Origin of the sequence: Microcystis protocystis FBCC-A270 (genome assembly GCF_050500235.1) — a bacterium.
GTDB lineage: Bacteria > Cyanobacteriota > Cyanobacteriia > Cyanobacteriales > Microcystaceae > Microcystis > Microcystis ichthyoblabe_A.
The window spans coordinates 1-230,686 of sequence record NZ_CP191407.1; the positions used below are offsets into that span (position 1 = coordinate 1).

The following is a 230,686-nucleotide window of genomic DNA, read 5'->3' on the forward strand; positions in this document are numbered from 1 at the left end:
GTGGATAGCAGCACCCAACAACTTTGGCATAATCTCCTAGAGCGTCTAAAATTACTATTAACCCGTCCCGCTTTTGAGACTTGGTTTCAAACGGCAACGGTTAAAGAATGGCAAAACGATCGCTTAGTAATTCAGGCTGCCAATCCCTTTATTCTTAACCATCTTCAGAAAAATTATCTGTCAACAATTGCCGAAGTAGTGGAGGATATCGTCGGTTATCCCGTCGAGATTCAACTAACGGCACAACAGGGGGATTCGATCGCTATTTTCCAGCCTAACAGTAGCTTAGAATCAGAATTACCGCCCAGTAATCAACTTAACCCTAAATATAATTTTTCCCGTTTTGTTGTCGGTCCAACTAACCGCATGGCCCACGCGGCTGCTTTAGCGGTGGCGGAATTACCCGGACGCGAATTTAACCCGCTTTTTCTCTGTGGTGGTGTGGGATTAGGTAAAACCCATTTAATGCAGGCCATCGGTCATTATCGTCTGGAATTATATCCCCAATCCAAGGTTTTTTATGTATCGACGGAACAATTCACGAATGATTTAATCACCGCTATCCGTCAAGATAGTATGGAAAGTTTTCGTAATCATTATCGTCATGCTGACATATTATTAGTGGATGATCTGCAATTTATTGAAGGAAAAGAATACACTCAAGAAGAATTTTTTCATACCTTTAATACCCTGCACGAAGCGGGAAAACAGGTGGTTTTAGCCTCCGATCGCCTCCCCAAACAGATTCCCAGTTTACAGGATCGTTTAATTTCTCGCTTTTCTATGGGATTAGTGGCCGATATCCAAGCACCAGATATCGAAACTCGCATGGCAATTTTACAAAAAAAGGCCGAGTACGAAAATCTGCGTCTCCCAAGAGAAGTTATCGAATATATTGCCGTTAATTATACTTCTAATATTCGCGAATTAGAGGGGGCATTAATCCGGGCTACTACTTATATTTCTATCTCCGGATTGCCGATGACGGTAGAAAATATCGCGCCGGTTTTAAATCCACCAATGGCCAAAATTGCCACTTCTCCTGAGATTATTATGGCGGTAGTAGCGGAAAAATTTCAACTCTCGATCGCTGATCTAAAGGGAAATTCCCGCCGACGAGAAATTAGTTTTGCTCGACAGATTGGGATGTATTTGATGCGTCAACACACGGATTTAAGTTTACCGCGCATTGGCGAAGAATTTGGCGGCAAAGATCACACCACCGTTATTTATAGCTGTGATAAAATCAACCTTTCCCAACATCAAGATCGACAATTACAAGAAATCTTAGCGCAACTAATCGAGCGAATTAACTCCCTCAGTCGCAATCAGTAGTCGGAGGGAATTATGAATTATGAATTGGGGAGATGGGGTTTTTCAGTAAACAGTAATCAGTGAACTGAAAACTCACATCTGATAACTGATAACTGATAACTGATAACTGAGATTAACTACAGGGGAATAAACTGGCAATTGTAGCGAGGAGACGAGAGGTCATGGGTAAACTATCGATCACCATAGCTGTACATAATAACATCATGTAAAGAATGGAATATTTAAACAGCGATCGAGCCATGTCTCGATCAAAAGGATTCTGTTTTAATTGCCAAGCTTTTTTCAGGAAAACAAACCCTAAAACCAAAGCCGCTAGACCATAAACCACACCACAGGCAGCCAAGGGATAAATCAGGAGGAAAGTGAAAGGAACGACGATTAAAGTATAGAGCCAAATCTGTTCGCTAGTGGCTTCTTCTCCTTTAACTACGGGCATCATCGGGATATCCACTTCTGCATAATCATCCTTGATCATTAAAGCTAAAGCCCAAAAATGGGGAGGAGTCCAAAGAAAAATAATGGCGAATAAAATCCAGGGAATCCAACCGAGATCGCCCGTTACTGCCGCCCAACCGACGAGAGGAGGAATCGAGCCGGCTGCGCCGCCGATAACAATATTTTGGACACTATGACGCTTGAGCAGATGGGTATAAATCAGCATATAAAATGCGATACCGGTCATTGCTAAAAATCCGCTCAAAGTATTGACAAAAAAGACAAAAAGTGCTAGGGAAAGGGAAGCTAAAACGAGGGCAAAAATGAGGGCGTGGAGGGGTTGCACGCGGCCGGAGGGAATAGGACGGGCGCGGGTGCGAAGCATGGTGTGATCGATGTCGCGATCATAGATGCAGTTTAAGGTTTGAGCGGCGGCGGCGGCGAGAGTGCCACCGAGGAGAGTAAGAAAGAGTAAGAGGGGGGAAACCTGACCTTTAGAGGCGATTTCCATGGCAGCGGCCGTGGTAATCAGCAGTAGAGGAATAATTCGCGGTTTAGTGAGTTGATAATAACTTTTAGCGACTTGTAAAAAATTATCGTGGTGGCGAAGGGCTTGAGTTCCAGTCATCGTGATTAAATCCTTAGAGATGGCTTATAGGCGCGAAAGAACGATCGCGAAGGGCAAAAGTGGTAAAAGCGACGAGGGTTCCCACCAATAGCGCACCGATGCTGTGGTGGGTAATGGTTAAGGGTTCCACCTGGAGATGTAGTTTCAGGGTGGCAACGCCTAAAAACACCTGTAGGGCGACTAATCCCCCGGCGCTAAAAGCTAGTTTTTTGAGGAGAGGATGGATAGCGGCAGCTCGCCAAGCGAAGAAAACTAGGGTTAACACCGAGATAGTGGCGGGAAAAACCCCGATAATGTGGCTATTCATCACCGTGCAGAGTTGGGAAACCGTTAAACACTGATGGGCTGCCCAACGGGAACCGACGAGACCGCCGAGGAGACATTGCAGATAAACTAGACTGGTGGCGACCATTCCCATCCCGGTTAGTTTTCCGACCGTACCTGTGCCACGGTAGGGAGTCAGACCGATAGCAATGACGATTAAGGTGGCAAAAAAGAGCAAAGCTGTGGCTAAATGGGCGGTTACGATGTCAAATCGCAGTAATTGGGTGACGGTTAGTCCTCCCAGGACTCCTTGCAGGAGAATTAAAGCCAAGGCGGCGATCGCAGATGGCAACAGCCAAGTAGGAAGATGGCGACGATACCACCAAGACAGACCGACGAGAGCGATCGTACTAAACCCGATCAAAGAGGCATCGAGACGATGAAACCACTCCAGAAATACCTGTAGATTCATCTGCTGACTGGGAATCCATTGACCGTAACAGAGGGGCCAATCGGGACAAGCTAAACCGGCGTTCATAACTCTGGTGGCAGCGCCCACCACCATGAGGGCGAAAGTAGCGATCGCAATTTTCCAGACTAAGCGGCGCATCCACACCTGAATATTGCCGGTTTCTCTTAGGGGTGTCGGGTTAAAAACAGATTCGGTCATCGGTTTGCCTGTTCTCAAGGAGTCTGTCATCAAAGATCCTGGCTTGGTTTGCCAGTCAGTTATCACTGTGAATGAGTTTTTTTACGACTGGTAAAACCTTTTAGATATTCTTTAGATTTCTGGCCATTTCCGTTACATTTGTTTACATAAACTCAGAATAAAACATAAAAATTAGTTATTTTAAATACTTTCCCCGAAAACGATCCCAAAGAAAAGATAAAATTCTCAGAAGATGCTGGTTAAATTTCCCATCTATAGGGGAATCATGTTTTAGCCTTGAATAAGTAGCCACTATTAAAAATATTGAAAAGACCGTGAAAATTCCCAGCAGTATCCTGACGCTCGTACTCGGGATCACCTTAACCTTAATTAGTCTCTGGTATGGCCAAAATCATGGCTTAATGCCTGTGGCCGCTTCTGAAGATGCTCAGGAGATAGATAATATCTTTAATCTGATGATGACCATCGCCACGGGACTATTTTTAATAGTTGAAGGCGTGATTATCTATATAGTGATTCGCTTTCGCCGTAAACCGGGGGATCAAACCGACGGGCCGGCAGTGGAGGGCAATGTCCCCCTAGAAATCTTCTGGACAGCCATCCCGACGGTAATCGTTTTTATCCTTGCCGTCTATAGCTTCGAGATTTATAACAATATCGGCGGTCTCGATCCCTTGATTTCCAAGGGTGGCAAAGGAGAAATCGCCCACCACGGTCATCACCACGGCACGATGATGGCCATGGGCGGCGATCGCAGAGTAGCCCTAGGTATCGGCAATTCCTACGATGGTGAAGGAGTTCCCCCCCTAGTGGTCAATGTTAAAGGTATTCAATACGCTTGGATCTTCACCTATCCCGAAACCGGCATTGTTTCCGGAGAACTGCACGCTCCCGTCAATCGTCCCGTGCAACTGAATATGGAAGCAGGGGATGTGATCCATGCTTTCTGGGTTCCCCAATTGCGTCTAAAACAGGACGTTATCCCCGGACAGGAAACGGTGTTATCGTTCACATCCAACCAAATTGGTCAATATCCGATCATTTGTGCCGAACTTTGCGGGGCCTATCACGGCGGCATGAAATCTAGCTTTGTAGTTCACTCCCAAGCCGATTACGACCAATGGGTGCAGGATAACACAATCGCCGAAGTTGACAGCGATCGAACTGTAGCTATGACCGCTAAAGATCGCTCTGATAGTCAATATTTGACCCCCTACACCGAAGAAATGGGCATAAACGGTGAAATCCTCGCCCAAGTTGCCCATCAGCAGCAAATGTAATTTTTCTTGTCATCTAAAATCTTGGCCTTATGACAGCATCAACGGAAATAACCACCCCAGCAACCGTTCCCGAGGTGATCCATCACCGCAAGTGGACCGATTACTTTACTTTCTGCACCGATCATAAAGTCATCGGGATTCAATATCTGGTGACTGCCTTTCTTTTCTTCTTTATTGGCGGTGCTTTCGCAGAAGTGCTGCGGACAGAATTAGCCACTCCCGACCCCGATTTTGTCTCCCCAGAACTATATAACCAATTCATGACCATGCACGGAACGATCATGATCTTTCTTTGGATCGTTCCGGTTGGGGCAGGTTTTGCCAATTATCTCATTCCCCTGATGATTGGGGCCGAAGATATGGCTTTTCCTCGTCTTAACGCTGTGGCTTTCTGGCTTAACCCCCCCGGCGGGCTGCTATTATTATCCAGTTTCTTTGTCGGCGCACCCCAGTCCGGTTGGACTTCCTATCCACCTTTAAGCTTAATTAGCGGCAAATGGGGGGAAGAATTGTGGATTTTGAGCCTTTTATTGATCGGGACTTCTTCGATTTTAGGCTCGATTAATTTCATCACCACGATCCTGAAAATGCGGATTCCTGAGATGGATTTGTACAGTATGCCGCTATTTTGTTGGGCAATGCTGGCCACCTCGACTCTGGTACTGCTTTCCACTCCCGTTCTCGCTTCTGCTCTCGTTCTCTTGTCCTTTGATTTAATCGCCGGCACGAGCTTTTTTAACCCTGCCGGCGGCGGCGATCCGGTGGTTTATCAGCATATGTTCTGGTTTTACTCCCATCCTGCTGTTTATATCATGATTTTGCCCTTTTTCGGCACTATATCGGAGATATTACCGGTTCATGCGCGTAAACCGATTTTTGGTTATCGAGCGATCGCCTATTCCAGTCTCACCATCTGTTTCTTGGGTTTAATCGTCTGGGCCCACCATATGTTCACCAGCGGCACCCCCGGCTGGTTACGGATGTTTTTCATGGCGGCAACCATGTTAATCGCCGTTCCCACCGGCATTAAAATCTTTAGTTGGTGTGCCACTCTTTGGGGGGGTAAACTTAGTCTCAATACGTCTTTATTATTTGGGATCGGTTTCCTGTCTTCCTTCCTCATCGGTGGTTTGACTGGGATTATGTTGGCTTCTGTTCCCTTCGATATCCACGTCCACGATACCTATTTTGTCGTCGGTCACTTCCACTATGTACTATTTGGTGGTACAGCAATGGCCCTGTTTGCTGCCGTTTACCATTGGTTCCCGAAAATGACCGGACGGATGTATAACGAGACTCTCGGTCGTATCCACTTTGTTCTCAGTTTTATCGGTTTGAATTTAACTTTCATGCCGATGCACGAATTGGGATTATTGGGTATGAACCGTCGTATTGCCCTGTATGATGTGCAGTTTCAGGATTTAAATGTTCTTAGTACCGCAGGAGCTTATATTCTCGGTATATCGAGTATTCCCTTCGCTATTAATATGGTCTGGAGTGCCTTTAAAGGTCAACCGGCTGGTCGTAATCCTTGGCGCGCTTTAACCCTAGAATGGCAAACCTCCTCTCCCCCAATTATCGAGAATTTCGAGGAAATGCCGATTCTTTGGTCCGGCCCCTACGATTACGGTATTGATATGGAAGAATCGGAAGCAGCGGAATCAGTACAAGATCTCCTCGCTGAAGTGGGTGCTGAATCCCAATAATCAGTTATCAGTTATCAGTTATCAGTTCACTGATTGCTGTTTACCGAAAAAAAGCTTCCCACTTCCCACTTCCCACTGACAAAAAGCTCCCCGTCTCCTGTGTAAACTAAGGACATTCAATCATGCAAGGTTCAACGCTCGAAGATTCTCAACTCTCTGTCAATTATCATCAGGAAACAGTGGAACACGGACATCATGGCCACCCGGATCATCGCTTATTCGGTGTGGTTTTGTTTCTAGTGGCGGAAAGTTCCATCTTTTTAGGCTTATTTGCCGCTTTCTTGTTCTACCGTACCATGTTACCCGTTTGGCCCCCCGCCGGCACGCCAGAATTAGAGTTAACCCTACCGACAATTAACACGATTATTCTGGTGTCCAGTAGTTTTGTTATGCACATAGGACAAAAGGCGATTAAACAAAATAATAACGCCGGTTTACAATTGTGGTTCGGCATTACTGCCCTGATGGGAATTATCTTCCTTTGTGGTCAAGGATACGAATATTATCACGCTGAATTCGGTCTGACAACTAATGTTTTCACCAGCGCTTTTTATGCCTTAACCGGATTCCACGGTCTCCACGTTACTTTCGGTTTAGTGCTAATTCTATCTGTCCTCTGGCGTTCTCGTCAAAAAGACCACTATTCTAGTCAATCTCATTTTGGTGTCGAAGCGGCAGAATTATACTGGCATTTCGTCGATGTGGTCTGGATTATCCTGTTTTTACTGGTGTATATCTTGAGATAAGTAGGTAGGCGTTAAAAGTTGTCAGATAACCCCCCTTATCAAGGGGGGATTAAGGGGGGATCCCCCCGCCTATCGGCACCCCCCTTATCAAGGGGGGCAGGGGGGATCGAACCTAAAATCCATTTTTAATTTAATTATAACCAGCTACTTAATTTTTGTTATACCATTTCTCTAAATGAAAACTACACATCGAATTTAAATCCCCCTTTAAGTTCCCCTTTTTAAGGGGGATTTAGGGGGATTAAACTTCTGTAGTCAGACTTTGGAGAATTGGTATTATTTAGTAGGAGAAAAGGGCGATCAAGTGATCGCCCTTTTTTGTATATTTCAATTTACAGCAGTTATCCTATAGGTTATACTTCATTTTTATGAGAAATGCCGTAACTGGTAACTGATCACTGATAACTGATAATTAACGACGACCGAATAAACTCCAACCTTTGCCACCACTAACGGCCGGTTCAGCTTTTTCAGCGACGGAGGCAACTTCTGCGGGGGTTTCCTCATCAGAAAGATTAGAAAGATCGTAGTTTTCTACTAGGAAAAGAGACGCTTTTTCAATAGTAAAATAATCCCAGAAAAGCGTAGAAGGTAACTCTTGACCGACCCAATCTTCTAGATCACCCACCATCGTTACTGCATCGATCGAATCTAAACCATAACGGGTTAAAGGTTCAGTCACATTAATTGTTTTAGCATCCAAAGATAACTGATCAGCTAACTGTTTAACTAACCAATTTTGTACGAGATTATTAAGATTGGAGCTGGAGTTCATGGGTTTTTTCCTCGGTAGTTTGTGAATGGGCTAATTGAAAAGGCACAATCGAAAAATGTTGATTTTCTTGATATAATTTCAGCAATTCTTGGGCAACATTTTCTACATACACCTCAGATAGAGTGTAAGGCAGCGGCCGCAGAGTTCGCAGTAATCGGTGTAAACTCAACACCAACCATTCCCCCCGGGCAAAAAATTCCCCCAAGATAGAACGATTATAAAGCCAAGTGTGTAAACAAGCAGAAGCGGCGTGTAAAGTGCAGTATTTCTTGGCAATCTCGAACAATTCGGGTGATTGGTCGTGACCATACTCGAATTTCGATTGACTAATCTTTTCATCGTGAGCATTTAGTTCCTCTAAAACTAAATTACCCAACATCAATAGATTTTCTAATATCTCTGGGTCCACTTCGTCAGAATTTTTCAATCCTTCCAGTATATCAAGGGCAATTTCTAAACCTTGCAGGGAATCATCCATTCCCCGGCCAAATAATTCTAAATTATTGGGTTCAAAGGGAGGAACTGACTTTTCTAGGCTAAAAATCGCCTCTAAACGGGTTTTTAACGCCGACATGGTGCGCGAGTTGCGTTTAGCCCGATATTTGGTTAAAGGACGCAATTGTAGGATTAAAGCATGAAGATTGACGATCGAACTGCCGTCAAACATACTGATAATCGAATTATCCCGCAGTAGCTTCTGGAAGATGCCGAATTCGTGTTCTTCTCGCATATAAAAACGCGATCCCAAGACCACATAAACACTATTAACCATCTCCTCCAGACGGACAGTAACAAAATATTTTACCACCGAAGCCCAGACGCTAAACTGTTCGGGGATAATATGAAAACCTCTCGCAGCCGGAATCGTCTCGCAATCACAAATAAGGATGTCAAGGAAAGCATCCACGAGAGTGCGCCGGGGTTGGGGCAAATCCATCACATTTTTGTTATAAATTACTCGATTAACGGCAAAACCGAGGGTAGTTCTTAAAGCGGTATCGGCTGCCCCGTGGGAAAAAGCAGCGCACAACATTCGGGTAATTTGGAAACCTTTCAGGGCTAATTCTAAACCGTCTCCCTCCTCGCGTAAACGCATGGAATCAGGGACGAAACAATCCTTAAAACCAATGCCACTCATATCCGAGGCCCGCACACCATGGGTGTATATTTTCGGCAAATTATAGTATTTTTCGGGTTCTAATTGCCGTTTATCGACCATAAATAGGGTTAAACACTTCGGACCGCCGTTAGCATCGGTTTTCGCCAAAATAAAGGAAATTCCAGAGATAGTCGCCCGGTTAATCGGCCATTTCTCCCCATTGAGAATATAACCTCCTTCCACCTTCGTCGCGGTCAGATCACCATTGATCAGATCGCTGCCGTGTTCCTTTTCCGAGTAACCCAGACACATCGCCCCATAGTCATCCATGATAAAACGGGCGAGCTTCTGTTTCTGTTCTGGGGTTCCCGCCATCCAGTTTAAAAACGACCAGAATAGGGTAGTAAAAGCGATGCCGATAGTTTGATCCCGTCGAGACAGTACGCGCACAAAAGCGACAAATTCCTCAAAAGAGGTGAACTCACCGCCGCAATCCGTGGGAATGTAGTAGTGTTGGAGTTTCCAGTCGTATAACCAGCGAATTTCCTCGTGGGGAAATTCTTCGCTCTCGTCAATTTCGATCACCCGCTTGTAGGATAGAGGGTTATCGGGATTGAGAGGATCGCCTAAGTCTTTTTCCAGTGCTTCAGCAGTCCAGTATTGCTTAAGCTTTTTCATAGTGCCTCTAGGACAGATACAATGTGTTTTTCGTCAATGCCTTCGGTTAGAAGACCCGACCATGCACAAAAATTAACGACCATTCTAGACTTTTGGCCGTACAATGGCAACAATTACGCAATGTGCAACTAAAAACGACAGAATCAGGGTTCCAGAGGATACTTTGTCTCTGCCGATTTCTGAAAGCCTTGGCAATCAAGACTAAAAATACAGTGGCACAGGGTGTAAATTATGTAATTTTAAGAAGGACTAAATTATGCCCCTAGTTACCGGAAATGGCTTGAATAACATCATTACTCCATCTTTGGCATCAGCTGGAGTCACTGGATGGTATTTTGGACTCTGGGGGGATGATACCATTTATGGCTATAATGGCAACGATACCATCAATGGTGGCGATGGCAACGACAAATTATTTGGCGGCACTGGTGATGACTTTATAGACGGTGGATTTGGTTTTGATACCATTGATGGGGGTCTGGGAAATGACACGACATCCTATGCTTTCTATTCGGGACCGATCAATGCTAATTTAGCAACGGGTGTAGTGAGTTTCCCTGGTAATTCTGTCTTTACAGATACATTGATCAGTATTGAAAATCTAATTGGCACTGCTGGCAATGACACCATCATCGGGAACACTGCGAATAATTCCCTCTTCGGTGAAGCTGGTAACGACAGTATCAATGGTGGCGATGGCAACGACAAATTATTTGGCGGTACTGGTGATGACTTTATAGACGGCGGATTTGGTTTTGATACCATTGATGGGGGTCTGGGAAATGACACGACATCCTATGCTTTCTATTCGGGACCGATCAATGCTAATTTAGCAACGGGTGTAGTGAGTTTCCCTGGTAATTCTGTCTTTACAGATACATTGATCAGTATTGAAAATCTAATTGGCACTGCTGGCAATGACACCATCATCGGGAACACTGCGAATAATTCCCTCTTCGGTGAAGCTGGTAACGACAGTATCAATGGTGGCGATGGCAACGACAAATTATTTGGCGGTACTGGTGATGACTTTATAGACGGCGGATTTGGTTTTGATACCATTGATGGGGGTCTGGGAAATGACACGACATCCTATGCTTTCTATTCGGGACCGATCAATGCTAATTTAGCAACGGGTGTAGTGAGTTTCCCTGGTAATTCTGTCTTTACAGACAGATTGATCAGTATTGAAAATCTAATTGGCACTGCTGGCAATGACACCATCACTGGGAACACTGCGGATAATTCCCTCTTCGGTGAAGCTGGTAACGACACCATCAATGGTGGCGATGGTAACGACAAATTATTTGGCGGCGCTGGTAATGACTGGATAGACGGTGGATTTGGTTTTGATACCATTGATGGGGGTCTGGGAAATGACACGACATCCTATGCTTTCTATTGGGGACCGATCAATGCTAATTTATCAACGGGTGTAGTGAGTTTCCCCGGTAATTCTGTCTTTACAGATACATTGGTCAGCATCGAAAATCTAATTGGCACTGCTGGCAATGACACCATCACTGGGAACACTGCGGATAATTCCCTCTTCGGTGAAGCTGGTAACGACACCATCAATGGTGGCCTGGGTCTGGATACTCTTACTGGTGGTGCTGGAAACGATTTCTTCAGGCTCGACAACGTAGCGAACCGTGATCTGATCACCGACTTCTCTGTACCCGCTGACACGATCATTCTGGCGAACAGTCTTGACAGCACTTTGACCGGTGCCATTAATCCGGGGATCAAGGGTCTGCTCTTTAATAGTGGTAACGTGGACGGAAGTGTCCTTGACGCTGCCCAGTTCTTCCAGGGAGCTGGGTTGACTGGGGGAGTATTGGGAGACTCCTCCGGCATCTACGTCAACACTAGCAACGGCGACATCTGGTATAACGATTCCGACGTCGTCGGTAGTTACCTAATTGCCAATGTTGGGGCTGGTGCTGCAGCTGGCATGACTAATGCTGACTTCGTTTACGGGGTGTAAGTCTTAGCTAGGCATCACAGGAAAACTATGCCATGTCCCCCGCTAACGGCGGGGTTTTTTTGTCGGCCCCCCATCATTCAGTCACTAAAAATCCCAACTTTAACAGCGATATTAATCCTTTCAAAAACAGCATTATTTTTGAGTATGTATTAACCAGGTAACGAATCCTCATCAAGAATTTTCTCAATTGTCCAAGGACAATCCACTGGTAAAGTTAATCCACTTTTGCGGCTCGCTTTTCCCAGAGCTTTTTGATAACTGAACTTCCCCCATACATATATACTATAATAGCCGAAAACCCTTATCCATCAATGGATACGCCCCTTAACTTTTCTTAATGTACCCATGTAATTTGTAACATTTCTTAATGGACAAGAATTCTCTCTATTTGCTAGAATGATAGCCATGTATATAGAAAAAGTTCCTAACCGTAATTCCCCCCCCGCCGTTCTTCTTCGGGAGTCCTACCGAGAAGGAGATCAAGTCAAAAAAAGAACCCTGGCCAATCTCTCAAAATTACCCGATGATATTATCGACAATTTGAAACTGGCTCTTAAAGGCGCAACACTGTCCATGACTGAAGGCATTCCCAATCATTTTGAAGTGATTAGAAGTCTTCCTCATGGTCATGTAATGGCTATTTTAGAGACGATTAAAAAATTAGGTTTAGATAAAATAATCAGTGAAAAATCCTCACGAATCAGAAACTTAGTGGTGGCGATGATTGTGGCAAGAATCATCAATCCTAAATCGAAACTAGCCACAGCGAGAGGGTTTAATAGCGAGACTTGTAGTCAGAGTTTAGGACAATTGTTAGACTTAGAGAAAGCCGATGAAGACGAATTATATAACGCCTTAGATTGGTTATTAGAAAAACAAGAGAAAATTGAGAAGCACCTAGCAATTAAACACTTAGAATCAGGAACATTAGTCTTGTATGATGTCACTTCTACCTACCTAGAAGAAAATGGTTGTGAACTGGGAAAATATGGTTATAACCGAGATAAAAAGAAAGGGAAAACTCAGATAGTTTTTGGTCTGCTCTGTTCAGCCAAGGGTTGTCCGATAGCGGTAGAAGTATTTGCAGGAAACACTTCAGACGGTGCTACTTTAAGCGGACAAATTGAGAAAGTCAGAAAGGGTTGGGGGATTGAGAATGTTGTCTGGGTAAGCGATAGAGGAATTTTAACCAACTCGAAAATCAACGAATTAGTAAAACCCATAGAAGGATTAGACTATATTACTGGTTTAACTAAGCCTCAAATTCGGAAACTGGCTGAGGTAGAAGTGATTCAATTAGGATTATTTGATCAGGTAAACTTGGTGGAATTTGAGAGTGAAGATTATCCCGATGAAAGATTAATTGCTTGTCGGAATCCCTTAATCGCCCAGAAAAATCAACTACAAAGAGAGGCATTATTAGAAGCGGTAGAGAAGGAACTAGATTTGATTGTTCAGGCGACTCAAAGGGAGAAAAGAGCTTTAAAGGGTCAAGATAAGATAGCTTTGAGAGTGGGCAAGATTCTTAATCAGTTTAAGGTCAATAAATACTATAACTTAGAGATAACAGAGGAAGGCTTTTCTTATCAGCGTCAGCGGGAATTAATCGCTCAAGAAACGGCTTTGGATGGTGTGTATGTGTTAAGAACTTCTCTGGAGTCAACTTTGATGGATGCAGCGACGACGGTTAAAGCTTATAAAAGTTTGTCTCAAGTGGAGGAGGCATTTCGCTGTTATAAGTCAATTGATTTAAAGGTACGTCCTATATATCATTATCAGGGTGATAGAGTCAAAGCTCATATCTTTTTATGTATGTTGGCTTATTATGTGGAATGGCATTTAAAACAGTGCTTGGCTCCTTTGTTATTTGAGGATGAAGAAATTGATGATGGTTCTCTGAATGTGATTAAAGCGAGTCGCAGTGAATCCGCTCAGTCTAAAGAGAGAAAAAAACGGAATCAAGAGAACTTTCCTGTGCATAGCTTTCGGACTTTGTTGGAAGACTTGGGGACAATTTGCTTGAATACAGTGGAATGTACGATTAGAGAGGGAAGTTATCGTTTTTCTAAGATAACTCGACCGACCCAACTGCAACAAAAAGCGTTAGATTTATTGGGAGTTTCCCTGATTTGTACCCAGTAACGGGGCGGCGGAAATTCTCTTAATCCCTTCTACAGCATAGGTTATGGCCTTTTGTCAACGGGGAAGTCCAGAAATACAATCGACCTAACATTGCATTGACGGCATAACTAGCTTGATGATCTGACATAATGATAAGTAGTCGTGCAAAATTAATTTCCTAGTGAAGATAGGCAAAAGGCAAAAGGCAGGAGGCAAGAGGTGGTTAGATATGTGTAGTTAATTTTGCTTAGGTACTTAATAGAGGGGCTCTTCTGGTTTCTGTGTGGAAACGAGGTCTATACTGATAGTTTCTTCGACAAAATAGTCCTAAAAGTGTTACCCGATAAGCATTTCACGATTCCATAAGCAAAAATTATCACACAAAGTCGAGAAGAGCCATAGAGGGAATTAATAGAAGAAAAATAACCGCATTAAATTAGTTAAAAACGCTCATTTTCTAGCCATTGTTCTAAATCCTCTACTGACTGAAAATCTAATAAAGCTTCTCCTAAGTTTTCTAAATTTTCTAGAGAAAGACTTTGGATATTGGCGGATAATTCGGCAGAAATGCCACCTATACGCCGATTTAATTGACGTAGAAGCAAATTGATGGCTTCTTCTTGTCTTCCTTCCCCTTTGATTTCCTGATAGATGACAGATTCTTTCATAATGTCCTTCCTCAACAATTGTTGAATGATGTCTTTGTTTAATACTAATCCGGCGAGAATTGCTGTGGAGGCAGCCAGATTGCTTTGTTCTCGACTGTCGCTGATTTGTTCGATTTTTTGGGCGATTTGCCGCAGTAAATTCTCTTGCTCCTCAGCTTGAGCTAGTATAGCAAAGGGCAATAGTCCCGGTGCTTGCAATAAGGGTTGATAGGGTTGTTCCCATAGTCTAATCACCTCAAATTGATGATAAGTTTTTCCCTGTTGATAGTCATTCTGTCTGACTAGGGGTAAGGTACTTTTCCTTAGATAAATCACTACCTGATAGATAGGTTTGCCTTGATAGCGTCGATAGAGTCTTGTGGCATAATCGAGCATTCTATAGGGAATATCCTCTTTAGGGTCGGTTTGGAACTCAATATGTAAGATTAGTTCTTCTGACTCCAAAAAGATTAAACTATCGGCTCTTATCGGCTCTAATGATAACTCTGAGGGTTTAATTTCGGTTAAATCCAAAGGTTTACCTAATAACCAAGTGGCTAAATCTCTCGAATATTCCAGGGCGATAAATTTACAAGTAGAATCATACATCAGTCTTGACTATATTTTACTCAAAAATAGAGATAAATAGACTAAAGCCTGGTAAGACATCCTCTCCGCTGAAATTAGCGGGTAGTTCCATAATTTCTACGGGTTGCTGAGGACGATAAATTTCCACCTGTTGTTGTTGAGGATTAACTAGCCAACCTAATCGCAAACCACTGTGAAGATATTCCCGCATTTTAGCTTGAATTTCCGGGAGGGAATCGCTACGGGAGCGCAGTTCAATGACGAAATCAGGACAAATAGGCGGAAATTTCTCCTGTTCTTCTCGACTCAGAGCTTGCCAACGAGTTAAACTCACCCAAGCGGCATCGGGAGCGCGATCTCCCCCCTTCGGTAAACGAAAAATCGTCGCCGAACTAAAGACTTTACCCAATCGGGTTTGATGATTCCACAACCAAAGCAAACTAATAAAATCGGCCTCTCGGTTGCCGCTAATTCCCCCAACAGGTGGCATCACAATTAATTCTCCTTGAACGTTTCTTTCCAATTGCCAATCTGGGTTAACTTGACAGAGACGGTAAAACTGCTCATCGGTGAGATTGACTGTATCTAAGTTTAAAATCACTGCTGCCATAGCTATATTTCACCCTAGAAAACACTCTAGTCTTAATTATAGTCAATTAGATTCCCCGCCAGATTGCGATCGCACCGTCCCGATCTCCAGTGACTAACCAACGACCATCTTGACTGGCAACCATTCTTAAGATGACGTTTCCCTTGAGAGTATTCAAGTGCCGACGGGTATTAACATCCCAAAATTTGACGGTTCCATCCCCGGAAGTGCTGGCCAAAACTTTGCCCCCATCGAGCAGGGCCATATCGGTAACAGCGTCGTTATGGGCGAGAATAGTAGTGGTGCCGATGCCGCTTTTCACTTGCCAACTGCGGATCGAACCGTCTTGACTAGCAGTACCGGCGATATTACCATCCTTGGAAAAAAGCACCCGATAAACGGGGAATAAATTACCCGCATAGGCACGAATAAAGCGACCAGTACTCACTTTCCACAGTTTAACGAAACCATCGTAATCGGCGCTCACAATTCCTTTCCCATCGGGACTAAATGCGATCGACTGAATCGGATGATTATGGCCGCGCAGGGTTTTTAACAGTGTACCCGTCTGAAAATCCCAGAGTTTAACTGTACGATCCCAGCTACCCGTGGCCAAAATTTTGCCATCGGGAGAAATAGCGGCATCGGTAACGAGAAAAGCATGGCCAGGATAGGTCATTTCTAATTTTCCCGTGCGCGTATTCCAGCGTTGCACTTTTCCCCCCGCATCGGCAGTTACGAAAGTCTTACCATCGGGACTAAATTGGATAGCGTTAACGGTATCACCTAGTTGCCAAGTCCTGAGAGGTTTTTGGGTTTTTAGGTCCCATTCCCTGACAGTGCCGTCAAAACTACCACTCAGCAGCCTGGAGTTATCGGGACTAATAGCCAAAGCATAGATGGGATCCTGATCGGCTTTTAAAATAGTAACCCGTTCGACCATCTGCCAAGGAACGATTTCTGCTAGGGGAGACGCTTGCGGAGTGGTGGTTTTCCCTTTTTCCTGATTAACTGCACAACCACTGGATAGCAACAGCAGCAATAATAACGATAACGTCGGTTGATAAAGGGTTATTTTCATAGAATTTTGTCGTTGTCAAAATCATCTTAAACTACTTTAAACTTGAACGGGTAGAATTTGAATAGAATAACGACAACGAGGAACAAGATAAATGACAAATTCTTGATTGGTTGTGTTAGCTTCTTCCAGAACATTCTGTAAATTTTCACCGTGAGCAATGACCCCTTTTTCATTATAGGCAATGTATTGATTTTTATACAAATCAAGCACGTTGTCACGATTTTTGTTTAACCAACGTAACATTTCTTGGGCTTGTTCTTGAGAGATTGAGTCTGTCATAATCTTTCTAAGGAGAGACGGTTTTTATGAGAAGAAAAGCATCACTAATCAGTTTATTTTTGTCAATTAAAGCTTCTATTTGCTCCGATTGATAACAAGCTGATTCGACTTCTAAAGAAGCGGCATCCAAAGCATTAAGATAAGCATCGTTTAAAGTGTCTGTTAATTCTTCATCACTTAAATAATATCCTGCCGCTTTTCGGCGTTTATTTTGGCGTTGAATTTCTCTAACACTATTGCGAATGGAGACATCCCAAGAACGAGTGGTTCGGTTTTCTGCCTGTTGTTTAATTAAATGAAGTAATAAGATAACAGCATAACTACGAATGGTGCTAATAATCCCATTTTTGCTCATATCTTCAAGTTCTTCTACAATCGCCAGTGAACCTTTAATATCACCTTTTAAGAGCAAAGCTTTTAATTCTAAAAGTTCTTCCATAATCCAATTTCTTCCCCAAATACCCCTTAATTATATCTTGCCACAAGTTTCTCTATCCCAAAGCTCATTTAAGGCCATCTTGAGCAAAAAATTAATCATTTTTTCATCTAGTTTGAGGTTTTCTGTGCTATGCCATGGTTGTTTATCTAAAAATGGAGTTTTTAATTATGACTCAAAAATTAGCAAAAATGATTGATTTGCCGGGGGAGGTAAGCATAGCTTATTAAAACTCTCAATTGCTTCCTCTGTCTTGGCGGTGAGTGCTTTGATAGTCACCCCTGTACAAGCAGCAAATTTGATTCAAAATGGCAGTTTTGAGACGGCTACCGTCAACCCTAACCCTGGTGATTTTATAAGACTTGATGCTGGTTCCACAGCAATTACAGGATGGACGGTCAGCCAAGGAACAATTGATTATATAGGAACTTATTGGCAAGCTTCTGAGGGTAGTAGAAATCTGGACCTATCTGGAGCGAATGCCGGTGGAATTCAGCAAACCTTTAACACAACTGTCGGTGAGACTTATCGGGTGACTTTTGATCTGGCGGGTAATACAGACTACAGTCCTACTATTAAAGAGATGAGAGTGAGTGCAGGAGGAAATTCTGCTGACTTTTCTTTTGATATAACAGGAAAAAGCACTACAAATATGGGATGGCTATCAAAATCTTGGGATTTTACCGCTAACAGTACAACCACTACCCTTGAGTTTATCAGTTTAACTAATAGCTTTGATGGTCCTGCGTTGGATAATGTCTCAGTGATAGCTCTTTCCCCTCCTCCTACTTCTATTCCCGAACCTTCATCAGTGCTAGGATTATTGAGTTTAGGAGTATTAGGAATTAGTTCTGCTTTAAAACGTCAATCTTAATCTATTTTTATCTTTTTAACCCATCTAAACTAGGTGGGTTAAATTGAATATTCAGATAGGCTTAAAATCGGTGAATAATTTGAATTTTGCGGCACATTTTTAATAATATGCTAGGATAGTATTGATGTTTTAGGAGGTAACAACCTATGCAGTTAGAAGATTATTTTGAATTTGTAGCAGTAGATAATATTCAATTAAAAGGACATCGTATTGGCATTGAGGACGTACTGAAATACTATCGACAAGGTTATAGTCCTCAAGAAATTCTCCAAGAATTACCAACTCTAAATTTAGAAAAAATTTATGCCACTTTGACCTATTATTATCACAATCAAGCACAAATCGATCTCTATCTTGTCAAGCTAGAAAGACAACGGGAACAACATTATCAACAGTGGCTAGAAACATCATCTCCTTTAATTGATCGTTTAAGAAAAGCAAAAATTAAAAAGGAGCAGGAGTATTTACAAAAAGCATGAGAATTCGGTTTTTGCTGGATGAAAATTTATCTCCTAAGCTAAAAATAGCGGTTCAACGTATCAATTCTACTATAGATATTTTGCGAGTTGGTGATGCGGATGCACCTCTTTTAGGGACACTTGATCCTAATTTATTGCAATATTTAGAATTATCCCAGAGACTGTTAATCACTGACAATAGAAGTACCATGCCCAATCATTTAAAAGATCATTGGAACACGGGAGGTCACACTTGGGGAATTATTTGGTTACGCCCTAGCGGTACAATTAGTCAATGGGCTGAATCAATGATTTTAATCTGGGAATTAACAGAAGCTGAAGAATGGATTGATCGCTTAGATTGGATTCCTTTATGAGGAACTAAGGTGATTTTTCAAACACATTTAATCATTTATTTCGGGGCTTTTTCTGGGTTTCTTAGGGTCTTTTTCCGGGGTATTAGCGGCAGGATTTGGAGCTATTGTCGCAATTTGGGCGGCCATTCTTGTCATTGCTTGACCTTGGGCGAATTCCTGCTGTAGTTGTTCGCTAGAAGAAACCAAACGACTTAAACCCTGAATTAAGCGGATAATTTCCTGTCGCAGTTGCGGATTACCAGTAATTTCATCCACATCCGAGGTGATTTTCTGAAGATTGGCAAAAGCGGCACGAGAGGAGTCGAGGAGTTGCTGTAGGGTGACAACAGTGGCAGGATCGGAGAGATAAGCAGTAAAGTTACCCAAATTTTCGCTTAATTTAACAGCATTTGCCGAAATAGTGTTTAAATTGTCGATAATTTGGCTTTTCTGCACTTGTGTCAGAATCGGATCCAAAGCAGCGAGAGTAGTTTGTAGGCGATCGCTGGTAGTTTTGATACTATCGAGAGTGGCAATTAAACGATTTTGATTAGCTGCCAAAAAAACCCGCAGTTCTTCGGTAGTTTCTCCCACCAAAAGCAGCGTTTTTCGGGCCTCTACTAGGGTAGCGTCTAAATTTCTCAGGCCGCCACTTCCCTGTAAACTTCTCAGTAAAGTAGTCGCTTCCTGACTCAATCCCCCGACACCGGAAAGATCACTAGAAAGGCGATCGAGGGAACCGGATACTTGCGGTAAAGATTCTAGGGATCTCATACCCGAATTAAGTTTACCTAGAGTACCGCTGCGACGTACCTCGCTTAAAGCGGTGGTTGCCTCACCACTAAAGCGATCGAGTCCCCCCAAGGCATTGGCAGCGCGTTGGGTAAAGGAACGAAATCCGGCCACCATATCGGGATCGCTAACTAGATTAGAAATTCTCAGTAAAGATCTGATCAAGGTATTGACATTTAGCGCCGATTGCCCTTGTAAACGGGAACCGTTACAGATAATCACTTCCCCATTGCAGTTAGGACTCAAAGGGGGTTCTTTGACACCACCGACGGGTAAAGCTTGCAGGGGAGTAATATCGATCGTGGTTTCACCGACTAAACCGGATTGAATGGCTTCGATGAGGGAATTACTGGGAATTAGGCGATCTGCTGGCGAAATCTCCACTTCTACGGCGACTCCCTCCGGTTCTGGGGTAATTGCCGTCACTTGCCCGATTCTCACTCCCCGATAACCGACGCGGGTTCCCACCATCAGGCCACCCACATTAGGAAAAAGGAAGGTGGCTCGATAACTGCGTCCCCCGAAGCTAAAATTACTTAACCAGGCGATTAACCAGATTAATATTCCCCCCGATGTCAGTAACATTAAACCGATACCACTTTGCCGCAGAGTTGGGGAAATCCCTCGTTGTGAACCGCCAGCTTCCATAAATAATTACTCCTCATCTCTACACAGTGTCAGGATACACAAAAACAGGTTTTCTCGAAAATGATCGGTGAGTTTAACGGTTATAAACAAGTGTATCAGCTGCAGCTGGAGTTAGATAATCTGGAACAAGAAGCGATCAAAATGGCCAAAGTAGCCATTAATCTAGAACAATACCTAAAACCAATTATTGGACAGTTTCAAGGCTTGATCGATCGCGTAGTGACCATTGACGGGGAACTTTCCCGCAGTGTCAGCGAAAAAGATGCCTCTAGTTTAGCAGTTGGATAGATTTTCTTATATACTTTTTCCCCAAGTATGACAACTGGGGAAAGCTGGAACGGTGGCACACCATAAATCATCCTCTTGCCAAACAATAACTTTAATATTCATCTTTAACTTTTTTGTTCTTATACGTCGAAGTAATGATCGATATCAATCGGGAACCACTCCCCATCTAATACCTGTTCGAGGGAGAAAGGAGGCTCGACAGGAATCGCATCGCCAGTGACGGTTTTCGCTTGTATTAGGGTTTTTCGAGCATTCGAGTAGGCTTTTTGAAAATAATCCCGCGCATGGTTACTGAGAGTAGTGGTTTCTAGCCACTCTCCTAGTTGAGTTCGGAAACTGGCGATTTCTCCTACCCAGTGACAGACGTTGCGTTCTCGCTCCCGTTCCGATCTGTGATAAGCTAACTTAAACAGGTGTTCGATAAGCTGGGTTAATAAACTTTCTACAGCCCGTCTGTCACTTTTCCCCATGCACTCCACTTCCTCGATCAGATTTTCCCAGTCCACCTCATCAAACTTTTTTAGCTTTAAAAGTTCGGCGGTTTTTGAAGCCCAGAGAACAAAATCCTGATCGTATAAGGCTTTCATTGATAAAGCTGTTTCTACTGCCATAGTTTCGTTCCCACTGATCATAAAACTATGTCTTTAGCTTAACTTTACTAGCGCAAACCTTTTTAACTTTTTTGTCTTTCACTAAGCAGTATAACTCGATCTCATCAGACGTTATACAATAAATCTTGTCCCTCGATCGCATTTTCCCATGACTACCCCCTTCACTGCCGCAGAAATTGCCTCAGAAGGCATCAAACCCGAAGAATACGAAGAAATAGTCAAAAGACTGGGAAGACACCCCAACAAAGCCGAATTAGGAATGTTTGGCGTGATGTGGTCGGAACACTGCTGTTATAAAAACTCCCGGCCGCTGCTCAAACAATTCCCCACCACCGGCGAAAAAATTCTCGTCGGACCGGGGGAAAATGCCGGAGTAGTGGATTTAGGCGATGGATTGCGATTAGCCTTTAAAATCGAGTCCCATAATCATCCTTCTGCGGTGGAACCGTTCCAAGGTGCCGCTACCGGAGTCGGAGGCATCCTGCGGGATATTTTTACCATGGGGGCCCGTCCTATTGCTATCCTCAACTCCCTCCGTTTTGGTAACTTGCAAGATGCCCGCAATCGTCGCATTTTTGCCGGAGTGGTGGAAGGAATAAGTCATTATGGCAATAGTGTCGGCGTTCCCACGGTGGGCGGTGAGATATACTTTGATAATGCCTACAATGGCAATCCCCTAGTTAATGCCATGGCTTTAGGGCTAATGGAAACCGAGGAAATCGTTAAATCTGGGGCAAAAGGACTGGGAAACCCAGTTTTATACGTTGGTTCTACCACCGGCCGCGACGGTATGGGAGGGGCGAGTTTTGCCAGTGCCGAATTAACCGATAAATCGATGGATGACCGGCCTGCGGTGCAAGTGGGCGACCCTTTTCTGGAAAAATCCCTGATAGAAGCTTGTTTAGAGGCATTTAAGACCGGTGCGGTGGTGGCGGCCCAGGATATGGGGGCTGCTGGGATCACCTGTTCTACCTCCGAGATGGCGGCCAAGGGAGGGGTGGGAATTGAATTAGACCTCGATAAAATCCCCGTCCGGGAAACTGGGATGGTCCCCTACGAATATCTGCTGTCGGAATCCCAAGAAAGAATGTTATTTGTGGCAGCATCGGGACGAGAAGGCGAATTAATCGAGATTTTCCATCGTTGGGGACTTCAGGCTGTGGTCGCTGGCCAGGTAATTGCAGAACCGATCGTCCGTATATTATTTAAAGGGGAAATTGCCGCCGAAATTCCGGCCACGGCCCTAGCGGATAATACTCCGATTTATCATCGGGAATTACTAACAGAACCGCCAGAATACGCCCAAAAAGCTCAATTATGGCAAGATAGCACGATTCCTATTCCCGAATCCTATAACGAGATTTTATTAAAACTGCTGGATAGTCCCTCGATTGCCTCAAAACGCTGGGTTTATCGTCAATATGACCATCAAGTCCAGAATAACACTGTTATTCTCCCCGGGGGGGCCGACGCGGCCGTGATTCGCGTGCGTCCTCTGGGTGCTAATCCCGCAAATTCTCGACGAGGTGTAGCGGCGACTACAGATTGTAATCCGCGATACGTTTATCTTGATCCCTATAACGGAGCTAAGTTGGCCGTGGCCGAAGCGGCCAGAAACCTTAGTTGTGTTGGGGCTGACCCCATTGCTGTCACGGATAATCTCAATTTCGGAAGTCCAGAGAATTCAATCGGTTATTGGCAATTAGCCACTGCTTGTCAGGGTATTGCTGAAGCTTGTCGGGAAATGAATACACCGGTGACTGGGGGTAATGTCTCTTTGTACAACGAAACCGTTGATGCAGCTGGCAGCCCCCAGTCTATTTATCCGACTCCCGTGATTGGGATGGTGGGATTAGTGCCGGATATCGGGCAAATTTGCGGCCAAGGTTGGCAAAAAGCGGGGGATTTAATCTATCTTTTGGGTTTCTCCTTGCCAACTATCGGCGCTTCCGAATATTTAGCCGTTATTCACGGTTTGGTGACGGGAAAACCGCCGGTAATTGATTTTGAGTTAGAAAGAAAGGTACAAGCGGCCTGTCGTTGGGGAATTCGCGCCGGTTGGCTGAAATCTGCCCACGATTGCGCCGAGGGAGGTTTAGCCACTGCTCTGGCAGAATGCTGTATTAGTGGGCAGTTAGGGGCGGAAATTGACCTTTCTTGGCAGCATCAGGGCCGTTTTGATGCGGTATTATTCGGGGAATTAGCTAGTTGCATTATCGTCTCCGTTTCCCCCGAAAATCAGCAAGATTGGGAAGAATACCTAAAGACACAATTAGGAGACTATTGGCAAATAACCGGCAAAGTTAGCGAAAAAAACGAGAATCTTCGGATTTTTGACCGGGATAAACAACCAGCGATCGATGTTAGTCTAGAAACTATACAGCAAGTTTGGTCAAAAGCGATCGAAAGAAGGCTGTAATCTTGAGGCCGTCAGCTAGATAAGATGGCCGATTATATCGGTAAATAAAGGCTGATAGCTGATAAATAAATCGTTAAAAGAAGATTAAGATCGGTTAAGATTTTGTTACCAAAGTATTCTGCAGCCCCAACCCTCCCATGTCTAGCCATCCCGACTCATCTGTATCTTTTGCCAGTGTCGATAAGCCTGAAGAAGCCTGTGGAGTTTTTGGACTCTATGCCCCCGAGGAAGAAGTAGCAAAACTGACCTATTTCGGACTCTATGCCCTGCAACACCGAGGACAGGAATCGGCAGGTATTGCCACCTACGACGGGGAAACGGTGCATTGTTACAAAGAAATGGGCTTAGTTTCCCAAGTTTTTAACGAAACTGTCCTTAAAACCTTGCCGGGTACTCACGCCGTCGGTCATACTCGTTACTCTACCACCGGTTCTAGCCGTCGCGCCAATGCCCAACCTGCCGTGATCGAAAGCCGTTTAGGTAAACTTTCCCTAGCACATAATGGCAATTTAGTCAATACTTTTGAGTTAAGAAATGTATTAGAACAGCGCGGTTGTGATCTCGTCACCACCACCGACTCGGAAATGATCGCCGTCGCTATCGGTCAGGAAGTGGATAGTGGCAAGGATTGGATACAAGCGGCGATCGATGCCTTTAGTTATTGTAGCGGGGCTTACAGCCTTGTTATCGGCACACCGACGGGAATTATCGGGGCGCGGGATCCCAATGGTGTCAGACCCTTAGTAATTGGGGTTTTGCAAGAAGAAGGCAATCCCTCCCGTTATGTTTTAGCTTCGGAAACCTGCGGATTAGATATTATCGGGGCCGATTATCTGCGGGATGTGCAGCCGGGGGAATTAGTTTGGATTAGTGAAGATGGCTTATCTTCGGTGGATTGGGCCATTAAACCGGAGAAAAAATTATGCGTTTTCGAGATGATTTATTTTGCTCGTCCCGATAGCATTGTTCACGAGGAATCTTTATATACTTATCGGGTACGTTTGGGGGAACAATTAGCCAAAGAGTCGCCGGTAGAAGCAGATATGGTGATGGGAGTTCCCGATTCGGGTATTCCGGCTGCGATCGGATTTTCGCGCATTTCTGATATTCCCTACGCGGAAGGATTGATTAAAAATCGTTATGTGGGACGGACTTTTATTCAACCAACCCAACACATGAGAGAGTCGGGAATTAAGATGAAATTGAATCCTTTAAAGGATGTTTTACAGGGAAAAAGAGTTATTATTGTTGATGATTCGATCGTGCGGGGAACCACTAGCCGGAAATTAGTTAAAGCTTTACGCGATGCCGGAGCAAGAGAAGTTCACATGAGAATATCTTCTCCTCCGGTGACTCATCCCTGTTTTTATGGCATTGATACGGACAACCAAGAGCAATTAATTGCGGCAACTAAATCGGTGGCCCAAATTCAGGCACAAATCGGGGTGGATAGTTTAGCTTATCTCAGTCACGATGGAATGTTAACAGCAACGAAGGAAGATCCGAAAACCTTCTGTACTGCTTGTTTTAATGGCGATTATCCGATTCCTGTACCTGATAATGTTAAGCGATCGAAGTTGATCTTAGAAACAGTTAAATAGCCTCACGGCTAAATCCTCTGAAAACAATCGGCAATTTCCTGGGGAGTTAAAAGAGAATTGGGATAACCGGAAAGTTGTCCTAATTTTTGTGCTAATAAAACTGCTTGGGGTGGAGTTAGATAGGTTTTGGCCAAGAGATCGGTTTGATGATAAGCTTGCCGGATTGGGGCATCTAAAAGGATAGTTCCTTGACCCATGATAATTACTCTTTCGGCGTATTCTGGCATTAAATAGAGGTGATGGGTGATCACAATCACCGTTTTGCCCATCTGGTGTAATTGACGACTCACCTCTAAAATTGCCTTAGCCCCTTGGTAATCTTGGCCGGTGGTGGGTTCATCAAAGACCACTATACGCGGTTCCATGGCTAAAATTGCCGCAATCACTACCCGCGCTCGATCGCCTTTCGGTAAGGAGAGAGGATGATAGGATCGATATTCTAGCAATCCCATGGCTTCTAGACTTGCTTCCGTGCGTTGGGTGACGATTTCTGGAGAATAACCGAGATTAGTCAGGGCAAATGATACTTCTTTCTCCACAGTGGTGTTAAAAATCTGATTATCGGGATTTTGGGCTACATAACCGATCGAACGAGCTAAATCACTAACAGAAAAGCTATTGATTGAACGTCCGTCAATCATAACTTGACCGGTGGTCGCCGAGAGAAGATTGAGAAAATGCTTGACTAAAGTGCTTTTTCCCGCGCCATTTTGACCGATAATCAGCAGATATTCCCCTTCAGCAATATCGAGGGACACATCCCGCAAAGCGGTAGTACCATCGGGGTAGGTATGGCAGAGATTTTTTACCCTCAGTATGGGGTTTAAGGGGTCAGAAACCGACGATAAGGGAGGGTTTGGGGTGACAAGATGATAAAAGGATTTAAGCTCGTTTAAACGGGCAAAACTGCGGTCTAGGGTGACAGGAATAGAATTTATCGCCCCGATTTTTTGATCGATCAAAGCAAAAGTAGTGGCCACTTGCGGGGGACGCAGAGCATTTTCCTGTAAACGCTGTACTTGGGAGTAGATCTCTGCTGGGGTTCCCATGGCTTCGATCGCACCCTCCCTTAATAGTACCAGGCGATCGGCATATTCGGCCATTTCCTCGGCTGCGTGGGAGACCATCACAATGGTGACACCGAGATGGCGATTTAATTCCTTAATGGTGGCGAAAACTTCCTGGGAGCCTACCGGATCCAGTTGGGAGGTGGGTTCATCGAGAATTAACAAAGCGGGCTGAACTGCGAGGGCAGCGGCGATCGCTAATCGTTGTTTTTGTCCTCCTGATAATTCCCCCGGCGATTTTTTTTCCATTCCCTCTAACCGGACTGCCGCTAAAACTTTGGGAATGCGCGCTTTAATTTCCTCTCGCGGTAGCCGTAAATTTTCTAGGGTAAAAGCGATTTCATTTTCTATCGAAGTGGCTAAAAGTTGCGTTTCGGGATCTTCAAATACTGCCCCCACATAGCGGGCCAGGGTGCTAACGGGATGGGTTAAAGTGTCTAAACCGGCTACTGTTGCATAACCAAAAAAACGCCCTCCGTAAAATTGGGGGACAATACCGTTAAGAGTTAAACAGAGAGTAGTTTTTCCTGCACCTGTGGGCCCGATAATACCTAAAAATTCGCCTCGATGAATTGCTAAAGAGATATTTTTAAGCACTAGATTGGAGGATTCGGGATAAATATAGGAAACTTTCTCTAATTGGGCGATGATTTCCATTATCGGTGGGGAATAGAAGACGGGAGTGGAGTAGATAGGGAGATATTTTTCAGGGAAATTTGAATGAGGGACGCTTCTATTTTCCGCTATTTCGATCGATGAACTTGATTATCACACAGGCGGCCTACTACTCTGTGATTTATCCCGCAATTTTACCAGTTACTCCTCGCCCGTTCGCATAAAAACTTAATATTTCTACTCTTGACAAATTTGCTTTAAAGTGCTTACAAAATCGGGGTAGGAAATGCCGGCCGCTTCAGCGCGATGGATAGTGGTGGGTTGACGGGAATTGAGGGCAGCGATCGCTAGACTCATGGCAATGCGATGATCGGTAAAACTGTCCACTTCCGTGCCGAATAGGCCTGTACCGCCGGTAATCTCTAAACCATCGGGTAATTCCGTTACTTTTGCCCCTAGGCGATCGAGTTGGGTGGCCATCACCGTCAGGCGATCGCTTTCTTTCACCCGTAATTCCTCAGCATCCTTGATAATTGTCGTTCCTTGGGCAAAAACCGCCGCTACTGCCAAAATCGGAATTTCATCGATCAGACGGGGTATAATCTCACCGGCGATCGTGGTTGCCTGTAGTTGACTGGATTTCACCCGCAGATCCGCCACCGGTTCCCCCGTCACCACCCGTTGATTTTCGAGGGTGATATCTGCCCCCATTGCCTGTAAAACCTGTAAAATTCCAGTTCTAGTCGGGTTTATTCCCACATTTTCGATTAATAACTCGGAATTAGGCACTATTGCCCCCGCTACCAACCAAAAGGCCGCCGAACTGATATCCCCCGGTACAATCACCGTTTGTCCAGTTAAAGTGGGATAACCCGTCACCGTGACGCTATTAGTCTCCCCATCCACCTCAATATTTGCCCCAAAAGCGCGCAGCATCCGTTCACTGTGATCACGAGATAAAGCGGGTTCCGTGATTGTGGTTTTCCCCTCCGTTAACAGTCCAGCGAGGAGAAGACAGGATTTTACCTGTGCAGAAGCAACGGGAGAATAGTAGTGGATCGGTTGCAGACATTCCCCAGAAACGGCTAAAGGAGCCAAAGAATTGGCTTTTCTGCCCCAAATTTGCGCCCCCATTTCTTTGAGGGGTTTCACCACCCGGGACATGGGACGCGATCGCAGGGAAGCATCACCGGTAACGACAAAAAAACGGTCCTGATGACCGGCCAATAATCCTAACATTAAGCGGATCGTCGTGCCAGAATTGCCCGCGTCAAGGATTTCTAAGGGTTCCTCAAGATTGCCTAAACCCCTACCTTTGACGATCACTTTCTCGCTGTTGAGTTGGGAAATTTCCACACCCATGGCACGAAAACAACTAGCGGTACTGCGGGGATCTTCGCCCAATAATAACCCATGAATAACGGTTTCTCCTTCGGCGATCGCTCCTAACATCAGGGAACGATGGGATATGGATTTATCGCCGGGGATAGTGATTTTTCCGCGTAATCCCGTGATTTTGGCTGGATCGATGACTAAATCTTGATGGGATTGAAGGGGGTTAAGGGTGACAATAGACATGATCGTTAGGCAGATGAAGACAAGCTCGATCTATTTTCCCTCTTTACCTCGCCCTTTCCTTGTCAAGTTATGTAAAGAATATTAAGCTAGAAGCATAACCTCTTGTCCCCTAACCCTACGATTTTTTACTAAAATGACTGCTATAATCATTTCAGATAAGTCTGATACAATCTATAGCGTTTCTGATTCACAAGAGGTACATTCCCGATCCTGAACAGCTTAATCAGCAAAGGTTTAAGTGTGCCACACAGATGCGATAACCGCTATAGACCAGTTAAACCCTTATGAACTCTGGCATTGATATTCTCAATCTTAGTTGAAATGACTATAACTGATAACTGATAACTGATAACTGATAACTGATAACTGATTATGTCTCGTCGTCAACTGTTGAGTTTTTTAAGCGTAGTAATTCTGGCATTTTTTGCCCTTATTCCCGATGCTAACGCTTTAGGTGGCCCCCAACCCCCTTTAAATCAACCGGCACCCGATTTTAGCCTACCGACTAACACGGGAGAAGGGAATATTTCCCTATCGGATTATCGGGGTAAGTGGGTAGTTTTGTATTTTTATCCCAAGGATTTTACCCCCGGCTGTACCCTAGAAGCGCGGCGTTTTCAGCAGGATTTGCCGAAATATATGGCTAAAAATACGCAAGTTTTAGGGGTAAGTGCCGATGATGTCGATTCTCATGCGGAATTTTGTGACTCGGAGGGTTTAAAATTTCCCTTACTGGCAGATACTACCGGAGATGTTAGTAAAGCCTATGGTTCTTGGATGGGTTATGTTTCCCTGCGTCATACCTATCTTATCGATCCGCAGGGGATTTTAAAAGAGATTTATTTAGGGGTAAATCCTGCCATTCACAGTGCCGAAGTTTTAGCGCGTTTAGAGGAATTACAGGCGAGTTCATAAAAAAAATCCCGACCACGATTTTTTTATCGGTGCGGGATATAGACTAACAACCTTAACCGAGATAATCAGGACTAATTGCAATTATCGTCCTTATCACCCTTACAGTCACGGTTTTGTAAAATTAGCGGCCAAGAGGAAGGGTCAAAATGGTTATCTTGACTATTAACCGCTAAAGTGTGAGGAATTGAACCTAACAGCAAGGAGGCCACAACAAAAAAGGTTAACGAGATTTTCATGGTTTTACTCCCTTAGACACCATCAGGTAATTGACCTATTTTTAGCATAGGGTTTTCCCGCTCGGATGTCAGTCCCATTGCCAAGAGGGAAAAAGGGGTTAACATGGAAAAAAAGGGAATTTGAGTAGAATAAAGTAGAACGGGATGAAACCACAGGGATGGGACGAGTTTCTCAAACATCTAGCCAGAGAATACGGTGTTCAAGGCAAATTAAAGGAAATTTTTTTGGTTCGTTTTGCCTATGAAAATTGGCGCAAACCGGATGAGGAAATTTGGGAAATGGCTGAGGCTGCCAGCCATGAAACCTATAAAAAACAAATGACTAAAATCTATAGCTATTTCTCGGCAGATAAAGATAATGGCTGTCCCGAACTCGAATTAGGTAGTAAAGGGCCGGGTAAGTTCCAAATCCTCCGAGAATGGTTCAAAGATATCAAATATCCTGAATGGAGAAATCAACCCGTCCCGATACTAGCAGAAAAATCAGTTATAGATACTTATATTAGCCGCCCTCCCGTCGAAAGCGACTGTTATCAAGAAATTAATCGTCCGGGGTCACTCATTCGCATTAAATCCCCTGAAAAGACTGGTAAAACTTCTCTCCTTAAACATCTGCTCGCTCAGGCAGATAGTTGGGGACATAGCACAGTTTATATTAATTGTCAAGTGGCAGAAAAGGCGATGTTTGCCAGTTTAGACCGATTTTGTCGCTGGTTTTCGGCAAATGTCAGCCGAGAATTGGGTTTAAAGCCGCAATTAGATGAATATTGGGATGAGGAACTATTTGGCAGTTTAATCAGTTGTCAAACCTATTTTCAGTCCTATCTTTTGGAACAGATTAACGGGCCGCTCTTTTTGGCCCTAGATAATTTAGACAGAATTTTCGAGTATCCCGACATCGCTAGGGATTTTCTGCCGCTTTTGCGCTGTTGGCACGAAGAAGCTAATAATTTAGAAATCTGGCAGAATTTGCGGTTAGCGATTGCTAATTCCACGGAAATCTATATTCAATTGGACGCTAATCAATCTCCCTTTAATGTCGGCCGTGCGATTAAATTACCCGGTTTTAGCCTCGAACAACTGGAAAACTTGGCTAGTAGCTACGGATTGCCTAAAAATGAAGATAATCAGCGTTTTATCGGGGATTTAATCGCTCTAGTTGCTGGTCATCCCTATCTTAGCCGTTTGGCCCTGGAAGCGCAGGTGCGTGGGGAAAAAAATATTCTCCCTAATGCTGCTACCCAAGGGGGAATTTATGCGGCACACTTGCGTCATCACTGGGATAATCTGCAAAAACAGCCGGAATTATTGACAGCGATGGGGGAAGTGGTTAATTCTTCCGATAAGGGAGTGCGATTAGAACCGATTACTGCCTATAAACTGGAAAGTATGGGTTTAATTCAGTTAAAAGGCGATCTAGCCCAGCCTAGCTGTCAATTATATCAGCTTTACTTCCGAGAGGAACAGACCAGCAGCGATCTCTAGTAGATAATTATACTAAATCCGTTGAGTACAGGCTACATATCAGGACAGGCACTCATGCAAAGGGGAATAAATAATCAGTTTTTAATAACCGGATTTAGTATCACATTTGCAGAAATATCGACAATCAGCAATTATCAGTGACTCTTAAATTATTACAAATATATCAGCAGCCGCGTGTAAGCATCCCACCGAAAAGCTCATGCGCAGGGGGTTCGGGGGAGGCGCTTCGTCCCCCGACGGGGGGTTTGGGGGGTAGAACCCCCCAAAAGCTTGGATTGAGTAATAAAATCGGAAGTAACGATCAATTTTGGCAGATAGTTTCCCTTTAAAAATTCCAACTTAGTAGATTTACAAAAATGAGATGCACCCGCTCAAAGATTGCTCAACTTGCTAAAGATTGTAGTTCGGAAGTGCCATAAACTCTCACGATTTTATCTTGGCAGGCCGTGGCGATATAATTACCATCGGGACTAAAACAAACGGAATAGATTTTCTGGGGATGGGGAATAGAAATAATCGCTTTTCCTGCTTTTAAATCCCATAATTTTAAGCTTTTATCATCACCACCACTGGCTAATAGTTGATTATTAGGACTAACACTAACTGAATTGATATGATCACTATGTTCGCTGAGAGTTTTTACCTCTGTACCTCTTTTAATATCCCAGATTTTAATAGTTTTGTCTTTGCTGCCACTGGCTAAAAATTTGTTATTACTGCCGAAATCTACCGATAAAATACCTCCAAACCAATCGGAATGACCTTTTAAGGTAATACTGCTCTTTTCTCCCAGATTCCAAATAATTACCGTTTTGTCATTTTCGCCGCCACCACTGGCTAAAAGTTGACCATTTTGACTAAATTTAACTGTTAGGACTTTATCGCTATGACCTTGTAAAGTGGCTAGAATTTCTCCAGTTTTTACTGACCATATTTTCACCGTTTTATCTTCACTACCACTAGCAATAATTTCCCCATCGGGATGAACAGCTACTGCTGTAACTTTGTCTTGGTGTCCTGTTAAGGTAGAGATTAATTTTTTAGTTTCCAGTGACCAAATTCTTAGGGTTTGATCATCTCCTCCACTGACCAAAAATCCTTGACAGGGACTAAAAGCAACAGAGTTAACTCCCTTATCCCACCAACCAGCTTTTTCATGTCCTTGTAAACTAAATTTTTGATTTTTTTGCCAATCCCAAACAATAACAGTTAACTCGTTATCTCCACTAGCTAAAAATTTACCATCTTGGGAAAAAGTTAGACATTTAACCTCACCTTCATGGCCTTCTAAGGATTTAAAAGATACTAAGCGATTAAACATAGTGAAAACATTAGTTAATCAAGATTTTTCGGCATTACCCGATGTTAGTGGTTCTGTAGGGGACTACTTCATCCCTGAGATAACTTTTTCCGCTCACCACAAGTACGGGTAAGCTATTGTTCCCTGATTATAACTAATTACAGTGTTTCTCGTCAAGGAGATGCAGCTAATCTAAGGATAGCCTATTAAAATAGGTCTTAGCTTATAAGTACCCGTTGACAATCATAGTAATAGGGTAGGTGAGGGGACAATAATCGAAAAAATTGCCCGATAAATTAAGTATTCCCTGTAACCTAGCCCAAAAAGGCTGCTATTTAGGGGCGCTATAGGGTAAGATTAACTATTAGGGTGGAGTTTATTGCCGATTTTAATCTTGTCCTAAGCGAGCAAAATTGACAATTGAATCTGTAATTTTAAAAATATCTATCCCGTCAATCTCATCTAACCGCAAATGCTTAAAATTTTAGTTGATGGTACACCGATAAGACAAAATCCTAGTGGAATTGGATTATATGCTTATCACCTGATTGCCGAATTAGCTAAATTACAAAACCAAGAAAACTTTTCCCTGTCCCTCTGTTTTCAACCATCGGTAAAAAACTGGCTGCGGGGTAATCTTTCTATCCCCGAAAAACTGCAATCCTATCCAGAGGTTAAATGTTTACCAATTCCCGTCAGTCTTAGCAATATCTTAACCAGATTTCCTAATCCTCTAATTCCCTATCTAGAAAACTTTCTTGATTCTCCCGATATTCTCCACGGATTGGATCATGTGGTGTATCCTTGTCGTCAGAGTCGCAAAGTTATGACTATTCATGATGTTACTTTTATAAAATATCCTGAGTTTGTCACGGGGATTGTCAAAACCTACACCCAACGGATTAAACAATCTCTACAATGGACAGATTTAGTTATTGCTAACTCCGCAAGTACCAAACGAGATATTATTGAATATTTAGATGTGAACCCAGAGAAAATTTTTGTTACTCCCCTCGCAAGTCGTTATTCTTCCCTCCCCAATCCTCCCTCATCTCTAACTATCACTAAACCCTATTTACTCTTTGTTAGTACCCTAGAACCACGAAAAAATATTATTAATCTTATCGATGCTTTTAACTATCTTAAGGACAGGTATAAATTAGACCATAATCTGATTCTGATTGGCAAAAAAGGATGGAAGTATCAACCAATTTTCGATAAAATATCTCAGTCTCCCTTTCGAGATAGTATTCAACATCTTGATTATCTTGCTGATGACTTAGTTGCGGATTATTATCAAAAAGCTGATGTTTTTATCTATCCTTCCTTTTATGAAGGTTTTGGATTACCAGTTTTAGAAGCGATGACTTTAGGTTGTCCCGTGGTAACTGCTAATACTGCATCCTTACCCGAAGTCACCGGAGACTCGGCAATATTAATTAATCCCGATAATCCCCTAGAAATTGCCACAGCAATCTATCAAGTTATTAGTGATACCTCTCTCCGTCAAGAATTAATCACTAAAGGAAAAAAACAAGCGGCAAAATTCTCTTGGCAAAAAACCGCACAAGCTACTATAAAAGCTTATCTTTCTCTTTTATAATAAGTAAGTAGTTATAATTAAATTGAAGATGGATCCCCCCTTAATCTCCCCTTGATAAGGGGGGTGCTGATCACCCCTTAATCTTCCCTTGATAAGGGTGGTGTCTGACAACTTTTAACACCTACCTGCTTAACTAGCTAATATCTATGAATAGGAATCATCAATTATTAATCAATCTCGCTTTTCTCGGTACTAAATATACTGGATTGACTACCTATACTAAAAATCTCATTCCTCAATTAGCTAACTTAAATCCTACCCTAATCACTTCTAATAGTTACCCAGATTTTAACACCTATCCTGTGTCGGCAAACCTCACCCAAGAGCAGGGAACCAAAGGCAATATTAAGCGCTTAATTTGGACAGAAACCCAACTCTATCAAACCTATCAACAATTGAAATCCTCTCTGCTATTTACCCCTATTCCAGAAGCACCTATTTATCGAAATTGCCGCTATATTGTCACAGTTCATGATTTAATTCCCCTGCGGTTCCCGAAATTTTCTCCTTTAACTTTTTATAATAAATACTATTTACCTCAAGTCCTGAAAAAAGCCACACATATTATCGCTGTTTCCCAAGCAACTGCCTCGGATATTAATAAGTTTTTTAACATATCTCTTGACAAAATAACCGTGATTCTTTCTGGATATGATTCTCATAATTTTCGTCCTCTAAATCTGGCGACTCGTCCCTATTTTCTCTATCTTGGTCGTTATGATCCTCATAAAAATCTCGCTCGTTTAATTACTGCTTTTTCCCAAATCGATCCCGAATATCAATTATTAATTGTCGGTCAATTTGACCCCCGTTTTACCCCAGCTCTACAGCAACAGGTAGAAGCATTATCAATCTCTCAACGGGTGCAATTTTTAAACTATGTTTCCTATGAAGAATTGCCGCAACTTTTAAACCAAGCAACTGCTTTAGTTTATCCTTCCCTTTGGGAAGGTTTCGGATTACCTGTACTAGAAGCGATCGCCTGTGGAACTCCTGTGATTACTTCTAATCTTTCCTCTCTCCCGGAAGTCACAGGAGATGCGGCAATTTTAATTAATCCCTATAGTATTGATGAGATGAGAGAGGCAATGCAGCAAATCGCTACTGATGAACAATTACGTCTTAAATTAAAATCCCTGAGTCGCCAACGCGCCGAGCTTTTTAGTTGGGAAAAAACTGGTCAAGAAACCGCCACAATTCTGCAAAGTTTTCTCTAAAAATGGTGACAAAAAAACTTATCAATCATTGTAGGATGGGTTAGACGGCACTAAGCATTAAAACCCAAGTATATGAGAGCAAAAACCTGTACTTTCTTGGGGAGATTCAGTTTTACTTCCTATATATTATTGTGCCATTCTTCGGGAATTTGAGCGACTTTTTCTTGGCCAGTAGGCTGATGAATAGGTTTTCCTAAAGGACGAATTTTGAGATTTCCTTGCAAATAAGCGGCGATTCTTTCCCTGGCAATTTTCACATATTCTGCTTCTTTTTCACTCCCCATCACTCGACGATTGTGCATAATACTAGCAATCAGAGAAGTTCCAACCCCGGCAAAGGGATCAAAAACCCAATCCCCCTCATTTGTCAAGGCTAAAACACATCTTTCTACTAATTCGATTGGATATTGACAAGGATGAATAGTTTTCTCTGGATGATTAGATTTAACGTTAGGAATATCCCACAGTAACTCATCCCATTCTTGTGCTAAAAACTCCCAAACATCGCTGGGATTTTTTCCTAAAGGATTACCAGAGGGTTTACCGATATTTTTACCTTTAAAATGGCGCTTACCAGGGTATTTAGCGGGGATTCTCACCGGATCAAGATTAAAGATATATTTATCGGTTTTTGTCAACCATAAAATAGTTTCATACCTGCCAGAAAATCTTTTAGAGGTATGTAGTCCATGGCCAAAATGCCAGACAATTCTATTTCTTAAAAAGAAACCCATTTGTTTAAATAGCTGATAATAAAAAATATCTAAAGGATAAACTTCTCCCTCTTGAACGAAATTTCCCACCTGCCAGCAAATACTGCCATTATCTTGCAAGATTCTAGAGAATTCTCGCATAATTTTGGTTTGGGTTTCCAGATAAGTATCCAAAGAGATTTTTTTTTCGTAGTCTTTTCCTAAATTGTAGGGAGGAGAAGTAATAATCAAGCTCACAGAATTATCTGGTATAGTCTTGATAAAATTATTGCTATCTCCTTGATAAAGAATTATTTCGGCATCAGGTTGATAAAAGTCTCGCACTGATTTTGACTGAGAAAATAAGGGCAACTGATTCATAGACAATTTAGCAGAGAAGAGCCACTTTTAATTAGGGTTTGCTGAAAAAGTTTTTCCTGGGGGCAGGGTGTGGGGTTTTACCCATTTTACATCCAATATTCAAGAGAGCCAGTTTTTTAAAACAATTAATGTTATCTGTAGCCAGCAAAGATATAACAAAAATTCTACTTTTTTAGATAAAAATCGGGAAGAAAGTTTTGACTTTTTTCTATTCTTCCCTTAACTTAGATTAGCTCAAACCAGGAACGCACTCGCCCAATTCCACTGTAAAAGGTTGCCAAGGACGAGGATCAATTACCTTTGTCGGCAAGTCATGGGATGTTAATAATTCTTGAAAAGATTCGGGACTACCCCCAGCACTTAACACCGCCATTAATAATCCTTTAAACTCGATATCACCACCAGCAGCCGTAGAAATAATATATTGAGGCTGCAAGCGTTGACAGACTGCTAAGGCGCTTTCTTGTCCTTTGATTACCGGTCCGAGGAAAGGTATTTTTAAGTCAATCAAAGGGGTAATAATCATGGAGATTTTACCGAGAGAATCGAGGCTAGGAGAATGATAACCGTGGGGTTCGTAGTAGATACTCTGATTTGTCGCTAATTCCTTGATAACATAACCATTTTCCACCAGAGTCGGCCCGATTGGAGAACCGGGGACAGCAGTAATTTCGATCGCATTGTCAAAGATATAACTAGAGCCGTGGGTTAAAGAAATGCGATGGGTATAATTGAGTGCTCGAACCACTTTTTCGGCATTGGGAGAGGCCACCACGGGAATTTGGCGATCGAGTACCTGTAAAGTGGGAGGATGAGCGTGATCTTCCAAACCTTGGGAGAGAAGAATCAGATCGATATTTTCGGGAATGGCATGATTAGCGGTTTTTTTGCCCTCAAATAGCCAAGTTAAATTACCAAAAGTCAGGGAACCTACCAACCAAGGATCGAGAAGCAGGCGTTTTGCCCCGATTTCGATTAACCAAGAATTACTATCAAGCCAAGTTAACTGCATATAAGCCGAGGAATAATGGGGATTTTCTTAATTTAATTTAACATTAGCATTAACTTTTCTGCGCTTGGGGGTTTTTCAGTCATCAGTGAAAACACAGCACTGTTAATGCCATTTATAGCAGTTATCTTAATGGTGAGGTAGGAAGTCTCTGGTTTTAGGGAACGGGCAACAGTAGCCAGTCGTCAGGGGGTGATACCAAATTAGGTTACACTTCATCTTGAGGAGAAACGCTGTCACACTCCTCACTCAATGCCGGTCACTGAAAACCCAAATCTGATCACTGATTACTGATTACTGATTACTGATCACTGATTAGTCAAGGCTTAAGAAATAGGGAAAGTTTAGCTATCCTAGGGAAAGTAGGCGCTAAAAGGGGAAGAAGAACGCATCAGCCGAGACTGAATTTCTATGACTAAACGTACCTTCGGTGTTATCGGACTAGCTGTCATGGGAGAAAATCTCGCTCTCAATGTGGAGAGTCGGGGTTTTCCTATCGCTGTTTACAATCGCACCGCCAGCAAAACTCAAGAATTTATGGAAACTCGCGCCGTCGGCAAAGATGTCAAGGCGGCCTATAGTTTAGAAGAATTCGTCCAAATTTTAGAGCGTCCCCGCAAAATTCTGGTCATGGTCAAAGCTGGCCCGCCGGTGGATGCCGTGATTGAACAATTAAAACCCCTTCTCGAAGAAGGAGATATGATTATCGATGGCGGTAACTCCCTCTATGAGGACACGGAAAGACGCACCCGCGACCTAGAATCAACCACTAAACTGGGTTTTGTCGGTATGGGAGTCAGTGGTGGCGAAGAAGGCGCTCTGCACGGTCCTTCCCTGATGCCGGGGGGTACAGAGTTCGCCTATCGGGAATTAGAGCCGATTTTAACCAAAATTGCCGCCCAAGTCGATGATGGTCCCTGTGTCACCTATGTGGGATCTGGTGGTGCGGGCCATTATGTGAAAATGGTTCACAATGGCATCGAGTACGGCGATATGCAGTTAATTGCCGAAGCCTACGATGTGCTGAAAAATGGTCTAGGACTAAGCAATCAGCAGTTACAGGAAACTTTCGCCGAGTGGAACCGCACCGATGAGCTTAATTCTTATTTAATTGAAATTACCGCCGATATCTTTAAGTGTGTTGACCCAGAAACCGGTCATCATCTGGTAGATTTAATCTTGGATTCGGCGGGACAAAAGGGAACCGGACGCTGGACTGTGTTAAGTTCCTTAGAGTTGGGGGTGCCAATTCCGACCATTTATGCTGCGGTTAATGCTCGCGTGATGTCCGCTTATAAGGATGAACGGGTGGCAGCCGCAAAAGAGTTACCCGGACCTGGGGAAACCTATCCGGGGGATGCGGCACTATTTGTGGATAAGGTGCGTGATGCTCTTTACTGCTCGAAAATGTGTTCCTATGCCCAAGGTATGGCTTTAATCGCTAAAGCTTCTCAGGAGTTTAACTATAATATCAGTCTGCCGGAATCGGCCCGGATATGGAAGGGCGGCTGTATTATTCGGGCCAGTTTCTTGGATAAAATTCGCAAGGCTTTTGCGGAAAATCCGGGCCTGCCGAATTTGTTGTTAGCACCGGAATTTAAGCAAAGTATCCTCGATCGCCAAGAGGCCTGGCGTGAGGTGTTAGTCTTAGCTAATAAGTTGGGAATTCCTGTCCCGGCTTTTAGTTCTTCTTTGGACTATTTTGATAGTTATCGTCGGGCCAATTTACCGCAAAATCTCACCCAAGCACAACGGGATTATTTTGGCGCTCATACCTATGAACGTACCGATAAACCCAGAGGTGAGTTTTTCCATACGGAATGGATGACTGAATCCTAAAGCTATCTAATATTTTCTCCCCTTTTTATTTCCAGTAAAAAGGGGAGATTTTTTTGCGATATTTTTCTGATTAAGAGTTAACTATCGGTCAAGAAATTGGTAGGGATACCAAATCAGTTTTTAATGGGATAATGGCTTTAAAAGTCAGACAGAGGAATAATTCCACAGGCTTGAATTTTGCTGAAAACGAGGTGAAGTTGCCACAATAACCAATTGCCAACTCTCCAGAAAGCCACGGAGTTTTGATGATCAGAAACCTCGGCAGATGGATCACCAAGATTTTCCTCAAAAATCAACCAATGAACCGGTAAATGACCGAGGGGAGAATTCGGCTCTAATTGAAAGTTTAGTTGCTCATAATTGAGCCATTTACCTTCCTTCCGCCAACCTAGGCGATCGCCAAGTTTCTTTTGGGTTTCATAATCCACTAAACCACCGAGACTAGAGAAAATGGCCTGCTGAATACTAAACCCGAAATGACCATTACTATAATGCAGCCAAAGTTGATCAATTTTTTTCAGTTCCGAACAAGGTAATTGAGCAATATCTTGAGGATAAACCTCATTCCAGTAGGTTCTACCCAAAATTTTTAATAGTAGTTTGGTTGTTTGGCGATCAGCCGCTTGCCACTGTTGCTTTATTAGCAAATCTTGTAATTGATTATAATCAAGATCGGCCGATTCTTGAGTTAAGATATTTGGGGAAGTCGCGGGATTTTTAGAACTAGAAGATTTGTCAAGATTGTTTTGAGTGAATTGAGAGACAACTATTGCTAGGGGAGTTTTTGGGATAGCGTCTTTTTGACAAGCCTCTTGTTCTGCTAAATGATCAGATAATTTATTGATGGTTTTTTCTAGGGAAATGAATTGTGCTGACCATTCACTTTCATTGAATAAGTAATCATTAAATTGATCAGAGGAAAAAGCCTCTTTTAACCTTGCTTCTTTCTCGTAACCAGTCGCTAGAAAATTTAGCAAAAACTCAGAACTTATGCTGGAATCTGACGTTTCTAAGAGATCAGGCTGAGGTTGAAAAATATTGTCTACCAAATACTTAATTTCTCCAACCGTTGCATAAAATTCTTCGTCCACCTTAATGACTTCTTCTATTAATAATTGAAAAGGAGCAAAATAGTCCTGTAGGTAGTTTTCAAAATTAATCGCATTTTGGGCAAGATCAGCAATTTCTTGGCGAACTCGTTGAGATTTGAGTTGATAATGATTTAATTCCTCATAAATTTTGAGTTCTTGAATAATTGCTTGCACAATTTTTTTCTGCTTTTGAGTATCCTCGGCTAATTTCTGAACTCCTTCCCCTAGTAATTTAGTTTTTCTCAACATCAAAAAAGATGTTTTTCCCAGTAGCAAAATTGCCCGAAAATTTTCCTGTTTTTCTAGCTTGAGTTGATTGAGAATATTTTGATTATTATTATTTTTAATCTCTAACTTTATTCTCTCGTAGTCTAAGATTTTTAATTCTTGATATTTTTGGGAAAATAAAATTTTGAGATTGTCACTGAGTTGGAGTAAAAAACGATAATATCCGTCTTGATAGATTTCTAGCCCGTTAATTAATAAATTATAGTCTTTAATTAATAACTGAGTCTCAATCAAGATTTCTTGTTGAGTAATTTTTTCTTTTCGTTTAATAATCTTACCAAAATAGTAATGGTAGCGAACTCCTTCTTGAATTAATTTCCGACGTTCCTTGATGATTTTCTGAAAATTCTTTAAGTATCTATTTTTAAAAACAGGAATTTGATAGCTTTGCTCATAAATGGCAATTTTTTTATAGGTCATCAGATGTGGAGAGTTCCTATTTAGCATAGCTATCTTAGACCAAAAAATTCCTCAGTACTTAGCAATAATCATCCGCTGCTCCCAGCTATTACAAGAGGGAGCAATACCTAATTAAACATTCTCAACTTCAACAACAACTGGTTCATTTTCAACAACTGGTTCATTTTCAACAACTGGTTCATTTTCAATAACTGGTTCCTTTTCAATAACAACTGTTTGAGGACTTTCAGGAGTTGGCTCAGTTACCGTTTCTTGCTGCTTTACTGTCTGTTCTTGATGGTCAGTCAAGTGTTTTTTGGTTTTTAATTTCAGGTCATCAGTCAGAGGTAAAGCATCAATTTCAGCCAAAAGTGTTTCCAGGGATTCTTTTTTACTTCGCTCAGTGTAAAAAGCATTCAGAACCGCTTCAATTCCGTACTGAGCGATCGCATCTCCTAGGACAGTAACCAACCCCATCGCTCCAATACCCATAAAAACTACAAAGGGTTGTCCGAGGGTTAGAATTAGCACGATGACAGCAATAACAGCCGAAGCTAAATAAGCACCTGCCACTTTTTTGATAATGTTATCGAGTTCCATAAAAATCACCTCAAATTTCTAGCGAAGGATTAGTTTAATTCTAAAGCAAGGTTAATCTATCTGTTGATCGCCGTCAAGTAAAGCTTGAAGAAAAGGTTCAAGACTTTTGGGACGATAATCGGAAAAAGCCTTTAATCGTTTTACCACACTGTGATGAACAGTGACAACTTTTGTATTGAAATATCGCCATTGCTCACCTCCCAAGGCCGACAATCCCTTAAGGGTATTATCGAACTTGATGGTGGGGTCTAGTTTAATTGGGAATTCCTCAAATTCAGAGGTGGTTGAGTCAAACTCTAATCCCAATTTTTTGGCTTGATTAATCATCCATTGTAAGGGGTAGTCGGAAAGTCCTTGATATTCTTTTTTGCCACCACCTAGACAGGTATGTTCACCGACAAATAAAACTTCTTTGACAACTTGTTCAGGATTTTCGGGGTTGGCTTTGATCGGAGTGGAAGGGAAGTTTTTCCGTTTTTCATCAATGGCAACAGCATGAAAAGCATTTTGGATAATCGGACTTAATTTTGTGTTACTAAATTCATATTTTTTATGATAAAACTTAGCTAGGGGAAACCAAGGAGTTAAATCAGGAATACCAAAATGACCAACTGTATCCCAACAACCTAACATCTTGATTGGAATACGATCTTGAAAATCTTCCTTTTCTGTCTCAATTTTTTTAGCATTAGCGGCACGAAATTGTTGAGCTTTGGCACTATCGAAACTAACGTTGTGGTCTCGATAGAGTTGATAAGCTAGGGGAATTTCTTTAATCTTAGATCGTTTTAGGATTCCACATTTATCGATAAAACTAGCCAAACAACGAACGATATATGCTCCGCGACTAAAACCTAACAAATAAATTTCATCCTCGCTTTTGGGATTGTAGTTAAGGACAAGAAAACGATAGGCATCTTGAATCATCCGATCGAGTCCCCAGCCAAAAGTTTCATTCCCTAAACTTTTAATAAATTCGTTATCTTCGGCGCTGCCAGAACCTGACAAAAAGACGATTTGAGGGGTTTGATCCTCGGCAATATACTTAATAGATTCGGCGAATTTAACCACGTTGGTGGGGTAAGCACTGCCAGAGTTTTCCCAAGAACCATCACAACAAATAATTAACCGTTTTTTCTGGTTTGAATAAGTCAGTATATCCGGTTGAGAAATTGCCGTTTTAGTAATCTCCTCAATTTCATTACTGGCAAGAGCAGCTTCTGCGGCAATTATAATTGATTCTGAATTATCTTCCCGGGAAGGTTCTTGATTTTCTGCTGGAGCATCCTGTTCAACCACTTCTTCTTCTTCAAGGGAGTTAAAAATTTCGTTGACCATTGTTATCCTTTTCGCACTCCTTCTAGCTTTACTGCTAGTCTGAGTTTTTGACTTAGGGATCGAGGTCGGTTTAGAGGGAAGACTATCTAGTTGCCAGGTTGTCCCATAAAGAATACCATGATTGCTATAACTTGTTTGATCCTCTGCATTGCCATTGAGTGATAAATAAGTGACTAGGCCAAGGTCATCAACTAAGGGAGATTGATACATCGTTTTTTGGATTTCTTCTTGGCTACGCGCTTGATTCCAAACAGAAAATTCGGCGAGACAACCTTGCCAATAATGGGAGAGATTAACAGAGGCTCCCAAGATGATTTTTTCAATCCCCGTTAAGGCACGGTTATGACCGTTCCCACGATGCCAAATGATCCCATTACGATAGATCAACATTCGGCCTGTGGTCGCATTTTTGACAAAGGCCCAATGAGTCCAATCACTATAATCCTTAAGCTTGACTTTTTTTTCAATTCGATCGAAACCTTCTTCATTTCCCGCATCCCAAAAAATTGCAGGTTTCACAGGATCGCCCCAGGGCAAAGTAATATGTAGGACGCGGTTATTCTCGCGATTAACAGCTTCTAAAAGAGTGGTTTCTGTGGATAAATTATTTTCTCCTTTTGCCCAAAATGTAATGGTAATACTCTGATCGATGTCAAGAAATCCCCGGGATAGCTCCATCTGATCATCAATGCCATTAAATTTTAGTACAGAGCGTTGTTCAGCCATTGGTTTTGTAATCACCTAGGGGAGAAAGAGGTAATCAGGGGTTCAGGGACTCTGACTAATAAGAGACTGTCATATCTGTCGCGGTCTTTGTGAACGTTACCACCTAGTTTACCACATTTTAGTTATCTAGCGATATAAGTGAGAAGTTTTCACAAAATTTAGCTTCAATAGCCTCTCATCCCATATTCTCGGTCAATTGTTGTTGGTAGAAACTGGCAGTTAAATTGCTGGCATCGTTAGACAGCCGGCGGGTTTGTCCAGGTTCTGGGGTCGATTCGAGGTCCGGCTATTGGCCTGATTATATCAATCTTTTCCAGCCAGAGAGCTTAAGGTGAGATTTTAAGCCACTTTAAGATTTGAGGATTTTTGTCATAACGATAGGTAAAACCATCGTTGGCTACGATCAAATTTCCGCGACTAGCTTTACTACGAACACTAGAGATCGATAAGTCGGTTAATAGTTTTATCTCTTGATGAGAAAGTCCCTCAAGAGACTGATGTGTTTCTGGGGATTCTGACTCATGATTAATGGTAATATCGGGTTTTACAGAATTGCCATTAGGGGTCTTAGTAAACATTTCTTGCGCTTTCTTAAGGCGATAATTTTCAACAGTCAAGAGTTCCCAACTAGAGTCGGCCGAGAGTTCTAGAACCCATTGATGGTAATTAAAGAGACTTTCTCGATGACCGACACTAATAAAAGTTGTTTTACGAGCTTTTAATTGCTCATATAGAATCCTTTCGTTGACTAAATCTAGGGCGCTGGTTGCTTCATCTAAAATGATAAAACTGGGGGGATTAACTAAGAGCCGAGCAAAGGCTAGACGTTGTTGTTCTCCTAGGGAGAGAATGTTTTCCCAGGGTTTTTCAGAGTCAAATTCATCCACCCGACTTAGGGCGTTTTGTAAATTGACTTGTTGTAATACTGCTTGAATTTCGCTATTAGTTATCTGACGATCAGTCTGAGGATAGAGCAGTTGTTCGCGTAAGGTTCCTAAGATAATGTAGGGACGTTGGGGTAAAAAGAGAATTTCTTCAAGGGGTGGCCGTATTAAACGTCCGGTACCGGAATTCCATAAACCCGCGATCGCTCGTAGGAGGGAACTTTTGCCGCGGCCACTAGGGCCAACAATCAGTAATCCTTCACCGGGTTGAACAGAAAGAGATAGATCTTCGACAATTACCTGCTCATAGTCGGGAGTTTGTAAAGTAACTTTCTCAAAGGCAAAATGATTTTCTTCTATAGTTTTGATCGTGCTGATATTCTCCGGTTGTTGAGTGACGGTTTCTAGGGCAGTCGCAAATTCATTTAAACGTTCAACATAACTAGAAAATCGTCCCGAAATGCCAAATTCAGTGATCAGGTCGCCCAAAGAAGTAGCGAATATATAACAGGCTGTGGAAGCTTGTTCCACCTGTCCATAATCGATCTCACCTCTAATATACAAAGGTCCCAGAATTAAGAAGGGAAATACTTGAATAGCAGCTTGATAGCCCCTAGCAAACAGTTCGTTCCCTCTTTCCCAATCAATTTTATCGAGAGTATCTTCTAATACCTTTTTAAATCTTCGCTGAATGATATTTAATTCTTCTTTCTCTCCCCGAAAAAAAGCGATAGATTCAGCATGATTGCGAACGTGAGTTAACGCATAATTATAATCAGCTTTTGAAGCTAATTGCTTTTCATTGATCTTGATTAATTCTTGATTTAAATAAAGGGCGATAAAATTACCGATGACTGTATAAATAAGTAGCGGAATAGCAATCCGCTCAGAAATCGTCCAAATCACCACTAAAAAGACAAGCATCTTCAGGCTTTTTTCTAGGAAAGATGAGAAAAAGCTAAGAGCATTACTGGTGATCGGTTCAATTTCTTGAGCAATGCGTTGATCGGGATTATCAATATCAGATTTGAAATTAATTTTATAATAGGCACGCTTATGGAAATATTTAGTTAAAACCTGACCATTTAGCCATTCATACCAATCCAAAGCAATTTTTTTGGAAATATTTTTACTGTAACCGACTAGCAGTGTCACCAAGATCAGTCCAATCACATAGGCGATCAATTCCTGATTAAATCTGGCATAGTCTCCCTGTTGTACAATTGCGTCAATCAAGCGACGAATAGCAAAACTATTAAAAAGCGTTACGACTACTAGACCGAGGATTAGAAAAATTAGCAAAAATAGCATTCCCCAGCCACGAATTACCTCGGGAAAGCTTCTTGCTCCTGGTTCGGTGGGATACCAGTAAGGTTGAGTGATCGCCTTGACATCTTTCAAAAATTGGTTAAAAGAAGCAAGTGCATTTTTATTTTCAGCAACTTGGGTTGACATATTTCCAAAAAAAAGGGGTTGACGCTATTGGTAGTCGGGCAGCAGTTGAGCCTCTGCTAGTTTAACATTTTTGTCTCATATTTTTTCCAAGCAAGTAAATAAGTAGAGATCAGGGATAAATCGAGAGGATGACAAACGATGGAGCTATGGGCTAATCCCTCGATAGTTTGACAAGCATCGAAGCAAGGCTTTGTCTGACTAATCATTTTAGCTGATTTTAAAATAATTGGGAACCAAGAACTAACGGCTTTTTCTCCTCCCTGCTCAAAAAGGTAATTTTCAACCATTACTAACCAATTTTTATCGGATACCGCTTCAGTGGCATAACCACAGGCATTAATTAATTCAAAAAATCTCTGCCATGGAATTAATTCAGGATTAACTAAATGAAAGGTTTTTCCTAAAAGTTGCTTTTGCCTTGAGAGATAAACAATAGCTTTACTGGCATAGTCAATGGGAATAATATTGATATCCACATCAAAAGTGGGAAATTTTTCTAATTTAATACATATTTGAATAAACCGAAAAAAGAAATTATTCGATTTTCTATAAATTCCAGTTTTGCTGTCACCCATAATTCTTGTGGGTCGATAAATAGAGACGGGAAAACCTCTTTTTTGAGCTAGGTGTATTAATTTTTCAGCAACCCATTTGCTTTGTTTATAGCCCGTATTTAAACTGGGAGAAAATCGAGGAAATTCTGTCTCTCTAATGGGTGTATCTTGTCTATGAGCCTGACTAAAAAAAATGGCCAGTGTCGAGATAAAATGAACTGGTTTAGTTTTTCTTAGTCCGGCTAACTTAAGAATTTCTTGAGTTCCCAAAACATTAACCGCTTTCATTTGATAGTAAGGGGGGATCAGGTCATTTTGTGATCCGTTATGATAAATAACATCAATCTCGTTGGCTAATTGACAAAACTCTTTCTCAGAAAGACCTAACAATGGTTGAGCCAAATCGCCAAGCATTGGGATAATACGAGCATCAAAATGTTGCTGCCAAAGTTGGTAAGATTGGAGGTTTTCTTTTAGTCGCTGTTTACCAGTTTCTACAGTATGACAACGAATTAAACAATAGATATTAGCGGTGGTTTGATCGAGCAGTTCCCTGAGCAAATAAGCCCCTAAAAATCCAGTGGCACCAGTTAAAAAAATTGATTTTGGCTCGTCAAAATTGTCCTTGAGAGGACTGTCAAAACTGATATCAGGATTAAGAATAGCTTCTGTTTTTAAATCTGGAATACATTCTTGATTGCTCATGCTTTGCTAGGACATATCTAATTTAATTTAGGGAGTGGACTTGCTTCAATCAAACTCTGCACAGGCATAGTGTCAATAATTCTATCTATTTGAAATCCAGCACTTGTTAATAGGACTTTTAATTCATTTTCTGAGCGAATTTTTCCTGAATGAAGCATCCATAACTGTAGATCAGCTAAATTGTCTCTCCAATAAATTTTGCGGATAATTCTTTCTGAAATTAATAATCGAGATGTGGAAGGCATATACTGGCGACAGTTTTTGAGAATATCAACAACTTGTCGATCATTCCAACTGAGCAAAACTTGCTTGAGTAAATAAACATCCGCTACGACGGGAACCGATTCAAAAAAATCTCCACTTATCAACTCACAGCGTTCGCTTACCCCTTCCTGTTTCAATAAATTTTTGGCTTTTTCAAGGGAGTATGGCTGTTCAAAAAGTATCCCTTTTATTTGAGGGTAACGTTTTAAGATAGCAGCAATCAGTTTTCCCTGACCGCCACCAATATCTGCCAATACTTCTACGGAGGAAAAGTCATAAGCTTCTAATATTTTAGCTATTTGAAAGGTGGTTATATCATTCATTGATTGATCATAAACTTTATTGAGGCTAGGATTCTCTCGATGGTACTCCTCAATATCAAGACCATACATGGCTTTAAAAGCTCCTTCTCCAGTGGTTAAACTTTGGGTAAAATTGCCCCAACAAGCATAACTTTCTTCTATCTCGGTAATTAGCCAGTTGCGTAAAGTTCCCACTTGATCATCCCTTAGATAAGCCGCTAAGGGAGTATTTTGAAAATAATCCGGTTGATTTTCTTGCAAAATTTCTAAACTGACCAAAGTTCGTAAAAGACGATAGAGAGAATCAGCATGAGTGTTAGTTTCCGTCGCTAATTCTTGATAGTGTTTTGAGCCATCTCCTAACAGATTAAGAATTCCTAATTTTACAGCAGCATAAATACATTGACTGATCTGAAACCCCCTAATCATCAGTAAAACGGTGTCTCTGGGAGATATTTGATTTGGGTTTTCCCCAGGAAGATTAAACATAATTTAATGACCTTTTTGATTGAGCTTACGGATTCCCTAAAAAGGGTATTTTTTGCTAAGAATAAATCCTTGGCTAAATTATTAACGATTTTACCTTACTTGTCAACAATTTTAGGCTTAACTGTATTATTCCCTCAGTTTGACCAGAAACAGCAAAAACGAGAGCTTCTTGATCAATTCTTTGGTCAGGGTGACTTACTGAATTAGCCGCGCCTTTGGAAATAGTAACCGCCGCCAGAGTCCGATAGGATTTAGCTGTTTGTAGCAGACTGTTTTGAGCGATCATCTTTAACACACCTCAACCAATTTTAAAGACTGTTTTACCTGCTTGAAAGTTAACTCTAACTTTTCCACCAATTCATCACATTGACTTTCTGTGATAATAAAGGGTGGCGAAATTAAGATATGGTCTCCATCAACTCCGACACCAGTACCAAACCTCCCTCTGAGGATTAATCCATTTTCTAAGCCTACTTGCATAATTTTTTCAGTAATACCCAGGGAACGAGAAAAAGGTTGATGATTGTCTCGATTTTTAACAAATTCAATTCCTATTAATAATCCTTCCCCCCGAACATCGCCTATGATTGGCTCCCGTTCAGCCAGTTTTTCTAATTGATGTTTGAGGTATTTACCCATCACTGCACATCGTTCTATTAAATTATGTTTAGCCATATAGTTCTGCACAGCTAAAGCCGCAGCGCAACTAATAGGATGACCGGCATAGGTAAACAATGACAGGGGTATATTTTTAGTTGCATTGTCAAATACTTCCCGAACCCGTTGATGAACAATAACTGCACCAATGGGAGCGTACCCGCTGCTTAAGGCTTTCGTGGCTGTAATTATATCGGGAATTGCCGCCCAATGGTCAACCCCAAAGTTTTTACCCGTTCGACCAAAACCTGTGATAACTTCCTCAGAAATCCAAAGAATATCATAGAAATCACAAATTTCTCGCACTTTTTCATAATAGCCAGGAGGCGGAACAATGGCACTCCCGGCACCGCCAATAATCGGTTCAGCCACGAAAGCTGCTATGGTATCTGCTCCTTCTTGTTCGATTATTCTTGCTAGTTCATTAGCACAAGTTAATTCACAACTGGGATAGGTAAGTTTATAGGGACATTGATAACAGTGAGGTGCTTGAATATGGGGAAAATTTAAGAGGTCAAAGGGTGATAAACTTTCTCGCACAAACCTACTACCAGTCATGGCGAGAGTGGCAATTGTATGTCCGTGATAGCTATGCCAACGAGAAATAATTTTGTATTTGCTGGCTTTGCCTCGTAGTTTATGGTAATAAAGAGCTATTTGAAAAGCCATTTCATTAGCTGTTGAACCACTGGTGACAAAACCGACTCTATCCATACCTTCGGGAGCCATTGTTGTCACCACATTAGCTAACTTTTCTTGGGGTTCACTGGTAAATTGAGCCTTATGAATAAAACACAGTTGACGAGCTTGTTCTGCCATGGCATCGGCCACTTCTGTGACACCATGACCGATGGAAATAACATGAGTCCCCCCGATGGCATCTAGATAGGTTTTTCCCTCTGAATCATAAACATAAATACCTTTTCCCGATTCTGCCATTAAACAGGTATTATGCCAACGAGTTGTATTGAAAACGTGGGATTGCTCGGGTTTCATTGATTGACGATTACCTCTAATAAATTTTCAAAATTTGACGCTATCCTAGCGATGGTATCCGCTTCAAACAAATCTTTTTTATACTTCCACCATAGCTTAATAACAGTTCCGGAAGGGGTATTTTTTTTCCAGAACAATACTCCTAAATCTACTCTTGCCATTGATAATTTAAGCGGTATGGGGGTGACATTCAAACCCGATAATTCTAAATGCTCTGTGGGAGCTTTTTGCAAAAAGTCTAAATACACTCTAAAAAAGCGTTTATTTCGCTCTATCGGCGGGTCAAAGGTTTTGGCGATTTGCTCAAAAGGGACATCTTGGTGAGTGATGACAGCAAGCATCTCCTGTTGAACCCGTTTTAATAGCTGGAAAAAGTGGTCATTTTCGCCAAAATCAAGTCTTAAAAGCAAGTGCTTACCAAAATCTCCCATTACAGATGCAAATTGCTGCTGATTGCTATCAATCGCTGGAACGCCGATAACGAGACTTTCCTTCGGAGCGTACTGATGGAGTAAAAGTCCAAAGGTAGTGGCGATGGTGGTAAAAAAAGTCACTTTTTGTTTCTGACTCAAAATTTCTAACTGAGTAGTCAGTTCAGGAGAAATCTCTGTTTCTAGGGTGACTGCCTGGAAGCTTTGCACCTCTGGTAGCGGTCTGTCAGTGGGAAGATTTAAAGGCTGGGGTTCTTGACTTAACCACTGTTGCCAATAGTCGCGCCTTATTTTTAGTCCTTCTTCTGTAAGAGATTGACGTTCGGCAATCACATAATCGCCATACTGTAGGGGTAATTCGGGCAAAGGAGAAGGGTTATCAGAGAGGAAAGTATCGTAGAGAAGGCTCAATTCTGGCATTAATATTTCCGAAGATTGTTCATTGGCCAGCATCATGTGTAAACCGATCAGCAAAATATGAGATGTTTCTGACAATTGTAGTAGATTAACGAACAACCAAGGATCTTTGTCCAGAAAAACTTGTTTTTTGATTTTTTCTGCGGTTATTCTTTCTATTTCTTGCTGTTGTTCTACTTCTGAGCGGTTTCGCAGATCAATAATTTCAAGAGCTATCTTTGTATTGGGATAGACAACCTGCCTTAAAGAACCATTGATTTTTTCTAATTTTGTTCTTAGAATTTCATGGCGACGAATAATCTCATTAAGACTTTTTTCCAAAATAGCTATATTAAGCTTTCCTTCCAGATGGAAGTAGTTAGGTAGATAATAAAAGCTACCTAAATGACGATAATCCCAAAATCGCTCTTGAGCAAAAGAGGGCGGATAATAACGAATTTCGTCGGCAGGTTGGAGATTTGTTGCTTCAATTCTGTTAAATGTTGATGATTTTTCTGACAGACAAGTTACTAATTCAGCAATGGTGGGTGACTGAAATAGGTCAAGCATCTGCAAGTTTTTATTCAACCTTTCTTGGATTCTATTCAATAAAATAATGACCTTGAGAGAATTGCCGCCTAACTCAAAGAAGTTATCATTAATACCGATTGCCTCTAGTTGCAGAACTTCAGACCACAAGTTCGCTAATATTTCTTCTTCTCGATTACGAGGAGCTACAAAATTAGCTTTATTACTGGTTAATATATAACTCGGTTTTGCCAGTTTTGACAAGGCTAGACGGTCTATTTTATCATTAGGCGTAAGGGGCAATTTGTCTAAAATACTGATGGCATTTGGCCTCATATATTCTGGCAATTTGCTTTTAAGAAATTGACCGAGTTCTAATATTAATTGCTGCTTAAATTTAATCTCGATTGGATTATTGGCATAGGTAAATATATCTTCAATAGGAGAACTAATGGGAAAAATTGCTGGTTGGAATGGTGCGGATTTATGGCTAAAAACTAGATCATAATATCCTCTGGCATCGGTGTTAATCCAGCTAATCTCTAGGTGATAAGGTAAGTCCTCCACAAGAGCCATTATCCGATCAATTTCTACCCCATGCTTCGGCTGCTGACCTAGCCACTGGTTTAGTTGCTTAAGTGAGTCGCTTTGATCAGCTTCTTCTAACCATTGTTGAACCTTAACTTCCTTACTCAAACGAGCATTAGGAATACGAGAAATACCTAAATTTCTCGGTTTATCTTCAGTTAAAATGCGTTTAACTTCGGCTAAGTTCAGTTGTTCTTTTTGCCAGTCTAACCAATCAATCTCTGTCAACGGTTCAACGGAACTATTGATAGATAAAATCGCCTCGTAACGAAAGCGAGTTAATTCATTATCATAAACCCCAGTTTTGGGTTTTATTTGCACATGAGTAATTTCAGGAAATTGTTGTTGAAGTGCTAGGAAGAAAAAGGGATGTAATAACAACTCTTCTTCTGCTTGGTGTTTGCGGGTAATTCTTTCTCGCAATTGGCAGGCAAGAACATGATCATTAGCTCGATAAGCTTCTACCGAAGTACAATAGGTTGGCAAAAGGGCTAAATTACGAATATCTCCAACAAGAATATGACCTCCTTTTTTAACCCGTTTAATTAACCCTTCTAAAACTTGCAATAGGTAGGCGGTACTGGGGAAATATTGCAGCACAGAGTTGATGATAATAGTATCAAAACTTTCTGACTCCAACCCCGCTAAATCATCGGCGCTTCGTTCCCACAAAGTTACATGATCTAAACCGCCTATTGTCCGCTGAATTTTCCGAATATGATCTAAAGCAGGACAAGAAAAATCAAGACCTACATACTCGCAACAATCGGGGGCAACTCGAGTTAATAATAATCCCGTACCGCAGCCAACTTCTAAAACTTTTTCTGGGTGTAACTCTTGAATGCTTTCAACGGTTTTATCCACCCATTCGTGCATTTCTTCTTTGGGAATTGGCTGTCCGTCATAACTACTATCCCAACCAATAATATTAAAAGTAAGATCACTTTGAATAGGGGTTTGACTGTCAGTTTGCTGATTAACAGTTTTCCAAAGAGCCAGATATTCTTGTTGAGTTTTTTCCTGTTCTAAGGAATCCTCAGAAGTTAGATGAGGAACGACATAAGCGATTAACTGTTTATCCCCTAATTGATCTTGGCTGAGGATAACCGCCGCCGACTCAATCGCCGAGTGTTGAATCAATACGTTCTCAATTTCTCCTAGTTCTACCCGAAAACCTCTAATCTTAATTTGATTGTCAATGCGTCCTAAGTACTCAATGTCACCATCAGCCAAATAGCGACCCAAATCTCCAGTTTTATAAAGCCGTTCGGAGGGATTGAAAGGGTTATTGATAAAGTTTTCTTGGGTTAATTCTAGCTGATTGAGATAACCTCTCGCTAAACTAATACCAGCAATATATAATTCCCCTTGAGTTCCTTGGGGGACAGGCTGTAAATTCTGATCAAGAATATAGATTTGTGTCTGATTGATGGGACGACCAATAGGGACAGAGGTACAGTTTTCTGTTAATTTATAATTAGATAAATCACAATAGGTTGCTTCGACAGTGGTTTCTGTAGGTCCATAAGCGTTAATTAATTGGGGTACTCGGCGGAGTTTCCCAGTTTGTAGCATTTCTTCTATATATTGCTGCCATAGTTTGAGTTTTTCGGGTAATAAACTTTCTCCACCCACAAATAATGATCGCACCGATTCGGGGAAGGGTTCCTTAGTTCGCGCTAATTCGGTAATTAAAGCCTGCCAAAAAGCTGTGGGTAAATCTAAGATTGTCAGTTGCCATTCTCGACACTTTTGGATAAAGCTAGAAAATGAGCTTAACATCGCCTCAGTTCGCAAAACAACCGTGCCACCAACAGTTAAGCAAGGATAAATTTCCTCGACGGCAACATCAAAACTAATCGAGGCAAATTGTAAAATTCGATCGCTTTGACTGAGATTAGCAGTAGTCTTAACCACTTCAATAAAATTAACCACAGAGCGATGTTCAATCATCACGCCCTTGGGTTTTCCGGTGGAACCTGATGTATAGATAATATAAGCGAGGTTTTCGGGGTTAACTTCAATATCGAGATTTTCTGGCTTTTCTAGGGCAATTAGCCCCCAATCTTCATCCAATTTCAGAATTTTAACTCTCTGATTGTCCCCGAATTTACCGATTAAATAACTGTTGGTGATTATGAGAGATAATTGAGCATCTTGTATCATATAATCCAAGCGCTCCGGGGGATAGTCGGGGTCGAGGGGAACATAAGCACATCCGGCTTTTAGAATAGCCAAAAGGGCCATCACCATTTCCGGGGAACGTTCCACAGATAAACCGACGAGACTTTCCGGTTTTAGCCCATATTTTTGTAAATAATAGGCCAGTTGATTGGCTTTTTGATTTAAGTTTTCATAGCTAATTTGCCGGTTTTCCCCAATCAGTGCCATAGCTTCAGGGGTGCGTTGTACCTGCTGTTCAAATAATTGATGAATAGATTGAGTCATGGGAAATAAAGTAATTTGATTGCACTCAATGGCTATAGTTGGCTTAATTTGCTTGATCCTATTTTCCAAAGCGACGCTCGCGATTTTGAAACCAGTGGATAGCTTCTTCAATATCTGCCGGACTTAGATCGGGAAAGAAGGTATTTGTAAAGTAGAGTTCACTATAACAACTCTGTAGGGGCATAAATCCAGATAACCGACATTCTCCAGAGGTCCGAATAATCAGATCTGGCGGCGGACAAAATTGATCCATTAGCTGATGAGGTTCGATCTCTTCCGGTTTAACCCCCTTTTCTACTAGGCGGCGGACTGCGCGGATTATCTCATCTTCACCACCGTAGTCTAGGGCAAAATTGAAGATGTGACCGGTCATTCCTTTGGTGCTATGCTCTACCTCCTCAACCATAGACAAGAGATTTTCAGGAAGGCGATCTTTTCTACCTAAATGTCGCAACTGTACTGAGTATTCACCCGATAAAGGCAATAAATTGCTGAGAAACTGACTAAAAACATCCATTAAGTTGTCAACTTCGCTATCGGAACGCTTCCAGTTTTCGGTGGAGAACAGCCACAATGTCGCAGCGTAAATTTCCTTATCCCAAAGCGTTTTTAATAGGGAAGGTGCCACCTCTATAAATGCTTTTCTGTGACCTTCTTGGGGAGATAAGCCCTGATTTTTTGCCCATCTTCTGTTACCGTCTGGAATGATGGCAATATGCTTGAGAGGTTTAGTAGAGATGTTGTTAGTCATAAAATTTTTCCTAATAAGGTTGAATTGAGTAGTTTGGCAAACAGAGCGGTATTTAAGTTTCTGGTTTAGAGTGGAGTAGCTTCAATTAAACTCTCTATAGACTGAGTGTCAATAATTTTAGTTATTTGAAAGCCAGCCGTTTCTAATAATACCCTAAATTCAGATTCCGATCGAATTTTTCCTGAACCTAGCATCCATAAATTGAGATCAGCTAAATTATCCTTCCAACGATTTTTGTGCAAAATTCGATCCACGATTAACAATCGAGAGGATGGGTCCATAGCCTGACGACAGTTTTTGAGAATTTCAAGGGCTTTTTGATCATCCCAATTGAGCAGAATTTTCTTCAATAAATAAATGTCTGCTTTAAGGAAAATGGGGTCAAAAAAGCTCCCAGAAATCAAACTACAACGGTCGATCACTCCCTCTTGTGTTAGTAGATATTTCCCCTGCTCAATACAATAGGGTTGTTCAAATAGCACCCCTTGAATCTGGGGATATTTTTGTAAAATAGCAGCCAGAAATTTTCCATATCCTCCACCAATGTCTGCGACAATTTCCCCGACAGAAAAATCATAAGCGGCCAAAATCAGGGGGTTTTGAATTGCAGTTATATCAACCATTGCTTGATCAAAAACTTCAGCTTGATCGGAATTTTGTTGATGAAACTCTTCAATATTGACACCATACATAGACTCAAAAGCACCTTGACCTGTGGTTAAACTTTGAGTAAGATTTCCCCAACTAGCATAACTTTCTTCTATTTCGGCCATCAGAAAATTGCGAACAGTTCCCTGTTGCTTATCTCTTAAATAAGTTGCTAAAGCAGTGTTTTGGAAATAGTTGGGTTGGGTTTCTTCTAAAATCCCCAGACTGGTTAACGTCCGCAAAAAACGATAAAGTAAATCAGCATGAGTATGGGTTTCAGTGGCTAACTCTTGATAAGATTTTGTTCCATCGGCCAACAGATCAACAATTCCTAATTTGGCGGTCGCATAAATACATTGGCTAATCTGAAAACCCCTTATCATCTGCAAGACAGTGTCTCTATCAGACATTTGCCCGGGATTTTCTCGCTGAAGATTAAACATGATTGAATGAGCAAAGTTGAGATGGTTGTTAATGGAATGACTCTGGAGATATTTTTAGACGAAATAACTCTCAGGAAATTTTTCTGTAATCATCATAATCGGTTGCTTCTGAGAGAAAACACGATAGGTACGAGAAAAAAGTTTTTCTTCTGGACTGATTTGAAAATCCTCAGCCAAATCCCCCGCACGCTCTTGAGATAAATCAACGATTTCCTTAAAGGTTTCCATCCGATTTTCTAACCAAAGCTTACCAATGGGTTTTCCTGACTTGATTAACTCGTCTTGAAACTTGGTGTCTAGTCTATCAATAACAATAATAGACTCGGCATAAATTAATTTTTTTTGGCTGACTGTACTGCGAAGAAATATTTTTCTCTTGATAATTTTGCTACCTTTTTCAATATCTAAAACTGGCAAGTCTTCCTCTAAATATACCGCTTCTTCAGACAGTTTAACAATTGACATTTTTTCCAACAAATAAATCTCTAAAATGTCGGTCAGAGTCCCATCGGTTATTAAAATGATTCGCTGGAGTGTGCTTAACTCCGACAGATTAAGAGGAGTTTTGCTAAAACTATTTTTTAACAACTCGATCTTACACCGATTCGCTGGTTTCGCTGGCATCATGACATAATTCCTCAATTTGCTGGATAGATTTAAAGTTAGCCCATCGATGTGCCTAAGCACTCTCTGGATATCGTGCTATAACTAGATAAAAACAACCTTAAGCTTGACAATCTACTAAGTAGGTTGGTCTCATTGAATGTAAGACCCAGTGTGGGCGGTATGCTCCCATTACAGGTGGGTGCAAATCAATGGCACCCACCTACTTAGTTGTTTTGCCGCGGCGCTTTGATTAGATTCCCAACCACCACATATCGGGATCAACGTCTTTTGCCTGGGCTTTGATCACCTCCTTGTGATCTCGGTGCCGGTAGGAAGACTGAGCTTGGTTAGCGGCATAATCCATGATGGCTTCATATTCGGCCTCGTCTTCCGTCGGCCAATACAGAGGAGGAATAAAATTCTGTTGCTTCATCTCTTCTGTATAGATAGAAAAACGACCCGGAACAGTTTTTAACTTAACCATCTGGGTGATCAATTGCGCGTGTAGTTGCCGGAATTTTTCTAAATATTCTGGTTTACCCGCAACATTGGTTTTTTCCAGAGGGTCATTGACTAGGTCGTACATTTCGTACTCGTAATTAGTCCCCTCGTCGTTAAAGTAAACAGAATATTTCCACTCTTTGGTGCGGATAGTACGGATACGTCGGGGAATGGTTTTGAAAAACCGGGGAGGCAGCGTACCATCATCAAAAGTAAAATGAATGGCATCGCGGACTTCCTGATGGGGATTGGTGAATAAAGGCGTTAGGTCACAACCCTGAAAGGCAAACTGGAACAGATCATACACCCCAGCAAATTTAGCCAGAGTTGGCACTATATCCAAGGTCGTGGCAAAGGAATCGGTACTAACGGCGTTGGGGAACAGATTCGGGTTAGAAATAATCAGAGGAACCCGAAGCACTTCCTCGTAGGCATTGAAAGGCTTTTCTCGCTGACGGTCGTGGGCCAGGCACATTTCCCCATGGTCGGAAGTCCGCACGATTAAGGTATCGTCAATTAATCCCTTAGCTTCAAGGGCATTCAGCACTTCATTGATTTGGTTATCTGCCAGTTTTTTCAGATAGCCGTAGAAGTTAACAAACATCTGCTGAACTTGCTGACTATTGGTAGCGAATTGACCATCTTTTAGTTCTGGTAAATCTTCATACCACACCTTTTCGTCGCTCAGTTCTAAGCGTCGCGCTTCCTTGATCCGTTTTAAGCGTTGATCTTCCTTGACTTGACAGCCTTGTTTAAAAATTTCTTGGACGCTTGGTTTAAAGGATAGATCCTCGAAGACAGTTTCGGGAATGGGAAGATTAAAATCTTTAAAGTCCTCTAGGGAATAGCCAGCATCTTTCTCAAAGGTAGGAGCCACATGAATATCATGGGGATTGACCAAAGACACCACCAAGCAAAAAGGACCGTCCTCGGATTTGTAATTTTCAATAAATTCGAGAACCCCTTGTTCTTCCCGGGGAATGGCCTTGTCAATTCTATCCAAGATCTTTTGCTTTTTCGCTTCCTTTTTCTCCGGGGAAAGTCCACTAAAAGCTCCGCGTCCTTCCTTGGCATCTTGCTCAATGACTTTTTTGACCCCTTCTACACCCCGTAGATAGCGTTCATCATTGTAAAAAGTTCCTTTGCCAAACTTGGTTAAATCACTGCGGGCAACTCCCGCATCAATCGGAGTCCAGCCATCGAAACCGTAGGACTGTTTCATGTATTCGATGTCTTCGCTTGACCACTTATCGGTGTCACTCTTGGGAACGCTCAAGTGCCATTTGCCCTTCCAATAGACCTTATAACCGGCCGCCTTCAGAACCCGAGCTAGGTTCACCTGGGTGGGACTAAGAAGCTTTTGTTCTAGGGATTGTCCGTAGCTATCCTCATAGCGGTTGATAATATCGGAAAAAGGCTCGGCAATGGTGTTGATGACACCGTGTTGATTGGGATAGGTACTGGTGAGCAGAGTAGCCCGACTGGGAGAGCAGGCCACCGTTACCGTGAACATTTTGTTGAAGGTCAGCCCGTTCTTTTTCAGTCGTTTCAGGGCCGGTAGATGCTCATCTTCAAAGCTTTGCGGCCAGCGTTCAGCAACGGCGGCACTGTCCTGGTCAGTGAGGAAAATGACAATATTGGGTTTAGAGGCTTTGGGAGTTAAGGGGAGTTGTTCTTGCTGCCAAGTTGCCCCGTTAATTGTGCCATTACTGCCCTTACCGGTTTTGTCAGTGACGATATTACCTGAACCTTCATTAAGAGGCCAATAGCCCACCAGGCCTGGTTCATTGCCTAGCAGCCGATAATTCATTGATTTTTTAATGTCTTCCGCGGACCGTGCTTGGTTCCAAACCTGCACTTCCCCGATTTGGCCGGCAAATAAATAGTCTGGGTTTCTTTCTGTCGCTCCTGCTCCAATCCGTAAGGGAGATTTCTTATTCAGACTGATTTTGGTAGCCACGGGTCCGCCAGCTAGTTGCCAATTGACATAGAGTCTCATGTTGTTGCCATCGTAGGTGGCGGCTAAATGGGTCCAGGTTCCCAGCACAACATCTGGACCGGTTACGGTCACCCAATTACCGCCATTGCCGGTCCAAAACTGCCATTTGTTGTTTTCCCCGGCATAGAGGATGTATCCCCCCTGCGGGCTGTCGGTTCTGCTAGTGATCGGCGATCGCCATTGACCCTGTTTTCCCGTTACTTTAGCCCAACAGGACACGGTAAACTGTTCCGGGTTCAGTTGAGCATTGTAAGGAACTTCCACATAATTTCTTTGTCCATCAAAGGACAAAACATTGGACAAAACATTTTGTTGAGCAGACATAAAACCGATCCTTTCTTTACTTAGGGGTTAATTCAATTCAAGGCAACCAACTTAGTTGATGTGATCAAAGACGAAGAAGAAATCAGAGCAAAAAATGTTGAAATCGAATCATTGAACTAAGGGAAGTCATTATTCTGCAATTTCAATTTTTTGAGGGGAACCAATATCCTCAGACACAACCTCCGCCGACTCTATTTGCTGTTTGAGCTTCAGTTTCAGTCCTTGCGTAATCGGTAAACCTTCAACTTCTTTGATTAAGTCTTCCTGAGCTTCCTGTTTACGACGATCTTTATAGATAGCGGCAAGAACCGCTTCAATTCCATAGTTCGTCAAGGCATCTCCCACAACAGTGGTTAGGCCAAGCAGTCCTAATCCGCCGAGAACGCCAAGGGGACCCCCTAAAGCTGCCAAAGCGAAGGCAATGGGATAAGTGGTAGCTCCCGAGGTGGATACCGTGACCACGAGAATTACGCCTGGGAGTCCCAAAGAACCAATTCTCTTGGCTACTTCGTCCAAAGAAACCCCCCAGGATGCCAGTTTTTTGCTGATTTCACCCGGGGCAGCCTTTAGTTTTTTGCTGATTTCCTCCCAAGAAAATTCCGAAGCGGCAGCTTGTCCGTTAACATTCTGGGATGAAGATTCATCAGCGGCAGCTTGTTCGTTAACTTCGTCCATGAGAAACTCCTAAAAATCAATCTTCCGGAGTCTAACATACTTTGACCGAGGGATAAACCTATTTAAAAAATCCTTGACAATTCGTAAATATTCTGATTGACTGGTAGCATTTGAAATGCCTAGACAGCAGACCAACGGCCGACAAAATTGACCAATTATCAATAGCGTTTGAGCTGGGTTTGCCCTGATTTCTCCTGCCACTACGCCACTCCCCATGTAACCTTCCATACCAATGTAAATGTTGAACAGCTTATTTATAGCCCGCATCCCCTCTCTAGACTCGTATCAGTCCAACGTGCTTACCGATGGATGTTTAACCTATTCTTGGCAAGATGTTGGGGAAATATTTGACAATTTGTCAAGCTTTTTCAGGCAAGAAAAAATCGATCATTCAGACTGCTTGTCCCTGGAATGTGAAAATTCTCTTCCCAGTGCTTTAACTCTGTTATTTCTGTTAGAAAAGGGCTATAGTTTCTTTTTGCAGCCTCAGTCAAACTCGTCCCCTATTACTCCTGAATTTTGTCGCTATTGTCTCACTCCCAAACTAGAAAAAACTGACAATTTAGATCAGATTAGCAATTGGCTAAAAATTACCGAAAATCATCAATATAAAACTATTGATGACAAGGGTAAAAGGCTGTATATGAGGACTTCTGGGAGTACAGGAACACCAAAAATAGTGGTTCATTCTCAGAACAAATTGCTAGAAAATGTGCTTAACTGTGTGGAAAGATTGAGATTAAATTCAGAGGCGAGAGTAGCGATTCCAGTACCGATTTATCATCTCTATGGTTTAGGGGCTGCTTTTCTCCCTAGTGTGGCTGTTGGAGCCTCTATTGATTTACAGAAAGGTGCTAACCTTTTACGCTATCTTCAGAGAGAAAAAGACTTTAATCCTAATATTGCTTTTATGACTCCTAGCTTTTGTGAAACCTTAGTTAAAGGCAGAAAATCAGCCAGAGAGTATAAATTAACAGTGGTTGCGGGAGATCTGATCAAAGAAAACACTTTTATTAAATATGAAGAGAATTTCGGCCCCCTAGTTAAGTTATATGGCAGCACCGAAATGGGGGTAATTGCCGCAGGTAGTCCCCAAGAAGAATTATCCCTCCGTTGTCAAACGGTCGGTTTACCTATGCCAGGTGTCCGATTGCGTATTAATAAATCTTTAAACTCGGAAATGTCAGAAGTTGGGGAAATTTGCTGTCAGCATCCCCTAGGTTTTGATGGTTATGTTGATCCGGCAGGAGTGCCGCTGATGTCAACAAATTCCGATGATTGGTTCCCTACTAAAGACTTAGGTAAGCTACATTTAGACGGTCATCTAGAAGTTTGGGGAAGATGCGATCGCAGTATTAACCGGGATGGTCTATTGGTCTTGTTTTCTGACATCGAGAAAAATATGGAAACCCTAGATGCAATTGAAGCGGTTGCGGTTCAATGCCATGGAGAGAGTCAAAGAGGCAAAGGTATAGTCGCTTTTTGTGTCTTGACAAAAGGGAGTCATCTGTCTGAGAATGAAATCAGAGAATTGTGCTTTGATATACTACCGAAAAGAGCGATTCCAGACCGCATTGTCACTTTGAAAACCTTACCGATGTTACCCAACGGGAAGATCGACCATCAGCAATTAGTCAGTTTTTTACCCAAAGCTTAGAAAATGGCGACAAATATTTTAAATCAACTCAAGACAATTATTGCCGAACAACTGGATGTCAATCTCAAAATCGAGGAAATTGACGAAACCGCCTCCCTATTTGAAGACGGGTTAGGATTGGATTCCATCGCAGTAGTTGAATTAATTGCTTTGACCGAACAGCATTTCGAGGTTGAGTTTGCGGAATCGGATTTAAATCTAGAATCCTTTAGCAATCTTAACGTTTTAGCTAGTTGTATTGCCCAGAAAATACCGGCAAGTGAACAATTAACGGTCACAGCTTGATCTAGAGTTAATGCAACCTCAATAACAATATCTCAGTCAAAAACCATGACTTTAACCATCGAACTTCCGAAAACCCAAACGCCGCAACGTTTACCCTTAAATCCTAACTATCCCCCCTTTCGCCAGTGGAAAGCAGGGGTAATCGCCGAAAAACTAGAAGAACAGCCAGTCTGTCTCTATGTTCATATCCCCTTTTGTACTCAACGCTGTGCTTTTTGTTACTACAAAACCGTTGACCTAAAAGAGAGCCAAGTACAGGCCTATGTAGATACGCTTTGCCAAGAAATTAAACTCGTTTCCGAAAGATTCAATTTGAAAAACCGACGGATTCAGGCGGTTTATTTTGGCGGAGGAACTCCCACTACCTTAACCGGAAACCAGTTAGTCCAAGTTGTCGAGAATTTACGCGAAAATTTCTCCTACTTTGAAGAAAAGAAACAGTTTTCCGTAGAAGCAGAACCCTTGAGTGTTTCCCCATCAAAAATGAGGGTACTCAAAGAATTAGGGGTAAATCGCCTGAGTTTAGGTGTTCAATCTTTTAATGATCAAATCATCAAACTGAGTGGCAGAGGTCATGACGAAAAACAAGCTTATCGAGCGATAGATGTGGCCCAAAACGCTGGCGAGGGGCAATGGTCAATTAATATTGACCTATTGAGTGGACTAGCCGGAGAAACTGTAGAAACTTGGCAAGAAAGCTTAGAATGCGCTCTGAAAACCGGAGTAGAAAGCATCACCGTTTATAAAATGGAAGCTTTTGCCAATACCCAAGTATTTGATCAAGGGGTTCGCCAAGAAATTATAGAATTGCCATCAGCAGAGCTAGAAATGCAGTTTATGCAGTTGGCCATGGAGCGCTTTGCCCAAGCAAATTATAATCCTTGGAGTCATTTTACCTATGTTAAAAATGACAGCGATTTGGCCACAAGTACCAAACAATATCGCAGTGAATACATTTTTAATATTTGGCACGGAATGGAGTTTTATGGTCTGGGAGTCTCTGCTTTTGGCTGTTTAGGGGATTCTCTGTTACAAAATACTAGCGATATGGAAAAATATGCGACCCTTCTGGCCCAAGGAGAACTACCCTTATCTCGCGGTTATAAGCTGACTAGCTTGGACCAGATGGTGCGGGAAGTTTTACTAGGAATCAAGACATTACGTTTTGATTTAATTGCATTTCAGCAAAGACATGGGTTTAAATTACAATCCCTTTGCGCGGAAACTTTGTCCACACTTGAAAGAGATGGTTTTGTCACCGTATCTACCCAAGAAATTGAATTAACCGCTAAGGGGATTCTTTATGGGGACTATGTGGGCGAAACTTTAGCAGCATCTCTCAAAAAACTCAAAAGTTAGTAAGTAGGTGGGTGTTAAAAATTGTCAGTTTCCCCCCTGAGTAAGGGGGGTCAGAACTCCTTACTCAGTTAAAATCTAGAAACTGGATAATCGCTAACTAATAATTGTTCATTGTTGAAAATGACCCAGATGAGATGTGCAGAACAAACAGTTTAGCTCAGGTCCCACTTAACGATTTACCCGTGCTTACTGCTGCGGAAATTGAGGAGCAAGTAGCCGCTATTTATGGTCTTCTCGAAAATTGCTCGCTTCCCCAGGGACAACTAGAGCAACTGACCGAAAAACTGGCAGAATTTCAAAGCCAATGGCAAGCGGTTTTTGCCAAATTTGGACAGAACTATCGAGGAGAATTAGCCTATCGAGATTTAATCGGGGAATTTAGCCGAAAAATTGCACCATTATTACAAAAATGGCTATCTTCATCAGTGGCAATCCAAGAAATAATTAATCCTATTACTTCCATGCTTTCAACCCTATCGCCTTCCCCACCCCTGAGGGGAAAAGATGGCGAGATGCTTTCTCTGATGCAGAGAAAGCGTTTGTTAATTGTCAAAAAAAAGCACCAATCTCAGCTAGAAGTAGAAGATAAAAACCTCTCAATCCCAGAGTTTGAAAAGCCGATTTTTATTGTTTCTGCACCCAGAGCAGGAAGTAGTTTATTGTTTGAAACCCTGGCTAAATTCCCCGATTTATGGACGATTGGAGATGAAAGTCACGAAATTATCGAAGGAATACCCGCTTTACATCCGGCTGCACGCAATTTTAGCTCTAACCGCTTGGATGAAGGCGATGCTACCCCAGAAATTAGCGCAACTCTAAGAAAAGGTTTTACCCAACAATTACAAAATCGGGAGGAGGTAAAATATTTAAACATTGCTGAAAATGAGCGTCCTAACAAAATTCGTTTTTTAGAAAAAACGCCGAAAAATGCTCTAAGAGTTCCTTTCTTAAAGGCTGTATTTCCTGATGCTCTCTTTATCTATCTTTATCGAGATGCTAGGGAAAATATTAGTAGTTTGTTAGAAGGATGGCGATCGCAACGTTTTATTAGCTATCAACCCTTACCCGGTTGGGAGCATAGTCAGTGGAGTTTTCTGCTCGTACCCGGTTGGTCATCTCTCCAGGAATCTTCTCTGGTAGAAATTGCCGCCTATCAGTGGAAAATGGCTAATTCCTACCTAATAGAAGACCTTCAGTCCCTCAACCCTTCCTGTTGGTGTTCGGTCAATTATCGCGATTTAATTGAACATCCCGGGCAAACCATTAATCATATTGCCCAATTTGCCCAACTGCATCAAGACAAACAAATCGAGCAAATTCTCTCTCAACCCTTACCCATCGCTCAAAGAACCCTATCTGCTCCTAGACAAGAAAAATGGCGCAAACATGAACGGGAATTGGCCACAGTGTTACCAGACTTAGAAAACATAATTGATTTTTTGCAGTATCTTAAGTAGGTAGGTATTGAAAACTTTCAGATGCCCCCCTTATTAAGGGGGGACTAAGGGGGGATTGGCACCCCCCTTATTAAGGGGGGACTAAGGGGGGATCGAACCTAAAATCCATTTTTAATTTAATTATAACCAGCTACTTAAATCATGATTGAAGTACAATTACAGCCAATTGAGGAGAATTTTAGGGCAGAAAATTATTCTTATTCCACCACAATTCATCAATTATTTGAAACCCAGGTGGAGAAGACCCCTAATCAGATTGCGGTAAGTTTTGAAGATTCCTCCTTAACCTATAGGCAGTTAAATGACCGGGCCAACCAAATCGCCCATTATTTAATTGAATTAGGAGTAAAACCAGAACAATTAATAGGAATCTGTGTTGAGCGTTCCCTAGAAATGATCATCGGGGTTTTAGGTGTTCTCAAAGCGGGAGGGGGTTATGTACCCCTTGATCCTGCTTACCCCCAAGAACGGCTAAAATTCATCCTAGAAGATGCCGATATATCTATCTTATTGACACAGGAAAAACCCCTTATAAATCTACCCCTTGAGCAGATAAAAGTAATTTTTTTAAATAAAGAACAGTCCCTAGTTCAACAAAGTCAAGAAAACCCTAAAACTGCTGTAAGCTCCGACAACTTAGCCTACATTCTCTATACTTCCGGCTCCACTGGCCTACCCAAGGGTGTTTTAATTACTCATAAAGGAGTAGTTAATTTAGTTCAAACAGAAATTAAACTATTTAACTTAAATCCCTCAAGTCGTGTTCTGCAATTTGCTTCCTTAAATTTTGATGCTTCCGTTTCGGAAATCTTCACCGCTATTTGTTCGGGGTCGCAACTTTGTCTAGGAAATTCTAACTCCTTACTTCCGGGGGATAACTTGCTTAATTTTCTGCAAAAAAAAGCTATTACCCATGCACAAATTCCCCCATCAGTATTAGCCGTCCTCCCTCAAGCACCCTTAAAACACCTACAGGTATTAATTGTCGGCGGAGAAGCTTGTCCCCCTGCCTTGATGGCTCAGTGGTCAGTGGGAAGACTCTTTTTTAATGCCTATGGCCCCACCGAGGCCACCGTTGATGCCACCATAGCAGAATGTAGCCCTGATAGTCCCTTAACTATCGGTCGTCCTCTTGCCAATACTCAAGCTTATATCCTTGATGAGTCTCTCAAAAAAGTTGCTGTGGGGGTTGCGGGAGAATTACATATTGGGGGAGTAGGTTTAGCTAGGGGATATCTCAATCGTCCCGAATTAACTGCGGCAAAATTTATTCCCCATCCTTTTGATAATAATCCATCGGCGAGGTTATACAAAACCGGCGATTTAGCCCGTTATCTTCCCGATGGTAATATTGAATGGTTAGGGCGTATAGACTTTCAAGTTAAAATTCGCGGTTTAAGAATTGAATTAGGGGAAATTGAAGGCATCTTAAACGAAAATACCGCCATTCACCAAGCGGTAGTCATTGTCCGTCAAGAGCAGTTAAATGATCCTCAATTAATCGCTTATGCTGTTATTAATCCCACCGTTAAAGTCGAGCAAGTCCTCGCTCAATGGCGCGACTATCTCAAAGAAAAGTTACCCCATTATATGATTCCCCGGGCATTAGTAATTTTAGAAAAGATGCCTTTGACCCCCAATGATAAAGTTGACCGTGTAGCTTTAGCTAAATTGCCTCTAAATTATGACACTTCTCGTCTGGTTACACCGCCACGAAACCCAGAGGAAGAACTATTAACCGCAATTTGGGCGGAGGTTTTGGAATTAGAAAAAGTAGGAATTGATGAGAACTTTTTTGAATTGGGGGGACATTCCCTCAAAGTTATTGCCCTCTGTAAGAGGCTAGAGTCTTATTTTGAAAAAAAGTTTGCTGTAGAAACTATTCTTGATGCCGCAACGGTGGCTGAATTTGCCGAATATTTACGGAAAAATCATCCAGAACTAATCGAAAAAATTGACAAGATAAAATTTAATGAGGTAATCAATCCCTTAATCATAGACGAGGATTTTATTGCCGATTCTTCCCCAGAAATTGATTCCTTATCTGGCTGTCCTTATTTTCCCTTATCTTTGACTCAACAGAAAAGATGGTCCTATGAAAAATCTAATACAGTCGTCCATTTTTCGGGTAATTTTCGACGACACTACCTTAAAGGAAACCTCAATTTAGCCGCTTTAACAGCCAGCTTGAATGAGATTATCTATCGCCATCAAATATTGCGCGTCACCTTTCGAGAAGTCAACGGTTCCCCCGTTCAGTTAATTAACCCCTACACCGAAAAAAACCTACCCATAATTGATTTACAATCCTGGCCAGAGAACAGGAAAAATGAGGAATTAGCAAGATTATTACAAGAGATTATTCATCAACCCTTTGACTTGATTAATGGACCTTTAATCAGACTGATATTAATTCGTTTGGATGAGAAAGATCACATTCTCCTCACTCACATCCATGATATTATTATAGACAATTCATCCTTGACGCTCTTTTTTAAAGAATTGGAGCTACTTTATCAGGCTTTTGTCTTAGGTGATTCCTCCCCTTTACCTCCCTTACCTATCCAGTATGTTGATTATGTTCAATGGCAACTAAAATCCTTTAGTTCTCAACTAATTGAGCCGAAAATTAACCACTATAAACGTATTTTAGAAGCGGGAGAGTCACCAACCTTAAAAATTCCCCCACACCTGATTTCGCCGTCTAAATCTAGTGATAAATTATCCGATTCATCGGTTTCAAGTCTAGGGACTAATTTTGATTTTGAAATTCCTAGGGATTTCACAGAGAAATTAAACATTCTCTGTCAAGAGCAAAGAATCACTTTATTTATGACTGCACTAACAGCCTTTGCTGTTTTACTCTATAGCTATAGTGGCTGTGAAGATATTATCATCCGCGCTCCCCGTGACGCTCGTAATCATCCACACCTGAAGCCTCTAATCGGTTTAATTAGTAATATAATGTTGCTCCGAGTTAATTTAAGTGGTAATCCTACTGTTAAAGAGTTACTAACGCAAGTGAGAAGGGTAGTATTAGAAGCTTTAGAGTATCAAGATGTTCCCTTTGAGCATTTAGCCAAAGTCATCAAACCAGAATATCGCCTTGATAATTCTAGTTTTAAAGCAGTTATTACGGTTTTGTCAGAGTCCCCCGAAGAAGAATTGAAACTACCTGGGTTAGAGGTGACATCTTGGGAAATGGAAGAGTTTGAAGTTAGGCCCGACTTAGAGTTAATACTCTGGGAAAATAAAACTTCCCCAAAACCCTCTCTTAAGGGTTGGTGGCAATATAAAAAAGATTATTTTGAGCTTGATTCAATGACTCAAATTAACCGAGATTTCATGCAGATATGGTCGGAAATTGTTACGAATCCTCATCAGCCAGTTACTATCTTCCAAAATCTTAAAAATGTATAGCAAGAATTGAAGATTTTTCCTATAAATTATGGTCTAGAATAGGGGGAAAATAGCCAACTTTCTGAAAGTAAGAAAAATATAAACTGAGCAATTTTTCATCAATAACGGGACAGGAGATAGATAGCTCTGTTAATTCTATCAATGTTCGAGTTGCGTCAAATTCTAGCTTATCAGGGGAAAATAGTTTTGACAGTTTCAAAAGCAGTAATAAAGATGAATATAGTGTATTCTTGGGAGACTGGGACAATTGATATTTTAATTCGGCATAAAAATTATCATAATCAACTTTTTCTAAGGAATAGCCTAAAAGTTGAAGAGAATTAAAGAAAGTTTCCCAGGAAATTAGCTGAGAATTAATTAAATGAAATACTTGACCAGCATGGTTTTTTGGCTGGGATAAACCGACAATTGCCTGACTGACATAATCGACGGGAACGATATCTATTTGTGTGTTTAAAGCGGGGAATTTTTTTAATTGAATACAACCCTTTAGCAAAATACATAGGAAATCTTGGAAATTACCGTTAATCCCCGTTTTACTATTCCCGATAATTCTTGAAGGACGATAAATACAAGCAGGTAATCCTCTTTTTTGTGCGACCATCATTAATTGTTCTGCCACCCATTTACTTTGGCGATAACCTCCTTGCAGATTAACAAAATTAGGGCTATCCATTTCAGTGATTCTGCCAATTTCCTCCTGATTATCACCGAGAAAAACCCCAAGAGTCGAGACAAAATGAACGGGTTTAGTTTGCTCCCTACTAGCTAACCTTAGCACTTCCTGCGTCCCCAAGACATTTACCGGTTTTAAGGTGGAGTAGGGACGAGCAGAGTTAACCCAAGCTCCATTGTGATAAATAATATCAATTATTGCCGCTAATTCATTAAATGCTAGTTGAGAAAGACCGAATAAAGGTTTCCCTAAATCTCCAACAATAGGAATAATACGAGAATTAAAACCATCTTGCCAAAGAGAATAAAACTCTAAGTTTTTTTGAAGACGATTTTTACCCTCTTCTATATTAGAACAGCGAACTAAACAATAAATATCTGCGCTGGTTTTCTGGAGAAGTTCTTCGAGTAAATAAGCACCAAGAAAACCAGTTGCTCCTGTCAATAAGATAGCTTTTGGCTCTAGTACATTCTTGGAAAGCGATTGCTCAAATTGAATCGAGGAATCCAAATTTACTTCCGCTTTCAGGTCTAACTGTTGAGTCACAGGTTTAGTCATGTGTTTTTTTAATCCCTTCTAGAGCAACCTGATGAATAAGTTCGGCATCGGAGAGATAGGGAAATCTTTGCCAAAAACGAGACCATGTTACTAAATATATCTCTTGTTCTTCTTGAGGAAATCGCTTAAGTTTCTCCTCAAATAGATTTTTATAACGGTCTATTTCTGCTTTTAAATAATGATGCGCTTCCTCTCCATACAATTTCTGAAACATCCAGTAGGTATTGTAATTACCAGCTGCCATATCCTTTTTGTAGGAAATAAGATCATCATTAAATTCTATTAAAACTTCCCTAGGTTCCATCAGGTCAAAAATTTCACTTCTGTAGGGTTTACCTGAAATCTGAACTAAAGCAGAATGTACAACCCTAAAATCACAAGACCGTAATTCAGAAGCGCGAATCACGTCTTCATGAGTTACTTTTTCAGAAGTGACTAGCTTATTTTCTAGTTTAACAAATTCTGTCACCTTTTCTAGCTTATTGACGATTGTATTATGTTCTAAGTTGTGTTCTTTTAAAAAAGACTGAATGATTCTCTTTCTAGAATCCCAGGGAGAAGTTTGAGTTAATAGTGAACCATCTTTTTGATTACTCTCTACTTCCATATCGGCTTCATAGATCACAGCTTCAATAAATAGGAGTAATGGATAATAAACAAAAAATTCATCATCATAAATATTATAAATTGGACAATATATTTTGAAAAACGGCTTTAAAACTGAAGTAGCTTTATAGATACTATAATAGGAAATATAAGGAATTTGACTAACGTTTTTTTTTCTTTCAATCATCCCAGGGGACATTTGCGGGTTCATTTTAGTTTCTCCTTTTTGAATTTTTAAACAAATAAGTTTTCGCGGTCAAATAACAGGTTTAAACCCCTTCTAAAACAGTCTGACGAAGAAGTTCAGCACTAGAGAAATAGGGAAATACATCTTGCCATAAACGAGACCATTTTGCTGAATAAACTTCTTGTTCTTGTTGAGATAATCCTTTGAGGGTTGCCTCAAATAGATTACTGTAACGGTCTATTTCTGCCTTTAAATAATGGTGTGCTTCCTCTCCATACAATTTCTGAAACATCCAGTAGGTGTTATAGTTACCAGCTGCTCTATCCTCTTGATAGGAACGAAAATCATCATGAAATTCTAGCAAAATGTTGATCGGTGACATAAGCTCAAAAACTTCAGTTTTGTAAGGTTTACCTAGTATTGAAATTAAAGTAAAGTAAAGCATATTGATCTCGGAAGACTGCAATTCAGAAGCACGAATCACATCTTGATTAGTTATTGTTTCAGAAGTCACTAACTGACTGCCAAGGTGAAAAAATTCTCCTAAGTTCTCCATAGCATTTAGGATAGTAGGATGTTCTAAGTTAAATTCCTTTAAAAAAGATTGAATAATTTTCTTTCTAGCATCCCATGATAAGTTATTCTGTTGATTGCTTCCTAGATCAATATTGACTTCGTGGATTAAAGATTCAATCAATGCTAAAACTGGATAACATAAAAGAAACTCATCAAGAGAAACGTCATCAATCATATTATATTGCTTAAAAATAGATTTAAACATAAAAGCAGTTTTGTATAGACTATGATAAGAGATGTAACGGGTTTGACTGCTTGGTTGTTTGCTTTTAAGACTCTCATACAAAATCTCTAAGTCCTGTATATTCATTTTTGATGCTCCTAATTTTGAATTTTCCAATGAATAGTGATGCAGATTTTAATAATAGCAGGCTATGGGATGGCTAATTATTCATTATTTTCGACCCCTTCCAGAGCTACTTGACGAATAAGTTCAGCACTAGAGAGATAAGAATATCTTTTCCAGAAACGAGACCATTTTTTTGTATATCTTTCTTGTTCTTCTTCAGGAAATAGCTTGAGTTTCTCTTCAAATATATTTTTATAACGGTCTATTTCTGCTTTTAAATAATGGTGTGCTTCTTCTCCATACAATTTCTGAAACATCCAGTAAGTATTGTAATTACCTGCTGCCACATCCCTTTTATAGGAACAAAAATCATCCTGAAATTCACTCAAGATTTCTGTCGGTGAGAGAATTTCAAAAATTTCCGCTCTGTAGGATTTACCTGACATCTGAACTAGAATAGTGTGGATAATCCTCAAATCAGATGAACGCAATTCGGAAGCACGGATTACATCCTCTAATGTTATTTTTTCAGAAGCTACTAGCTGACTTTCTAATTCAATGTATTCACCTAGATTCTCCATGTGATTTAAAATCATAGGGTTTTCTAAATCAAATTCTTTTAAAAAAGATTGAATGATTATTTTTTTGGAATTCCATAGAGAACGTTGAGTTAATGGGGTGCTATCCTTGGGATTGCTCTCTAACTCCATATCAGTTTCATAGATCAGAGATTCCACAAGTGCTAAGAGTGGAGAAAATTCAAAAAACTCATCATCAGAAATATTATAAATCGGACAATATAGCCTTAAAGAAACGTGGATTACAGAAATAGCTTTGAATAGACTATGATAGGAAATGTAAGGGATTCGACTAATAGTTTGTTTGCTCTTAAGCCGCTCAATGGATATCAATGGGGTCATTTGGTTTTCTCCTTGTTTTGAATTTTTAAGCAAATAAGTTTATGCGGTCAAATAATCAGGTTTAAACCCCTTCTAAAACAGCTTGACGAAGAAGTTCAGCACTAGAGAAATAGGGAAATACATTTTGCCATAAACGAGACCATTTTGCTGAATAAACTTCTTGTTCTTGTTCAGATAATTGTTCAAGAGTTGCTTCAAATAGCTTACTGTAACGGTCTATTTCTGCTTTTAAATAATGGTGTGCTTCCTCTCCATACAATTTCTGAAACATCCAGTAGGTATTATAATTACCGGCTGCCCTATCCTCTTGATAGGAACGAAAATCATCATGAAATTCTAGCAGAATATGTATAGGTGACATAATCTCAAAAATTTCATCTCTATAAGGTTTACCTGACATAGCAATCAAGGTACAGTGGAGAATTAACTCGTCAGAAGACCGCAATTCAGAAGCACGAATTACATCTTCTAATGTGATTTTTTCAGAGGTGACTAGCTGACTTTCTAATTCAAAATACTGACCCAAATTCTCTATGTGCTTTAAGATTGTAGGATCTTCTAAATCAAATTCTTTTAAAAGAGATCGAATGATGATTTTTTTAGAATCCCACAGAGAAGACTGACTTGATGGGTTGCTATCCTTTTGATTGCTTTCGATCTCTGCATCAGTTTCATAGACAAGGTATTCAATAAATGCTAAAAGGGGATAATATTCAAAAAACTCATCTAGTGAAATATGATAAATCGGGCAATAATGCTTGAATATGAATTTGAGAATGGGAGTAGCTTTGTATATACTACGATAGGAAATATAATGATTGCGACTGATGGGGTGTTTGCTTTTAAATCTCTCAAGATTTGCTTGTAAGTCCATTTTTGTGTTTCCTTATTTTAAGTCGTGGAAGGATCGTACCATATCTAGGAAAATAATCACCAATAAACTGGGAATTTATCAGACTAATCCTAGGTATAACTCAAGACATTTCATAACCCGCCTCTTGACATAATGGTTGACAATAGGTGTTTAATTTTTCGATATCTGCCGGCTCTATTGAGTCTTTCCATCCGTCTATTTTACCCATTCTAAATGTTCTAGCAGAAGGGTTATAAATCTCCCCCAACTGAGAAGCAATAGTTTCACTAAAAGGAATATCCAAATGGTGGCAAATTTTTTCCATCGTCTCCCTTTGTTTTTCCGACTTGCCACCTCCCTGTTCTCCCACCAGATCCTCAAAACGGATAAATAAACAATTTTGCTCTTGAGACCAAGCTAACATAGAACGGAACACTTCAGCAAAATTTCTGATTTCTACTCCCGCTTTTGCCCCATAGCCTCCCACTAAAATAAAATCTAATCTTTGGCTAGGAGACATGGACTTAAAATCCTCTTCTAGAAAGTGTCTTGCTGGCATTTTTCCCGTATCTAAAACAAAGGGAATTGAGGAAGCTATAACAGCACGAGGATCACGAATAATGAAGATATGCTGATAATTCAATTCCTGAAGAATTGGGGTTAACAGAGGTGTCCAAGGAATATGACCTAAAATGTATTGCTTTTGGGCAATCAGAGTTAACCAATGTCGAACAATCGCCAAATCTACATAGTAGGGGGTTAAGGCCCCTATGCTAATCTGTTGTTGGCTAAATTGAGTTTGATGCTCGATTCTTTTTTTAACTTCTCGATAGTTAAAAAATAGAGGCACTTCTTGAATTTCTTGATCCTCAAAATGCTCTCTATAGCCCAGAATTTCAACGGACTTAGCCAACAAATGAGTGCCACTTTTAGGCAAAGAATTAATTAGTAATCGCTTGGCGGGTAACTCGGTATAGGACATCGCTTTTGAGTTAAAGGTATTGATCATTGTTCGTGGCTTTAAAACATTCCTATGGGGGGAACATATTCCGAATCAATTCGCACATCTAAGACGGTAGGTTTGCCATCCCGATAAATTGCCTCATAATCTAATCCCTGCAAGTCTTGACTATTACGAATAATATAACCATTCGCTCCCATTCCTCGAGCAATTTGACTAAAATCTACTGACGGTAAAGCAAACTCTAGGGGTTCTACTCCCGTTTGAAGATGTCGGTGTTTAACCATACCAAAAGATTGATCATTAAGAATGATAAAAATAATCGGTAATTTTTCAGCAACAGCAACAGCAAGTTCGTTGCCGTGCATTAGGAAACATCCATCACCCGTCAGACAAACAACCGGGGTATTTTTTGCCCCCATAGCTGTTCCAATCGCACTGCCAATTCCCCAACCCATGGGGGCAGTGGCCACAGCTAAACGGAAATTTTCCGGACGGGGTGGGAAGAAATAGTGAATTGTCCAAGCTAACCAATTACCTACATCCACTAAATAGCGGGTTTCTGGAGGCAAATGTTGTAGGAGTTCACCGATTAATTGCTGGGGTTTAACGGGGGAATTATCCTCTGAAAGTCGATAGCTATCCGGTTGTTTAACGGTAATTTGAGCGGGTTGATAAGGCGGGGAAATTTCAGGGGATAAGCTCGCTGATAACTCCGGTTTTAATTGTCCCCTTTGCCGAGTTTTCTGCAATCTTTTTAGTAATTCTGCCAAGGTGGTTTTGATTGTACCTTGAATGTGTAAACTGGCCATCGGAGAACTTTTAAAATAGTCCCTTGCGTGATGAATATGAACTATTTTTTTAGTTAACAATGCCTGATCCCAAGCCGAGGTTTCCCATTGCCCTAAGTTCATCCCAGCCGCTAAAATTAAAGCAACAGAATCATCGGTTAAAGCTTGACGAGCCGTTTGATGTCCAGCGAAACCAAAGACACCTTTTACTAAAGGATGATAAGGATTAACACAGGTTTTACCACCTTGAGTTGTGACAATAGAAGCGTTAATTAATTCGGCTAATGCCATAATTTCTGGGGTGGCTTCCCTACAATCTTGACCAACCCAGATGGCGATGGTTTGACCTTGGTCTAAGATATTGTTTATGGTACTATCAAGCTCATCTAAGGCTTTTAAATCAACTAATGCAGCAGCTTGAGTCGTTACCTGGGGATAAGCAAGGGATGAGGGAGACTCAACCCGGAAAATATTCACAGGAATACTAAGATGAGCCGGTCCAAAAGGTGAATGTAAAACTGTTGTTAATGCCGCTGCCAATTTTCTTTCTAATTGATTAGGGTGGGTGACGAGGGTATTATAACGGGTACAGTGCTTAAACATGGCCACTGTATCAATGGTATCAGGCGATGATTCTTGAAAGGCACTCCAGCTAAAATGAGGTAGGGCAGTTTGTGCGGTGATAACAAGTAGAGGTATCCCTTCAGCATAAGCTGAGGCTAATCCTGTAATGAAATTGGTGCTACCGGGTCCAGTTGTGCCGCAGCAAACCCCGATTTTTCCGGTTTCACGAGCATAACCATCAGCCATAAAAGCGGCGCCGGTTTCGTGACAAGTCAAAACGGCACGAACCCCCCCGCGTCTTTCGCTGCGTGCTAAGGCTTCGTAGAAGGCACTATTATGTCCTCCCGGGATGCCAAAAACGTATTCTACCCCTAATTGCTCTAAATAATCGACAATTAGGTCACTCATATTTCTTGGCTGGATTTGTTCTGGCTCTGTCAAGGTAATGGGAGAAGAGGCTTGTGAAATCATTAGATTTTGTCTTGTCAATGGACTATTGTTAGAATATCTCACATAGACGCTGCTTTTAAACCCCTGGGCAGAAAATTGGTTTAGCTAAATTTTTGTAAACTCTCAATAACCCCCGGCAGCTGTGAGGAAAAATTTTTCCGATGCAATTTGGGATTGATAACTATCAAATGTGTAGCCAAATAGGGCGATGTCATCCTGAAAGTGTTTTTCTACTAATTTTCTGGTTCTGTTGTTGTAATATTCTCGATAATCACGATGTTTTGACTTGTTTAAACAGGGCAGAGAAGCTTTAATATTTAGCCTTTGACAGACCAGATCAAAATCAGCTTCTAAAGTTTCATATCTACCAACAAAGTCAACTATTATTTTGCCTTCTAAGTCAGTAATAAGGTCTTTTTGTAGTTTAGTTGCTCCTTTGGGAAAGGGATTTTTGGTACTAATAACCCATTCCAAGTATTCTTCAAAACCGTCCAGAGATTTAACCAATTCATGTCTGACATGATCTTTCTCCTTAAGAATAAAATGATAATAGGATACCTGCCAATCCCAAGGATTTCTGACAAAAGAAAATTTATAAAAATTATTATATACTTCCTCTGACAGTTCTTTTTGCATATCTCTGGCTTTAGCGTGCCAAAGAGAGGATTCCCACATTTCATACAGGGGATTGATTTGCTCTCCTAACATTCTGGGAGGGCGATTAATTTTGAATTTTTCAGGTTGTTGTGCATAAGGTTCTAAGACTGCTTTAACGCTTGTCCCCGCAGCTTTCGTGACATGAAAAAAAATGAACTGATGACTGTAGGATATTAACATTGATCTGGCGGTGTGATAACAATAGCTCTGCCCGAGATCGGTAGGCGTGTCAATTTTAGTATAAATTGAACTTGACAAAAGAGACAGTATCTAAAATATCAGCTTGTCCATTCTGGCTGCCCTCTGGGAGATGCTCTACTACTGCTGATGCTCGTATTAAATTAAAAAAACTCTGGTTCTTCCGAACTTACACTGTAGAAAATTCCCCAAGCTCCCTCTCTGTCCAGCAATGCTCTAAAGTTGATAAATATCAATCTAACAAAAACTCAAAGCCTTGCTGTACAAGCTTTACAAGCATGAGTTGTTAATAGTTTTGCATGACAGATTCGGTAGAGCCAAAACTCTATCCCTCAATTCAAACTTGACAGACTACTAGGGGTTAACCCGAAAATGCACAGAAATGGCTATTTCCCTAAGAACTGAGGATTTTCTACAAGTTCTGTGAACAGTAAGACTGATGTAGAATGCTGCCAGGCATCTGATTGCTAGACAGCCGATTTGTATTCTTTTGCCTTACCATGGATTTTATATGACTGAAATCCCCACCAACCAATCCAACTTAGTGATTTTAGGAGTCTCATCAATGACGGAAACTACTGAAACGGCCATTCCCAATGATTTTCTCGGAATTAATCCCACAGAAATCAACAAAAAACTTGTCTCCTGGGGAATTTCTCTGGATGAAGTTGTTCAAAAACTTGCTTCTCTGGGACTCCCCGGCATTATTTTCATTATTGCTTTTGCCGCATCCGGTGGTACTGCCTATCCGATGATTTACGCACTTTTTGGGTTAGGCGGTCCGCTGGGACTAATTGGTGGACTTGGGGTCTTAGGCCTCTCTACCATTATTGGCGACATTGTGACGGGTTATGGCATTGAGGCACTGCTTAAAACGGTCTATCTCAAACGTCGTGAAACAGAAACTCAAGAATATCTCATCAATGAGGTGGAAGGTTTACCAATTTCTCAAGTTCTAAAACTTAACCTGAAAAAGGCTATTGAAGTAGAAATTACTGCCGAAGAACCCATTGCTCCCAAAGAAGTCGAAATTGCTGAAGAGTAGTTGTGACTTGACTAAGCACTTTCTCCCCCCGCTGCCCTCACCGGCAAATTGACTTTTTCAGCAAACCCTAAATACAACAAAAAACCGCCATAAATCTTACTCCTGCTTGACTTATGGCGGCGGTTGTTTTCTGTGTGAATTACTGAAAGCAATCTTTAAATTAATTAACTATCTTCCCAGTCAGAAGGCCATTTCCAAGTCCAAACGGGAGCGGGTTCAGAATCGGGGGGGGAATCAGGAGTCGGAGCCTCGTCTTGGTCTACAGATAAAAAACGAGCAAAGAAGGGGATTGCTTTACTTTGTTCGCTATTGGGATAATTCATGGTCGTTCCTAGTTTTGAGTAGCAGCTTTTTCAATATAGCTGCGATTACCCTGTGATAGTAACATATATTGCCGTCTTACTCAAGTCAAATCCTCACCTTACCCGCACTCCCATCGGTGACACTTATAGCGGTATTCAGAGTCATCAGGTACGCCTGTTTCCTTCCCTGTTCTCCGCTCCCCATTCCTAATTCAAAAGCGATAACTTCTGTCCCTGACCAGACATGATAATATAGATTGATGGTTATAGGTTAATTGATAAAAACTTTTTTTACCATTAAATTGGGCTGTTAGTTGAACCTCTCAGGGAAATTTATCGGTATCTAAGGTAAAAGGTGCGGCTCCTTTTTTTTCTATCGCCTCAGCCACGCGGTCAATATCTAGCACCTTAACAGCAGTTGGGTAAGCCTTGCTATAACCCACTTCCCGCTCTACTAAGCCCAATCGTGTTAGACCAATGTGGTTTTTTGCCGAAAGAGTTAAGTGAGTTTAAAAATGGATAAAAATGAATGGATTAGTAGATTCGATGATTTAATTTGTAGTCCTTCGATTCGAGAGTTTTATGGTGAAAGAGAGTTTTTTAATGTCGGTTATTGGCTCTCCCATACCCAAGATCAACAGGAAGCATCCTCTACTCTGATGGAGAAACTTTTAGAATTTATTCCCAACAAACAGGGAACAATTCTTGACGTTGGCTGAGGTTTAGGAGCAACTACCCATTATTTTCTCAAATATTATCCATTGACAGCAATTGTGGGGATTAACATTTCTCCGACACAAATTGCCAGAAGTCTCTTGAATTTTCCCGAGGGTAAATTTCTGTTAATGGACGCGGTAGAGATGGATTTTGCCGATCATTCTTTTGAGCAAATTATTTGTGTAGAAGCGGCTTTTTATTTTAATACTAGACAGCAATTCCTCCGAGAAGCTTGGCGAGTATTAAAGCCGGGGGGAACCTTAATTCTCTCAGATCTGAGTTTTGCCACAACGGAACTTTTAGGGGATTGGACAGTTCCCCAAGCAAACACGGTCAAAGATAGGGCAGAGTATCAAAATCTTTATCAACAGGCAGGGTTTAAAGATGTTCAATTTGTCGAGGTGACGGAGGAGTGCTGGTTCAGACATTTTCGCCATCTTAAGTCTTGGTTAACAGAGGAATTGCAATCAGGAAAATTAGACGAAGAGATCTATAATTTAAACATTAAGCCTCTGGATAATTTGCTAAGTTCCTCGGTCATAACTTATTGGTTAGTTGCTGCTCAAAAACCAGTCAATATGCTGTAATAAGTAGGTAGATGTTAAAAATTGTCAGACACCCCTTTATTAAGGTAGCAGGGGGGATCGGCATCCCCCTTACCAAGGGGGGATTAAGGGGAGATCGAACCCAACATCTATCTTCGATTTAGTTGTCAGTTTTTCTTGAATTTTTGGAGACAAAAAAATGTTTGATTCCTTATCGGGTAAAAAAGTCGTTATTATTGGCGCAAGCTCCGGGATTGACCTAGCGATTGCTCAAAAATTGCTCTCCCTAGTGGCAAAAGTGGTGCTTTCCCATGCTTCTCAAGAGAAATTAGCTGCCGCCGTTGCGCTAATTTCCGGGGAGATTGAAGCCAAAACTGTTAATTTTTTACAAGAAGATTCTGTTAATACCTTTTTTGCAGAAATTGGCAACTTTGACCATTTAGTAGTCACCTCTCTGGGAGACAGAAATATGCCGCGAGCCTTATTAACTGAAATGACCACAGAAACGGCCCGGGGAGGTATGGAGAAATTCTGGGCAACCTTTTTAGCCGTGCGTGGCTCCCTGAAAACTTTGGCCAAGGACGGTTCTATTACCCTGACATCCAGCGTCACTATATTCAAATATTCCAAAATGGGCGGAATTTCCGTCATAGCCGCCGCTAATAGTGCTGTAGCCGTATTTGGACGCGCCCTCGCCCTAGAAATCGCTCCTATTCGCGTTAACGTTGTTGCCCCCGGATTAATAGAAGATACAAGTATCTGGAGCAGTCAAGGTGATTCAGAACGCTCGGACTTGAGCAAATGGGCGGTTTCTGCCCTACCTGTCGAACATTTAGGGCAACCCGAAGAAGTCGCCCTAGCAGTATTGAGTTTGATTATCAACCCCTATATGACAGGTGTGGTTTTACCTGTGGACGGTGGAGTTACTCTTTAAAAGAAATGGTGAAAAAAGACCGACAAATCCTCGAGAACAAAAAATCTGGTGTCAGAGCAGAGGCTCTTCTGGTTTCTGTGTGGAAACGAGGTCTATACTGATAGTTTCTTCGACAAAATAGTCCTAAAAGTGTTACCCGATAAGCATTTCACGATTCCATAAGCAAAAATTATCACACAAAGTCGAGAAGAGCCGAGCAGAAGAGCGAAAATAACAAAGTGAGCAGAAAAATGCAGGAAAATTAATAAGTACCCTATCCCTTATAGGGATATTTCTTAACAATTTTGTCAGTAAGCATTCTAACCCTTATCCTGACTTGATTTCAGTTTTTTCTTTGTCAGTAAGGGTGTCAACAAGGAATATTATAGATTGTTAACCGAGTCTTGAAAGCCCTGTGCTACAAAGGGTTAAAATGTTAAGAAAGATGTGACTAATGGATAAGACCGTATTCATAGTGATAGAGAGAGAAACGGTATATTAGAGAGATAATTTTTAATTTTTTCACTACTACCGAATCACCACCTTAAAATAATTAAGTAGGTAGGTGTTAAAAGTTGTCAGACACCCCCCTTATCAAGCTATCCATTAGTCACATCTTTCTTAACATAAAATTTGACAAAAAGAGAAAAGTGTGCAAGATGGCTCAAGGGGGTTCTATGGGGGGACTAATTTGATGAGATAGTTTCCAAGTCTGGCTGATATCATGTAACCTTCGCAGTCCCAACCAAATAGTTTTAACACCTGGTTCACCGTCACCTTTTCTACCTAAAAACCACCCAAGAGAAGCAATCATTCTGACTCGGGAGCATCCCAGTTTTGCAATGAGTAAAAATACTCAGGCAATATCGCCGTTGAGATAAGCACAACGTAGCTTCAAATACTGAGGAACATTCTCTGCTTTCCATTGTGCTCCCACAATTTTCATTCTTGCACCTATTTGCTTAATCTTTGACTCTACACTTCCAGAACCGATGCAAATCCCTTGTGATTGATAGAGTTCGTAATTGGGTATTCTTTCTCGATGTTTATCGACATATTTGGTGAAATTTATAGCCTGTTTCTTTTTGCATCCCTCTAATTCCTCTAAAACTCTTTTCACCTCTCCTTTCCATAAATTCTCTTTGATTCTATTCAGACGCTGGTTTGACCCGCCTATTTTATTCATATTCTCTACTAAATGATACCAATCCAATATTTCTCTCCTTTTAACACCGATTTTCTCCATCAGATTCCACACCCCATCATGACCATCTCCTAAACAGGTGACTACCTCTGTTAAGGGCTGACGGTTCACCCATTCCAGTAATTCTTCATTTTGCTGAAAAAATCCCGCACATTCTTGACCATGCAGACTTACTGCTTTGTAATCTCGACCTTGACTCGGTTGTCCTTTGGGCGTTCTGATTCTGACTTTTCCGACCTCTACACTCAATGCTTCTACCGGACTCTTTGCTTCTGCTTCCTCAAATTTATATCTTTGTACAAGCCTCTGTTGACTACTGCCTGAAACTGCCATTCCTGTCGCCATTTTGATATCTTTTTCCGCATCTTCAAAAGAGACTTTAGCCACTGCTCCTAAGCAACATTTCTCCAGCATGGGACTTAATCGATTATTCTTGCTTAATCCTAGTTTATCGGCTTGTTTCTCGCTTATCTTGACTTTCCCTATGATACTGCTTACGCTTTTGGTTCGCCCTGCTTGGGTTCCTGTTGCTGATTCAAAAAAAAATTGCCTATGGCAGGACCCAATGTAGTCAGCCAATGGTCTCGCAGGGCGGTTTCAATGCCCTCAAAGCTACGTAGTTGTTCTTCTGGGGTATTATCGACTAGAATTTGAGCAATGGCTTTTAAATGTTGATCTAGTTGTTCTTTTTGGTCTGTATTCATGATTAGAACTCTTGCAAATTAATTATATGTTATAATGATGAGTTAACTAATTTTCCCCAAGAAAATAGTTAATCAGTACATTCGTCCTGAATGAAAACTTGAAGTTTAACTGGCTCTTCGGGAATTGTTATGCAAATAATTAACTTAAAATAAAATTCGATGAGAGTACCTAAGCTCAAAAGTAGCTGAAATCCATACAGGGAAGGACTTAAGGCACAAACAGGTTAATGCCAAAAGATAGACAATTGAGTTAAGATTTGATATAATAGCCAAAAACGAGATTATTTTACTTATGATACTTGACAAATTTTTGAACCTACAAGGAACCTGTATTCAAGGCTATCGACACCTAGAAAATATCGGTATAGTTTGACCAGTCGAATCGAAAAATCAAAAAGCAGCCTGTCCTCGTTGTGGGTTAGAGAGCGATAAACTTCACCAAAATCATCGACATTTAGTCAAAGATTTACCGCTCTCAGGTCAACCAGTGTACCTACAAGTTAATCGTCGTCAATTTAAGTGCGGTAATTGTCAGAAACCCTTTAGCGAAGAGTTAGATTTTGTCGCCAAGAAACGAACCTATACGAAAAGACTAGCCGAGAATATACTCGAACAATTAAAAGAAGGAGATATTTTAAATGTTAGCCGAAGAAATGACGTAACGGAAGAAGAGATTCAAAGAATGATAGAGGACATAGCTGAAGAAATTACAGAGACAGACCTATCGAAATTAAAAAGACTAGGAATTGATGAAATCGCTCTAGTCAAAGGACAAAAAAATTACTGTGCGGTTTTAGTAAATTTAGATACGGGAAAACTAATAGCTATTCTAGAGAAGCGAACACAAGAAGAATTGAGGGAAACGCTTACGGGGTGGGGAAAAGAGGTGTTAGAGCAAATTGAAGAAGTCAGCATAGACCTTTGGTTGCCCTATAAAAATTTGGTGAAAGAATTGATGCCATCGGCCGAGGTAGTCGCCGATAGATTCCATGTAATGAAACAAATTAATCAAGAGTTAGACGAACAAAGAAAAGCAGAAAAAAGAGCCGTAGAAGCGCAGAGAAATAAAAAACAGAAAGCGGAAAAAGAAGCGAAGCTAGAAGTTTTAAAGCGAAGTAAATATAGCTTGTTAAAAAATGAAAAAGATTTAACGGAAACCCAAAAAATCAAACTAGAAGCTATCAAAGAAAATTTCCCAAATTTGAAAAAGATGCACGAGTTAAAGGAAGAATTTAGAAAGATTTATGAAACCTCAGAGAATCCGACAGAAGGACTGCTATCCATCTCGGACTGGTTGGCAAAATCCTCCAGTGTTTTTACCAAGAGTTGTCAAACAATCCGAAACTGGTTTGGAGAAATCATTAGTTATTTCGAGCGAAGGACAACTAATGGGGTGGTCGAGGGAATCAACAATAAACTTAAACTAATAAAACGGAGAGGCTATGGCTTTAGAAACTTTCGGAATTTTTGGGTTAGAAGTATGTTGTCTTGGCATCTTGTCTGTTGATTTAGCATAAAGGGTAACGAAGAGCCTAAATTCTTTTCTTCTCTTACCCAGACATATTGATTAATCAGTCCTAAAGGTATTCCTTGCGGTGACACTCCTAAGGTGGTATGAACTTTGAGACCAAAGGATTTTTTATAATCTAGATAACCCATTCCTTTTTTGGCTTTTTGCGTCGTAAAGTCTAAACTTGTTGTGTCTTGCACTGCCAAAACTATTGGATGTTCTTTGATTCTTTCTACTGTACTTTTGGCTTGGGCGGCAATTATATCTGAGGGGTGAAAATAGGGGGAATTCCAAAAGTCGTAGGTGGCACTCGCTGCGGCTAGATTTCCCGAAGCTTGTGGCACACTTGTACTAGGTTGGCTGGCCAAGTTTTCTACGATACTGATTAACCTTTTCTTTCTTCTGATGTCCCCTAGGTCTGCATACTGTAATTCTTGGGCTGCCCATTTCTCCATTTTTTTGCTTACCTCCACCTTAATTCCTTGGCTCTTCTGGTTTCTGTGTGGAAACGAAGCCTATACTGATAGTTTCTTCGGCAAAATAGTCGTAAAAGTCTTTCTCCGTCAACATTTCACGATTCCATAAGCAAAAATTATCACACAAAGTCGAGAAGAGCCATTCCTTCTTTCAAAACTATACCTATCAATCGTTTCCCCTTTTTTTAAGTTTCTTCTCTTTTTGTTAAGAAAGATCTGACTAATGGATAGCTTAATAAGGGGGGTGCCGATCCCCCCTGACCCCCTTGATAAGGGGGGTGCCGATCCCCCCTTAGTCCCCCCTTAATAAGGGGGGCATCTGATAATTTTTAACGCCTACCTACTGCCAAGATTTAATTCTATGCTAACACGCTGCTCGAAATTATCTTTTCTCTTGGGGACCTGTTCCCTATTTCTCTGGGTAAACCATCCCGTCACCCTCGCAACCCCCATCAGTCAAGACAATTCCCCCCCTTCCCAGTTTATCTGTCCAGCAGACTTAGCCACCGAGATCGATCGCATTTTGTCCCGCCCCGATTATCAAGGCGCTTACTGGGGAATTTTAGTAAAATCCCTTAATTCTCAGGAAAATCTCTATAGTCTCCACGAAAATAACTTTTTTACTCCCGCTTCTACTGCGAAATTATTAACCACTGCCGCCGCTTTTAGCAAATTTAACCGCGATTATCGTCTGAAAACCCCCATTTTAGCCCAAGGCAACCCCCCCGATTTAGAAACTTTAACCTTAGTCGGGAGGGGAGATGCCACCATAACCACAGAAAAGTTAGAAAAATTGGCAGAAAAGTTAAAAGCAGGGGGAATTAACTCAATTTATCGCTTAATTGTCGTTGCTAGTCCTTTTGTCGTCTCCGATAGTCAAAAAACTTGGGAATGGGAAGATGTCTTTTTTGACTATGCAGTTAGTGCTTCTAGCTTGGTTTTAAACGAAAATTCCGTCAATTTAAGGCTTTTACCGCGACAATTGGGGCAAAGCTTAGATTTACAATGGTCTGATCCCATTGCCGCTAAACAATGGCTAATTGAGAATCAAACCAGCACGGCAGCGCAAGGAAGCCCGAATAATCTGGCAATTAAGGGCAATTTAGCCAATAATCGCCTGATTATCACTGGTTCTCTGGCTATTGATAGTCAAGATGATTTTAATTTAGCTATTCCCCAACCCTCGGAGTATTTCCTCGATCGCTGGCGTAATATCCTCGAAAAAACGGGAATTACCGTTAAAACCGCCGAAATTAGCTCAGAAATTCTCGGCGATGAAATCACAAATTTAGAATCAGAACCCCTAGCATATTTGGTGGAAAAAGTCAATAAAAATAGCGATAATTTACTAGCCGAAACCCTACTACAAATGCTCGGCGGTGTCTCGGGATTGCAAGAAACTTTAACAAAACTGGGAATTAACAGCGATAGTTATAAAATCGGCGATGGTTCGGGGCTATCACGACAAAACCTGATTAAACCCAATACTTTAGGTCAAATATTACAACTAATGGCAGAAAATCCTGATTATCGTCGTTCTTTAGCTATTGGCGGCATTGATGGCACTTTAACCAATAGATTTCGCCAGACTCCCCTAGAAGGACGATTACAGGCAAAAACCGGGACTTTAACCGGAGTTATCGCTCTCGCCGGTTATCTAGAAACCGCCGACAATCAACCCCTAATCTTTAGCATAACCGTCAATAACAGCGATAAACCCGCCAATACTCTCAGAAACGGCATCGATGAGGTGATTTTGCTCTTAGGACAGTTAAAACGCTGTTAATATTGAGGAGGCAAAAGGCAAAAGGCAAAAGGCAAAAGGCAAAAGGCAGCTTTGTTCTCCCCAACACCCCAACTTCCCCAACACCCCAACCCGCAACTAATTCGATCGAGCCATTTAATCACAGAAGACTGTATACTTTTGTAAAAATTGCTTCTAGCTGACCTGTAGATTAATCGAGGGAGTTATTGATATATGTATATAGTTCAGGTTGCCTCCGAGTGCGCCCCGGTGATTAAAGCTGGGGGATTGGGGGATGTGGTATATGGATTGAGTCGAGAATTAGAAATTCGCGGTCATTGCGTGGAGCTAATCCTACCCATGTATGATTGTATGCGCTACGACCAAATTTGGGGCTTACACGAGGCTTATCGGGACCTGTGGGTGCCTTGGTACGGTGGCGCAATTCACTGTAACGTTTTTTGTGGTTGGGTACACGGGCGCTTGTGTTTCTTTATTCAACCCAATTCGGGGGATAATTTCTTTAATCGCGGTACTTACTACGGTTGTAAAGACGATAATATGCGTTTTGCCTTCTTCTCTAAAGCCGCTTTAGAATTTTTGCTCAGAAGTAATAAACGTCCCGATATAATTCATTGTCACGACTGGCAAACGGGTTTAATTCCGCCCTTACTTTTTGAAATTTATAAATATCATGGTATGGGCAATCAGCGCGTTCTTTACACCATCCATAACTTTAAACATCAAGGATTTGGTGGTGCAGAAATTCTCTGGGCAACAGGATTAAATAACGATTCTTATTACTTTAGCTATGCCCGAATGCGCGATAACTTCAATCCTTTTGTGATTAATTTTATGAAAGGTGGTATCGTCTTTTCCAACTATTTCAATACCGTCTCACCCCACCATGCTTGGGAAGCACACCACACCGATGTTAGTTACGGTTTAGGCCATACAATTCACCAGCATCAACACAAATTTACTGGCATTCTCAACGGTTTAGATTACAATATCTGGAACCCAGAAGTAGATAAATTTATTCCTGCACCCTACGGTATTGATAACTTCTCCGAGAAGGCACGCAATAAGAAGGCACTGCGAGAAAGACTCTGGTTAAGAGATGAACCAGAAAAACCCTTAATTTGTTATGTCGGTCGTTTAGATGACCAAAAAGGCGTACATTTAGTTCACCATGCCATGTATTATGCCTTAGCTCGCGGGGCGCAATTTGTCCTCTTAGGTTCCGCCACCGAATCGTTAATTAATAACTGGTTCTGGCATGAGAAAAATCACCTAAATAATAACCCTGATGTCCATATTGAATTGGGCTTTAATGAGGAATTATCTCACCTCATTTATGCGGGGGCCGATATGATTGTGGTTCCCAGTAATTTTGAACCCTGCGGACTGACACAAGTAATCAGCTTAAAATATGGAACCGTTCCCATTGTCCGGGGAGTTGGTGGTTTAGTTAATACGGTTTTTGATCGTGATTATGATACCTATCACAAACCGGAAGAACGCAATGGTTTTGTCTTTTTTGATCCCGATAATAATGCCCTAGAATCAGCCATGTCCCGGGCATTAGAATTGTGGTACACTCAACCGGAAGAATTCCAAAAATTAGCGATTCAAGGCATGGAATGCGATTACTCTTGGAATCGCCCTGGGGAAGAATACGTTGCCCTCTATGAAATGATTCGCCACAAATAAACTGTCTTGTCTCTAGCAATTCCCTGGCAGTTGTCAACAGAAATTCGAGGAATAGATTTGTTGAAATTACCGGGGAATTGCTTTAGTTTTGACCGACTCTTAACCCCACCAACAAACTTTTTGCCGCAAACCCTACTTAGTAGAGCAGAAATGTTAACTTTGCTTGGTATTCTTGGGTGAGGGGATGACTAACTCCCAAAATCTGAAATATGGCTAACATGGCTTTTCTTGCCCCATCCTGACGATATTTTCTACTTTCTTCCACCAGACTGATCAGTTTATCTAAAGCGGCGGCATAATCTTCTTTTAAAGCGAAATTAATCCCAGTAAAAAATATCGGATCGAGGGGATTATTTTCTGGTTTTAACTGTTGAAATTCTAGGAGAGTTTTCCAACCTTTGATAACAGGATTTTCCTCTTTAATAGCACTGATTAATCGATAGGCATCTGACCATTTTTCCAGACGCATGAGAAATTTTACCGCCATAATAATTAATCGCGGTTCGTTGGGATATTTAGGGAAAAGACGATCAAATAATTGTTTAGCTGCGGGCAAATTATCGAGGGCGATCGCTTCTTTGATTTCTGCTAATCCTGTTTCTAATTCCGATTGTAAATCGAGACGGGAAAATAAGTCTCTAATTTGTTCTTCTGGCAAAGCACCGACAAAACAGGGTAACACTTCTCCCTTGCTGACAATTCGCACATCTGGAACTCCTTCTACATCGTATTGTTCGGCCAATTCGGGACTTTTATCTATATCTATTTTTGCCAGGATAAAATTATATTCACTTGCCAGTTTTTCCAGCATCGGTTTTACCAATTTACAGGGTCCACACCACAGGGCATAAAAGTCTAAAATCACTGTATTTATATAGGACTTCTCGATCACTTCACTGTCAAAATTTGTCCCATCTACCTCGATAGAATATCCCATCTATTTCTCCTCTAATAACTTATTTTTCAGCTAGTTTTGTCTCACTTACCTCTTTTACCCAAAGGGCTAATCCTCCCCCTCGTCCCCGGGCTGCTATCATTGTTTCTGTGATCATAAAATAGGCAAAAAATGCCTGTTTTTTGATGCTTTCCTGATAAAAATTAGCTTCGCTTACCTGGCCATTTCTAATAAAACCTGAATAGAGAGAGCGATTAAATAGGGTTAAGTTGAGCCGGGTAAAATCAAAGGCGAGAAGACGGGTTTTAGGAAAAAACTTAACCGGACCGCTTACGGATAGTTTTACTGCCCCTAAAACTATCTGATTGCTGACGCTTCCAGAGATAAATTCTCCCGGTTCTAAACTCTCATTTCTTTGGTAAGAGATGGTAATTTTTAACCAGGATGGTAGATAGCGACCCTTACCCAAAACAATCCCCGCTCTCTTTTTCGCTTTTTGAGTTCCCGTGATCAAGTATAATCGCCAAGTACCGACTAAAGCCTCAAAAGTAAGATTTTCTTTAGTTTTTTTATTGTTTTTTTCTGTTGCTAAGAGAAATTCTAACAATTGAGATACAGGAGGGCGATTATTCTCCTCAAGTATTAGGGGTGAGTCGAGATTTATAACCATGATTTCAGACAGTGCCAAGATATTTTAGCTGAAGCTACCGAACTCGAAAAAGTGATCGATAAACCGGTTGACCTTTATTATAAGTGGACTTTTCTCTCTCCGTCGCTATGGGGAAAATATTTTCCGCTAACCAGGGGGTTTGATGTTGCCGAACAAAATGGGGATGTGCTTGAAATCTCTCCGTCATTTCCAGGGCGATCGATTCCACATCCGACTGTAAAAAAACCCAGCCTCCAGATACCATATATTTAGCCAAAGCTATGACTAATTCCGGCTGCACAACCCGACGCTTACTGTGACGCTGTTTAAACCAAGGATCGGGAAATTGAATCGACACCCGAAATAACTTATCTACGGGCAAAGATTGCAGTAAAATTTCTGGGGTAACATTCATATTGCCAAAAACAAAAGCGAGATTTTTTAATCCTAACCTTTCCCGTTCCTGATTCGCTTCAATTACCAAAGGTTGACGAATTTCAATCCCCAAAAAATTAATTTCTGGATATACTTGGGCCATTTGTAACAAAAATTTACCCCGCGCACAACCAATATCAAGATGGAGAGGTTGCGTCATATCCTGATAAACTTGATTCCAATCGGGGGGAGCGATCGGATGGCGATATTTATGACTTAAGGGATTGACGTGCTGACGAACGCGAACTTTAGCCAAAGATATTTTCTCCTCATTTCTCCTCGATCGATCTAGTTTACCGATATTTAGCCCAATTGCGTGCGATGAATTTCCGTTTCGCCATTCTCAGCGATCCTCATATCGCTTTACCCACAACCATTTTGAACCATTCTAATCGCTTTCATCTGGTGGAAGTGAGTATTCCCGCTTTAAAAATTGTTTTAGACCATCTGATCACCCTTAACCTCGATTTTCTGCTGATTGCTGGCGATTTAACCCAAGATGGTGAACCAGAAAATCATCGTTGGTTAGCCGATTGTTTAGCCACTTTACCCTTTCCCGTCTATGTGGTGCCGGGTAATCATGATGTTTTGAGTTTAACCGCAACAGAAAACCAGATCGGTTTAGGAGATTTTCCCTTTTATTATCAACAATTTGGTTACAGCGATCCAGAACAAATATACTACCAAAAAGAAATTTTACCCGGAGTGCAATTAATCGGTCTTAATTCTAATCAATTTGATGAGCAAGGTAAACAAATTGGCAGTTTAGATGCAGAACAATTGCATTGGTTAAAACAGATTTTACCAGCGCTAAAAAACGATCTAGTGATGGTGATGATCCATCATAATGTTATCGAGCATTTACCCGGACAAAGCAATCATGAATTAGGTAAACGCTATATGTTGGCTAATGCGGGAGAACTGCTCGATATACTAGAGGAAAACGGCGTAAAATTGTTGATTACTGGCCATCTCCACGTGCAGGATCTGGCTTTTACTAGAGGTATCTATGAAATTACCACCGGTTCCCTCGTCAGTTATCCCCATCCCTACCGGGTGCTAGAATATTGCGAAAACACGGTTGAATTAGCCATAGAATCTTTTCATCTGCAAAATATACCCGGATGGGAGAATTTACCCGCTATTTCTCGGCAATGGTTAGGCGATCGCTCTTATCCTTTTATGATGCGTTTATTAACCTGTCATCCCCTCAATCTTCCCGTGAGTCTAGCGGAGGAATTAGCCCCGAAATTACGCAATTTTTGGGCAGATGTGGCCCAAGGTGACACAATCTTCGATTTTAGCGATTTTCCGCCCCTAGCACGCCGTTATTTCTACGCTTTCAGTGCCATCGATCCCCTCGGTAATCCTCATTTTATCGACAATCAAGCCGTAATTAGTTTCAAGCATCAGTTCAGTTATCAGCGCTCAAACTTTCTGCCGGAGATGGGAGAATAGCTGCAACAAATAATTAACTATAGCTTATAGTTATGGTACGCGGCCGCTATCTTGGCAGAAAATATCAAAAAAAATCAATAAAAATAAATGGAAGCACTTAAAAAGGAATTAAAAAAAATCGGTTCTCTTGCCCTCTTTTTTTTCTTGGCTTTCGGTTATATTCTTCTGATCATGAAATTATTTCTGGAAGAGTATTCGATTACCACCTACGTGTTGGGTAAAGCGATCGTAGGAGCGATCATTGCCGCAAAAACCGTGGCCATTCTCGACGCAGCCATGAAGCTAGAATGGTTAGAAAATCGTCCCCGTTACGTTAGTGTTCTGTATCGAACCTTTGTTTATACCCTAGCAGCACTGATTCTCGGCTCGATCGAGGGTTTTCTGGAAGCTTATCGGGTAACGCGGGTGATTTCGGAGGCAATGGCCAAATTTTGGCAAAGGGAAAGTTTCTCTCAAATCCTTGCGGTTACTCTCTGTCTGGCAGTGGTTTTTTGTCTCCACAATCTCTGGCAAGAAATCGATCGCTATTGGGGTAAAGGCAAATTGAGAAAATTTTTTCTCGATCGCTCCTAGAGTAGAGCAGTTATCTTAATAGTGAAGTTTTCCTTTTGGGGAGTCGGGAGACTCCGAGACAGGAGACAGTCTTGAATCAGTTATCAGATCTGAGTTTTCAGTTCACTGATTACTGATTACTGTTCACTGTTCACTGAAAATACACCCCACACCCCACTTAAGAAGTATGTACGATCGCCCTATCTTTCGCGGGCAACCCCTGCTAGGATAAAATACGGGTGAAAAATTGCTAATCCAAGGAGTACAGACGTGATTGAACCTTTAGTGCTAGGGATTGTCCTAGGCTTAATTCCCATTACCCTAGCGGGTTTGTTCGTTGCCGCCTATTTACAGTACAAACGGGGCAATCAATTCGGCTTAGACTAAATCTATCACGCCAATCCCCCGAATTGAGAAAATCTCCCGTCAAGCTAGGCACTAGACGGGAGATTTTCAACAGGACAAATTTGCCGCTTAACAGATTGTGGCTGCCAGCGTTGCCATCCCCGCAAAACTTATCTGTCTTACTGGGAGAGCGATCGCCTAAAACCAAGAGCTACACGGCTGTTAAACTAGGAAAACGAATAACGGTTTCCGTGTATTCGGGAACCCATCCGGCGGTAGTGGTGAAGTAACGCACTGCTTTAACTCGTTTACTGGCAGTGAGGTGAAACCAGTGTTCGCTATGGGCGGGAACATTGATGTATTCTTGAGGTTGAATAGTTAATTCCCCCTGAGAACCATCGGGAAAGACGAAGCCAAAAACCCCCTCCCCATCAATGATATAACGCACCTCATCGTCAGCGTGGGTGTGACAGCGCTCGAATTTGGCCAGTAAAGTGTCGAGATTGGGAATTTCAGGGTGTAAAACGATTAAATCTCTAGCTTGATAACCCGCTTCTTGCTTTAGTTGCTCAAAATAACCGTCTAAGCTGGTTAAAACTATTTCTTTTTCTTCGTCAGTCAGAGAAGCTTGCTTAAGTAGCTGACGGGTGGCCTCGTTTTCGATCGGCCAATAGTTTAAAGTAACATTTAATTTGGCCAATTCCAGACTAATATCGGCTAACTGGGTATAGGTTGTCCCATTCTCTAAGCGTAGTATCGCCATTGGTTATCATCCTCAAGATTACTTTTTTCATTTTAAAGTTTTCCAGAGGCAAGCCGCTCGATTTTTTACCCCTCGAGCCCTTGCCAGTTCCTAGGATTTTCTGCTCAAAAATGCTATTATGGTCTATATCTGGGGAATTAGCTCAGTTGGTAGAGCGCTGCGATCGCACCGCAGAGGTCAGGGATTCGAGTTCCCTATTCTCCATTTTCCAGAGATATTAACCGCTTTTCAAGGTTCAAGAAAGATTACGAACCAGTCTCAACTTCCCAAAAAGGCGTTACTTTTATTTCTGGGGAGAATAGCAGAGGATTACTGACAGAAAAGCTAAAAGATTTGACTTGTGGTGGTAATTTTCCTTGAAAAAATGCCATTAATTCCTGATCATTTCTCGGTAAATGACTAAGGATAACTCCATTAGCTGAATTATCTTGAACAAAGCGAAAATTGGCTTGAGTTCCATCGAGATAATTAACGTTAATTATCACGGGAGGGATTCTAAATATTTTTTTGATTATTTTACCGAACCAAGAATATTCAAATTTAACTTGAACACGAGTAATCCCACTATTACGAGTAGGTAATTCATAGACTTGATCCCAAGTAACATTAGTAGTCTCTCCTAGAGGGGTTGGAATGCAACGACTGACTTTTTGTTTTTCTAGAAGATAAAAGTTGGTTTTGATTGCGGGGACTTGGAAGGGCGAATTTACCGAGTCAAGTTGATAATTACAAACCACATAGGAAAAGGCTTTAGGTTCATCAAAAAAAGGATGTCTGCCATCAATAGCTTGAAAGTGATAAATCAGATAATCTCTGGGAGATTGAGATAAGCTTTGATAATTTAGTTCATCCAGTTTTTCTGTATAAGCACCATAAGATTGAATAATCGGCCGCGGTTTCCAATTAAGCTGATTGCCCGGAATAAGTGAAAATTCCCAGGGAATTATATCAATAGTTTTGCCTTGCACTTTTTCCAGCACAGAATCGGGTATTTTGGTAGCGGTAGCAATGACTTGTAAATTTTGAGTTGTACTCCTTTCACCTCGCATTTCTAATTCTCTGGGATTAAGGATAGAGGAAATGACAACCCCAATATTATTAGCCACCCTATCGGGACTGAAATTACTCCACTGGCGAGCATTTTCCAATATAGTCCAATTAGGACTAGAGGTGATAATAATACATCCCAAAAAAATTATTCCCCAAGCACAATAAGCAATTTTCTTAAACCGAGATTTTTTAATAATTGTTGTATAGAGAGAAGCTAAGAGAATAACCACAAGTGTAAAAACAACAACGTGAGCATCTTGCCGAACAAATCCATGCTTAAATGATAAAAATATGGGAAAAATATAGGCAATAGCCAGACTAATTTTTTGGTCTATAATTGCCAGAGACATTAAAAGCAAACTTAAGGCAAAGCAGAGCAAAGCAATTAGTAAACGCGGGTAATTTCCTACAATACTCATCGCACTGGAATAACCAGAAGAAATTTGCCAAGAATTGCTCAAATATTCCATGAGAGAGGGAAAATTATCTAGATTAATTGTTTGGATAAGAAGTAACCCATAAAGCCCATAAAATACTAACAGAGGTAAGAAGTTAAGTAAGTGGTTATGATTAAATAGAAGATAGATTCTGCCTTTGATACCCCTTGCCTCTCTTAATAAGGGGGGTGCCGATGGGCGGGCAGATCTGACGATAAACCAGAGAGTTAAAGCCACTCCTCCGGCAATGCAAAAATTAACTATAATGTGAATAAAGGCTCGGTTAGAGGCAGCTGGATAGAGAAAAATAAAGGCAATGGAAGGAATGGTTAAAGTTAAGTTAATACCAGCGAGAACATTTTTTATAACTATCGATGGTGACTTCTGAAAATATCCCCGAACAATATTAACGATTATGTAGATAAACAGGCTGCCTGCTAGATAAATTCCTAGAGTTAGTTTCGTGAGTATAGAGAACCCAGTGATTATGCCAATAGCCATAGCTAAATAATTGATATACTTTTGAAAAAAGTTATCAAAAGACATGAGTATCAGGAGGATAAATATTATCTGATAATCAACAGTAAAGCCGACACTGTTGTAGGGATTTCCTACTAGAGTAGCAAAAATAATTGACAGCACAAAAACTATTTGATTGCTATAGCTTTTAATAAATAATAATCTGAGAATAACCACCGCTAATAGACAAAGGTGTATCAACCAGCGAAAATAGATAATTTGGGAAAAGTTGTAATTTAAAGATGTGCCATGAATCAGATAGCCTAGGGGTCCATAGGTGAAGATAATATCTTGACCAAAAATTAACTGTTTATGGGCAGCATCACTAATAGCAAAAGCCCAAGAAGGATCTAAACCAATTTCTAGCCAATCAATAATAGGCAAATTTGCCAGAAAAAAGTAGGCAGTAATGATAATTAGTATTCCTTTGACTAATACAGGTGAATCGAGAGATTTTTTCTGCATAATTTTTGAGTTAAAAAATTCCTTTTAATTCCTTCTCGTGATTATAAATCCAATCAAAAATATCTTGGATTAATTTTCTACCGTCTCGCTGGGGTTGCCATCCAGTTATAGAACTGATTTTGCGAGAATCAGTGATAAAAATTGGCATATCTCCGGTGCGATTTTCGGGAATTGCCTCAATCATTATACTATTGCCCGTGATTTCTTGACATAGTTTGGTGGTTTCGTAAAGAGACAAAGAAAAATCTTGCCCACCCCCCACATTAAAAGTCTGCCCTTTGAATTGTTCTAAATTAGCAATCTGAATATCGATTAAATCAAGTAAATCAGCTACATGAAGAAAATCTCTAACCTGTTTCCCCGTACCCCCATAACCGATGTATTTTAAGGACTTCTGAAAGTAATGATTAGCCACCCAAAGGGCAAAAACTCCCTGATCAACTTTTCCCATTTGCCAAGGACCAGTTAAAACTCCACAGCGATTAATTAAAGTTCTTAATCCGTAGGCATCCCCATATTCATTAATAATCAATTCCGATGCTAACTTAGTGGAACCGTAGAGAGAACGGGGCAAATCTAGGGGAAATTGTTCACTAATACCAAAAGCAGAAACCCCGGGTAAATTTTGCTGTTCAGATAACTGAAAACGAGTATCTGTTTCTGTATAGTTTAATTGATTAAGATAGGCAATGGGATAAACTCTGCTGGTGGAGAGAAAAATAAAATCTGCTTGGGTTTGTCTAGCTAATTCTAAACAGTTAATCGTTCCAATTAAGTTAGTTTGCAAAACGTAGCCGGGGGAATTATAACCAGCTAAAACCGAAGGTTCTGCCGAACATTCTAGGATTAAATCCACTGGCAAAGCGGATGCTTCTAAGTCTTCCGCATTTCTGACATCTCCATGAACAAATTCAATTCCTGCTTGTTTGAGACGGGGAATATTTAACTCGGAACCGCGACGTTTTAAGTTATCTAAGGCGATAATTTTCCAATCGGGATAACGTTGGGCTAATCCTAAACCTAAAGAACTACCTACAAAACCCGCACCACCAGTAATTAACACTTGTCTAGTCATAATTGTACAATCTTGATTAGTATTTGTCGGTTACTTTGAATCACTGTATTGTCAGTAATTATCTAGGTTTGGTGGCTTTGACAAATAGCTGCCCACCCAAGAAATTCCAGAAAATAGGGAATTTTAAATAAATTTTGAGTAAGGTAGGTGAAGCGGGTCTTCCTTTCGTAGAAAATGGTAGAAAACGAGGAATTAAAGTATCGATTCTAAAACCAATTGTTTCCAATAACTCCTTTAAAGAAAGGTGAGTTATTGGTAGTTTATGATCAATAAAATCATAGTATTCTTTATAAGAATACTTAAAATTAGGTTGAATCACTAGAAGTGATCCGCCCGGTGTTAAAATGTCATAACAAAATCCCAAAACTTCGATTAATTCTTCCGCACTATTTAAATGCTCGAAAAAGTTGGAGATAAAAATTTTATCAAATCTTATATCAAGTTTTTGCTGCTCATTAATACTGAGAATATTGAGATTCAATACCGTTACATCAGGATTAGCAAAAACTTTTGCATCAGAATTAAGATCGATTAAGTATTTATTTTTAGAACGAATTTGATTAATAAATTCACAGTAACCTCCACCAATATCTAAAACTGTATCATTGACAGTAACATAATTTTGTAAAAAATTATTAACCAAAACTTTCCAAAGAGCTAATTTTGCTTTTCTTTCTTGAGGATTAAAGCGACTTTCGTAAAGTTTCTTTAAGTATTCCATTTGTCGGGTTACTTGCTCGTCTAACATGGTTTTAACCTCTGAATTTATTGGTTACTTTTATCTGATTTTTTGGACAGGTTTGCGCTTATAGTCGCCTCTAGAAAGGTATTTTTCTAACCAGATAGAGAGAACTATAAATAAATAACGACTACCCATTTCCTTGAGTTTTAACTTGGAAATCCCCGTGGTACGATTGCGCCAAGTGATGGGAATTGTCGTGTAGGAATATCCTCGCACGATTGCTTTTAAGGGCATCTCTACTGTTAAGTTAAAATGGTGAGACAGTAGAGGTGATATTCCTTCGATAACCTCCTTCCGATAGATTTTAAAGGCATTAGTGGTATCATTAAATTTTAGCCCAAATAAAACTTGAATGAATAGATTGGCCAAACGATTAACGAATAACTTGTGTATGGGATAATCAATAACTTTTCCTCCTTTGATAAAACGAGAACCAAAAACGCAATCGTAGCCTTCTTGGAGTTTATAATAATAGTCCACCATGTTATCGGGAGAGTCGGAATTATCTGCCATTACTACTGCCACTGCATCACCGCTAAAATTTTCTAATCCACAGCGCACCGCAAAACCAAACCCGTTAGGATAATAATTATTGATGTAGAGAATGCGGGGATTTTCTTGGTTGATTTTTTTCAGAACTGCTTCGGTGTTATCTTTGCTATTGTCATTAACCACCAGGATTTCATAATTAATTTTATCCCGTTCTAAACGTTCAGATATTAAGTGAGTTGTGCTTTCGATGCAATCTTCTTCGTTGTAAGCAGGAATAACTATTGATAAGGTTTTTACTGCATAGTTATCCCTTGATTGACGTGGGTGAGAGTAACCGTCCATCTCGAAAGCTGGTGCTAATCCTTCGGGATAGTACATTTCTGTCTCATTAGTCTTATTCTTAGGTTTAAAAATTAGGCTATCACTGGCAACATAATTAATACTAGCTCCCAGTAAAACCCCAATCATTGTGTTGACTCCGGGGCTAACTCCTAGCCAGTTTAAGAATGGAAATACCAAAAAAACTCGCAGTAAAACTGCTAAACCTGCCGAGAGATGATAGAGAGGAAGTTGTATCAAAATCACATCTCTAATTGTCCAATCTCCCCCAGTCCACACCCAGATTCTATAGATAAAGAAACTAGCAATTAAAGATATTTCTATCGAAATAACATTAGCAACATTCTTGAGAAATGGGGTATTAAATCCTAAGTCGTCAATGAACCAATAAATGAAGAATAAGTTGATTAAAAATGCCACTCCCCCAGCAATGAGAAATCGAAAAATTTTATTATTGTAGATTTTAGTTAACATAAGGAACTCAACTCAATATAAATTACAGATAATTATCTCTTATTTACCGTGTCTTGTTGTGTATGTATCACAACGTTTGTTAGAAAAAACGGGCTTGTTATTAGGATTATACAGGCTATTTAAATATTTTTTATCTTCTCGGTTTTCTCTTGTTTTGCGGCAAAAAACTATCGCCTCAACTTGATAATTAGCTCTTGATAACTTATAGAGAGCATTTTTTGATTCTTCCTCACTTGCTTGATTATGAATCATTAAGGCACGACGTTGACTATAGTAAGGTATCAATGAACTCCAATAATCTCCGTAGATTAACAAAACACCTTCAGGAGAAGTAACAGTTTGGACTTGAGAGGCAATTTCTAAGTAACTGTCACCATGCAATTTTATCGGATACCAGAAAGCTCGGTAAAATTGCAGTTGTGATAACAAAATCAAAGCGAGGAAAAACCAGCCTACAGACTGCCAAATTTTCCGTTTTTTTTCTATTAATCCCATGATGGTAAATCCAGAAGCACCGAGGAGAAAGATAGCATTAGCATAGGGATAATAGTTATGAACAAAATGCAAATTGGTAAAAATGGCAACTGTCAATATAAATAGTAAACTTAAGCCATAACTTAGTAACTTTTTTGAGGTGAAAATTGGTAATATTACTAAAGCCATAACGCTGATTATCAATCCGCCAAAAACGTCATTTAGAGTCCTAGTTAGATAATTTCTCCACTGTGACCGAGATAATTTTTGAGCGATAGTTCCAAAGTTCCAATCTCTCAAAGCTTTCGAGGTGATAAAATCTGCTGCCATGGGATTGAGTAGCTTTTGGGCATCGGTAAAGTTAACCCAAATTTTGGCTATAAGGAAGGGTATGATTATAAAAACAACGACCGGTATCAATAAATCTCTCGCTAAGTTACGAGATGAGTCTTTCTTAACCCAATTAATACCTATCCAGACACAAGCTAAAATTAAAAATCCAGCCATAGTCGTTACTTTAGTCAGACTGGCAGCGATTCCAAAAAGACAGGCTAATAAGGCAATAATTGGCGATTTATAGCGAAAATAAACAGCAATACAGGCCAGGTAAGCTAAAGAGAAAAATAGGGCGGTTGATTCAATCATGAATGTTCGCGCCCAAAACAGATAAAGAGGACTGGCTAAAAATAAACTCAAAAACAGCCAACGGAAAGCTCTTGCTACTTGTAAATAAGATAGGATTACATATATAGGAATCAAACTTAAATAAAAGAAAAAAGCACTCACAAATCTACCAGTTTGGTCAATGGGAGTCTGAAAAATCTTAACTAAAATTGCAACTATTCCTTGATAGAGCGGAAACTCCATTGGAATTGACCAAGGCACTCCTAAAACAGGGGTTTCATAGGCTAACCAAGGACTACCTTTGAGTAAATAAAAAACCGAGATGGCCGTTTGAGTTTGACGAAAAGCGTGGACATCTATCAAAGGATTATTCCAGCCTCCGCTAATCCCCCAAAAACTATGGATTAAGCAAACTGCAAAAATTAAAAACAATATTTTCTCAGTCCATGATTTAGAAGCAAGCATATTTGACCATCTCCAGTTTTTTAACCCCATATACGCACAGACCCAGATAGTTTTGACATAGTAATCTAATGCTCTACTATAACCAACGGCTAACGTTTTGACTAAAAATTTCTTTGAGAATATCTGTTACTGTGTAGGTTAACTGCCAATCAGGATAATGATTTTTAAACTTACTCACATCAGAAATCCACCAGATATGATCACCAATGCGATTAGTCTCCACATACTGCCAGTTTAACTTTTTAGCCGCAATCGCTTCACATTCTTGAATGGCTTCTAACATGGAACAATTACTAAAGCGACTACCACCGATATTATAAACTTCTGCCACTCGCGGAGTCTGATAAAAATGATAGAAAGCATTGACCAGATCGTAACTATGAATATTATCGCGTACCTGCTTACCCTTATACCCATAAATACTGTATTCTTTGCCAATCATCGTACATTTCATTAAGTAGGATAAAAACCCGTGTAATTGGGTTCCCGAATGACTTGGACCGGTTAAACAACCGCCACGAAAAGAGGCAGTTTTCATCTCAAAATAACGCCCGTATTCCTGTACTAATACATCCGCCGCCACTTTTGAGGCACCGAACAAAGAATGTTTACAAGCATCAATACTCATCAACTCGTCAATACCTTGAGCAAAATAAGGATGACTTTCCGAGATTTCCCAACGTAATTCTTTTTCTACTAAAGGCAATTCATTCGGTCTATCCCCGTAAACTTTATTAGTGGAACAGAAAATAAATACTGCTTGGGGACAGTGTTGACGAGTATTTTCTAATAATACTAAAGTTCCGTTAGCATTGACACTAAAATCCATATAGGGATCCTTAGCTGCCCAATCGTGGGAAGGTTGCGCCGCCGTGTGGATAATTAAGGATATATCATGACTATAGGTTTTAAATATATCTGCAATAGCCTCATGATCGCGAATATCTACAGCATGGTGAATGTATTTATCCCCGTAATCTTGGGATAATTTGGCTCGATTCCACTCCGTTGAAGCGTCTTCGCCAAAAAATACCTGACGCATATTATTATCAATTCCAACGACGGTATAACCCCGATCACAAAAAAACCTCACTGATTCGGAACCGATTAAACCAGCAGAACCGGTTACTAGAACGATCGCCATAACTATATCCTGAATTTTTTGCCTAGTTGTTCAGAAATTTCTCAAGTTGAGAAAACTTTCTCCGACTTTACTAGATAGGTTCGCCTTTGTCAATTAAACCCGAGGAGATTCCCTTAACTGCGGCAATTCCCTGAAAAATGATCGTCTCATCTACTAGGAGCGATTTAATGGCCTTTTCTTGCCAGTAATCCCTAATTAAGTCCCCATCTCCCCCCGTTAAAATTATCCCGCTCTCTGGATATAAATTTAACCATTCCCGACTGAATTTTTCTATTCCCGCCAAAATTGTATAAATTATCCCACTTCTTATCCCTTCTGCTGTTTCTTTTGCCCACATCTGGGGTAATCTTTCCGATAAGGACACCTCTGGTAAGGCTGCCGTCCGTTCCCTTAAACTGGCTAATTGCACCTTTAACCCGGGTAAAATTGCCCCCCCCACTAGCTTTTTATCCCCATCCACTCCCGTAAAAGTTAAGGCTGTTCCCGCATCGATGACTAAACAGGGAAATCCGTGTTTTTTTCCCGCACCTAAGACAGCTAAAGCTCGATCGATGCCGAATGTCGGATATAAATCCAGTAAAGGAATATCTTTTAAAGTAATTATCCGTAAATTGTCATAATTTGCCCATAATTCTTTTTGGCTAGGAACCACAGAAGCGACAACCAATTCACAGTTACATTTATTTGTCAAGAGTTTAGGGAAAATTTGTTGCAAAAATTCATTACTTGGGGGTTCCCTCAGGTGGGGAGTATCGAGACAAGCTAACAGGGTTTGACCGCGAAAATACCCCCAATGTAGCCGAGAATTGCCGATCATCAACCCTATCCAGTCAGTATCTTGCTCAGTCATTTAGTTAGTAGGAAGTATTTTCAGTGAACAGTGAACAGTAATCAGTAATCAGTAATCAGTGAAAAGACAGCACTGTTAATGCTATTTAATACTCCTCACTTACAGCTTTTCTCAGATACATGAGGTTCGTTCTTGCAGCTGAAATACTTGATTAGCAAAGATCAGCTTGTGCCTCACCTTTACGAGAAAGGCTGTCTTACTCTTCACTAAAAACTCACATCTGATAACTGATCACTGATCACTGATCACTGATAAGGCCGATATTTGGCGGAATTATCTAGAAATCATGACAAAAGTTTTTTAATGGTTGCACAGGCAAGAGAATAAGATAACCTAGGTATAGAATTTAACAAAAAATCTGGTTAACGGACATTGATCAAGTCGATAGCGCAGTGTCAAACGAGTTCTTTTCCCGCTCAGGTATGGCAATTAGATCACGGCTTAACCGTAATTCATCAGTACTTACCCGTGACTCCTGTGGTGGTAGTAGATGTGTGGGTTAAAGCAGGTGCGATCGCTGAACCCGACCCATGGTTAGGTATGGCCCATTTTCTCGAACACATGATCTTTAAGGGGACGAAAAAACTTCCCCCCGGACTCTTTGACTATTTAATCGAAAATTGTGGCGGCATGACCAACGCTGCCACCAGTCACGACTATGCACACTTCTATCTCACCACCAGTGTTGACCAAATTGAACATACCCTACCCCATCTGGCCGAAATTCTCCTCCATGCTGAGATTGACGATGAGGAATTCTATCGGGAAAAAGATGTAGTTTTAGAAGAATTACGCGCCTGTTATGATGATCCCGATTGGATTGCCTACCAAACCCTCTGCGGAAGTATCTATCAAAACCATCCCTACGGACGCTCTATTCTAGGCGATCAACCCCGTTTAGAGCAATTAACCCCCAATCAAATGCGCTGTTTCCATCGCACCTATTATCAACCAGAAAATATGTGTGTGGCGATTATCGGGGGAATTGAACCCCAACCAGCTTTAGAAATTATCCGGCAATCTTTTCGGGAATTTCCCGTCCCCTCGGAATCCCCCTCCCATCTAGTGGCTGCCGAACCCCCCCTGATCGAAATTCGTCGTTCCCAAGTATATTTACCCCACCTAGAACATTCTCGTCTCTTGATGGGATGGATGGGACCGGGATGCGATCGTCTAGAAGATGCCTTTGGATTAGACTTGATTTCGGTAATTCTTGCCGGGGGACGCTGTTCGCGGTTAGTGCGACAGCTGCGGGAAGAAGCGCAAATCGTCCTCGATATTAACAGTAATTTTTCCCTGCAACGAGATTCCAGTCTCTTTACCATCGGTGCTTGGCTATCTAGCTCAGAAACTGAGACAATTGAAGGCATTATCTGTGAACATCTCCAACATCTGCACGATGATCCCGTCACCCCCGCAGAATTACACCGCACTCAACAGTTATTAGCTAACGATTATATTTTCTCCACAGAAACCCCGGGCCAATTAGCCGGACTCTATGGATATTATCAAACCCTGAGAGCTGCCGACCTAGCCACGATCTATCCCCAAGTTATCCAAAGTTTGCAACCATCAGATCTACAACGTCTGGCTCGTCAGTATCTCTCCCCGGAGCGATATGCTATTACAATAATGCAACCCTGTGAATAAACGATGTCCGCTTCTCCCATTCACCGCTTAACCTTAGAAAATGGCATCACTCTTTTAGTGGTGGAAAATACGGCCGTGGAGTTGGTTGCGGGGAGGATTTTTCTCAAAAATGCGGGTACTCGGTGGGAAAAAACCGAAAAAGCGGGTTTATTTCGTCTTTTAGCAGTGCTGCTCACCAAAGGTACAGAAAAGTTATCTTCCCTAGAAATTGCTGATCGCGTTGAGTCCACGGGGGCCGGTTTAAGTGCAGACACGGGGACTGATTATTTTGTGGTTAGTTTAAAGACCGTTACCAAGGATTTTTTAGATATATTGCGTCTAGCGGCGGAAATTATTCGTTTTCCCAGTTTTCCCCCCCCAGAAATTGAATTAGAGAAAAATCTCACCCGTCAAAGCATTCGCTCTCAATTGGAACAGCCTTTTAATGTAGCTTTTAATCAATTACGCGCCGCTATGTACCCCGATCATCCCTATGGTATGTCTTTATTGGGTACGGAGGCAACGGTTTCTCAATTGCAACGGGAGGATATGCAGGCCTATCATAGTCGCTTTTTCCGTCCCGATAACTTGGTAATTAGTCTTTCTGGCCGTATTACCCTAGAGCAAGCAGTAAAAGCAGTGACGGAAATTTTTGGCAGTTGGTCAATTCCCGATCTTCCTTTATCTAGTTTACCCCCCGCCGCTTTTGATTTTCAGCCCACCTGTTTAACTACCGTCCAAGCTAGTCAACAGGCGATCGTTATGTTAGGATACCCCGGCTCTTCTGTACAAGAGGATGATTATGCGGTTTTAAAATTATTGAGTACCTATCTGGGGAATGGGTTATCTAGTCGTTTATTCGTGGAATTGCGAGAAAAACGGGGATTAGCCTACGATGTTTCCGCTTTTTATCCCACCCGTCTCGATTCTTCCCAATTTGTCATTTATATGGGAACTGCACCCCAAAACACAGCCATGGCCCTGTCGGGATTGCGTCAGGAAGCAGAAAGGTTATATAAAGTAACTTTGAGTGAGGAGGAGTTACAGTCAGCTAAAAATAAGTTATTGGGTCAATATGCTCTCGGTAAACAAACTAACGCCGAAATCGCTCAATTATACGGTTGGTATGAAAGCTTAGGTTTGGGGATTGAATTCGATCGCACTTTCCTGGATTCTATTAATCAGATTACTGCCGAACAAGCGCGATCGGTAGCCAGTAAATATTTTCAAAATCCTTACATTTCTCTAGTCGGTCCGGAAAATGCGATCGCTGAAATTCTCTAGTCAGAGCAAAAAGCAGCAACAAAAAACTATTGCCGCTGCTATTTTTGATTAACTCCCCGGGTGGGATTCGAACCTACGACCAATCGGTTAACAGCCGACCGCTCTACCACTGAGCTACCGAGGAAGGCTACTCACAATTAATAATTATAATCATAAGTCCCTCAATAATGCAAGTGTTTTCTAGATTTTTTCTCAAAAAAATTTCCTGTGCCGGTAGCGGTGGGCGGAGAATCCACTATTGTGGAGATAAGGACACCATTAAGTCTAGTCTATGCTTGCCCATCACCGCCGTCCCGTTTCCTTCTGTCTGCTCTCGACAGATCTACCCATCCTCTCCACTTTAGACACTTCCGCTACCCTCTACCAAAAGGATCGCCACCGGTTTCATCTTCTCCTCAATCAACCACCAGTGGCTCTCCCAGAAATAGAGACACTTAAACCCGAAAATAATCAAAATAAATTAATTTGGCTAGAAATTTCAGCCAATCGGGTAATTATGACCATGCAGGGCCAGGGAAGATTCGCCTATCGTCATTTTTGGGAGCAAGGGGTTTTTGGTGTCAGTCGCTACTGGTTAAATGGCGAAAGTCCTCAACCGGGTTACGCTTTTCGCCTCCGCAACTATACCCGTAGTCTCAAATTAGAGGGGAATAATTTCCCCGAATATTTGCGTCTAGAGTACGAATTATGGTCAGATAACCTGATTTTAGGTCATTATGTCCTTCATTTGCAAGTACACCAATAAATCGGGTTGGCTGCATAGAGCTAAGTAGCTGGTTATAATTAAATTAAAAATGGATTTTAGGTTTGATCCCCCCTGCCCCCCTTGATAAGGGGGGTGCCGATAGGCGGGGGGATCTGAAAGTTTTTAATACCTATCTACTTAAAAACCTTGTGGGATAGGACTTTTAGGCTTTTTTGTCCCTCAAAAAGTGCCAGCCGGTGGCAAAATTTAGGCACTTTTTCCCCGAAAATTAGGTAATTGTGGGGTGGATTGAAGAATTAGTGCTACACTTCCCGAAAAGTCGATTTTATTTGAGCTTGTTGTTAGGAATCCACTTAAAAGACGTTGTTTAATCTGGCTAATAAGCTCTTGGGTATGATATGGGGAAAAGTTCGGGCGATTGCGCTAAAATGGGGGAATATGCCGAAAGTTTCCACCTATCGTTACTCTGGAGAGTGTTAGACAGAAAGTTTCTGTATAATATGTGGTTATGCTGCCCTAATCCCTGGTTGATGCGGAGCGTCGGTGCTGCTTATTGCTCTACAAAATTGGAGAAAATTGCATGAAGAAGTATTTGACAAGAATTTGTGGAGTTGTGTTGGTCAGTATTGCGTCAGGCGAATACACTGATGCTGGACAGTTGCTAATCAATGAGCGAAGCCAAATACCTCTTGATCCTCGTTACAGAGTCGATTCTGGTTCAGCACAACTTGCTAGTTCTCAGCAAATTACTTGGAATGATAATGCGACCAATCTCCGTGGAAGGTTAGATCAGGATTTTACCTTTATCTGCTCATCAAGCGGACGAGTTGGCTCTGTTTGGGGAACCAATACATACACCGATGATTCCTCAATTTGCAGTGCAGCAGTTCATGCTGGACTGATTACTGCGAGAGATGGAGGGGTAGTAACCATTAGGATTCGTCCAGGAGAGGATTCATACGCGGGTACTAATCGTAACGGTGTTAGAAGCAGTAGTTATGGAAGTTGGAGTGGGAGTTTCATCTTTTTGAACTCGATGGGAAGTCCTGTATCTGCTGAACCAGTCATTCCGTTTCTTGAATGGAGTGATACTGCTACAGGACTTCGCGGAAGGTTAGATCAGGATTTTACTTTCAGTTGTCCTTCAAGCGGACGAGTTGGCTCTGTTTGGGGAACCAATACATACACCGATGATTCCTCAATTTGCAGTGCAGCAGTTCATGCTGGACTGATTACTGCGAGAGATGGAGGGGTAGTAACCATTAGGATTCGTCCAGGAGAGGATTCATACGCGGGTACTAATCGTAACGGTGTCAGAAGCAGTAGTTATGGAAGTTGGAGTGGGAGTTTTATTTTTCTGAGATAGTGCGATTGCCTATATGGTAGATCGGGTTAGTGCGATCGCCGCTCTGGTAGGGTGCGTTCCCTAATGCAAGTCCTGCTACAAAGCGATCGCTTTTGGGGAACGCACCATGCACATTGATGGAAACTGTGAAGTTAGAAGCATGAAACCCAACCCCCGATCATGTTACGTTACCGCTAACCCATCCTACAAATAATTGTGCCTCCCTACTTATCAAAAAAATGTTTGATATTATGCTTGAAATTTCTAAAACCTCTCTTCAAGTATTAGGCAGTGAAATATTTAATCAGATAACCAAAAGTAAATAACTAAAAACAAAACATTTATTAAATCAAAAAAGGTTGAACATGGTAAGAAATGCGACAAATAAATTATTGCAAAATGCTAAAAAACTAAAAAGTGACGAGTTTTATACACAACTTTCAGATATAGAAAGTGAGTTGCAACATTATAAAAGTCATTTTGAAAATAAAGTAGTTTATTGCAATTGCGATGACCCCAGAATTAGTAACTTTTTTAAGTATTTTGCTGCAAACTTCAAAAAGTTAGGTCTAAAAAAAATAATAACATCTTGTTATCGAGAACAAGTCAGAGATTTATTTAATACAGAAGAAGATGAAAAGGGTTTTTTCTTTGAATATACAGGTACAGATAGAGAAAAAAATAAACCTATTTCCACTGACATTATTTACTTTAATGGGGATGGAGATTTTCGTAGTCCTGAAAGTATTGAACTATTAAAAAAGTCTGATATTATTGTTACTAATCCGCCATTTTCATTATTCAGAGAATATGTAGCTCAATTAGTTAAATATGACAAAAAGTTTTTGATAATTGGCAATATTAATGCAATAACCTATAAAGAAATTTTCAAACTAATTAAAGAAAACAAAGCGTGGTTAGGAATAAATCTTGGTAGAGGTATTTCTGGTTTCATTATTCCCGAACAATATGAACTTTATGGAACAGAGGCTCGTATTGACAATTCTGGAAATAGGATAGTTTCTCCAAATAATTGTTTATGGTTAACAAACTTAGACACATCAAAGCGGCACGAAGATATAGCTCTCACAAAAAGATATTTTGGCAATGAAGCTGAATATCCAAAATATGACAATTATGATGGAATTAATGTCAATAAAACTCAAGACATTCCCCTAGACTTCAAGGGGGTTATGGGTGTACCAATAACATTTTTACATAAATTCAATCCCGACCAATTTGAAATAATTAAATTCAGGAAAGGGAATGATGATAAAGATTTATCAGTAAATGGGAAATGTCCTTATTTTAGAATACTAATCAAGAATAAACGAATACAAACTGAATATATTGATTTAACTGACAAAGAAAAACAATGTATAACTCAGTCCTAGGGTGCGTTCCCTAATGCAAGTCCTGCTACAAAGCGATCGCTTGTGGGGAACGCACCATGCACATTGATGGCAGCTGTCAGTGCGATGCCGAAGAACGTAGTGCGATCGCCGTAATCTTCTTGATTAAACTTTAAAACTGCCATTGCTTGGGATAGGAACGTCACTGGCGATCGCTCTTTGGGGATAAGGAGTGCGATTGCTGATCTTGTCGTTTAGGTCGAGGTAACAAAACCCAACAAGCTTTGTTATAATATTTTTGTCATAAAGCAAGACTTATAAAAATAGATTTATGCCAGAAATTACTCGATTTTATGGAATTATCATTAAAATCTTTTTTGCCGATCATCCACCTCCCCATTTTCATGCGATTTATGGAGAATATAACGCCCTATTTAATCTGGAAACCTTAGAAATCATTGAAGGAGACTTACCTAATAGAGCCACAAAAATGGTTGTAGAATGGGCAACAATCTATCAATCAGAATTATTGAAAATGTGGAACACTCAAGAATTTAATAAATTACCACCTTTGAAATAAAACAATGCTTTATCCCAAAATAACATCAGCCGAAATCATTGAAAATTATACTCTATTGGTGCATTTTTCTAATCATCAAGCTAGAAAATATAACTGTGAAAATCTACTAGAAAAAACGATGTTTTCTTCCCTTAAAAACTATGCTTTCTTTAAAAACTTTCAACTTGATCCATCAGGTAGCGGAATCGTTTGGAATGATGAAGTTGATATAAGCGAGTATGAAATTTGGATCAATGGAATTGAACTATGATTGCCGATCTTGTAGTGCGATCGCTGTCATCTTCTTGATTAAACTTTAAAACTGCCATTGCTCGGGATGGGAACGCCAAGGACGATCGCTTTGGGAAGGATCAATTTTTGGGGAATGGCGATCGCTTTTTTTTCATTAGTTCTAACTCATGCTGATTTTGATATAATAGCCATAATTGTTTGACATCTTAAGAGAAAAAATCATGATTAGAGCGATTAAACAGAAAGGAATTGTTGGTAGAGAAGGAAAAATAGAGCTTTATTCTGCGGAACTAGAAGAAGGAACGGATGTGGATATCATTATTTTAGTGTCTGATTCTGAACCCGATACAACCGAATATCTTCTTTCAACAGAAGCCAATCAGCGTCAATTATCGGAAGCTATTGACAGAATAGAAAATCAAGAAAACTTAGTGACAATCACCACAAAAGAATGGCGTGAAAAATATAGTATTTGATCCGAAAGCTTTTAAACAATTCAATGAATGGGCGATAGAAAACAAAAAACTCTATAAAAAAATAGTTGATTTAATTGATGATATATTGCGCCATCCCTTCTCTGGAATCGGCAAACCCGAACCCTTAAAACATCAACTCAAGGGTTATTGGTCAAGACGTATTAATGATGAACATCGCTTAGTTTATAAAATTACAGAAACAGAAATTATTATTATCAGTTGTAAATTTCATTATGACTAGGCTCAATGCGATCGCTGTCATCTTCTTGATTAAACTTTAAAACTGCCATTGCTTGGGATAGGAACGTCACTGGCGATCGCTTTTTGGGCAGCAGCAGGAGCGATCGCATCTCTCTTAGGGTAGAACGCTGATTGCAAAGGATGGTCAGTCAGCCCTAGATAGCCAACAGCTTACCCGAAAAAGCTAGATTTTGTAACAAAATTTAGTATTACTTAGGGCTGTGTATAGAGAAGTTGCGAATTGTTAACCTTAGCTTTGCTAGGAAAATAAAACATGATATTGTGACACCGAGTCCGTAAAAAACGGTAAGGTTTTCAGTTTTTTAAAACATCAGGTCGCTACATTCTACAGCTATTTTCCCTCAAAAAAACCGATTTTCTAGGCATTTCTATGACTTATCTTGTTGAAAATCCTTCTACAACCTTTTATTCCTATACCGACACGGGGGTTGATCCCCTAAAAATCGCTCACGGAGTTTATATCACGGTTCACGGACATTTTTACCAACCACCGCGAGAAAATCCCTATCTAGACAGAATTGAACGGCAACCGAGCGCCCATCCCTTCCACAATTGGAATGAACGCATCCATCACGAGTGTTATCGTGCCAATGCTTTTGCGCGCATTTACAATGACCGGGGGGAAGTGCTCAAAATAGTTAATAACTACGAATATCTCAGCTTTAACATCGGGGCTACCCTCATGTCATGGATGCAATCCCATGATCCCGAAGTTTATCAACGCATCCTGGCAGCGGATCAAAAAAGTTGTCAACGCTTAAACGGTCATGGTAACGCCATCGCCCAGGTCTATAATCATATCATTCTGCCCCTAGCCAACAAACAGGACAAATACACCCAAATTCGCTGGGGAAAAGCCGATTTTCAGCACCGTTTCGGCCGGGATCCCGAGGGAATGTGGTTAGCAGAAACAGCCATTGATTTAGCCACAGTGACAGCTTTAATCGATGAGGGGATTAAATTCACCATTTTAGCCCCTTCCCAGGCCCTGCGCTGTCGTCCTTTCCCTAGCGACCATGATCCCCATCCCCAATGGCACGCGGTGGCCGGAGGTCAAATCGATCCCACCCGTCCCTATCGCTGTTACATCCCCGATGGTCGTTATCTGGATATTTTCTTCTACGATGGTCCAATTTCTCGGGATATGGGCTTTAATGATGTCCTAGCCAGCAGTGATTTTCTCGTCGGTCGTCTGGGACAAGCAATTAAAGGGGATCATCGTCCCTCCCAGTTAATCAGCGTCGCTACCGATGGGGAAACCTTCGGCCACCACAAACAGGGGACAGAGAAGTGTCTTAGCTATGCTTTTACGGAATCTTTCCCTAAAAACGGCTGGACAGTCACCAATTTCGCCCATTATCTCAGTATTTGCCCCCCCACTTGGGAAGTGGAATTAAAACCCGTGACCGCGTGGAGTTGCGTCCATGGCGTAAATCGTTGGCAGGATGACTGTGGTTGCGGGGGAGGGGGAAATTACCAGCAAAAATGGCGTAAACCCCTGCGGGAGTCCCTAAATTGGCTCAGAGATGAGTTAATTAAGGTCTATGAGATTCAAGGACAGGAATTTTTCCGCGATCCTTGGCAGACAAGGGATGACTACATTGCAGTTATTTTAGATCGATCCCCAGACGCGATCGAACATTTCCTGGCTGTGCATCAAAGTCGTAACCTGAGTAAAAGCGAGAAAATCGATGCTTTGCGTTTATTAGAAATGCAAAGACAAGCTTTATTGATGTTTACCAGTTGTGGCTGGTTTTTTGAGGAAATTTCTCGACCTGAAGGTACGCAAATTTTGAGATATGCTGGCCGGGCCCTGGAATTAGCTGGAGAAGTGGCCGGAATTCAATTAGAAATGAATTTCCTCAGTCGTCTAGCTTTCGCCCCCAGTAACGTTAAGTTATATCAAGATGGGGCTGATGTCTATCGACAATTGGTCACTTCTGCGCGGGTGGATTTGGAACGGGTGGCGGCCCATTACGCCATTAGTTCTCTATTTACCAATTATCCCAGTCATCATCGGATTTATTGTTACAATGCCCGTCAATTAGATTATCAAAAACAAGCGATCGGGTCTTTAACTTTAGCGGTGGGACAGGTGGAATTAACCTCGGAAATTACCCAAGAAAGTGAACATTTTGTCTTTGCTGTTCTACATTTAGGAGGTTGGGATTTTTACTGCTGCATTCAACCGTTTAACAGTCGGTTAATCTATACCAATCTTAAGGATCATCTCTTTGAATCTTTACAACAGGCCAGTGTTTCGACCATGATCGTAGAAATGGGGCGCGGATTGGGAGAAAACTTCTTTGCGTTACCCCATCTTTTTGCCGATGAAAGACACCGAATCATGCAGAAGGTGACAGCCGAAACTAAAAAACGTCTCGATCAATTATACACCCAAGTTTATCGGGATAATTACGGCATTTTAGCGGCTTTCCAACGGGATGAGCTGCCCGTACCTCAAGAGTTACAGGTAGCGGCCGATATTGCCATTTCTCACCGTTGTTTACAGGTGATTAATGCCCTAGAAAAAGATTTTGAGCATCGGCAAGTGACGGAGAATAATCTCGATCAATTATTTGCTATTGCTAAGGAAGCCAATCATTTACACTGTCAATTAAACATCCCCGAAGCGCGTCAAATCTTAGAAAGTCTGCTCTGGCAATCTCTTGGGAAATTATTACACGATGGCGATCCTTTAACGGCGGAGGAGGATACTCGCCTAATCACCCGTTTAATTGAAGTTAGCCAACAATTAAAGCTAGGATTATCCCTCGATCGCTCTCAGGAGTTATACTATTATTATTTTCATGATCGTCTAGTTCCTAATTCTTTGCGGTCTAATTCAATAGGTGCTGCCTGTCCCTGGCCGATGACTCAATTAAAGTGGTTATTACTATTAGGACAGGTGTTAAAAGTTGATGTGAGTATTTGGCTGTGAAATCAGTCAAAGGGTGGGCAATGCTCACCCTTTAATGATTAAGTGGGTTATACTAAATCCGGTTATTAAAAACTGATTATTTATTCCCCCTTTTGCCCCTTGCCTCTTGCCTTTTGCCCGTCCTGATATATAGCCTATACTCAACGGATTTAGTATTAGGTGATGATTGCCCTGAAACTCAGGTTAACCCAGAGACTAAACCCTTAGATTTATAATGGATCATAAGTCTCTCATTGAAGGTTTACATGACTATCACGCCGATTTATACCGCCTCAGCCAGCACAGTAACCCAGTATCCCGATGCTTTTGGGCGTTTTGGACGCTACGGGGGCAAATACGTCCCAGAAACCCTGATGCCAGCCTTAAGTGAACTAGAAACGGCCTATAATCAGTATAAGGACGACCCCGATTTTCAAGAAGAATTAAATCAACTGCTCAAGGATTACGTCGGCAGACCTAGTCCCTTATATTTTGCCGAACGTCTCACCGCCCATTATGCCAAAACGGACGGTACTGGGGCGCAAATTTACCTAAAACGGGAAGATTTAAACCATACCGGGGCCCACAAGATTAATAACGCCCTTGGTCAGGTTTTATTAGCCAAACGCATGGGTAAAAAGCGAATTATCGCCGAAACCGGGGCAGGACAGCACGGCGTGGCCACCGCTACGGTTTGCGCTCGTTTTGGTCTAGAATGCGTGATTTATATGGGAATTCACGACATGGAACGCCAAGAACTCAATGTTTTCCGCATGAGACTGCTTGGCGCAACGGTGCAACCCGTGGCCGCCGGGACGGGAACTCTGAAAGATGCCACCTCGGAAGCGATTCGCGACTGGGTAACAAATGTGGAAACCACTCACTACATCCTTGGTTCTGTGGCCGGTCCCCATCCCTATCCGATGATGGTACGCGATTTTCATGCGATTATTGGTCAAGAAACTCGTCAGCAAAGTCTGGAAAAATGGGGCGGTTTACCGGATATTCTCCTCGCTTGCGTGGGGGGTGGTTCTAATGCTATGGGTTTATTTCATGAGTTTGTTAAAGAAACTGCCGTGCGTTTAATTGGTGTTGAGGCTGCCGGGGAAAGTATCGCCTCTGGAAAACACGCCGCCACCCTTACCCAAGGTCAACCGGGGGTTCTACATGGAGCAATGAGTTATTTATTACAAGATAGCGAAGGTCAAGTTATCGAGGCCCACTCCATTAGTGCCGGTTTAGATTATCCCGGAGTCGGGCCAGAACATAGCTTTTTAAAAGATAGTGGTCGCGCCGAATATTACAGTGTTACCGACAAGGAAGCACTAGAAGCTTTTCAACGAGTTTCCCGTTTAGAAGGGATTATTCCGGCCCTAGAAACTGCCCACGCTTTAGCTTATTTAGAAACTCTTTGCCCGCAAGTAAGTGGTAGTCCTCGCATTGTTATTAATTTCTCTGGACGGGGTGATAAAGATGTGCAATCGGTGGCTAAATATTTATCGATGAATGGTTAACAGTGAGCAGTTATCAGTTAACAGTTATCAGAGGGACAGCTATTGTGCATCTAAATTTTATATTCATTTTGACCTATTCTCTGTTCTAGACTAGCTTAATATGAAAAGTTCTTTTAAGAAGGGTTATCAGTTAGGAATTTTGATGCTTGTATCGACAAGTTTAATGGCCTGTAGTGCCTTAAACTATAGCTCTTTTACGGAACTTGTACCATCTTTCTCTCCCGCTCCTTCTCCCTCTCCTTTAGATGCGGCAACTTTACTTGTTTTAGAGAATAAAATCTATCAACAGGTAAATCGCTATCGTCAATCTCGCAATTTATCTCCCCTACTGTTAAATCGGGCAATTTCGCAACAAGCAAGATTACATAGCCAACGTATGGCCGCGGGTTTAGTTCCTTTTAGTCATCAAGATTTTGACAAAAGAGTGCAAACTATTGGCGTTTCGGTTCCCTATGAAGCGGTGGGGGAAAATCTGGCAGTTAATCAAGGTTATGATGACCCAGTAATGATTGCTGTGGATGGTTGGATTAAAAGTCAAGGTCATCGGGAAAATATGAAGGGAGATTTTGATAGTACTGGGATTGGAGTAGCGACGGATAATCAAGGAAAATTGTACTTTACTCAAATATTTTTAAAACGTCAATCCGCTCCCGTTTCTACTAATCCCCTTAGCTACGATTCTATCGGGAATCAATCTTTTTTAATTACCCTTGAAGAAAACACTAATTATCAAGTTAATCGCTACCGAATTTCTCAAAATTTACCGCCCCTACGTCTCGATGCTCGTATTAGTCATGAAGCTCGCTTATTTAGTCAAAAAATGGCCAATAAACAGGCTCCTTTTAGTCATGATGGTTTTGAGGGAAGAGTCAAGGCAGTACAAAGGAAGATTCCTTTAGAAAAAATGGGCGAAAACTTGGCTTTTATGAAGGGATATCCTGACACCGTTAGCGTTGCCGTCAAGGGTTGGATTAATAGCCCCGGTCATCAAAAAAATATGGTTGGTGATTATAATCTTACCGGTATCGGTATCGCTAAAAATAATGCTGGTGAATATTATTTTACACAACTTTTTGTTAAAAAGCGTTGACAAAATGGTCATGATGATATTTAAATTTAATTATCAGTTTTTAAAATCAGTTATCAGTTATCAGTTAAGTAGTCGGACATAAATTCTGTGGTCTATCTTAAGAAATGTAAATTGCCGCAATTCTTACTGACGACCGACTCGGAGACTCCTTACCCCACAGTTAACTTTACTTTTGTCCAACTACTTATCAGGGAAATAAAGGCAGTCGTGCGATAGGCAAAAGCATGACAAATTTCCCTCCTATCTCCTATCTCCTATCTGCTAACTATATGAACTTAGACAATTTTCAAGTGTGCGATCGAGATTTAAGCGATGACCTATTATCCCGTTATCTAGGGGTTAATTCGATCGCTGTAGATACAGAAACTATGGGATTAATCCCAGGACGAGATCGACTGTGTTTAATTCAACTCTGTGATCCCAGTGGTTTTGTCACCGCTATTCGCATTTTTAGGGGGCAAACAGAGGCTCCTAATCTCAAAAAGGTCATGGAGGATGAGCGGATAGAAAAAGTCTTTCATTTCGCCCGTTTTGATGTGGCTCAATTGTCCCAAACTTTTGGCATTGCGACTCAACCGATTTTCTGTACCAAAATCGCCAGTAAACTGGCTCGGACTTATACTAGCAGTCACGGTTTAAAAAGTCTCGTGCAGGAATTAGAAGGCATAGAATTAGACAAAACCGCTCAAAGTTCTGATTGGGGAAATGCCGTTAATCTTACCCCAAAACAACTGAGTTATGCCGCCAACGATGTGCGCTATTTACTCTCAGTGCGAGATAAATTAATTGTGATGCTGCAAAGAGAAGAAAGATGGGAATTAGCCCAAAAATGCTTTAGTTGTATCCCCATCTTCACCGCTTTAGATTTACAGCAGTATAAAGATATATTTGAGCATTAGTCAGCAAAAGTTACGGTCTATTTAATAAGTAAATAGAAGATAAATTTTGTCTTTTATCCCCCCTTAATCCCCCCTTAATAAGGGGGGATCTGACAATTTTTAACACCCACCTACTTAGTATGATTGACTCCCAATCGAACTTTAAAAACCCAGTTATGGATTGTTTCTCCCCACTTCCCACTTCCCTCACTGATGACTGATCACTGATCACTGAAAATACTTCCTAGGGCTAAAAGCTGCCAAGATCAGAAAAAAGACCGCTATGATCGAAAATGGAAATCATCGTCATTGGTAGAGAATAGGTAAAAAATCTATGACATCTTATGCGGCCTCCTCTGCACGAGCCGAAATGAGCGAACTTCGGCGCCTAAAAACCCTGCTACCCCCAGAATTACAAAGCTGGGTAACGGTAGAAGGTTCCACAGAGATTAACCCCCCCCTGATCCGTTGTGAAGAAATTGGCAGAGATGAGGTAGAAATTCAGATAGATTTGGCAAAATGGGAAAATTTAGCCATCGATCAGCGTAATTTGCTCTTTTGGCATGAAGTGGCCAGGATTCAAAATGATAGTATTCCCCGGGAAGGCTGGGAAATGGCCGCCCTCGCTATTGGTTTAGGTGGTGCGGTGGGGGAATTATGGGTACAGGACGGTTTATTATTGCTCTTGGCCATGGGATTGTGTGGGATTTCTGGTTATCGTCTCTGGCGCAAAAATAATGGCGATAAAATTCTCAAAGAAGCGATCGAAGCCGATGAAAAAGCGATCGCCTTGGCCACTCGTTTCGGTTATTCTCTTCCCAACGCCTACAAGAGCCTAGGCAGTGCCTTTAAAACCCTAATCGAACAAACACCTAACCGTCGTCTGCGTAAGCGTTATGAGACCCGTTTAGATGCCCTAAGGAAGAGTGCGGCGAAAGCGAAATCCCAAACTCAAGGCCGTCCGCCTTTAGGTGAGATTCGTTAGCCGATAATCACAGGTAATCTGTGACATTGCCTATTGGTATTTGGGGAAAAGTGTAGTAAACATTTAAGTGGGTCATCAGGCCTTGTTCATCTATCAAATCATCTTTTTGTGTCGATGACTTCCCAAATCCCTGAAACGCGTTTTCTGATCATTCCGATGGAGTATCCCATTTTGCGGATACCCGATCGCTTGACTGTCCTGGAAGCATTACAGTTCAAGGATATCTTTCACCATCTCATCACCCAAACACCCACTCCCGAAAAAGTCATTCTCGATTTCAATGCCACTCAATTTATGGATAGTAGTGGTGTGGGTGCTTTGGTGCATAATCTCAAAGCGGCCAGGGCAGAAAATATCGAGTTAGTGCTGGTTAACGTCCATCCCCCAGTGATGGGGGTTTTATCGATTACGGGACTAGATCAATTATTCACTTTTCAAACCCCCCCCCTAGCACCCCAAGAAAATGGCTTTACTGCCACTGAAAACCATCTACTGAAAACCCATCCCTCGATTCGTAGTTGGTTAAAGCGCGGTCTTGACCTTGTTGGTGGGATCGTGGGTTTATTGATCACGGGGGTTATTTTTGTCCCCATTGCTATCGCTATTAAGTTAGATAGTCCGGGTCCGATTTTTTTTAGTCAAACCCGCTGCGGTTGGTTGGGAAAGCAATTTAAGATTCTTAAGTTTCGTTCCATGTGTGTGGATGCAGAAGCACTCAGGGATAAAATCCCCAATCAAGCGCAGGGAGCTTTTTTTAAGAATAAAAATGATCCCCGGATTACCCGGGTAGGAAAATTTTTACGTCGCACCAGTTTAGACGAATTCCCCCAGTTTTGGAATGTGATCATTGGTGAAATGAGTCTTGTTGGCACTCGTCCTCCCACCCCCGATGAAGTGGAACGCTACGATGTTCCCCAATGGCAACGTTTAGATGTAAAACCCGGTATGACGGGAGAATGGCAGGTGAATGGTCGCTCTCAGGTGCATAATTTTGAAGAGGTAATTCAACTAGATTTGCGCTATCAAGAAAATTGGAGTTTAAGCTACGATCTACGACTGATTTTTAAAACAATTTTGATTCTCTTTCAAAAAAACAGTGGTGCCTTCTGAAGTCTTAATTTCCCCTTCTTTCCCCCTTCAATTCCATCTACAAGTCCGGACGGAATTGGCAGCTCTAATCCCAGTCCTACAATGGTTTGAATCCCACGGCTGCCCTTTTTTACCTGAGTCGGTGCTTTGGCAGTGTAAGGTGGCTTTAGCGGAAGGATTTACTAATACTGTCCGTTACGCTCACAAAAATTTACCCCCAACTACACCCATCGATCTAGAATTAACTTTTTCGTCCCATTCTCTAGAAATAAAAATATGGGATCACGGTCAACCTTTTGATCTGCAAGCAAAACTTGATTCTCCACAACAAGATCCCGTCGCACCTTTGGAAATGGAAAGCGATCGAGGATTACTTTTGATGCGTTCTCTTACTGATACTTTACAATATATCCGCACTGGCGAAGGGAGAAACTGTTTAATTCTCCAGAAAAGTTTTTAAGTCAATTTATCCCCTGCTAGAAACTACGTCAATGGTGCAGGTTTCCAGACGACAAAAAAGAATTATCCCACCCCCCACACCCCACACAAGGGTGGGGAGATGTCCAGGGGGTGCTTTGAGAGAGAAAGTAATTTGATCGTAGTATAACCACTTGTTATTAACTCGCCAACCGACTTTTGACCCAAAATCGTTCCATTTTTGTTGATCATAATTGCCGCTTCCTCCCAAACTTTCATAGATTCTTTTCTGAACAGATAGACCAAATTTTCCCTGACTATATTGTAACCAGAGTTGATTGATAATGGCTAAATCTTCACAGGGAAAGTTATCTATATCTTCTATCTTAAGATATTTTTCTTTAGTTCTATCGGCAACTTTTAAGAATAGATGAGCCGTTTCTTGATCTGCCTCTTGCCATTTTTCTTGCGCTAATAAATCCCGCAGATTGATGTAATCAATTGCCTTGGCACTTTTGAGGTTAATTTCCTCCCTAGTGGCAACTGGAAAAACTGATAAAACCGTTTCTTGAATTGTGTCCTGTGATCGGGGTTTTGGCGGAATCACTACGGCTAATTTTACCGCTAACTCTTGCAGGACTTCCCCGGCTGATTGATAACGTTTTTTGGTGCCAAATTCAATTAATTTATCTAAAATTTCGCCTAATTCAACACTAACAGGATTATTAATCAGGTGCTGTCTCCATACCCATTCATGTTCACTCACATCGAATAATTCAAAGGGAGATATTCCCGTTAATAAATAGATACAAGTGACTCCCAAACTATATAAATCACTGCTATTAATTGCTTTGCCATTGCCTTGTTCTGGAGCGATATATCCCGCCGAACCGATCACTGTTCCTGTTAGAGAAAGATTAGCAATGGTTATAAATTTAGAGGCACCGAAATCCACTAAAATTATTTTATTATCGCTGGGTCTCCTAATTATATTAGCTGGTTTAATATCTCGATGAATGACTCTTTTGGCATGGATAAAATCAAGAATTGGCAAAATTTCTAATAAAAGATGTTTGATCTTTTCTTCATTGAAAACTCCTTCGCTTTGTAATTCTTGTTCTAGATTTTGTCCTTCAATATATTCTTGAACAAGATATTGTCGCCCATCATTGCTGGTAAAATAGGCATAGAGCGAGGGAATTTGTGGGTGTTGACCGAGATTATCTAAACTAATCGCTTCTTCTCTAAATAATTCCGCAGCTTTCTTGAGAGCATTACTATCTTGAACGTTAGGAAAAAATTGTTTAATCACACAATAAGGTTGAGAAGGTTTATCCTCATCAATTGCTTGAAAAGTTTTACCGAAACCTCCTTGACCAATTAATTTTATAGCACGATAACGATCTTTTAGTAATAATTCAAAACGACATTTTTGACAGAATTTATCTGTAGGATTATTGTTATATAGACAATCGGGATTAAGACATAAACTCATTGTTAGTTCAAACAGGGATAGGGAAGCTGTTTCAGTAAACTGATAACTGATAACTGATAACTAAATCGAGGTTTCTTCCTCTAGCCAAATTTCTGGCTGTTGATTTAATAAAAGCTGGGCTGCCTCTAACATATCATCAACAATATCGCGCAAATCTTTCTTATTATCGATATAAGCTTTTAACGCTTCCATCGGATCTAATTGATTACCCACCCCTAATTCCGGTAAACGGGGACGGGTTAATTGACTAATTAATTCCGCCCGAATACTATAACTATGGGCAGTTTTTAACGCTTCGTCAAGCTGATTGGTGTTAATTAGTTCTAATTGCTCACTGCGAATTTTATAAACTAAGCGGATAACTGCTTCCTGAATATCGTGTTTTTTGAGAGCTTTCAGCAATTCTTTTTGGGGGTTTTCTGCCTCGGAAACATCCACTTCGATGGAACGGAAAGGACGCACGGGTAAAGGACAAAATTCCCATTTAACCTCTCCTTTAGCCACTTCTATTAAAACATAGCCCTTATCTTCTTTTTCCTCGCTAAAATCCACTCGATCGATGCTCCCCGGATAGACAATGGGCGGATCATTGCTAGGATTAAGATTTTGATGTTTGTGAACATGACCGAGGGCAACATACTCGAATTGTGGACGATTTAGTAGCGATAAAGGCACGGTAAAACCTTTACCAACCGCTAAAAGTCTTTCTGCTCCTAGACTAGCTCGATCAGCCATTAAATGGGCTAATAAAACTGTTGGTACACTTGTATCTAATTGGCGAATTTCTCCTTCTAACACCGGTTCCAAACGGTTAATTAATAATTCATTTACCCCACTCAAGGATAAACCCTCGGTTTCGGGACGGGTTAAGAGAGTGGCGCGGGTTAACCAGGGTAAAGTAATTACTTGGATATCGCCGTTGCGGGTGGTGATGCGATGGGTGGTCAAGCGATCGCCAACAATAAACCCCGGCACCGCTAGGGTACGATAGATGGAGAGACTGACACCGCCATTACCATGAGAATGTTGATCGTGATTACCCACTAATAACACTGTCGGGATATTAGCATCGGCAAGACGACGGAATTGACTGGCAAAAGCTTCGTGAACAAAAGGAGGAGGAGTGGCATCGGGAAAGGCATCTCCCCCAAAAAGCACTAGATCCACAGGGGTGGCAATAGCCCGATCGATACAGAGGCTTAAACTGCCCATAAAATCCTCGAAACGAGTATTTAATCCCGTTTTTGGATTTAAACGTCCATGGGAAAAACCGCTCCCCATGTGAATATCCGATAAGTGCAGTATTTTAATCATAGTAAAGGAAAAACAGGCGTAATTAAGTACACCTGTTCGGGATTATTTTCCTAATTTTTTATCGCCATCTTGTCGACGGCGATCGCGCCATTCTGTAGTCGTCAGGTAGAGAATGCCACCACTGACGATAACGAGGAGAATTAAGGCGACTAGAAAGAGAGTGTTCAGAATCAAGGATGTTTCCATGGTATCTATAGATTACCTAGAAACCGTTACGACCCCAAACCACCATGGCGATCGACCAAGTGAACAGGGCGAGAATGCTAACCCAACCAAGTGTCAAAATATCCATAATTGCCTTTGTTAAACGAATTACTTGCGAGTTGACACTCTCCGCCCTAAAAGTGCGGAGATTCTTGGGCTGAATCTTGCCGCTACTAGCAAAGCTAATTTTGGTCTTACAGTTTCATGTCTAGTCCGACTACACCTACAAGGTAAGCACTCTTAAAGACTACTCCCCAAGCGTAAATTTCTGTGTGTCCCACAGTATTTAATTGTTTTTCGCTCTTACCATGTGGACTTACGATGAAAGCTTTTGTACCAGTGATGGTTAGAGATTTAGGGATTACGGAGTGTCGCTTGTTTCCTGCGTTCCCAAAGTCAACGACTCAATTTAATGCTAACATAAAGTCGCCCTAAAGGGCGAGGTTTTCAACCCAAATTTTCGATAATACTTCATCAGTGACTCCGTTTTAGAGAGGCGATCGTGCAAATTACGCTCAAGGAAAGAATCGAATCCATACAGGTGGGGAGTATCTCGGCGCTGGCTTTCCTGGTTCCCTATCTGCTATTTTTAACTGTTGATCGACTATTTTTAAGGGAATCGATCACATTAATTGGCGCTTTTGTCAAGATATCCGGGGCGATAATTAGCGGATTTCTCTTCGGTGTCACCTATCGTTATGTCGTCCGTAACGACGATAATCCCCATCTCAAAGATGGTACAGTAGCAGCTTTTGCCCTAGTCCGCGGCCTAGTTCCCCTACAATTATCCACAGACTTGCTCGCTGACAGTGGGCAATTAAGTCTCTTTCTGGGAGAGAGCTTGATCTGTTTTTTATCCTCTCGTCTGCTCTTAGAGTTGACTAAGCTGCGTCAATAACCGACTCAGTTATCAGTTATCAGTTATCAGTTATCAGTTATCAGTTATCAGGCTCTTCTGGTTTCTGTGTGGAAACGAGGTCTATACTGATAGTTTCTTCGACAAAATAGTCCTAAAAGTGTTACCCGATAAGCATTTCACGATTCCATAAGCAAAAATTATCACACAAAGTCGAGAAGAGCCGTTATCAGTTATCAGTTATCAGTTATCAGTCATCAGATTTAAGTTTTCAGTGAATAGTATTAAGCGACAAGCTCGGAGCTGCTTTTTTACTGTTTACTGATCACTGTTTACTGATTACTGTTTACTGTTTACTGATCACTGATCACTGAAACATCACCCCACACCCTATGGCTATTTGTATTCCCGTTAATTTACCCGATCGCTCCTATAATATTCTGATCGAGAAGGGCAGTTTAGCCAATCTCGGTGCAGAAATGAGCCGGTTAAACTTAGGTAAAAAGGTTTTATTGGTTTCTAATCCCGAAATTTTTGACTATTACGGACATACAGCCGTTAATTCTCTAGAAAAAGCGGGATTTACCGTTTTTACACATCTGATCCCCGCCGGCGAAAATTATAAAACCCTCGATTCGATCGCCCAAGTTTATGATACTGCCCTCGCTCACCGGTTGGAACGTTCCTCGACTATGGTTGCCCTCGGTGGTGGTGTGATCGGGGATATGACGGGATTTGCGGCAGCCACATGGTTACGGGGCATTAATTTTGTCCAGGTTCCCACCACCCTGTTAGCGATGGTGGATGCTTCCATCGGGGGTAAAACTGGTGTTAATCATCCCCAGGGCAAAAATCTGATCGGGGCGTTTTATCAACCGAAATTAGTTCTGATCGATCCTGACGTGCTTAAAACCCTACCCGTGCGAGAATTTCGGGCTGGAATGGCAGAAGTGATTAAATACGGTGTAATTTGGGATTCTGAGTTATTTCAACAGTTAGAAGACTCGGACAATTTAGCCAGTTTTTCTCAGATCGATGGCGAGCTATTGCAAACAATTATTACAAAGTCTTGCCAAGCTAAAGCAGATGTGGTATGCACAGACGAAAAAGAAGCGGGTTTGCGGGCGATCTTAAACTATGGTCACACGATCGCCCACGGCATTGAAAGTCTAACGGGATATACTAGCGTTAACCACGGGGAAGCGGTGGCGATGGGGATGGTGGCGGCAGGAGCGATCGCTGTTAAACTGGGAATGTGGACCGCCGGGGAAAATCAACGTCAAACCGATTTAATCGAAAAAGCCGCCTTAAAAACCCGTATGCCGCCTTTAAATGCCGATGAGATGGTTAATGCTCTTACTGCCGATAAAAAGGTTAAAGATGGCAAGGTTAGATTTATTTTACCAACGGCAATCGGCCAAGTGACCATTAGCGATCGAGTCACCCCCACCCTGGTGCGCGAGGTGTTATCACCAACCGAATCCGGGCAGTAAAAGCTTTTTCAATTGTTGCATCGCTTGTTCCGTAACATCCCGGTATTTTAAATCTCCCACGAGAATACGTCCCATCATTTGACTGGCGATCGGCCGTTTAACGGCGACATTGTAGGCGATTTGGGTAAATTGATAGAATAAACCGGCTAATTTGGCCGCTAAAGCCATATCTTCCCCCCATTCTTCCCTAATTATCCGACTATAGCCCGCTAAAGCCCGATTATCTCCGGCTAAAGCTCGATCGATCGCCTCGGCTGCCTTAACTCCCGTCAAAATTGCCGGACGGATACCCTCTCCGATGAGCGGATCGAGAATCCCCGCCGCTTCCCCTGTAATTAAGGCATTTTGGGCGTGTAGCGGTTGATTTCCGTTCCAAAGGGCTAAAGCATACTCACTATAGCGATAATCCTGTAAATTCCAGCCCTTTTGACGGGCATAATTTAACAGTTGTTTTTTCAGCTCCTCGGATTTGATGCTGCCCTTAAAACAACCACCGCTAATTGTGTAACCATTAGACTTGGGAAAAGCCCAGATATAACCATTTTTTAGGGAACCAAAATCAAAAAAAGCTTTTTGGGGGGGAATAGTCGCTTCTGCGTTAGTAATTTCGAGAGTAGCCCCGATCGCTTCGTTTTTTGCTGGTAATCCCAACCAGCGACTGGTATTGCCCCTAACACCATCGGCAGCAATCAGATATTTGCCTGAAAATGTTCCTTGAGATGTGGTAACTTGCCAGTGATCTTGGACAAATTTGATCTGGGTAACTTCGCTGTTATCTTGGATAGTTGCCCCGACTGCGATCGCCTGTTGACCTAAAAAATCATCGAAACGATCCCTTTGTACCATCCACATCGGTTCTAGCATATTTAACTTAGTGGTGACGGCATCCCCCTGTTTCCAAGTAAACTGTACTTGCGTGACGGTATTCTCAATCACGGGGGTAAAATCAAAATCAAACCACTGCTTAATTGCTGGGGATACCCCACCACCACAGGGTTTATAACGGGGTAATTTCGCTTTATCGAGGATCAGAATCGATCGTCCCTTTTTAGCTAGATGATAACCCGCCGTCGCTCCTGCTGGTCCCGCACCGATGATAATACAGTCAAACATTTGTACTAATTTAAGTCGTTGAACAAATTTATAGACAATTTACGCTATTTTGGGCAACTTGTGTTGAGTCTGGTGAAGCTAAGACGGGATTCTGTGATTGTTGAGCTTGCTTCTCTAGTTTCTAGCTGATTTACCCCCCAATGTCCAAGAGAGTCTAATCTCTGGCTTTTTTGGCGAATTGATCAATTATCTTCACCTGATCAATCGTATAATCAAAAAAACTATAACGGCTCGATTATATCATGAAAATTGTTTCTATTAAAATAAAAAACTATCGTATGTTTAAAAACATACACATAAGAGATATTCCCCCTTTTTGTGTGATTATTGGAGCTAACGGCACGGGAAAATCTACTCTATTTGATATTTTTGGTTTTCTGCGAGATGCCCTCAAAAACAACATTCGCCAAGCTTTACAAATTCGCGGCGGTTATAGAGAAATTATCACTAGAGGTCAAGAACAGGAAGATATTGAAATCGATCTGCAATTTCGCATGAAAATCTTAGATACAGAACGTCTGGTTACTTATCAAATCATAATTGGACAAAACAATAATCGCCCCGTTATCAAACGCGAAATACTTCGCTATAAAAGGGGTGAACACGGTAAACCTTTTCATTTTTTAGATTTTCAACTTGGTCAAGGATATGCTATCACCAACGAAGAAGATTTTAGCAAACCGGATAAAGAACTCGATCGAGAAGAACAACAGCTAGAATCTAACGACATACTAGCAATCAAAGGATTAGGACAATTTCAACGTTTTAAAGCCGCTACAGCCTTTCGTTCTCTGATTGAAAATTGGCACGTTTCTGACTTTCATATTAGCGAAGCTAGAGGAAGTAAAGAAATATCTTACGCTGAACACTTATCCCCCACTGGCGACAATATAGCTACAGTTGCTCAATATATTTATCAACAATATCCCGAAATTTTTCAGCAAATTCTCGAAAAAATGAAACAACGAGTTCCGGGTATTTCCTCTGTGGAAGCCAAAGAAACCGAAGACGGTCGCTTGATTTTACGTTTTCAAGATCAGGCCTTTAAAGATCCTTTTATTGATCGCTATGTTTCTGACGGGACTATGAAAATGTTCGCTTATTTAATATTACTATTCGATCCCAATCCTCATCCCCTACTCTGTGTCGAAGAACCAGAAAACCAACTTTATCCTACTTTATTAAAAGAACTAGCCGAAGAATTCGCCCACTATAGCGATCAGGGGGGTCAGGTATTTGTTTCTAGCCACTCCCCCGATTTTATCAATGCGGTTCCACTAGCTAGTATTTTCTGGCTAATTAAATCCCAAGGTATCACCCAAATCCATAGGGCTGCCGATAACGAAATCCTCAAAAACTTAGTAGCGGAAGGCGATTTACCCGGCTATCTTTGGAATCAAGGCTGGTTTGAAGGAGTAGAACCCTAATGAACTATGATATCGTATTTTTGTTAGAAGAGTCATCTATAAAAAATGTGTTAGAAGAACTTTTGCCTAAACTTATTCCCCCAGAAATAAGCTATATATGTATTAGTCATCAAGGTAAACAAGACCTAGCAAAATCTATTCCTATAAAACTCAAAGCTTTCAATAAATCTAGTCCCAATACCAAATTTATTATTGTCCATGATCAGGATTCCCACGACTGTCAAAAACTCAAAAAAGACCTAGGAGAAATTTGTCAAAATGCCAGTGATGCTCAAGTCTTAATTCGGATTATTTGCCATGAATTAGAATCTTGGTTTCTGGGAGATTTAGCAGCGGTGGCCAAGGCGTATAATTTAAATAGTCTCGGCCAAAAACAAAATAAAAGTAAATACAGAGAACCGGACCTGCTTAACTCGGCCAAACAAGAATTAAAAAAGCTAGTGAAAGAGTATTATGCAGGAACCCACTCTAAACAGATTGCCCCCCATCTTTCCCTAACTGAAAATAAATCGCGTAGTTTTCAAACTTTTATCCAAGGTATCAAAAATGTTGTGGAAATGATACAACGCCCCAATCCGAACCAGAACTAAAATAGACCTCGACCTAATATAATTAAAAGCCTGTAAACTCCTAACCAGGGTGATAATTTCTATCGATAAGATTTTTGCGCCCAAAAATATTCCCCCCGGTTTTGCCGGGGGGAAAGTGGTAAAAAAACCGCTAATCTAGCAGTTTAAGGCTAAGTCTTGGGATTCTTTTTTCAAGAGATTAACGAGGGTTTCATCCCCATTCTCTTGAGCGATTTGTAAACGACGTTCCAGACGAAGACGAATATTGCTCAGATGGACGCTAGAAAGGGTTTCCTCTTGGACGACAATAGGGGGTTTGACAACCGGCAACGGACAAGTGCTTGGGATGACTTGTCCAGCAAGATGAGGACGGGTGCTGTAGGCAACCCCACGATACTGACGATGCAGTTTCGGCTCTAATTGGAGCATATGGCGAGGATAATGGTGATTCCAGTCTTGACCTCGATATTTACCCCCGATATCTCCAGTCTTCATCTCCAAGGGGAGAGAATCCCTTTCGTACTTAACTCCTCGATAGGCTAACATAATATCACTGACTCCCTGCAATGCTTTAAAGTGACTTTAATCCCCCTTGTCGTCCCTATTTAGGGTCAACAAACGAAAAGATCTTATTTCTTATTCTGTATCTATTTTTACATTTTGTTAGGGAAATTGAAAAAACTTTATAAAAATTTAATATTTTCTGGTTGGCCATAGTATCCTTTTCCGGCTGAGTTTGGTTGCCCACCAAAGGAGCCTCTAGGGATTTGAGGATTAAGGGGGATGATTGCCAGATTTTGAGCAATTTTTAACCTCTTCAGGGATAAGATAGTGCTGGTGTCCCCTAAACATTCATCTATGAGCGGCTTTATTATCAAAATAATCTTGATATCGGCTTTAATTTCCCTGGGAATTAAATATCTTGCCCCTTTATTATCGATCGCTCCTGGTCCTCTTAACACTTTAATTCTGGTTTTTACTCCTTTTCTGCTCACGGTTTTTGCCCTCTGGAGACGGACAATAACTGATTAGGAATTTTTCTCCTTACTCATCATGACTTTTGGCAGCAGCTTCGGTTTAGTCCTGTTAGTCTTTTGTCTGTTGATTCTCTGGCAGATTCGACAGATTCTTTTATTATTATTGATGGCGATTCTTCTGGCTCAGATTTTAAATTTGGCTGTGACTTGGTGGCAGCGTCATCACCTGAAGCGTTCCTACGCCCTAATTATCACCCTTTTTGGCTTCTTTATTGGTATTATCGGTATTTTTTTAGTAATTATACCCGCTTTAGTCCAACAATTTCGCCAATTATTTAGTTTATTACCCCAAGCGATAGAAAGACTCTGGGGACAAGTGCATCGTCTTGAGGATTATCTCGATCCTAGTCTGGCCACTGTCTTTCCAGACTTTAAAACGCTGCTGGCTCAATTACAACCCCTAATTAACCAAATTGCTGGCCGGGGTTTGAGCATTTTTTACGGTACTTTTGGCATTATCCTCAGCTTACTGCTAATTATTGCCCTGAGCTTGATGATTCTCGCCGATCCTGCCGCTTACTACCGTTGCTTTCTGCGTTTATTTCCCGCTTTCTACCGTTCTAGGGTACGATCGATCCTAGAACACTGCGATCGAGATTTAAAAGCTTGGCTAAAAGGGATTTTCTGTCATATGTTGATTATGACCTTGGGCAGTTGTTTGGGTCTATCCCTGATTGGCATTCCCCTCGCTTTTTCCCAATCTATTCTCGCAGGATTTCTCACCTTTATCCCCAACCTCGGGCCGGTTCTAAGCACGATTTTACCCTTTTCTATCGCCCTTCTGGAAGCTCCCTGGCAATCCTGGGCGGTTTTACTACTCTACAGCAGTATTTATCTGTTAATTCAGTATTTCGACCATCATCCACCGTTGCCCATTTTAACAGTGCGGTCGCTCAAGCTCTTACCCGCTTTTACCCTGTTGGCCCAGTTGTTTTTTGCCTCGATTTTTGGCTTTTTAGGGCTATTTCTGGCGGTTCCCCTGACGCTTATCGGTCGTATTTGGCTAAAGGAAGCTTTGATCGAGGATATTCTCAATCATTGGCGGACTGGGAATAAAAAATCTTAAACTGGGGATCTAGGATTCGAACCTAGGAAATGGCGGGACCAAAACCCGCTGCCTTACCGCTTGGCTAATCCCCATTGGACAGACCTTTTTAATATTAGCATTTATCTCCCCGGTTTTGTCAAGAAGTTGATAAAAATTTTTTACTTCGGGATTGAGAGACGCTATAAACAAGGGAATAGAGGGATTAAGGAGAAAAATCTATGGATAATAGCGCACAAAACTGGTACATTGTCCAGGAAAATACGGGAATTTGTCAGATTATAGCCCTAGAAAACGGAAAAACCCCAGTTAATGGTCAATACTGGGGTCCTTTTGCCGAGCGGGGAGAAGCGCTCGCCCGTCGGGTGGGTTTAATTCGAGCGGGCAAATGTCAACCTATTGTTTAGCGGTATTGGTGGGCGTTTTCTTACCTTCCGCGATTTCTTTTTCCAAGATTTCAAAAGCTTTCTTGAATTGAGGATCCTGGAAAGTTCCCACCCGATCCCGTTCCTGTTGAAGATTTTTGCGCTCTTCCTCGCTCAGTTCCGACTCCACATCCGGATGAATACCATCTTTATTGATGTCGCGTCCGTCGGGGGTGAGATACTTGGCAATTGTCACCGCTAATCCGGAACCGTCACTAAGACTGCGTACCGATTGCACTAATCCCTTACCAAAGGTTTTCGTACCGACAATAACCGCCCGATCATGATCCTGTAAAGCTCCGGAGAGAATTTCACTGGCACTAGCGGAACCACCATCGACGAGAACAACTAGAGGTTTATTAGTCAAAGCTTGATTGTTGGCCCGTTGACGTTCCGTCACCCCTTTGCGATCGACCGTAGAGACAATTAAACCATCGGGTATCCACATCCGAGCGATTTCGATGCTGGCGTAGAGTAAACCGCCGGGGTTGGAACGCAGATCGAGAATATAACCCTTCACCTGTTCAGCTTCCAATTCGCGAATCGCTTGACTCATATCGCCACTAGCTTGGGCGCTAAATTGATTGAGACGGATATAACCGACTTTACCGATCGGGGTGTTTTCTGTGTGGGCGCGTACCGGGTGAATTTCAATTTTAGCCCGGGTAAGAGTCAATTCTTTCTTCTCCTCACCCCGTTGAATCGTGATCTTAACGCTTGTCCCCACTTTGCCTCGGATCATGCTCACCGCTTGATCGAGTTCCATGTCTGCGGTAGATTTACCATCGATAGCGATAATCACATCTTTGGGCAGCACACCAGCTTTAGAAGCGGGAGTATCTTCAATGGGTGAAACCACGACTAACTGCTTGGTTTTCTCATCTTTGGTCAATTGAATCCCTACCCCGGTCAATTCTCCCGATGTATCGATTCTCATATTGTTAAACTCTTTGGGATCCATAAAACGGGTATAGGGATCATTGAGAGTTTTCAACATCTCGCGGATAGCGGTGTATGCTTCCTCTTGATTTTTGTAGGAACGATTTAAATACTGATTGCGGATGGCGTTCCAGTCCGATTGATTAAAAGTGCCATCTAAATAAGTGCGGTTGATGATCTGCCAAACCTCATCAACGGTTTCCTTGGGACTTTCCTGAAAAAAAGCTTGACTTTGGGAGAGTCGGAATCCCGCCCCCGTGACGGCGACGGTAGACAGGACCACTGCTGTAGCACCGAGAACAAGTCCGCGTTTGTTGATAACCATAGGTAATTTTCGGATAAATTAGGCTGTTCTTGCCGGAACGCTCTTTCGGGCTGACCGTCGAAATATCTTGGCAAAAAGGAGCGTTTAGGTTTACTGGAGACAGACAAAAGAACGCCTGTAGACTACTACTGTTATAACATTTATTATCTCTTTCTTTGTCAAACTGGTTATTTGAGTAGCGATCGAGTTGCCAGCAGCCCACCTCGCGACCTAAGATAGGGTTGGCTGAATAATGGTAAAAACCTTACAGGAAAGGGCTTTTAGGTTGATTGAGAGCTTCCCAAATGCACTTAAATCTGCTAGAATCTCTTAAAACCCTTGCATCACCCTTGCATCTTCTCTAATTAGTGCTAATGTACCGTAAAAGTGAGTTACCCTCAACCCCACCAGAAAACTTCGAGCTGCCCTTTGAGGGGAAATTATCCCAAGATAATCGTTGGGTAATTATGGCCAACCTCATTCCCTGGTCAGAATTTGAAGCGGGATACGCATCACTTTTTTCAGAAGAAATGGGCGCACCAGCCAAAACATTTAGGATAGCAATGTCCGCCTTAATTAGGGTTTGCTGAAAAAGCTTTTCCTGGGGGCAGGGTGTGGGGTGTGGGGTGTGGGGTTTTACCGATTTTGAGGTAGTCAGTTACCTAATTTTCAGGGAAAAAGTACCTGAATTTTCTCCCCGATCTCCGCAACGGCTGGCACTTTTTGAGGGAAAAAAAGTCTAAAAGTCTTATCCAACAAGGTTTTTAGATTTATTCAGCCAGCGCTAATTAATTTCTAAAAAATCTTGCAATTTTTTTAGATAAGTAGGGGCATCTTCTAACATGGGAAAGTGAGCGGTATTAGCCATCTCCACATACTGGATATTATTATTCAAATCCGCCGCCATTTTACCCATTTTGGCGGGGATAATAATATCTTTTTCCCCTGATACTAAAAGAGTTGGTATTTTAATCTCGGCAAATTTACCCGGCATAATTTCCACTGCTTTTTTACTCACAGATGTATAAATTGTGCCTAGGGCTGCCTCATAATCCGCCGCTAAAAAATCTTCTAAAAAAGCAATTCTTTCTGATTTTGGGATCGATCGATGCAAAAATCTCGCCATAAATAATCGATCGGCAAAAGGTACTTTTAAAAACCAATCATAACGAAACTGTACCACATACTTACCGAATTTATGAAAGGCAGTAAAAGCCGCCTTGTCCCTGTGGAGAAACCCGGTTTCTTTGTCTATAGAGCGATCGCAATTAGCCCTAAACCAATCTAACAGGTAGGTTGACTGGCGCGATTAGTTTAAGTTTAGACATAATTGTGTTAATTATGTTTTTTTAATGCAGATGAATAGCTTGGCAATAAGGCTATCATCAATTATAATTAAAATCAATAAAAACAGATCAGCGATATTTGAGAATAATTGTAATTATGAAATTTGTGTTAAGTTCTCAAAATGTTTATGACTATTTAATCGACCAAAAAATCTGCGATCGCTCACAAGAAAATCCGGGAGTAGAGCAGATTCAGGCTAAAAATTTTAACTTATTAGTGACTTTACCAGAGGGGCGAAAGTTACTGGTTAAACAAGAACAATTTATTAATTTAGAAAAGGAAACGGTGGGTGAGTTTTTTGGGGAATGGCGAATCCCCAAATTTCTAGAGAACTTTCCTGAAATTGACCATTGGCGTAGTTTTCTGCCAGAATTACTGCTCCACGATGCTGATAACTCAATTTTAGTTTCTACTTATCTGGATAATTATCAGGATTTAGCAGAGTTTTATTCTAAAGAGAATCTCTTTCCAGCTCAGGTTGCTACTCAAATCGGCGGTTGTTTGGCGACAATTCACCGTGATACCTGGAATCAGAGTATTTATCGGGAATTTTTTGTCAAAGAAGAGTTTGCTGGAAAACCGAAAGTATCTCCGCTATTATTAGAGAGTTTGGAAAGGATCGGTCCTGAAATTTTTGGTATGGCTCCGATGGATGGATTGAAATTTTTTGCACTTTATCAACGATATGATAGCTTAGGAGAAGCAGTTCATCGAGCCAGTGAAACTATTTCTCCTGTTTGTCTGACTCACAATGACATCAAGCTCAATAATATTCTTCTGAATCGAAACTGGGAAGATATTAATGGAAATGGGATCCGGTTGATTGATTGGGAAAGGTCTGATTGGGGAGATCCAGCATTTGATTTGGGAATGGCGATCGCTAGTTATCTACAAATTTGGTTGGGTAGCTTGGTGATTAGTAATTCTCTCAGTATTGAAGAATCTTTGCGACTAGCCACTACTCCCCTAGAATTGCTGCAGCCATCTATCGGTGGGTTAACTTTAGCTTATTTAGAAACTTTCCCAGAAATCTTAGAATATCGTCCTGATTTCTTAAAGCAAGTAGTCCAGTTGGCCGGTTTTTCTTTAATTATTGCAATTTTAGCAATGGTTCAGTATCAAAAAATCTTTAATAATACCGGAATTGCTATGCTTCAGGTAGCCAAGGCTTTGTTATGTCGTCCTGAATCATCAATGTCCACGATTTTTGGGGCTACTGCTACGCAGTTAAATCAGATAAATTCTTCTGTTGTTGGCCAAGTTTAATATCGTTGAGTATCTTGAAAAATTATGTCATTACTTAATTCTCAATTCCATCATTTAGCCCCTGAGGTTAGAGGTCGGTTAAAGGAAGCTTTGTTAGATATTGTTGAAAATCTCGAAATTTCCGCTGATTTTTCGATCCGTCATCCTAACTATCAACCCTGGGAAATGCCGGCTGAGATGTTGTCTCGGATTCAGGCTTTACCGAAGGAAATACAGGATAAATATATGAGCTTACAGTTGAGGAGTTTTCTTTATGGCATTTATTATAATGGGTCGATGCAAGCATCGCAAGCATTAGGTTCTGAGAATAAGGGTCAGCAATTAGATTTGGAGAATAATAGTTTTGCTGGCGTAGCTATGGACTTTTATTTACAGTTGGAAGAAGCGAACAAGGGGAAGGGATATTTTGATTCGGGTTGGTCAATTTTGAGAGAGGAAACCGATGGCAGTTTGGCTGTGACTAAGGGCGGTTTGCGACTGCATATCCAACGGGAAAAGCATCTTCAAGAGTCTGAGCAAGCGGCGGCAGTGGGGGGTGTTGTGTCAATTTTGATGCCTAAGAATTTTGTACAAAATGGCTTTTATATGGCGGTGGGTAATGCCGGTTTACAGAGAGAGGAAGCGATGGTGCGGCTCTATTTTAATGTTACTCCCGAAGGCGCGGTGGCTGTGATGACTGGGTTGACTGAAAGGTTAAATGAGAGGGGGATTCCTTTTAGTTTTAAGGCTTTATATAATCCAGTTGATTATCAACGATATGATGCTGGGGTGCTTTATTTTGGCAAAACAGATTATGAGTTGGTGAGGCAGGTTGTGGCTAATGTTTATCAGCAGAATCAGTCTGTTTTTAAGCCTGAAATACCTTTATTTACTCTGGAGTTAGCACCGGGATTGGGGTTAGCGGAGGAACCGGACAAAAAGTTTGGCAGTGAGGAAAGTTTTGGGATGAATCGCTGTCAGATTATAGCCAATGGGTTGTTGATGGCTTGGCAACAGGAGGACAATTCTGCGGCGGGTCGGATTGCTGCTATTTCTGAGCAGTTTTCTGGGTTGGGGATTGATTGGCAGCGTCCTTATTTGAATGCTGATTCTGAGGATGTTTATCAGGGATTAGAGTTGGCAAGCTGATGCTAAGAGAAAATCAGAAACCGGGTTTTTACTATTTTCCTGAGTTATTCTGGGTAAAGCATAGAAAAAACCCCGGTTTCTTTCTTGGCGCAGAACTCGGAGACTCAGAAACCGGGTTTCTTTTTCGGGTAAAATAGGCTTATCGCCTTGCTTTTACTCTGGTTGGCAAAAGCGACCTGTGACTCGCTCATATTCATCTTCCAGTAACCACATAAGACTTTCTTCGTAAGTATCGCTGGTAAAGATAGATTGATAGTTTTGTGCGGGATTTTGAATCGAGAATTTACCGGATTGTTCTTTAACTAACATCAGAATATAGGGGGGTGAAAGCCAAGGATCTACCCAGATTTCGGCAAATTCCCATTGTGTTTTTTCTGTTGGCGTAATTTGCGTTTTTGCGTTTTCAGGATTTTGTGGTGCGCGGTCTGGTACGAGGTATGACATGATATTTTCCTGTGCTTTTTTTTATTTTTATTTCTCCATAGTGGAGAGGGATTCTCGTTCCATCTAATTTTAGGATATACCCAATTGGTTCGGCAAAAAATAATCCATAGCGTTCGTATTTGTCTTCTGAATCTGCTGCTCCCGTTCTCTCTCCTCTTTGCTTAATTTCCTCTGCCACTCTCTCCATTGTCTGGCGATTGTTAAACAAATAGACGATTCCTTCGATTTCCAGTTCTCTTTGGGATTTTTCGGTTTCGGGTAAATGTTTGTCAATCAGACTGGTTCGGTTTTCTAGATATATTTCTCTGTTAATACCACTCATGTGATTTGTTTAACTAGCCATCTTACTATAACAAAAAGCGGTAAGGGTCGCTATGCCGTCAGGCTTATCGCCTATCTTAAAATAAAGTAGCAATCGGCCCATCGCTAAAGTTTAGTCTCATTAGGGCATAGGGCTATTTTTTTGACCCACCACCCCCCGAACCCAGGGGAGAGAGATACAAAAAAGACATAATTGTGCTAGTTCTGTCTCAAAAACAAAGCTCGGTGATACGAAATCATGGGAATTTGCGGTCATAATCTACATGAAATTACGGTGTTTTGGTCGGTGAATTTGAGACATAATTGTGCTAGTTAGATGAACCTTAAAGTTGCTCAAGCTATTGTCATTATTTGAGAGTTAGGCAACAATAAGAATCGCCAATTCAAAAATGAAACGCATCAACCTCAAGAGTTGACAAAGAAAGGCTCATCAGGTACTGTCTGATCATTAACAAAAACAAATCAGACCCAAAATGAGCCACCAACATCTTAACATAGAACAAAGAAACTTGCTCTACCAACTTAGTCAGGAGGGAAATTTATCTCAACGGCAAATGGCCGTCTGGCTCGGATGTCATCAAAGCACAATATCACGGGAATTAAAAAGGAATCAAAGTTCTCTTGGCTGCTATCTACCTGACACAGCACAAGCTGAAAGCGAGACAAGGCGAAAAAATGCCAAACAACCCTTTAAAAATGTCAGCGAGTCAGCCTTAGAGTTGGTCAAAGAAGGATTGAAAGATTATCATAGTCCCGAACAAATAGCAGGTCGTCTGAAAAGAGCCAGTCAAGAATCTCTCAGTCACGAAACCATCTATCAAATGATCTATCAGAACTATCACGGATGTGGAGAGTACCAGAAATATTTACGCCGGGGGCTTTGTCAAAGAAAGAGTCGAGGCGGAGCAAAAAGTAAGCGTGGAGGGATTCCAGGGCGTGTAGATATCAGCGAGCGACCAGTAATTGCTGACCAGAAAACTGAAATCGGTCATTGGGAAAGTGACACAATGATTGGAGGCAATCATCTAGGAGTTCTCGTTACTCATGTAGATAAAGCCTCGAAATTTTTAGTAGCAGGATTAGCCAAAAACAAAACCGCATCGGAAATCAATAGAGTCACAGAAAAACTTTTTCAAGAGATTCACCCTGACAAAAGAAAAACCTTTACTTGTGACAACGGCAAAGAATTTTGTGGACATCAAGAGTTGAGTCAGAAACTAGGAGCAGATTTTTATTTTGCTACTCCTTATCATTCGTGGGAGAGGGGATTAAACGAGCATACCAATGGACTGTTAAGACAATTTTTCCCTAAGGGAACGAATTTTAAAATCGTTAAGCCAGAGGAGGTGGAAAGAGCCGTAAACTTGATTAACAATCGTCCTCGAAAATGTCTTGACTATCGTACCCCGAATGAGGTATTCTATAAAGGTAGATCAGACAGTGATGCAATTCAGACTTGAATTGGCCAATTATAGGGAAAGGAAGAGCATAATTAATCTGATTACCTCAAAGTAAAACTTATTCCAAGAGGAAACGAAAATGGCTAATATTACTATTTCTGACTTACGTCCTGCTGGTGCAGATTTGTTCTCTGATTCTGAGAGTTACCTTACTGACTTGACCGAGTCGGAAATGCTTGGTACATTAGGTGGCGCTGGTTCTGCCAGTATTTGTTGGCAAAATGACAAAACCCAAATACGCTCTATCACTATTTGTTGGGCTTAGAAAAACTCCAGGTTCTTGTTAAGAAACTAGCCCAGTTTTTACTAAAATCTCTCTATCATCCAGTTAGGTTGACCTGACTGGATTATATTCGTGTTAGTGCTATTCATCCCAAATTGCTGACAACTGACACTGACTCAATTTGATTGATAATCCACTCGCCAAACAACTCTGACCAAATTTGATAGCGTAACTGATTATTTAACTCTGCCGTAAGTATCTCCTCCACCAAAATCAAATGCACTCCCTTAGAAGTCACAATCGGTTTAAGAACCTCTGGTGGTGTCGCCGCAAAAACAGCCGATGAAATCTCTGACTTCAAATCTTTACGAGACAATATTCCTCGATATCCTCCTTTTCGGCGTAACTCCTTATCCTCAATATACTTGTGAGCCACATCATAGAAACTCATTTCCCCTTCCTGAATAGAATAAAATAATTCCATCGCTAAATCTTCGTCTTCTAACACCACTTCATACATCACTACCCCAGCATAATCTAATTGATTTTCATAAAAGTAAGGCTCAACTTTTTCGGCAAATAGATGAGTCATCAACTTTTCGGAAATAACGGTGATGTAGGCAATTTCTTCTAAATCATCTACAGACAAATGGTGTTTCTCTAGCCAAGCAAAAGTTTCTTGTACGCCACGAAGTTTCTGAAGAAGTCTAAGAGTATCCGCCGCTTGCTGAAGTTCCTCATTATCCACAGTTATCCCGGCTTCCGTAGCTGCATCAGTAATAATCTGACGACTAACAATGGACTGGATTAAATCGGGTATTTGAAGAGATAGCTTAACTTGTTTCAGAATATCTTCAGCAGTAATGGTAATAGATTGTGACATAATCTTTCTCCGGGTAATCAAAACATTTTTATGGATTCCCGCAATTCGCGGGAATGACAGGCCCTCGAACAAAAGCTTTCTAAAATTCTAAACCTCCTTTTTGTAACTTCTTGAATGGGTCAAGAATAAAATCAATAACGCGACGCTGACGCACCACCACCTCAGCCGTAGCCGTATCTCCCGGACGTAATGGAATACAGTCATTAGCACTAGGAATACAAGTTTGATTTAAATGAATTTCTAGTTCATAAATTGCTACTCGTCCCTGAGATGTTTCTTGCATTTTGGTGGTTGGGGAAATTTTAATTAAACTTCCATCAACTACGCCATAGTCCTGAAAAGGATAAGCATCAAACTTCATCTTAACCGCCATTCCTTTCTGTAATGAACCACTTTGTGTAGTGGCCATTTCTGCTTTCAATAAAATATCCGCTTTTTGGGGCGCTATTTCTACAATCATTCCTCCTTGTTGTACCACATCTCCCACCCCAGTAATCGGCAAACTAAAAATAGTGCCTCCTTCTTGGGCTCTAACAATCCGTTTCTCTAACTCAAACTTCACAGAATCAATTTCTTTCTTTGTTTGCGTCACCTCAGATTTAAGACTACTGATTTGGCTATCCAAACTTTTTAGCTGTTCTTGAATTTTAGACAGAGCAATTTCCCCCGCATGAGTAAGGGTTTGAACACTATTCTCTTGCTCGGCTAAACGCAACTTCGCTTGCTCAATGTCCGCTTCCCCTTGATTAACAATTCTCTGATAAATCCTCTTTTGTTCGATTAATCGTAACTCCGCTTGCTCAATATCCGCCTTCCCTTGATTAACAATTCTCTCATAACTGCTTTTCTGCTCTTCTAATCGCAGTCTGGCTTGCTCAATATCTGCTTGACTTTGCTTCCAAATACTTTGTCTTTCATCGGCGATATTTTCCTGTTCAACGACCCGAACTTCCGCTATCACCCCATTATGGAAAAGATTCTGGTAACGTTCGACTTCCCTCAAGGCTTTTTGTAAGCGCAATTCTGCTAAATTATAAGCGGTGTTGCTATCCTCTAACTGTTGTTTGGCTTGGGCAACTTGAGTCAGTTTCTCTTCTCTTTGTAAATTTAAGGTTCTTCTGAGTGCTGCCAGATTTTGCTCCGCTTGAGCAATTTGAGTCAGTTTTTCCTGTTCTTGCAAATTGTATGTTGTCTTAAGAGACTGAAAGGTTTGTCGAGCTTGTTCTACCTGAGATAGTTTCTCTAATTGTTGGGACTGATTTTGCCGTTCTTGGGTACGCAGTTCGGTTTCTAGTTGATTTTTTTGTTGCTTTAGTGCATTCAGCCGATTATTTTGACTTTGTAGTTGAATTTGCAGTTGGGTAATTCGCTCACGAATAGGGAGACTGTCCAGTTCCATTAAAATATCCCCAGCTTTTACCATGTCTCCTTCTTCAATATTTAGCATTTCAACTTTAGCCGTTTGGGAATTAAGAGCCGCAGATGTATAGGTTAAATTTAGCTTTTGCTTAATTGTACCACCTTGCGGTTCTAACCGTCCCCTAGCACTACCCGTTTCATCTACCCGAGACAACATTCCCCAAGGCAAAGCGATCGCCACAAAAACGATTAAAAAATAGAGCAGTCCTCGCGTCCACCGCTGAGGTAACGCATCCAACAGTTCCTTTGTGGCAAAAGACCAATCCGCCGAAGAATTTAGGTTACTTCCTGGTAGATTTTGGTCGCTTTTACGACCATTTAAGTCTGCTTGGTTAATCTCATTAAACTGGGTCATAATTTATGAAAATCTTGCTCAGATTTATGAACATTAGTTAAGTTGCTGGTGATTTAAATAGTAATAATGCGCTTTTTTTGCCATTAACTGCTCGTGATTTCCTTGCTCTATTAATACTCCTCTATCTAAAACTAAAATTATATGAGCATTTCTAACGGTAGATAAGCGATGGGCAATAATTAATGTAGTACGTCCCTTAAGAATTCTATTCAAATTAGTCTGAATAATTCGCTCCGACTCCACATCTAAGTGGGAAGTTGCCTCATCAAAAATCAATAGACGAGGATTGCCTAATAACGCCCTAGCGATGGCTAATCTTTGCCGTTGACCACCAGACAATAACCCTCCACCTTCACCAATCTGGGTTTCATAACTCATCGGTAACTTTTGAATAAACTCGTCAGCACCTGCTAATTGAGCGGCTTCGATAATTTCCGCCTGAGTTGCAGAAGGTCGCGCTAGGGTCAAGTTGTCCCGAATTGTGCCACCAAATAAAAAAGTATCCTGGTCAACAACACCAACCCTTTGACGCAAAGAAGATAAAGAAATGCTAGTTATGTCATGACCATCAATGAAAATCTTCCCATCTGTAGGGGTATATAGCCCCAAAACTAGCTTAGAAATAGTAGTTTTTCCTGAACCAGAACGCCCCACTAAAGCTACAGTCTGTCCGGCTTTGATTTCAAAGCTGAGATTCTCTAAAACATTAGTTTCGCTTTCTGGGTGGTAACGAAATGTCACCTTGTCAAAAATAATATCTCCTCGTAAATCTGTTAAATAATAACGAGCCTGAGATTGCAAATCTTCCTCTGGTTCGGTATCAATCACATCATTAATTCGCTCCACTGCAATGATTACCTCCTGTAACTCATTCCATAGAACCGTTAACCGCTGAAAAGGGTTTATTACATTGGCAATTAACATATTAAAAGCCACCAACTGCCCGATGGTTAATTCTCCTTGAATCACTAACCAAGCCCCAAACCAAAGCAGCCCAGTGGTCACTAAAGATTCAATGGTTAAGCTAAATACTTGGAGTCGGTTGCTAATAATCTGCCCAGAAAAGTTTTTGCGAATTGACTTGTTGAGAAACTCCTCCCAACGCCAGCGCACTACTTGCTCAATTGCCAGAGATTTGACCGTGCGTACACCAGTCAAAGATTGGATTAAATAACCACTTTCTTCCGCTAAGGCCGCAAATATTTCTCTGGATATCTTTTGTAGGAAAGGAGTAGCAATGATAGCAAGCAGGAAAAAAGGTGGCACAATGACTAATGCCAGCAAAGCCATTTTCCAGCTATACCAGAACATAAGTCCCACATAGATAAAGACCGTGAGTAAATCTAATACAATAGATAGGGCTTCACCCGTTAGAAATCTCTCAATCTTGCGGTTTTCCTGCAGCCTGGCCATGATATCCCCCACATAGCGAAACTCAAAAAAACGCAGGGGTAATCGGAAAGTGTGGGTAATAAATCCCACAATCATGGCTAAATTTACTTTGTTGGCAGTGTGGTCGAGGAGATATTGTCGTAACCCGGTCAAAGCAACCCGAAATAAACCAAAAATGACTAACCCTAATCCCACAGCCGTTAAGGTTAATGTACTGCCTTGAACAACTACCCGGTCGAGGAGTAACTGAGTAAATAGTGGGGTAACTAATCCGAAAATTTGAATGACTAAGGAAGCAATAAATACTTCTAGCAATACTTGACCGTGAGGACTGGCTAAATTAAAAAATTGCCAAAATGGGGTAGTATGATTTTTGAGTTCCTTGATTAAAGCTGTCGGTTGTAGGAGTAGTGTATAACCCTGCCAACCTGTTTTAAATTCTGGATATGTTAAACTCCGTTGACCAATAGCAGGGTCAGCAACAATGACTTGATTGCGAGTGATTTCATAAACGACAATATAATGATTACCTTCCCAGTGAGCGATTGCGGGTAATTTTTGTTTAGCCAGTTGGTCAATACTGGCTTTAACTGGTCTAGTGGAAAATCCGATACTTTCCGCCGCAGCGGATAGTCCTCGCAAAGAAGCCCCATTGGCATCTACATTAGCAATATCTCGAATGCGGTTGACACTAAACTTTTTGCCCCAATAACGGGCAACCATTACTAAACAAGCAGCACCACAGTCAGAACCACTTTGTTGCTCAAAAAAAGGATAGCGTCTAGTAATATGCTGCCATAGATGAGTAACGCGCTGAGTGGGGCTAGGGAAATAAGCCTTGTTAACTTTTTGCTTGTGGGTTTTTAGATATATTTCATCTTTGATTGTGCTAATTCCCGCAATTAGTTCCTGGTCGTCGTTTACGGATAAATCTGGTTTATTATTGATGGAAAACTTGCTTTTTTGTTCATTATCTTTAGCGGTAGCTAAATTGTACAAATACTCCTTAAATCGGGAATTTTTATGAATGATAGAGCGCAAAACTTTACCAGGAATATAACATAGCTCTGCTTGAGGCGAAACCCTGACAGCATAATCTAAAAAACCGGCTTCAGGAAACAAAGTACATTCCCCAAATAGTTGAGCCGGATGCAGGGTGCTAATTAAGTCCAGGCTACTGTTAACCAGTCTTACTTTGCCAGCGACCAAAATATATAAGCCATCGGATGCTGAGATACTTTCCAACAACAAACCGGGGTTAGGTTTTGAAAATTCAGCCGACTCAACTAAACTGGCTAAATCCTCTTCTGATAAAAATTGACCGATTAGACCAGATAGATATTCTTTGGCAGTCATTTCTCCCTCGATAGTGTTGCAAACACTTAATAGCACTTAATAGATTTTTCATGATGATTAAGAAAATGCCACCTCCTCTGGAATGTCCCTAATCACAATGCCGCTTTTACTGGATTTTTTCGGCTCATTTTTTTCAAGGTTATTCGATTTTGGTCTGGTAGATAAACCCATTTGTTTGAGTAGTCTGTTGATATGGCGATCGCTGATTTTAATTCCTAATTCTGCGCTCAGGTGCTCGCTGAGTTTCTTAGCAGTCCATCGGGAAGCCGAATAACTAAAATCACGGTGAGGGACTTTAACTTCTCTAGGGCTTTGACTGACTAACTTCCTCAAACGCTGCAAGCATTCCTCGTCTACAGTTTGAGGTCTGCCAATTGGGCCACTATTCCACTGGTGAGCCTGACCAGACTTGGCGAGGGTTATCCAATGGCGTGCTGTACTATGGGAACAGCCCAACTCTTGGCAAATTTGGGTTTGGGTTTTACCCTCATCTGCCAGCAGCATAATTTGAATTCGTTGAAAATGGCGCTTAGACAACCCTTTTTCTAGGCTTTTTTCTAAGTGTTTTCTCTGAAAAGCACTGAGAAATCGACCAGAGTTATTGGGAAAATTAATACCAGTTTGAGATGATTTCATAAGCTGATACTCATTGGCATTAGAGGATTTTGGACAATCTGCGACATCTTTGCAAAACAAAATTTGGCGTTGCGTATTTGCGGTATAAATCAATTAGACACGGGTATTACCTCGTACTCGTAGAACAGATGGTGGGCAGTTAGCACGGTGTATGTCGCCCATGCTTTTTGAGCATTATACCAGATCCTTCTGGTTTAAGTAGTCGGACATAAGTTTTCGCTGCTGTATAAAGTTTTGTAAATAGGGTAGAAAGCTGTATGCAGCAGCGAAAACCGCCTCTTTTACATTCCTTAACATAGTGTTGTTGTTCATTTATGGCTCTTCTGGTTTCTGTGTGGAAACGAGGTCTATACTGATAGTTTCTTCTTTCAAAATAGTCCTAAAAGTCCTGACCAGTAAGCATTTAACCTTACATAAGCAAAAATTATCACACAAATTTGAGAAGAGCCCAGAAGGTAAGAGGTAGTTAGATATGTGTAATTAATTTTGCTTAGGTACTTATCATCCAATTCCGCTGTATAATTTCCTCCACTAAAATCAAGCTTATCCCTTTAGCTTTCACAATAGGTTTAAGCAACTGAGGAGGTTTCGTAGCAAACACAGCAGCAGATATTTCTGGTTTTAAATCCTGGCGACGCTGTACCCCCAAATATCCACCCTGACGGCGTAACTCTTTATCCTCAATATACTTGTCAGTCACATCATAGAAACTCATTTCCCCTAGCAAACCCTAATTAATTTCTAAAAAATCTTGCAATTTTTTTAGATAAGTAGGGGCATCTTCTAACATGGGAAAGTGAGCAGTATTAGCCATCTCCACATACTGGATATTATTATTCAAATCCGCCGCCATTTTGCCCATTTTGGCAGGAATAATAATGTCTTTTTCCCCTGATACTAAAAGAGTTGGTATCTTAATCTCGGCAAATTTACCTGGCATAATTTCCACTGCTTTTTTACTCACAGATGTATAAATTGTGCCTAGAGCTGCCTCGTAATCCGCCGCTAAAAAATCTTCTAAAAAAGCAATTCTTTCTGATTTTGGGATCGATCGATGCAAAAATCTCGCCATAAATAATCGATCGGCAAAAGGTACTTTTAAAAACCAATCATAACGAAACTGTACCACATACTTACCGAATTTATGGAAGGCAGCAAAAGCCGCTTTATTATACTCAAAAATGCCATTACAGGTTAAAATTGCTTTGACCACTCTTTCGGGGTACATAGTAATAAAAAAAGTCGCCACTGATGCCCCCATAGAGTGACTATTGAGATAGATTTTTTCAATTTCCAAACTATCTAAAAACAAGGCCAAATCAAGGGCATATTCTTCTAAATCGTAGGAAAGATCGGAGGATTTTTCCGGCAATTTAGACCGACCAAAACCCCGCATATCGTACAATAAACAATCAAAGCGATCGCAAATTGCCGCAGCTGTTGATCGCCAATAGCGTCCCGATCCTCCCCAACCATGAATAAACACCATCACCGGCTTTTTTTGGGCAGATTCCGACTGTCGAATCCACTCGTAATAGTGGGGAACACCGCGAACAGTGATTGTTTTATCGATTATTTGAGTTTTCATGATAGTTAGATACCTAGCCATCCTCGTAAAGAGTTTTGCAAACGTCGCGCATCTGTGTCCGATAGTCGTCCGATTCTCTTAAGGAGTAAATCTTGTTGGATTGTGTATATCCCCCGCTTAACGGCCGTCGGTACATTCAATCCCTCGTTCTCCCAATCTTCCAGCAAAAACTCGCCCTCCAGTAAATTATTGATGCGACTGGTAAGGGGAACCAGAAAAACATCCCGTGAACGGTGAGGAGAACTAACAATGATAACCGGTCTGATTTTAGCGTCCGCTAAATCTGAAAAAGGATAACGAACGAGAACGATTTCAAGCTTCGAGTAATCGTTCATAGATGTCGTCTTCCAGATTATCCCAAATCTTAGCCAGTGCAGTTTCGCTGACTTTTTGCCAGAAATCCGAGTTTGTCTCCTCCGGGATGAGGGTGACTAAAACCCTAGTACCCTCTGGAATCGGCACGGATTCGAGGAGTTCGATCCGGCCTTCTTTGACAATTGCGGGAACGGTATTGAGCATGGTTAACCTCGATTTTTCCCCTTAAGCGGATTCTTGACTGGGTAGAGAGGAAGGATGAACCAATAGATCTGCCGTGGAACGTTTTTCCACCATTTCGCGGGTGATTAAACAGCGTTTCACGTCCTTGCGCGAGGGCAATTCGTACATGACATCGAGCATTAATTCCTCGACAATACCCCGTAGGGCCCGGGCCCCAGTTTTGCGACGATAGGCCTCTTGGGCGATCGCTAGGACGGCATCAGATTTAAACTCTAACTGTACATTGTCCATCTTCAACAGTTTTTGATACTGTTTCACCAAAGCGTTGCGGGGTTGCGTCAGGATAGCGATTAAAGCTTCCTCATCCAGGGGTGAAAGCGCAGCTAGGACGGGAATCCGACCGACAAACTCCGGAATCATGCCAAATTTGACTAAATCATCGGGAGTCATTTGTTTTAATAACCCTGCCGCTACCTTATCCTTACTAGCTTGGCCATCTCCCGGTTGAATAAAGCCCATGGATTTTTTACCGAGACGCTGATCGATCACCTTATCTAAACCGACAAACGCCCCACCGCAGATAAACAGGATATTGCTGGTGTCAATCTGAATACAATCCTGATAGGGGTGTTTGCGGCCGCCTTGGGGGGGAACATTGGCGATCGTTCCCTCTAACATTTTCAGTAAAGCTTGCTGTACCCCTTCTCCGGACACATCCCGGGTAATCGAGGTATTTTCGCTCTTACGGGCAATTTTATCGATTTCATCGATGTAGATAATGCCCCGCTGCGCTTCTTCCACGTCTAAATCTGCCACTTGTAACAGACGCAAGAGAATATTTTCCACATCTTCCCCCACATAACCGGCCTCGGTTAAAGTGGTGGCATCAGCGACGGCAAAAGGTACATCGAGGATTTTAGCCAGAGTTTGAGCTAGAAGGGTTTTTCCCGATCCTGTGGGACCAATTAACAGAATATTGGATTTTTGCAGTTCGATGCTATCTTCTGGACTACCGCCACCGGCTTTTTGGGTTTGGATATCTTTGAGGCGTTTGTAATGGTTATAAACGGCCACCGAAAGCACTTTTTTCGCCTCATTTTGACCAATAACGTAGTCATCGAGGTGTTTTTTAATCTCTCTTGGTTTGGGAATTTGTTCCCAAGTGGTTTTGTTTTGGCCCGATCGCCGTTTGTTGGGACGTTCCTCCACTGGGGCGACCGGACTGGGCGGTTCCATCAATTCCTCATCGAGAATTTCGTTACACAGTTCCACACACTCGTCACAGATATAGACCCCCGGCCCGGCGATTAATTTTCGCACTTGTTCCTGGGATTTGCCGCAAAATGAACACTTGAGGTGGGAGTCGTACTTAGACATAGTTTATTTACAGGGAAGTAACGGGAACGGTAGGATCGGGCAGTTCGGGACGGGAAATCACCAGATCGATTAACCCATATTCTTTGGCTTCGACGGCCGACATGAAAAAGTCCCGTTCGGTGTCGTTGGCGATGCGATCGTAGGGTTGACCGGTGTGGTGAGCCAGCATGGTATTGAGTCTCTGTTTAATATAGAGGATCTCTTTGGCCTGGATGGCGATATCACTAGCTTGACCTTGGGCGCCGCCGAGGGGTTGGTGAATCATGATCCGGCTACTGGGTAGGGACATCCGTTTACCTGCTGCGCCGCCACAAAGCAGGAATGCTCCCATACTAGCGGCTAAACCGAAACAAATTGTCGCCACGTCGGGGCGAATTTGTTGCATGGTGTCGTAGATAGCTAATCCGGCATAAACGGAACCGCCGGGGGAGTTGATATAGAGTTGGATATCTTTTTCGGGATCTTCTGCCTCCAAGTAGAGGAGTTGGGCGACGATCGAATCAGCGACCTGATCATCGACGGGAGTTCCCAAAAAGACAATTCTCTCGCGCAGGAGTCGAGAATAGATATCAAAAGCCCGTTCACCCATGCCAGACTGTTCGATTACCACGGGTAAAACGTTAGCTAGGGAGTTTCTCCCCGTGTTGGCGTAGATAGCAGGGCGACAATTACTGGTAATTGGGTAGTCAGGTGATCTCGATTCGAGCATAATTTTTTCGGTTCCGCTATCACAATCTTAGGGTTTTTGCTTGGCTGTGGAGCTTTGACTGGCAAATGTTAAGCATCTTTAGCACTTCTGTCCATCTATTATGCCCTAAGTTTTCCCCGGTTGGCAGGAATCAGTGATCAGTTATCAGTGATCAGTTATCAGTTATCAGTTATCAGTTTTAGACACAGCAAGCCTTTTAGGGATTTAAAGAACATTTAAAAGGGGGTTTTTGGGGCAATTCTGAGTGTACTATCATGCCTAAAAGCCTGAAGACTCGTAAAATGAACTTGTTAATCCCGTTGAATTTTACCCCGTATTACGTGAACTAAAACCTGAAACCCTTGCTACAGCGCAAATTTAGAATTGCTGAGTTATCAGGGAATGGGGGAATGGGGGAATTCAACCAATACCCCAACACCCCAACACCCAACACGACTGCTAACTCCTTACGGTTCTTCCTCGGCTGCCAACACTTCCACTTCGGTGAATGCGAAGGTTTCTTCTGTTTCCTCCTCCTCGCTTGTTTCTTCCTCTAGGGAACCTTTGGGGACGAGGGTGATAGTAGCCTTTTCTTTCAGCCATTCTAGGGTGTTTTCCGCCAGCATTTCTTCGGTGATCACCTGTTCCAGACGCTGCCTATCTATGTCGCGATCGGACAATTGGGCCATGATATTAGCGATTTTTTCCGTTACCGCTTCGGGACTGACTTCAATGCCTGCGACTTTAGCCAATTCTTGCACCACGAGAGTCTCTTTTAGACTTTCGATCGCATCAGGACGGGTGCTTTCCCGCATTTTGGGAATATTATCTTTTGTAAACAACTGGTTGACATCTAGCCCCATTTGTTGAAATTCCATGAAGCTTTGGGTCAAAATATGCGTCACTTCCTTTTCGATCAACGTCTCCGGTAAATCTAAAGTGGCACCCTTAACTAATTCCTTGGTTAAAGCGTCATAAATGCTTTCTTTGGTTTCCTTCTCCGCTTGTTCTTGGAAGCGTTTCTCTAAACTTGCTCTTAATTCGGCGATTGTCTCCTGATCGCTGACTTCTTGGGCAAAATCGTCGTCAAGCTCTGGTAATTCCTTCGCTTTTAACTCTTTCATCGTAATGGTAAAGATTACCGCTTTTGCTGCCACATCCTCTTTGGGATAATCTTCTGGGAAAGTTAAAGTCATCTCTTTGACTTCTTCCGGTTTCATGCCGACAATTCCTTCCACCATCCCCTCGATAAAGCGTCCTGCTTCCATATCCACCTGCAGATCTTCGCCGTCAATATCCGGGATATCCTCGCCAGTTTCGACGGATTTTCCCCGATAATCAACGATCGCCACATCTCCTAGCTGCGCCCCGCGATCTTCCACGGGAACCAATGTCGCTAACTGTTCTTGACGCTCTTTAAACCAATTTTCCACGGATTCGGGATCATAAACGGTTTCTTCGGCAGTAACGCTCAGATTTTCGTAATCTCCGAGAATAATTGTCGGGGCCACATCCACGGAAACTGAAAAAGTCAAAGCTTTACCCGGTTCATAGGCAGCGATCAAATCCTCAAACTTAGACAATAGCTGCGGAGTACCCAGGGACTCGATCCCCTCCTGTTTTAGGGCAGATTCGAGACAATTTTCGATTAATTCCTCAATTACCGCCGCTTTTACAGCTTTAGAACCCAATCTTTGCAGAAGAATCTGACGGGGAACCTTACCGGGGCGAAAACCGGGTATATTGGCCGACTTCGCTAAATTATTTACCACTTTCTCGTGGGTGTTTTTCGTGGTTTCGGCGGGAATTTCAATTTCTAAACCTATCTGACTGGCAGGAAGCTTTTCCTGAATAACTTTCATTGATTTTTCTAGCTCTTACGACAAGGAACGTTTATAATAGGGTGAGCGGTGTTTACGCCTGCGGTGGATCCGTCCCGCTCATGATATTCTAGGGGAATAGCTGCAGTTGCTCCCCAAGCTCTCACAATCTTTTTATTTTAGCGGTCAATGGGGTATATTTAATTTATTCCGTCCTTGGGGCAGTTAAGCCCAATCAGAAAATTTTGCTGATCAAAAGCCGATCAATCCAAGCTTGAGAATAACTCGGTGGACAAAAAAGATTTTTTACTTTAACGATTTCTTCAGATCATTGTCATCACCCAACTCGTCAGGAGGTCACACAATTTGAGTCAAAAAGTACGGGTCGCTATTTTGGGGGCCACTGGGGCCGTGGGAACGGAATTGCTAGAGTTATTAGCTAGTCGTCAATTCCCTCTCGCTAGTCTAAAATTACTGGCTTCCGAGCGTTCTGCTGGAAAAACCCTCGATTTTCGGGGCGAAAGTCTCCTAATCGAAGCGGTAAACGAGCGCTCTTTTCAGGACGTGGATATCGTTCTCGCTTCTGCGGGGGGAGCCACCTCAAAAGTTTGGGCGAAAACTATTGTCGAGTCGGGTGCGACGATTATCGATAACTCCAGCGCTTTTCGCATGAATCCCGAAGTGCCTCTGGTTGTCCCAGAAATCAATCCCGACAGTGTGGACAATCACCGGGGCATTATCGCTAATCCCAACTGTACGACAATTCTTTTAGGAGTGGCGATCTGGCCTCTCCACCAAGTACAGGCGATCGAGCGAGTAGTAGTTTCTACTTATCAGTCCGCTAGTGGTGCCGGAGCGCGAGCCATGGAGGAGGTAAAACAGCAAGCGCAAGCAATTCTTGACAATCGACAACCTCCCACTAATTCCTTCCCCTATCCCCTCGCTTTTAATCTTTTTCCCCACAATACCCCAATTAATGGCCAAGGGTACTGCGAGGAAGAAATGAAAATGGTCAACGAAACCCGCAAGATTTTTGCTTGTCCAGAGCTGCGGGTTAGTGCCACCTGTGTGAGGGTTCCCGTCCTGCGGGCCCATTCGGAATCGGTTAACCTAGAATTTAGTCGGCCTTTTTCTGTGGTGAAGGCCAGAGAAATTCTTGAGTCTGCTCCGGGGGTAAGATTAGTGGAAGATTGGGACGCTAATTATTTTCCCATGCCAATTGATGCCACCGGTCGCGATGAAGTATTAGTGGGACGCATTCGTCAAGATATCTCCCATCCTAACGGTCTAGAATTGTGGCTATGCGGCGATCAAATTCGCAAGGGTGCGGCTTTAAATGCTGTACAAATTGCCGAGCTTTTAGTTAAGAAAAATCTCGTCGGTTAAAGATTTGCAACAGTTTGATAACTAAGCTATCAGCCATCAGCTAAATCAAGGCGATAATAATTAGAAAAATAGCTAATTAACCGGATAAGTAAAGTCTGAAAGCTGATTGCTGATTGCTCAAAAACTGATAATAAAGGCCGAACCTAAAACCTACTTTTTAGGTAGGAGGATTGCTAGATTCTTTCTGTTGCCTCTTGCCTTGAGAAGCTGATAACTGATAACTGATAACTGATAACTGATAACTGAATCAATGAGTGAAACATATTTTGGACGAGTAATTACGGCGATGGTGACTCCCTTCACCGTCGAGGGTCGAGTTAATTATGCTATGGTGGAAAGATTGGCCGATTATCTAGTTACCCACGGTAGCGATGGTATAGTGGTCTGTGGGACGACGGGAGAATCACCCACCCTAAGTTGGCAGGAAGAATACGAACTATTTAGTATTGTCAAAAAAGCGGTTAATGGTCGGGGAAAAGTGATTGCGGGGACGGGTTCTAATTCCACTTCCGAAGCGATCGAAGCGACCCAACAGGCTGCTAAACTGGGTTTAGATGGTTCTTTACAAGTGGTTCCCTACTACAACAAACCTCCCCAAGAGGGTTTATATGAGCATTTTCGCGCCATTGCCAAAGCTTGTCCCGATCTGCCAGTAATGCTTTATAATATCCCCGGTCGTACTGGTCAAAATATGACCCCAGAAACGATTATTAAACTGGCAGCAGTTGATAATATTGTGGCGGTAAAAGAAGCTAGTGGTAATTTAGAACAAACCTGCAAGATTTACTGTCATACTCCTGAAAATTTCGCTATTTATTCCGGCGATGATTTTCTCACCTTACCCCTAATCACCTGTGGTGCGGTGGGAGTGGTCAGTGTTGCTAGTCATCTAGTGGGAGAAGAAATTCAAGGAATGATTCAAGCTTTCTTAACTGGAGATGCGGCCAAAGCAATCGAGATTAATTTGAAATTATTTCCCCTGTTTAAAGGTTTATTCTGTGCCACTAATCCAATTCCAATTAAAGCGGCCTTAAATCTAGTCGGTTGGGAAGTGGGGGGTCTAAGACTTCCTTTATGTTCCTTAAGTCCAGAGTTAGAAGAAGGATTAGCAAAAATCATGCAAGAATTGGCTTTAATCTAGAAAAATACTAGAAATTCTTGCCCACTAAACTGGGATTTTTCGAGAAAGTAGGTTATAATATTAATAGCTTCACTAGAAGAAAAGAAATATAGTTTAGAACAGCCAGAAAGTATTGATACTAAGTGAATTTAACTAGGTGTTGTTTACCTAGTTCGACTTATTCTAACTATTCATTTTTTGAGATTTCCCGTCCACAAAACCAACCTGAAAAATCACCATAACTTACCATCAAAGGATACCTAATGAGTCAAGATAAAACCCAAGCAAAACTAAAGATCATTCCCCTAGGAGGATTACACGAAATCGGCAAAAACACCTGTGTTTTTGAATACGATGATGAGATTATTCTCCTGGATGCTGGTTTAGCTTTTCCTTCCGATGATATGCACGGGGTCAATGTAGTGCTTCCCGATATGACTTATCTAAGGGAAAATCGCCATAAAATTAAGGGTATGATCGTCACCCACGGTCACGAAGATCATATCGGTGGTATTCCCTACCATCTCAAACAATTTGATGTACCAATTATCTACGGTCCGCGTCTAGCGATGGCTTTATTGCGGGATAAATTGGAAGAAGCAGGATTGGCAAATCGTACCAAATTAGAAACCGTAGTTCCTCGGCAAATGGTGCGTTTAGGTAAATCTTTCATGGTGGAATATATCCGCAATACCCACTCGATCGCCGATAGTTTTTGTGTAGCAATTCATACTCCTTTAGGGGTAGTTATTCACACAGGAGATTTTAAAATTGACCATACTCCCGTCGATGGTGAATTTTTTGATCTGCAAAAAATTGCCGAACATGGCGAGAAAGGGGTGCTATGTTTATTGAGTGATTCCACTAACGCGGAAGTACCCGGTTATACTCCCTCGGAAGCTTCCGTTTATCCCGGTTTAGAGCGGGTTTTTAACCAAGCAACGGGACGGATTATGATCACTACCTTTGCTTCCTCGGTGCATCGGATTAATCTGGTGTTGAAATTGGCCCAGAAATTTAACCGGAAAGTGGTGGTAGTGGGTCGATCGATGTTAAATGTCATCGCTCATGCGCGTAATTTGGGGTATATCAAATGTCCCGACGATCTATTTGAACCCTTAAAAGCGACCCGCAATTTAGCCGATGAAAAAATCGTCATTTTAACCACAGGATCCCAGGGAGAAACTTTAGCGGCCATGACGCGGATTTCTAAGGGTGAACATCCTCATATTCGTGTGCGTCAGGGGGATACGATTGTCTTTTCCGCTAATCCGATTCCGGGTAATACCATCGCTGTGGTCAATACAATTGATCGCCTGATGATGCAGGGTGCTAACGTGGTTTACGGACGCGATAAGGGAATTCACGTTTCTGGCCATGGTTCCCAAGAAGACCATAAATTGATGCTATCTTTGACCCGGCCGAAGTTTTTTGTGCCAGTGCATGGAGAACACCGAATGCTGGTCAAACACGCTCAGATGGCCCAAAGTATGGGGATTCCCGCCGAAAATATGGTAATTGTCAAAAATGGTGACACGATCGAGTTAACTGGCGATCGCATTGCCATCGGCGCGCCAGTGCCTTCGGGAATCGAGTTAGTTGATCAAGCGGGTGTGGTCCACGAACACATTATGCAGGAAAGACAACAGTTAGCCGAAGATGGTGTGATTACGATCGCCGCCTTCGTTAACGCTGAGGGACAATTAAGCGCACCTCCAGAGATTAATTTGCGCGGTGTGGTGACAAAAGTGGAAATCTCGCTGCTGAATCAGTTAATTATTCGGGCGATCGAACGCTGTTTAAGCGATCGCAGTAGTGAATTTAAAACTGCCACGGGGGTTCAGGATTGGGCCGGTTTGCGGGCCGAAATCGAGACGACTTTGCAACGTTTAATCAAACGGGAGTTAAAGAGTCAACCTCTAGTGATTTTCCTCCTGCAAGCGGCGGTAACGGAACCAGCGAACAATCGTACTTATCGCCGCCGCCGTCCGGCAGCCACCATGGCCTCCTAATATCAGTGATCAGTAAACAGTGATCAGTAAACAGTGATCAGTAAACAGTGAAAAGATGGCAAGAAATTGCTATTTAATACTGGTCACTTAACACATACTGCTCACTTAAAACTCAAATCTGATAACTGTTAACTTACCCACTGATAACTGATAACTGATAACTGACCATGTTCCATGCTGCCGATTTGCGATCGCTGCTGACCGCCGTTGCCAGGGGAGAAATTAACCCGGAGACAGCCTTAGATAAACTTAAACATCTGGCCTTTGAACCGGTGGAAGACTTTGCTAAAATTGACCATCATCGTCAATTAAGAACGGGATTTCCGGAGGTTATCTGGGGACCGGGTAAAACCACCACTCAAATCGCCCAAATTATCCATGTTTTGCGTCAAAATAGTCCCGTGGTTATGGCCACCCGCATTGAAGCAGAGATAGCAGTCCAGCTACAGGAACAGGTAACAGACTTAGTTTATTATCCCTTAGCCCGCATCTGTGCCATTGCCGCAGCTGCTCCAGAAAATCCCCCAAAAGGGATAATTTCCATCCTAACGGCGGGAACTGCCGATATTCCCGTAGCGGAGGAGGCGGCGGTTACTGCTCAATTATGCGGTTTTTCCGTGCAGCGTCTCTGGGATGTGGGAGTAGCGGGAATTCATCGCCTCTTGAATCATCGCCATCTACTGGATGCCGCCGATGTGTTAATTGTTGTTGCGGGAATGGAAGGAGCCTTACCAAGTGTGGTAGCGGGATTAGTTGATCGCCCGGTGATCGCCGTTCCCACCAGTATCGGTTACGGAACCAGTTTCGGCGGTATTGCTCCTTTGTTAACTATGCTCAATTCCTGCGCGGTCGGCATCGGTGTGGTTAATATAGATAATGGTTTTGGGGCTGCCATGTTAGCCGGCCAAATTTTACGCACGGCGGCAAGATTAGCCTAGATTTTCCTTCATCTCAGACTGAAAATCCTATACAGTTGGTATAGGGATAAACTACTTTGAAAAAGAAGCCGATATGCACCTAAGTGAAATTACTCATCCCAACCAGTTACATGGTTTATCACTCCGTCAATTAGAAGATATTGCCCGTCAGATTCGCGAAAAACACCTCCAGACGATCGCCGCTACCGGTGGACATTTGGGACCGGGGTTAGGAGTCGTAGAACTAACGATCGCCCTTTACCAAACCCTCGATCTCGATCGCGATAAAGTCCTTTGGGACGTGGGACACCAAGCTTATCCGCACAAACTCCTCACCGGTCGCTATAACGATTTTCACACCCTGCGCCAAAAAAATGGCGTTGCGGGCTATCTAAAACGTTGCGAGAGCAAATTTGACCATTTTGGGGCTGGACACGCCTCCACGAGCATTTCTGCGGGGTTAGGAATGGCTTTAGCCCGGGATGCCAAGGGGGAAGATTTCAAGGTGGTATCGATCATCGGGGATGGTGCTTTAACCGGGGGTATGGCCCTAGAAGCGATTAACCATGCCGGACATTTACCGAACACCAACATCATGGTTATCCTCAACGATAACGAGATGTCCATTTCCCCCAACGTCGGGGCAATTTCCCGCTATCTCAATAAAGTGCGTCTGAGCGAACCCGTCCAGTTTATCGCCGATAATCTCGAAGAACAATTGAAACACCTACCCTTCTTCGGTGACTCCCTCACCCCCGAAATGGAACGAGTCAAAGAAGGGATGAAACGGTTAGCAGTTCCCAAAGTCGGCGCTGTCATTGAAGAATTGGGCTTTAAATATTTTGGCCCGATTGATGGTCATAATATTCCCGAATTAATCGCCACTTTTAAACAGGCCCATAAGGTCCAAGGACCGGTTTTCGTCCACGTTGCCACCGTTAAAGGCAAAGGCTACGAATGGGCCGAAAAAGATCAAGTGGGTTATCATGCCCAAAATCCCTTTAATTTAGCCACGGGTAAACCGATTCCCTCCAGTAAACCGAAACCTCCGGCTTATTCCAAAGTTTTCGGGCATACTCTCACCAAATTAGCGGAAAATGACCCGCGCATTATCGGTATCACCGCCGCCATGGCTACCGGGACAGGATTAGATAAATTTCAGGCAAAACTGCCGAAACAGTATATCGATGTGGGAATTGCCGAACAACACGCGGTTACTCTCGCCGGTGGTCTTGCTTGCGAAGGAATGCGCCCGGTTGTCACTATTTACTCTACTTTCCTGCAGCGGGCTTTTGATCAGATTATTCACGATATCTGCATTCAAAATCTCCCGGTTTTCTTTTGTATGGACCGGGCCGGTATTGTCGGGGCCGATGGACCGACCCACCAAGGGATGTACGATATCGCCTACCTGCGTTGTATCCCCAATATGACCATTATGGCCCCGAAAGATGAGGCAGAACTGCAAAGAATGGTCGTAACGGGGATTAATCATACCAGCGGACCCATTGCCATGCGTTATCCCCGGGGCAACGGTTTAGGGGTTCCCCTGATGGAAGAGGGTTGGGAAGCTTTACCCATCGGTAAGGGCGAAATTCTCCGCAGTGGCGATGATGTTCTCCTGTTAGGATACGGCACGATGGTCAATACTTCCCTACAGGTGGCCGAAATCCTCAGCGAACACGGCATCGAAGCCACAGTGGTTAATGCTCGTTTTGTCAAGCCCCTTGATACAGAACTTATCTTTCCCCTTGCTCAACGTCTTGGTAAGGTGGTGACTTTAGAAGAAGGTTGTTTGATGGGTGGTTTTGGTTCTGCGGTTTTGGAAGCTTTACAGGATGCTAATATTCTAGTTCCAGTCAAGCGTTTCGGGGTTCCCGATAAATTAGTGGACCACGCAACACCAGAGCAATCCTTCGCTGATTTGGGTTTAACCAGTCCCCAGATTGCCGAACAGGTTTTAGCGGCATTTTTTAGCCAAAAACAAACCGCTAACGTCGGTTAAAATCTCAAGATTAGCTTGTCCAGTTTTCCCGAAAAATTAGGGAAGACTGGTTTTTTTTTGCTCTAGATAGTTAATGAAGACTGCCGGCAATAAATAGTGAGGGGAACGAACCACAGAGACACAAAGGACACAAAGATCGATCACTACTATATAAGTTAAATTTATCACACAAAGAATAGGAGAGTCCAGTAGCTTTAAGAGCATCAGCCATGAGTGGGTCATCAATGACAGTGTTAGTTCTCATAGTATCCCTAGTTGTGTATAGTAGATTAAACCTCTTGCATAATTAATTTGTGAGGGTTCAAAAATGAGAAAAAAGGTTAAATTTTGTCAAGAAATTGCTTAAAGTTTTGTAAAGCCACTTGACTTAAAGACAGAATTGTGTACAATCGTTCATCGGTAATTTTACCCGGAGTGCTGTGTATGGTTTCATCAGTTCATCTTATGGCTTCTGGCTGGGATTTAGCAGTTTTTGTTTTAAAGCTAACCTTTGAGCAAGAGCAGAATAGGAGGATATGTCAACCATGTTAACCACTGATCTAGAGATAAGACTAGCAGCTTTAGAAGCTGAAGTAGCACTGCTTAAGCGTTTGCTACCTACTGTCAGCGAAACTCCCTGGTGGGAAAAAATTGTCGGCACTTTTGCTGAAGATCCGGTTTACGAAGAGGCAATGCAGTTTGGTCAAGAGTACCGTTTTTCTTGGGTAAAGCATTAGAGTTGAAAACCTCAAGAAATCAAGTGGTAGGAGAAGCTGAAATTAGCTTTAAGTGCTTCACGAAAGGAATAAAATCTTTATCTGAAAAAAGGAGCGGAAGATTATTTTCAATACAAAAGGAGGCAATAATAACATCAGCAGTTTTTCTAATAGTTATCCCCTTCTTGCGTAACTGGCGATAATTGTCCGCGCTTTTCAATGCCATTCTCAAACCTAGTAAATCATAAATGGTCAATGAAGTTAGTAAGCGATAGGCTATTTGATAATCCTTATCACTCCTAAAACCTTGGAGAACTTCGGTGAGAATAATATCACCAATAGCTATCGGCTCAACTCCTAGCAATAAATCAAGTTCTGTTGTTTCCGTAGTATTATAACCATTGAAATAATCAATCCAAACACTGGAATCCATAAGAATCATTGATTGTGCCTCATTTCCTCAAGGTTTCCTTCCCATTTAAGCTTACCTTTAAAGGCTTTAATTTTCTCCTGTTGTTTGAGCAGAATCAAAGTCTTAAGACCCAATTCAACAACTTCTTGTTTAGTCTTTAAACCAGTAGCTTTAAGAGCATCAGCCATGAGTTGGTCATCAATGATAATGTTAGTCATCATCCTATCCCTAGTTGCGTATAGTAGATTGTTAATATACACATTATATAGGGTTTGCTGAATAAATGTGAGATGTAAGCAAGGTAGAGATTTTGTGGCTTTTCTCGCTCCCACAGGTGCAAGATTGTGAGAGAATCGTCGTTCAAAATCTTGCGTCTTTATCGGCCCGCGTCCTGTAGGGGCGAAGCATTCGGACAATAACCTATCGGTGAAACTGTAGATTTTCTATCCGAATGCTTCGCCCGTACTTTTTGCCGCATACCCTATTTAGGAGAAAACTGCTCGATTCAATAATTTGAGCCAAAACCCAATATTTTTAAAGACATCGGTGCAGTTTCCCGCAAGTGTCGCTCATTTTTGATAGACAAAAGTTATTGCTGTCACCCCCAACACAACTTTACTGTCCCACCCGCCAAATTTTGATAGTTTTGTCAGCACTCCCACTAGCTAAATAGCGTCCATCGGGACTATATCCCACTGACATAACCCTGCTAGAATGACCGGTAAGGGTACGCAATTCTTTTCCCGTTGCCACCTCCCAAATTTTGATAGTTTTGTCACTACTACCACTAGCTAAATAGCGGCCATCGGGACTATATACTACTGAACTAACCCAGCTAGAATGACCAGTAAGGGTACGCAATTCTTTTCCCGTTGCCACCTCCCAAATTTTGATAGTTTTGTCACGACTCTCACTAGCTAAATAGCGACCATCGGGACTATATACTACTGAATAAACACTACCAGAATGACCGTTAAGAGTACGCAATTGTTTTCCCGTTGCTACCTCCCAAATTTTGATAGTATTGTCATAACTCCCACTAGCTAAATAGCGGCCATCAGGACTATATACTACTGAAGTAACCCCGTCAGAATGACCAGTAAGGGTACGCAATTTTTTTCCCGTTGCCACCTCCCAAATTTTTATATTTTTGTCACAACTCCCACTAGCTAAATAGCGACCATCGGGACTATATACTACTGATTGAACTGAGTAAGAATGACCAGTAAGGGTACGCAATTCTTTTCCCGTTGCTACCTCCCAAATTTTGATAGTTCTGCCATTACTCCCACTAGCTAAATAGCGCCCATCGGGACTATATACCACTGACAAAACCGAGCTAGAATGACCAGTAAGGGTTTTATCTAAGAAGCGAAGACTAGATAAATCCGATATTAATAATTGAGGACTAGCAGGAAACTCTAGATATTTAAAATAACCGTAAGCTTGTGTTATTCCTACTCCTAATAACAAAACTCCGCCAAGAGCTATCATTAGATTTGGTGTTGGAGGCATAGATTGAAGACCGGCGGGAAACTGCTTATATTTCAAATAACCATAAACTTGCGTTATTCCTACTCCTAATAACAAAACTCCACCAAGAGCTATCATTCTATTTCTAAGCTTATTATTTTTAACCGGTTGTACAGGTGTAGGAAGTAACTTTAATTGCCGTTCAATCTCATCCAAACGTTGTAAAATAACCCTAGTATTAGCCGGTCTATTCTTGGGTAATCTTCCCATTAACTCATCAATAAAATCCAACAATGACGGGTGAATATTTTCCGTTTCTTCTCGCCAAGGTAAAACATCATTAATCGGATCATAAATTTCTAAGGGATGTTTTCCGGTTAATAAATGCACAAAAGTTCGTCCTAAAGCATGAAAATCTGATTGAATCACTGCTTGGCCATGTTGTTGTTCATTGGGTGTATATCCGGCTGAGGTAATACCTGTTACCTGTTGACCTTTTACCTTTTGATGATAGGTTTGGGTTTCTTCCCTTGCTGTGCCAAAATCAATTAACACCAACTCGCCACTATTCCGCAGCATAATATTAGGGGGTTTAATATCTCGATGCAGCCAATTCTGTTGATGAATTTTATCGAGAATTAAAGTAATTTCTCTCAGCCATTTTAAGGCTTGTTTTTGACTTAACTTATCATACTGGTTGAGCCACTGTTCTAAATTAATCCCCTCCACTTTTTCCATGACTAAACAGTGTAATATTTTCCCTTCCCTTGTGGAATATTGAAAATAGGCATCTGCGCGAGGAACACCGGTGACATTTTGACGACTTAACTCTAATAAAACGTCATATTCTCGTTTAAATAATTCCACTGCCTTCGGTTCATTATTCCATTTTTCTTGTAAGACCTTGAGGATTTTGGCTGTAAAACCTTCAAAAGCCTCATAAACAACCCCAAAACCGGTCGTATCACTCAATAACCGACTTACCCTATATTTACCATTTAACAACAATTGAGAGCCGCAACTTTGACAGTAACGAGTATTCGAGTTATTATTACTCGGATGGTCTGGTTGAGAACAATCGGGATTGATGCAGTAACAGGGTTTCATCTCGGCTATCAGTTATTTTATCGGGTGAATAATTGCAAGTTTTCCCTTACCTGTCTTTGAAGGCATTGTATCATAAGTAAGTAGTTATGATTAAATTGAAGAGAGATATTGCATTTTTCAAAACGTCGTGCTTTGTAGGTTGATTCATGAATCAACGCTTCCTAGGGTTCTTTCACTCTCTCCAATGTCATTCTCTCCAATCCTTATCTGGCAACGTTTTTAGTCGATTTATCGGAATAAATAGCTGAAAACCCCCCCGTGCATTAGTTTTTCGGAGGGATGCTTACAAACAGCTGCTGATATATCTGTAATAATTTAAGAGTCACTGATAATTGCTGATTGTCGGTATTTCTGCAAATCTGAGATGCAGCCAAATTATCCCCCCAAATTAGAAGGATAAATTATCAAGTTTCTCCCTGATTTTACCCTATTCATTCATATTACGATAGGTAGCCACTGCCGAGGGAGAAATGCGATTGAGATAACGGAAAATCCAATATTTTAAGACTGTATCCAAGATAACGGGAAAAGTGGCGATAAAGAGAAAATTAAACTGGCGATTTTCTGGTAAACCGAAATGACGACTTAACCCTTCTAGGATCACTTCCCAACCGTGGGGAGAGTGGAAACCGACAAATATATCGGTAAAGAGAATAATTAAAAAAGCTTTAGCTGAATCGCTAAGATTGTAGAGAATGCCATCCAGAAAAGACTTGACAATCTCGATTTCTCGACGACTAAAAGCGATAACAAACCCAAAGGCAATCAGGGAACAAATATCGGCGAAAATATTAGCAATCGCGTTTAGACCTCGTTGGCGAAATTCTTCACTTAGTACCGCTGCTTTTTTAGTAATTTCTCCCTCGATTTCTTCGTTAGATAATTTGGGAGCTAAACCAATCATACCTCGAAAATGTAAAGCTTCCTCAAATCTTCTCAATTCCGAAAAAGCCTCTTCTTCTAAATCCTGATTGATAAAAATAAACTGTTCCTGTTGTTGGAAATATTTATTAACCAAGGGGGTAATTAGGAAGGTTTTGGTTAATTGCTGGGTTAATAAAGGAACAATAATTAACAGTAAAATAAACTTGAGGGAAATGGCTGTTTTATAACGAGAATTGCGAAATTTCTTTAAAACTGCCTCCTCCGATTCCTCCGCTTGGGGATCAATTTCCTGTTTAATGCGATTAAAAGTGTTGACAAAAGAACGGGGCAAAACCCCCGGTTTTTCCGTAGCTTTTTGGGATTTATTACTTTTGATTATTTCCTCATCTTCAATACTACCCGCTGCTAAAAAAGAGCGATTTCTAGAAGTCTTATTTTTGGCTGTTTCCTGCTCAAAATTTCTGTTCTGGATACTTTTGGGAACATCTTGCAGATCTTCTTCCCAATAATTATCTTGATATTTTCCGATAACACTATCGATAAACTGAAGTTTTTTCAGACAAACATCTGTGGTGACAGTAATCACCCCATTATTAATTGTCGGTTGATTGGGTCCGAAGGTATTAACGATCGAGCGACTAGCTTTAAACTCCGTCAATCTGACTTTAATTTTTTGCAGATAACCTTTAACTTCTGCGATAAAATAGGAATTAGTGCTGCTGCCATAATTCGAGAACCCATTCGCCACTTTTCGTCCTTGAAAATGCTTGTCTTCTATCTCCTTAATCTTCAAAGCTGCATGATAAGCCTCATCTAAAGAACGTTCAGGAGTTTGTAATAACCATTGATTAACACCTTGCAAAATCCGATTAAGATTCATAGGAAACAATTACTTCCACAAGGGAGAAAAGCTAGAGTACCGATCAGTTATCTTAACAAATACAATCGAGAAAAAACGATGTCAATCATACCAATTTGGATCGAAGGTGGCACGCGATCAGGAAAAACCACCACTTTAGTCGGGGAATTTCGGCGCTGGGTGTCTCGCGATCGCTCAAAATCATCCCCCCTTCCTCGATCGATCTTAGTTTTCGCTGCCAACGATGATAATAAACGGGAATTAGCCGATCGATTAGCCATTGCTGTTAGGGGTAGCTATCCGATTCTCTGTAAAACCCCTTTAGGTTTTCTCACCGATGAAGTCATCCTGTTTTGGCCGTTAATTTTCGAGTTTTTGGGGCTAAAAGCGCAATTTCCCCGCCGATTACGCCCAGAAACGGAGCAGGAACTCGCCACCCGTCTCTGGCAACCAGCAATCGCCGAATTCTTCCAGCTTACTAGCATAAATGAATATCGTTTCGTCCGTCAAGTTCTCGATTTGTTACAATTAGCCGGTGCTAGTGGTGTTCCCGCAGAAAAGATACCCGAAAGATTAGCCGAAGGATTATCAGAAACAGATTTAAAACGAGTTTTAGCGATTAATGAGCAGGAAACACCGGAAAAAGTGGGAGAATTAATCATTCAATGGCGTGATTGGTCTCTAGAACGTGGTTTATTAAGTTATGGTATCATCTACGAACTCTATTGGCGCTATTTATTTCCTGATAGTCGCTATCAACAGCAACTATTAAAACGCTTCCGGGGGGTTTTTGCGGACGATGTGGACGATTATCCGGCTATTGCCAAGGATTTACTCAGTTTTTTCCTCGATCATGATTGTTTTAGCGTTTTTACCTACAATCCCCAGGGAAAAATCCGCTTAGGATTAACTGCCGATCCCGATTATCTACACGAATTAGAGAAACGCTGTCAAATTATGTCATTATCTACCACTGAGGGGTTAGCTGCTCAGTTTAGCGAGACGATTCTCTCCCTAATCAGCGACGGTAACTATCTTGGCAATCTTCCCGATCAATTCATCTCCCTGCAAACCACCTCTCGCGCTGAATTGTTACGGAAGACAGCCACAGCTATTATTCAAGCAGTCAAGCAAGGGGCAGTAAAACCCGAAGAAATCGCCGTTATTGCCCCCGGTTTAGACGAAATCGCCCGTTATAGCCTGATGGAAATTTTAACCGGTGCCGGGATAGCCGTTCAACCCCTCAACGAACAACGACCCCTGATCAGTTGTACTCTGATTCGGGCATTATTGACCCTTCTCGCCCTTGTTTATGAAAATTTGGGGCGTTTAGCCCCCCAAGAGGCTATAGCGGAAATGCTGGTGATTTTTAGCCGTTATCGCTGGGATGAAGAACAAAATTTAATTCCCGATATCGATCCGGTTCGCGCTGGATTAATTGCCGATTATTGTTATCAAGTGGATCTGGAAAATCCCCGTTTATTAGCGATCGAAACTTTTCCCCGTTGGGATCGCTTAGGACAAAAAGCTTGTACTGCCTACGAAAGAATTTGTCACTGGATCGAAGGGATGAAAAAACGGCAGCAGGAAGCCAAACTTTTCCCGATTTTTGTCTTAAATCAAGCGATCGAACAATTATTAAACGATGGGGAAAATTTGCCCTTCGATCACTTGGCAGCTTTGCGAGAATTAATGGAAACTGCCCAACATTTTTGGGAGATCGATCGCCGTTTGCGTGAGAGTGAACCCTCTTTTCAAAGTCCCAGCGAAACTATTAGTCAGTTTATCCAACTTTTGCGCCGTGGTACAATTACCGCTAATCCCTATCCTGTGCGACAATTTATTAAATCTTCCTCAGCAGTTACCCTAGGCAATATCTTTCAATATCGTTCTTTTCGTTCTAGTCATCGTTGGCATTTTTGGCTAGATTGTTCCTCCCCACTCTGGGAACAAGGAGGTGCTGCTACTCTTTTTGCTGCGCCAATTTTTTGGCGAAAAAGTCCCTATCAACCCTGGACAACGGAAGCAGAATTAGAGGAAAATCAAGACCGTTTACAGAGAGTTTTAAGGGATTTATTAGCAAGGGTAAGCGAAAAAGTTATCCTCTGTCACAGTGATTTAGGAGTATCGGGAACCGATCAAACTGGACAACTTTTATCCTTAGTACAAGCGGCAAAAGAATATGATTAAGCACTAGAAAAAATTAACTTCTTGGTTAGGAGAGGCAATAGGCAATAGGCAATAGGCAAAGGGGGGTTAGATATGTGTAATTAATTTTGCTTAGGTACTTAGTAAAAGAATTGGGGGAGATTCAGCTAATCTAAGGATAGGCGGTTAAGATGCGTCTGAGCTTATAACCTAATTTGGTCTTGACGACCGGCCAAGCTCTTGACTATCTAAGTAGGTAGGCGTTAAAAGTTGTCAGATGCCCCCCTTATTAAGGGGGGATTAAGGGGGGACTAAGGGGGGATCGGCACACCCCTTATCAAGGGGGGCAGGGGGGATCGAACCTAAAATCCATTTTTAATTTAATTATAACCAGCTACTTAAATTAGTCGTTAATACTGCACCGGAGTGTCAGAGTGGGGAGCAGGGAGAGGAAGTTTGAGCATTTGTACTAAAATTTTCAATACGCAGTTTAAATTCAGTACAGCTTACCCACTCTTTGTGTGCGAGAATAGCCTGTGTGAAAAACCTAGGTAATTGTTATGGTTGCACCTATACAAAATAGGCAGTTTAACGGGTTGTCTAGCCAAGAAGCTAGTGAGCGCTTGAAACAGCACGGCTACAACGAACTCCCCTCAACTCAGCATCGTACTTTTTTAACCATCGCCCTAGACATTATCCAAGAGCCGATTTTATTGCTCCTAATTGCCTGTGGTGTCATCTACCTCTTTTTGGGTGATGCACAAGAAGCTCTAATTTTACTGGGGTTTGTCTTTTTTATTATTGGCATCAATCTTTACCAGGAGCAAAAAACGGAACGTTCTCTAGAAGCACTGCGGGACTTATCCAGTCCGCGGGCCTTGGTGATTCGAGATGGGGAACGGCAGCGGATTGCCGGCCGGGAAGTGGTACAGGGCGATCTGATCGTGGTGGAGGAGGGCGATCGCGTTCCTGCGGATGCGATTTTGCTGTGGTCCACTCACTTGACGATTGATGAATCGCTGTTAACCGGAGAGTCTGTTCCAGTCAGGAAACGCACCATCCAGTTGGAAGAAGACCCGAAGCACCTTTCAGCCACCTTGAGACCGGGTGGAGACGACTTACCCACTGTCTATTCTGGCACTCTTGCGGTACAAGGGCAGGGCATTGCCCAGGTGCAAGCAACGGGTATCGGCACTGAAATGGGAAAAATTGGCAAAGCTCTGCAAACGGTTGAACCGGAAGACACGGTCTTACAAAAAGAAACCCGTCGCATTGTCGGTAAATTGACGATGATCGCGCTGGCCATTTGTGCGGCGGTGGTCGTGATTTATGGATTAACCCGGGCCGATTGGTTGCATGGCTTTTTGGCAGGATTAGCCCTGGCGATGGCAATTTTGCCCAATGAAATTCCGGTGGTGCTGGCCATCTTTCTGGCTCTGGGAGCGTGGCGATTCTCGCAAAAACAGGTACTAACCCGTCGCATTCCAGTGGTTGAAACCCTGGGTTCTGTCACCGTTCTTTGTGTCGATAAGACTGGAACCCTGACATTGAACCAAATGGCCGTCAAACAGTTATTGGTTTACAGCGGCCCCGGTGCTTATCTGTACGATGTGACGCTCCACGAGCGCGAACCCTTGCCAGAAGTCCTTCATCCCCTGATCGAGTTTGGTATTCTAGCGAGTCGCAAAGATCCCTTTGACCCGATGGAGAAAGCGTTGCAGCAAATTGGTTGGGATTACCTAGCCAAGACTGAACACCTGCATAGCGATTGGCAACTACTGCGCGAATATCCCCTGTCCACCGATCTCTTGGCCATGTCCTGTGTCTGGGAATCCCTGACGGGGGAGCTTACCGTTGCGGCAAAAGGGGCCCCAGAAGCGATCGCCGATCTCTGCCATTTCAGCCCGATTCAACAACAGGAGCTTGTCGAACAGATCCAGGCAATGGCCGGAGAGGGTTTGCGAGTTCTGGGAGTTGCCCAAGGACGCAAAATGGGAACATTACCCAAAACTCACGCTCTTGAGTCATCCGGGCCTCTAGCCTACTTAGAATCTGACGATCGCTTACCAGTTCAACAACACGACTTTGAGTTTGAATTTGTGGGACTGATCGGACTGGAAGACCCCGTGCGTCCTACTGTGGCACCTGCGATCGCTGAATGCTATGGTGCGGGAATTCGCGTTGTCATGATTACGGGTGATTATCCGGTAACAGCCCAGAACATTGCCCGTCAGATTGGACTCAGGCCTTTAGACAAGGTGATCACCGGTAGGGAACTGGAGCAAATGGGTGAGTCGGAACTGCGCGATCGCATTCAAAGCACCAACATCTTTGCCCGTGTCGTCCCCGAACAAAAACTATTGATTGTCAATGCACTGAAACGCTCCGGGGAAATTGTGGCCATGACCGGTGATGGTGTCAACGATGCCCCGGCCCTCAAGTCTGCTCATATCGGCATTGCCATGGGTGAACGAGGTACGGATGTAGCGCGCGAGTCTGCCGATTTGGTCCTGTTGAAAGATGATTTTTCGTCCATCGTCGAATCGGTCAAACTAGGAAGACGTATCTTTGACAACCTGAAAAAGGGGATGGCCTATACCTTGGCCGTTCACGTTCCGATCGCGGGTATGTCGTTGATTCCAGTCATCTTTGGCTGGCCTTTGGTGCTACTCCCGATCCACATTGCCTTTCTGCACTTAATTATCGATCCGGCCTGCACGGTTGTGTTTGAAGCTGAACCGGCAGAAAGCGATATTATGCGTCGCCCCCCCCGTAATCCCAAAGAACCCTTGTTCAGTCGTCGGACGTTGCGATTAGCCTTGCTTCAAGGAACCAGCGTTTTAGTGGTACTGGTTATTGTATTTGCGATCGCCTATAGCAACGGCAATAGTGAATTTAATGCTCGCGCCTTAGCATTTACGACATTGATTATCTCTAACCTGGCTATGATTCTCACCAATCGTTCCTGGTCCCGAACGATTCCAGAAATGCTCCAAGCTCCTAATCGGGCTTTGTGGTGGGTGATCGGCGGTGGACTGCTGTTTTTGGGATTAGTTCTCTATGTTCCTTTGTTACGACACCTGTTCAGCTTTTCATTTCTACATACTGATGATTTGCTGGTCAGCTTAGTTTCTGGAGTTGTCAGTATTTTCTGGTTTGAAGGACTAAAACTGTGGAACCGTCGGCACTTGAACACCCAAAAATAAAAGGCATCATATAGCGTTTTTCAGTCGGCTGAGGTACAAAAGTTATGGGTTTTAGGCAAAAGGCGAAAGGGAAGAAAAATAGGTGTACCTCACTAGCTTAGGAAACGCTATAGATTCCACGATCGGTTACAAATTGTTGCAGCAGTGCGCTATGTAGTTGCTTGAATGAATTGTGCCTACCTACTCAATAATCGGCATGGTGGGTTCAATCATCAAGTTTAACCCTCTGCTAACCAGCGCACGGCATCCTTAGCGTGGTAGGTTAAGATAATATCGGCACCCGCCCGTTTAAAGCTGGTTAAAGTCTCTAAAGTCACCCGTTTTTCGTCAATCCAGCCATTTAACGCCGCCGCTTTAATCATTGAATATTCCCCCGACACATTGTAGGCAGCCACGGGTAAATTAGTCATTTCCTTGATTCTCCAGATAATATCCATGTAAGATAGGGCAGGTTTTACCATTAACATATCTGCTCCCTCTAATAGGTCTAATTCCACCTCTTTTAAGGCTTCCCTGGCATTACCCGGATCCATTTGGTAGGTTCTGCGATCGCCGAATTGGGGGGTAGAATCCGCCGCATCCCGAAACGGCCCATAATAGGCAGAGGCATATTTAGCCGTATAGGAAAGAATCGGTGTATCACTATAACCCGCCTCATCCAATCCTTGACGAATTGCCTGCACAAAACCATCCATCATTCCCGACGGTGCAATGATATCCACTCCCGCTTTTACCTGAGAAACGGCGGTTTTTTGCAATAATTCCAGAGTGGGATCATTTAACACCCTGCCGGTTAAATCTCCTGTTTGCAGATAACCACAATGACCATGGTTGGTATATTCACACAAACAAGTATCGGCGACAATGAGTAGATCGGGAACTGCCTCTTTAATTGCTGTGGCCGCTTTCTGCACAATACCATGATCGTGCCATGCTCCCGTCGCCTCTGTGTCTTTACTTTCTGGCAGCCCGAATAAAATAATCGCTGGAATTCCTAAATCCCGCACTTCCTTGGCTTCATCAACAATTTTATCGATTGATAATTGGTACACTCCCGGCATCGATTTGACTTCCCGGGCAATACCTTCCCCCGTCGTAGCGAAAAGGGGATAGATAAAGTCATTGGCTGTCAAGACGGTTTCACTCACCAGACGGCGCATTTGAGGGGTTTGACGCAGACGACGGGGGCGATGAATAGGAAACATAGTTTTTTGTGATTAAATCGGGAATCTTGTCTCGATTCTTTAGTTTAAATCTTTGCTGAGGATGAACACAAATCGATTCAGCCGGCAGCTGGCTGCCGGCAGCTATCCGCAATATTTAGTTATTTTGAGCTTAATCAAACTATTTAGATTATTTTTGACCTAATGAGGCTTTATCGTCGTTTTGAGGGCGAAAAACCAGCAATTTGACTAAAATTTAATCTTTATAGCGATCACTTTTGCTGTTGCCACCACCTCATCTCTTTACAAAACTTTACCTCATCAGTGATCAGTTACCAGTTATCAGTTACCAGTTATCAGATGTGAGTTTTCAGTTCACTGATGGCTCTCTTGGATATTGGCTGAAAAATGTTCATGGTGTTACATTAGCGGCGCAAGCGTTCACTGATTACTGATTACTGTTCACTGTTCACTGACTCCCAAAACCCATCTCCATTTGGGAGAAGGATCGTTTATTCTAGGAAGTAAGAGCGATCGATTCAGGATTTTTGTTATGGCCAACTTAGGTGATTTAGTCAAAAAAGCAGTTTATTTGGGCGTAGGCATTGCTACTTATGCCGCCGAAAAAGCTGAAGTAAATTTACAAGAATTAAGAAATCAAGCCCAAAAATTAGCCGATGAAATGATTTCTCGCGGCGAAATAAACGCAGAAGAAGCGAGGAAATACGTCGATGAGTTGGTGAAACAGGCACAACAGCAACCGGTGACAGCTAACGAATCTAATATTCCCCATGAACCCCGACGGATAGAAATTATTGAAGATGAGGAGGACACCAAAGCAGCTGATCCCAAAGTAGATGAATTGCGGCAAAAGGTGGAACGTCTTCAGGAGGAATTACGGAAACTGCAACAGGATTAAAACCTAGATTTTAGGGATAAATAACTAATTATTACCAGACAAGGGATGCAAGTATAAACATGGACGATTGGCAGAAGGATTTTTGGGAAGTGATCGAAACTGTGGCACTGGGAATTGAAAATTTTTTCCAAGAAGTGACCCAAGCTATTGAAGAAATCAATGAGGAAATTATCATCGATCTGGAACAGTTTATTCAAGAGGTTTTACCCCAGGAATTAGAAGAATTTTTTAACCTCGATGAATCCCTATTTTCGGAATTAGACGAACCCTCGGATTTTACCCTCACTCCTAAGGTTAACCCCGATCCTAACACCCATGCTGCTTGTATCGGTTGCCGTAATTATCACGGTTATATCTACGGAGGCAATCTTCTCGTCTGCGGTTTCCATCCCTACGGTTGGGATAGTGATAGTTGTCCCGATTGGCAAGCAGAGGATTAATTATTTTCCTATAAAATCAGGTAGGGTTATTATCCCTACCCATAACTTTTATCTCAAAGCAGTTAGGGACTTGCGCTTTGATAATTTACCATCTGGCTGGTCTGGTTCTTCTACAGAGCGATTTTCTGGCTGGGATATTATTCCTAAGCAAGTTCCTTATCGTTGTTGTGGTCAAAAAAAGGTATCCTTTGTCCCCAATCAGTAATCCTTGAATCGAGCCAATGACATCCCAGAGAGCTTCTCGTTCCGAGCCATTCGCGGGAGTCAGTCCCGATGAAAAAATTTTCACCACCAGAGATGAAAGAGGTTTCCTTCCCTACACCCGTTCAGACCTCGGCGTGAGCTTTTGTCGAACGCAAAAGCTCACGGCCGAAGCCCACACCCCACACCCTATACCCTCTTTCAAGTAAAGATGAAGTCACTAGCAGTTAACGTGCCCGCAAATCCTACAAGGGTAATCTGACCGAAGCCTGGAGTAGAAGGACTCGTAATGATGTCGTTACCAGCACCAGGGCCGACAGTAATCGTCAAAGCCCCGATGCCGCCGAGACCAAAGGCAGACAAGTCAATCTTGTCAGCACCACCCCCACTGAAGTCAGTGATGACATCGTTACCGAAACCACTTGCGAAGCGGAACGTGTCATTGCCGATCCCCCCAGTTAGGGAGTCATTGCCGAGGCCGCCAACCAGAGTGTCATTGTCGGCACCACCGTTCAGGATATCATTCTGTGTACCACCGTTCAGGGTGTCATTGCCGGCATCGCCATTATAGGTGCGAGCCGAGGCGTTGGTGGCAGTAATGGTGTCGTTCCCGCCTTGTCCGAAGACGCTGCCAGAGAGCAAGGTTGTGGCGCTGAAGTCGAGGATGTTGTCGCTGGCGTTGCCATCGATGTTTCGGTTGGAACCACCCGCATCCAGGTTGACCCGCTCGATGCCGTTGGTGGCCAAGAATTGATTCAGCACCAGATTGCCTTGGCCGCCATCTGTGGTTCGCTGCAAGGTGTCGATACCTGACCCGCCTTGCAGGGTGTCAAACTCAGCCTCGTTCAGGTTGGCGAGGAAGGTATCGTCGTTATCGCCGCCGTTCAGACTGTCAGCACCAACCCCCCCCTTGATGGTGTCGTTGCCGCCGCCACCGGAGATGGTGTCATTGTCGGCACCACCGTTCAGGATATCATTCTGTGTACCACCGTTCAGGGTGTCATTGCCGGCATCGCCATTATAGGTGCGAGCCGAGGCGTTGGTGGCAGTAATGGTGTCGTCCCCGCCTAAACCATTGACACCGTTAGAGAGAAAGGTGGTGGCACTGAAATCAAGCACATTGCCATTCGCGTTGCCATCAATCCCGCGATTTGAGCCGCCCGCATCCAGGTTGACCCGCTCGATGCCGTTGGTGGCCAAGAATTGATTCAACACCAGATTGCCCTGGCCGCCGGTGGTGGTGCGTTGTAAAGTGTCTGTCCCCGACCCGCCTTGCAGGTTGTCAAACTCAGCCTCGCTCAGGTTGGCGAAGAAGGTATCGTCTCCCGCACCGCCAAATAGGCAGTCTTCATCCACACCTCCGGTAATGGAGTCGTTTCCGGCAAGGCCAAACACCAAGTCTTGTCCATCACCAGCCTGAATCGTGTTGTTCGCTGCGGTGCCCACAATGAGGCTACTTTTCCCGGCTACATCCGTATAACTAGCCGTGGTCATCACCACCACATTGTTGATCGGGATCAAGCAATCGGTGATGTTGTAAACCTGGCCATCATCTAGCACGTTGGCTGTGGCCGACTCGAAGTTTTGAGCCTTGAACTGGAGGCTCGCGATATTGATGGTGCCTCCACTGGGCGCGAGGGTCTTACCCGTGGGAGCAGCAACGTAAGTGTTGAGCGACCCGATATCGCCGACACTGAAAGCCCCAAGCTGCAGGGGAGTCAACACCAGATTGATGGTGTCTTGTGGGGTGGAACCGCTACCGCCGCCGTCATAGACGGTGACTTGGCCGCTGTGGCTCGCCGCCGTCCAAACCGTGTCGGCACCGTCAGCCATGCTGACGCCGGTGACGTTCAGCACCTGGCCGATCAGGCTGAGGTTGACCACCTCGTTGGTGGCGTTGCTGCCGTTGATGGCCTGATTGTTGCCGTCCAGGGTCTCGATGCTGGAATAGGTGGCGGTGGTGCCGCTGCCCGACGGGCCGAATGAAGATATGCTCAGCGCACCAGCACCCGTGTTCCTGATCGTGTCGTTGCCGGTGCCGCCGATGATGGTGTCGCCGCCCACCTGTAAGCCAGCGATGTTGAAGGTGTCGTCGCCGTCGCCCCCGTCCATGCTATCGGCACCGTCGCCGCCGGTGATGGTGTCATTGCCCGCGCCGGCATTGATGCTGTCGTTGCCGCTACCAGTGCTGATCGTATCGGCGAAGCTGCTGCCGACGACGATCTGGGTGCCGCCGCCGCCGTTGATGGTCACCCCGGCATCCGCGGTGGAGACGTTGACGTAGTCGGTGCCGCCGGTGGCATTAAAGGTGTTGATCGCGCCCACCCCGGTGGCGCTGCTGAACCCGGAGAGGTCGAAGATGTCGCTGCCGTTGTTGGTGCCGTTGATGGCAAAATTGTTGCCTTTGAAGGTCTCGATGCCCTGATAGGTCGCGCCGGCTGAGGTCGGCAGAGACCCGTTGATGAGGGAGTAGTTCGTCCCCGCGACGCCGAAGGAAAGGGAAGTGGACAGGGCGCCGGTGACGTTGATGGTGTCGCTGCCACTGGTGCCCGTGTCGTTGAAGGTGTCGCCGCCCAGCTGTAAGCCAGCGATGTTGTAGGTGTCGCTGCCATCGCCCCCATCCATGCTATCGGCACCGTCGCCGCCTATGAGAGTGTCATCGCCCGCGCCGGCACTGATGATGTCGTTGCCGCTACCGGTGCTGATCGTCTCGGCGAAGCCGCTGCCGGTAACGTTCTGGGTGCCGCCGCCGCCGTTGATGTTGATGCTGGTGAAGCTGACACCGGAGTTTGTGGTCAAGCCGGACAGATTGACGACGTCGGTGCCGCCGGTGGCGTCCAAGGTGTTGATCACCAGATCGGTGTCGGTGAATGGAGGTGACCCCCCAGGGGAGATGGTGAATCCCGACCCGGTGACCTTATAGCCGCCTGTGTCGTCGAGGACGTTGATCGTATTGCCGCTGTTGTTGCCATTGATGGTTCGCGTAGGCATAATCTTTTCTCCAAATTTGTTGTTTGCGTTGACGCGCCGGTGCCAGTCCTGAAAGCCAAATGGGGCCATCCAAAAAATGGTCTAAGCCCCCGATTGGGGTCAGACTCGACTGACCGATTGTGGACACTCAAAGTGAATTAGTTTGATCTTACAGTATCTGGTTGTTCGTTAGTTGGTATGGTTCGATAGGGGGGCATAAATCGACTAAATTCTTATCTGGCAAGAGATTTAATTGATTAGTTCGCTCCAGATCGCAAACAATTGACAAAAATTGCGGTAATGTCTTTTTCTATAAGGGTTTCATCCTTTATAACCCCCGTCCATTGCATAACACAAACCGAAGAGCAAAAATAATTTAGGATCGCTATAGTTAAGAATTACCCTTGGGAGCATGGTAAGGTTCAGAATCAAAAGGCTGCATCCCCACATCGGGATATTCATCATTGTTGGGACTAAAAATGCGAGCGAAAGCCTCTGTTAGGTACTGGACAAAATTGTGTAATGTATCCTTGATATTCATTGCTTTTCCCTCCGACTCTCGACAACAATCTCTTTTTCGGATCAGGTTGATTCACCCCTCCATCGCCATTATCTGGCCAGAATCTCATCAATTGTTGACTTTTGAGATAATTCTTGAATAATCTTCATAAGACTTTATATTTTTTCTTGTTTATCTAAATCTTTATAGTAATTCTTGTATTTTTGTAAAGGAAAAATTATTCAATCAAATCGCTGAACAAATATTTAATTGTTGTCCAGAAAGGACTGTATCCTTGTTGATCATCATTTTGATTGTTTATTTAGAAATGTGACAGAAAAAAATAAGGTTTTGGTCGTAGATGCAGCGAGTCAAGGTTAGCTTTATTGTTATTGAGCCGGAATTTGAAATCGCTAACTTAATTGACCCAGTGGTGCAGAAAACTCCTGAAAGACTTGCTGGACAAGGAGTCCGAGTTAGATAGGGAGTTAAGAGGAGCAAGTTTATGAGATGCTTAAGTTCCCCAAAGTCATCCCTAGGTTAGCCCCTCTCCTTTAACTTCAACTACTTGAACAACTAAGTCAATGGATTAAGGGATAATCTCGATCGCAGTAGCTTTGCTCTAGCCCACTGGACTTAGGTAGTACAAAAGCACTACTGCAGACGTTTTAAGCGTTCTTGGAGAATTTGGGCTTGTTTTTCGGACTCTGCTAAAGCTTGCTTCGTTTTTTGGATTAAAGCTTCTGGAGCTTTTTCGACAAAGCTAGGTTTATTCAGGCGATCGCTCAAACTCTTAATTTCCCCTTCTACTTTAGCTAAATTTTTCGCTAATTTCCCGGCCAATACAGATATATCAACCAATCCGGACAGGGGGATGAGGATTTCTACCGTAGCGACAACACCAGCGATCGCTTGATTGACTTCCTCGGTTAATTTGGTCGTCAAAATTAAGTTTTCGATCTTGGCCAAGTCCTTTAAGTACACTTGTCCGCGTTGCAAAATAGCTAATTCTTGGCTGTTTTCTGTCTGTAAAATTGCCGTAATCGTTGCCCCCGGTTTAATCCCCGCTTCGGCCCGCAAATTACGCAACACCCGAATACTTTCTATTAATAACTCAAAAGTATTTTCTAAGTCTAGATCGATCAGAGAACTATCGGCTATTGGATAGGTTTCTAAAGCCAAAACCTGCTGATTTTCTTGGGTTAAATGATGCCAAATTTCCTCGGTAATATGGGGCATAAAGGGATGTAATAATTTTAATGTTCCTGCCAAGATAAAAGCCAAAGTTTGCCGGGCTGTAGCGCAGGAAACCGATTCTTTATCCTTCCATAAACGAGTTTTCACTAACTCGATATACCAATCACAGAAATCGCGCCAGATAAATTCGTATAGACCTTTTGCCGCTTCTCCCATGCCATAATTTTCTAGATAATCTCTAGTTTTTTGCACTGTTTGATGATAACGAGATAAAATCCAGCGATCGGCTAATTCTAAATTTTCTAAAGCTGGTTCTCCCAATTCTTCTGGAGTTTTTCCCTCCAGATTCATCATCACAAAACGGGAAGCATTCCAAATTTTATTGGCAAAATTTCGGGCAGCTTCTACGGATTCCGATTCATCGGTTTTACGGTTATATTGCAGACTGATATCCTGTCCTGCTCCTGCAACTTCTCGAATTAAGGTATATCGTAAAGCATCGGTTCCATATTTATCAATTAAAATTAGGGGATCGATGCCGTTATTGGCAGATTTAGACATCTTTTTGCCGTTTTCATCCCTAACTAAACCGTGAATATAGACATCTTTAAAAGGCATTTGTCGCGTAAAATAGCCCGCCATCATCGTCATTCTAGCCACCCAGAAAAAGATAATATCAAAACCGGTGACGAGGGTTGTGGTGGGATAATAAGTGTCTAGATCAAGGGTTTTTTCTGGCCATCCCATAGTTGAAAATGGCCACAATCCCGAGGAAAACCAAGTATCTAAAACATCGGGGTCTTGTTGAATAATTATATCCTCTCCATACTCTTGTTTGGCCTTGGCTAAAGCGGAGGTTTCATCCCAGGCAACAACGAAGGGAGTATGGTTAGTAATTTCGTTATTGGTTTCACTGATAATATACCAAGCGGGAATTTGATGACCCCACCATAGTTGTCGAGAAATACACCAATCTTTGAGTTTAACTAACCAATCGCGATAAACTTTTGTCCATCTTTCTGGCACAAAACGGGGCGAGTTTTCCTGATCTAAACAGGTTAAAGCTTTTGTGGCTAAAGGTTCAATTTTAACGAACCATTGGGTAGATAAAAGGGGTTCCACGGGAACTTTACCTCGATCGCTATAGGGGACGCTATGGCGATAGGCTTCAATCTTAACTAAAAAACCGTCTTCATCGAGTTTTTTAACGACATTTTTGCGGGCAACAAAACGATCTTGACCCGCGAATATTCCGGCATTTTCGTTTAAACTGCCGTCTAAATTCATGATATTAATAAAGGCTAAATTATGGCGTTTACCCATCTCAAAATCCTTGGGATCGTGGGCCGGCGTAACTTTGACGCAACCAGTACCGAATTGGGGATCCACTAATTCATCGGCAATAATCGGGATTTCTCGCCCCATTATCGGTAAAGTGACGGTTTTGCCGATTAAATGGCGATAACGGGGGTCTTGCGGGTTGACAGCGACACCAGTATCACCGAGCATGGTTTCGGGCCTTGTGGTGGCTACTTGAAGATAACCGCTACCATCGCTAAGAGGATAGCGAAAATACCAGAGATTTCCCTCAATATCCTTGTTTTCCACCTCTAAATCGGAAACTGCCGACCGGGATTCGGGACACCAGTTAACTAAGTATTGACCGCGATAGATTAATCCGTCCTCATAGAGTTTGATAAAAGCAGTACGGACAGCATGGGAAAGTCCCTCATCCATGGTGAAACGTTCCCGCGTCCAATCGACGGATACCCCCAAGCGTCGCAGTTGATTAACAATGGTACTACCGGACTCCTCTTTCCATTGCCAAGCGCGTTCGAGGAATTTTTCCCTTCCTAGTTGGTAACGATCGGTTTTTTCGGCTTTTAATTGGCGATCGAGTATAGCTTGTACTGCAATACTAGCGTGATCTGTTCCGGGCAGCCAGAGGGTATTTTTGCCGGTCATGCGTTTGTAGCGAACAAGTGTATCAATCAAGGCACTCTCGAAAGCGTGACCCATGTGGAGACTACCGGTAACATTGGGAGGAGGGATAACTATACAGTAGGTTTCGCCGCCTTTTTCGGGGTTTGCTGTAAATATCTCTTGATTTTCCCAATATTGCTGCCATTTCGTTTCTGTGATCTTGGGATCGTATTGCTTCGATAGTTCCGAGGTCATGATGGGGGGATTCTACAATTCTTAGTTCTTTGTCAATTGTCCCACATTTGGGAGAGATCAAATTCCTGTTTAGTTGCTGGGTAAAAAATTTCAAGAGTCTTATTAAGATAGCTGTTATCTTTTCCTTGGGTAAACATAGCTAATTTCTGGTAATTATTTTGCATTTCATCAGTATAATAATTGCTATAATCAATTGAGGGAGTCAATCAATGGTTAGGTAGGTATTAAAAACTTTCAGATGCCCCCTTATTAAGGTAGGGTTGATTCATTTAAATTAAGTACAGCTGATTTTGAGTTAATAAATTTGACTGAAGATTCTCAAGTTTATCTTTCTCTAACTAAAAGAGTTAGTCACAACAATTAATCTTTAATCCTCTGCCAATATTTATTATGAATAGATTGATAAAGCTTGTTATCAAGCCACTAAAAGCCTATCTCTCTTGAAATTGTCTGAGAGTACATCCTGTTAATTTAGCTAATTTTTCTGCTTACTTCTTACGTCGATAAAACTATCAGTTTTTCCCAACGTTCAGCTAATCACCTTTGTCCCTCTGTTATTAAGAGAAAACCCAAACCTCTGAAAAGATTCAATCCTATAGTTGTGAGAATTGACCAATTGCTTGCCGCTTGAAAATCCCTGATCTGGCTTTTATCTTCCTCAAAAATTACATCTTTTACCCAATGTAACTGATTTTTTATTTTCCAATGTCCTCACTTCGACACATTTCGAGACATTTCGACAAGCTCAATGTAAAAGCTCAATGTAAAAGCTCAGTGACCGCGAATAATTTTGGCAAATACTTGAGCGGATTCGGTTAGGCTAAACTTCGACACATTTCAACAAGCTCAATGTAAAGGCTCAGTGACCGCTGATATAGTAAGCTGTTTCTTCATAAGTTTTATCCCCGCGACTACCCTTTCTTTCTACTTTAAGAAGTCTTCGCAGATTTTCAAACTCTTGTCTTTCATTTTTCTAGTTTTTCCGAACTTACCATGTAAAATCAACTAGCAAAATGCCAATTTAATAAATATCTAAGACTAAAGTTTTTAAAGTTTCTAAATCCACAGCCTCTCCTTTTAATCACATTGAGTTTATTGTTAATTCCTTCAACTGTTCTCTGGGTTGTTCGGTTATCAAAATGATGAGTATGAATGCAATTCAATTATCTTAAACAAAAATGCCAAGACTTAGCGATAAAATATCCAGACAAAAATTATTTATTTGATAATTATATTGAAAAACAAAGATATGAGTATAACAATTTAGAAAATATAATTACTTGTGCAACAATGGTAATTCAAAATAAATAATTTTGGACTAACATCGCCTTCCGTCTGACCCTGTTCCATAAGTTGATTGCAATGTCGAAGCCACTGCCTAGCAGTACGCCATCGCTAAGTGATTTTTCATATTACGTCAGAGCGTGGCGAAAAACTCGATGACCGGTTCGAGAGGGCGGGACTCGGCTAATGTAGAACGGGGGTGCTGAATCGTTTGTATTTTTTCAGGCTACCACCCCCTCCTTTTCTGATACCGAACTGAGGGTAATTATCGTCAAGCGTCAAAACATCTAGGCCTCTCCTTAATCCTAGTAATGTAAACTTTGATTATAGAGAAAGACTTCTAGCTCCGATCCGATGTTACATTAATAATTGAAGCTAAAAAAAAAGGTTCTTCCTTACTTGGTATGGTTCGATAGGGTGGCATAACGACGATAACAGCGATCAACCTGAACGCTCATATTTCCTAGAGTAGAGAACAAGGGAGTTAGGCAATTGCAGCTAGGGTTCAATGCTTCTCCAACCAGTCCCAAGTAGTGGGGGGAAATACCTGAGAATCGATAAACTGATCCCTGTTTGCGGGTGATGCTAGGCGTTGGACAAAAGCGAGATTATAGAAGGGATTATGGAAACTTGGACGCGATCAATTGACATCGAGGAGATAGCAAAACGCCATGGGTCTCCTCTCTACATACTGAACGTCGGTCAGCTTCGTCGGAACCTGTCCCACTTTGTGGAGCTTGTCGGCAGTCCATCTCAGGTTGCCTACCCGATCAAGGCTAATCCGTCGATGGCGATTCTGAATGAACTGGCATCCCTGGGATGCTCCGCAGACTGCTCTTCTAAATATGAAGTTGAGTTGGCCCTTTCTTGCGGATTCCCGTTGAATCGGATCACATACAACAGTCCGGCGCCCGACCACCAGCTAATGGTAGATCTCCTCGATGGAGGCTCAACAGTAGTTGCTGACTCTCAAGCTATATTAGATGACCTTCAACATAAGCTTTATGGCAAGGATTGGAGTGGGAGCTTGCTGGTTCGAGTTAACCCAGAAAAACCGGTGGAATATTTCCACAATACTGATTGGCAGGATATGGTTTCTCACGCCTCGCCTAACAGTAAGTTTGGCATCCCATCCGAGGAATTGCCAGATGCTCTGGCCAGTTGCAAACTACCTATAGCTGGCTTGCATATCCATATTGGAACTCAGATGGATAATGTATCGGCATTTAGTCATTCGATTCAGTTTATTCATCATTTGAAAAACTTAATCGAAGCCAGCTCGAATCATTGCATGAGAAAACTAAATCTTGGCGGTGGGTTTGGCATTGACTTCCATGACGGGCAACAGTTTCCAACAATCCTAGAGTACACAGAAGCATTAAAGAAACACTTGTTACCCGGTATTGAGTACATAGTCGAGCCTGGACACGCACTGGTTGGTAATGCCGTCGCCTTGTTGACTCGTATCCGCGAGCTTAAGCAGATGCGGGGCAGACGTTGGGCTATTGTTGATGTTGGCTCCGACCAGCTAATCAAGGTGACTCTCCTCTCATGGAGCCACCAAATTATCGATCGCAATCATCGCACCCTGCCTACTCAAGGGGACGATGCTATTGGAGGGCCACTTTGTTTTGCCGGCGATATATTGCTACCATCGACCAATTTAGAAGGCCAGAGTCGTGGGGATCCATTGTTAATCCAACACGCAGGAGCATATTGCTATTCAGTAAGCAATCACTTTAATGGGTTTCACGGGCCCGGGCATATAACCATAGATGAAATGGGTCAAATAGAAACGGCTTACGCTGCTGAGGACGTATTTGCTGATCACAGTTTCTTGGGATTTTCCAGGCCGACGCACCCCCCTTCAGAAGTGCTAGATCATGAAATTGATCTCGATATCATTGAAAGACTAAGCAGTGACTATCTCAAGCAGGGAGAATCTTCAGATGGCTACGCATTTACCAGAGTCCAACTCATAGCGCCAAGAACTTTGCAGTTCATGGTGAAGGCGAAGAGTTCTTTAGGGGCGATATCAATCCCATTCGCCGTCCGCATCGCCTCGGATGCCACAATAATTTCAGCTTTGTATCTTGTCGGCAAACAGGCCAAAGATGTTTCAGTTTGGGGAACAAGAACATATTTGAAGTCAGACACGATAATTCGTACCAGCCAGCCATTGAGACTGGTTGTATATATAGCGCCCAAATCAAGCCTCCCTGTGGATAAGCATACTACTCACCTGTCTCACTGGGACCTCGGCAACGGGAAGTTTAAGGGATCGTTCCGATTCATCTTATAAAGTTCTTTTCGTTGCCTTGCTCACGATATTTACACAAGCACCTTGGCACTGTGTTTCTATGATGCCATCAACTTTTAGCTATCACCTTGAGGGTGGGAGCTTTTTCTTGCTTTAGGGGCAGTTTGTCTTTTTCCCTAGCGGTGATTGCTTCTTTGTTCTGTTGAGTTAGTTAATTCTTCTGCGCTTTCTTTGACTACTGTTGAGGTCACTGCTGCCATAATTTTTGAATAATAAGAGTTATGGTCGGTCAAGCGTCAAAACATCTAAGCTTTTCCTTGACCCTGGCAATGTAAACTTTAATTAAGAGAAAGACTTCTAGCTCCGATCCGATGTTATATTAATAATTGAGGCTAAAGAAAAAAGCCTCCCTGACAGATCAACTGGCAAGGTTATAAGGTCAAGTTCACAAAGGAGTAAACCCTGTTAAAGTTCCATTCTGTCTCGATAACGGCGATAACAGCGATCAACCTGAACGCTCATATTTCCTAGAGTAGAGAACAAGGGAGTTAGGCAATTGCAACCGAGGTTCAATGCTTCTCCAACCAGTCTCAAGTTATGAGGGGAAATACCTGAGAATCGGTAAACTGATCGCTGTTATTGTTTGTCAACACAAGTAATTGATAATTGCAGTCGCTCTCCTTTGATGAGATAATAGAAAGTCTTCTGTTCAAAAGGATATCGATAGGATGCGACTCTCTCAACAGCTTTTTGTCACCCTCCGGGAAGATCCAGCCGAGGCGGAAATCCCCAGTCATAAATGCTTAGTCCGTGCCGGTTACATTCGTCGTATCGGCAGCGGTATTTACGCCTATTTACCTCTGATGTGGCGGGTTTTGCAGAAAGTCTCCCAGATAGTCCGGGAAGAAATGAATAAAGCCGGCGCCCAAGAATGTTTACTTCCCCAACTGCAACCGGCGGAACTCTGGCAAGAATCGGGCCGTTGGGACACCTACACAAAAGCAGAAGGGATTATGTTTGCCCTGACGGACAGGCAAAACCGGGAGTTAGGATTAGGACCGACTCACGAAGAAGTAATTACTGCCGTCGCTCGTGATTTAATTCGTTCCTATCGACAATTACCGGTTAATTTATATCAGATTCAAACTAAATTTCGCGATGAAATTCGCCCTCGTTTTGGTTTAATGCGGGGGCGAGAATTTATTATGAAAGATGCCTATTCTTTCAATCTCGACGAGGAATGTTTAAAGAAAACCTATCAAGCGATGGATATAGCTTACCGCAATATTTTCCGCCGTTGTGGGTTAGCTTTTCGGGCAGTAGAAGCCGATTCTGGAGCGATTGGCGGTTCCGCATCCCAAGAATTTATGGTCTTAGCTGATGCTGGAGAAGATGAGGTTTTATTTACTGCCGATGAAAAGTATGCGGCTAATGTGGAAAAAGCCGTTTCTTTGCCAGCAGATAAAGTGGCTTCTCCCTTTAAAAAGTTTGCTAAAAAAGAGACTCCTAACACCAACACGATCGAAAGTTTAGCTAAATTTCTCGATTGTTCCGCCACCGCTATCGTCAAAAATGTTCTCTACGAAGTGCTTTATGATAGCGGCATAACTGTTTTAGTTTTACTGCATATTCGCGGCGATCAAGAGGTTAATGAAGTTAAACTACAAAATGAATTAGTTAGACAGGCGAGCTGTTACAATGCTAAAACAATTTTGGCTTTAAAAATACCCGATGCTGCCGCTCAACAGAAATGGGCAACTAAACCTTTACCTTTAGGTTATATTGCTCCCGACTTAGAAGATAATTTACTCAAAAAAGCCAGCGATATAGCTCCTAAGTTTTTACGCATAGCAGACAACACAGTGACAGACTTAGAAAACTTTATCACTGGTGCTAATGAAACCGGATTTCATGTAGTGGGAGCCAATTGGGGTAAAGATTTTATCTTACCAGAATTAATCGTCGATCTACGCAAAGCCCGGGTAGGCGATCGAGCTATTCACGATCCTAATCAAACCTTGCAAAGTGCTAGAGGAATTGAAGTCGGTCATATCTTCCAATTGGGTTATAAATATTCTCAAGCTATGAATGCTTTTTATACTAATGAAGCGGGAGAATCTACCCCCATTTGTATGGGTTGTTATGGTATAGGAGTATCGCGTTTAGCCCAGGCAGCCGTAGAACAATCCTACGACAAAGATGGCATTATTTGGCCCGTAGCTATTGCCCCCTATCAAGCGATTGTGGTTATTCCTAATTTAGCCGATGCCGAGCAGGTAAAAACTGCCGAAAGTTTATACAATGAGTTAAATCAAGCCGGCATTGAAACCCTTTTAGATGACCGGGATGAACGTGCGGGAGTTAAGTTCAAAGATGCGGATTTAATTGGGATTCCCTATCGCATTGTCACGGGTAAATCTCTCAAATCGGGTAAGGTGGAATTAGTCGAAAGAGCCAGTAAAAAAGGGTCAGAAGTAGTAATTAATGAGGTGGTTTCCTATTTAAAAACTGCTATTTCAAAGGTAAATGCTTCTGATTAAGTGATTAAATATACAGATAATTTTCTTTGTTTATGTATTTGATGAGCGAATATGAGTCGGGGTACCTCCTGTCATAGCAATAATTTTTCCAGCGTTGCTGATTTGAGATATAAATCTTCTTTTTTGGGATTTTTAAAACCTAGACCCAAACTGGGGTAAGGGCATCTCAAAGGCTATTGACAATTGGCCAATTTTGTGATTTGCGTGGGCATTTCAAGTGACACCAGTCAATCAGAATAGTTACGAACTCGACCTATTTGGTCGATTGTTGCTTAACAATTGAGATGGCAAATTCTACTCAAATATGCCTGAATTGTCGTCTGGGTAGGCAACTCACATAAAGTTCATTTTGTCAAGGATTGTTAAGATGCGCTTACCCAGGGCTGCTAATATGCCATAGAGTTTTTTATCTCTGATTTGGTCTATTACTATTTTACTGAATTTTGCCGATTCATGAAGAAAAAAGTGTTGCTGCCTTTGGGCAAGATAGAGCGATTACATTTAAATTTTTAATAAGGTCGAGGTTGAAAATTATCGGGAATATCTAATTCAAATACTTGGTCATGAATCCGAGCCACATAAAACCCTTCTTGCAGAATTTTTTCGCGTAATTCTGGAGATACATGAACCGCCGCTAATATGCCATAGAGTTTTTTATCTTTGTGTTCAGGGAAAAAGCTGCGAAACCGTTGCAAAATACTTTTTAATTGTGTAATAGATTCCTCTCTAGCATGACTTTTAACCTCGACGATATAGGCAGTATTTAGCTCACCATTAGTATAGGCAAGAACATCAATTTCTAGGTGTTTTCCATCTTCGCTTGCTCGGACACTGGGACTAACAACTTTCATGCCGAACCGTTGTCTGAGAATCGTTTCCATTGAGGGAAGGGCAAGTCCTTCGGTAAAACTGCCGAATTTAGCACCGAGTCCCCCAATTTGTTTACCTAATTCTCTGAGTTGTCGGTCGGTTTCCTGTTGTCGTCGCTCGGTTTCCTTCTGTTGTCGGTCAGTTTCTTTTTGAGCAGCAGTTAATTCAGCTTGAGCAGTCGCTAATTCGGCTAAGAGTCGCCATACGTCTTCTGATGTAGTTGCCATAGATAATTTTTTCTCTCTGATTTGGTCTATTACTATTTTACTGAATTTTGCCGATTCATGAATAAGAGAGTGTTTTTTCCTTTGGGGAAGAGAGCAATCGCATCTAAAATTTTAATAAATTTGAGGTTGAAAATTATCGGGAATATCGAGTTCAAATACTTGGTCATGAATCCGAGCCACATAAAACCCTTCTTGCAGAATTTTTTCGCGTAATTCTGGAGATACATGAACCGCCGCTAATATGCCATAGAGTTTTTTATCTTTGTGTTCAGGGAAAAAGCTGCGAAACCGTTGCAAAATACTTTTTAATTGTGTAATAGATTCCTCTCTAGCATGACTTTTAACCTCGACGATATAGGCAGTATTTAGCTCACCATTAGTATAGGCAAGAACATCAATTTCTAGGTGTTTTCCATCTTCGCTTGCTCGGACACTGGGACTAACAACTTTCATGCCGAACCGTTGTCTGAGAATCGTTTCCATTGAGGGAAGGGCAAGTCCTTCGGTAAAGCTGCCGAATTTGGCACCGAGTCCCCCAATTTGCTGTCCTAATTCTTTGAGTTGTCGGTCAGTTTTCTTCTGTTGTTGGGCGTTTTCCTTCTGTTGTTGACTAACTTCCTTCAATATTAGGTCAGTCTCCTTCAGTTGTTTGTCAGTTTCTTTTTGAGCAGCAGTTAATTCGGCTTGAGCAGTGGCTAATTCGGCTAAGATTTGCCATACGTCTTCGGATGTAGTTGCCATAGATAATTTTTTCTCTCTGATTTGGTCTCTTACTATTTTACTGAATTTTGCCGATTCATGAATAAGAGAGTGTTTTTTCCTTTGGGGAAGAGAGCAATCGCATCTAAAATTTTAATAGATTTGAGGTTGAAAATTATCGGGAATATCGAGTTCAAATACTTGGTCATGAATCCGAGCCACATAAAACCCCTCTTGCAGAATTTTTTCGCGTAATTCTGGAGATACATGAACCGCCGCTAATATGCCATAGAGTTTTTTATCTTTGTGTTCAGGGAAAAAGCTGCGAAACCGTTGCAAAATACTTTTTAATTGTGTAATAGATTCCTCTCTAGCATGACTTTTAACCTCGACGATATAGGCAGTATTTAGCTCACCATTAGTATAGGCAAGAACATCAATTTCTAGGTGTTTTCCATCTTCGCTTGCTCGGACACTGGGACTAACAACTTTCATGCCGAACCGTTGTCTGAGAATCGTTTCCATTGAGGGAAGGGCAAGTCCTTCGGTAAAGCTGCCGAATTTGGCACCGAGTCCCCCAATTTGCTGTCCTAATTCTTTGAGTTGTCGGTCAGTTTTCTTCTGTTGTTGGGCGTTTTCCTTCTGTTGTTGACTAACTTCCTTCAATATTAGGTCAGTCTCCTTCAGTTGTTTGTCAGTTTCTTTTTGAGCAGCAGTTAATTCGGCTTGAGCAGTGGCTAATTCGGCTTGAGCAGTGGCTAATTCGGCTAAGATTTGCCATACGTCTTCGGATGTAGTTGCCATAGATAATTTTTTCCTGATGTCACCTATTTACTATTTTATTGGATTTCTGCGCTTGCTGAAGGCACTGGGGAGCAGACTGCTGATTCAATTGGGTAAGGTGGAGGCTAATTCATAGAACAAGAATCACCGCCACCACTGACTAACATCCCTAATTCCCTGATACACTTCTCTTAAAGCGACCTCCCCCCCAAAATGAAGGATTAAAGGCGCTAAGTTGGGAATAGTTTCGAGGAAATTAGAACAAGTGAGAGTTCCCAAAGCTTGAAGGTTTTTTTCCAGAAGGATAGATCAACATGGTTAGGCGTTAACACCTGAGTTATAATTAGAACGAAAATTAACTAAGGCAGTTGTTCTCAAATGAAATTAAAGGAAAGGTGTATCACCGATGGGCAGGGTAATCGAATAGGTGTTCTTTTAGATAACCTAAGTTGCTACCTATGGGATTAAGCAAAAAAAGCTGCTACAAAAGATAAAAGACGAGTAGCAGCCAAAAAACGCACCCTCCGTTTTACTATTGCAAGAGTGCCTATTGCCTATGTACTCGCAATTTCTCAATCAATTGAGATAATTTCTCGTCAGAAGCGGCAGTAATAAAGTCTAATTTAAACTTTTGTCCCTGACTGAGATATTCTGCGTAACTAGACAGAAGAAAAGGACGAAACTTGTCATTATCAGCAATATAAACTTCAAAAAAAGAGACCAATAAAGCCCCCGCATAATCCTCGATTAAATTTTGATTGGGTAAAGTGATATCGACCACAGACTCTAGGGTTTTTTGCATTCCTGCATCCAATTCCGTAAAATTTACATGAGCTTGTCCCTCCACCATGGCCAGATATTTATCTGGCGTTTTTAACCAAGTAAAAGGAATGGCCTGTTCAAAAATCGGATTAGCTGCTGGGTCATAACTTCCGGAACCCAAGAGGACAGGAATCGAGATTTTACTTAAACCTTTTTCTCCAAAAATACTGCGGTTAACGGGATTAGCTGCAAAGACAGCCGCGACTCGTTCATCACGAAAATTATAGACCTGTCTAGGCAATTCCAGGGCGCGACATTCCAGTACAATGGCGATATTAATACCGGAGTAAGGAAGATTACAATCTTGGGCGAGATTATCAAAATCAATTTGTGCGCCAGCAACAGCTAGAGATGTATAACCTCCAAAGGAATGACCCGCTACTCCCACATTAGTGAGGTCAAGTTGACCTTGAAATTGACTAGGATTACGTCTTGCTAATTCATCGATGACAAAGCTAATATCTTTGGGTCGATTAATAAACTCATTGCCATCAAAAATATTGCGATAATATCCCCCTAACATTCCTTGTAGGTATTGGGTATCACTGCCGGGGTGTTGCGGTGCCGCTACTAAAAATCCGTAGGAAGCTAGATGTTCAATTGCTTGGGCATAATCTTCTGGTCGCGAGGCTAATCCGTGGGAAAAAATAATTACAGGTGTTTTACCTTCTCGGAAAGTTTGCGGGATATAAACATCCACATATAAACTGCGATTGCGACTGCTATCGGTTAGGTTCCAAACTTCTTTTTTTACCTGAAAGCTACCGCGCTGACGCAGATCGGGTAAACTGGTATAATTAATCGGTGGTTTAACGGCAGCGGCTTCCTCGGCTGTCCAGAGGCGCATATCTTTAATAAATATTTCCGCCACATAAACTGCATAATCGATGGTTTTAGCTAATCCGAGGATTTCTTCCCCCTGTAACTGGATATTATTGGGGAATTTTTTCAGCACATTTAAAAGGGTTAATCCCCCCGGCTCAAAAGCGGCACTAACAATCGCACCCCGCAGGGCATATTTACCATTAATTCCCCCTTCAATGGTGATGCCTTTGCCCAAACGAGAGAGCATATCAGCACCCATCACACTATTAAAAAAACGAGATAGTAAAACAGGATTAATGTCAATTTTTGTTAATAAAGCTTCACGAAACTGCTCTCTTGCTTCGGGAGTTACTCTGGCTAGAAATTGTTTTAAATTAGCATCAATTTTGCCTTCTTTAGCAAAGGTTTCTAGGGATGCTACCGATACAGAAAAGACGAGGGGAGTATAGACAAATTCAACTTCTTCGGCGGCTTTTAGGGGTAAAGCGGTCATAGTGGCGGCGAAAAGGCCTAGTAGAAAAGCTCGCAGCCGACGGGTGGGATTATTTCTGGGAAAACGATTTTGTAAACTGGTGATAATCATGGAATTTTTAGTTAGGGTAGATGACAGCAATTAAAGGAAAAAAGTCGCACGGCGATTGATGTCTAAGTTCAACAAAAATCGATAAAGTGCCAAGCAAAGTATAACCAAAAAGCATGAGCAAAACCTCGATAGATTAATCTGAGCGATTTCGATTCTAAATTACGAGCTATTTCCTGAACATATTACCTAGTGTGGATTTTATATTAAAATTGTTTTTTTGTCAAGACACTGGTTATTAACAAAAAAACGATAAATACATAAATTTAATAAGTGAAAGTGATATATTTGGAGATGAAAATAATCAGATAAGGTTTTTGACCAAGATAAGTACCTAAGCAAAATTAACTAGACATTTTGATAAAGCTTTTTAACCAATAAATTAATTTTGCACGACTACTTAAATTGCTAATTATTGCGAATATGAATATCTTGCTTCGGAAAGGGAATCTCGATATCCTGTTGAGTAAACCTATCAAGAATAACACAATTAACATCACTAATTACTCGCTTTTTCCTGTTAACATCATCCAACCAGAACTTTAATTCAAAGTTTAACCTAGAATCACCAAAATTAATAAAAAAGGCTACTGGTTGCGGGTTTTTAAGTATGTTAGGATGTTGATCAGCAATGTCTAGCAATAAATTCATCACCTGTGGTGCGTTGGAATTATAACCAACTCCGATAACAATTGAACAATAAATCAAGTTATCACTACCCGTATAGGTGGTGACATCCTCAGTAAAAAACTTTTGATTGGGAATAATTTTTTCGGAATTGTCTGTGAGGATTTGCACTGTTGTCGCTCGAATACCTAGCTTTTTTACCTGAGAAGTTTGCCCTTCAATATTAATGATATCACCGGGTTTGAGAACTTTTTCAAATAATAGTAAAATACCGCTAATAAAATTACTGACCACTTGCTGCATACCGAAACCAATACCCACCGATAAACCACCAGTAATTGCCGCTATTGCCGTTGCATTAACTCCCACATAACCCAAGATGATGATAAAACCTAAGACAATAAAAAAATAACGTCCTAACAGTAAAGTTGCTTCAATTTCACCGCGACTAGCTTGCTGATTTAAATGAGCAATACTCAAAATTATAGTCTCTATAAGATCAACAACAATTACTAGAAAATAGGGAGCTATTATCAAAATAAATATGCTTCCCAATGTGATCGGACTATTGAATAAATTGAAAGGAGATACTTTGGCGATTTCCTGAATATTATTGTAGAAACCAATCATGATTCTCAGGAGAAATAACACCAATAAAGGTGCTAAAAGCCGGAAATGATAATATTTAATTTTATTGACGGAAAACTTGGCGTATAGTCCAGCTAATAAACCACGATAAACTAAATAAAACCACAGGAGTTTTATAGATAAACTAATCATTCCTCTTGTCCAATTTTGACTGAAAAAAATTAGATAATTTAAATTCAGTAAAATTATACTAATAACTGGAAAATTAAGAAACTCTATCAGAATAGCAAAATATTGACGGATGGTTAATTTTTTATCACTATGGATAAAAGTGGTGACGTGAGGAAATCTTTTTTCTAAGTAAGACCATAACCATTTTGACAATAACCAAGCAAGAATTAAACAGAGAAAAATAATCATTAATTGATTTTGAACATTTCTGCGTCCTAAAAATAATAATTGGTTAGCAATTATTTCCGAAAGAGAGGGGATATTGTTGTTCATAATTAATTCATTTTCTTGACTTCCTGATCAAGACCTGATTGAATATAAAGTGTCAGTTGGTGGGCTGCTGTTGAGGAAGATATTTCACCAGCGATCGCTCTTTCATACCAAAATTCTCCCTCTTCTAAAATTTTATTCAACTTTTCCCAATCATCCAGAGGAACTGCCACAGCATTGTGAGATTGTTGTAATAATACCGATTCGATCGGTAGTAAATTTCCTTCGATCTGCACCCGTCGATTAGTGGGAATAAAACTTTCTGTTTGGATAATTGCTTGCAATTGTTGTTCGGGATTAGTGAGAAATTTTCCTAAAGCTAATCCCAACCTATTTTCATTATCACTATTATTACGATTAAATACCATCACCCGTGTATAGAGAATTGGCGCTGCTTTACCTTGAGTGTCTTGGGGAAGTAAAGCGACTCTGAGATCATCTTGGAGGCTGTTTTTTAAATCGGCAATTTCAATAGAATTACACACATAATAGGTTAAGCGGCCTCTAGCAAAGGCCTCATGAAGCAATCCCCGTTGACGATTGAGGATAAAATTAGGCTGTGACGAGGCAAATTTTAGCCATTCTAGCCATTTTGCCCAACCATCCAAGCGAGGTTGCAGCCTACCCTGATCATCCCACAAATAGCTGCCAAAAATTGCCATTCCCCAAAAAGTATCTTCAAAAGAGGAAACTATCCCCACAGAATAACCTTTGCGCGCACGTTCTACTAATCCCTCTAAACTGGTGGGAGGTTGCTTCAGCAGCGGATCGGTACTAACTTGTAATTTTTTTTGATTGTAACACAGTACACGAGTACGAGAACCTAAGGGAATGCCATAGATTTTTCCTTGATAGCTAACTTGTTTCAGGGTTGGGGGATTATAGATAGATAAATCTAGATTTTTTCGGTCAATTTCCCCCAGTACTCCTTCAGATACTAATCTGGGTATATTTCTCGAAAAAATTAGAATAACACTCGCACCCAATCCGCTTTGAGATTGTTTAAAAAAACGTTCGGGTATCTCATCGATAGGAATAGCTTGTTCAAGAATTGTCACCTGCGGATTTAATTTTTCAAACTCTTGGAAACCGAGACCTACTAGTTTAGTTAAATTGCCCTCTTCTGGATACCAAACCAAAAGGGTTCCTTGCCGTTGCTCCGATGATTGGTTGGGAAGATCACTAAAACAAGCATAAAGAAAAATTGGCATCAAGATAAAAAGCAATAGGAGCGATATAATTCTACTTATTTTTTTACTTCTCCAAGCAGTTTTAACTCTGAGCCTTAGGGATTGCATCGATCGTGATCCTTCAAAAATATTGCCATAGACCCATAGTACATGAAAAGGTGACTAATAATCTTCATCAGAAAAATAATTAACATGATCTTTTGTCAAGAGCCACCAGTATAGCAACAATCCCAGTTAAAAATTTGTGCGAGTTAAACTGCTGACCTATCTAAATTATCTGTTAAGACCAGATGAGAGTAGGGAAAGTCGAGTTTTATAGTTTATTTTCTAACACTCTAATACTCAGTTTAAATGGGTAACAGCTTAGGGAAACTATGCTTGGTATGAGTGAGATGTCTGTTATTAATAATTATGTCATGACGAGAGAGTGATACCTGCATTAAACTGTATCAACCAAGAACCCACCGAAGCAATTTTTACTGTGTGATTATACTCTAAAAAGCGAGGTACTTTATGAAAATATTTACAGCAATTATCGAAAGAGGGCCAATTCAAGTCTGAATTGCATCACTGTCTGATCTACCTTTATAGAATACCTCATTCGGGGTACGATAGTCAAGACATTTTCGAGGACGATTGTTAATCAAGTTTACGGCTCTTTCCACCTCCTCTGGCTTAACGATTTTAAAATTCGTTCCCTTGGGGAAAAATTGTCTTAACAGTCCATTGGTATGCTCGTTTAATCCCCTCTCCCACGAATGATAAGGAGTAGCAAAATAAAAATCTGCTCCTAGTTTCTGACTCAACTCTTGATGTCCACAAAATTCTTTGCCGTTGTCACAAGTAAAGGTTTTTCTTTTGTCAGGGTGAATCTCTTGAAAAAGTTTTTCTGTGACTCTATTGATTTCCGATGCGGTTTTGTTTTTGGCTAATCCTGCTACTAAAAATTTCGAGGCTTTATCTACATGAGTAACGAGAACTCCTAGATGATTGCCTCCAATCATTGTGTCACTTTCCCAATGACCGATTTCAGTTTTCTGGTCAGCAATTACTGGTCGCTCGCTGATATCTACACGCCCTGGAATCCCTCCACGCTTACTTTTTGCTCCGCCTCGACTCTTTCTTTGACAAAGCCTCCGGCGTAAATATTTCTGGTACTCTCCACATCTGTGATAGTTCTGATAGATCATTTGATAGATGGTTTCGTGACTGAGAGATTCTTGACTGGCTCTTTTCAGACGACCTGCTATTTGTTCGGGACTATGATAATCTTTCAATCCTTCTTTGACCAACTCTAAGGCTGACTCGCTGACATTTTTAAAGGGTTGTTTGGCATTTTTTCGCCTTGTCTCGCTTTGAGCTTGTGCTGTGTCAGGTAGATAGCAGCCAAGGGAACTTTGATTCCTTTTTAATTCCCGTGATATTGTGCTTTGATGACATCCGAGCCAGACGGCCATTTGCCGTTGAGATAAATTTCCCTCCTGACTAAGTTGGTAGAGCAAGTTTCTTTGTTCTATGTTAAGATGTTGAGGGCTTCGTTTTTGGGTCTGATTTGTTTTTGTTAATGATCAGACAGTACCTGATGAGCCTTTCTTTGTCAACTCTTGAGGTTGATGCGTTTCATTTTTGAATTGGCGGAGATATAGAGACTAATTTCTATGTTAGTTATGTTTCTAAGTAGTCGTGCAAAATTAATTTTCTAGTGAAGATAGGCAAGAGGCAAGAGATGGTTAAATATGTGTAATTAATTTTGCTTAGGTACTTAGATTGGTGGGAGCGCATTGCTAAGGAGAAACCTTAGAAAGAGGTGATTGAAATGTTATTAGAGGATGAATATATGAACCCTGTCCTGTAGGAGCGCAAGGCTTGCGCCCTCGCCCTCTTCATCTCGTCGATAGCCCTCTATCTAATAATTTTCTCTGTCCATGGGAAATCTAGCGTTTCAGCGATAAGTTATGCCTAAATGCTTTGCCACTACTGTGATTTAATTGCTATGATGAGTTAAAATAAGAGGCAGTATATTTCAATATCTTAGTACACTAAGTACGGAAGAACCGCAAGGAGTCGTACCATGGAACCTTTAACGCTATTGGCTACAGGAGTCACGATTATTTTAGGGGGAGCGTTGGCTCGTGTGGGGGAGCTTGTCTTAGATGGTTCCCTTGAAAAACTGATAAATTTAATCGAAGCTAAGTCTCCTGATACTTTAAAAAAGTTGCAATCGGCTAATCAAAATCCTGCTTTGTTACCTGAAACGATTGAGGTAATGGCGACTTTACTGGAAGATCCAGAAATACAAAAAGTTGCAGAACAAGTGGTTAAGGAAAATCAATCTAATCCTTACGTTATTAATATGATGAAAAATGTTGGAATTGTTAATCAAGGAACAATTCATAATCCGACTTTTAACTTCAACTGACCACAGCCGCCTGTAGGGGAGCAGGTTAAACAAAACCCTGCTAACTTAGATACAACCAGTGAGAGTTCCAAGTCTATTTCGACTTCTCTTTCTAATCTTGATTACGGCATTGAAAGTCTATGTAAATTGAAAGCAATTTTCTACAAACTTAAGGGAAATGCTCGTCAACAGGAGGGCAAAGTTAATATAACAGTTAAAGAATTATCAGAATGGATTCAGGCAATTCAATCCGCAGAATCAGAATTTGAGCAATTTTTAAATTTATTGGAGGCTAATGATGATTCAGATTCATAAAAATCAAACTAATTCCGCTCAGGCTAGTAATTATGAAACAGAGTTAAATCTTGAGAACTTTGATCAGATTACGCCCAAAAAACATAATCCTAAAATCTATCAAAAGCTCTTAAAAAAAGCTCAGGATATTGGTGATAAACAATCTGAGGTTTTTGCTCTTGGCCGGTTAGCAATGATTTATCAATCTTGGGGTCAATATAGAGAAGCAGTACAATATCTTCAGCAACAATTAGTAATTATTAGAGAAACTAATGATCGGTATTCGCTGGCGAATACTTTAGGTAATTTGGGAGCGGCTTATCAGTCTTTAGGGCAGTATCAAGAAGCAATTTCACATCTTCAAGAACAATTAGCAATTGCTCAGGAGATCGACGATATTCTTGCCCTAGCAAATGCTTTCGGAAATCTGGGGATTACTTATCAATCCTTAGGAAAATATCAGCAAGCAATTGAATATTTTCAAAAACAATTAGAAATTGCCCAGCAAATTGGTGATAAAACATCAGAAGCAAATGCTTCGAGCAATTTAGGTATTTCTTATCAATATCAAGGCGATTTTGCTCAAGCAGAATCTCTATTTTTACAAGGATTAAAAATCCATGAAGAGTTATTTGGTTGCAATAATCCTAGTGTTGCTTCTAATCTCAACAATCTGGCGAGTCTTTATCAAGATCAAGGGAGATACACAGAAGCAGAACCTCTCTTTTTACGCTCGCTGGCGATTCGGGAAAAGCTATTAGGAAAAGAGCATCCTGCTGTGGCGACCAGTCTCAACAATCTGGGGGGTCTTTATAACAATCAAGGGAAATACACAGAAGCAGAATCTCTCTATCAAAGAGCGATTGCTATTTGTTCGGAAAAATTAGGAGAAAATCACCCCAACACTCAAACAGTAATGATGAATTATTTGCAGATGCTTTCTCAACTTCCCGATGAGGAATTAAGCCAACGCTTTCCCCCCGAAATGGTCGAAGATATCCAATCACTCCGTCATTCCTAGATTCTTTGTAATACCTTAATAATGCTCAAACTGCAATAAAATTACTCCAGCAGATAGTAAATGCCTAAAAAAATACGAGAACTCAAGTCTATACTTCTGAAAGCAGGGTTTACCTATCGCCCCAGTAAAGGTAGTCATACCGTTTGGAGCCATCCCCGTTTAGAATATAGCTTGACCCTGTCAGGCAAAGATAGTAGTGATGCTGATCGCTACCAGGAAAAAGACGTAAGAAATGCACTTCAGGAACTAGCAAACTTAAATCAAGGAGACAACCCATGAATTATTACTATAGTATTTTTATTCAATGGTCAGAAGAAGACAACAAATTTATCGCCCACCTCCCTGAATTTGGACCCTATGCTCATACCCATGGTGAAACCTACCATGCAGCTCTACAAAATGCCCTTGAAGTTCTAGATCTCCTTATCGAAGACTACACTGCACGAGGCAAATCTCTCCCACCTCTCCAGGCTATTTCCGCATAGCCCAAATATTCTCAGTTCAGTAATATCTCCTAGTAAGTACCTAAGCAAAATTAATTACACATTTCGATCAAGCTTTTGCCTTTTGCCTTTTGCCTATCCTAACCAAGAAATTAATTTTGCACGACTACTTATTTAACCGTTCATAGAACATTTTATACCATGATCTCGGAAAAGCCAAAATAAACATTATGCAAGTTACGGCTTAGATCATTACTAAAGTTGTCATATCACCTTCTTCTCGATCAGAACCAAAAAGCCCAAAATAAATAATGAAAACGTCAGCCAACAAGCAATTTTTGCTTTATTATGAGAGTAATTTCCAAAAACCTTAAGCGATTTATGTATCAAGTTACCGTTGATTACGCCAAAGCCAACCTAGAAGAACTCTGCGATCGCACTGAAAAAGAACCCGATGGAGTAGTGATCGTTCGTGAAAATCGCAGTTATATTCTCATCACTAAAGAAGAATGGGAATCCTTAGCTGAAACCAGCGAACTCATGCAAGATCCCAAACTATTACAACATATTGCATCAGCACGACGAGAATATGCCGCAGGAGAAATCCTCATAATGGAACAAGTATTTGGATGACAACCTACACAATTGTCGGCTCTTCTCGACTTTGTGTGATAATTTTTGCTTATGGAATCGTGAAATGTTGACGGAGAAAGACTTTTACGACTATTTTGCCGAAGAAACTATCAGTATAGGCTTCGTTTCCACACAGAAACCAGAAGAGCCAATTGTCTTTTCTAAACAAGCGCGAAAAGATACCGACGAACTCACCCAAAAACAAAAAGTCAAACTTCAAGAAATTTTAACTAACATAATTGCAATTAATCCCTATATTGGCAAATCCTTAAAATGCGATTTAGAAGGCTTGTATTCCTATCGCCTAAATAGAAAAGATCGTCTGCTTTATGAAATTTATGAAGACGATAAAACTATTCTGATTATTCGTACCAAAACACACTATGGAGATTAGGTAATAGCGGTCATAACCACTGAATTCATCCCCGTTTATAATATAGCTTGATCCTGTTAGGCAAAAATAGTAGTGATGCCGATCACTACCAGGAAAAAGACGGAAGAAATGCACTTCAGGAACTAGCCAAATTAAATCAAGGAGACAACCCATGAATTATCACTATAGTATTTTTATTCAACTGTCTTATTACATTTTGGAATTAAGGGAAAATCACCCCGATACTCAAATAGTAAAAAATAATTAGAGTTTGGTGAAAAAGTACAGGCGATCGCTGATCAAGATGCAAGGTTTTTGAGACACTAGCTTTAAAATCTTGCATCTGTTTTGTGAAACAAGCCACTAAACCCCTTACCTTGTACATAAGTAGCTGGTTATAATTAAATTAAAAATGGATTTTAGGTTCGATCCCCCCTGCCCCCTTGATAAGGGGGGTGCCGATAGGCGGGGGGATCCCTCCTTAATCCCCCCTTAATAAGAGGGGCATCTGATAACTTTTAACGCCTACCTACTTATTTCACATTTATTCAGCCAACCCTAGTTAAATAATCTTTGCAGAAAAGTGCTTTGATCCCGCAGAAAAACCTGAGCGCAATTGCGCCCCGGCATTCCCGAAATTGAGCCGCCGGGGTGAGTTCCTGCCCCAGTTAAATAAAGGTTTTTAATGGGGGTTTTATAGTTAGCTATTTCCGGTAAAGGACGCAGGAAAATCATCTGATCTAAGGTCATATCAAGATGATAGTAATTACCTTTATAGGAACCCAAACGATTAGCTAATTCGGCCGGACTTTCCACCCGACGGGCAATGATCGAAGATTTGAGATTGGGAGCATAATCGGCCAGTTTATCAAGAACTCGATCGGCCACGCGATTTTTTAATTCTTCCGTCCATCCCGTGCCGTTTAATCCCGTTCCCTCGGCCCCGGCAATCTGATAGGGGGCAAAAAATTCGATCCAGAGGGTATGCTTGCCCTGGGGAGCCATAGAGGGATCGAGAATAGTGGGGACATCTAGGTACATCGAGGGATTTTCGTCGGGAATCTGCCCCAAAATCGTTAAAGCGTGGGCCTGTTCAACGTGACGCACGGAATCGGCGATGAGAATCGTTCCCTGTAAATACTCCTCCTTGTGATCGTAAGCCTCGAACCTTGGCGCTTCCGCGAGGGCGCAATCAATTTTAAGAATTGTTTCATTGTTATTGACAATTCGCCGTTCTACCCTTTCTCGCAATTCTGGATCGGCGGCATCCACATCGGCGGGAGCGACTAACTGTAAAAAAACTCGTCTAGCGTCAATATTAGAGATAACACCCGCTTTTGCCAGATATTCACCTCCAGAGTCCACCCTAACCCCGATCGCTTGTCCTTCCTCGATTAGAATCTGTTTAACTTTCTGCTCGGTTAAAATCACCCCACCGAGACTGACAACACATTTCACCAGAGCCTCAGTTAGTGCGCCTGTACCACCACGAGGGCGAGCCACCCCGGGGGAGTGACGCATCGCCATCATCATCATCCCGGAGGTAATACCTTTTTGGGAGGGAGGAGCGCCAATTTCTGCCGCTAGACGAGCCAGGGGTGCTTTGACAAATTCGCTCTCAAACCACTCATTGAGGACATCTTCGGGGGAAGTAATCATCGTGCGGATGAAGTCGAGCAGTTTCTTTTTCGAGCCGATCACTTTCCAGACACTAGCTAAGGCACTAGAGTTATAATTGCGGGCGATTCTGAGCAAATCTTGAGGTGGAGCGTTAAACCAAGGCCCGATCGCATTCATCAACTGTCCCCAATAGTCGATAAACTGAAGGTAGCGATCGGCATCTCGCGGACAAAACTGGGCAATTGCGGCGTGAGTTTTTTCCAGAGAGCGATAGGAAAGAAAATATTGGCCAGAAGGATGGGGACAAAAAACGGTAGGATCGAAGAATAAATACTCTAATCCGTGGCGTTTTAGCTCTAATTCCTCAATTACCGGCCCCAAAAAAATAAATTCGTGATCGATCGCACAGAGATTAAACTTAAAATCGGGGGCTAGATCTGGGATAACCGCTTCTGTGGTAGCCGCTCCTCCTGGTACGCTACGCTGTTCGAGAAGGAGGACGCGATAACCAGCTTTGAGGAGATAGGCGGCACAAACTAAACCATTATGCCCCGCACCGATGAGGATGACATCGTAACTTTCCATACAGTTTCAAAAATTCCTATTTTTAATTTTGCGCTTTTCTTGACCCTAATATGTTAAAAATAGTTAAAGATTGGCTGCTATCAGCAGATTTCAGCGAGCAGTTATCAGTGAGCAGGTAGAAAACATTTAATTTTTCCTTTTTTTTATGAGTTCTTCCATCAAAGTTATTCAACCATCCGGTATTTTAGATGGCAACCAAGCCAGCGAATTTCGCCAAGAAATTGCCGAAGCCGTGCAGGGAGGTTCCGAGGTTATTATCGTTGACTTTAAGGATGTCACCTTTATGGATAGTTCTGGTTTAGGGGCGCTAGTTTTATCCTTAAAAACCGTGCGTTCTGCGGGGGGTAAACTATTGATCTGCTCGATTAATGATCAGATAAAAATGTTATTTGAATTGACCGATATGGATCGAGTTTTTGAAATTTTCAATAACCGAGAAGAATTAGAACAAAAAATTTTAGGAAGTTAATCAGCGAAAATCCACCTGCATAATCGAAAGATCATCCTTAAAATTGCCATCAAATTGTAAAGCTTGAATTTCTCCAATAAAATTATCGAGATTTTTGGCGGAATTACAGTGATAATTTCGTAAAGATTGAATAAAGTTCTCTAGTCCCCACATCCTACCATCAGCACAATCGATCTCGTAAATTCCATCACTAAAAAGATAAAGACTACTGGGTAAATTCAGGGATTGAACCTGATTAATATATTCTGCTTCTAGAAACATCCCGATGGGAAAACCGGGGGCTTTCAGTCTGGTTTCAATCATCTGGCCAAAAGGTTTTTGAGTCAGGAGAACTGCTGGGGGATGACCGGCGCTGGCATAGGTTAACTGTTGTTGTTTCCGATCATAAATTCCGTACCAAATAGTAAAATATTTATCATTCTTAGGACTGATTTGATAAACTTGATTTAACCCTTGTAAAACCTGATTAGGTTCATAGTAATTCACCTGACTTAAACCACGGGAACGGAGTAAATTAATTACGGAAAGGGAAGGTAAAGCCGCTCGTAAACCATGGCCCGCCACATCTAAAAGATATAAGACCAAATGGTCATTATCTAACCAATAATAATCAAAGCCATCGCCCCCCAATTGACGAGAAGGAAGGAAGCGAAAATCGATAGCAAGTTTTGGAGAAATAAAAGGTTCTGGCAACAGCGATCGCACATAGTCCGCCGCCTCGGCTAACTCGATTTCTAGTAATTGTTTTTGTGCTTGCAGATCATGACTTAATTGATGCAAACGCATTCCCGCTCGCACACGCGCTTTTAACTCATTAATTTCGATCGGTTTACACAAAAAATCATCGGCCCCCGCATCCAATCCCTTCACCCGATCCTCCACCGATCCCAAAGAAGTTAAGAGGATAAAAAAAGTCGTTGACAGTTGGGGATTAAGCTTAATTTGCCGGCAAACTTCCAACCCATCGATCCCCGGCATCATCCAATCACAAATAATCATCGCCGGTTTTAGTTGCCCCGCTTGCTTTAATCCTTCTTCCCCATCACTGGCAACAAAAACCTCGTATTCCTTCTGCAAAGCTCGTCTCAGGAACGTTTGAATTACTCCATCATCATCAATTACTAGAATTCGTACCATCTTTTTTGTAACTCGACTATCTCAATCTTACTGCTTACCTCGGACTCCCTGACGGATGACTTTGCTTGTCCCTCAAGAGAAGATTAAATCCAGAATCGAGCTAACACATCATTCATAGTTGGGGAAAAATGGTATAACTTCTAGCGTAAGGCATTGCAGAGGTAAGCTGGGGGTGAAGATTTCTTTTCAGGTAGATAGCGATCTCAGGTCCTTAGATACCGTTTTAAAATATTTTCAGCAACTTGAACCGACGGGCATTCCCCAAAAAGACTGGCTCCAGTGTCAGCTTGCTCTTGCCGAAGGTTTTACCAATGCAGTCCGTCACGCTCACCGACACCTCCCCCCCGAAATCCCGATCGAGATCGAGATTGAGATTACCCCTCACCAGATGGAAATTCGCATCTGGGATCGGGGTTCCGTCTTCGATTTAGAGGACTTTATCGAGAAAAACGCCTATCATGACTATAGTTTCTCTGGTCATGGGCAAGGACTGCCGATCCTCCAAAAAATCGCCGATCAACTCAGTTATACTCGCAGCGAAGATCAGCGCAACTGTCTGTTAATTATTAAACAATTTTCCCGCCATGAATCCGATCGCACCCCTCGTTTCTCCTAGTTGGTTACTAACTAATCTCGATCGCCCCGATCTGATGGTTATTGACTGTCGTTTTCAATTAAACGATCCCGAGCTCGGTTATCAAGAGTATTTAGCCAATCATATTGAAAATTCCTTCTATTTACACCTCGATCGCGATTTATCGGCTCCCATTGCCCGTCATGGCGGCCGTCATCCTTTACCGAATCCGCAGACGATAGCCGCTAAATTAAGCTCTTTAGGGGTGATTTCTGGTCAAACCCATGTTATCGCCTACGATTCCTCCCGTTTTGCCTTTGCCAGTCGTCTCTGGTGGTTATTACGTTATCTCGGCCATGAACGAGTCAGCATTCTCGATGGTGGTTGGCAAAATTGGTTAAATGCCGGTTATCCCGTCTCTAATCAGATACCTGTGCCGAAAACCGGCTCTTTTCTCCCCCAAGTTCAACAGGATTGGGTAGTGACGATCGAAGAGGTAAAAAGGCAAAAAGAGCAAGGGGGAGTGGTGTTAATTGATGCCAGGGAAAGCGATCGCTATCGGGGTGAAAGGGAACCGATCGATCCGATCGCGGGCCACATCGAGGGGGCGCTTAATTATCCCTGGTTGGAAGTCACCGATAGTCAGGGTTTTTCCCAACCCCAGGACCTGCAAACACAACGTTGGCAAGAGCGGCAAGGCGATCGAGAAATTATCCTCTACTGTGGTTCAGGAGTGACAGCCTGTGTTAATATCTTTTCCCTGACCCTAGCCGGATACGAGAATGTTAAGCTATATTCTGGAGGTTGGAGTGATTGGTGTTCCTACCTGATCTAACCAGCCTTGTTGATGCTCATCTATCGAGAAAGATTATCAAAATGACCTAATTACTGTACAATCCCCCTATTATCACTTTTAATTATTCCGAAACTATTATCTAGTTTGTCTTCTAAGTGGGTGGGTGGAATTAAATATAAGATGAACGTAGGTTGGGTTGAAGCATGAAACCCAACGCCCGATTATGTTACGCTACCGCTAACCCATCCTACAAATAATTGTGCCTCCCTACTTAGACAAAAAAGCTAATTTTTATTTTAGTTGCTATCTTTTTGCTCTCAAATCACCGCTATTCCTCAAAGAATAGTTATTTTCCCCCGTAAAATTACTTTTTAGTAATTTTATAGTTAAACTCTATAAAAAATTAGGTATGTATTTTGTATGACAGAAGCCGGTCTTTGTCATTGTAATGGTGGCACCCGTCCGAAAGATCGCCTTTCGATTTTTGTGGATGGCAATAATATGTTTTATGCTCAACAAAAAAATGGTTGGTTTTTTGACCCGCGCAAGGTGTTAAATTACTTCACCAACGACCCGAATATTATGTTAATTAATGCCTTTTGGTACACGGGTTTAAAAGATTCCCAAGATCAAAGAGGTTTTCGCGATGCTTTAATTAGTTTGGGTTATACGGTGAGAACAAAAATTTTGAAAGAATATTATGATGATAGTTCCGGTCGTTTTTCCCAGAAAGCTAATTTAGACATCGAAATTGTCGTCGATATGTTTAATACCGTCGATCAATACGATCGAGTGATTTTATTTAGCGGTGATGGCGATTTTGAACGAGCGATCGAACTATTGCGCTCTAAAAATACTCATATTACCGTAGTTTCTACGGAAGGGATGATCGCTAGGGAATTACGCAACGCTACCGATCGCTATATTGACCTGAATGATATTCGCAAAGATATCGAAAAAAGTGATTATTAATCGGCCGTTTTGTCTTTAAACCGACTATTTATCCCCTTTTTCTTTATTGGTAGTCCTCACCCCAAACCTTCTCCCAGAAGGAGATAGGTGAGGCAATTAACCATCTCTTGTTTATTTTTCCTTGAGTCGAAAGAGTAAAAACTGATTGACCTGATTCGGATTAAAATTATCATCACTGACTAAAATCAAAGAGCGACTACCATCAGCTAATCTTGGACCGGGGGTCATTGCTTCCAAATTATCTAAATCAATCCCCAAAGTCCCTAAATCTAGTAATAATTTTTTCCGCAAGGGTTGCACCTGTAAAGCTTCTAATTCCCCCGGTATTCTGGCGATTTTCGAGGTATCAGTGGCACTCCCATTAACTACCTGAAATAGTTTCGCTCCAAAACCTTCTAAACCAAAAGTTCGCTCTAAACTGAGAAAATAACCCTCTTTTTCTAAAGCTAATAATTCCGTTAAACCGTAGTATCTCGCACTACTGGGAGGCTCATCTAAGACATACAACTGTTCCGATACTAACACAGGCGCACCAATCGGATCAATCACATAATGAAGAAGTCGCACTCTGAGATTTTCTGCTCTTTTTCCCGTGGGACTATCTTGAATTAAAGCGCTTTCTGTGGCAGTAAACAAACGAAAAGGATCGTCTTTGAGGGTGCTGGTAATCCCTAAAGTTAAGGATTCAAACCCTAAATTATCCTGTATTCCTTTTTGATTGCTATCATCCGGTAAAAAGCGATTAGGAATTAATAAAGACTCCTTTAATTGTCCCTGTAAATCAAATTCAGCAATAAAAGGAGCAATTCCCTCTTTAACCGCACCTTCACTGGAAATAAACAAAGTTTGTCGGGGCGAAAAAGCGATACCTTCCGGGTCGATCGATCCCTTTTTAAACGTTTCTCCCTTGCCATCTTTTAGGAACGTGACTGCCTCTAAATTCACTTTTTCGATTTTTTCATCATTTATCTGCAAACTAGCCCGATAAAAGCGGGCTGGAGCTTTCTGAGAACGATCATCACTGAGGAGATAAAAGCGGTTATTGGTGCGATCATAGCTAATTGCCGATAATCCCCCCACCCTTGTCCCCTGATAATCCGCTTGTGGTAATTGATATTCTCCCAAAAACTCGATCGAGAGGGGTAGAAACATTCGTTGTTCTGCCAAAACTTGTGGGGAGACACCACAAGCCCCCAGACTAAAGGTTACAATTAAACTAGCAATTAAACCCAAAATTGGCAAACGGCAATTTTCGGCAGTCAGTCTCTTATAGAATCGATCGATCACAAAATATCATCCTCTACTACGCTCCTATCAATCTATTATGCTACGTTTTTCTCTCAGTTTATGGCTCTGTTTGATCGGTACTTCCCTTCCTCTCCTAGCACAAACAGAAACCCCTGCACCCAATCCCCTCGAAACTCCCCTAAAAAGTCCTTTATTACCCGCAATCGATCGCCCTTTAACTCCCTTGGAGCATCGTCAACTGTTATTATACATCGATCAACGGGATGCTGAAGCTCAAGCTAAATACGATGCGGGATTAAATGAGGAAGCTTTTCCTATCTGGTATGAAGTGATTAAATTAAATCGTTATTTAGGAGCCAAAGAAGAAGTAAAATCTTTGGGAAAAGTGGGGTTAGCAGCTTGGAATCGAGATCGAACCGAGGATGTTAAATTAATTACTGCTCGTTTAAAAACTGTGCAACAAACCGCAGAAATTAACCAGACAATGGACGGGGAATTATTAGCATTACTAGGTACATCCTATCAACAGGTACGAGCTTTTAATGAGGCGATAATTGTCTATGATAAAATCCTAGCTAATGCCAGAAAATCTGGGGATAATCTGGCAGTAGAAGCAACTTTAAATCAACTTGGTCAAATTCATTTATCCCGTTTTGATTATCAAAAAGCCGCCCCAGTTTACGAGGAACTATTAACTATTTCTAAGGCGCAGAATAATTCTTTAAATCAAGGAATTTATCTGCAAAGACTAGCAGAAATTTATCGAGAATCTCTGCAACCAGCTAACGCAGTAAAAATTAAAGAAGAAATAGCTGAAACCGAGATCAGAAATCAGCAAATACAGTTAATCCCCGATCTAAAAATTCAAATTGGCTTAGATTACCAAGCTTTAAAAGATGCAAATAAAGCCAGCCAAAACTTTCAAGAAGCCTATTCTCTCGCTTTTGCTTTACAACAGTACGGCACCGCAGGAGAAGCTTTAAATAAGTTAGCGGAACTTTATAAAAGTTATCAACAGGTGGATTATGCTTTACAAATCTATCAAGAATTAATTAAAGTCCATGAATTGGGTTATAATTACTACGGTTTAATGAACACCTACGATCAAATCGGTCAAATTTATCTAGAGAGAAAAAATTATCCCCAAGCTTTACTCGCTTTCCAAAAAGGTGCGGAATTAGCCCAAGCTATCCGTTATCGTGAACAATATTTTCAAACCCAAATCACTCAAATTAATCAAGCAATAAATAATCCTGAATAGTTTTGAAACCATGATCGCATCTCACATTTGCAGAAATACCAACAATCAGTCAGCAATTATTAGTGAATCTTAAAACGCCAATTCAAAAATGAAAAGCATCAACCTCAAGATTTGACAAAGAAAGGCTCCTCAGTTACTGAAAGAAAAATCTTTACTTATGACAAGGCCAAAGAATTTTGTGGACATCAAGAGTTGAGTCAGAAACTAGGAGCAGATTTTTATTTTGCTACTCCTTATCATTCTTGGGAGAGGGGATTAAACGAGCCTACTAATGGACTATTGAGATAATTTTTTCCCAAGGGAACGAATTTGAAAATCGTTGAACCAGAGGAGGTAGAAAGAGCCGTAAACTTAATTAACAATCGTCCTCGAAAATGTCTTGACTATCGTACCCCGAATGAGGTATTCTATAAAGGTAGATTAGACAGGGATGCAATTCAGACTTAAATTGATCAATTTTTTGCCAAATATAATCTTTGTCAAGTTAGGAAATTTGAAAAGATTTGATGCCTTTTCACAACTCATTTAGGTTTGCTATATTATGACAAAAGATGCTAGTCTTTTCGAAAATTACCAGTAGTTTTTGCTGAAATCATCACAAATTACTGACAAGTTTAATTATTAAAAGAGGGTGAGCGCCCATGGTCAAATCCGAAACCTAGCTGCTAAGAACCGAAAAAGTTGAGTTAGTATGAGGGGAGATTACCCTCTGAGGAGTTGCACTAAATTATATGGACATCAAATTAATCCTGTTGGCATTAACGGCTGTATTCACCGTCTCCTGTCTCTTTTTCGGCACCCGCAACGGTTTTTATGATAGCGATAACTACGATGGCAACGGTTCGGCTCACTAACCAGTCATCATAATCAGGGTTGCCATGGTTCAACGCTCTACTGCTGTCTGGGGGTCAAAATCCCTTTTATCCTGTTTACCTTTTGGTGTCGGTCACGCATCGGAAGGGGTTTGTCTTCTACTGAAAATCGGTTCCTATCGCATACTTTTAGATTGCGGTTTGGCCGATATGCAACCCCTGACCGAAAACAAAAAACCACCCGTAGATCTGGTGTTCTGTAGTCATGCCCACAGCGATCACATCCGTGGGTTAATGGCTCTCCATCAGACCTATCCCCAATTGCCAGTTTATGCCAGTGAGGTGACAGTACAACTGCTGCCCCTACAATGGCCCGATTCTGCCGAGGAAATCGGCAGTTTCTGTCAGGGTTGGCCATGGCGATCACCGATCACTCTCTTTGATGATCTCACCGTCGAGATTTTTCCGGCCGGCCACCTACCCGGGGCCGCCGTGGTCTTATTCACCTACAAAACCCCCAAACGTACCTATAAAGTCCTCTATACCGGCGATTTTTCCCTATCTAATTTTCAACTGGTGGAAGGATTATCGATCGATCTGCTGCGGGGAATATCCCCCGATGTGCTGATTATTGAAGGCAGTTACGGCACAGAACGCCATCCCCACCGACGACAGCAGGAAAAACAGTTGATGAATCGCATCTATCATGCGATCGCTGAGGGGCAAAATGTCTTACTACCCGTCCCCGCTTTGGGATTGGGTCAAGAAATTTTAAAATTACTGCGATCGCATCATCAATTCACGGGTCGCGATATTGATATCTGGGTTGGGGGCAAGATCGCTAAAGCTTGCGATGCCTACCTAGAAATTTTACCACAATTTCCCGCATCTGTCCAGAATTTTGCCAAACATCAGCCCTTATTTTGGGATGAGCGCATCTGTCCCCGGTTGCGAAGGTTGCCAGAAAAACCGACACCTCTAGGGGGAACCACTCCGATAATTTTACTAATCGATCGCCTAGAGGAGGTGAGTAAATATCTGCAAGGGGATAAACCTTGGTTGATGTTAGTTCCCCAACACCTGCACGATATCAACCCGGAGAATCCCCGATTAAAAGCGGCACAGCGTTCGCGATTAATTAGCCAAGAAACCTATCTACTGGCTGAACATAGCGATAGTCGCAACACCACCCAACTAATCCATAACCTGCGACCGCAGCATATCATGTTCGTCCATGGCTCCCCCCTATATCTAGCGGATTTGACCAGTTTAGAAGAATTACAAAGCCGTTATCAACTCCATTCCCCGGCCGTGGGAACCCTGGTGGAATTGCCTATTGGCGATCGCTTTATGCAACCGACACCCCCGGCCCCCAGTCACTATGAGGGAGAATTAAATGAATCGGATTCGATCGTCACTATCACCTTACCAGAGTCGATCACCCGGGATCCCCGGTGGAGTAATTTCGCCGATACGGGACTGGTAGAAGCACGCTGGCAAGGGGAAGAATTATTATTGCGGGGAGTCTCCCAACGGGAATTATTAAGCGAGAGTCCCAATCGCATCACCAAAGCTTTAGAGGAGATGGATTGCTGTCGTGTCTGTGTCCACTACAAAAGTCAGCGCTGTTGGAATCCCGCTTCTCCCCTCTACGGTTTTAAAGTGGTTGCCGAAGGCTATTGTCCCGTTTTTGAAGCCAATATATAATTAGGGTCTGCTGAAAAAGTTGGTAGCTGGGGTTAGGAGTCGGTTTTTAGGAGTCACTATTCTGGGACTTCCTCCCTACAGAAATACTAAAAAACTAACAAAACCCTTAGATTTTAACTAAGAGGATGTTTGAAAAGGGTCACAGGTAGCCTAGTTGTCTAGGCAAGCCGCCTCAACATGAGTCGAATCATGCCGAGATAAATAAACGCCTCGAACTGTTCAACGTAGCTCAGGGAAAGAGTTTCGTGTCAATCCTCGTAGTCTTTGCTTAATCGTCGCCAATAGACCTCTTGCATAATTTTTTTATGGTAAAACAGACGGTTTGGCTTTTTTATTGATTTTTGGATAGAAGTTAAAAAAAGAATATAGTCATTTCAGATAAGTCTGATACAATCTAGACCAACAAAATCCTTATGAACTCTGGGATTGATATTCTCAATCTTAATTGAAATGACTATAGAACATATCTTCACATTTCTTAAAAGTTGCCAAACATTAATCCAGTGAAGGAGAATTGTAATTAATCAGGAGAATTTATTCTCAATTATAAAAATTAAGATAGTTTGTGCCGCTCAAATAAAGAGGTTTTGATAACCAAATTAAAGCATATCTAAAGAGTTTTGAGTTAAAAGTAAAACTTCAAGTTTTTATTTAAAACAAACGTACTGATTAACTAATTTTTTGGGGAAAATTAGTTAAACCACCACTATAACATATAATTAATTTACAATAATTCTACTGATAACTGATAACTGATTAAAGCCCACCCTAAAATACTATCTAAGCGATTAAAGATTTAACTTTACTAATGATACCAACTGGGTCAATACCTTGGTGGGGGAATTGTTCCCATAAACCGCCACAACCTTCATGGTGAGTACCGATGTAGGCGTATTTAGGAGTTAAACCGCGTTCGAGTAACCAAGAACCATAACGGCTACCTAAACCCGTACGACGGTTAAATGCTTCTACCACTAAAACAAAGGGAGAATTACCAACTTTAGCGATAATTTCTTCATCCACCCCATTGAGAGTCGGTTTATTAATTAAACCCACGTCGATCCCCTCTTGTTTTAAGCGTTCCACTGCATCTAAAGCGCGGTATAAACCATCGCCAAAGCTGATGATATAACCGGCAGTGCCTTCCCGAATTACTTCATCTTTTCCGGGAACAAAGGTGTAACCATCGCCAAAGAAATTATGGCCTTTAGTATCAAGAATATTGGGAGTTTTAGAACGAGTCGAGAAGATAAAACGTAAACCGGGTTGATGGAAAGTTGCCTCGACACAAGCGGTCATTTGTGCCGCATCGGCTGGGAAATAAAGACGGGTTTCGTAACCGTCATCGAGTCCATTATCGGCAAAGAAATTATTCAAACCAAAGTGACAGGTATTATCGGCCATGTCATCGATACCGGAATGGGAAAAATGACACAAAAGATTAGAATAATTCAAGCGGGCCATGGTGATTTCAGAAATACACATTTCTAGAAAAGCGGCAAAGGTGGCGAAAATTCCCTGTTTACCTTTTTCCATACCAAAACCAGCGGCTGCCGAAAGATTGCCCCGTTCCATAATACCGGAAGGAATAAACACTTCGGGATGTTTATCGTGGATAATTTTCAGACCACAGGAACCCTCTAAATCGCTATCTACTACTAATACCTTAGCCTTGCGTTCTTCCTCGCTCATTTTGCCTAAAAGACTGACTACTGCTTCGCCGAAAACATTGCGGTTAGAACCCCATTTATCCCCAGAACCGAGGAATTTATAGTCATTAGAAGGCTTCTTAATACTGTTGAGATATTCCACAGCGGCACTGTGTCCTTTTGCCTCTAAATATTTTAAAGCCAAGGGGACAGAAATCACATCATGACCGTGGTTAGAACCTTCTAAACCTTCAATACCGGGACACATGGGACGTTTATTAATAATCGCAATCGGGCCCGGAGTATTAATTGCTTCACAGATATTGCGATACAAACTATCGATATCTTCCCCATCTCCCACTAACACTTTTAGACCATGACCGGTGAGAGTTTTAGCCACATCATAACCGGGTAAATATTTGGAAGGATTACCGGCAATCGTCACATCATTATCATCAATAATCAGCTTAACATTAATGTGTTGAGCCACGGCTAAACGGGCAGCTTCCGCGTCATTGCCTTCCTGTTGAGAACCATCGGAACCTAAACAAAAAACGGTTTTTCCGGGGTTAGCTAAAGCGACACCGTTAACGTAGGGCCACATATGTCCTAAACGGCCAGAACTAAATTTGACACCGGGGGTTAATCCTAATTCCGGGTGTCCGGGGAGTTTAGAATTGGCCTCGCGGTAGTGCATTAATTGTTCTGCGGGTAAAGAACCTTCTAACGCAGACATGAGATATTGAGTACCGACGCGGTGTCCTGCTTCATCGAAGAAGATTGGTACAAATTGACTAGGTTGACTGCGGAAAAGAGCATCGAGAATCACCACTTCCGGGACGGTATCGTAGGGACCGCCGGTGTGTCCACCCACACCCCGGGCCGCACCCGTGGCAGTAAAAAAGATGATAGCATCGCGAAAAAGTTGGATATTGGCTTTTAGGGCGCTTCTTTGGTCGTCGGTGAGGGTGGGGTTACTGGGGTCGAGACTGATGGGTTTATAGGCACTCAAATCGATGGGAAAGGTTGTCATCGTAGATTTTCCTTAATGTAGAGAAATAACTATAGTCAGGGAAATCATAGCCTAGAATGTCACCCGATCGATTGATTGAATAATTTCTTATCATTGGTGTAGTCCCTAATACAAAAGTTTTACCCCTGCTGGGATAGCTTCCACTGTCCAGGACGGGGGAAATCTTAAAAAAGATAGGAGAAAAAAAGCTGTTCTTGAGGGCAATAGTCCAGAATGGCAGCTAAGACCAAGTAAAAAGGATAACCTTTGACTCGGTTTTCCTTTTCGGGAGGCGGTCGTAGGTCGTCAATATCAAATTAGGTTATACTTCATCTTTATGAGAAGGGCTGTCAGTTGATATTAATGCAATCTCTAGCCCAAAAATCGGCGCATAATTAACAAAAACTAGATTTAAGGTAAAAACTATGTGTTTAGGCATACCGGGACAAATTACGGCAATTATTGATGAAAACCATCATCTCGCTCTCGTCGATGTGGGGGGTGTAAAAAGAGAAGTAAATATCGCTTGTATTGTTGATGAAGACCATCCCGCTAATACTTGTGTAGGGGATTGGGTATTAGTTCATGTGGGTTTTGCCATGAATCGAATCGATGAAGATGAGGCGCAAGAAACCTTAAGTTTATTAACACAATTAGCAGAATTAGAGGCAGAATTTAATCATAATTAATGTTCTTAAAGTAGTCAACCATAAATTAATGCTGTTGTCTATCTATAAGAAATGTAAATTACGGCAATTATTACTGACGACCGACAGCTAAAAATGATAATTAAAGGAGATAAACTATGAAATACGTTGATGAATTTCGTGATCCAGTTAAAGCGTCGGGATTAATTCAACAAATAGAACAATTATCGATAAGAATCTCTGAAAAGCAGCAAAAAGTTACTAAAATTATGGAGGTTTGTGGAGGTCATACCCACTCAATTTTTAGATACGGTATCGAGGCAATACTTCCAGAAACTATCGAATTAATTCATGGTCCTGGATGTCCCGTTTGTGTGATGCCGCGAGGTCGTTTAGATGATGCCATTTTTCTCGCACAAAAACCGAACGTAATTCTGACAACTTTTGGCGATACTATGCGTGTTCCCGGTTCCCATTTGAGTCTGCTACAAGCGCGAGCAAAAGGTGATGATATTCGCATGGTTTATTCTCCTCGCGATGCCTTAAAAATTGCTAGAGAAAATCTCGATAAAGAAGTAATATTTTTAGCATTAGGGTTTGAAACAACCGTTCCTAGCACCGCTTTAACTGTTTTAGAAGCACAAAGAGATGGCATCACTAATTTTAGTTTATTTTCTAATCATGTGGTGATTATTCCCGCTCTGAAAGTTTTGTTAGATAACCCAGATTTACAGTTAGACGGTTTTGTTGGTCCTGGTCATGTTAGCATGGTAATTGGCACAGAACCCTATCAAGTTATTGCCCAAGAATATCATAAACCTGTGGTAGTTTCTGGGTTTGAACCCTTGGATATTCTCCAATCAATTTGGATGGTATTAAAACAATTAGATGAGCAGAGATGTGAGATAGAAAATCAGTACGATCGAGTGGTACAAAATCAAGGAAATAGAGTCGCTTTATCGGCAATCAAGCAAGTTTTTGAACTGCGGGATCAGTTTGAATGGCGAGGTTTAGGAGAAATTGCTCAAGGAGGGTTAAAACTGCGAGATGAGTACAGTAATTTTGATGCGGAGAAAAAATTTACCCTACCCAATCAGCGTGTTAAAGATCACAAAGCTTGTCAGTGTGGCGAAATTCTTAAAGGTGTTTTAAAACCCTGGGAATGTAAAGTATTTGGGACTGCTTGTACTCCCGAACACCCCATCGGCACTTGTATGGTTTCTAGTGAAGGTGCTTGTGCCGCTTATTATAAGTATGGTAGAAATCAATAGATTTTTTTTACTGATTAGGTTCCTTTCTGGTGAGAAAACGCTAGAATTCTCACCAGAAAAAATTAACAGTCTCTCGGTGATAAAAAAAAATGAAGATCAAAAATAATCTGGGTTTATTTGGCTTAACTACCTCTCTACTGCTAATTATCGCTTCCGAAATCGTTCTTGCTTCCCAAGAACAAACCCTAGAACTGCAACCAAGTCAACTCCCCAGCGCCGATTTTTTCAAACCCGTCACCAATCTAATTAAAGATTTAAACCATCAGGGAGTAACTATCACCGATCCCAATGATCCCATGGCGGTGCGCTACCGAGTCAATTCCCCCTGTCGCGGTTGTGCGGTTTATCTAGGCACGGGAGTTGCCAATCCTCGCACCCAGACTAATAATAATGGCATGGGAATCAATTTTGGTCTTGGTTTCACCATGCCTTTTTCACCCTAAATACCGATGACATATTTACGCCATTCGTGATTGTGATTCCCCCTGGTGTGCTTTAATAGCTCAAAGTGGAGACTGCTGTAGGGACGACGTGGCTGGGCGAGTAGGGACATATTGGCCTCTTTTGGTGTACGATTGCCCTTATGCACATTACAACGCACACAAGCCGCCACTAAATTCTCCCAAGTGTCACCCCCTCCGCGAGAACGGGGAATCACATGATCAATGGTTAATTGTTCACCTCGGTAGAGACAGTATTGACAGGTGTGATGATCTCGTTCGAGAATATTACGACGGGTTAAAGGAATTTCCTTGTAGGGAACACGGACGTATTGCCTAAGACGGATAACGGAAGGTAGGGGTAAGTCACGACAAACCACTTTTCCGTTATGTTCTAGGGATTCAGCTTTTCCTTTCAATAATAAAACGATCGCACGCCGCCAACTGGTAATATTTAGCGGTTCGTAGGAGGCATTCAACACGAGAACCTTGCTCATAGGTGTCTGGAGATCGCTTGAATTTACCCCGAATGGTAACACATATCACTCGGATTGGGACCTATTATACTCAATCCGTTGAGCATAGGCTACATATCAGGACAGCCGAACGGCAAGAGGCACTCATGCAAAAGGGTCTTGAGGTTGATGCGTTTCATTTTTGAATTGGCGAAGCTAGTTCGAGAGTTTGAATGCTCAGGACGATGCCAAAGCAGCAATGCCGACCTCTAGTTTAGAATGGGTTTGTAGGGGGAACGAAAAATACTCAAGAATCTGATTGAAATTGATGGTGCTAAACAAGTAATGATAAATCCAAAGAGGAATTATAGTGATAGATAAAATACTATATCTCCCGGATCCGTAGGCAATTTTGGACAATTAGGCATGGCGGAGAGACACTTGATTTTTAGCGACTATTCTATCATCATTACTTCTTGAGGACTACCGTAAAAAGCAAAAAGCGGCCAGATTTGCCTTTTGTTCCCTCTTATCTATTCCTCTCAATAATTTCGACTCAAATCATGAAAAAACGCTTACAATGGCTAGGTTTAATCCTGATCACCCTGATAGGTGTCCTAGCTTTTCGTTCCCCAGCAATTGCCCAAACCCCGCGACATTTTACCGATTTAACTTTTCCTCCCCTTCCTGAAGTTACAGTTCCCCAATACGAGCGCTATCAACTAGATAATGGGATGGTGGTTTATTTAGTGGAGGATCGGAGCTTACCTTTAGTAAGTGGTACGGCGATGATTCGGACGGGAGGAAGATTAGAATCCGGGGAAAAAGTCGGATTAGCCGATATTACTGGAACCGTGCTGCGTAGTGGTGGCACGGAAAAACATCCTTCTAATGTCTTAAATCAGTTATTAGAACAAAGAGCAGCCCTAGTAGAAACCTCGATCGATCTTAACGCTGGAACTGCTAGTTTTAGCGCTCTTAGTGAAGATTTAGAAACCGTTTTTAATCTCTTTGCTGAGGTTTTGCGTTCCCCAACTTTTGAAAATCAGAGAGTGGAATTAGCCAAAGTTCAGGAAAAAGGAGCAATTGCCCGACGTAATGATGATCCCAGTGATATTGCTAGTCGGGAGTTTAAAAAGCTAGTCTATGGTGATAATAGTCCCTACGCTCGTACTGTAGAATATAGCACTTTAGCTAATATTGACCGTCAGGATTTAATCGATTTTTATCGCACCTATGTCCGTCCCGACCAAATAATTTTAGGAATTGTCGGTGATTTTGATTCTCCGTCGATGAAAGCATTAATCAATAAGACTTTTGGCGATTGGAAAAATCCCGCCACTGCCACTAAAATTGTCACCCCTTCGGCAACCCAAAAAAATCTTCAAGGTGTTTTTGTCGTCAATCAACCCCAATTAACCCAGAGTAGCGTTTTATTAGGTCATCTTGGGGGTCGTTTGGATAGTCCCGACTATCCCGCTTTAACGGTATTAAATGAGATTTTAAGCGGTTTTGGTGGTCGTTTATTTAATGAAGTGCGTTCCCGTCAAGGATTAGCTTATTCTGTCTATGGTGTCTGGAATAGTCGTTATGATTATCCCGGTTTATTTATTGCCGGAGGTCAAACTCGCACCGATGCTACCGTACCTTTTATTAAGGCAATTTTAGGCGAAATCGAGCGCCTTCGCAATCAACCCGTTACTGCCAAAGAATTAGAAGACGCTAAAAATGCTATTCTCAATTCTTTTGTTTTTAAGTTTGAGAAACCTGCTCAAAATTTATCGCGATTGATGACTTATGAATATTATGGTTATCCCCAAGATTTTATCTTCCGTTATCAACAAGCGGTAAAAGGGGTGACAATTGCCGATATTCAACGAGTGGCCCAACAATATCTACAACCGAATCAAATTGTGACTCTTGTGGTGGGTAATGAACAGGAAATTCAACCTCCTTTATCCAGTTTGGGAACTACGGTTAAAACTGTTGATGTCACCATCACACAAATATAAATAACTGTAGAGATGTCGGGTGTGTTACATGACGCTAACACACCTGAGAAAAATTTCCTTTTAAATGTTGACAAATTGCCTATCATAAAAGCATAGTCTTCATCAATTCCCCAGAGACTTTTAGGGTTAGTATGTAATGCTCATCGAATTTAGTGTCGGTAATTATCGGTCTTTTAAGGATGTAGTTACTCTCAGTATGGTGGCTGCAGATGAAGCAGCAGATAATGATGAGCTTGATAAAAATAATGTTTTTAAGGTTAATCAGAATTTTAGTTTACTAAAAAGTGCTGCTATTTATGGAGCAAATGCTAGTGGTAAGAGTAATTTGATTCTGGCCTTATATTTTATGCAAAGTTTTGTCATTAATTCCTCGAAATTACAAATTACAGATAAGATAGATTTAGAAAAATTTCGATTAAGTTCTGAAACCGAAGATAAACCTTCTTTTTTTAAGATAGTTTTTTATCTAGATAATAAGACCTATGAATATAGCTTTGAAGTCACTCAAGAGCGAGTAATTTCTGAGGGGTTATCTTGCACGCCCAAAACTCGTAAAACTAATATATTTAGTCGTGAAAAAGATAAAATTAAATATAGTAAAAGTCTGATGAAGGGCAAAGATGTCAAAGATTTAACTAAAAAAAATACCTTATTTCTATCGATTGCTGCTCAGTTTAATGATCCGTTAGCAGGTAAGATTTTACTCTGGTTTAGTAGGTTAAAGATTATATCGGGTTCGCAACTTGAAAATTTAAGACAGCTATCTATTGACTATCTTTCTAGAGAGCAAAATCTTAAAAATGAAATCGTTTTCTTAATTAAAAAATTAGATTTGAGTATCAAGGATATGAGTATAGAAGTGGGACGGAAACCCCTAGATAATTTTCATAAGGATATTCCAGATACAGTTTACAACTCCATTGAAACCTATCATGAAAAGTATGATTTAGAGGGAAAGGTAATCGGGTTAGAAAGCTTTCAACTGAATAAACATGAGTCGCGTGGCACTCAAAAATTATTTGCTTTATTAGCACCTATTTTATCGGTTTTAAAAGCAAGTGAGGTATTAATAATTGATGAACTGGATTCCCTACTGCATCCCTTAATGGCAATAGCAATTATTGGATTATTTAACTCTCAACAAACAAACCCTAAAAATGCTCAACTTATTTTTGCTACTCATGATGTTAATTTACTTAGTAATCAACTGTTTAGAAGAGATCAAATCTGGTTTACCGAAAAAAATCGCCAAGAAGCAACGGATTTATATTCTCTGGTCGAATTTGACATTGATAATAATGCTTCCTTTGAACAAGATTATATTCAAGGTCGCTATGGTGCCATACCTTTTATTGGTGATTTAAGCAAAGTTATAGGTGATTATTATGGCTAAAAAAGATGGTAATTATAGTTATTTAAAACGTCAAGCTAACAGGAGACAGCCAAGGGAAATATTTTTGATTGTTTGTGAAGGAGAAAAGACTGAATACTATTACTTTACTTGTTTGAGGGAAGATTTAAAATCTAATAACATTAAAATAAAAGTTAAGGGAGAAGGTCAAAATACCTTGAGTTTAGTCAAGAAAGCAATTAATATTAAAAACAATGAAAAATCAGCATCTTACGATCAAGTTTGGTGTGTTTTTGATAAAGATAATTATACCAAAGAGCAATTTAATCAAGCTGAGGGACTTGCCCAAAAAGAAAATATCAAGATTGCCTATTCTAATGAAGCCTTTGAAATTTGGTATATTTTGCACTTTCAATATCTTGATACTGCTACACCTAGAGATAGATACGGGAGTATTTTAACTAATCAAATGAGAAAACTTGGATTAGTTTGCGAGAAAGAAAAATATGAAAAAAACCGAGAGAATATCTATGAAAAATTAAAGCCTTATCAGCCTACAGCGATTATCAACGCCGAAAAACTTATTAAACGGCGAGATGAATTAAAACAACATCCTTTTGATCCCCATCCTTCCACTACCGTACATGAATTAGTGAGGGAACTCAATAAAAATAGTCGATCTTAAACTTAACTATTTTGAGATAACTAAGGCTATCATTCAGGAAAGTTACTGTTGAGACTCCTGATTAGTTTGTTAATTTTTATGTCAAGTACCTAGACAATTAAACCCTTTAGAGATAGGGTGAGCGTGGCTGAGTTGGCTATTGTAGAGTTTTGTAAATAAATATCAAACTCAAGGGTTTTTGAAGATGGTATGTCGCTAAACTGAAAGTATAAAGTACAGAGGTAAAAATACTTATGATGCTACTACAAGATGTTGCGAGAACCTCTAGAGAACAAGCATTAATTCTGTGGTTTGAAGAAGTAGACAGCAAAGATGTGGGATTAGTCGGTGGCAAAAACTCCTCCTTAGGCGAAATGATCCAACAATTAACCCCGAAAGGGATTAATGTCCCCACAGGATTCGCCACCACCGCTTACGCTTACCGTCACTTTGTCGAAAAAGCCGGACTAGACGCACAATTAAGACAAATTTTCCAAGATTTAGACGAAAACGATGTGCAGAACCTGCAAGAAAAAGGTAAACAAGCACGCACATTAATCCTCAATACACCGTTCCCCGATGATTTAAGTCATGCGATCGCTATTGCCTATCGCCGACTCTGTGAACGTTATGGCGATGATCTCTATCATTCCATCGATGTGGCCGTTCGATCGAGTGCCACTGCCGAAGACTTACCAGAAGCGAGTTTTGCCGGACAACAGGAAACCTATCTCAACGTGCAAGGGGTGAGGGGAGTTTTAGAAGCTTGCCATAAATGTTTTGCCTCTTTATTCACCGATCGCGCTATTTCCTACCGTCATCATAACGGTTTCGATCACTTTGCCGTCGCCCTTTCCGTCGGTGTCCAAAAAATGGTGCGTTCAGATCTAGCCACCTCTGGGGTGATGTTTTCCATCGATACGGAAACAGGGTTCAAAAATGCCACTTTAATCACCGCAGCCTACGGTTTAGGGGAAAATGTCGTGCAAGGAGCCGTTAACCCCGACGAATATCTGGTTTTTAAACCCACTCTTAAAAACGGTTACAAACCCATCCTCGACAAACGCCTCGGCAGTAAAGCCATCAAGATGATCTACGATGATGGAGGATCGCGTCTAACCAAGAATATCCGAGTTAACAAGCTAGAACAGGATCAATTCTGCATTAGTGACCAAGAAATCCTCACTTTAGCCCGTTGGACGACCCAAATCGAGGAACATTACTCGCAAGTGCGCGGAACCTACACCCCCATGGATATCGAATGGGCAAAAGATGGGATCACGGGAGAACTCTTTATCGTTCAGGCCCGTCCAGAAACCGTACAATCGCAAAAAGCCGCTAATATCCTTAAATCCTACGAAATTAAAGAAAGAAGTCAAGTTTTAGCGGTGGGACGGAGTGTAGGTGCGGCAATCGGTCAAGGAAAAGCCAGAGTCATCCTCAGTGTAGATAAAATCAACAACTTTAAACCGGGAGAAGTTCTCGTCACCAATCGCACGGATCCCGACTGGGAACCGATTATGAAACAAGCAAGCGCGATCGTTACTAATCAAGGTGGTCGTACTTGCCATGCCGCTATTATCGCACGAGAAATGGGTATTCCGGCGATCGTGGGTTGCAATAATGCCACGGAAACGATTAAAACCGGTCAGGAAGTCACCGTTTGCTGTGCGGAAGGGGATGAAGGGAAAGTTTACCTCGGATTGCTACCCTTTGAAATTCTTGAAACTCCCCTGGACAATTTGCCCCAAACTCGGACAAAAATCCTCATGAATATCGGTAATCCCGAAAAAGCCTTCGCTTTTGCCGATATTCCTGCCCAAGGGGTCGGTTTAGCGCGTCTAGAGTTTATTATCGCTAACCACATTCAGGCCCACCCCAGCGCCTTGCTGAAATTCCACGAATTGGAAGAAGGAGACGTAAAAGACCAAATCGCCGAATTAACCAAGCACTACGAGGATAAACCCCAATTTTTCGTCGATAAATTGGCCCGGGGGATTGCCATGATTGCAGCCGCATTTTACCCCAAAGATGTAATTGTGCGGATGTCCGATTTTAAATCCAATGAATACGCTAATTTATTGGGTGGCAAACCCTTTGAACCCAAGGAAGAAAACCCGATGATCGGTTGGCGCGGCGCTTCCCGTTATACTGATCCTAATTATCGCGAGGCTTTCGCTTTGGAATGTCGGGCGCTGAAAATGGTCCGGGAAGAAATGGGATTAACTAATGTGATTCCGATGATTCCTTTCTGTCGTACTCCCGAAGAAGGGATGAGAGTCCTTGAAGAAATGGCGAAAAATGGTCTCGAACGCGGGGTTGATGGTTTGCAAGTTTATGTGATGTGTGAGTTACCAAGTAATGTAATTCTTGCCGACCAATTTGCTCAGGTGTTTGACGGATTTTCGATCGGTTCTAATGATTTGACCCAATTAACCTTAGGATTAGATCGGGATTCTGCCCTAGTTGCCCATCTTTTTGATGAACGGAATGAGGGAGTTAAACGCATGGTGAAAATGGCTATTGAAACCGCTAAAGCCCATAATCGCAAAATCGGTATCTGTGGTCAAGCCCCCAGTGATTATCCCGAATTTGCTCAATTTTTAGTGGAATTAGGCATCGATTCTATCAGTCTTAATCCTGATTCTGTCCTCAAAACTTTATTGATGGTGGCAGCAGTGGAGCAAGGACAATAGTTTAGTGATAAAGGTGGGCAAGTCCCACCTTTTTTTGTCTTGATATAAGTAGGGTTTGCTGAAAAAGTTTGTTGGTGGGGTTAGTAGCCGCCGACAGGTCAAAAGCCTTATTTTAAAAGGGTTTTAGCATTATTCAGCAAGCCCTAAATAATATAAAAATTTAGGGTGTATTACTCTATGCTAACACACCCAAAACTCAAGATTTTCTTGCAGTCTTTAAACCCCCGCTAATTGTTGTAATTGCAAGAGAGGAGCAAAGGTATTGATATTAACATTAGTCATCACTGTTTCTTCTCCTGCGGCACATTCATAAACCACATAAGTCCAGATACCCGAATTATCTTCCTCGGCACTTTCTCCCTCATAAAAAGTGATTGTACCGTCATCTTCGCACTCGTAATAAGCGGAATAAACATCCTCCCATTCGCAATCGGAATCATTCATGGTTTCCTGAATTACCGTTAGTACCCCTGCGATGTGATGGGGTTGGGTTTCCACCTGCACTAAACGTTCTTCTTCCCAGATAAAATTATGCAGTTCTAGAGTCATATTTCTCCTTAGATATTAACAAATAATTAATTAAAATTTCCAACAGTGATTAGCATCCTTTAACGCGGCTTTTACCGTTAATAATTGACTAAAATTATCAAAGAAATAGAGCAAAATAAGATAGTAATTTCTTCTAAAATTAAGGCAGGTTTTTGATTATCACCAGAGGATAAATATCGATCCACCAGTTGATAACATTCATAGATTTTCAAGAATAATTATTAGTTTTTTAAGAGATGGCGGTACTTTTCTTGGAGATTTTCCGTTGCTTTGGTTAATTTTCCCTTTTCGTCTAGGATGGGTAGTTTCATGATTTCCGATGAAGCTTTAATTAAAAGTAGTACCTCCCGAAACTTGGCCACATCTTCCTCTAGATGGAGATTAAAATTAGCTCGTGACTCCAGTTCATTTAAACCCTTAATAGCTCTACTATTCAGACTATTAACCAGGTATTGTAACTCCTTAATTCTGCGCTGAACTTGTCCTAAAAAACCCTTACTTTTATCTAACTGAGCTATTTTATTATCCACTTCCTTGGCGTATTCGATAGCTTTAGTTAGGGCCTTTTTCCCTTCTCCTCCTAAGACAAAACCACCAATCATTAAAGCAGGTCCGACGGTAATACCTCCTAAAACCACTGTTCCCAGGGCCATACCACCACCACCAGCAGCTAAAGAACCACCTCCTAACCATGCTAAGGTAGCATTCCAAGCAGCTACCCCACTAAGTCCACTAATTGCTGTTCCTGTACTAGCAGTACCGAAAAGACCAATTAATCCTAGGGTTCCCTGACTGGCTGCCGAAGCGACTCCCACTACTTTTAAACCCCCCACAGCCAAACTTTGCGCGTCTAACACTTCTGCTTTAAATTCCTTGAATTGTTCGGCAGAAAATCCCTCAAACCCTTCTAAGAAGCGTTGATGGGATGGGGAGTAATTTTGACCAATTCTTTGACTATTTCTTTGATCAATTCTGCTAATAAACTTAATAAATCTGCCGATGGTGTTGATTTTGACATTAATTTGCAGTTGACCGTATTCTTCCGCGAATTTTTGGGTAGCTTGAAACTTTTTTTCTAGGGATTTATTGGCTTTTTTGTATCTTTGTTCGGCACTTTTGCCAATTTTTTCCGCCTTTTGTAGCTTGGAGACACCATCAGCACCAGCACTAACACCCACACCAGCAGTAACTAAGGCAGCCGCACCAAGAATAATCGGGATAATAAAGATCATGACCAAAAATCTCCTAGTCTATAGAATTACGGCTCTCTTGTTCTTTGTGTGATAAGTTTAACTTATATAGAAGTGATCAATCTTTGTGTCCTTTGTGTCTTTGTGGTTCGTTCCACGCACTCACCAGCAAGACTGTATTTTAGAACACATTTTACCCACCAAACCTAAGAGAGCCCTGAGGATTTATAACTTGCGTTCGTAACTTAACAACGTATTTTTTAATAACATTGCCACTGTCATCGGACCGACACCACCCGGTACAGGAGTAAGATAACTAGCTACTTCTAAAACTCCAGCATAGTCCACATCCCCCACCAAACGGTCAGCGACGCGATTAATACCCACATCCACCACCACCGCACCAGGTTTTACCATATCCGGGGTGATTAAATTCGCTTTACCGACCGCAGGTACTAAAATATCGGCACTTCTGGTTATTTCTGCCAGATTTTCCGTGCGCGAGTGAGCAATAGTTACCGTAGCGTTTTCCTCCAATAACATTAAAGCTAAAGGTTTCCCCACTAGAATGCTGCGACCCAGCACCACCGCGTGCTTACCAGCTATGGGAATATTATATTCTTTCAGCAGTGCCATGACCCCCGCAGGAGTACAACTGCGGATACAGTCCTCACCCCGCACTAAACCGCCTAAATTGAGAGGATGTAAACCATCAGCATCTTTTTTCGGGTCAATTTGGTAGAGAAGGGAAACCGCGTCTAAATGCTTAGGTAAGGGTAATTGAATTAAAATCCCGTCCACCCGCTCATCTTGATTGAGACGGACAATTTCCGCTAAAATTTCTAGTTCACTTGTATCGGTAGGAAAATGACGACCAAAAGAGGCCATACCGATTTTAGTACAAGCTTTCTCCTTATTGCGTACATAAACGGCACTAGCAGGATTATCCCCCACCATCAACACCGCTAACCCCGGAGGTCTTCCCATTGGAGATTTTAGCGTCTGGATGCGCTCTCCTAGACCAAGCTGGATTTTTTGAGCTAAGGCTTTCCCGTCGAGAATTTGGCAAGTAGTTACGGACATTCTATGATAATACCGAGAACAAAAATCTTTCGGATCCATTCTATGGTCAAAAAGATTGGCTAATCGCACTCGTTAAGGTTAAAGCAAGAATGTCTATTCAGACTCGTCTAGGGCGCATCGGCAGTTTATTATTATTGCTAGGGTTATTCGGTTGTAGTACCCTTGCTGACCTCGGTATTGCCGTTCCCTACATCGGTGATCCTCCCCTAACAGCGATCGAGCAATTACAGGAAAAACCAAAAGGCGCTTTAGTTTATCTTAGGGGAACTGTCAGCAATTATGCCCCTTTTTTAGCGGGAGGAGCCTATCTTTTGCAGGATGGGTCTGGTAAGATTTGGATTCGCACCAATAGCAATAAATTACCCCGTCAAGGCGAAGAAATCGTCATTAAGGGCAAAATTGACTTTGAGGCTATTCCCCAGGGTTCTCAAACCGTTAACGAAGTGTATGTAGTGGAATTAGAACAGATGGATGCAGTAGCGGTTAATTCTCTTCCTACTCCTTCCCCGTCCCCAGAAATTAAACCTTCCCCCACCTCAGAAGTTAAACCCCCAGAAAACAATTCTCCCCCAGTCTCCACTAAACCCCTGGAAAATCCCCGACAGGTGACAATTCCCAGCGCAGCTGAAACAAAACCCCCAGAAACTCCCGTCGTTACCCCCGTTAAACCCAATCCCCCCGCGCAACCCGTCGCGGAAGCGATTCCCCCCAAACCCCCCGCAGTGGTTAAACCCATCCCAGATCCCCTCGATGCTTTCTTTTTACCCCATAAACAAAGCGAGAAATAGCTAGGGTGTGGGGTGTGGGGTGTGGGGTGTGGGGAGAATAAATAAAATAGTCTCCCGTCTCCTGTCTCCTGTCTCCTGTCTCCCGATAACTGATAACTGATAACTGATGATATTTGTTGCTTTGGCGATTTTAGAACAGGACGGTCGCTTTTTAATGCAGTTGCGCGACGACATCCCGACGATTCTCTATCCGGGGGTGTGGGGTTTATTTGGTGGTCACTTGGAAGCGGGTGAAAGTCCAGAAATAGGGTTAAAACGAGAGTTACAAGAAGAAATTAACTACGAAGCCCCTAGTTTACGCTATTTTCGCTCTTATAACGATGATAATCTCTCCCGTTATCTTTATCATGTACCCCTGACCGTGGAATTAGAAAAATTAGTGCAAACGGAAGGGCAAGATTTAGCATTATTACCTCCGGCTGCCATCCGTCAAGGGGAATACTATTCCCAGAAGATTAATCAGACTCGTCCTTTAGGAAAAATTCATCGCCAGATATTGCTCGATTTTATAGAACTAGAATTATAGTGGATACTAGAGCCAGACAAGGAACTCCCTTATCTATACGAAAGTCGTAGTTAACACTGCTCCTCACCTCCCTCGAAGGCAAAATGCTCCCGCTTTTTGAATGGCTTTATTGAAACGTCAATCTTATTTTGGCTTTGTCTTTATGAACCAGTCGCGTCCCTCGTTCGTTTCCGTGCAGAAACTCCTATCTGGAGGTGCGATCGCTACCCTAGCAGTTAGTTCCCTGATAGTCCTCACCCCCGCAGCCAAAGGGGAAAAACCCTTAGAAGATAACCCGAAAGCAGTCATCGACCAGGTTTGGCAAATTGTTAATAATGAATTTGTAGATCGTAGTTTTCATCAAATCGATTGGCAAAAAAAACGTCAAGAATTGTTAAGCAGAAATTATACTAATCCCCAACAAGCTTACACAGCAATTCGCGAAGCTTTAAAGGAATTGGATGATACTTATACCCGTTTTTTAACTCCTAGGGAATTTTCTGTCCTCACCAGTCAAACTTCCGGAGAATTATCGGGAATTGGGGTACGTTTAGCTCTCGATAAACGCAGTAACGATCTGGTTGTTGTCGATACGGTGAAAAAATCCCCCGCCAAGGAAGCGGGAGTGAAAAGCGGCGATCGCCTGATCAGAATTAATGGCAAACCCACCGCTTTAATGACCCTAGAACAGGCAATGGAGGCACTACAGGGAGAAGTGGGTACTAGCGTTAGTTTACAGCTTGCCCGTCCCGATAAAGGGGTATTTGAAGTGACTTTGACCCGGGTAGATATCGAAATCCCCTCCGTTAGCTATACCCTGAAACAGGAAGGTGGGGTGAAAGTTGGTTATATTAAACTGGATGAATTTAGTTCCCACGCAGCCGAACAAATGAAAGAGGCGATCGAGGAATTAAGTCAACAACAGGTATCCGGCTATGTTCTCGATCTGCGGGGCAACCCCGGCGGGTTACTATTTGCTAGTGTCGATATCGCTCGTATGTGGATGAAACAGGGCAAAATCGTTAGCACCATCGATCGACGGGGCGGAGATCGCCAATTTATCGCCAATAACACCGCTATTACCGATTTACCCCTAGTAGTCTTGGTTAATAAAGGTTCAGCGAGTGCCAGCGAAATCCTCGCCGGAGCGCTAAAAGAAAATGGCCGGGCGACTTTAGTAGGTACATCGACTTATGGCAAGAGTACCGTCCAATCGGTACACACCCTTTCCGATGGTTCTGGATTAGCGGTGACAATTGCCCGTTATTATCCCCCCAACGGCGAAAATATCTACAAAAAAGGCATTAAACCCGATGTGCAGATCGAGTTAACCCAAGAACAACAGCTGCGCTTCCGGGATGATCCTTCTTTGCTGGGAACGAAGGATGATCCCCAGTATCAACAGGCGATCTCACTCCTACAATCCCATAGTGTTAAACGTCCAGGCACTGGCAATCTCAATAACCCTTTGAGTAGTCGGGCCGAATAATCGTCCTAGAAAATCTGGGGAAACGGCTACTGTTTCGGCGAAATGGCGATTCTAGAACAGCCTTTAAAGTCTTTAACAGCGCTCTCTCTCGCTCCCGTGCAGTTGCTGGTGATTCCCCCCCCAAAGATTTCTGCAGCTACAAATTCTGCAACTAAGCATAATACGCATTATAAAACTGTATCGCTGGCTACAAATGCTCGATTATTCGCCAAAAAGTAACCTGATCAAAACCTCACACCCTGCTCTATAATTCCCGACGACCTTCTAAAGCTCTCGCTAAAGTTACTTCATCAGCGTATTCCAGATCGCCGCCCATGGGCAACCCGAAAGCGATACGGGTAACTTTAGTGAAGGGTTTCAGTAAACCCCCGATATACAAAGTCGTGGTTTCCCCCTCGACACTGGGACTGATAGCTAAGATAACTTCCTGAATTTTTTTCTGGCTGACTCTGGTGACTAAAGACTGTATATTTAATTGATCCGGTCCAATCCCATCCATAGGTGAGATAACACCCCCTAAAACGTGATATTTGCCCGAATATTCCCTAGTTTTCTCCAAAGCAATCACATCTCTGGAGTCAGCTACCACACAGATAGTCCCCGTTTCTCGGTTAGGATTGCGGCAAATTTCACAAATCGGTTCGGCCGAAAGATGAAAACAAACCTGACATAATCCTACTTGTTTTTTAGCCGCCACGATCGCCTGGGCCAATTCGATCGCATCTTGTTCTGGTCGTTTGAGAATATACAGGGCCAAACGTTGGGCGCTTTTGGGTCCGACTCCAGGTAATTTTTGTAACTGCTCGATCAAACGAGCTAAAGGCGGTGTATAAATAGCAGTTAATCCTCTTATCAGTTATCAGTTATCAGTTATCAGTGGGTAAGTTATCAGTTATCAGATTTGAGTTTTCAAGTGAGCAGTGTTACATGGAAGTTTCCTGCTGTCTTTTCACTGTTTACTGCTCACTGTTTACTAACTAAGACCTTTTTGGTAAACGGACATCGATAACACTGGTGTTGAAATTATAATTATCTCCTTCCAACTCGATTAAAGTGCCAATTTTCACCTTTTGACCGCCAACAACCGCACCAGTGTCGGTAAATTCCGCTTGACCACTGAGAGTCATAATCATATCTTGAGAATAGTTTTCCGTGCGGGGATCCGGTAGGACTTTCACACTACCATCCGGCTGCGGAACTAAGACATTTCTCGATAAAGGTTTAACATTTTTTATATCCACTTGACCGGCCGGTTGATTACGAATAACAATATTAGTTTTCTTCTCGGTATTGAATTGATTGATCAAAGCATTGGGATTGAGAACACTTAAACCCCGGACAATAACATCCACTTCTATGGGTTCTTTGGTAACTTGAGCGATCGTACTTTTACCACTTGTCCCCGGTACAACAAAAATACCGATAATTGTCAATAAAATTACTAAGGCCGCTCCGATATCAAGCAAGCTAAATTTACCGAATAAACGTCCTTTTGAGTCTAATAACTGCATAGCCTTGAATTTATATAGATGACTATTCCTAGAGATCGAGCCTAGATAGTAAATTCTATCACGATCGGAATCTTGGTCGCAGACAGGAAGTCTGACTTAAGATAGAAGATCGGAGTCTCACACGGAGCGATCGATAGACAATGGCGGGTAAAACTCAACTTAAGAAACAAGAAAAGCAATTATCTCCACTCGATCTGACCCCTTCTGACGGTAACAACCTCGAAAAAGTTGCCCCCGTTAAACATTGGTCGATCGAAGATAGCGAAAATCTCTATCGCATCCAAGGCTGGGGAGAACCCTATTTCTCGATCAATGCCGCAGGAAATATTACCGTTTCGCCCCAGGGAGAAAGGGGCGGTTCTTTGGACTTATACGAGTTAGTTTCGGCGATTAAGCGGCGAAATATCGGTTTACCCCTGTTAATTCGGTTTAGTGACATCCTTGAGGATCGGATCGAGCGCCTGAACGCCTGTTTTAACCGAGCGATCGCCCGTTATAATTATGCCAATGTCTATCGCGGTGTCTATCCGATCAAGTGCAATCAACACCGTCACATCGTCGAGTCTTTAGTACGTTTTGGCAAACCCTATCAATTTGGGTTGGAGGCTGGTTCAAAACCTGAGCTAATGATTGCTTTAGCTACCCTAGAACCTGCCTTAAACGGCAAAAATGACAAAACACAACCCTTGCTAATTTGTAACGGCTATAAGGACAAAGAATACCTGGAAACTGCCCTATTGACCACTCGTCTCGGTCATCGGCCTTTGATTGTCATCGAACAATTGGAGGAATTATATTTAACCCTGCGCGTCAGTCGTCAGTTAGGAATTGCCCCACATTTGGGAGTGCGTGCGAAACTGGGGACAAAAGGGGTGGGCCGTTGGGGATGTTCCACGGGAGACCGGGCAAAATTTGGTTTAACCGTCCCGGAAATCTTAACGGTGGTGACGGAATTAGAACAAGCGGGGATGTTAGATTGTCTGCAACTGCTGCACTATCATATCGGGTCGCAAATCTCCGCTATTAGCGTCATTAAGGATGCCATTCGCGAAGCTAGTCAGATTTATGTGGAATTAGCGAAATTAGGGGCAAATATGACCTATCTCGATGTGGGGGGTGGTTTAGGGGTGGATTACGATGGCTCAAAAACTAACTTCTACGCCTCAAAAAACTACAATATGCAGAATTATGCCAATGATATCGTGGCTGAGGTCAAGGAAGCTTGTGAAGATGCCCAGATTTCACCCCCAATTCTCATCAGTGAAAGTGGCCGGGCGATCGCTTCTCATCAATCGGTGTTAGTCTTTGATATCTTGGGAAGTAGTGAGGTTCCCCAAAATCCCCCCGATCCCTGCAATGGGAAAGAACATCTGATCCTCCGTAATCTCTGGGAAACCTACACGGGTATCGATGAGCGCAATTATCAGGAAGCTTATCACGATGCGGGACAGTTCAAAGAGGAGGCGATTAGTCTGTTTAATTTCGGTTATCTCAGTCTCAAAGAACGAGCTAGAGCCGAACAATTGTACTGGGCTTGTTGTCACAAAATTCTGCAAGTGGCCCGACAAGAGGATTATGTTCCCGATGACTTGGAAGACTTAGAGCAAATTATGGCCTCAATTTATTATGCCAATCTCTCGGTTTTTCAGTCAGTTCCCGATAGTTGGGCGATCGATCAACTATTTCCAATTATGCCGATCCATCGTCTCGATCGAGAACCTACTCAAAGAGGAATTCTCGCCGATTTAACCTGTGATAGTGATGGGAAAATTGCCCAGTTTATCGATTTGCGCGGGGACATAAAATCAGTTTTAGAATTGCATCCGTTGGAGTACAAAAACGGGAAACATTCTCCAGAACCCTATTATCTAGGAATGTTTTTGGTGGGTGCTTATCAAGAGATTATGGGCAATTTACATAATCTTTTTGGCGATACTAACGTGGTACATATTCAGATGAGTCCCAAGGGGTACGATATCGAGTATCTAGTCAAAGGAGATACGATCACGGAAGTATTAAGTTATGTGCAGTATTCTGCGGAAGACCTGTTAGAAAGAATTCGTCTTCGTTGTGAACAAGCTTTGCAGGAAAATCGCATGACTGTGGAAGAATCCCAATTACTACTACAGGATTATGAACGCAGTTTGCGACGTTATACCTATCTAGTGGGTGGGGATTAATAGAGGTTACTTGTGGGGGAAATTTAGCTCATTTTCCCTTTTTAAAGCATTGATCGCAGAATTTTGGGCTAATGCTACCTCTGGTAGTACATTTATATGTATTTTCTCACTCCTTTCTTGCCGTCCCGCAGGAGGGAAGCGACATCAACATCTATTTCGTAAAAATTTAGTTACAAATACTTTGCGATTTGTGTCAATAACTTGCTACCTGCTACTTTTGCTACAGGAAATAGGTTACAACCCACATTCCGCATTTCTTATCATTCAATTGATAATTTGATAATTATTACTAATACATTGCTTACAACCCATTGGCAGGAAGGATTATAGCTACAATTATTGATTTTCATCAAGGTGATGTAAAAATATATAAAAATATATAAAAATATATAAAAATGTGCGGAATTTCGGTTACAACTAATGATGGAATAGAGTAAGTGGGTGGGTGGAATTAAGTATAAGATGAACGTAGGTTGGGCTTCGGCCGTGAGCTTTTGCCGAACGGTTGAAGAATGAAACCCAACTCCTGCTCATGTTACGCTACCGCCAACCCATCCTACAAATAATTTTGCCTCCCTACTTAAGAGTCTTTACTCAAGGATAAAAAAGATGCTTGACCAAAGTTTCAACCTATCAGACAGCAATGTTTTAGATGATATCTTCCAGTTACCAACCCTTGGCGTGGGATCAGGTTTGGGACGCTCCGACTTGATTACCCCTTTTGTCCGCAAAAGTCTCCAGGGACTGGATTCTGACTTTTTAAGCAATTCTCTGGAAGAATACCAGCTAGAACTGAAAAATCGCTGGCAATCATCCGAATCCCTTTCCTCTTGGCCTCAAGACGGTGATTTTTTAACAGGTCAAAGTAGTTCTGCGGGTCTTTTCAGTTCTGTTGACCTAGCCGGCAATACCCTCGCTACTGCCAGAGCGATTACCGTCGGTTCCAGCACCACCAGTTACACCGATTGGGTAGGAAGCACCGATACCAACGATTACTATCGTTTCACCCTCGCTAATTCTAGTAACTTTAATCTCAGTCTCACCGGAATGACCGCCGACGGGGACGTGCAACTGTTAAATAGTGGCGGTTCTGTCATTGCCTCCTCTACTAACGGTGGTACGGCTTCTGAGAGCATTACCGGTCAGTTGAGTGCAGGTACCTACTACATTCATGTCTATCCCTATCAAAGTGCTAATACCAACTATAATCTCGCTGTTTCGGCTACCAGTATTGACCTAGCCGGCAATACCCTCGCTACTGCCAGAGCGATTACCGTCGGTTCCAGCACCACCAGTTACACCGATTGGGTAGGAAGCACCGATACCAACGATTACTATCGTTTCACCCTCGCTAATTCGGGTAACTTTAATCTTGGTCTAACTGGAATGACCGCCGACGCGGACGTGCAACTGTTAAATAGTGGCGGTTCTGTCATTGCCTCCTCTACTAACGGTGGTACGACTTCTGAGAGCATTACCGGTCAGTTGAGTGCAGGTACCTACTACATTCATGTCTATCCCTATCAAAGTGCTAATACCAACTATAATCTCGCTGTTTCGGCTACCAGTGGTGGAACTGGATTTAACTCCACCTATGGTTACGGTTTAGTTAACGCTGCCGCTGCCGTTGCTCAAGCAATTAGTCAACCCACTTTTGCCGATGTTCCTAACTTGGGAGGTAATAACTGGGGTAATGATATGGTTAACGCCCCCGAAGCTTGGGCAAGAGGTTATACAGGACAAGGTGTTACAGTAGCTGTAATTGATTCTGGGGTGGACATTTCCCACCAAGACCTGAGCAATAATATTTGGCGCAATACAGGGGAAATTGCCAGTAATGGCATTGATGACGACGGAAATGGCTATACCGATGACGTTTATGGCTGGAACTTTGGTATCGGTCAAAATAACAATAACGTTCTACCCGGAACTACTTCTTCTGGACAAGGACACGGAACTCACGTCGCTGGGACAATTGCCGCCGCTAATAACGGCATTGGTATGACGGGCGTTGCCTATAATTCCCGAATTATGGCGATTCGTATGGGAGATGTAGATTCACAAGGTCGGTTTACTAATGGGGGCA

At 41.8% G+C, this 230,686-nt stretch carries 193 protein-coding genes, 3 tRNA genes and 15 pseudogenes (1 of these 211 cut by a window edge); 102 read left to right on the forward strand and 109 right to left on the reverse strand.

Annotated elements, in window-relative coordinates; genetic code table 11:
* Window positions 1–1,335, forward strand: coding sequence for a chromosomal replication initiator protein DnaA (gene dnaA, locus ACQY1X_RS00005; RefSeq protein WP_002792753.1), 1,335 nt, complete (start codon window positions 1–3; stop codon window positions 1,333–1,335).
* 112 nt (window positions 1,336–1,447) lie between these two features.
* On the opposite strand, the gene ACQY1X_RS00010 is transcribed toward dnaA, so the two are convergent.
* Both ACQY1X_RS00010 and ACQY1X_RS00015 read right to left on the reverse strand, forming a co-directional pair.
* Window positions 1,448–2,398 carry a heme o synthase gene (locus tag ACQY1X_RS00010; protein ID WP_016516960.1) on the reverse strand — a complete coding sequence of 317 codons (951 nt, stop codon included), beginning with the start codon at window positions 2,396–2,398 and terminating at the stop codon, window positions 1,448–1,450.
* 13 nt (window positions 2,399–2,411) lie between these two features.
* Window positions 2,412–3,332, reverse strand: a complete 921-nt coding sequence (locus tag ACQY1X_RS00015) for a COX15/CtaA family protein (protein WP_430013706.1) — start codon at window positions 3,330–3,332, stop codon at window positions 2,412–2,414.
* Window positions 3,333–3,646: 314 nt separating this feature from the next.
* On the opposite strand from ACQY1X_RS00015, the gene ACQY1X_RS00020 reads away from it, so the two are divergent.
* From ACQY1X_RS00020 to ACQY1X_RS00030, 3 genes are all read left to right on the forward strand, one after another.
* The gene (locus ACQY1X_RS00020; RefSeq protein WP_002778178.1) at window positions 3,647–4,612 is read left to right on the forward strand and encodes a cytochrome c oxidase subunit II; all 966 of its coding nucleotides are present in this window, start codon (window positions 3,647–3,649) and stop codon (window positions 4,610–4,612) included.
* 29 nt (window positions 4,613–4,641) lie between these two features.
* Window positions 4,642–6,318 (forward strand): cytochrome c oxidase subunit I, encoded by a 1,677-nt coding sequence (gene ctaD, locus ACQY1X_RS00025; protein ID WP_002738565.1) that lies wholly within the window; start codon window positions 4,642–4,644, stop codon window positions 6,316–6,318.
* A 122-nt stretch (window positions 6,319–6,440) separates the two neighbouring features.
* Complete coding sequence (locus ACQY1X_RS00030) at window positions 6,441–7,064, forward strand: cytochrome c oxidase subunit 3 (RefSeq protein WP_002738397.1); 624 nt, start codon at window positions 6,441–6,443, stop codon at window positions 7,062–7,064.
* Window positions 7,065–7,476: 412 nt separating this feature from the next.
* On the opposite strand, the gene ACQY1X_RS00035 is transcribed toward ACQY1X_RS00030, so the two are convergent.
* Together ACQY1X_RS00035 and ACQY1X_RS00040 are read right to left on the reverse strand one after the other, a co-directional pair.
* Window positions 7,477–7,839 carry an acyl carrier protein gene (locus ACQY1X_RS00035; RefSeq protein WP_430013092.1) on the reverse strand — a complete coding sequence of 121 codons (363 nt, stop codon included), beginning with the start codon at window positions 7,837–7,839 and terminating at the stop codon, window positions 7,477–7,479.
* Window positions 7,817–9,616 carry an acyl-CoA dehydrogenase family protein gene (locus ACQY1X_RS00040; RefSeq protein WP_430015237.1) on the reverse strand — a complete coding sequence of 600 codons (1,800 nt, stop codon included), beginning with the start codon at window positions 9,614–9,616 and terminating at the stop codon, window positions 7,817–7,819. The genes ACQY1X_RS00035 and ACQY1X_RS00040 overlap by 23 nt, the downstream gene beginning before the upstream one ends.
* A gap of 256 nt (window positions 9,617–9,872) precedes the next feature.
* Here ACQY1X_RS00040 and ACQY1X_RS00045 point away from each other — a divergent pair, with 256 nt between their 5' ends.
* Window positions 9,873–11,603, forward strand: coding sequence for a calcium-binding protein (locus tag ACQY1X_RS00045; RefSeq protein ID WP_430015238.1), 1,731 nt, complete (start codon window positions 9,873–9,875; stop codon window positions 11,601–11,603).
* 149 nt (window positions 11,604–11,752) lie between these two features.
* Here the strand turns inward: ACQY1X_RS00045 and ACQY1X_RS00050 are convergent, their stop codons facing one another.
* Window positions 11,753–11,908 carry a DUF29 family protein gene (locus tag ACQY1X_RS00050; protein ID WP_353847178.1) on the reverse strand — a complete coding sequence of 52 codons (156 nt, stop codon included), beginning with the start codon at window positions 11,906–11,908 and terminating at the stop codon, window positions 11,753–11,755.
* Window positions 11,909–12,008: 100 nt separating this feature from the next.
* Here ACQY1X_RS00050 and ACQY1X_RS00055 point away from each other — a divergent pair, with 100 nt between their 5' ends.
* Complete coding sequence (locus tag ACQY1X_RS00055; RefSeq protein WP_430015754.1) at window positions 12,009–13,745, forward strand: IS1634 family transposase; 1,737 nt, start codon at window positions 12,009–12,011, stop codon at window positions 13,743–13,745.
* Between the two features lie 419 nt (window positions 13,746–14,164).
* Here ACQY1X_RS00055 and ACQY1X_RS00060 read toward each other — a convergent pair whose 3' ends face one another.
* From ACQY1X_RS00060 to ACQY1X_RS00080, 5 genes are read right to left on the reverse strand one after another with little or no spacing between them, the layout of a single operon-like run.
* Window positions 14,165–14,980: a DUF4351 domain-containing protein gene (locus tag ACQY1X_RS00060; protein WP_123230918.1), complete on the reverse strand. Its 816-nt coding sequence runs from the start codon at window positions 14,978–14,980 to the stop codon at window positions 14,165–14,167.
* A 16-nt stretch (window positions 14,981–14,996) separates the two neighbouring features.
* Window positions 14,997–15,569 (reverse strand): Uma2 family endonuclease, encoded by a 573-nt coding sequence (locus ACQY1X_RS00065; protein ID WP_430015239.1) that lies wholly within the window; start codon window positions 15,567–15,569, stop codon window positions 14,997–14,999.
* Between the two features lie 46 nt (window positions 15,570–15,615).
* Window positions 15,616–16,629: a WD40 repeat domain-containing protein gene (locus ACQY1X_RS00070; RefSeq protein ID WP_430015240.1), complete on the reverse strand. Its 1,014-nt coding sequence runs from the start codon at window positions 16,627–16,629 to the stop codon at window positions 15,616–15,618.
* Window positions 16,630–16,665: 36 nt separating this feature from the next.
* The gene (locus ACQY1X_RS00075; protein ID WP_002777077.1) at window positions 16,666–16,908 is read right to left on the reverse strand and encodes a DUF5678 domain-containing protein; all 243 of its coding nucleotides are present in this window, start codon (window positions 16,906–16,908) and stop codon (window positions 16,666–16,668) included.
* A gap of 7 nt (window positions 16,909–16,915) precedes the next feature.
* Window positions 16,916–17,347 carry a DUF29 family protein gene (locus tag ACQY1X_RS00080; RefSeq protein WP_002777075.1) on the reverse strand — a complete coding sequence of 144 codons (432 nt, stop codon included), beginning with the start codon at window positions 17,345–17,347 and terminating at the stop codon, window positions 16,916–16,918.
* 256 nt (window positions 17,348–17,603) lie between these two features.
* Between ACQY1X_RS00080 and ACQY1X_RS00085 the strand changes: the two genes are divergently transcribed.
* The 3 genes from ACQY1X_RS00085 to ACQY1X_RS00095 all read left to right on the forward strand — a co-directional run bounded on the left by ACQY1X_RS00085 (window position 17,604) and on the right by ACQY1X_RS00095 (window position 19,053).
* Window positions 17,604–18,218 carry a choice-of-anchor C family PEP-CTERM protein gene (locus ACQY1X_RS00085; RefSeq protein ID WP_230458632.1) on the forward strand — a complete coding sequence of 205 codons (615 nt, stop codon included), beginning with the start codon at window positions 17,604–17,606 and terminating at the stop codon, window positions 18,216–18,218.
* 146 nt (window positions 18,219–18,364) lie between these two features.
* Complete coding sequence (locus tag ACQY1X_RS00090; protein ID WP_002750711.1) at window positions 18,365–18,697, forward strand: DUF433 domain-containing protein; 333 nt, start codon at window positions 18,365–18,367, stop codon at window positions 18,695–18,697.
* Window positions 18,694–19,053, forward strand: a complete 360-nt coding sequence (locus ACQY1X_RS00095) for a DUF5615 family PIN-like protein (protein ID WP_430013713.1) — start codon at window positions 18,694–18,696, stop codon at window positions 19,051–19,053. Before ACQY1X_RS00090 ends, ACQY1X_RS00095 begins: the two co-directional genes overlap by 4 nt.
* Window positions 19,054–19,080: 27 nt before the next feature.
* Here the strand turns inward: ACQY1X_RS00095 and ACQY1X_RS00100 are convergent, their stop codons facing one another.
* The gene (locus tag ACQY1X_RS00100; protein WP_430015241.1) at window positions 19,081–20,472 is read right to left on the reverse strand and encodes an MlaD family protein; all 1,392 of its coding nucleotides are present in this window, start codon (window positions 20,470–20,472) and stop codon (window positions 19,081–19,083) included.
* A 30-nt stretch (window positions 20,473–20,502) separates the two neighbouring features.
* Here ACQY1X_RS00100 and ACQY1X_RS00105 point away from each other — a divergent pair.
* Window positions 20,503–20,739: pseudogene (locus ACQY1X_RS00105) on the forward strand (formylglycine-generating enzyme family protein); the annotation flags it as partial.
* Between the two features lie 33 nt (window positions 20,740–20,772).
* Here ACQY1X_RS00105 and ACQY1X_RS00110 read toward each other — a convergent pair.
* Window positions 20,773–20,862, reverse strand: a pseudogene (locus ACQY1X_RS00110) (type II toxin-antitoxin system HicB family antitoxin); the annotation flags it as partial.
* A 17-nt stretch (window positions 20,863–20,879) separates the two neighbouring features.
* Complete coding sequence (locus ACQY1X_RS00115; protein ID WP_002750720.1) at window positions 20,880–21,371, reverse strand: DUF29 domain-containing protein; 492 nt, start codon at window positions 21,369–21,371, stop codon at window positions 20,880–20,882.
* Between the two features lie 148 nt (window positions 21,372–21,519).
* Here ACQY1X_RS00115 and purL point away from each other — a divergent pair, with 148 nt between their 5' ends.
* Entirely contained in the window at window positions 21,520–23,790 is a 2,271-nt protein-coding gene (gene purL / locus ACQY1X_RS00120; RefSeq protein ID WP_430015242.1) for a phosphoribosylformylglycinamidine synthase subunit PurL, read from the forward strand.
* 137 nt (window positions 23,791–23,927) lie between these two features.
* The gene (gene purF / locus ACQY1X_RS00125) at window positions 23,928–25,391 is read left to right on the forward strand and encodes an amidophosphoribosyltransferase (protein ID WP_430015243.1); all 1,464 of its coding nucleotides are present in this window, start codon (window positions 23,928–23,930) and stop codon (window positions 25,389–25,391) included.
* Between the two features lie 8 nt (window positions 25,392–25,399).
* Here purF and ACQY1X_RS00130 read toward each other — a convergent pair whose 3' ends face one another.
* Both ACQY1X_RS00130 and aroA read right to left on the reverse strand, forming a co-directional pair.
* Window positions 25,400–27,115, reverse strand: coding sequence for an ABC transporter ATP-binding protein (locus ACQY1X_RS00130; protein WP_430015244.1), 1,716 nt, complete (start codon window positions 27,113–27,115; stop codon window positions 25,400–25,402).
* A 195-nt stretch (window positions 27,116–27,310) separates the two neighbouring features.
* Entirely contained in the window at window positions 27,311–28,651 is a 1,341-nt protein-coding gene (aroA, locus tag ACQY1X_RS00135; protein ID WP_430013717.1) for a 3-phosphoshikimate 1-carboxyvinyltransferase, read from the reverse strand.
* A gap of 372 nt (window positions 28,652–29,023) precedes the next feature.
* Here aroA and ACQY1X_RS00140 point away from each other — a divergent pair, with 372 nt between their 5' ends.
* Window positions 29,024–29,566 carry a peroxiredoxin gene (locus ACQY1X_RS00140; protein WP_002738531.1) on the forward strand — a complete coding sequence of 181 codons (543 nt, stop codon included), beginning with the start codon at window positions 29,024–29,026 and terminating at the stop codon, window positions 29,564–29,566.
* Between the two features lie 71 nt (window positions 29,567–29,637).
* Here the strand turns inward: ACQY1X_RS00140 and ACQY1X_RS00145 are convergent, their stop codons facing one another.
* Window positions 29,638–29,802, reverse strand: coding sequence for a hypothetical protein (locus ACQY1X_RS00145; protein WP_193977023.1), 165 nt, complete (start codon window positions 29,800–29,802; stop codon window positions 29,638–29,640).
* Window positions 29,803–29,946: 144 nt separating this feature from the next.
* Between ACQY1X_RS00145 and ACQY1X_RS00150 the strand changes: the two genes are divergently transcribed.
* Entirely contained in the window at window positions 29,947–31,287 is a 1,341-nt protein-coding gene (locus ACQY1X_RS00150; protein WP_430013718.1) for an AAA-like domain-containing protein, read from the forward strand.
* A 382-nt stretch (window positions 31,288–31,669) separates the two neighbouring features.
* On the opposite strand, the gene ACQY1X_RS00155 is transcribed toward ACQY1X_RS00150, so the two are convergent.
* Window positions 31,670–32,608: a WD40 repeat domain-containing protein gene (locus ACQY1X_RS00155; RefSeq protein ID WP_271935805.1), complete on the reverse strand. Its 939-nt coding sequence runs from the start codon at window positions 32,606–32,608 to the stop codon at window positions 31,670–31,672.
* 451 nt (window positions 32,609–33,059) lie between these two features.
* On the opposite strand from ACQY1X_RS00155, the gene ACQY1X_RS00160 reads away from it, so the two are divergent.
* The gene (locus ACQY1X_RS00160) at window positions 33,060–34,190 is read left to right on the forward strand and encodes a glycosyltransferase family 4 protein (RefSeq protein WP_430013719.1); all 1,131 of its coding nucleotides are present in this window, start codon (window positions 33,060–33,062) and stop codon (window positions 34,188–34,190) included.
* Between the two features lie 146 nt (window positions 34,191–34,336).
* Window positions 34,337–35,407, forward strand: a complete 1,071-nt coding sequence (locus tag ACQY1X_RS00165; RefSeq protein WP_430015245.1) for a glycosyltransferase family 4 protein — start codon at window positions 34,337–34,339, stop codon at window positions 35,405–35,407.
* Between the two features lie 119 nt (window positions 35,408–35,526).
* Here the strand turns inward: ACQY1X_RS00165 and ACQY1X_RS00170 are convergent, their stop codons facing one another.
* Complete coding sequence (locus ACQY1X_RS00170; RefSeq protein WP_193977020.1) at window positions 35,527–36,480, reverse strand: DNA-methyltransferase; 954 nt, start codon at window positions 36,478–36,480, stop codon at window positions 35,527–35,529.
* A gap of 229 nt (window positions 36,481–36,709) precedes the next feature.
* Window positions 36,710–37,492 (reverse strand): MBL fold metallo-hydrolase, encoded by a 783-nt coding sequence (locus ACQY1X_RS00175; RefSeq protein WP_430015246.1) that lies wholly within the window; start codon window positions 37,490–37,492, stop codon window positions 36,710–36,712.
* Window positions 37,493–37,900: 408 nt separating this feature from the next.
* Between ACQY1X_RS00175 and gnd the strand changes: the two genes are divergently transcribed.
* Window positions 37,901–39,328 (forward strand): decarboxylating NADP(+)-dependent phosphogluconate dehydrogenase, encoded by a 1,428-nt coding sequence (gene gnd, locus ACQY1X_RS00180; RefSeq protein WP_008203150.1) that lies wholly within the window; start codon window positions 37,901–37,903, stop codon window positions 39,326–39,328.
* Between the two features lie 137 nt (window positions 39,329–39,465).
* Here the strand turns inward: gnd and ACQY1X_RS00185 are convergent, their stop codons facing one another.
* From ACQY1X_RS00185 to ACQY1X_RS00210, 6 genes are all read right to left on the reverse strand, one after another.
* The gene (locus tag ACQY1X_RS00185; RefSeq protein ID WP_430015247.1) at window positions 39,466–41,127 is read right to left on the reverse strand and encodes a GUN4 domain-containing protein; all 1,662 of its coding nucleotides are present in this window, start codon (window positions 41,125–41,127) and stop codon (window positions 39,466–39,468) included.
* A 111-nt stretch (window positions 41,128–41,238) separates the two neighbouring features.
* Window positions 41,239–41,706 carry a hypothetical protein gene (locus ACQY1X_RS00190; RefSeq protein WP_002738405.1) on the reverse strand — a complete coding sequence of 156 codons (468 nt, stop codon included), beginning with the start codon at window positions 41,704–41,706 and terminating at the stop codon, window positions 41,239–41,241.
* Between the two features lie 51 nt (window positions 41,707–41,757).
* Window positions 41,758–43,770 (reverse strand): phospholipase effector Tle1 domain-containing protein, encoded by a 2,013-nt coding sequence (locus tag ACQY1X_RS00195; RefSeq protein ID WP_287636896.1) that lies wholly within the window; start codon window positions 43,768–43,770, stop codon window positions 41,758–41,760.
* A gap of 326 nt (window positions 43,771–44,096) precedes the next feature.
* Window positions 44,097–46,109: an ABC transporter ATP-binding protein/permease gene (locus tag ACQY1X_RS00200; RefSeq protein WP_002738357.1), complete on the reverse strand. Its 2,013-nt coding sequence runs from the start codon at window positions 46,107–46,109 to the stop codon at window positions 44,097–44,099.
* 56 nt (window positions 46,110–46,165) lie between these two features.
* Window positions 46,166–47,368, reverse strand: coding sequence for a thioester reductase domain-containing protein (locus tag ACQY1X_RS00205; protein WP_430015248.1), 1,203 nt, complete (start codon window positions 47,366–47,368; stop codon window positions 46,166–46,168).
* Between the two features lie 17 nt (window positions 47,369–47,385).
* Window positions 47,386–48,423, reverse strand: a complete 1,038-nt coding sequence (locus tag ACQY1X_RS00210) for a methyltransferase (protein ID WP_272072100.1) — start codon at window positions 48,421–48,423, stop codon at window positions 47,386–47,388.
* A gap of 6 nt (window positions 48,424–48,429) precedes the next feature.
* Between ACQY1X_RS00210 and ACQY1X_RS00215 the strand changes: the two genes are divergently transcribed.
* Complete coding sequence (locus ACQY1X_RS00215; protein WP_184891219.1) at window positions 48,430–48,630, forward strand: hypothetical protein; 201 nt, start codon at window positions 48,430–48,432, stop codon at window positions 48,628–48,630.
* A gap of 81 nt (window positions 48,631–48,711) precedes the next feature.
* On the opposite strand, the gene ACQY1X_RS00220 is transcribed toward ACQY1X_RS00215, so the two are convergent.
* From ACQY1X_RS00220 to ACQY1X_RS00250, 7 genes are all read right to left on the reverse strand, one after another.
* A complete protein-coding gene (locus tag ACQY1X_RS00220) occupies window positions 48,712–50,076 on the reverse strand; it encodes an aspartate aminotransferase family protein (RefSeq protein ID WP_430013724.1) in 1,365 nt (454 codons plus the stop codon).
* Window positions 50,073–54,467 (reverse strand): amino acid adenylation domain-containing protein, encoded by a 4,395-nt coding sequence (locus ACQY1X_RS00225; RefSeq protein WP_430015249.1) that lies wholly within the window; start codon window positions 54,465–54,467, stop codon window positions 50,073–50,075. The genes ACQY1X_RS00220 and ACQY1X_RS00225 overlap by 4 nt, the downstream gene beginning before the upstream one ends.
* Window positions 54,468–54,525: 58 nt before the next feature.
* A complete protein-coding gene (gene uppS, locus ACQY1X_RS00230) occupies window positions 54,526–55,218 on the reverse strand; it encodes a polyprenyl diphosphate synthase (RefSeq protein ID WP_430015250.1) in 693 nt (230 codons plus the stop codon).
* 65 nt (window positions 55,219–55,283) lie between these two features.
* Window positions 55,284–56,276 (reverse strand): acetylserotonin O-methyltransferase, encoded by a 993-nt coding sequence (locus ACQY1X_RS00235; RefSeq protein WP_238560467.1) that lies wholly within the window; start codon window positions 56,274–56,276, stop codon window positions 55,284–55,286.
* Window positions 56,277–56,363: 87 nt separating this feature from the next.
* Window positions 56,364–56,936 carry a chorismate--pyruvate lyase family protein gene (locus ACQY1X_RS00240; RefSeq protein WP_002738782.1) on the reverse strand — a complete coding sequence of 191 codons (573 nt, stop codon included), beginning with the start codon at window positions 56,934–56,936 and terminating at the stop codon, window positions 56,364–56,366.
* A gap of 229 nt (window positions 56,937–57,165) precedes the next feature.
* Entirely contained in the window at window positions 57,166–59,739 is a 2,574-nt protein-coding gene (locus ACQY1X_RS00245) for a sulfatase-like hydrolase/transferase (protein WP_430015251.1), read from the reverse strand.
* A 129-nt stretch (window positions 59,740–59,868) separates the two neighbouring features.
* A complete protein-coding gene (locus ACQY1X_RS00250; RefSeq protein WP_430015252.1) occupies window positions 59,869–60,414 on the reverse strand; it encodes a hypothetical protein in 546 nt (181 codons plus the stop codon).
* Window positions 60,415–60,709: 295 nt separating this feature from the next.
* Between ACQY1X_RS00250 and ACQY1X_RS00255 the strand changes: the two genes are divergently transcribed.
* From ACQY1X_RS00255 to ACQY1X_RS00275, 5 genes are all read left to right on the forward strand, one after another.
* Window positions 60,710–62,071, forward strand: a complete 1,362-nt coding sequence (locus tag ACQY1X_RS00255) for an AMP-binding protein (RefSeq protein ID WP_430015253.1) — start codon at window positions 60,710–60,712, stop codon at window positions 62,069–62,071.
* Between the two features lie 3 nt (window positions 62,072–62,074).
* The gene (locus ACQY1X_RS00260; protein ID WP_287636888.1) at window positions 62,075–62,356 is read left to right on the forward strand and encodes an acyl carrier protein; all 282 of its coding nucleotides are present in this window, start codon (window positions 62,075–62,077) and stop codon (window positions 62,354–62,356) included.
* A 45-nt stretch (window positions 62,357–62,401) separates the two neighbouring features.
* A complete protein-coding gene (locus ACQY1X_RS00265) occupies window positions 62,402–63,715 on the forward strand; it encodes a coproporphyrinogen-III oxidase family protein (RefSeq protein ID WP_430013730.1) in 1,314 nt (437 codons plus the stop codon).
* Window positions 63,716–63,897: 182 nt separating this feature from the next.
* Window positions 63,898–65,172 carry a sulfotransferase family protein gene (locus ACQY1X_RS00270; RefSeq protein ID WP_430015254.1) on the forward strand — a complete coding sequence of 425 codons (1,275 nt, stop codon included), beginning with the start codon at window positions 63,898–63,900 and terminating at the stop codon, window positions 65,170–65,172.
* 141 nt (window positions 65,173–65,313) lie between these two features.
* On the forward strand, window positions 65,314–68,592 hold the full coding sequence (locus ACQY1X_RS00275; RefSeq protein WP_430015255.1) for an amino acid adenylation domain-containing protein: 3,279 nt from the start codon (window positions 65,314–65,316) through the stop codon (window positions 68,590–68,592).
* A gap of 19 nt (window positions 68,593–68,611) precedes the next feature.
* Here the strand turns inward: ACQY1X_RS00275 and ACQY1X_RS00280 are convergent, their stop codons facing one another.
* The 8 genes from ACQY1X_RS00280 to ACQY1X_RS00315 form a co-directional block, all read right to left on the reverse strand.
* Window positions 68,612–69,826 (reverse strand): thioester reductase domain-containing protein, encoded by a 1,215-nt coding sequence (locus tag ACQY1X_RS00280; RefSeq protein ID WP_430013733.1) that lies wholly within the window; start codon window positions 69,824–69,826, stop codon window positions 68,612–68,614.
* Window positions 69,819–70,643, reverse strand: coding sequence for a hypothetical protein (locus ACQY1X_RS00285; RefSeq protein ID WP_430013734.1), 825 nt, complete (start codon window positions 70,641–70,643; stop codon window positions 69,819–69,821). Before ACQY1X_RS00285 ends, ACQY1X_RS00280 begins: the two co-directional genes overlap by 8 nt.
* A 58-nt stretch (window positions 70,644–70,701) precedes the next feature.
* Window positions 70,702–71,505, reverse strand: coding sequence for a hypothetical protein (locus tag ACQY1X_RS00290; RefSeq protein WP_430013735.1), 804 nt, complete (start codon window positions 71,503–71,505; stop codon window positions 70,702–70,704).
* Window positions 71,506–71,582: 77 nt separating this feature from the next.
* Window positions 71,583–72,404, reverse strand: a complete 822-nt coding sequence (locus ACQY1X_RS00295) for a hypothetical protein (RefSeq protein ID WP_430015256.1) — start codon at window positions 72,402–72,404, stop codon at window positions 71,583–71,585.
* A 61-nt stretch (window positions 72,405–72,465) separates the two neighbouring features.
* Complete coding sequence (locus tag ACQY1X_RS00300; protein ID WP_002738639.1) at window positions 72,466–73,278, reverse strand: hypothetical protein; 813 nt, start codon at window positions 73,276–73,278, stop codon at window positions 72,466–72,468.
* Between the two features lie 100 nt (window positions 73,279–73,378).
* Complete coding sequence (locus tag ACQY1X_RS00305) at window positions 73,379–74,239, reverse strand: sulfotransferase domain-containing protein (RefSeq protein WP_016515118.1); 861 nt, start codon at window positions 74,237–74,239, stop codon at window positions 73,379–73,381.
* A gap of 38 nt (window positions 74,240–74,277) precedes the next feature.
* Window positions 74,278–76,044, reverse strand: a complete 1,767-nt coding sequence (locus tag ACQY1X_RS00310; protein WP_002739173.1) for a thiamine pyrophosphate-binding protein — start codon at window positions 76,042–76,044, stop codon at window positions 74,278–74,280.
* 102 nt (window positions 76,045–76,146) lie between these two features.
* Window positions 76,147–76,860 (reverse strand): sulfotransferase family 2 domain-containing protein, encoded by a 714-nt coding sequence (locus ACQY1X_RS00315; protein WP_002738617.1) that lies wholly within the window; start codon window positions 76,858–76,860, stop codon window positions 76,147–76,149.
* Between the two features lie 583 nt (window positions 76,861–77,443).
* On the opposite strand from ACQY1X_RS00315, the gene ACQY1X_RS00320 reads away from it, so the two are divergent.
* Window positions 77,444–77,923, forward strand: a complete 480-nt coding sequence (locus tag ACQY1X_RS00320) for a hypothetical protein (protein ID WP_430013736.1) — start codon at window positions 77,444–77,446, stop codon at window positions 77,921–77,923.
* 164 nt (window positions 77,924–78,087) lie between these two features.
* Here the strand turns inward: ACQY1X_RS00320 and ACQY1X_RS00325 are convergent, their stop codons facing one another.
* Together ACQY1X_RS00325 and ACQY1X_RS00330 are read right to left on the reverse strand one after the other, a co-directional pair.
* On the reverse strand, window positions 78,088–78,246 hold the full coding sequence (locus ACQY1X_RS00325; protein ID WP_002739260.1) for a microviridin/marinostatin family tricyclic proteinase inhibitor: 159 nt from the start codon (window positions 78,244–78,246) through the stop codon (window positions 78,088–78,090).
* Window positions 78,247–78,476: 230 nt separating this feature from the next.
* Window positions 78,477–78,668 (reverse strand): annotated as a pseudogene (locus ACQY1X_RS00330) (MvdC/MvdD family ATP grasp protein); the annotation flags it as partial.
* Between the two features lie 72 nt (window positions 78,669–78,740).
* Between ACQY1X_RS00330 and ACQY1X_RS00335 the strand changes: the two are divergent.
* A pseudogene (locus ACQY1X_RS00335) lies at window positions 78,741–79,529 on the forward strand (class I SAM-dependent methyltransferase).
* A 157-nt stretch (window positions 79,530–79,686) separates the two neighbouring features.
* Entirely contained in the window at window positions 79,687–80,421 is a 735-nt protein-coding gene (locus tag ACQY1X_RS00340; protein ID WP_430013737.1) for an SDR family oxidoreductase, read from the forward strand.
* A 643-nt stretch (window positions 80,422–81,064) separates the two neighbouring features.
* On the opposite strand, the pseudogene ACQY1X_RS00345 reads toward ACQY1X_RS00340, so the two are convergent.
* Window positions 81,065–81,220: pseudogene (locus tag ACQY1X_RS00345) on the reverse strand (IS4 family transposase); the annotation flags it as partial.
* Between the two features lie 36 nt (window positions 81,221–81,256).
* Window positions 81,257–82,308 (reverse strand): ISKra4-like element ISMae18 family transposase gene (locus ACQY1X_RS00350; protein WP_420064666.1). Its coding sequence is split into 2 segments (ribosomal slippage): window positions 81,257–82,152 and window positions 82,152–82,308, totalling 1,053 coding nucleotides; the frame shifts between segments, so codons are not numbered across the junction.
* 292 nt (window positions 82,309–82,600) lie between these two features.
* Between ACQY1X_RS00350 and ACQY1X_RS00355 the strand changes: the two are divergent.
* Window positions 82,601–83,815: pseudogene (locus ACQY1X_RS00355) on the forward strand (ISL3 family transposase).
* Between the two features lie 23 nt (window positions 83,816–83,838).
* On the opposite strand, the pseudogene ACQY1X_RS00360 reads toward ACQY1X_RS00355, so the two are convergent.
* Window positions 83,839–84,273, reverse strand: a pseudogene (locus tag ACQY1X_RS00360) (IS4/Tn5 family transposase DNA-binding protein); the annotation flags it as partial.
* A gap of 382 nt (window positions 84,274–84,655) precedes the next feature.
* Between ACQY1X_RS00360 and dacB the strand changes: the two are divergent.
* Both dacB and glgA read left to right on the forward strand, forming a co-directional pair.
* The gene (dacB, locus tag ACQY1X_RS00365) at window positions 84,656–86,080 is read left to right on the forward strand and encodes a D-alanyl-D-alanine carboxypeptidase/D-alanyl-D-alanine endopeptidase (protein WP_430013738.1); all 1,425 of its coding nucleotides are present in this window, start codon (window positions 84,656–84,658) and stop codon (window positions 86,078–86,080) included.
* Window positions 86,081–86,272: 192 nt separating this feature from the next.
* Window positions 86,273–87,751 (forward strand): glycogen synthase GlgA, encoded by a 1,479-nt coding sequence (gene glgA / locus ACQY1X_RS00370; RefSeq protein WP_123230000.1) that lies wholly within the window; start codon window positions 86,273–86,275, stop codon window positions 87,749–87,751.
* 136 nt (window positions 87,752–87,887) lie between these two features.
* Here glgA and ACQY1X_RS00375 read toward each other — a convergent pair whose 3' ends face one another.
* From ACQY1X_RS00375 to trmB, 3 genes are read right to left on the reverse strand one after another with little or no spacing between them, the layout of a single operon-like run.
* Window positions 87,888–88,688, reverse strand: a complete 801-nt coding sequence (locus ACQY1X_RS00375) for a tetratricopeptide repeat protein (RefSeq protein ID WP_430013739.1) — start codon at window positions 88,686–88,688, stop codon at window positions 87,888–87,890.
* 19 nt (window positions 88,689–88,707) lie between these two features.
* Window positions 88,708–89,316, reverse strand: a complete 609-nt coding sequence (locus ACQY1X_RS00380) for a hypothetical protein (protein ID WP_430013740.1) — start codon at window positions 89,314–89,316, stop codon at window positions 88,708–88,710.
* A 34-nt stretch (window positions 89,317–89,350) separates the two neighbouring features.
* Window positions 89,351–89,986, reverse strand: a complete 636-nt coding sequence (gene trmB / locus ACQY1X_RS00385; protein ID WP_002777978.1) for a tRNA (guanosine(46)-N7)-methyltransferase TrmB — start codon at window positions 89,984–89,986, stop codon at window positions 89,351–89,353.
* Window positions 89,987–90,051: 65 nt separating this feature from the next.
* Here trmB and ACQY1X_RS00390 point away from each other — a divergent pair, with 65 nt between their 5' ends.
* From ACQY1X_RS00390 to petG, 3 genes are all read left to right on the forward strand, one after another.
* Window positions 90,052–91,188, forward strand: a complete 1,137-nt coding sequence (locus tag ACQY1X_RS00390; protein WP_430015257.1) for a metallophosphoesterase family protein — start codon at window positions 90,052–90,054, stop codon at window positions 91,186–91,188.
* An 87-nt stretch (window positions 91,189–91,275) separates the two neighbouring features.
* Entirely contained in the window at window positions 91,276–91,761 is a 486-nt protein-coding gene (locus tag ACQY1X_RS00395; protein WP_002736827.1) for a hypothetical protein, read from the forward strand.
* 249 nt (window positions 91,762–92,010) lie between these two features.
* Window positions 92,011–92,127, forward strand: a complete 117-nt coding sequence (gene petG / locus ACQY1X_RS00400; RefSeq protein ID WP_002738052.1) for a cytochrome b6-f complex subunit V — start codon at window positions 92,011–92,013, stop codon at window positions 92,125–92,127.
* A gap of 169 nt (window positions 92,128–92,296) precedes the next feature.
* Here the strand turns inward: petG and ACQY1X_RS00405 are convergent, their stop codons facing one another.
* Complete coding sequence (locus ACQY1X_RS00405) at window positions 92,297–92,848, reverse strand: 1,2-dihydroxy-3-keto-5-methylthiopentene dioxygenase (protein ID WP_002736975.1); 552 nt, start codon at window positions 92,846–92,848, stop codon at window positions 92,297–92,299.
* A gap of 131 nt (window positions 92,849–92,979) precedes the next feature.
* Between ACQY1X_RS00405 and ACQY1X_RS00410 the strand changes: the two genes are divergently transcribed.
* A tRNA-Ala gene (locus ACQY1X_RS00410) sits at window positions 92,980–93,052 on the forward strand.
* Between the two features lie 41 nt (window positions 93,053–93,093).
* On the opposite strand, the gene ACQY1X_RS00415 is transcribed toward ACQY1X_RS00410, so the two are convergent.
* The 7 genes from ACQY1X_RS00415 to ACQY1X_RS00445 all read right to left on the reverse strand — a co-directional run bounded on the left by ACQY1X_RS00415 (window position 93,094) and on the right by ACQY1X_RS00445 (window position 101,998).
* Window positions 93,094–95,319: a hypothetical protein gene (locus ACQY1X_RS00415; RefSeq protein ID WP_430015258.1), complete on the reverse strand. Its 2,226-nt coding sequence runs from the start codon at window positions 95,317–95,319 to the stop codon at window positions 93,094–93,096.
* A 10-nt stretch (window positions 95,320–95,329) separates the two neighbouring features.
* Window positions 95,330–96,394, reverse strand: coding sequence for an NAD-dependent epimerase/dehydratase family protein (locus tag ACQY1X_RS00420; protein ID WP_430015259.1), 1,065 nt, complete (start codon window positions 96,392–96,394; stop codon window positions 95,330–95,332).
* Window positions 96,395–96,452: 58 nt separating this feature from the next.
* Entirely contained in the window at window positions 96,453–97,142 is a 690-nt protein-coding gene (locus ACQY1X_RS00425; protein WP_430013746.1) for a class I SAM-dependent methyltransferase, read from the reverse strand.
* A 30-nt stretch (window positions 97,143–97,172) separates the two neighbouring features.
* On the reverse strand, window positions 97,173–98,441 hold the full coding sequence (locus ACQY1X_RS00430; protein ID WP_430015260.1) for a glycosyltransferase: 1,269 nt from the start codon (window positions 98,439–98,441) through the stop codon (window positions 97,173–97,175).
* Window positions 98,442–98,480: 39 nt separating this feature from the next.
* The gene (locus ACQY1X_RS00435) at window positions 98,481–100,004 is read right to left on the reverse strand and encodes an ArnT family glycosyltransferase (RefSeq protein WP_430015261.1); all 1,524 of its coding nucleotides are present in this window, start codon (window positions 100,002–100,004) and stop codon (window positions 98,481–98,483) included.
* Between the two features lie 76 nt (window positions 100,005–100,080).
* Window positions 100,081–101,148: an NAD-dependent epimerase/dehydratase family protein gene (locus tag ACQY1X_RS00440; protein ID WP_430015262.1), complete on the reverse strand. Its 1,068-nt coding sequence runs from the start codon at window positions 101,146–101,148 to the stop codon at window positions 100,081–100,083.
* Between the two features lie 70 nt (window positions 101,149–101,218).
* Complete coding sequence (locus ACQY1X_RS00445) at window positions 101,219–101,998, reverse strand: pantothenate kinase (RefSeq protein ID WP_042790567.1); 780 nt, start codon at window positions 101,996–101,998, stop codon at window positions 101,219–101,221.
* A gap of 372 nt (window positions 101,999–102,370) precedes the next feature.
* Here ACQY1X_RS00445 and ACQY1X_RS00450 point away from each other — a divergent pair, with 372 nt between their 5' ends.
* Both ACQY1X_RS00450 and ACQY1X_RS00455 read left to right on the forward strand, forming a co-directional pair.
* Window positions 102,371–103,648 carry a M16 family metallopeptidase gene (locus tag ACQY1X_RS00450; protein ID WP_042790568.1) on the forward strand — a complete coding sequence of 426 codons (1,278 nt, stop codon included), beginning with the start codon at window positions 102,371–102,373 and terminating at the stop codon, window positions 103,646–103,648.
* A gap of 3 nt (window positions 103,649–103,651) precedes the next feature.
* Window positions 103,652–104,911: a M16 family metallopeptidase gene (locus tag ACQY1X_RS00455; RefSeq protein WP_288059310.1), complete on the forward strand. Its 1,260-nt coding sequence runs from the start codon at window positions 103,652–103,654 to the stop codon at window positions 104,909–104,911.
* 52 nt (window positions 104,912–104,963) lie between these two features.
* Here the strand turns inward: ACQY1X_RS00455 and ACQY1X_RS00460 are convergent.
* Window positions 104,964–105,035, reverse strand: a tRNA-Asn gene (locus ACQY1X_RS00460).
* Between the two features lie 147 nt (window positions 105,036–105,182).
* Here ACQY1X_RS00460 and ACQY1X_RS00465 point away from each other — a divergent pair.
* The 15 genes from ACQY1X_RS00465 (at window position 105,183) to ACQY1X_RS00535 (ending at window position 118,798) form a co-directional block, all read left to right on the forward strand.
* Window positions 105,183–105,656, forward strand: a complete 474-nt coding sequence (locus tag ACQY1X_RS00465; protein WP_430013752.1) for a hypothetical protein — start codon at window positions 105,183–105,185, stop codon at window positions 105,654–105,656.
* A 574-nt stretch (window positions 105,657–106,230) separates the two neighbouring features.
* Window positions 106,231–106,983, forward strand: a complete 753-nt coding sequence (locus ACQY1X_RS00470) for an LCCL domain-containing protein (RefSeq protein WP_202950800.1) — start codon at window positions 106,231–106,233, stop codon at window positions 106,981–106,983.
* A gap of 230 nt (window positions 106,984–107,213) precedes the next feature.
* Window positions 107,214–107,288 carry a hypothetical protein gene (locus tag ACQY1X_RS00475; RefSeq protein ID WP_230400944.1) on the forward strand — a complete coding sequence of 25 codons (75 nt, stop codon included), beginning with the start codon at window positions 107,214–107,216 and terminating at the stop codon, window positions 107,286–107,288.
* A 39-nt stretch (window positions 107,289–107,327) separates the two neighbouring features.
* The gene (locus ACQY1X_RS00480; RefSeq protein WP_430013753.1) at window positions 107,328–108,356 is read left to right on the forward strand and encodes an adenine-specific methyltransferase EcoRI family protein; all 1,029 of its coding nucleotides are present in this window, start codon (window positions 107,328–107,330) and stop codon (window positions 108,354–108,356) included.
* A gap of 289 nt (window positions 108,357–108,645) precedes the next feature.
* Window positions 108,646–108,894 carry a DUF4160 domain-containing protein gene (locus tag ACQY1X_RS00485; protein ID WP_002736965.1) on the forward strand — a complete coding sequence of 83 codons (249 nt, stop codon included), beginning with the start codon at window positions 108,646–108,648 and terminating at the stop codon, window positions 108,892–108,894.
* A gap of 4 nt (window positions 108,895–108,898) precedes the next feature.
* Entirely contained in the window at window positions 108,899–109,144 is a 246-nt protein-coding gene (locus ACQY1X_RS00490; protein WP_002737254.1) for a DUF2442 domain-containing protein, read from the forward strand.
* A 202-nt stretch (window positions 109,145–109,346) separates the two neighbouring features.
* Complete coding sequence (locus ACQY1X_RS00495; protein WP_002737836.1) at window positions 109,347–109,601, forward strand: hypothetical protein; 255 nt, start codon at window positions 109,347–109,349, stop codon at window positions 109,599–109,601.
* Window positions 109,582–109,842 carry a Txe/YoeB family addiction module toxin gene (locus ACQY1X_RS00500; protein ID WP_002777946.1) on the forward strand — a complete coding sequence of 87 codons (261 nt, stop codon included), beginning with the start codon at window positions 109,582–109,584 and terminating at the stop codon, window positions 109,840–109,842. The genes ACQY1X_RS00495 and ACQY1X_RS00500 overlap by 20 nt, the downstream gene beginning before the upstream one ends.
* Before the next feature lie 390 nt (window positions 109,843–110,232).
* The gene (locus ACQY1X_RS00505; RefSeq protein WP_430013755.1) at window positions 110,233–112,803 is read left to right on the forward strand and encodes a DUF3536 domain-containing protein; all 2,571 of its coding nucleotides are present in this window, start codon (window positions 110,233–110,235) and stop codon (window positions 112,801–112,803) included.
* A 245-nt stretch (window positions 112,804–113,048) separates the two neighbouring features.
* Window positions 113,049–114,296 (forward strand): tryptophan synthase subunit beta, encoded by a 1,248-nt coding sequence (gene trpB, locus ACQY1X_RS00510; protein WP_123230259.1) that lies wholly within the window; start codon window positions 113,049–113,051, stop codon window positions 114,294–114,296.
* Between the two features lie 100 nt (window positions 114,297–114,396).
* Window positions 114,397–115,386 carry a CAP domain-containing protein gene (locus tag ACQY1X_RS00515; protein WP_430015263.1) on the forward strand — a complete coding sequence of 330 codons (990 nt, stop codon included), beginning with the start codon at window positions 114,397–114,399 and terminating at the stop codon, window positions 115,384–115,386.
* A 269-nt stretch (window positions 115,387–115,655) separates the two neighbouring features.
* Window positions 115,656–116,285 carry a ribonuclease D gene (locus ACQY1X_RS00520; protein WP_002735888.1) on the forward strand — a complete coding sequence of 210 codons (630 nt, stop codon included), beginning with the start codon at window positions 115,656–115,658 and terminating at the stop codon, window positions 116,283–116,285.
* A 313-nt stretch (window positions 116,286–116,598) separates the two neighbouring features.
* Window positions 116,599–117,249 (forward strand): DUF3318 domain-containing protein, encoded by a 651-nt coding sequence (locus ACQY1X_RS00525; protein ID WP_002756255.1) that lies wholly within the window; start codon window positions 116,599–116,601, stop codon window positions 117,247–117,249.
* A gap of 114 nt (window positions 117,250–117,363) precedes the next feature.
* Window positions 117,364–118,359: an anti-sigma factor antagonist gene (locus ACQY1X_RS00530; protein ID WP_002738169.1), complete on the forward strand. Its 996-nt coding sequence runs from the start codon at window positions 117,364–117,366 to the stop codon at window positions 118,357–118,359.
* The gene (locus ACQY1X_RS00535) at window positions 118,346–118,798 is read left to right on the forward strand and encodes an ATP-binding protein (RefSeq protein WP_002756253.1); all 453 of its coding nucleotides are present in this window, start codon (window positions 118,346–118,348) and stop codon (window positions 118,796–118,798) included. The genes ACQY1X_RS00530 and ACQY1X_RS00535 overlap by 14 nt, the downstream gene beginning before the upstream one ends.
* Window positions 118,799–118,804: 6 nt before the next feature.
* Here ACQY1X_RS00535 and ACQY1X_RS00540 read toward each other — a convergent pair whose 3' ends face one another.
* Genes ACQY1X_RS00540 through petN form a run of 4 tightly spaced genes read right to left on the reverse strand, consistent with a single transcriptional unit; the run spans window position 118,805 to window position 121,856 of the window.
* On the reverse strand, window positions 118,805–120,250 hold the full coding sequence (locus ACQY1X_RS00540; protein WP_430015264.1) for a GUN4 domain-containing protein: 1,446 nt from the start codon (window positions 120,248–120,250) through the stop codon (window positions 118,805–118,807).
* 60 nt (window positions 120,251–120,310) lie between these two features.
* The gene (sbcD, locus tag ACQY1X_RS00545) at window positions 120,311–121,564 is read right to left on the reverse strand and encodes an exonuclease subunit SbcD (RefSeq protein WP_002777928.1); all 1,254 of its coding nucleotides are present in this window, start codon (window positions 121,562–121,564) and stop codon (window positions 120,311–120,313) included.
* Window positions 121,565–121,606: 42 nt separating this feature from the next.
* Window positions 121,607–121,750 (reverse strand): hypothetical protein, encoded by a 144-nt coding sequence (locus ACQY1X_RS00550; RefSeq protein WP_002736416.1) that lies wholly within the window; start codon window positions 121,748–121,750, stop codon window positions 121,607–121,609.
* A 16-nt stretch (window positions 121,751–121,766) separates the two neighbouring features.
* Window positions 121,767–121,856, reverse strand: coding sequence for a cytochrome b6-f complex subunit PetN (petN, locus tag ACQY1X_RS00555; RefSeq protein WP_012265708.1), 90 nt, complete (start codon window positions 121,854–121,856; stop codon window positions 121,767–121,769).
* 414 nt (window positions 121,857–122,270) lie between these two features.
* Between petN and ACQY1X_RS00560 the strand changes: the two genes are divergently transcribed.
* Both ACQY1X_RS00560 and aroB read left to right on the forward strand, forming a co-directional pair.
* The gene (locus ACQY1X_RS00560; RefSeq protein ID WP_430015265.1) at window positions 122,271–122,666 is read left to right on the forward strand and encodes a hypothetical protein; all 396 of its coding nucleotides are present in this window, start codon (window positions 122,271–122,273) and stop codon (window positions 122,664–122,666) included.
* A gap of 350 nt (window positions 122,667–123,016) precedes the next feature.
* The gene (aroB, locus tag ACQY1X_RS00565; protein WP_271936029.1) at window positions 123,017–124,117 is read left to right on the forward strand and encodes a 3-dehydroquinate synthase; all 1,101 of its coding nucleotides are present in this window, start codon (window positions 123,017–123,019) and stop codon (window positions 124,115–124,117) included.
* On the opposite strand, the gene ACQY1X_RS00570 is transcribed toward aroB, so the two are convergent.
* A complete protein-coding gene (locus ACQY1X_RS00570; protein ID WP_004161880.1) occupies window positions 124,094–125,230 on the reverse strand; it encodes a geranylgeranyl reductase family protein in 1,137 nt (378 codons plus the stop codon). The two genes, aroB and ACQY1X_RS00570, sit on opposite strands and share 24 nt — an antisense overlap.
* Before the next feature lie 242 nt (window positions 125,231–125,472).
* Here ACQY1X_RS00570 and ACQY1X_RS00575 point away from each other — a divergent pair, with 242 nt between their 5' ends.
* Window positions 125,473–126,657: an AAA family ATPase gene (locus tag ACQY1X_RS00575; RefSeq protein ID WP_430015266.1), complete on the forward strand. Its 1,185-nt coding sequence runs from the start codon at window positions 125,473–125,475 to the stop codon at window positions 126,655–126,657.
* A complete protein-coding gene (locus tag ACQY1X_RS00580) occupies window positions 126,657–127,247 on the forward strand; it encodes a DUF4276 family protein (RefSeq protein ID WP_430013759.1) in 591 nt (196 codons plus the stop codon). The genes ACQY1X_RS00575 and ACQY1X_RS00580 overlap by 1 nt, the downstream gene beginning before the upstream one ends.
* A 135-nt stretch (window positions 127,248–127,382) precedes the next feature.
* On the opposite strand, the gene ACQY1X_RS00585 is transcribed toward ACQY1X_RS00580, so the two are convergent.
* Window positions 127,383–127,775 carry a DUF4278 domain-containing protein gene (locus tag ACQY1X_RS00585; protein ID WP_024970527.1) on the reverse strand — a complete coding sequence of 131 codons (393 nt, stop codon included), beginning with the start codon at window positions 127,773–127,775 and terminating at the stop codon, window positions 127,383–127,385.
* A 309-nt stretch (window positions 127,776–128,084) separates the two neighbouring features.
* Here ACQY1X_RS00585 and ACQY1X_RS00590 point away from each other — a divergent pair, with 309 nt between their 5' ends.
* Both ACQY1X_RS00590 and ACQY1X_RS00595 read left to right on the forward strand, forming a co-directional pair.
* Entirely contained in the window at window positions 128,085–128,258 is a 174-nt protein-coding gene (locus ACQY1X_RS00590) for a hypothetical protein (RefSeq protein ID WP_199309408.1), read from the forward strand.
* Between the two features lie 21 nt (window positions 128,259–128,279).
* On the forward strand, window positions 128,280–129,329 hold the full coding sequence (locus ACQY1X_RS00595) for an AI-2E family transporter (RefSeq protein WP_430013760.1): 1,050 nt from the start codon (window positions 128,280–128,282) through the stop codon (window positions 129,327–129,329).
* A gap of 1 nt (window position 129,330) precedes the next feature.
* On the opposite strand, the gene ACQY1X_RS00600 is transcribed toward ACQY1X_RS00595, so the two are convergent.
* A tRNA-Gln gene (locus ACQY1X_RS00600) sits at window positions 129,331–129,403 on the reverse strand.
* A 126-nt stretch (window positions 129,404–129,529) separates the two neighbouring features.
* Between ACQY1X_RS00600 and ACQY1X_RS00605 the strand changes: the two genes are divergently transcribed.
* Window positions 129,530–129,715, forward strand: a complete 186-nt coding sequence (locus tag ACQY1X_RS00605) for a hypothetical protein (protein ID WP_430013761.1) — start codon at window positions 129,530–129,532, stop codon at window positions 129,713–129,715.
* Here the strand turns inward: ACQY1X_RS00605 and ctpC are convergent.
* Window positions 129,705–130,997 (reverse strand): carboxyl-terminal processing protease CtpC, encoded by a 1,293-nt coding sequence (ctpC, locus tag ACQY1X_RS00610; protein ID WP_002745181.1) that lies wholly within the window; start codon window positions 130,995–130,997, stop codon window positions 129,705–129,707. The two genes, ACQY1X_RS00605 and ctpC, sit on opposite strands and share 11 nt — an antisense overlap.
* 353 nt (window positions 130,998–131,350) lie before the next feature.
* On the opposite strand from ctpC, the pseudogene ACQY1X_RS00615 reads away from it, so the two are divergent.
* A pseudogene (locus tag ACQY1X_RS00615) lies at window positions 131,351–131,554 on the forward strand (IS5/IS1182 family transposase); the annotation flags it as partial.
* A gap of 206 nt (window positions 131,555–131,760) precedes the next feature.
* On the opposite strand, the pseudogene ACQY1X_RS00620 reads toward ACQY1X_RS00615, so the two are convergent.
* Window positions 131,761–132,201 (reverse strand): annotated as a pseudogene (locus tag ACQY1X_RS00620) (alpha/beta fold hydrolase); the annotation flags it as partial.
* A 218-nt stretch (window positions 132,202–132,419) separates the two neighbouring features.
* Between ACQY1X_RS00620 and ACQY1X_RS00625 the strand changes: the two are divergent.
* Entirely contained in the window at window positions 132,420–133,589 is a 1,170-nt protein-coding gene (locus ACQY1X_RS00625; protein ID WP_430013762.1) for a phosphotransferase, read from the forward strand.
* A 24-nt stretch (window positions 133,590–133,613) separates the two neighbouring features.
* Window positions 133,614–134,717, forward strand: a complete 1,104-nt coding sequence (locus ACQY1X_RS00630; RefSeq protein WP_430013763.1) for a T3SS effector HopA1 family protein — start codon at window positions 133,614–133,616, stop codon at window positions 134,715–134,717.
* Window positions 134,718–134,870: 153 nt separating this feature from the next.
* On the opposite strand, the gene ACQY1X_RS00635 is transcribed toward ACQY1X_RS00630, so the two are convergent.
* Together ACQY1X_RS00635 and ACQY1X_RS00640 are read right to left on the reverse strand one after the other, a co-directional pair.
* The gene (locus ACQY1X_RS00635) at window positions 134,871–135,161 is read right to left on the reverse strand and encodes a hypothetical protein (RefSeq protein WP_002737941.1); all 291 of its coding nucleotides are present in this window, start codon (window positions 135,159–135,161) and stop codon (window positions 134,871–134,873) included.
* Window positions 135,121–135,483, reverse strand: coding sequence for a DUF6972 family protein (locus ACQY1X_RS00640; protein ID WP_002738203.1), 363 nt, complete (start codon window positions 135,481–135,483; stop codon window positions 135,121–135,123). Before ACQY1X_RS00640 ends, ACQY1X_RS00635 begins: the two co-directional genes overlap by 41 nt.
* Window positions 135,484–135,955: 472 nt before the next feature.
* On the opposite strand from ACQY1X_RS00640, the gene ACQY1X_RS00645 reads away from it, so the two are divergent.
* Both ACQY1X_RS00645 and ACQY1X_RS00650 read left to right on the forward strand, forming a co-directional pair.
* A complete protein-coding gene (locus tag ACQY1X_RS00645) occupies window positions 135,956–136,942 on the forward strand; it encodes an IS30-like element ISMae39 family transposase (protein WP_002732932.1) in 987 nt (328 codons plus the stop codon).
* Window positions 136,943–137,021: 79 nt separating this feature from the next.
* On the forward strand, window positions 137,022–137,207 hold the full coding sequence (locus ACQY1X_RS00650; protein ID WP_016516292.1) for a hypothetical protein: 186 nt from the start codon (window positions 137,022–137,024) through the stop codon (window positions 137,205–137,207).
* Window positions 137,208–137,310: 103 nt separating this feature from the next.
* Here ACQY1X_RS00650 and ACQY1X_RS00655 read toward each other — a convergent pair whose 3' ends face one another.
* The 11 genes from ACQY1X_RS00655 to tig all read right to left on the reverse strand — a co-directional run bounded on the left by ACQY1X_RS00655 (window position 137,311) and on the right by tig (window position 149,219).
* Entirely contained in the window at window positions 137,311–138,048 is a 738-nt protein-coding gene (locus tag ACQY1X_RS00655; RefSeq protein ID WP_430015267.1) for a peptidylprolyl isomerase, read from the reverse strand.
* A 79-nt stretch (window positions 138,049–138,127) separates the two neighbouring features.
* A complete protein-coding gene (locus ACQY1X_RS00660; RefSeq protein ID WP_016516290.1) occupies window positions 138,128–139,822 on the reverse strand; it encodes an HlyD family efflux transporter periplasmic adaptor subunit in 1,695 nt (564 codons plus the stop codon).
* Window positions 139,823–139,855: 33 nt separating this feature from the next.
* The gene (locus ACQY1X_RS00665; RefSeq protein ID WP_016516289.1) at window positions 139,856–142,570 is read right to left on the reverse strand and encodes a peptidase domain-containing ABC transporter; all 2,715 of its coding nucleotides are present in this window, start codon (window positions 142,568–142,570) and stop codon (window positions 139,856–139,858) included.
* 57 nt (window positions 142,571–142,627) lie between these two features.
* Window positions 142,628–143,206 (reverse strand): helix-turn-helix domain-containing protein, encoded by a 579-nt coding sequence (locus ACQY1X_RS00670; protein WP_002737810.1) that lies wholly within the window; start codon window positions 143,204–143,206, stop codon window positions 142,628–142,630.
* 490 nt (window positions 143,207–143,696) lie between these two features.
* A complete protein-coding gene (locus tag ACQY1X_RS00675; RefSeq protein ID WP_430013769.1) occupies window positions 143,697–143,921 on the reverse strand; it encodes a peptidylprolyl isomerase in 225 nt (74 codons plus the stop codon).
* 15 nt (window positions 143,922–143,936) lie between these two features.
* A complete protein-coding gene (locus ACQY1X_RS00680; protein WP_430013770.1) occupies window positions 143,937–144,794 on the reverse strand; it encodes an alpha/beta fold hydrolase in 858 nt (285 codons plus the stop codon).
* 5 nt (window positions 144,795–144,799) lie between these two features.
* Window positions 144,800–145,129 carry a type II toxin-antitoxin system PemK/MazF family toxin gene (locus ACQY1X_RS00685; RefSeq protein ID WP_016516286.1) on the reverse strand — a complete coding sequence of 110 codons (330 nt, stop codon included), beginning with the start codon at window positions 145,127–145,129 and terminating at the stop codon, window positions 144,800–144,802.
* Window positions 145,107–145,313 (reverse strand): hypothetical protein, encoded by a 207-nt coding sequence (locus tag ACQY1X_RS00690; RefSeq protein ID WP_002737934.1) that lies wholly within the window; start codon window positions 145,311–145,313, stop codon window positions 145,107–145,109. Before ACQY1X_RS00690 ends, ACQY1X_RS00685 begins: the two co-directional genes overlap by 23 nt.
* A 21-nt stretch (window positions 145,314–145,334) precedes the next feature.
* On the reverse strand, window positions 145,335–146,669 hold the full coding sequence (clpX, locus tag ACQY1X_RS00695; protein ID WP_002752154.1) for an ATP-dependent protease ATP-binding subunit ClpX: 1,335 nt from the start codon (window positions 146,667–146,669) through the stop codon (window positions 145,335–145,337).
* 7 nt (window positions 146,670–146,676) lie between these two features.
* Complete coding sequence (clpP, locus tag ACQY1X_RS00700) at window positions 146,677–147,378, reverse strand: ATP-dependent Clp endopeptidase proteolytic subunit ClpP (protein WP_002736918.1); 702 nt, start codon at window positions 147,376–147,378, stop codon at window positions 146,677–146,679.
* Between the two features lie 446 nt (window positions 147,379–147,824).
* Window positions 147,825–149,219: a trigger factor gene (gene tig, locus ACQY1X_RS00705; RefSeq protein ID WP_430013771.1), complete on the reverse strand. Its 1,395-nt coding sequence runs from the start codon at window positions 149,217–149,219 to the stop codon at window positions 147,825–147,827.
* Window positions 149,220–149,543: 324 nt separating this feature from the next.
* Between tig and ACQY1X_RS00710 the strand changes: the two genes are divergently transcribed.
* From ACQY1X_RS00710 to dxs, 5 genes are all read left to right on the forward strand, one after another.
* A complete protein-coding gene (locus ACQY1X_RS00710) occupies window positions 149,544–150,563 on the forward strand; it encodes an aspartate-semialdehyde dehydrogenase (RefSeq protein WP_430013772.1) in 1,020 nt (339 codons plus the stop codon).
* 250 nt (window positions 150,564–150,813) lie between these two features.
* Window positions 150,814–151,704, forward strand: a complete 891-nt coding sequence (gene dapA / locus ACQY1X_RS00715) for a 4-hydroxy-tetrahydrodipicolinate synthase (protein ID WP_430013773.1) — start codon at window positions 150,814–150,816, stop codon at window positions 151,702–151,704.
* Between the two features lie 242 nt (window positions 151,705–151,946).
* Window positions 151,947–153,695 carry a ribonuclease J gene (locus tag ACQY1X_RS00720; protein ID WP_430015268.1) on the forward strand — a complete coding sequence of 583 codons (1,749 nt, stop codon included), beginning with the start codon at window positions 151,947–151,949 and terminating at the stop codon, window positions 153,693–153,695.
* A gap of 167 nt (window positions 153,696–153,862) precedes the next feature.
* Window positions 153,863–154,633: a nickel pincer cofactor biosynthesis protein LarB gene (gene larB, locus ACQY1X_RS00725; protein WP_430015269.1), complete on the forward strand. Its 771-nt coding sequence runs from the start codon at window positions 153,863–153,865 to the stop codon at window positions 154,631–154,633.
* A 73-nt stretch (window positions 154,634–154,706) separates the two neighbouring features.
* Complete coding sequence (gene dxs, locus ACQY1X_RS00730) at window positions 154,707–156,617, forward strand: 1-deoxy-D-xylulose-5-phosphate synthase (protein ID WP_430013775.1); 1,911 nt, start codon at window positions 154,707–154,709, stop codon at window positions 156,615–156,617.
* A gap of 70 nt (window positions 156,618–156,687) precedes the next feature.
* On the opposite strand, the gene ACQY1X_RS00735 is transcribed toward dxs, so the two are convergent.
* Window positions 156,688–156,861 (reverse strand): type II toxin-antitoxin system VapB family antitoxin, encoded by a 174-nt coding sequence (locus ACQY1X_RS00735; protein ID WP_430013776.1) that lies wholly within the window; start codon window positions 156,859–156,861, stop codon window positions 156,688–156,690.
* A 280-nt stretch (window positions 156,862–157,141) separates the two neighbouring features.
* Here ACQY1X_RS00735 and ACQY1X_RS00740 point away from each other — a divergent pair, with 280 nt between their 5' ends.
* Window positions 157,142–157,333, forward strand: a complete 192-nt coding sequence (locus ACQY1X_RS00740) for a hypothetical protein (protein WP_130756739.1) — start codon at window positions 157,142–157,144, stop codon at window positions 157,331–157,333.
* A gap of 19 nt (window positions 157,334–157,352) precedes the next feature.
* Here the strand turns inward: ACQY1X_RS00740 and vapC are convergent, their stop codons facing one another.
* The 4 genes from vapC to ACQY1X_RS00760 form a co-directional block, all read right to left on the reverse strand.
* Entirely contained in the window at window positions 157,353–157,745 is a 393-nt protein-coding gene (vapC, locus tag ACQY1X_RS00745) for a type II toxin-antitoxin system VapC family toxin (protein ID WP_430013777.1), read from the reverse strand.
* Window positions 157,746–157,750: 5 nt separating this feature from the next.
* Entirely contained in the window at window positions 157,751–157,945 is a 195-nt protein-coding gene (locus ACQY1X_RS00750) for a type II toxin-antitoxin system VapB family antitoxin (RefSeq protein ID WP_430013778.1), read from the reverse strand.
* Window positions 157,946–158,339: 394 nt separating this feature from the next.
* The gene (locus ACQY1X_RS00755; RefSeq protein WP_430013779.1) at window positions 158,340–160,304 is read right to left on the reverse strand and encodes a protein kinase domain-containing protein; all 1,965 of its coding nucleotides are present in this window, start codon (window positions 160,302–160,304) and stop codon (window positions 158,340–158,342) included.
* 427 nt (window positions 160,305–160,731) lie between these two features.
* Window positions 160,732–162,069 (reverse strand): proton extrusion protein PcxA, encoded by a 1,338-nt coding sequence (locus ACQY1X_RS00760; protein ID WP_430013780.1) that lies wholly within the window; start codon window positions 162,067–162,069, stop codon window positions 160,732–160,734.
* Window positions 162,070–162,147: 78 nt separating this feature from the next.
* Here ACQY1X_RS00760 and ACQY1X_RS00765 point away from each other — a divergent pair, with 78 nt between their 5' ends.
* Window positions 162,148–164,238 carry a recombinase family protein gene (locus ACQY1X_RS00765; RefSeq protein WP_430015270.1) on the forward strand — a complete coding sequence of 697 codons (2,091 nt, stop codon included), beginning with the start codon at window positions 162,148–162,150 and terminating at the stop codon, window positions 164,236–164,238.
* Between the two features lie 518 nt (window positions 164,239–164,756).
* A complete protein-coding gene (locus ACQY1X_RS00770; RefSeq protein ID WP_430015271.1) occupies window positions 164,757–167,402 on the forward strand; it encodes a cation-translocating P-type ATPase in 2,646 nt (881 codons plus the stop codon).
* Between the two features lie 218 nt (window positions 167,403–167,620).
* Here ACQY1X_RS00770 and hemB read toward each other — a convergent pair whose 3' ends face one another.
* On the reverse strand, window positions 167,621–168,607 hold the full coding sequence (gene hemB, locus ACQY1X_RS00775) for a porphobilinogen synthase (protein WP_002752178.1): 987 nt from the start codon (window positions 168,605–168,607) through the stop codon (window positions 167,621–167,623).
* A 511-nt stretch (window positions 168,608–169,118) separates the two neighbouring features.
* Between hemB and ACQY1X_RS00780 the strand changes: the two genes are divergently transcribed.
* Both ACQY1X_RS00780 and ACQY1X_RS00785 read left to right on the forward strand, forming a co-directional pair.
* On the forward strand, window positions 169,119–169,484 hold the full coding sequence (locus ACQY1X_RS00780) for a phasin family protein (protein WP_002777874.1): 366 nt from the start codon (window positions 169,119–169,121) through the stop codon (window positions 169,482–169,484).
* A gap of 59 nt (window positions 169,485–169,543) precedes the next feature.
* On the forward strand, window positions 169,544–169,924 hold the full coding sequence (locus ACQY1X_RS00785) for a hypothetical protein (protein ID WP_002752180.1): 381 nt from the start codon (window positions 169,544–169,546) through the stop codon (window positions 169,922–169,924).
* Window positions 169,925–170,042: 118 nt separating this feature from the next.
* On the opposite strand, the pseudogene ACQY1X_RS00790 reads toward ACQY1X_RS00785, so the two are convergent.
* The 4 genes and pseudogenes from ACQY1X_RS00790 to ACQY1X_RS00805 form a co-directional block, all read right to left on the reverse strand.
* Window positions 170,043–170,192: pseudogene (locus ACQY1X_RS00790) on the reverse strand (IS982 family transposase); the annotation flags it as partial.
* Between the two features lie 134 nt (window positions 170,193–170,326).
* A complete protein-coding gene (locus ACQY1X_RS00795) occupies window positions 170,327–173,116 on the reverse strand; it encodes a beta strand repeat-containing protein (RefSeq protein ID WP_430015272.1) in 2,790 nt (929 codons plus the stop codon).
* Window positions 173,117–173,264: 148 nt separating this feature from the next.
* Window positions 173,265–173,445: pseudogene (locus tag ACQY1X_RS00800) on the reverse strand (hypothetical protein).
* A 41-nt stretch (window positions 173,446–173,486) separates the two neighbouring features.
* Complete coding sequence (locus ACQY1X_RS00805) at window positions 173,487–173,636, reverse strand: hypothetical protein (RefSeq protein WP_002752187.1); 150 nt, start codon at window positions 173,634–173,636, stop codon at window positions 173,487–173,489.
* Between the two features lie 319 nt (window positions 173,637–173,955).
* Between ACQY1X_RS00805 and ACQY1X_RS00810 the strand changes: the two genes are divergently transcribed.
* Entirely contained in the window at window positions 173,956–174,078 is a 123-nt protein-coding gene (locus tag ACQY1X_RS00810; protein WP_002738230.1) for a hypothetical protein, read from the forward strand.
* 170 nt (window positions 174,079–174,248) lie between these two features.
* Here the strand turns inward: ACQY1X_RS00810 and ACQY1X_RS00815 are convergent, their stop codons facing one another.
* From ACQY1X_RS00815 to ACQY1X_RS00825, 3 genes and pseudogenes are all read right to left on the reverse strand, one after another.
* Window positions 174,249–176,969: a valine--tRNA ligase gene (locus tag ACQY1X_RS00815; RefSeq protein ID WP_103111858.1), complete on the reverse strand. Its 2,721-nt coding sequence runs from the start codon at window positions 176,967–176,969 to the stop codon at window positions 174,249–174,251.
* Window positions 176,970–177,506: 537 nt separating this feature from the next.
* Window positions 177,507–177,942, reverse strand: a pseudogene (locus ACQY1X_RS00820) (hypothetical protein); the annotation flags it as partial.
* 28 nt (window positions 177,943–177,970) lie between these two features.
* Window positions 177,971–178,111: pseudogene (locus ACQY1X_RS00825) on the reverse strand (transposase); the annotation flags it as partial.
* 764 nt (window positions 178,112–178,875) lie between these two features.
* On the opposite strand from ACQY1X_RS00825, the gene ACQY1X_RS00830 reads away from it, so the two are divergent.
* Together ACQY1X_RS00830 and ACQY1X_RS00835 are read left to right on the forward strand one after the other, a co-directional pair.
* Window positions 178,876–180,555 carry a diaminopimelate decarboxylase family protein gene (locus ACQY1X_RS00830; RefSeq protein ID WP_430015273.1) on the forward strand — a complete coding sequence of 560 codons (1,680 nt, stop codon included), beginning with the start codon at window positions 178,876–178,878 and terminating at the stop codon, window positions 180,553–180,555.
* 686 nt (window positions 180,556–181,241) lie between these two features.
* Complete coding sequence (locus ACQY1X_RS00835; protein ID WP_430015274.1) at window positions 181,242–183,053, forward strand: proline--tRNA ligase; 1,812 nt, start codon at window positions 181,242–181,244, stop codon at window positions 183,051–183,053.
* Window positions 183,054–183,562: 509 nt separating this feature from the next.
* On the opposite strand, the gene ACQY1X_RS00840 is transcribed toward ACQY1X_RS00835, so the two are convergent.
* The 7 genes and pseudogenes from ACQY1X_RS00840 to ACQY1X_RS00870 form a co-directional block, all read right to left on the reverse strand.
* On the reverse strand, window positions 183,563–184,150 hold the full coding sequence (locus ACQY1X_RS00840) for a DUF3782 domain-containing protein (RefSeq protein ID WP_002735819.1): 588 nt from the start codon (window positions 184,148–184,150) through the stop codon (window positions 183,563–183,565).
* Between the two features lie 111 nt (window positions 184,151–184,261).
* Window positions 184,262–184,891 carry a DUF3782 domain-containing protein gene (locus tag ACQY1X_RS00845; protein WP_193977087.1) on the reverse strand — a complete coding sequence of 210 codons (630 nt, stop codon included), beginning with the start codon at window positions 184,889–184,891 and terminating at the stop codon, window positions 184,262–184,264.
* 111 nt (window positions 184,892–185,002) lie between these two features.
* Complete coding sequence (locus ACQY1X_RS00850; protein ID WP_420064684.1) at window positions 185,003–185,653, reverse strand: DUF3782 domain-containing protein; 651 nt, start codon at window positions 185,651–185,653, stop codon at window positions 185,003–185,005.
* A 526-nt stretch (window positions 185,654–186,179) separates the two neighbouring features.
* Entirely contained in the window at window positions 186,180–187,862 is a 1,683-nt protein-coding gene (locus tag ACQY1X_RS00855) for an alpha/beta hydrolase (protein ID WP_016517092.1), read from the reverse strand.
* Window positions 187,863–188,267: 405 nt separating this feature from the next.
* Window positions 188,268–189,578: a mechanosensitive ion channel family protein gene (locus tag ACQY1X_RS00860; RefSeq protein WP_002737709.1), complete on the reverse strand. Its 1,311-nt coding sequence runs from the start codon at window positions 189,576–189,578 to the stop codon at window positions 188,268–188,270.
* A gap of 2 nt (window positions 189,579–189,580) precedes the next feature.
* Complete coding sequence (locus ACQY1X_RS00865) at window positions 189,581–190,873, reverse strand: sugar ABC transporter substrate-binding protein (RefSeq protein WP_430013785.1); 1,293 nt, start codon at window positions 190,871–190,873, stop codon at window positions 189,581–189,583.
* Window positions 190,874–191,316: 443 nt separating this feature from the next.
* Window positions 191,317–192,300 (reverse strand): annotated as a pseudogene (locus ACQY1X_RS00870) (IS30-like element ISMae39 family transposase); the annotation flags it as partial.
* Window positions 192,301–192,836: 536 nt separating this feature from the next.
* Between ACQY1X_RS00870 and ACQY1X_RS00875 the strand changes: the two are divergent.
* From ACQY1X_RS00875 to ACQY1X_RS00905, 7 genes are all read left to right on the forward strand, one after another.
* Window positions 192,837–193,184 (forward strand): hypothetical protein, encoded by a 348-nt coding sequence (locus ACQY1X_RS00875; protein WP_002777740.1) that lies wholly within the window; start codon window positions 192,837–192,839, stop codon window positions 193,182–193,184.
* Between the two features lie 126 nt (window positions 193,185–193,310).
* Window positions 193,311–193,478 carry a hypothetical protein gene (locus ACQY1X_RS00880; protein ID WP_002737018.1) on the forward strand — a complete coding sequence of 56 codons (168 nt, stop codon included), beginning with the start codon at window positions 193,311–193,313 and terminating at the stop codon, window positions 193,476–193,478.
* On the forward strand, window positions 193,462–194,478 hold the full coding sequence (locus ACQY1X_RS00885; RefSeq protein WP_430014716.1) for a tetratricopeptide repeat protein: 1,017 nt from the start codon (window positions 193,462–193,464) through the stop codon (window positions 194,476–194,478). Before ACQY1X_RS00880 ends, ACQY1X_RS00885 begins: the two co-directional genes overlap by 17 nt.
* A gap of 60 nt (window positions 194,479–194,538) precedes the next feature.
* Window positions 194,539–194,757 (forward strand): type II toxin-antitoxin system HicA family toxin, encoded by a 219-nt coding sequence (locus tag ACQY1X_RS00890; protein WP_430013786.1) that lies wholly within the window; start codon window positions 194,539–194,541, stop codon window positions 194,755–194,757.
* On the forward strand, window positions 194,754–194,963 hold the full coding sequence (locus tag ACQY1X_RS00895; RefSeq protein ID WP_002777744.1) for a type II toxin-antitoxin system HicB family antitoxin: 210 nt from the start codon (window positions 194,754–194,756) through the stop codon (window positions 194,961–194,963). The genes ACQY1X_RS00890 and ACQY1X_RS00895 overlap by 4 nt, the downstream gene beginning before the upstream one ends.
* Before the next feature lie 339 nt (window positions 194,964–195,302).
* Window positions 195,303–195,554 (forward strand): type II toxin-antitoxin system Phd/YefM family antitoxin, encoded by a 252-nt coding sequence (locus ACQY1X_RS00900; protein ID WP_430013787.1) that lies wholly within the window; start codon window positions 195,303–195,305, stop codon window positions 195,552–195,554.
* Between the two features lie 64 nt (window positions 195,555–195,618).
* Entirely contained in the window at window positions 195,619–195,948 is a 330-nt protein-coding gene (locus ACQY1X_RS00905; protein WP_430013788.1) for a type II toxin-antitoxin system RelE family toxin, read from the forward strand.
* A 537-nt stretch (window positions 195,949–196,485) separates the two neighbouring features.
* On the opposite strand, the gene crtO is transcribed toward ACQY1X_RS00905, so the two are convergent.
* Window positions 196,486–198,132: a beta-carotene ketolase CrtO gene (gene crtO, locus ACQY1X_RS00910; RefSeq protein WP_430013789.1), complete on the reverse strand. Its 1,647-nt coding sequence runs from the start codon at window positions 198,130–198,132 to the stop codon at window positions 196,486–196,488.
* A 145-nt stretch (window positions 198,133–198,277) separates the two neighbouring features.
* On the opposite strand from crtO, the gene ACQY1X_RS00915 reads away from it, so the two are divergent.
* Window positions 198,278–198,601 (forward strand): STAS domain-containing protein, encoded by a 324-nt coding sequence (locus ACQY1X_RS00915; protein ID WP_002751946.1) that lies wholly within the window; start codon window positions 198,278–198,280, stop codon window positions 198,599–198,601.
* Here ACQY1X_RS00915 and ACQY1X_RS00920 read toward each other — a convergent pair whose 3' ends face one another.
* Window positions 198,602–199,738, reverse strand: a complete 1,137-nt coding sequence (locus ACQY1X_RS00920) for a SpoIIE family protein phosphatase (RefSeq protein ID WP_004162032.1) — start codon at window positions 199,736–199,738, stop codon at window positions 198,602–198,604.
* 172 nt (window positions 199,739–199,910) lie between these two features.
* On the opposite strand from ACQY1X_RS00920, the gene ACQY1X_RS00925 reads away from it, so the two are divergent.
* From ACQY1X_RS00925 to ACQY1X_RS00935, 3 genes are all read left to right on the forward strand, one after another.
* Window positions 199,911–200,354, forward strand: coding sequence for an ATP-binding protein (locus tag ACQY1X_RS00925; protein ID WP_002777751.1), 444 nt, complete (start codon window positions 199,911–199,913; stop codon window positions 200,352–200,354).
* Entirely contained in the window at window positions 200,323–201,147 is an 825-nt protein-coding gene (locus ACQY1X_RS00930; protein ID WP_002751944.1) for a sulfurtransferase, read from the forward strand. Before ACQY1X_RS00925 ends, ACQY1X_RS00930 begins: the two co-directional genes overlap by 32 nt.
* Before the next feature lie 381 nt (window positions 201,148–201,528).
* Entirely contained in the window at window positions 201,529–202,080 is a 552-nt protein-coding gene (locus ACQY1X_RS00935) for an NYN domain-containing protein (RefSeq protein ID WP_002751943.1), read from the forward strand.
* A gap of 111 nt (window positions 202,081–202,191) precedes the next feature.
* Here ACQY1X_RS00935 and ACQY1X_RS00940 read toward each other — a convergent pair whose 3' ends face one another.
* Window positions 202,192–203,367, reverse strand: a complete 1,176-nt coding sequence (locus ACQY1X_RS00940; RefSeq protein WP_430015275.1) for an esterase-like activity of phytase family protein — start codon at window positions 203,365–203,367, stop codon at window positions 202,192–202,194.
* 37 nt (window positions 203,368–203,404) lie between these two features.
* Between ACQY1X_RS00940 and ACQY1X_RS00945 the strand changes: the two genes are divergently transcribed.
* The 4 genes and pseudogenes from ACQY1X_RS00945 (at window position 203,405) to ACQY1X_RS00960 (ending at window position 207,108) form a co-directional block, all read left to right on the forward strand.
* Entirely contained in the window at window positions 203,405–204,589 is a 1,185-nt protein-coding gene (locus tag ACQY1X_RS00945; protein WP_002737498.1) for a tetratricopeptide repeat protein, read from the forward strand.
* A gap of 138 nt (window positions 204,590–204,727) precedes the next feature.
* A pseudogene (locus ACQY1X_RS00950) lies at window positions 204,728–205,036 on the forward strand (IS30 family transposase); the annotation flags it as partial.
* A gap of 284 nt (window positions 205,037–205,320) precedes the next feature.
* Window positions 205,321–205,443, forward strand: coding sequence for a hypothetical protein (locus ACQY1X_RS00955; protein WP_002737208.1), 123 nt, complete (start codon window positions 205,321–205,323; stop codon window positions 205,441–205,443).
* Between the two features lie 24 nt (window positions 205,444–205,467).
* Complete coding sequence (locus tag ACQY1X_RS00960) at window positions 205,468–207,108, forward strand: MBL fold metallo-hydrolase (protein WP_016517081.1); 1,641 nt, start codon at window positions 205,468–205,470, stop codon at window positions 207,106–207,108.
* A 780-nt stretch (window positions 207,109–207,888) separates the two neighbouring features.
* On the opposite strand, the gene ACQY1X_RS00965 is transcribed toward ACQY1X_RS00960, so the two are convergent.
* Entirely contained in the window at window positions 207,889–209,790 is a 1,902-nt protein-coding gene (locus ACQY1X_RS00965; RefSeq protein ID WP_430015276.1) for a transketolase C-terminal domain-containing protein, read from the reverse strand.
* Between the two features lie 404 nt (window positions 209,791–210,194).
* Here ACQY1X_RS00965 and ACQY1X_RS00970 point away from each other — a divergent pair, with 404 nt between their 5' ends.
* The 3 genes from ACQY1X_RS00970 to ACQY1X_RS00980 all read left to right on the forward strand — a co-directional run bounded on the left by ACQY1X_RS00970 (window position 210,195) and on the right by ACQY1X_RS00980 (window position 212,130).
* The gene (locus ACQY1X_RS00970) at window positions 210,195–210,458 is read left to right on the forward strand and encodes a HypC/HybG/HupF family hydrogenase formation chaperone (protein WP_004162041.1); all 264 of its coding nucleotides are present in this window, start codon (window positions 210,195–210,197) and stop codon (window positions 210,456–210,458) included.
* Window positions 210,459–210,574: 116 nt separating this feature from the next.
* The gene (gene hypD / locus ACQY1X_RS00975; RefSeq protein ID WP_430013795.1) at window positions 210,575–211,687 is read left to right on the forward strand and encodes a hydrogenase formation protein HypD; all 1,113 of its coding nucleotides are present in this window, start codon (window positions 210,575–210,577) and stop codon (window positions 211,685–211,687) included.
* Window positions 211,688–211,776: 89 nt separating this feature from the next.
* Entirely contained in the window at window positions 211,777–212,130 is a 354-nt protein-coding gene (locus ACQY1X_RS00980) for a hypothetical protein (RefSeq protein ID WP_430013796.1), read from the forward strand.
* Here ACQY1X_RS00980 and ACQY1X_RS00985 read toward each other — a convergent pair.
* Window positions 212,127–212,624: an HNH endonuclease gene (locus tag ACQY1X_RS00985; protein ID WP_002751922.1), complete on the reverse strand. Its 498-nt coding sequence runs from the start codon at window positions 212,622–212,624 to the stop codon at window positions 212,127–212,129. The two genes, ACQY1X_RS00980 and ACQY1X_RS00985, sit on opposite strands and share 4 nt — an antisense overlap.
* 521 nt (window positions 212,625–213,145) lie before the next feature.
* On the opposite strand from ACQY1X_RS00985, the gene ACQY1X_RS00990 reads away from it, so the two are divergent.
* From ACQY1X_RS00990 to ppsA, 4 genes are all read left to right on the forward strand, one after another.
* Window positions 213,146–214,594, forward strand: a complete 1,449-nt coding sequence (locus ACQY1X_RS00990) for a M16 family metallopeptidase (RefSeq protein WP_430013797.1) — start codon at window positions 213,146–213,148, stop codon at window positions 214,592–214,594.
* Between the two features lie 136 nt (window positions 214,595–214,730).
* Entirely contained in the window at window positions 214,731–215,987 is a 1,257-nt protein-coding gene (locus ACQY1X_RS00995) for an AAA family ATPase (RefSeq protein WP_002737351.1), read from the forward strand.
* Window positions 215,980–216,630: an RloB family protein gene (locus ACQY1X_RS01000; protein ID WP_287636286.1), complete on the forward strand. Its 651-nt coding sequence runs from the start codon at window positions 215,980–215,982 to the stop codon at window positions 216,628–216,630. Before ACQY1X_RS00995 ends, ACQY1X_RS01000 begins: the two co-directional genes overlap by 8 nt.
* Window positions 216,631–216,863: 233 nt before the next feature.
* Complete coding sequence (gene ppsA / locus ACQY1X_RS01005; protein WP_002751914.1) at window positions 216,864–219,305, forward strand: phosphoenolpyruvate synthase; 2,442 nt, start codon at window positions 216,864–216,866, stop codon at window positions 219,303–219,305.
* A 216-nt stretch (window positions 219,306–219,521) separates the two neighbouring features.
* On the opposite strand, the gene ACQY1X_RS01010 is transcribed toward ppsA, so the two are convergent.
* The 3 genes from ACQY1X_RS01010 to folD all read right to left on the reverse strand — a co-directional run bounded on the left by ACQY1X_RS01010 (window position 219,522) and on the right by folD (window position 222,127).
* Window positions 219,522–219,854, reverse strand: coding sequence for a hypothetical protein (locus ACQY1X_RS01010; protein WP_430015277.1), 333 nt, complete (start codon window positions 219,852–219,854; stop codon window positions 219,522–219,524).
* Between the two features lie 221 nt (window positions 219,855–220,075).
* Window positions 220,076–221,086 carry a hypothetical protein gene (locus ACQY1X_RS01015; RefSeq protein WP_430015278.1) on the reverse strand — a complete coding sequence of 337 codons (1,011 nt, stop codon included), beginning with the start codon at window positions 221,084–221,086 and terminating at the stop codon, window positions 220,076–220,078.
* A 183-nt stretch (window positions 221,087–221,269) separates the two neighbouring features.
* On the reverse strand, window positions 221,270–222,127 hold the full coding sequence (folD, locus tag ACQY1X_RS01020; protein ID WP_002735754.1) for a bifunctional methylenetetrahydrofolate dehydrogenase/methenyltetrahydrofolate cyclohydrolase FolD: 858 nt from the start codon (window positions 222,125–222,127) through the stop codon (window positions 221,270–221,272).
* Window positions 222,128–222,216: 89 nt separating this feature from the next.
* Here folD and ACQY1X_RS01025 point away from each other — a divergent pair, with 89 nt between their 5' ends.
* The 3 genes from ACQY1X_RS01025 (at window position 222,217) to ctpB (ending at window position 224,909) form a co-directional block, all read left to right on the forward strand.
* Complete coding sequence (locus tag ACQY1X_RS01025; protein WP_123230233.1) at window positions 222,217–222,915, forward strand: OB-fold nucleic acid binding domain protein; 699 nt, start codon at window positions 222,217–222,219, stop codon at window positions 222,913–222,915.
* A gap of 106 nt (window positions 222,916–223,021) precedes the next feature.
* Entirely contained in the window at window positions 223,022–223,441 is a 420-nt protein-coding gene (locus tag ACQY1X_RS01030; protein WP_042790584.1) for an NUDIX hydrolase, read from the forward strand.
* Between the two features lie 142 nt (window positions 223,442–223,583).
* On the forward strand, window positions 223,584–224,909 hold the full coding sequence (gene ctpB / locus ACQY1X_RS01035; protein WP_002735200.1) for a carboxyl-terminal processing protease CtpB: 1,326 nt from the start codon (window positions 223,584–223,586) through the stop codon (window positions 224,907–224,909).
* Window positions 224,910–225,153: 244 nt separating this feature from the next.
* On the opposite strand, the gene recR is transcribed toward ctpB, so the two are convergent.
* Both recR and ACQY1X_RS01045 read right to left on the reverse strand, forming a co-directional pair.
* Entirely contained in the window at window positions 225,154–225,744 is a 591-nt protein-coding gene (gene recR / locus ACQY1X_RS01040) for a recombination mediator RecR (protein ID WP_043999193.1), read from the reverse strand.
* 142 nt (window positions 225,745–225,886) lie between these two features.
* Window positions 225,887–226,420, reverse strand: coding sequence for a DUF4330 domain-containing protein (locus ACQY1X_RS01045; RefSeq protein WP_287231899.1), 534 nt, complete (start codon window positions 226,418–226,420; stop codon window positions 225,887–225,889).
* A 140-nt stretch (window positions 226,421–226,560) separates the two neighbouring features.
* Here ACQY1X_RS01045 and speA point away from each other — a divergent pair, with 140 nt between their 5' ends.
* Window positions 226,561–228,600, forward strand: a complete 2,040-nt coding sequence (speA, locus tag ACQY1X_RS01050; protein WP_123230232.1) for a biosynthetic arginine decarboxylase — start codon at window positions 226,561–226,563, stop codon at window positions 228,598–228,600.
* A gap of 609 nt (window positions 228,601–229,209) precedes the next feature.
* A protein-coding gene (locus ACQY1X_RS01055; RefSeq protein ID WP_430015279.1) for a S8 family serine peptidase crosses the window boundary here: on the forward strand, window positions 229,210–230,686 show its 5' portion. The gene runs 464 nt beyond the window's last position; the window shows 1,477 of its 1,941 coding nt (coding positions 1–1,477); its start codon is at window positions 229,210–229,212; its stop codon lies off the right edge, out of view.

Bases quoted from the DNA above. Each gene is read 5' to 3' on its own strand.
- dapA (WP_430013773.1), top strand. From the start codon at position 150,814: ATGAGTGAAACATATTTTGGACGAGTAATTACGGCGATGGTGACTCCC.
- ACQY1X_RS00305 (WP_016515118.1), bottom strand. From the start codon at position 74,239: ATGTCCTATACCGAGTTACCCGCCAAGCGATTACTAATTAATTCTTTG.
- ACQY1X_RS00010 (WP_016516960.1), bottom strand. From the start codon at position 2,398: ATGACTGGAACTCAAGCCCTTCGCCACCACGATAATTTTTTACAAGTC.
- ACQY1X_RS01025 (WP_123230233.1), top strand. From the start codon at position 222,217: ATGTCTATTCAGACTCGTCTAGGGCGCATCGGCAGTTTATTATTATTG.
- ACQY1X_RS00980 (WP_430013796.1), top strand. From the start codon at position 211,777: ATGAAGATCAAAAATAATCTGGGTTTATTTGGCTTAACTACCTCTCTA.
- ACQY1X_RS01030 (WP_042790584.1), top strand. From the start codon at position 223,022: ATGATATTTGTTGCTTTGGCGATTTTAGAACAGGACGGTCGCTTTTTA.
- ACQY1X_RS00660 (WP_016516290.1), bottom strand. From the start codon at position 139,822: ATGACCCAGTTTAATGAGATTAACCAAGCAGACTTAAATGGTCGTAAA.
- ACQY1X_RS00875 (WP_002777740.1), top strand. From the start codon at position 192,837: ATGGAACCTTTAACGCTATTGGCTACAGGAGTCACGATTATTTTAGGG.
- ACQY1X_RS00900 (WP_430013787.1), top strand. From the start codon at position 195,303: ATGTATCAAGTTACCGTTGATTACGCCAAAGCCAACCTAGAAGAACTC.
- ACQY1X_RS00720 (WP_430015268.1), top strand. From the start codon at position 151,947: ATGAGTCAAGATAAAACCCAAGCAAAACTAAAGATCATTCCCCTAGGA.
- ACQY1X_RS00160 (WP_430013719.1), top strand. From the start codon at position 33,060: ATGCTTAAAATTTTAGTTGATGGTACACCGATAAGACAAAATCCTAGT.
- ACQY1X_RS00195 (WP_287636896.1), bottom strand. From the start codon at position 43,770: ATGGCTGAACAACGCTCTGTACTAAAATTTAATGGCATTGATGATCAG.
- ACQY1X_RS00930 (WP_002751944.1), top strand. From the start codon at position 200,323: ATGAATCCGATCGCACCCCTCGTTTCTCCTAGTTGGTTACTAACTAAT.
- ACQY1X_RS00465 (WP_430013752.1), top strand. From the start codon at position 105,183: ATGCTTGCCCATCACCGCCGTCCCGTTTCCTTCTGTCTGCTCTCGACA.
- ACQY1X_RS00680 (WP_430013770.1), bottom strand. From the start codon at position 144,794: ATGAAAACTCAAATAATCGATAAAACAATCACTGTTCGCGGTGTTCCC.
- ACQY1X_RS00190 (WP_002738405.1), bottom strand. From the start codon at position 41,706: ATGGAACTCGATAACATTATCAAAAAAGTGGCAGGTGCTTATTTAGCT.
- clpX (WP_002752154.1), bottom strand. From the start codon at position 146,669: ATGTCTAAGTACGACTCCCACCTCAAGTGTTCATTTTGCGGCAAATCC.
- ACQY1X_RS00890 (WP_430013786.1), top strand. From the start codon at position 194,539: ATGCCTAAAAAAATACGAGAACTCAAGTCTATACTTCTGAAAGCAGGG.
- ACQY1X_RS00515 (WP_430015263.1), top strand. From the start codon at position 114,397: ATGAAAAGTTCTTTTAAGAAGGGTTATCAGTTAGGAATTTTGATGCTT.
- ACQY1X_RS00070 (WP_430015240.1), bottom strand. From the start codon at position 16,629: ATGAAAATAACCCTTTATCAACCGACGTTATCGTTATTATTGCTGCTG.
- purL (WP_430015242.1), top strand. From the start codon at position 21,520: ATGACTACCCCCTTCACTGCCGCAGAAATTGCCTCAGAAGGCATCAAA.
- ACQY1X_RS00815 (WP_103111858.1), bottom strand. From the start codon at position 176,969: ATGACCTCGGAACTATCGAAGCAATACGATCCCAAGATCACAGAAACG.
- ACQY1X_RS00295 (WP_430015256.1), bottom strand. From the start codon at position 72,404: ATGACCCCATTGATATCCATTGAGCGGCTTAAGAGCAAACAAACTATT.
- ACQY1X_RS00640 (WP_002738203.1), bottom strand. From the start codon at position 135,483: ATGAGTGGTATTAACAGAGAAATATATCTAGAAAACCGAACCAGTCTG.
- petN (WP_012265708.1), bottom strand. From the start codon at position 121,856: ATGGATATTTTGACACTTGGTTGGGTTAGCATTCTCGCCCTGTTCACT.
- ACQY1X_RS00285 (WP_430013734.1), bottom strand. From the start codon at position 70,643: ATGAACCCGCAAATGTCCCCTGGGATGATTGAAAGAAAAAAAAACGTT.
- ACQY1X_RS00375 (WP_430013739.1), bottom strand. From the start codon at position 88,688: ATGGGATATTCTATCGAGGTAGATGGGACAAATTTTGACAGTGAAGTG.
- ACQY1X_RS00035 (WP_430013092.1), bottom strand. From the start codon at position 7,839: ATGAACTCCAGCTCCAATCTTAATAATCTCGTACAAAATTGGTTAGTT.
- ACQY1X_RS00260 (WP_287636888.1), top strand. From the start codon at position 62,075: ATGGCGACAAATATTTTAAATCAACTCAAGACAATTATTGCCGAACAA.
- ACQY1X_RS00605 (WP_430013761.1), top strand. From the start codon at position 129,530: ATGGATAATAGCGCACAAAACTGGTACATTGTCCAGGAAAATACGGGA.
- ctaD (WP_002738565.1), top strand. From the start codon at position 4,642: ATGACAGCATCAACGGAAATAACCACCCCAGCAACCGTTCCCGAGGTG.
- gnd (WP_008203150.1), top strand. From the start codon at position 37,901: ATGACTAAACGTACCTTCGGTGTTATCGGACTAGCTGTCATGGGAGAA.
- ACQY1X_RS00435 (WP_430015261.1), bottom strand. From the start codon at position 100,004: ATGCTTGCTTCTAAATCATGGACTGAGAAAATATTGTTTTTAATTTTT.
- ACQY1X_RS00155 (WP_271935805.1), bottom strand. From the start codon at position 32,608: ATGTTTAATCGCTTAGTATCTTTTAAATCCTTAGAAGGCCATGAAGGT.
- ACQY1X_RS00395 (WP_002736827.1), top strand. From the start codon at position 91,276: ATGGAAGCACTTAAAAAGGAATTAAAAAAAATCGGTTCTCTTGCCCTC.
- ACQY1X_RS00840 (WP_002735819.1), bottom strand. From the start codon at position 184,150: ATGGCAACTACATCAGAAGACGTATGGCGACTCTTAGCCGAATTAGCG.
- ACQY1X_RS00145 (WP_193977023.1), bottom strand. From the start codon at position 29,802: ATGAAAATCTCGTTAACCTTTTTTGTTGTGGCCTCCTTGCTGTTAGGT.
- ACQY1X_RS00165 (WP_430015245.1), top strand. From the start codon at position 34,337: ATGAATAGGAATCATCAATTATTAATCAATCTCGCTTTTCTCGGTACT.
- ACQY1X_RS00575 (WP_430015266.1), top strand. From the start codon at position 125,473: ATGAAAATTGTTTCTATTAAAATAAAAAACTATCGTATGTTTAAAAAC.
- ACQY1X_RS00055 (WP_430015754.1), top strand. From the start codon at position 12,009: ATGTATATAGAAAAAGTTCCTAACCGTAATTCCCCCCCCGCCGTTCTT.
- ACQY1X_RS00895 (WP_002777744.1), top strand. From the start codon at position 194,754: ATGAATTATTACTATAGTATTTTTATTCAATGGTCAGAAGAAGACAAC.
- ACQY1X_RS00855 (WP_016517092.1), bottom strand. From the start codon at position 187,862: ATGATTATCACCAGTTTACAAAATCGTTTTCCCAGAAATAATCCCACC.
- ACQY1X_RS00735 (WP_430013776.1), bottom strand. From the start codon at position 156,861: ATGAGAACTAACACTGTCATTGATGACCCACTCATGGCTGATGCTCTT.
- ACQY1X_RS00315 (WP_002738617.1), bottom strand. From the start codon at position 76,860: ATGTTAATATCCTACAGTCATCAGTTCATTTTTTTTCATGTCACGAAA.
- ACQY1X_RS00265 (WP_430013730.1), top strand. From the start codon at position 62,402: ATGACTTTAACCATCGAACTTCCGAAAACCCAAACGCCGCAACGTTTA.
- ACQY1X_RS00970 (WP_004162041.1), top strand. From the start codon at position 210,195: ATGTGTTTAGGCATACCGGGACAAATTACGGCAATTATTGATGAAAAC.
- ACQY1X_RS00810 (WP_002738230.1), top strand. From the start codon at position 173,956: ATGCAGCGAGTCAAGGTTAGCTTTATTGTTATTGAGCCGGAATTTGAA.
- ACQY1X_RS00320 (WP_430013736.1), top strand. From the start codon at position 77,444: ATGACGGAAACTACTGAAACGGCCATTCCCAATGATTTTCTCGGAATT.
- ACQY1X_RS00235 (WP_238560467.1), bottom strand. From the start codon at position 56,276: ATGTCTGATAGAGACACTGTCTTGCAGATGATAAGGGGTTTTCAGATT.
- ACQY1X_RS00185 (WP_430015247.1), bottom strand. From the start codon at position 41,127: ATGACCTATAAAAAAATTGCCATTTATGAGCAAAGCTATCAAATTCCT.
- ACQY1X_RS00755 (WP_430013779.1), bottom strand. From the start codon at position 160,304: ATGAAACCCTGTTACTGCATCAATCCCGATTGTTCTCAACCAGACCAT.
- ACQY1X_RS00530 (WP_002738169.1), top strand. From the start codon at position 117,364: ATGACTTCCCAAATCCCTGAAACGCGTTTTCTGATCATTCCGATGGAG.
- ACQY1X_RS00935 (WP_002751943.1), top strand. From the start codon at position 201,529: ATGACAGAAGCCGGTCTTTGTCATTGTAATGGTGGCACCCGTCCGAAA.
- ACQY1X_RS00170 (WP_193977020.1), bottom strand. From the start codon at position 36,480: ATGAATCAGTTGCCCTTATTTTCTCAGTCAAAATCAGTGCGAGACTTT.
- ACQY1X_RS00665 (WP_016516289.1), bottom strand. From the start codon at position 142,570: ATGACTGCCAAAGAATATCTATCTGGTCTAATCGGTCAATTTTTATCA.
- ACQY1X_RS00785 (WP_002752180.1), top strand. From the start codon at position 169,544: ATGGACGATTGGCAGAAGGATTTTTGGGAAGTGATCGAAACTGTGGCA.
- ACQY1X_RS00690 (WP_002737934.1), bottom strand. From the start codon at position 145,313: ATGCTCAATACCGTTCCCGCAATTGTCAAAGAAGGCCGGATCGAACTC.
- ACQY1X_RS00240 (WP_002738782.1), bottom strand. From the start codon at position 56,936: ATGATGCCAGCGAAACCAGCGAATCGGTGTAAGATCGAGTTGTTAAAA.
- ACQY1X_RS00765 (WP_430015270.1), top strand. From the start codon at position 162,148: ATGTCAATCATACCAATTTGGATCGAAGGTGGCACGCGATCAGGAAAA.
- ACQY1X_RS00495 (WP_002737836.1), top strand. From the start codon at position 109,347: ATGATTAGAGCGATTAAACAGAAAGGAATTGTTGGTAGAGAAGGAAAA.
- ACQY1X_RS00210 (WP_272072100.1), bottom strand. From the start codon at position 48,423: ATGTTTAATCTTCCTGGGGAAAACCCAAATCAAATATCTCCCAGAGAC.
- ACQY1X_RS00780 (WP_002777874.1), top strand. From the start codon at position 169,119: ATGGCCAACTTAGGTGATTTAGTCAAAAAAGCAGTTTATTTGGGCGTA.
- ACQY1X_RS00675 (WP_430013769.1), bottom strand. From the start codon at position 143,921: ATGAGTTTCTATGATGTGACTGACAAGTATATTGAGGATAAAGAGTTA.
- ACQY1X_RS00325 (WP_002739260.1), bottom strand. From the start codon at position 78,246: ATGAATTATCCCAATAGCGAACAAAGTAAAGCAATCCCCTTCTTTGCT.
- ACQY1X_RS00685 (WP_016516286.1), bottom strand. From the start codon at position 145,129: ATGAACGATTACTCGAAGCTTGAAATCGTTCTCGTTCGTTATCCTTTT.
- larB (WP_430015269.1), top strand. From the start codon at position 153,863: ATGTTCCATGCTGCCGATTTGCGATCGCTGCTGACCGCCGTTGCCAGG.
- ACQY1X_RS00540 (WP_430015264.1), bottom strand. From the start codon at position 120,250: ATGAGTTTATGTCTTAATCCCGATTGTCTATATAACAATAATCCTACA.
- ACQY1X_RS00380 (WP_430013740.1), bottom strand. From the start codon at position 89,316: ATGGTTATAAATCTCGACTCACCCCTAATACTTGAGGAGAATAATCGC.
- ACQY1X_RS00405 (WP_002736975.1), bottom strand. From the start codon at position 92,848: ATGGCGATACTACGCTTAGAGAATGGGACAACCTATACCCAGTTAGCC.
- ACQY1X_RS00990 (WP_430013797.1), top strand. From the start codon at position 213,146: ATGAAAAAACGCTTACAATGGCTAGGTTTAATCCTGATCACCCTGATA.
- ACQY1X_RS00750 (WP_430013778.1), bottom strand. From the start codon at position 157,945: ATGATGACTAACATTATCATTGATGACCAACTCATGGCTGATGCTCTT.
- ACQY1X_RS00650 (WP_016516292.1), top strand. From the start codon at position 137,022: ATGGCTAATATTACTATTTCTGACTTACGTCCTGCTGGTGCAGATTTG.
- ACQY1X_RS01010 (WP_430015277.1), bottom strand. From the start codon at position 219,854: ATGACTCTAGAACTGCATAATTTTATCTGGGAAGAAGAACGTTTAGTG.
- uppS (WP_430015250.1), bottom strand. From the start codon at position 55,218: ATGACTAACAACATCTCTACTAAACCTCTCAAGCATATTGCCATCATT.
- ACQY1X_RS00280 (WP_430013733.1), bottom strand. From the start codon at position 69,826: ATGACTAAACCTGTGACTCAACAGTTAGACCTGAAAGCGGAAGTAAAT.
- ACQY1X_RS00525 (WP_002756255.1), top strand. From the start codon at position 116,599: ATGACATCTTATGCGGCCTCCTCTGCACGAGCCGAAATGAGCGAACTT.
- ACQY1X_RS00805 (WP_002752187.1), bottom strand. From the start codon at position 173,636: ATGAATATCAAGGATACATTACACAATTTTGTCCAGTACCTAACAGAG.
- ACQY1X_RS00225 (WP_430015249.1), bottom strand. From the start codon at position 54,467: ATGACTCAATCTATTCATCAATTATTTGAACAGCAGGTACAACGCACC.
- ACQY1X_RS00830 (WP_430015273.1), top strand. From the start codon at position 178,876: ATGGAAACTTGGACGCGATCAATTGACATCGAGGAGATAGCAAAACGC.
- aroA (WP_430013717.1), bottom strand. From the start codon at position 28,651: ATGTCTATTGTCACCCTTAACCCCCTTCAATCCCATCAAGATTTAGTC.
- ACQY1X_RS00080 (WP_002777075.1), bottom strand. From the start codon at position 17,347: ATGGAAGAACTTTTAGAATTAAAAGCTTTGCTCTTAAAAGGTGATATT.
- ACQY1X_RS00835 (WP_430015274.1), top strand. From the start codon at position 181,242: ATGCGACTCTCTCAACAGCTTTTTGTCACCCTCCGGGAAGATCCAGCC.
- ACQY1X_RS00340 (WP_430013737.1), top strand. From the start codon at position 79,687: ATGTTTGATTCCTTATCGGGTAAAAAAGTCGTTATTATTGGCGCAAGC.
- ACQY1X_RS00865 (WP_430013785.1), bottom strand. From the start codon at position 190,873: ATGCAATCCCTAAGGCTCAGAGTTAAAACTGCTTGGAGAAGTAAAAAA.
- hemB (WP_002752178.1), bottom strand. From the start codon at position 168,607: ATGTTTCCTATTCATCGCCCCCGTCGTCTGCGTCAAACCCCTCAAATG.
- ACQY1X_RS00630 (WP_430013763.1), top strand. From the start codon at position 133,614: ATGTCATTACTTAATTCTCAATTCCATCATTTAGCCCCTGAGGTTAGA.
- ACQY1X_RS00625 (WP_430013762.1), top strand. From the start codon at position 132,420: ATGAAATTTGTGTTAAGTTCTCAAAATGTTTATGACTATTTAATCGAC.
- ACQY1X_RS00275 (WP_430015255.1), top strand. From the start codon at position 65,314: ATGATTGAAGTACAATTACAGCCAATTGAGGAGAATTTTAGGGCAGAA.
- ACQY1X_RS00175 (WP_430015246.1), bottom strand. From the start codon at position 37,492: ATGCAGTTAACTTGGCTTGATAGTAATTCTTGGTTAATCGAAATCGGG.
- ACQY1X_RS00445 (WP_042790567.1), bottom strand. From the start codon at position 101,998: ATGACTGAGCAAGATACTGACTGGATAGGGTTGATGATCGGCAATTCT.
- ACQY1X_RS00215 (WP_184891219.1), top strand. From the start codon at position 48,430: ATGACCTTTTTGATTGAGCTTACGGATTCCCTAAAAAGGGTATTTTTT.
- ACQY1X_RS00440 (WP_430015262.1), bottom strand. From the start codon at position 101,148: ATGGCGATCGTTCTAGTAACCGGTTCTGCTGGTTTAATCGGTTCCGAA.
- ACQY1X_RS00945 (WP_002737498.1), top strand. From the start codon at position 203,405: ATGCTACGTTTTTCTCTCAGTTTATGGCTCTGTTTGATCGGTACTTCC.
- ACQY1X_RS00740 (WP_130756739.1), top strand. From the start codon at position 157,142: ATGTTAACCACTGATCTAGAGATAAGACTAGCAGCTTTAGAAGCTGAA.
- ACQY1X_RS00905 (WP_430013788.1), top strand. From the start codon at position 195,619: ATGTTGACGGAGAAAGACTTTTACGACTATTTTGCCGAAGAAACTATC.
- ACQY1X_RS00065 (WP_430015239.1), bottom strand. From the start codon at position 15,569: ATGGCAGCAGTGATTTTAAACTTAGATACAGTCAATCTCACCGATGAG.
- ACQY1X_RS00985 (WP_002751922.1), bottom strand. From the start codon at position 212,624: ATGAGCAAGGTTCTCGTGTTGAATGCCTCCTACGAACCGCTAAATATT.
- ACQY1X_RS00670 (WP_002737810.1), bottom strand. From the start codon at position 143,206: ATGAAATCATCTCAAACTGGTATTAATTTTCCCAATAACTCTGGTCGA.
- ACQY1X_RS00860 (WP_002737709.1), bottom strand. From the start codon at position 189,578: ATGAACAACAATATCCCCTCTCTTTCGGAAATAATTGCTAACCAATTA.
- ACQY1X_RS00920 (WP_004162032.1), bottom strand. From the start codon at position 199,738: ATGGTACGAATTCTAGTAATTGATGATGATGGAGTAATTCAAACGTTC.
- ACQY1X_RS00220 (WP_430013724.1), bottom strand. From the start codon at position 50,076: ATGAAACCCGAGCAATCCCACGTTTTCAATACAACTCGTTGGCATAAT.
- ACQY1X_RS00390 (WP_430015257.1), top strand. From the start codon at position 90,052: ATGAATTTCCGTTTCGCCATTCTCAGCGATCCTCATATCGCTTTACCC.
- ACQY1X_RS00645 (WP_002732932.1), top strand. From the start codon at position 135,956: ATGAGCCACCAACATCTTAACATAGAACAAAGAAACTTGCTCTACCAA.
- ACQY1X_RS00885 (WP_430014716.1), top strand. From the start codon at position 193,462: ATGATTCAGATTCATAAAAATCAAACTAATTCCGCTCAGGCTAGTAAT.
- ACQY1X_RS00100 (WP_430015241.1), bottom strand. From the start codon at position 20,472: ATGGAAGCTGGCGGTTCACAACGAGGGATTTCCCCAACTCTGCGGCAA.
- ACQY1X_RS00770 (WP_430015271.1), top strand. From the start codon at position 164,757: ATGGTTGCACCTATACAAAATAGGCAGTTTAACGGGTTGTCTAGCCAA.
- ACQY1X_RS00075 (WP_002777077.1), bottom strand. From the start codon at position 16,908: ATGACAGACTCAATCTCTCAAGAACAAGCCCAAGAAATGTTACGTTGG.
- ACQY1X_RS00420 (WP_430015259.1), bottom strand. From the start codon at position 96,394: ATGACTAGACAAGTGTTAATTACTGGTGGTGCGGGTTTTGTAGGTAGT.
- ACQY1X_RS00045 (WP_430015238.1), top strand. From the start codon at position 9,873: ATGCCCCTAGTTACCGGAAATGGCTTGAATAACATCATTACTCCATCT.
- ACQY1X_RS00965 (WP_430015276.1), bottom strand. From the start codon at position 209,790: ATGACAACCTTTCCCATCGATTTGAGTGCCTATAAACCCATCAGTCTC.
- folD (WP_002735754.1), bottom strand. From the start codon at position 222,127: ATGTCCGTAACTACTTGCCAAATTCTCGACGGGAAAGCCTTAGCTCAA.
- ACQY1X_RS00760 (WP_430013780.1), bottom strand. From the start codon at position 162,069: ATGAATCTTAATCGGATTTTGCAAGGTGTTAATCAATGGTTATTACAA.
- ACQY1X_RS00590 (WP_199309408.1), top strand. From the start codon at position 128,085: ATGAGCGGCTTTATTATCAAAATAATCTTGATATCGGCTTTAATTTCC.
- ACQY1X_RS00015 (WP_430013706.1), bottom strand. From the start codon at position 3,332: ATGACCGAATCTGTTTTTAACCCGACACCCCTAAGAGAAACCGGCAAT.
- ACQY1X_RS00150 (WP_430013718.1), top strand. From the start codon at position 29,947: ATGAAACCACAGGGATGGGACGAGTTTCTCAAACATCTAGCCAGAGAA.
- vapC (WP_430013777.1), bottom strand. From the start codon at position 157,745: ATGGATTCCAGTGTTTGGATTGATTATTTCAATGGTTATAATACTACG.
- ACQY1X_RS00455 (WP_288059310.1), top strand. From the start codon at position 103,652: ATGTCCGCTTCTCCCATTCACCGCTTAACCTTAGAAAATGGCATCACT.
- ACQY1X_RS00595 (WP_430013760.1), top strand. From the start codon at position 128,280: ATGACTTTTGGCAGCAGCTTCGGTTTAGTCCTGTTAGTCTTTTGTCTG.
- speA (WP_123230232.1), top strand. From the start codon at position 226,561: ATGGCGGGTAAAACTCAACTTAAGAAACAAGAAAAGCAATTATCTCCA.
- ACQY1X_RS00115 (WP_002750720.1), bottom strand. From the start codon at position 21,371: ATGGCAGTAGAAACAGCTTTATCAATGAAAGCCTTATACGATCAGGAT.
- ACQY1X_RS00955 (WP_002737208.1), top strand. From the start codon at position 205,321: ATGGACATCAAATTAATCCTGTTGGCATTAACGGCTGTATTCACCGTC.
- ACQY1X_RS00795 (WP_430015272.1), bottom strand. From the start codon at position 173,116: ATGCCTACGCGAACCATCAATGGCAACAACAGCGGCAATACGATCAAC.
- ACQY1X_RS00200 (WP_002738357.1), bottom strand. From the start codon at position 46,109: ATGTCAACCCAAGTTGCTGAAAATAAAAATGCACTTGCTTCTTTTAAC.
- crtO (WP_430013789.1), bottom strand. From the start codon at position 198,132: ATGGAAAGTTACGATGTCATCCTCATCGGTGCGGGGCATAATGGTTTA.
- ACQY1X_RS00205 (WP_430015248.1), bottom strand. From the start codon at position 47,368: ATGAGCAATCAAGAATGTATTCCAGATTTAAAAACAGAAGCTATTCTT.
- ctpC (WP_002745181.1), bottom strand. From the start codon at position 130,997: ATGGTTATCAACAAACGCGGACTTGTTCTCGGTGCTACAGCAGTGGTC.
- ACQY1X_RS00490 (WP_002737254.1), top strand. From the start codon at position 108,899: ATGCTTTATCCCAAAATAACATCAGCCGAAATCATTGAAAATTATACT.
- ACQY1X_RS00245 (WP_430015251.1), bottom strand. From the start codon at position 59,739: ATGTCTGCTCAACAAAATGTTTTGTCCAATGTTTTGTCCTTTGATGGA.
- ppsA (WP_002751914.1), top strand. From the start codon at position 216,864: ATGATGCTACTACAAGATGTTGCGAGAACCTCTAGAGAACAAGCATTA.
- ACQY1X_RS00030 (WP_002738397.1), top strand. From the start codon at position 6,441: ATGCAAGGTTCAACGCTCGAAGATTCTCAACTCTCTGTCAATTATCAT.
- ACQY1X_RS00430 (WP_430015260.1), bottom strand. From the start codon at position 98,441: ATGTTAACTAAAATCTACAATAATAAAATTTTTCGATTTCTCATTGCT.
- tig (WP_430013771.1), bottom strand. From the start codon at position 149,219: ATGAAAGTTATTCAGGAAAAGCTTCCTGCCAGTCAGATAGGTTTAGAA.
- ACQY1X_RS00310 (WP_002739173.1), bottom strand. From the start codon at position 76,044: ATGATTTCACAAGCCTCTTCTCCCATTACCTTGACAGAGCCAGAACAA.
- ACQY1X_RS00290 (WP_430013735.1), bottom strand. From the start codon at position 71,505: ATGAATATACAGGACTTAGAGATTTTGTATGAGAGTCTTAAAAGCAAA.
- ACQY1X_RS00250 (WP_430015252.1), bottom strand. From the start codon at position 60,414: ATGGACGAAGTTAACGAACAAGCTGCCGCTGATGAATCTTCATCCCAG.
- ACQY1X_RS00415 (WP_430015258.1), bottom strand. From the start codon at position 95,319: ATGCAGAAAAAATCTCTCGATTCACCTGTATTAGTCAAAGGAATACTA.
- glgA (WP_123230000.1), top strand. From the start codon at position 86,273: ATGTATATAGTTCAGGTTGCCTCCGAGTGCGCCCCGGTGATTAAAGCT.
- ACQY1X_RS00570 (WP_004161880.1), bottom strand. From the start codon at position 125,230: ATGTTTGACTGTATTATCATCGGTGCGGGACCAGCAGGAGCGACGGCG.
- ACQY1X_RS00550 (WP_002736416.1), bottom strand. From the start codon at position 121,750: ATGGAAACATCCTTGATTCTGAACACTCTCTTTCTAGTCGCCTTAATT.
- ACQY1X_RS00845 (WP_193977087.1), bottom strand. From the start codon at position 184,891: ATGGCAACTACATCCGAAGACGTATGGCAAATCTTAGCCGAATTAGCC.
- ACQY1X_RS00635 (WP_002737941.1), bottom strand. From the start codon at position 135,161: ATGTCATACCTCGTACCAGACCGCGCACCACAAAATCCTGAAAACGCA.
- ACQY1X_RS00095 (WP_430013713.1), top strand. From the start codon at position 18,694: ATGAGAATTCGGTTTTTGCTGGATGAAAATTTATCTCCTAAGCTAAAA.
- ACQY1X_RS00850 (WP_420064684.1), bottom strand. From the start codon at position 185,653: ATGGCAACTACATCCGAAGACGTATGGCAAATCTTAGCCGAATTAGCC.
- ACQY1X_RS00425 (WP_430013746.1), bottom strand. From the start codon at position 97,142: ATGTTAGACGAGCAAGTAACCCGACAAATGGAATACTTAAAGAAACTT.
- ACQY1X_RS00485 (WP_002736965.1), top strand. From the start codon at position 108,646: ATGCCAGAAATTACTCGATTTTATGGAATTATCATTAAAATCTTTTTT.
- ACQY1X_RS00960 (WP_016517081.1), top strand. From the start codon at position 205,468: ATGGTTCAACGCTCTACTGCTGTCTGGGGGTCAAAATCCCTTTTATCC.
- ACQY1X_RS00130 (WP_430015244.1), bottom strand. From the start codon at position 27,115: ATGGAAATCATCGCCCAATTAGAGAAAGTTTCCTATATTTATCCCGAA.
- aroB (WP_271936029.1), top strand. From the start codon at position 123,017: ATGGCTATTTGTATTCCCGTTAATTTACCCGATCGCTCCTATAATATT.
- purF (WP_430015243.1), top strand. From the start codon at position 23,928: ATGTCTAGCCATCCCGACTCATCTGTATCTTTTGCCAGTGTCGATAAG.
- sbcD (WP_002777928.1), bottom strand. From the start codon at position 121,564: ATGATTAAAATACTGCACTTATCGGATATTCACATGGGGAGCGGTTTT.
- ACQY1X_RS00300 (WP_002738639.1), bottom strand. From the start codon at position 73,278: ATGGACTTACAAGCAAATCTTGAGAGATTTAAAAGCAAACACCCCATC.
- ACQY1X_RS01045 (WP_287231899.1), bottom strand. From the start codon at position 226,420: ATGCAGTTATTAGACTCAAAAGGACGTTTATTCGGTAAATTTAGCTTG.
- ACQY1X_RS00505 (WP_430013755.1), top strand. From the start codon at position 110,233: ATGACTTATCTTGTTGAAAATCCTTCTACAACCTTTTATTCCTATACC.
- dacB (WP_430013738.1), top strand. From the start codon at position 84,656: ATGCTAACACGCTGCTCGAAATTATCTTTTCTCTTGGGGACCTGTTCC.
- clpP (WP_002736918.1), bottom strand. From the start codon at position 147,378: ATGCTCGAATCGAGATCACCTGACTACCCAATTACCAGTAATTGTCGC.
- ACQY1X_RS00580 (WP_430013759.1), top strand. From the start codon at position 126,657: ATGAACTATGATATCGTATTTTTGTTAGAAGAGTCATCTATAAAAAAT.
- ACQY1X_RS01015 (WP_430015278.1), bottom strand. From the start codon at position 221,086: ATGATCTTTATTATCCCGATTATTCTTGGTGCGGCTGCCTTAGTTACT.
- ACQY1X_RS00520 (WP_002735888.1), top strand. From the start codon at position 115,656: ATGAACTTAGACAATTTTCAAGTGTGCGATCGAGATTTAAGCGATGAC.
- ACQY1X_RS00040 (WP_430015237.1), bottom strand. From the start codon at position 9,616: ATGAAAAAGCTTAAGCAATACTGGACTGCTGAAGCACTGGAAAAAGAC.
- hypD (WP_430013795.1), top strand. From the start codon at position 210,575: ATGAAATACGTTGATGAATTTCGTGATCCAGTTAAAGCGTCGGGATTA.
- ctpB (WP_002735200.1), top strand. From the start codon at position 223,584: ATGAACCAGTCGCGTCCCTCGTTCGTTTCCGTGCAGAAACTCCTATCT.
- ACQY1X_RS00060 (WP_123230918.1), bottom strand. From the start codon at position 14,980: ATGTATGATTCTACTTGTAAATTTATCGCCCTGGAATATTCGAGAGAT.
- dxs (WP_430013775.1), top strand. From the start codon at position 154,707: ATGCACCTAAGTGAAATTACTCATCCCAACCAGTTACATGGTTTATCA.
- ACQY1X_RS01000 (WP_287636286.1), top strand. From the start codon at position 215,980: ATGGCTAAAAAAGATGGTAATTATAGTTATTTAAAACGTCAAGCTAAC.
- ACQY1X_RS00655 (WP_430015267.1), bottom strand. From the start codon at position 138,048: ATGTCACAATCTATTACCATTACTGCTGAAGATATTCTGAAACAAGTT.
- ACQY1X_RS00140 (WP_002738531.1), top strand. From the start codon at position 29,024: ATGTCTCGTCGTCAACTGTTGAGTTTTTTAAGCGTAGTAATTCTGGCA.
- ACQY1X_RS00090 (WP_002750711.1), top strand. From the start codon at position 18,365: ATGCAGTTAGAAGATTATTTTGAATTTGTAGCAGTAGATAATATTCAA.
- ACQY1X_RS00915 (WP_002751946.1), top strand. From the start codon at position 198,278: ATGAGTTCTTCCATCAAAGTTATTCAACCATCCGGTATTTTAGATGGC.
- trpB (WP_123230259.1), top strand. From the start codon at position 113,049: ATGACTATCACGCCGATTTATACCGCCTCAGCCAGCACAGTAACCCAG.
- ACQY1X_RS00995 (WP_002737351.1), top strand. From the start codon at position 214,731: ATGCTCATCGAATTTAGTGTCGGTAATTATCGGTCTTTTAAGGATGTA.
- ACQY1X_RS00480 (WP_430013753.1), top strand. From the start codon at position 107,328: ATGGTAAGAAATGCGACAAATAAATTATTGCAAAATGCTAAAAAACTA.